The following is a 217,637-nucleotide window of genomic DNA, read 5'->3' as shown; positions in this document are numbered from 1 at the left end:
AGACAGTGTGATGTCTCAGGACATCGCGGACACCCGGACCTACGGAAACGTAGGTTCGGGTGTTCTTCATTTGGGGGTTCGTGGCTGGTAGTCCTTGCTGGGGTCGATGGTGAGCTCGCGGAGCAGTTCCCCGGTGATGGCGTTGATGACGCGTACGTCGCGGTCCTGGACGAGCAGGATGACGTGGGTTCGGGCGTGGGTTCGTCCGATGCCGATGTGGCGTAGTTGGCCGTTGACGCGCGGGGTGACGGAGCCGGACTTGTCGACGATGTCGTGTCGGATCCGGTCGTGGGTCTCGGTGTCGCGGGTGGGGCCGGGGACGGCTTTGGGCATGGACTCGTAGATCGTTGCTGGTGTCGCGCGGTGCGGTAGCGAGCGGTGCGGTCGGTGTTGGTTGTAGGCGGTGACGAATCGGTCGATCAGGTCTTGTAGGTCGGCGATGGTGGCGGGTTGGTCGGGTTGGGCGCGTAGCCACTTCTTCAGGGTCTGTTGGAAGCGTTCGACCTTGCCGCAGGTGGTGGGGTGGTTGGGTCTGCTGTTCTTCTGGGCCACGTGCCAGTCGCGGAGTTGTTGCTCGAATCCGTTGCGGCCGCCGCGGTGGCCGATGCTGGCCAGTCGGACGGTGTAGACCATCCCGTTGTCGGTGAGTGTGGATGCGGGGATGCCGTGCTGACCTGCGGCTGTGCGGAACGTGTTCACCACGATTGGGGTGGTGATCGCGCGGTGGGCGGAGACGTGCAGGGCGTAGCGGGTGCAGTCGTCGAGCCAGGTGATGATCTCGGTGTTCTGGCCGGTTGAGAGCCGGTAGTGGGTGAAGTCGGACTGCCAGGTCTGGTTCGGCATGGCTGCCTGGAAGCGGATGTAGGAGGACTTCGGTCGCTTCTTCGGCTCGGGGGTGACGACACCTGCCCGGGTCAGGATCCGGTGGATCGTGGCYCGGGACAGGGTGATCTGGTGGTGGTGGGTCAGGTGCCAGCCCAGGGTGTCGGCGCCGGCGTCGTGGCCGGCCTCGAGGAGTTGCTTGCGGAGCCGGAGGACGAGGTCGACGGTCTGGGGTGGGGTCGCGCCCGGGGTGGTCTTCGGGGCCTTGGAGCGGGGCTCGTAGGCGGCCTCGCCTTCGTCTCGGTAGCGGGCGAGGAGCTCGTAGACCCAGGACCTCGAGACGCCGTAGGTCGCGACGACCTCCGCGACGGTGCGGTTCTCGAGGGTGACGGCGGTGATGACCAGGCGGGCCTTCGACATCCCGCACGTCTATCGGCCGGTGCATCTACACCCAAGCCGGTGCATCTACACCCAAAGTCGTTCAACGTCTGCCGCCGTAGGTCGCGACGACCTCCGCGACGGTGCGGTTCTCGAGGGTGACGGCGGTGATGACCAGGCGGGCCTTCGACATCCCGCACGTCTATCGGCCGATGCATATACACCCACCCCACGTCCGGCATGTCGTGAGACATCAGTCCGGGATGACGTGAGACATGTGTCCGGGATGTCCTGAACCAGCACACTGCCCCCGCTACAAATCGCCAGAGGCCCTCACAGTCTGACTGTGAGGGCCTCTGGCATGTGTGCCGCTCGATTCATCTCGTGGGCTTCGCGGTCCTCTTGAAGCTCGTCGAGGGGTGGTGCCCCACGACCCGAGCGAGACCGTTGCCCACGTTGACCTCGTACTGGGCCGAGGTGCCGTTCCCGGAGATGTCGAGGACGACGGCGCCGCGGACGCGGACGGTCAGGTGCCAGGGCTGGGACACCGTGCCGCACGCGGACCACGTGACGACCTGCACCGCGTACGTGCCGACGGGTGCTCCGTTCGGCGGCCAGTACACGTTCTCGACCGGCGACGGGTTCTGCTCGCCGCAGCCGGCGTTGGCGTCGCGGTCGAGCTGTCCACCACTGTCGCTGGTCCGGTTGCCGTAGTAGATCTCCTCGCCGGCGGGGTCGGTGACATGGAGGTCCATGTCGGCGTAGTGACCCCAGGTCAGTGTCGCTTGGAAGTCGCCGCCGCCGACGAGTGCCGGACCGACGTACAGGGTGACGACGGCGGAGGTCTGCCTCCCGGTTGTGTCGGTGAAGGTGACGGTGAACCGGTAGGTGCCGACCCCTGCCGTCGGGCTGCCGGTGATCTCACCTGTTGCGAAGGAGAGGTTCAGCCCTTGTGGGAAGTGGCTGGTGTCGATGCCCCAGGTGCCGTCACGGCCATCTGCTGTCTGCAGGGTCGTGTCGTAGGGGGAGTTCCGTCTGGCGTTCGGGAGCTGCACCGTGGTGATCGCTGGATCGTCCGTGACGGGTATCGCGCTGGTCGGGGCCGTGCACTTGTCCCACGTGATGATGGGTGCGAACACGCTGGCGGTGGCGATCTTCCAGTTCTTGACCCAGAGGTCGACGACGAGGTTGCCGACGAACTTCACCCCGAACGTGATGTTGACGCACGCCTGGCGGGGGTTGGCCTTCGCCACGACCTTGCCGCTGATCGAGAGAAGGATCTGGAGCTGGCCACCGAGTGCACCGAGCCACAGCACGCGGGTCTGGATGCCGGCCGACGCCTCCACCTTCACGGACATGTCTCCGGCGTCGACGCGGGTGCCGAGGTTCACCTTGGTGTTGTAGATCGTCGGGCGGTTGTTGAAGACCGAGAACCCGACCATCCGCCTGGTCGTCTGCGTGATGACGATCGCGTTGGTGCCGGCGGAGATCGAGAAGGACGCGGTGGGCTGGACCTTGATGAGAAACTGGCCGACGAGGAAGTCCTTCTCGTTGGCCCTCTCCCAGGCCTCGCTCGTGCTGCAGGTGATCTTCGCACTCGCGGAGATCTTGCCGGTCACGGTCACGTCGGTCCGGATCCAGGCGCTCACGTAGGGGGCCACGCCGAAGAGCGGACTTCCCTTGTCGAAGGAGAAGTCGTGGCGGGTGTTGGCGAACGCCAGGTTCACCGAACCGCCGAACGACGCCGTCTGGCCCGCTGTGTTCTGGCAGTTGAAGAAGGATCCGGTCATCTTCGGGAAGTTGAAGCTGAGTGCCCCCTCGGCGCGGCGGGCGTTGGCCGGGCGGCGCGCGGCCGGCGCGCTGGTCACCTCCGTCCCGAGACCCGGTCCGCTCTCGGTGGCGCTGGCTCGGTCTGCGATCTCGTCGAGCGGGGCCGCGGTCACCGTGACGGCCGTGATGTCGTCGGCCTGGCTCGAGATGCCGGTGACCTTGCCGGCGAGCCCGCCGGGGAACGCGGTGTTGTCGGCCGGAAGGTAGTAGCCGCCGCCGACGACCGGGATCGCACCGCCGGACCTGATGCCGACGAGCCACGGTCCGCCCTCCGGCGCCTCTCCACCTGCGGGGTCGGCGCTGGTCACCCAGGCGACGTCGGTCCCGGTCACGACACCGGTCTTCGGCACGAACGTGCTCCGCGACACGGTCGGAGGGTCTTGGTAGGTGAACGTGCTGGCTCGGGTCGTCCTCGACCTGCCGGACTTCGTGAAGACGGTGACCGCGACCTTCCCCGGCATGCTCTGCGGAACCGTTGCCGTGACCTTCTTCGAGCTGACGACCCTCACGCCGATGGCCCGCTGGCCGCCGACGGTGACCTTCTTGACCTTCGTGAAGTTCTTGCCCCGGATCGTGATCTTCGTGCCGCCGGTCACGACGCCACGGGCCGGAGTCACCCTGGTCACGGCCGGCTTCGCGTGCGGCTTCGGCTTCGCGGCGCGCGCCTCTGAGGAGCGTGCCTGCGCGGTCTGCTCGGCGGCGGAGGCGGGGGAGAGCGTCGCCAGCGCGGTCCCGACCAGGGCGAGCGAGAGCAGGCAACCGATCGCGGCACGGGCTCGAGCACCGCTCCGCACCTGGTGGGACTGGGTGTGATGAGAGCGCATGCGAGGCTCCTCGAATGTCGTGGTGCGGCTCCGCCCGGGGTGGCCATGTCTGCTGTCATGGCCGTCGCGAACGAAGCAGACCGCGAGAACCGCGTGCCTTGATGCCTTCCCTATACCTGCGCAGATTCGTCACGATCGGCGGTCGCGGGATTTCATCAACATAGGGCGCCTCCCTGCTATCTCAGCTGCAGCAGGCCTCCGCGACCTCGGGCTCGGGTGCGTCGGCGAGGACGACGTAGTTCTCCCAACGCAGTCCGTCGGGACCGGTGACCCAGTGCTTGTCCTGGCGGGCGTGGCAGCACACCACGTCGCCCTCGACGTCCAGCGTCAGGCCAGCGCCCTCGAGGCGGTCGGCCTCGGCGTGCACCTCCTCGGCAGAGAAGCGCTCGACCCCGACGTGGTTGAGGGTGCCCGTCGCGGCGGGGTTCTCGAACAGCACCAGCTTCACCGGCGGGTTCTCGACGGCGAAGTTGGCGTAGCCCGGCCGACGCTTGGCCGGGGGAGTGTCGAAGAGCGTGGCGTAGAAGTCGACCGCGGCGTCGATGTCGTCGACGTTGAGGGCGAACTGGATGCGGGACATGGCGTGCCTCCTGGGACATTGATGAACGTGAATATAACGAGACTGGACCCAGACATCGAGGTCTGTCAATATCGACGCATGTCGAAGTCTTTGCTGGAGCTCACCCCCGTCGAGGCGGCCGCGTGCTGCTCGCCGGTCACCCGGGAGCCGCTGTCGGCGGCCGCAGCCGAACGGATCGCCCCCCTGGTCAAGGCGATCGCCGACCCGGTCCGACTCAGACTGCTCTCCCTGGTCGCGTCGCACGCGGACGGGGAGGTGTGCGTCTGCGACCTCAACGACGCCTTCGACCTGTCCCAGCCCACGATCAGCCATCACCTCAAGCTGCTCCACCAGGCCGGGTTGCTGGATCGCGAGAAGCGGGGTGTGTGGGTCTACTACCGCGTGAATACCGGAGCGCTCGGCGACCTGGCCGCGCTGCTGGGCGGTGTCACTGCGTGACCGTCCTTGCCCGTGCCGGACAGGGCGTCGGCGGCGGGGCAGGCTGGGGTCAGCCGTCCCCGCGATGGGTGGTGAACCCGTGCTCCACCGCCCACACGACCGCCTGGCTGCGCGTGGTCGCACCGATCTTGCGGTAGGCGGTGCGGATGTAGGACTTGACGGAGTTGATGCTGAGGAAGAGCCGGTCGGCGACCTCGTCGTTCGCCAGCCCCTGGGCCACCAGTGCCAGCACCTGCGCCTCGCGTCGGCTCAGTCCCAGGTCGGTGCCGAGCTGCGTCGCGCGCTGGGCGGAGGTGCTCGACCCCACGACCGGGTCGGGTCCCTCGTCGCCGGGGAGCCAGCCGGTCATCGCCGAGTCGATGGCGGCCAGCAGCTCGTCCTCGGTGACGTCCTCGGAGAAGAACCCGTCCGCGCCCTGCTCCAGCGCCTGGCTGAGCAGCGCGGGACGCAGGTCACGGCCGACGGCGAAGACCGCGGCGTGTGTCTCCTTGATCAGGTAGTCGAGGTCGGATCCGTCGCCCCGGACCAGTCCGAGGACGTCGTACAGCACGACGTCGGGCTCGTCATCCCGTTCGAGATCATCGCTCCAGGTGGTGGTGGTGATGAGCTCGAACCGGTCGGGATGCCGTCCCAGGATGGCGGCGAAGCCGGCCATGGTGAGTGGCTGCGGACTGATCACCGCAACCCTGGTGTGTACCGCGGGCATGACGCCGTTTTTCCCACGAAATCGCCCGGTCATTCCACAAAATTTTGTGATCTGAGGAGCATCGGGGCGCGCTTGACCCAATAATCACCCGAACGGGTGAAACGCGCAGGCGGGACTGGCCGGTCAGCCTCCCAGCACGTGCCCGACGATCACGTTGCCGTGCTCGGCCTCGACGGCCTCGGCGAGCGCGACGACCTCGCGGTCCTCGAGCTCGACGCCGGCGTCGGCGAGCCCGCTGCGGAGCTCCGACTCGACGGTCCCCTCGGGGGCGCCGTCCTGGTAGGAGGAGACGCGGTCGACGACCGCCTGGATGGCTGCGGTCCGGTCACTGCTGGTGCTCTCGCTCATGCCGGGTGCGTACCCACCGCACGACGAGGCCATCCGTGTCGGAGTCGACCGGGTCGGCTGAGCCGCCCGAAAGGGTGAGGGTCGGGCCCGGGCGTCGTGGTTACAGGGGTGTCAGTACCCGTGCGACCTCGGCGCCGGTCCGCTCACGCAGCCGGATCAGCTCCGAGGTCGCACCGGTGCTCGCACTCGTGAGAGGGGGCGCACATGGGTCGACCGATCGTGCTGGACCCGCCGGACGCCGGTCCGGAGGACGTGGAGCTCCTGCACCGGCTGGGGGCGGACGCCGGCGATCTCTCCGACGGCGACGTCGACGCGGCCATCGAGCTCGCGTCCGGGCTCTCGCTGCCGGACCCGGGGGACGGCCGGACTCGGTTCCTCTGGGAGTCGCTGGCGACGCTCGGCTGCACGGATCTCCAGGTCGCGCGAGCCGTCGAGCCGCACCTCGATGCGCGCGCGATCCTGCACGAGGCCGGCCTCGACGCGCCCGCCGGGAGCACGTGGGGTGTGTTCGCTGCTGAGGGACCCGGCGTGCGGCTCCGGGCCGAGCCCGTCGACGGCGGGTGGGTGCTGCACGGCACCAAGCCCTGGTGCTCCCTCGCCGACCGGCTCACGCACGCGCTGGTGACGGCCTGGGTGGACGACGACCGGCGCGGGCTGTTCGCGGTCGCCCTCGACGACCCGACCGTGGAGCGTGCGCCCGGCCCCTGGGCGGCGCGCGGCCTCACCGACATCGTGAGCACTCCGGTGTCCTTCGACGGGACCTCGGCCTCGCCCGTGGGTGGGCCGGGCTGGTACCTCGAGCGCGATGGGTTCGCCTGGGGCGGGATCGGCGTGGCGGCGGTCTGGTTCGGCGGGGCCGTCGCGGTGGCGGACCGGGTGCGTTCGGTCGCCGCCCAGCGCCGTCCCGACGACGTGGCGCTGCTGCACCTCGGCACGCTCGACGCCGCCCTGTCTGCGGCCCGCCGCGCCCTCGCCGAAGCGGCCCGCCGGGTCGACGCCGGCCACGCCGCTGCGGGCGCGGGCGTGGTGCTCGCGCTGCGCACCCGGCAGGCGGTCTTCGACGCGGCCGAGACCGTCCTGAGGACGGCCGACCACGCCCTGGGCCCGGGTCCGCTGGTCGCCGAGCCCGACCACGCCGGGCGGGTCGCCGACCTGCACCTCTACCTGCGCCAGCACCACGCCGAGCGCGACCTGGTCGCCCTGGGCGGTCAGGTCGTGGACGGAGCAGGGGAGTGGTAGCCGCCGAGTTCCGCCACGACGAGCCGGGCACCGCGCAGACGGTCTGGGCCGCGGACCCGACCTGGGCCACGGTCCCGCCCGTGGAGATCGACCCGCAGCTGCAGCGGATCGTCGTGCTGGCGGCCCATCCCGACGACGAGTCGCTCGGCGCGGCCGGCCTGCTCGGCACCGCCGCCCGGCTCGGCCTCGAGGTCGAGCTGGTGCTCGCCACCGCCGGTGAGCGGAGCCATCCCCACTCGCCGACGCTGCCGCCCGACCGCCTCGCACGTGCTCGGCTGGCCGAGTCGCGAGCAGCGCTCGCGGAGGTCGCGGCCGGCAGCGCCACGACGTACCTGCGCGTCCCGGACGGGCAGGTCGCCGCGTTCGAGGAGCACCTCGTGGACGTGCTGGTCCGCATCCTCGGGGACGGACGGCACACCTTGCTGCTCAGCCCGTGGCGGCACGACGGGCACCCGGACCACGAGGCCTGCGGGCGAGCAGCGGCGGTGGCCGCGCACCGCTCGGGCGCCGAGCTGCTGCAGTACCCGCTGTGGTTCTGGCACTGGGCGACGCCGGAGCAGATGCCGTGGTCCCGCGTACGGCGGCTCGCCCTGTCGCCGAGCATCGCGTCCGCGAAGCGGGCGGCGATCGGCAGCCACCGCACGCAGGTGCGCCCGCTGTCTCCGGTCGCCGGCGACGAGCAGCTCCTGCGCGACGACTTCCTCGAGCACTTCCTCACCCCGTCGGAGACCTACCTGGACGAGCGGGCCGACGACCCGGCCCTCGACGACCTGCACCGGCGCGAGGCGGACCCGTGGGGCGTGGACTCGAGGTGGTACGAGCAGCGGAAGCGGGCCCTCACCGTGGCCGCCCTGCCACGCCCGATCTACGGCCGCACCTTGGAGATCGGCTGCTCGACCGGCGCGCTGGCGGCGGACCTGGCCGAGCGCAGCCGGGACCTCCTCGCCGTCGACGCCAGCCCCGCTGCCGTGGCCGCGGCGACCCAGCGCCTCGGTGCCCGACCGGGAGTCGCGGTCGAGCGACGCGACCTTCCCGGGGACTGGCCGCCCGGTGAGTTCGACCTCGTCGTGCTCTCCGAGGTCGGCTACTTCCTCAGCCCGGCCGACCTCGACGACCTGGTGGCGCGGATCGACGACGCCCTCGGCCCGGACGGCGACCTGGTCCTGTGCCACTGGAGGCACCGGGTCGAGGGCTGGCCGCTCGACGGTCCCGCCGTCCACGACCGGTTCCGGAGCAGGCTGTCGCGCCCGGAGGTCGGGACCTACCGCGAGCGCGACTTCGAGCTGACCGTCTTCTCCCGGTCCCCGCTGCCCGAGGCCGAGGCCGGCGTATGAGTCTCGCCCGCCTCGCGGTCGTGATCCCCGCACGCGACGAGGAGGCGCGCCTGCGCGCGTGCCTCGGTTCCGTGGCCGCTGCGCGAGCGGTGCTCCTGGACCGGCGGCCGTCGCTCACCCTCGACGTCGTCGTCGTGCTCGACCGCTGCACCGACCGGTCCACCGTGATCGCGCAGGAGGCGGGGGCCGACTGCGTCGTCGTGGACGTCGGTTCGGTCGGGGCGGCCAGGCGCGCCGGTGTCGCCCGGGCCGCCGTCCTGACGGACTGCTCGCCCGACCACGTCTGGGTCGCGTCGACGGACGCCGACACGGTCGTCCCGACGAGCTGGTTGGTCGATCACGCTGAGCTCGCCGACCTCGGCCACGACCTGGTGGTCGGAGCCGTCCGCCCCGATCCGGACGAGCTGTCCCCGGCCGGCCTGCACGGATGGCGGCTCCGCCATGCAGGTCCGGGTCTCCACGTCCACGGCGCCAACCTGGGGGTCCGGCTCGCGGCGTACCTGGAGGCGGGCGGCTTCCTCGAGGTGCGCGAGCACGAGGACGTGGCTCTGGTCGAGGCGGTCCGGCGGACGGGCCGCCCGTGGGTCGCCGGGACCCAGGTGACGACGTCCGCCCGGCTGAGCGGACGTACGCCGGGCGGGTTCGCCGGCTACCTGCGGGCGCTCACCCGGGAGCCGGACCAGCCCACCGTCGTCGGCTCATCCGTGGTCGAGCTCGAACCACACTGACTTCCCGGTCGGGACCCGGCGCTCGGTGCCCCAGCGCGTGGACAACGTGTCGACGAGCTGGAGGCCGCGGCCGCCCGGCGCGAGGAGCGGGTTGTCGTGCAGCACCCGGGGCATCTCGGGTCCGTCGTCGGTGACCGTGACCCGCAGGACGTCCCGACCCACGTCGATGTCGAGGACCGGTCGGCCGTCGCCGTGCACGACCGCGTTGGTGACCACCTCGCTGACCAGCAGCAGAGCCGTCTCGACCAGGGGCGGCGGCACCAGGGCGTCGGCGCACACGCCGCGCAGCACGTCACGTGCGGTGCGGGCCGACAGTGCCGCCGACTCGAACGTCTCGCTGTGGGAGGTCTGTCGCCAGTCGTTCACTGGGCTCACTCCCGATGCCATCGCCATCCGCGCGGTGCTCCGTCCGCACCGGTCGTTGGAGGTGGAGTACCCCGCAGGCAGGTCGGGAAACGAGCTGACCACCCTCTGGGACCGCGATCACCTCAGGCGATGCCGGGCCGCCGCCGCCGCGGCCTGATCCGCCGCAGGGTCAGCAGCGCGCCGGTCCGTCCCCCGGCTCGCGGCGACTCGGGTCCGAGCCTGAACGCGTCGGTCAGCCCGAGCAGCGCGAGGAGGCGGAGCACGCAGGCACTCGCCCCCACGATCTCGAGTCGTCCGCCACGCTCGGCGAGCGCGGTGCGCAGCCGGACCAGGAGACCGACGCCGGAGGCGTCGATGAACGTCACCTCGGAGAGATCGACCCGGAGCTCGGCGCACCCGACCGCGATCGCGTCGGTCGCCTGGCGATGGACCTGGAGGGTCGTGAAGACGTCCAGCTCGCCGGCCACGGAGAGCAGCGCGGCGGGCGGCTCGACACGGACCACCGTGACGAAGTCGGAGATGTCCATGCTCACGGCGCCCTGCCTGCTCCACCGGCCTTGCGGGGCCCGAGTTGGCGACCACGACGGCTGGTCACTCCACCGTAGGTGGCGCGGCGCGGACCCACACCCCCCCTGAGGGTGCACTGCGGTGGACGCCGGTCGGCGGGGCGAGGCCCCGGGGCGCTGCGCTCCTGCGTCGGGGCGGACGTCCCGGGGCCTCGCCGTGTGCGGGTCAGGCGTTGATCGCCGCGGGGTCGGAGGTCCCGGTCGACGCGTCGTGCGAGATCTCGATCTTGCGCGGCTTCGCCCGCTCGGCGACCGGCACCACCAGGCGCAGCACGCCGTCGGCGTACCCGGCCTCGATGCGGTCCAGGTCGAGGTTGTCACCGAGCACCAGCTGGCGGCTGAACACGCCACGCGGGCGCTCGGACGCCAGCGCCTCCCAGTCCCCGTTGCGTGCGACGCGCTCCGCGCGGACGGTCAGGACGTTGCGCTCGACGTCGAGGTCGATGCTGTCCCGGGCCACCCCGGGGAGGTCGAACTCGATGACGAAGCGGTCGCCCTCGCGCCAGGCGTCCATCGCCATGACCGCGGGGCGGTTGGTGGTGCCGAGGACCTGCTGAGCCAGGCGGTCGAGGTCACGGAACGGGTCGGTCGTACGGAGCAGCATCACATGTCCTCCTGGTTCATCGCGCCCAGGGACGAGGCCCTGGATCTATACTGACGGTTACAGGTTTTATATATTCAAACCGTGACCCGAAGTCAAGAGGAGGATCGCCCCCGCAGTCGCGGCGTGTTCGCGATCTCGATCGCCGCCGAGATGGTGTCGATGCAGATCCAGAACCTGCGCGTCTACGAGCGCCACGGCTTGGTCGCGCCGGAGCGCACCTCCGGCGGCTCGCGGCTCTACAGCCTCGAGGACATCGACCGCCTGCACCGGGTGCGCGAGCTCCTCGCCGAGGGCCTCAACCTGGCCGGGATCGCCCGCGTGATCGCCCTGGAGGACCGGGTCCGGCACCTCGAGGGTCGGCTGCGACGGCGCGACGGCTCGGCGGCGTCGGAGTAGCGATCAGCCGGTCGTCTCGACGTCGTCCTGGTCCGGGTGACGGTCCTGCCGCGGGTCGTTCGTCACGGCGTCGGGCCCGGTCGGTCCCTCGTCCGCGCGACCGCTCTCACCCTCGGGCGCTCCGGCCACGGAGTCCTCGGGAGAGATCTGCTCGTCGGGGTCCTTGAGACCGGAGACCTCGGAGACCTGGCCCTCGGTGTCGTCGGGACGGGACGGTGCGTCAGGTGTCGTCATGACGTCGAGGTACCCACCGCGACGCTCCGCATCCGACGGGCTCGGCATCTCAGCCGGCGAGCTCCCGCTCGACGGCCTCGTTGACGCTGGGGTGCAGGTGGTCGGGGCCGAGCCGCTCGACGACGCCGTCGCGCGCGAGCGTACGGCGCACGCCGGGGTCGACGCGGGCCAGGCGCAGGCTGATGTCGTGCTCGTCGGCGAGGACGACGAGCTCGCTGAGCGCGGCGGCGCCCTGGGAGTCGACGAACGTGATCGCCGAGCAGTCCAGCACCACGCACGTGACGGGGACCGGGTCGTCCTCGACGAGGGCGCGGACCCGCTCGTCGAGCGCCTCGGTGGTGGCGAAGAACAGCCCGCCCTCGAGGCGCAGCACCGCGACGCCCGGGACGCGCTCGTACGCCGGGTGCCGGTCCAGGTCACGGAACATCGTCGTCCCCGGCTTGCGACCGAGCAGTGGCATCGCGGGACGCGTGGACACGGCGATGAGCCAGACGAGGGACAGCGCGATCCCGAAGACGACGCCGGCGAGCACGCCGAAGGCGAGCGTCGCGATGATCGACACGACGGCGATCCAGAAGTCGACCCGCTGCACCCGGGCGAGCCGGCGCATCTCGGCGACGTTCATCATGCCCATCACGACCGCCTCGATGATGAGCGCGGCGAGGACCGGCTGGGGCAGCCCGTCGAAGAGCGGGGCCAGGAACAGCAGCGTCAGCACGACCACCACGCCCGACGTCAGGGACGCCAGCCCCGTCCGCGCGCCGGAGTGGTCGTTGAGCGAGCTCGCCGACAGGCTCGTCGAGACCGGCATCCCCTGGAGGATGCCCGCGCCCGCATTGGCGATCCCCTGCGCGACGGTCTCCTGCCCCATGTCGATGCGGTAGCGGTGCCGCGTCGCGAACACCTTGGCGTCGCCGGCCGTCTGCGAGAAGCCGATCAGCACCAGCGCCGCGGCCGCGGTCACCACGACCCCGGCGTGGGCCCACAGCATCCGGACGTCAGGGGCCGTCGGCGCGGGCAGCCCGCTCGGGATGGTCCCGACGACCGCGACGCCGCGACCCTCCAGGTCCAGCAGGGCGCTGGCGACCAGCCCGCCGACCAGCAGCACCAGGGCGCTGGGCACCGACGGCGCCACCCGCCGTACGCCGAACGCGACCACCAGGGCGGTGGCTCCGACCGCGAACGTCGTCGTATCGAGGTCGTCCCACGTGCGCACCCACGACCAGAGCTCGCGGAACGCGCTGGAGCCGTCGGCGTCGGTGCCGGTGATCTTGGGCAGCTCGCCGATGACGACGTCGATGGCGGCACCGAACAGGAACCCGGTCACGACGGCCTGCGAGAGGAAGCGGGCGATCCAGCTCATCCGCAGCGCGGCCAGCAGGAGGAAGAGCAGGCCCGAGACCACCGTGATGCCGGCGACGAACGTCGCGGTGTCGTCCTCGCCGGCGATCCCGGCCGTCAGCACCGCGCTCGCCGCGACCGCCGCCAGCCCGGAGCTGGGGCCCATCGAGATCTGGCGCGACGTCCCGAAGACGGCGTACAGGATCGCGGCCGCGGCGGCGGCGTACAGCCCGTTCTGCAGGGGGATGCCCGCGATCCCGGCGTACCCGAGGTTCTTCGGGATGATCAGTGCCGCGACCGCGACGCCGGCGACGAGGTCGCCGCGCAGCCAGCGGCGCTCGTAGGTGCGGATCCAGCCGGCGATCGGCACGAGCATGGCCGGAGCCTACTCACGCACTATCGCCGCAGGCGCCGCTTCTGGGAGCCTGCGAGGGTGGCACTGGACGAGGTGATCCCGCGCTGGGAGTGGCGCTGCTTCGCGCCGGACTTCGGGGAGACCGGGCAGCTGCTCGCCGACGAGGCGACGGTCGTCGTCGAGAGCGACGAGGTCTACCTCCTCTCCACGGCCCGCGACTCGCTGGTCAAGCTCCGCGCCGGGCTGCTGGACGTCAAGCGGCTGCGGCAGGTCGACGACGACGGGCTGCAGCAGTGGGCGCCGACGCTGAAGGCCCCGATCTCGCTCGCCCCCGACGAGGTGGACGAGGTCGCCGCGTCCCTCGGCGTCCTCCGCGTCGACGTGCACAAGACCCGGCACCGCTCGACCGTCGACGGCTGCCTGGCCGAGCTCACCGAGGTGCGTGTGGGCGACCTCGTGACGCGGAGCATCGCGGTCGAGTCGGAGGACCCGGCGCTGGTGGTGGCGCTGCGGGACCGGCTCGGGCTCGGTGGGCGGCCCAACACCAGCTACGCCGGCGGGCTCGCGGCGCTCGTCGGGTTCGGCAGGCAGCGGTACGCCGTGATCGATGTCGGCACCAACTCGGTCAAGCTCGTCGTCGCCGATCTCACGGAGTCGGGTGGTTGGGGCGCCGCCGTCGTCGACCGCGCCGAGGTGACGCGGCTCGGCGAGGGGCTCAGCGCGGGCGGGTCGATCGGTCCGGAGCCGATGCGGCGGACGGTCGACGCGATCGCGGAGATGGCTGCCGAGGCGGGGCGCCTCGGGGCGCGCGAGGTGGCGGTGGTCGGGACGGCCGGCCTGCGGGCCGCCACCAACGCAGGCGAGGTGGTCGAGGCGGTTCGGCAGCGCGGCGGTGTCGACCTGGAGGTCATCTCGGGCGAGGACGAGGCACGGCTCGCGGTGCGCGCGGCAACCGTCGGGCTGCCCACCACGGGCTCGCTGGTGGTGTTCGACACCGGAGGCGGCAGCTCGCAGTTCACGTTCGCCCGCGACGGCGAGGTGACGGAGCAGTTCAGCGTGCCGATCGGCGCGGTCCGGCTCACGGAGCGGTTCGGGCTCGACGGCGCGGTGACGACCGAGGTCCTGGCGCGGGCGCTGGCCGAGGTCGCCGCTGAGCTCGACGGGCTCGCGGGACGGGAGCGGCCGGACCTGCTGGTCGGCATGGGTGGCGCCCTGACCAACCTCGCCGCCGTGAGCCACCGGCTCGCCGACTACGACCCCGAGGTCGTGCACGGCACCGTGCTCGACCGGGCCGAGATCGACCGGCAGATCGAGCTCTACCGGACCAGCAGCGCCGAGCAGCGTCGTACCGTCGTCGGGCTCCAGCCGGCCCGGGCGGAGGTCATCCTCGCGGGCGCCTGCATCGTCCGGACCGTCCTCGATGCGCTCGGCCAGGACGAGCTGCGGGTCAGCGACCGCGGCCTGCGGCACGGCGTGCTGGCGAGCCGCTTCGGCACCGGCTAGGAGCGGCTGCCCGCGACGTACGGCGTCCGGCCGACGACCTGGGTGACCACGATGCTCGTCACCGTCATGGCGAGCGCGATCCCGGCGAGCACGACCAGCTGGAACTGGGCTGCCTCGGCCGGGCTCGCGCCGCCGAAGAGGGCGCCGACGAACGCACCGGGCAGGGTGACCAGCCCGGTGGACTTCGTCTGGTCGAGCGTCGGGAGCAGTGACTCGCGGACGGCCTCGCGGCCGATCTCCTCGTGGGCGCGAGCGGGCGTCGCGCCCAGCGAGAGCCACGCCTCGATCTCGTCGCTGCGCGCCGCCGAGCCGCGCAGGAAGTTGCGGCCGGACAAGGTGGCGGCGCTCATCGCGTTGCCGATCACGATGCCCGCCACGGCGACCAGGTAGCGGACCTGCAGGTCGACGAGCTGGAGCGTGAAGACCGCGACGAGCGTGATGAGCGACCCGGCCAGCACGCCGACCACGGCGGCCCGACGCCCGCGCCACAGCTCGGCGAGGCGACGCACGGAGGTCCACGACGCGGTGGTGAGCATCAGCGCCAGGAACAGCACCACGGTCCAGGGGAGGGAGAGGATCCCGCGCAGCAGCAGGGCGACGACGGTGAGCTGCGCGACGGCGCGCAGGATCGCCCAGAGCGGGAAGAGCCCGAGGCCGATCCCGGCCCACCGGCCCAGACCCACGGTGAGCGCGGTCATCGCGAGCAGTCCGAGGCCGAAGGCCAGGTAGTGCTCGACGACGCCCACGTCGACATTGTCCCCTGCGGGACCTCGAGGTCAGGCGGTGTCCGTCGCCCGGAACCGGTCGCGGTCGATCGAGCGCTTCAGGATCTTGCCGGACGGTCCCTTGGGCAAAGCGGGCAGCACCTGCACGAGGTGCGGCACCTTGTAGGCGCTGAGCCGCTCCTTGGCCCAGGCGCGCAACGCCGCGGCGTCGAGGTCGGCGCCCTCGCGCAGGACCACGGCGGCGGCGACCTCCTCGCCGTACGTCGGGTCGGCGACGCCGACCACGGCGGCCTCGACGATGTCGGGGTGCTGGTAGAGCACCTCCTCGACCTCACGCGGGTAGACGTTGTAGCCGCCGCGGATGATCAGCTCCTTGAGCCGGTCGACGATGCGCAGGTCGCCGTCCTCGTCGAGGGTGCCGAGGTCGCCGGTGCGCAGCCAGCCGTCCCGGATGGTCTCGGCCGTGGCCTCGGGGCGGTTCCAGTAGCCCTTCATCACGATCGGTCCCTTGACCCAGACCTCGCCGACCTCGCCGACGGGGACGGCCCGGCCCTCGGGGTCGCGCACCTCGAGCTGCATCCCGGGGACCGCGCGACCGACGGAGCCGACCTTGGGCTCCTGGTCGTGCGGCGTCGAGGTCGCCCAGCCGGAGGTCTCGCTGAGGCCGTAGCCCTCACGGATCCGGATGCCCAGGCGTTCCTGGAAGGCACGGATCACCTCCGCGGCCAGCGATGCCCCGCCCGACGACGCCAGTCGGAGGTGGGCGAAGTCCTCGGCACGCGCGTCCCCGGCCGCGTGCAGCATCGCGATCCACATGGCCGGCACGCCCGAGACGATCGTCAGCCGATGGTCGCGGATCATCGCGAGCATCCGGTCGGCGTCGAAGGGGTGGAGGAGGGAGACCGGGGCACCGAGGGAGATCGAGATGTGCAGGACGATCAGCTGCCCGTAGACGTGGAAGAGCGGGAGCGCCGTCCCGGCGCGGTCGGTCGCCGGGTCGAAGGCCAGCCGCTGACGGGCGGCGTCGACGAGAGCGAAGACGCCGCCGACCGACAGCTCCGCGCCCTTGGGCCGGCCGGTGGTCCCGGACGTGTAGATGATGATGGCGGTGTCGTGGTCGGCGCGCTCGACGGGCGCGGCCACGCCGTCCCCGGCGGGCCACTGCTCGAGGGGCCCGGCGGTCCACACAGGAATGCCGCGCTCCTCGGCGGCGGTCGTCGCGGACGCGGCGCTGCCGTGCCAGGCGACGACCAGCGACGCCTCGGCGTCGTCGAGGACGTAGCCGATCTCGGGGGCCGTCGCCATCACGTTCATGGTGATCAGGACGGCGCCAGCGGCGTGCAGGCCGTAGTAGGCGGCGACGAACTCCACGCCCGTCGGCGCGACCAGCAGCACCCGGTCGCCGGGCCGGATGCCGGCGGCGGTGACGCGCGCGGCGTACGACGCCACGAGGTCGCGCAGCACGCCGTACGTCACGGTGGTCTCGCCGGCTCTGACCGCCACCCGGGTCGGGTCGTCGGCGGCGTGCTGGAAGACGGCGTCGGCGAGGTTGCTCACGAAGGTCCTTTCTACCCTGCGTACGGGCACCGTCAAGAACGCCCCCGGGGGCGTCAAGGATCCGTCAAGAGAGGCCGGGTGGAGCGCTCGGCGGACCTAGGAATGTCCTGTGTCCGATCTCCTCTACGTCCTCCTGACCCTCCTCGCCTTCGTGCTGCTCGCCGCCCTCGTGGGCGTCCTCGACCGGAGGCTGTCGCGATGAGCAGCGTGGTCCCCGCCCTCGGCCAGATCGCGGTGCTGGTCGCCGCGCTCGTCCTGGCGGTCCCGTTCCTCGGCCGCTACCTCGCGCACGTCTACACGTCCCCGAGACACCTCGCGGTCGAGCGCGCGTCGTACCGGGCGCTGCGCCTGGACCCGAACGCGGACCAGCACTGGAAGGCCTACGCGCTGTCGGTGCTGGGCTTCTCGCTGGTGGGCATCCTCGGTCTCTACGCCTTCGGGCGGCTGCAGGACCTGCTGCCGCTCTCGCTCGGCTTCGCCGGCCTGCCGGCCGACGGCGCCTGGAACACCGCGGTCTCGTTCGTGACCAACACGAACTGGCAGTGGTACTCCGGCGAGGCCGCCACCGGCCACCTCTTCCAGATGTCCGGGCTCACGGTGCAGAACTTCGTCTCGGCCGGCGTCGGCATGGCCGTGGCCGCCGCGCTCGCCCGTGGCCTGGCCCGCAACCTGCGCGACGGCCGGGTCGGCAACTTCTGGGCCGACCTGGTCCGCACCGTCGTGCGGGTTCTGCTCCCGATCGCGCTGGTCGCGGCGGTGGTGCTGGTGCTGCTCGGCGTCGTCCAGAACCTCCTCGAGCCCCAGACCGTGCACACGCTGACCGGCGGGACCCAGGACATCACCGGGGGACCGGTCGCCAGCCAGGAGGCGATCAAGGAGCTCGGCACCAACGGCGGCGGCTTCTACAACGCCAACTCCGCCCACCCCTTCGAGAACCCCACGCCGTTCACCAACATCTTCGAGATCTTCCTGCTGCTCCTGCTCCCCTTCGCGATGGCGTGGGCGTTCGGCCTGATCGTCGGCGACCGGCGTCAGGGCGGCGCCGTCCTGGCCGTGATGGCGCTACTCCTGGGCGTCTCGATCGCGCTGCTCACCTGGGCCGAGATGGCCGGTCCGGGCACCGCGCCCGGGCTCGCCGGCGGTGCGATGGAGGGCAAGGAGGTCCGTTTCGGCACAGCGGGCTCGGCGCTCTTCGGGGCCGCCACGACCGGCACCTCGACCGGTGCGGTGAACGCCATGCACGACTCGTTCACCGCCCCCGGAGGCGGCGTCGCGATGTTCAACATGATGCTCGGCGAGGTCGCACCCGGCGGTGTCGGCTCCGGCCTCTACGGCATGCTGATGCTCGCCGTCGTGACCGTCTTCCTGGCGGGGCTGATGGTCGGCCGCACGCCGGAGTACCTCGGCAAGAAGATCGGCCAGCGCGAGATCGTGCTCGTCGCGCTCTACGTGCTGACCACGCCGCTGCTGGTGCTCGCCGGCATCGCCGTCGCGATCACCGCGTCGCAAGGACTGGTCGGGCTGCAAGAGTCCGGACCGCACGGACTGTCCGAGGCCTTGTACGCCGTCACGTCGGCGTCCAACAACAACGGCAGCGCCTTCGGCGGGCTGACGTCGGGTACGCCGTTCTGGAACACCCTCCTCGGCCTGTGCATGCTGCTCGGCAGGTTCGTGCCGATCGTGCTCGTCCTCGCCCTCGCCGGTCGCTTCTCGGCGCAGCGCCGGCTGCCACCGGGCGCCGGCACCCTGCCCACCCACCGGCCACTCTTCGTGGCCCTCCTCTCGGGCGTCGCCCTGGTCGTGGTCGGTCTGACCTACGTCCCGGTCCTCGTCCTCGGTCCGATCGTGGAGTCCCTGTCGTGAACGTCGACCTCATGGGTGCCCTGCCCGGCGCCTTCCGCAAGCTCGACCCGCGCGAGCTGCTCGCCACTCCGGTGATGCTCGTCGTGGAGATCGGTGCCGCCGCCACGACCGTGATGGCCGTGCTCGATCCGAGCACGATGGCCGTCGGCGTGGCGATCTGGCTCTGGCTGACCGTGCTCTTCGGCAACCTCGCCGAGTCGGTCGCCGAGGGCCGCGGCAAGGCCCAGGCCGCCAGCCTCCGGGCGCTCCAGCAGGAGACCACGGCTCGGCGGCTGCCAAGAGGAGGTGCAGAGTCCGACGGCGGGTACGACGTCGTGAGCTCGACCTCGCTGCGGGTCGGTGACGTGGTCCTCGTCGAGGCGGGGGAGCGCATCCCGGGCGACGGTGACGTCATCGAGGGCGTCGCGTCGGTCGACGAGTCGGCCGTGACCGGTGAGTCCGCTCCGGTGATCCGTGAGTCCGGGGGAGACCGCTCGGCCGTCACCGGCGGCACGGTGGTGCTCTCCGACCGGATCGTCGTCCGCATCACCTCGGATCCCGGCCAGTCCTTCGTCGACCGGATGATCGCGCTGGTCGAGGGATCCGAGCGGCAGCGCACGCCCAACGAGATCGCCCTCAACGTGCTGCTCGGCTCGCTCACCGCGATCTTCGTCGTGGTCGTGGTGTCGCTCTACTTCGTCGCCGACTACAGCGACGCCCACCAGCCGGTGGTGGTGCTCACCGCCCTGCTGGTCTGCTTGATCCCCACCACCATCGGGGCGCTGCTGTCGGCCATCGGGATCGCCGGCATGGACCGGCTGGTGCGCCGCAACGTGCTGGCGATGTCGGGTCGCGCGGTCGAGGCCGCCGGGGACGTCGACGTACTGCTGCTCGACAAGACCGGGACCATCACCTACGGCAACCGGCAGGCGTCCGCGCTGCTCCCACTCGACGGCGTGACCGATGCCGAGCTCGCCGAGGCCGCGCTGCTCTCGTCGCTCGCCGACGAGACGCCGGAGGGTCGCTCGATCGTCACCCTGGTGGGTGGTTTCGAGACAGGCGCAGAGCGCCTTCCTCAACCACCGGAGGCCGTGCTGGTGCAGTTCTCGGCCACCACCCGGATGAGCGGGATCGACCTGCCGGGTCGCGAGATCCGCAAGGGTGCGGCGTCGGCCGTGACGGCCTGGGTCGGTGGCTCGAACGCCCAGCTCGACGCGTTGGTGGAGCAGGTCAGCTCCACGGGCGGTACGCCGCTCGTCGTCGCCGAGAAGCAGCGCCTGCTGGGCGTCATCCACCTCAAGGACGTCGTCAAGGAGGGCATGCGCGAGCGCTTCGACGAGATGCGCGCGATGGGCATCCGCACGGTGATGATCACCGGCGACAACGCCGTCACCGCCAGGGCGATCGCCGAGGAGGCCGGCGTCGACGACTTCCTGGCCGAGGCCACGCCCGAGGACAAGCTCGCCCTGATCCGCAAGGAGCAGGAGGGCGGCCGCATGGTCGCGATGTGCGGCGACGGCACCAACGACGCGCCCGCGCTCGCGCAGGCCGATGTCGGCGTCGCGATGAACACCGGGACGACCGCGGCCAAGGAGGCCGGCAACATGGTCGACCTGGACTCGGACCCGACCAAGCTGATCGAGGTCGTCGAGATCGGCAAGCAGCTGCTGATCACGCGCGGCGCGCTCACGACGTTCTCGGTCGCCAACGACGTCGCGAAGTACTTCGCGATCCTGCCGGCGATGTTCGTCGTCGCGTTCCCGCAGCTCGACGTGCTCAACGTGATGCGGCTGTCGTCGCCCGAGTCCGCGATCCTCTCGGCCGTCGTCTTCAACGCGCTCGTCATCGTCGCGCTGATCCCGCTGTCGCTGCGCGGGGTGCGCTACACGCCGTCGTCGGCGGCCGACCTGCTGCGCCGCAACCTGCTCATCTACGGGGTCGGCGGCCTGATCGCGCCGTTCGTCGGCATCAAGCTGCTCGACCTCGTCATCTCGCTGATCCCAGGAGTCTGACCATGAAGGACCTCTACGCCCTCTTCCGCCACAGCCTCGCCGGCCTCCGGGTCCTGGTGGCGGCGACCTTGCTGGTCGGTGTCGCCTACCCGCTCGCGGTGTACGGCGTCGCAGCTGTCGCCGCGCCCTGGCAGTCGCACGGGTCCTTGGTGACGGCGACCGGCGCGCACACCACCGACGCCGACGACGCCGTCGGCTCGGCGCTCCTCGGTCAGCTCACCGATGACGACCGGCTGTTCTACAACCGGCCGTCCGCAGCCGGTGACGGCTACGACCCGCTCAACAGCTACGGCTCCAACTACGGTCCCGAGAGCCCTGACCTGATCGCGGCCATCAAGGAGCGCAAGGCCGAGATCGCCGAGCGCGAGGGCGTCGACCCCGCCGACGTGCCTCCCGACGCGGTCACCGCCTCCGGCTCCGGTCTCGACCCCGACATCTCGGAGGCGTACGCCGACCTCCAGGTGCCGCGGGTGGCTGCGGCCACGGGCCTCACCGAGGACGCCGTCCGCCGCTTGGTCGCCGAGCACACCTCGGGCCGCACCTGGGGTGTGCTCGGCGAGCCGCGGGTCAACGTCCTCGAGCTCAACATCGCGGTGCTGGCAGGATCGTGAGCATGGCTGCCGATCCACCACCGGGGCAGGGCCGAGGGCGGCTGACCGTCTACCTCGGCGCCGCCCCCGGCGTCGGGAAGACCTACGCCATGCTCTCGGAGGCACGCCGGCGCTGCGAGCGCGGCACCGACGTCGTGGTCGGGTACGTCGAGACGCACGGTCGCGAGCACACGACCGGCATGCTCGACGGGCTCGAGGTGGTGCCCCGGATCGAGGTCTCCTACCGGGGCGCGACGTTCACCGAGATGGACACCGAGGCGGTGCTCGCCCGGCGGCCGGCCGTGGTCTGCGTCGACGAGCTCGCGCACACCAACGTGCCGGGCAGTCGCACCGAGAAGCGGGCCGAGGACGTCGAGCGGCTCCGGGCCGCGGGCATCGACGTGATCACGACCGTCAACATCCAGCACCTGGAGTCGCTCAACGACGAGGTCGAGCGGATCACCGGCGTGCGCCAGCGCGAGACCGTGCCCGACGAGGTGGTCCGCACGGCCGACCAGATCCAGCTGGTCGACATGTCGCCGGATGCGCTGCGCCGACGGATGGCCCACGGCAACATCTACCGGCCCGAGCAGGTGGACGCCTCGCTCACGTCGTACTTCCGGGTCGGCAACCTGACCGCCCTGCGCGAGCTCGCGCTGCTCTGGCTCGCGGACCGGGTCGACGACGCCCTCGGCGACTACCGCCGCGCGCACCGGATCGAGGCGCCGTGGCCGGCCAAGGAGCGGATCGTCGTCGCCGTGACCGGCGGCGCCGAGAGCGAGACGCTGCTGCGCCGCGGTGCCCGGCTCGCCCAGCGGGCGGCGGGCTCGGAGCTGCTGGCCGTCCACGTGATCGCCAACGACGGCCTGGCCAACCCCGACGAGTCCCGGATCGCCCGCGCCCAGCAGCTGGTCGCGTCGCTCGGCGGCACCTTCCACTCGGTCGTGGGGGAGGACGTCTCGGCCGCCGTGGTCGACTTCGCGACCGGCGCGAACGCGACCATGGTCGTCGTCGGCGTCTCCCGCCACGGACGGCTCCGCCGCCTCTTCACCGGTACGACGGGCGACCGGATCGCCTCGCTCGCCGGCTCGATCGACGTGCACCTCGTGACGCACGACCAGGTCGCGCGCACCAGCCGCTCGCGGTGGTACCTGTCGCCGCTCAGCCGGCGGCGCCAGGTCGTCGGCCTCGCACTGTCGGTCGTCCTGCCCGTGCTGCTCACCCTGGTGCTGCGCGCGACCGACGACCCGGACCAGCTGTCGCTCGACGTGCTGCTCTTCCTGGCCGTCACCGTGCTGGTCGCCCTGGTGGGCGGGCTGGTGCCGGCGCTGCTGACGGCGCTCGTCGGCTTCCTCCTCATGAACTGGTTCTTCACCCCGCCGGTCCACGGCTTCACGATCTCGGAGCCGGCCAACCTCCTGGCCCTGCTGGTGTTCGTGGCCGTGGCCGTCGGCGTCGCGACCGTCGTCGACCGGGCCTCGCGGCGCGCGACGGACGCCGTACGCGCACGCACGGAGGCCGCCACCCTGGGCGCGCTGTCCCGCTCCGTGCTCACCGGACACGACACCGCCGAGGCGATCGTCGAGCGGCTCCGCGAGGTGTTCGGGCAGGAGTCGGCCTCGCTCCTCGAGCGCGGCCCGGGGGGCTGGACGGTCATCGCGAGCAGCGGCGAGTCGCCGCCCTGCGAGCCGGAGGCGGCGGACACGCGCGTCCAGGTCGACGACGACCACGTGATCGTGCTCTGCGGCTCGCCGCTGCGCGCGACCGACCAGCGGGTCCTCGACGGGTTCGCCGTTCAGACGGGGTTGGTGCTCGAGTACCGACGGCTCCGGGAGCGCGAGGAGCGGGCGGCTGCGCTGGAGCGCGCCGAGGCGACGAGCACGTCGGTCCTGCGCGCCGTCTCCCACGACCTGCGCACGCCGCTCGCGACGATGCGGGCGTCCGTGGACGGCCTGGTGTCGGACTCGGTGGACGTCGCCGACCGCGCCGAGCTGGTCGCCGCCGTCGCGTCCTCGACCGAGCAGCTGGAGCGGCTGATCGACAACCTGCTCGACCTGTCCCGCCTGGACTCCGGGCTGCTGCACCCCGTCCTGCGGGACCGCAGCCTCGAGGAGATCCTGCCGCTGGCCGTCGCCGGGCAGCCGGTCGGTGCCGTCGTGCTGGAGCTCGACGAGTCCGCGCCCTTCGTGCACACCGACGCCGGACTCCTGGAGAGGGTGGTCGCCAACCTGGTCGCCAACGCGGTCCGCGTCTCCGGGGGTACGCCGGTGCGGGTGCTCGTGCACGCCCTGCCGGACACCGTCGACGTGCTCGTCGTCGACCGCGGCCCCGGCGTACCCGAGGACCGGCGGAGCCGGATGTTCGAGCCGTTCCAGCGGCTCGACGACACCTCCGACGGTGGCCTCGGCCTCGGCCTCGCCGTCGCGCGCGGACTCACCGAGGCGGTCGGCGGCACCCTCGACGCCGAGGACACCCCCGGCGGCGGGCTCACCATGGTCGTGTCGGTGCCGAGGGCGCGCGCATGAGCTCGCCGCGGAGGAGCAAGGTCCTGGTCGTCGACGACGAGCCCGCGCTGGCCCGCGCGCTCGCGATCAACCTGCGCGCCCACGGGTGGGAGGTCGTGACGGCGGCGGACGGCCGCTCGGCGCTCGACGCGGCGGCGACCGAGCACCCGGACGTCGTGCTGCTCGACCTCGGGCTCCCCGACATCGACGGCACCGAGGTGCTGGCCGGGCTGCGCGGCTGGACCTCGGTGCCGATCGTGGTGCTCTCCGCCCGCCAGCACGGCGAGGACAAGGTCGAGGCGCTGGACCTGGGCGCGGACGACTACGTCACCAAGCCGTTCGCGATGAACGAGCTCCTCGCGCGCTTGCGCGCCGCCGTACGACGCGGTCAGGAGACGGCCCCCGAGGCCACCGAGGTGGTCGTGGGTGACCTGGTCATCGACCTGGCGCGCAAGCGGGTCGTCCGGGCCGGGGTCGACGTGCGTCTCACCCCGACGGAGTGGTCCTTCCTCGAGCTGCTCGCCCGCAACGTCGGCCGGCTCGTCACCCGCGAGCAGGTGCTGCGCGAGGTGTGGGGACCGGCGTACGAGCACGAGACGCACTACCTCCGGGTGTACGCAGCGCAGCTGCGCCGCAAGCTCGAGACCGACCCCGCGCACCCGGTGCACCTCGTCACCAGCGCAGGACTCGGCTACACACTCGAGCCCTGAGACAACCTTCTGCCGACTCGCGGAGTCAGGATGGGCAGAAGGGGGTTGGTCTCGGATGACTGGCACGAGTACGGGCACGGGAACGAGCAGCGCGCAGGCGCCGACGTTCGAGGAGTACGCCGGCAGCGCCTGGCCGTCGCTCTACCGCTACGCCTACCTGCTCGCCGGCAACCACGCCGACGCGGAGGACCTGGCGCAGCAGACGCTGCTCAAGGCGCACGGCGCCTGGTCGCGCGTCGAGCTGGCCGACTCGCCGATGGCCTACCTGCGCAAGACCCTGACGAACACCTACCTCTCCCAGCGCCGGCCGCAGAAGCGCCGGCTCGAGGTGCTCACCGACGAGCCGCCCGAGCGTGGGCCGGCGCCCCCGGGTGGACCGGAGGACCGGATGGTCCTGTGGCCCCACGTGACGTCGCTGCCCCCGCGCCAGCGCGCGGTGGTGGTGCTGCGCTACTACGAACAGCTCACCGAGCAGGAGATCGCGGACGTGCTCGGCTGCTCGCGGGGGACCGTGAAGTCCTCCGCCCACCACGCACTCAAGGCGCTCCGCGCTGCGCTCGACTCCGACGGAAGGGGGGTCTGACATGTCCGTCGACCTCGAGGAGATCCTGGGCCGCGAGCTGCACGACGTCGCGAGCGGCCTGCACGTCCCGCCGATGCCGGCGCTGCCGCGCGAGGAGCCGCGCACTGCGCCGCGCCACCGCACCGGGATGCTGGTCGCCGCGGTCATCATCCTGGTCGTCGCGGCCGCCGTGGCGATCGAGGCGATCGGCGGGGGGAGCCGCGAGCTGGACCCGGCGCCGCCGGTGCCGACGCCGGGGCAGAGCCAGTCCGATGCCATCTCGACGGCGGTCCCGGCCACGCCGTACGTGCTGGGCGAGAGGCTGTACGTCGGCGGCAAGGAGGTGCTCGGCAACTGGTGGTCGGTGCAGTCCGGCCCCGAGGCCTGGCTCGCCCACCGCGCCCATGACGGCTGGTGGTGGGGCACCGGCACCAAGCCGCACCGAATCGGCGACGACCTGATCGGGTCGACCGCGATCTCGCCGAGCGGGAGGTACGTCGCGGAGGTGCTCGGCATGTCGGGCGAGGGCGACCTGACCGGGTTCGACACCCGGCCCGGGGGCGAGGGGCTCAGCGGCACTCCGATCCAGCTGGGCGATCCCAGCCAGGGCAACCCGGTCTACCTCCGTGCGGTGACGGACGACGGCCGGGTCATCGCCCAGGGACAGGCATCGAGCGTCCTGTGGCGGCCGCTGGTCGACGGCGGCACCGTCGACCTGTCCGAGACCGCCCCGGACCAGTGGGTCCTGGGCAACACCCCGGCCGGCCTCGTCGTCACGGACGGCGTGGACGGGCCGGCGTACCTCGCCGAGATCTCGGACGACGGCGTGCTCACGAGGACGGGCGACCTTCCGGACCTCGACAGCTGGTCGGTCAGCCCGGCGTCGACCTGGCTGGCGTGGACACCTGCCGGGTCCTTGGCCGGCGAGGTCGAGGGGGTGTCGACGCTCCAGCTGCAGACGGTCGGCGGCACCGCGCGGACGTCGTTGGCAGCTCCCCGCGGGTGGCTCTTCCAGGCACTCCGGTGGAGCTGGGAGGACGACGACCACCTGGTCTCGGTGCTGGTCCGGGACGACGGCAGCTCCGACCAGCGGCTGGCGAGGTGCAGCGCCTCGGCGGGTCGGTGCGTGCTGGTCGCGTCGTCCTGACCCGGACCAACCGGTCGCCAACGCGATCGGCGCACGATCGAGGAGTGACGGCCGTCACCACGATCTCCGGGAGGAACCATGCACACACGCGGCGCGATCATCCGGCAGGCTCCGGGCACCTACGAGGTCGTGGACCTCGAGGTCGAGGATCCCCGCCAGGGTGAGATCCAGGTCCAGATGACCGCCTCCGGACTGTGCCACTCCGACGACCACATCGCCACCGGTGACATCCCGGTCGGGATCTACCCCTTCTGCGGCGGCCACGAGGGCGCCGGGGTGGTCCGCGCCGTCGGGCCGCACACGCCGGGGTGGCAGGAGGGCGACCACGTGGTCTTCTCGTTCCTGCCGTCCTGCGGGCAGTGCACCTGGTGCTCGCGCGGGATGCAGAACCTCTGCGACCTCGGGGCCACGCTCCTGATGGGGTCGCGGTGGGACGACCCGACGAGCTTCCGCCTGTCGTACGACGGGCAGCCGGTCGGCCAGATGTGCGGGATCTCGACCTTCGCCGAGGTCACCACGGTCGCCGTCGACTCTGCGGTGAAGGTGCCCGACGACGTCCCGCTCGACAAGGCCTGCCTCGTCGGGTGCGGCGTCGGCACCGGCTGGGGGTCGGCGATCAACTCCGCCGACGTACGCCCCGGCGACGTCGTGGTCGTGATGGGCGTCGGCGGCATCGGCATCAACGCCGTGCAGGGCGCCGCCCATGCGGGCGCGTCGATGGTGATCGGGGTCGACCCGGTCGAGTTCAAGCGCACCAAGGCGCTCGAGCTCGGGGCCACCCACGCCGTGGCGACCATGGAGGAGGCGACCGCGCTCGCCCAGTCGGTGACCAACGGCCAGGGCGCCGACTCGGCCATCGTCACGGTCGGCGTGACCACCGGCGACCACCTCGGTCAGGCGATGGGGTCGATCCGCAAGGCCGGCACCGTCGTCGTCACCGGGCTCGGCGACGTCCAGGCGGTCGGAGCGCCGATCTCGCTCGCCGACATCACGCTCTTCCAGAAGCGCATCCAGGGCTCGCTCTTCGGCGCCTCCAACCCGAAGACCGACATCCTCAAGCTGCTGCGGCTCTACCAGGAGGGGAGCCTGAAGCTCGACGAGCTGGTCACCCGGACCTACAAGCTCGACGAGGTCGCCCAGGGCTACGAGGACATGCACGCCGGCACCAACCTGCGCGGGGTGATCGTCTACTGACGCGGGCGTCGCCAGGGCGCCGCCGTCGGCTGTAACGCGGGGTTAGACCCACTAGGCACCCCGTTCGAACGGGGTCACCAGAGGTCCTAACCCCGCGTTACAGCTCGCGTGCGGCGCGCTCAGTCGGGGCGCTTGACCGCGACGACCGGGCACGCGGCGTCGAGGATCACCTGCTGCGAGCTGCTGCCCAGGAAGAGCTTGCCGACCGGCGAGCGCCGGCGCAGCCCGATCACGATCAGGTCGGCATCGACATCGGTGGCGGCCTGCAGGATCTCCTCCGCGGGCGAGATGGCCTGCGGGGCCTGGCGGATCTCGTGCGCGACGCCGAGGCCCGTCAGGCGGCCGGCGAGCGCGTCGAGGTCGGTCGCGCTGGCGAACGCCGGGTCCGAGTCGTAGCCGCGGACGCCGGAGTTCACGATCACCAGGCGCGCGTCGTCGCGCTGCGCCTGGGTGACGGCGTACTCGACGGCCGCGAGGCCCTCGGGAGTGGGGACGTAGCCGACGACGATGGTGGCGGGGTCGCTCATGGTGACAGCCTGCCACCTCGAACGTGCGGCACGGTTGAATAGCGGTGTGAACGAGCTCTGGACGGTCCGGCACGGCAAGACCGAGTGGAGCGCCGCGGGTCGCCACACCTCGACCACCGACCTGCCGCTGCTCCCGGACGGCGAGGACGTCGCACGGGGGTTGCGCGAGCGGCTGGCGGGCGTCGAGTTCGCCCAGGTGCTCACCAGCCCGCGGGTGCGGGCGCGGCGTACGGCGGAGCTCGCGGGCTTCCCGGACCCGGAGGTCGACGACGACCTCGCCGAGTGGGCCTACGGCGACTACGAGGGCATCACCACGGAGGAGATCCGCGAGCGCGACCCCGGTTGGACGATCTGGACCCACCCGACGCCGGGCGGGGAGACCGCCGAGCAGGTCTGCGAGCGGCTCGACCGGGTCGTGGCGCGCGTGCGCGGGACGGAGGGGCGGACGCTGGTCTTCGGACACGGGCACGCGCTGCGGGCGCTCGCGGCCCGCTGGCTCGGCCGTCCGGTCGAGGCCGGGCAGTGGTTCAAGCTCGACACGGCGACGCTGTCGACCCTGGGCTACGAGCGCGAGCACCCGGTCCTGCAGACCTGGAACGCCCCGTGAGGGATGATTGATCGTTCAACCGTTGTTGGGGAGAGCATGAAGAAGATCGGGTTCCTGTCCTTCGGTCACTGGACGGAGTCACCGCAGTCCCAGGTGCGCTCCGCCTCCGACGCCCTGCTCCAGTCGATCGAGCTCGCGGTCGCGGCCGAGGAGGTGGGTGCCGACGGTGCCTACTTCCGGGTGCACCACTTCGCGCGCCAGCTCGCCTCGCCGTACCCGCTGCTCGCCGCGGTCGGCGCCCGCACCAGCCGGATCGAGATCGGCACGGGCGTCATCGACATGCGCTACGAGAACCCGCTCTACATGGCGGAGGACGCCGGGGCCGCCGACCTGATCTCCGGGGGCAGGCTGCAGCTCGGCATCAGCCGGGGGTCACCGGAGCAGGTGATCGACGGCTTCCGCTACTTCGGCTACGTGCCGGGGGAGGGCTCCGACCACGCCGAGATGGCCCGCGACCACACCCGGGTCTTCCTCGACGTGATCGAGGGCAAGGGCTTCGCCCAGCCCAACCCGCGGCCGATGTTCCCGAACCCGCCGGGCCTGCTCCGCGTCGAGCCGCACTCGCCCGGCCTGCGCGACCGGATCTGGTGGGGTGCCGGGAGTCGCGCGACCGCGGAGTGGACCGCGGAGCAGGGCATGAACCTGATGAGCAGCACGCTGCTCACCGAGGACACGGGCGTGCCGTTCCACCAGCTGCAGGCCGAGCAGATCCAGCGCTTCCGCGACGCGTGGAAGGCCGCCGGCCACGAGCGCGAGCCGCGGGTCTCGGTCAGCCGCAGCATCTTCCCGATCGTGAGCGACCTCGACCGCGCCTACTTCGGCGGCGAGTCGCGCAGCCAGGACCAGGTCGGCCACATCGACGGCGGCATCGCGCGGTTCGGCAAGTCGTACGCCGGGGAGCCGGACCAGCTGGTCAAGGAGCTCGCCGAGGACGAGGCGATCGCCGCCGCCGACACGCTGCTGCTCACGGTGCCCAACCAGCTCGGCGTGGACTACAACGCCCACGTGCTCGACAGCGTGGTCCGCCACGTCGCGCCGGCGCTCGGCTGGCGCTGACGACGCACACCGCCGGGCGGGCATCGACCCCGCGACGACCTCCCGAGACCCCCGAGGTCGGCGGGGTCGATGCCTCCCCGGTTGGCCCGTGCACCCCCGAGACGAGCGCCGGCCATGGGCCGGGCGACGCCTTCCTTGCACGGACGTGGCGTCATGATGTCACAGTCGTTGCCAAGATATGACACAGATCGGTCACAGGTCGGCGGTGCGTCTCCCCGGAGACCTGACCAGGCCGGTGGCGGCCGCCGCGCGGCGGTAGGCGTCGAGCGCGCCGCCGGGGTCGCCCGCGCCCTCGAGGAGACCGCCCAGCTCGAACCAGACCTGGGCGGCGGCCCGGTCGGCGCCGACCCCGCTGAGCAGGAGCACGGCCTCGTGGAAGTGCGCGAGCGCTGGCCCCGGCGCCCCGGCGTGGATCGCGATCTGGCCGAGGAGCACGGACGACTCCGCAGCCACCAACGGCGCGGTGCCGCGCGTCGAGGCGGCCGTCTCGGTCGCCTGCTCGCGCGCCGTGTCGACGTCGCCCAGCAGGAAGCGTGCCCGCGCCTGCGCCAGCCGGTTGTCCGCCAGGTCGGCCGGACCCGCGTCCGTGAGCGCGAGCTCGTCCGCGGCACGGAGGAGCACCGTCAGCGCCTCCGCGGCCTCCGGCGGGTCCACCCTCATCAGGTGGATGCCCAGCTGCGAGCGGAGCCGCGCGACGTTGCGGGCGTCCTCGCTCCTCTCGAGCACGGCGAGCGCCTGCCGGGTCATCGGCAGCGCGCCGGCCGCGTTGCCCCGCAGGGTCTCGATGATCGAGCTGTTCCAGTAGGCCATCGCGGTGGCGACCGGTGAGGCCATGGCCTCCGCCCGGTCGACCGCGCGCCGGCACAGCCGGGCGGCGAACTCGACGTCGCCCTGCTCGGAGTAGGCAGCCGCGACGGTCAGGCTCAGCCGGATCGACGCGTCGAGCCCCTCCAGGCCGAGCTCCCCGATGCGTCGAGCAGCCTGGTTGCCGACCTCGATCGCGCGGCCCAGCTCCCCGGACTCGCGGTAGCACCGGCTCAGCGCCGTCACGCCGTCGATCCACGCGAGGTCGGCCGCCGGGCCTTCCGCGAGGTCCTCGAGCACGAGGATCGCCGCCTGCAGGTCGCCGGTCACCTCCAGGGCTCCGGCGTGGACGTACGACGCGTCGCGTCGCAGCTGGTCGAGCGACGCCAGGGCCGGGTCGGCCAGCAGTCCCACCACGGACTCGAGGGCGTCCGGCGCCGCGCCGGTCCGCAGCGCCAGCTCGGCATGGTCGAGCTGGACCCGCAACCCGGCGATCCGGTCCGGCGAGACCCCCACCAGGAGCTCCTCGACCTCGACGCCGAGCCGCTCGGCCATCCGCTCGAGCAGGTCCGGGTCCGGGCGACGCTGGCCGCTCTCGATCCGGGAGACGTATCCGACCGACATGGTGTCCCCGGCGACCTGCGCCTGGGTGATCCCCGCGCGCAGGCGCGCGGCGCGGAGCCGCTCGCCCAGCACCGCGGGGTCGAGGGTGCGGCTCAGCTGCACCAGGTCGTCGCGCATGCCGGCCATTGTGGCCGACGGCGACACGAGAGTGTCAGGCAACCGGCCCGGTCCCGAGGTGCAAGAGTTGAGCAGGCGACGAGGCGACGAGGGAGTGGGCCTGTGGTGGAAGCGATCGACGAGCACTTCGTCGAGCGGGCGCGCGCCCTGCGGCCCGGCGACGGGGCCGCGACGGCCGACGCCGACCAGGTGCTGGCGCTCTTCGACGCCCAGCTCCAGAGCCGGCACCTCGACCTCGCCGCGCGCTGGCTCCAGGCCCAGGGCGAGGGCTTCTACACGATCGGCTCGGCCGGTCACGAGGCGAACGCGGTGCTCGGCCTGCTCACCCGGGTCGACGACCCCGCGCTGCTGCACTACCGGTCCGGCGGGTTCTACGCCGCCCGCGCGGCCCGCAACGCGGCCGAGCGTCCTGCCGCCGCGACCACACCGGTCCGCGACGTGCTCCTCGGGCTCAGCGCTGCGGCCGCCGACCCGATCTCGGGCGGTCGGCACAAGGTGTTCGGCCACCCGGCGCTGCACGTCCTTCCCCAGACCTCGACCATCGCCTCGCACCTGCCGCGTGCGGTCGGGCTGGCCTTCTCGCTCGGCAACCTCGCCGACCTCGCACCCGCGCGGCGCTGGCCCGCCGACGCGATCGTGGTGACGAGCCTCGGCGACGCGTCCGTCAACCACTCGACGGCCCAGGGCGCGCTCAACGCCGCGGCGTACCTCGCCCACCGTGGGCTGGACCTGCCCCTGCTGGTCGTCGTCGAGGACAACGGTCTCGGGATCAGCACGCGCACCCCGGCCGGCTGGCTGGAGGAGTCCCTGCGGCGGCTGCCCGGGGTGCAGTACGTCGAGGCGCCGTCGCCGCGACCGGACCGTCTGCTCGCGGACGTCGGGGCCGCGGTCGACCACGCCCGGCACACCCGCCGCCCGGTGCTGCTGCACCTGCGCACCGTCCGGTTCCTCGGCCACGCCGGCTCGGACGTCGAGCTCGGCTACCGCACCAGTGCCGAGATCGCCCGCGACCACGAGCGCGACCCGGTGCTCGCGACCGCGGCGTACCTCGTCGAGACCGGGGCGTGCACGCCCGACGAGGTCCTCGACCGCTACGAGCGCACGCGCGCCGTGGTGATGCACGAGGCGAAGTCGGTCATCGGCGAGCGCCGGCTGGCGTCGCGCGGCGAGGTCGTGCGGCCTCTGCACCGCCCGGACACGCGGCCGGCGCCGACACGGCTGCCCGCGCCTCCGCCTCCCGCGGGCCGCCTCACCCTGGCCCAGGCGATCAACGCGACCCTTGCCGAGCTGCTGGCGGAGCGGCCGCACGCCGTGGTCCTCGGCGAGGACGTCGGCGTCAAGGGTGGCGTGTACGGCGTGACGCGCGGGCTGCGCAAGGCGTACGGCGGCCGCCGGGTGATCGACACGCTCCTCGACGAGCAGACCATCCTGGGCACGGCGCTCGGCGCCGCCCTGGCCGGCCTGCTGCCGATCCCGGAGATCCAGTACCTCGCCTACGTCCACAACGCCGAGGACCAGCTGCGCGGCGAGGCGGCCTCGCTCGCGTTCTTCTCCGACGGGCACTACCGCAACCCGATGGTCGTGCGGATCCCGGGCCTGAGCTACCAGAAGGGCTTCGGCGGGCACTTCCACAACGACAACTCGCTCGCCGTGCTGCGCGACATCCCCGGGCTGGTGCTGTGCGTGCCGAGCCACCCCGCCGACGCCCGCCCGCTGCTGCGCGAGTGCGCCGAGCTGGCCGAGCTCGAGGGCCGGGTCTGCGTGGTCGTCGAGCCGATCGCGCTCTACCACTCGCGCGACCTCCACCAGCCTGGCGACGGGGCCTGGACGGCCGAGCACGCCGGACCCGGCACGCCGCGCGGTCCGCGCGCGCACGGCGACGGCACCGACCTGCTCGTCGTCACCTTCGGCAACGGCGTGCCGATGTCGCTGCGTGCCTGCCGGACGCTGGAGCCCGACGGCGTGCGCGCCACGGTCCTCGACCTGCGCTGGCTCGCCCCCCTGCCGGTCGACGAGCTCGCGGCGTACGCCTCCGGCTTCAGCCGGGTGCTGGTCGTCGACGAGACCCGGCGCTCCGGCGGCGTGGGTGAGGGCATCGTCAGTGCCCTGGTCGAGCGGGGGTACGACGGTCGCCTGAGCCGGGTCGCGAGCGCCGACTCCTACGTCCCGCTCGGCCCCGCCTCCAGCACCGTGCTCGTCACCGAGGAGGAGATCGTCGAGGCGGCGATCGCCCTTTGCGGGTGAGGCCCGGGCCGCCCGCCCCGGTCTACGGTCGGGACGTCCCTGGCTCGCACCCCCGCGCCCTGAAGGAGTCCGCATGTCCGACCGGCCGAACATCCTGATCATCTGGGGCGACGACATCGGCATCAGCAACCTCAGCTGCTACTCGGACGGGCTGATGGGCTACCGGACCCCGAACATCGACCGGGTCGCCGACGAGGGCGTGAAGTTCACGGACTACTACGGCGAGCAGAGCTGTACGGCGGGCCGCGCGGCGTTCATCACCGGGCAGAACCCCTACCGGACCGGGCTGACCAAGGTGGGCTTCCCGGGTGCCGACATCGGCCTGCGCGCCGAGGACCCGACGATCGCCACGGCGCTGAAGAACCTCGGCTACGCCACCGGGCAGTTCGGCAAGAACCACTTCGGCGACCGGGACGAGTTCCTGCCGACCATGCACGGCTTCGACGAGTTCTTCGGCAACCTCTACCACCTCAACGCCGAGGAGGAGCCCGAGCTCCCGGACTACCCGACCGAGGAGGAGTTCCCGAACTTCCGGAAGCGGTTCGGGCCGCGCGGGGTCATCCACTCGTGGGCCAACGGCGACGGCACCCAGCGCATCGAGGACACCGGCCCGCTCACCAAGGAGCGGATGAAGACGATCGACGACGAGATCGTGCCGGAGGCGATCCGCTTCATGGGTGAGGCGAACGACAGCGACACACCGTTCTTCGTGTGGCTCAACACCACCCACATGCACTTCCGCACCCACATCAAGGACGGGTCCCGCGGCCAGGCCGGGCGGTGGCAGTCGGAGTACCACGACGTCATGGTCGACCACGACCAGCTGGTCGGCTCGGTGCTCGACTACCTCGACGAGGCCGGCCTCGCCGACAACACGATCGTCATGTACTCCACGGACAACGGGCCGCACATGAACTCCTGGCCCGACGCCGGCATGACGCCCTTCCGCAGCGAGAAGAACTCCAACTGGGAGGGCGCCTACCGCGTCCCCGCGCTGGTGCGCTGGCCCGGGCACATCCCGGCCGGCGAGGTGCGCAACGGGATCGTCAGCCACAACGACTGGTTCATCACCCTCCTGGCCGCCGCGGGCGACACCGACGTCGCGGACCGGCTCATCACCGGTACCGAGCTCGCGGGCACGTCGTACAAGGTGCACCTCGACGGGCACAACCAGCTCGACTACGTGACCGGCGCCGCCGACAAGAGCCCGCGCGTGCACTTCTTCTACGTCTCCGACGACGGCGACCTGACGGCGATGCGCTACGACAACTGGAAGTTCGTCTTCCTCGAGCAGCGCGCCACCGGCACCCTGCAGATCTGGCAGGAGCCCTTCACCGAGCTGCGATTCCCCAAGCTCTTCAACCTCAAGACCGACCCCTACGAGCGCGCTGACATCACGTCGAACACCTACTACGACTGGGTGCTCGACCACGTCTGGCTGTTCATCCCGGCGCAGATGTACGTCGGCGAGATGATCCAGTCCTTCGTCGAGTTCCCGGTGCGCCAGACGCCGCCGAGCTTCAGCGTCGACCAGGTGCTCGCGAAGCTGCAGTCGGTCGCCGGGAGCAGCTGAGTGCGGGTCGACCTGCCCGGCGGCACCTTCCGGATGGGGTCGGACGTCCACTACCCGGAGGAGGCGCCGACCCACCAGGTGCGGGTCGGCGCGTTCTCGATCGACACGCACCAGGTGACCAACTCCGAGTTCGCCGCGTTCGTCGAGGCCACCGGCTACGTGACCGTGGCCGAGCGACCGCTGGACCCGGCCGACTACCCGGACGCACCGGCCGAGAACCTGGTGCCCGGGTCGATGGTCTTCACCCCGACCCGCGGACCGGTCGACCTGCGCCACCTCAGCCAGTGGTGGCGCTGGAAGCCCGGTGCCTGCTGGCGGCACCCGAACGGCCCGAAGAGCTCGATCGACAAACGCCTCGACCACCCGGTCGTGCACGTCGCCCACGAGGACGCGGCGGCGTACGCCGCGTGGGCCGGCGCCGCGCTGCCGACGGAGGCCGAGTGGGAGTACGCCGCGCGCGGCGGGCTCGACGGCGCGCCGTACACGTGGGGCGACGAGGCGCGTCCAGGCGGCCGGATCATGGCGAACACCTGGGACGGACCGGACTTCCCGTGGCGGAGCACGGGGGAGAGCGGCTTCCTGCGCACGGCCCCGGTCGGCAGCTTCCCGGCGAACGGGTTCGGCCTGCACGACATGGCCGGCAACGTCTGGGAGTGGACCGACGACTGGTGGACCAGCCGGCACCCCGACGACGCGGGATCCCCGTGCTGCGCGCCCGAGAACCCGCGTGGTGCCGAGGGCGTGGGGAGCCTCGAGACGAGCTACGACCCGGCGCAGCCGCAGTTCCGGGTCGGCCGCAAGGTCGTCAAGGGCGGCTCCCACCTCTGCGCCGACTCCTACTGCCTGCGCTACCGGCCCGCCGCTCGGCGGCCGCAGATGATCGACACCGGGATGAGTCACGTCGGCTTCCGGTGCGTGCAACGACCCGAGGTGACCGACGATGACTGACCTGCTGCCTTCCTGGCGCCCCGGTGCCACCCGCGACGCGGTCGTCGCGTTCCTCGACGCCGCGGAGTCCGTACCGGTCGACCGACGGGTGGCGTGCTTCGACAACGACGGCACGCTGTGGTCCGAGAAGCCCGACTACGTGCAGCTCCGGTTCTTCGTCGACGCCATGAGGAGCGCCGTCCGGGCGGATCCGTCCGTCGCGGACAAGCCCGAGTTCGCGGCGCTGATCAGCGGCGACCAGGCCGCGATCGGCGAGATCGGCCTCGAGCGCATCGCCCACGCCCTGACCGGTCTCTTCGAGGGCGAGGAGCCCGAGGAGTTCACCGCCCGCGTCCGCGACTTCATGTCGCGCACCGTCGCGCCGACGTACGTGCCGATGCTCGAGCTGCTCGAGGAGCTGCGGCGGCGCGACTTCACCCTCTGCGTCGTCACCGGAGGAGGGACGGAGTTCGTGCGCGCGGTCAGCCAGGAGCTGTACGGCGTACCGCCGCAGAACGTCGTGGGCAGCCTGATCGGCTACGAGTTCGTGCCGACCGCCGAGGACGGTGCCGGTCCTCGGCTGCGGCGCACGGCGGAGCTCGTCAACGGCGCCAACGAGGGGGCGGTCAAGGTGAACAACATCCAGACCCAGCTGGGGCGCCGTCCGATCCTCGCTGCCGGGAACTCGGGTGGTGACCGGGAGATGCTCGAGTGGGTCGCTGCCGGCGCCGGGCCCACCCTCGCCGTGCTGGTCGACCACGACGACGCCGACCGCGAGACGGCCTACGTGGGCACGGCGGCGACCTTCGCCGACCCCGAGCCGATCACGGACGTCGGCGCCCGGCTCGGCTGGACGATCGTCAGCATGGCCGACGACTGGGACTGCGTCTTCGCGTCCGCGCCGTAGAGTCGCGCCCGTGCCGGAGCTGCCCGCGAGTGCCGCGGTCGTCGTGATCGGCGGCGGCGTGATGGGGCTCAGCGCGGCCTACCACCTGGCCCGCGCCGGCGTCGCCGACGTGCTGGTCCTGGAGCGCGACACCCTCGGCTCCGGCTCGACCTGCAAGGCGGCAGGCGGGGTGCGCGCGCAGTTCTCCGACCCGGTCAACATCGAGCTCGGGCAGCGGAGCCTGCGCGCCTACGAGCGGTTCGCCGACGAGCTCGGCCAGGAGATCGACCTGCACAGGTCGGGCTACCTCTTCCTGCTCGACGACCCCGGCCACGTGGCGGCGTTCGAGGCCAACGTCGCGCTGCAGAACTCGCTGGGCGTCCCGAGCCGGATGATCTCGGCCGCCGAGGCGGGAGTCCTGTCGCCGATGGTCGACCTCGACGGGATCCTCGCCGCCGCGTGGTCGCCGGACGACGGGCACTGCACGCCGGAGTCCGTCGTGCTCGGGTACGCCGGTGGCGCTCGCCGGGCGGGTGCCCGGATCGTCACGCACTGCGCGGTCACCGGGGTCGAAGTGGTCGACGGGCAGGTGCGCGCGGTGCTCACCGACGGCGGACGGGTCGCCACGGACACGGTGGTCTGCGCGGCCGGTGCCTGGTCGGCGTCGGTGGGGGAGATGGTCGGCGTCGAGCTGCCGGTCGTGCCGCTGCGGCGCCAGATCCTAGTCACCGAGCCGATGCCGGGCCTGGACCCGGCGACGCCGTTCACCATCGACTTCGCGACCAGCCTCTACTTCCACCTCGAGGGGCCGGGGCTGCTGCTCGGCATGTCCGACCCCGACGAGCGGCCGGGCTTCGACCTCGGTCGCACCGACGCGTGGCTGCCGCGGCTCGGCGACGCGATCGCGCGCCGGGTGCCGGCCCTGGCCGAGGTCGGGATCGCCTCCGGCTGGGCCGGGCTCTACGAGATGACGCCCGACCACAACGCGCTGGTGGGAGAGGCAGCCGGGGTCTCCCGCTTCCTCTACGCCACCGGCTTCTCCGGCCACGGCTTCCTGATGGGACCGGCGATCGGCGAGGTGCTGCGCGACCTGGTCCTGGGTCGCGATCCGGTCGTCGACGTCGCCGCGCTGTCGGCCGACCGGTTCGCCGACCGCGGCGTCCGGCCCGAGCTCAACATCGTGTAGGAACGGACCATGACGATCCCCACCCAGTCCGAGCTGTCCGCGCTGGCCCTCGACACCGCCCGCCGCTGCGGGGTCGACGTCGATGCTCTCGCGGGCGACGTGCAGACCCGCTCGCCGATCAACGGCCAGCAGGTCACGACGCTGGCGTGGCGCGACGCGGCGTACGTCGACGAGGCGGTGGGCCGCGCCGAGGAGGCGTTCCGGGCCTGGCGCAAGGTCCCGGCGCCGGCGCGCGGGGCGCTGGTGAAGCGCTTCGGCGAGCTGCTCGCCGAGCACCAGGACGACCTGGCCGTCCTGGTCAGCATCGAGGCCGGGAAGATCACCTCCGAGGCCCGTGGCGAGATCCAGGAGATGATCGACATCTGCGACTTCGCCGTCGGGCTGTCGCGCCAGCTCTACGGCCGCACGATGCCCTCGGAGCGGCCGGGCCACCGGCTGATGGAGACCTGGCACCCGCTCGGCGTGGTCGGTGTCGTCTCCGCCTTCAACTTCCCCGCCGCGGTCTGGTCGTGGAACACGGCGGTCGCCCTCGTCTGCGGTGACCCGGTCGTCTGGAAGCCCTCCGAGCTCACCCCGCTCACCTCGCTGGCCTGCCACGCCGTGCTGGCGCGGGCGATCGCCGAGCAGGGAGCACCCGAGGCGCTGTCGCAGGTGCTGCTCGGTGGTCCTGAGGTCGGCCAGGCGCTGGTCGAGCACCCCGGGGTCGCCCTGCTCAGCGCCACCGGATCGACCCGGATGGGTCGGCTCGTCGGACCGCGCGTCGCCGAGCGCTTCGGCCGCAGCCTGCTCGAGCTCGGCGGCAACAATGCGGCGGTCGTCTCCGGCAGCGCCGACCTCGACCTCGCGGTCCGCGGCATCGTCTTCTCCGCGGCCGGTACGGCGGGCCAGCGCTGCACCACGATGCGGCGCGTGATCGCCCACACCAGCGTCGTCGACGAGCTGACCGACCGGCTCGCCTCGGCGTACGGGCGGCTGCCGATCGGCAACCCGATGGCCGACGGCACCCTGGTCGGCCCCATGATCAACCAGCGCGCGTACGACGCGATGGAGTCGGCGATCTCGGCGGCGACGGGCGACGGCGGCAAGCTGGTCGCCGGCGGCGGCCGGGCCCTCGACGACGTCGCCCCCGACGCGTTCTACGCGCGCCCGGCGATCGTACGGATGGACGCCCAGACCGAGGTCGTGGCGCGCGAGACCTTCGCGCCGCTGCTCTACGTGCTGCCCTACGACGACTTCGCCGGCGCGATCGACCTCAACAACGCGGTGCCCCAGGGACTGTCGTCGAGCGTCTTCACCTCCGACCAGGCCGAGGCCGAGCTCTTCCTGTCTCCCGAAGGGTCGGACTGCGGCATCGTCAACGTCAACATCGGGACCTCCGGCGCCGAGATCGGCGGCGCGTTCGGCGGCGAGAAGGAGACCGGAGGCGGGCGTGAGTCCGGCTCGGACGCCTGGCGCGCCTACATGCGTCGGGCCACCAACACGGTGAACTTCTCCGGCGAGCTGCCGCTCGCGCAGGGCGTGGACTTCACGGTCTGATCACCCGTCGCCCACGGTCCCGATCGGAACCTCCTGGCCGACAGTCGAGTCGACCACGACCTTGATGCCGTCCGGCAGCACGTCGCCGAGCTCGGAGAGCAGGCGGGCGTACGACGGCAGCTCACCCGAGTGCTGGACGTAGACATAGGCCACCAGTGCGTGGAACTCGACGTCGGTGACCTGGGCGTCCGGGGTGTCTGCGAGCCACGTCTCGGCGGTGTCCTGGACGTCGTTCTCCCACCGGGTGAGGACGAAGGTGGCCACCGTGTTGGCGGCGAGCGGGATCGTGACGAGCACACCGACGACGGCCAGCACGACGTACGTGCGACCGCGGAAGCGGTCGGCGCGGACCAGCGCCTCGTCGGTGTAGCCGAGCAGCGTGAACATGGCGATACCCGCGAGCACCAGCGCCAGGGTGTTCGACAGGAAGAGCACCAGTGCTCCGAGTGCCAGCTCGAGCTCGCCGGCGCCCAGGCACACCCCGACCACCGCCAGGGGCGGGACCAGGGAGATCGCGATCGCCACGCCCGGGAGCACCGCGGCGACGTCGCGGCGAGCCAGGGCGACCGCGCCGGCGAGCCCGGTCGCGAGTGCCGCGACCAGGTCCACCAGGCCGGGGGAGGTGCGTCCGGAGATCTGCGAGTTGTCGAGCAGCACGATGCCGGGCTGCAGCTGCACGGCGATCGCGCCGATCGCGATCACCTCGAGCGAACCGAGCGTGACGTAGAGCAGCGACCAGTTGCGCTGCTGCTTCACCACCGCGACGGCCATGCCCATGATCGGGGTCGACAGTGGGGCGATGATCATCGCGCCGATCACGGTCGCGGTGGAGTCGGCCAGCACGCCGGCCGACGCGATCACCGCGGAGAGCGTCAGCATGGTCCAGAACGCCGACCGCTTCGCCGTCGCATCGCCCGAGCGGAGGTCGAGGTCGTCGGTCAGCTCGTCGAGGGTCCGTCGCTGCCCCTCGGGCAGCAGCCACGCCCGCAGTCCGCGCGCCATGGCTGCAGTATGTTCCGCCCGCTGGCCGCATCGGTGTGCGGCGCGCGGGGACGGCGCGCTACCATGGCGGGGACGTCGGACCCGTCGGGTCCGCGTCTCCTCCGTTCGGCTGCCGCAATCGCCGTCCGGTTCGCGTCGGGGAGTCGGCCTGCCGGCCGTCTCGTCCGACGTCTGTACGTCCCGGTCACGGGGCTGGGTGGGTGCGATCCGTCGCCCACTGTGCCCGTGGCCGCCACTCCGAGGAGGGGTCCTTGGCTCGATCGGGCCAGCAGCAGACGGCCAGCCGCCGTACGTCGCAGCGCAACAACGCGCAGCGTTCCTCGTCCCAGCGCGGGGGCAACCAGCGCAACGGACGGCGTCGGCCGCTCGACAACGACGGGATCATCCCGGTCCTCGCCCGCGCCGTGCGCGAGGTCGAGAACGCCGTGGAGCGTCGCTCGGCGATGCCGGGGGTGCGCACCAAGTTCCAGGTGGTCGCGCTCCTCGCCCGCGAGGAGCGGATCCGGGTCAAGGGCGACACCGAGCTCACCGACGCGCAGCGCAACGAGCAGCTCAAGCGGCTCGACGGCATCGCGACGATCCTCGCGAAGACGGCCGCCCGCGACTCCACCCTCTTCACGCTGCTCGCCGAGGACGCCGTCATCTCCGACGCCGCCAAGGAGCTGCGCAAGGAGATGATCGCCGCCGCCGGCCTCGAGGCCGAGGTCGAGGAGGTCCCGGAGGTCGACGAGACCGCCGTCGAGACCCACCACGAGCGCCGGGTCGTCCCGCAGTCGGTGGTCTCCCGCCGGCTCGCCAACCCGTTCCTCGCCCCCGACTTCTCCGCGATCGGCCGCAAGCCGCTGACCCACCGCCTCGCGACCTGGGAGCTGCTCGGCCCGCTCTTCCGCTCGTTCGAGTTCGCCGGCGCCGGCGCGACCTCGTGCATGGCGCTGCCCGAGCCCGCGTCGCTGCAGGCCGCGGGCTCCCACGAGCTGATGCACCACCAGGCGCAGCTGGTCGAGGCCGCGCGCCAGGGGCACCGCACCTTCCTGCTCGCCGACGAGCCCGGCCTCGGCAAGACCGCCCAGTCGCTGCTGGCCGCCGAGGCCGCGAAGGCGTTCCCGCTGCTCGTCGTGGTGCCCAACGTCGTCAAGATGAACTGGGCCCGCGAGGCCGGCATCTGGACCCCCCACCGCGCGGTGGCCGTCATCCACGGCGACGGCGAGGACATCGACGGCTTCGCCGACATCGTGGTCGTCAACTACGAGGTGCTCGACCGGCACGTCGGCTGGATGGCCGACCACGGCTTCCGCGGCATGGTCGTCGACGAGGCGCACTTCATCAAGAACAAGTCCTCCCAGCGCTCGCAGCACGTGCTGCACCTCTCCGAGCAGATCCGTCAGCGCACGGTCCGGCCGCTGCTGATGGCGCTGACCGGCACGCCGCTGATCAACGACATCGAGGACTTCCGGGCGATCTGGCAGTTCCTCGGCTGGATCGACGACAAGAAGCCGCTCGCGGAGCTGATGGGTCCGCTCGAGGAGACCGGCCTGACGCCGGCCGACCCGGCGTTCTACCCGGCCGCACGCCGCTGCGTCGTCGACATGGGCATCGTGCGCCGCCGCAAGGTCGACGTCGCCGCCGACATCCCGGCCCGCCGGGTCGCCGACCTGCCGGTCGAGCTCGACGGCGAGGTCGGTCGCTCGATCCGCGACGCCGAGCGCGAGCTGGCCCGCCGGATGGTCGAGCGCTACGAGACGGCGCTCGCGACCCGTACGTCGGGCCGGACTGTCGAGGGCATCGACCACGCGCTGGTGCGCCAGGTCGCGACCTGGGAGCGCGAGGACACCGACAGCACGTCGGGCGAGAACGTCTTCACGATGATGCGCCACATCGGCCAGGCGAAGTCGGCGCTCGCCGCCGACTACGCGGCCCAGCTGGCCCGCAGCGTCGGCAAGGTCGTCTTCTTCGCCAAGCACATCGACGTGATGGACACCGCCGAGGAGACGTTCGCCCGCCGCGGCATCCGCTACTCCTCGATCCGCGGCGACCAGAGCACCAAGACCCGCGAGCAGAACATCGCCGACTTCGTGAACGACCCGGAGGTCGAGGTCATCGTCTGCTCGCTGACCGCGGCCGGCGTCGGCATCAACCTGCAGGTCGCGTCCAACCTGGTGCTCGCCGAGCTCTCGTGGACCGACGCCGAGCAGACCCAGGCCATCGACCGGGTGCACCGCATCGGCCAGTCCGAGCCGGTCACCGCGTGGCGGATCATCGCCGCGCAGACGATCGACACCCGGATCGCCGAGCTCATCGACAGCAAGGCCGGCCTCGCGGCCCGTGCGCTCGACGGCGCCGGCGAGACGGTCGCGACCTCGGTCGACGTCCAGCTCGAGGCGCTGGTCGGCCTGCTCACGGAGGCGCTCGAGGAGAAGCACGGCTGACCGGGCTCCACCTGAACACCCTCCGACTGAACCCGGGCGCCGTACCGTCCGTGTCAGGGGTGGAGGTGGAGATGGCGGAGAGCCCGGGGAACCCGGTGGCGCTGATGCAGCAGCTGCACGACGAGCACGCGCCCGCGCTGTGGGGCTACTGCCTGCGCCTGACCGGCCACGACCGGGCGCGGGCGGAGGACGTCGTCCAGGAGACCCTGCTGCGCGCGTGGCGCCGGATGCCGGCGCTCGACGAGTCCCAGGGCTCGGTGCGCGCGTGGCTCTTCACCGTGGCCCGCAACATCGTGATCGACGAGTGGCGCACCAAGCGGTCGCAGAGCGAGGTGTCCGTCCCCGAGGTCCCGGACGGGGCCGGCGAGGCCGACCGCACCGACCAGGTGCTGCTCTCGTGGGTGGTGGCCGACGCACTCGAGCGCCTCTCGGCCGAGCACCGCGCGGTGCTGGTGGAGTGCTACTACCGGGGCCTGCCCGTCGCCGAGGCCGCCGAGCGCCTCGGCGTCCCGCCCGGGACGGTCAAGTCCCGCACGCACTACGCGCTGCGCGCGCTGCGGCTCGCGCTCGAGGAGATGGGGGTGGTGGCATGAACGACCTGCATGGCTGCGAGCTCGCGCACGACGACGCCGCCTACGTCCTCGGCGCCCTGCCACCGGCCGAGCGGCTCGCGTTCGAGCGTCATCTCGCGACCTGCCCCGAGTGCGCCGCGTCGGTGCGCCAGATCGCCGGGCTGCCCGGCCTGCTCGGCCGGCTGTCGCTCGACGAGGTCGAGTCCGCACCCCCGCCCGAGCCCCTGCCCGAGACCCTGCTGCCGCGCCTCGTCGACGGCGTACGCCGCCAGCAGCGCCGCCGGCGCTGGGCGGTCGGGCTGGCCGCTGCCGCCGCCGTGGTCGCAGTCGCCGCCGCGAGCGCGACCGTGGTTGCGGTGGCCTCCGAGGACGAGCCGCCCCCGACCGCCGTCTCGCAGACGATGACGCCCCTCGACCAGGACCGGGTCGACGCCAGCGTCGCGCTCACCTCGGTCGCGTGGGGCACCCGCCTCGACCTGACCTGCAGCTACGACGAGCCGAGCGGTGGCTACCACCACGACGACCCGGCGCCGACGTACTCGCTCGTCGTGCGGACGACGGACGGGGCGGTCGAGCAGGTGGCGACCTGGAAGGCGCTGCCCGGCAGGACCATGCACCTCACCGGCGCGACCGCGCTGGACACCGACGACATCGCCTCGGTCGAGGTGCGCGCCGCCGACGGTCAGCCGGTCCTCCGGCTCGACGGCTGAGCCTCAGGAGCTGAAGGTCTCCAGGAACCGGTCGCGCACCGTGTCCATGCGCCACACAGGCGCGTCCGGAGACGGGTGCAGCCCGGGCTGCCAGCCCCAGTCGGCGATCCGGCGTACGACGCCGGGGTCGCGCGCGATGACCGAGACCGGCACGTCGTGGCCGGGGTGGGCGCCCGAGACGTAGGAGTGCGGCTGGTGGTCACCGAGCACCAGCAGCACGAGGTCGGGGTCGGGCTGCTGCTCGAGCCAGGAGACGAGCGTGTCCATCGTGTACTCGATCGACTGGCCGTAGAGCGTCTGCACGTCCGACGAGCCCGGCTGGGTCGGCGAGCCGTCGAAGACCGACCCGTCGCCCACCTGGTCCCACGGCACCAGCAGCGGCGACGGCGCCCACGGGTGGTGGCTGGAGACGAGGTCGATCTCCGCCATCACCGGCGGGCGGTCCGCGGGGTCGAGCTCGAGGCGCTGGAAGGCGCTGAGCGTGTACTGGTCGGGCATCGGCGCGTAGCCGAACTCCGGGCCGCGGTAGCCGACGTCGCGGGAGTCGTAGAGATGGTCGAAGCCGTAGTAGTCCGCACCCTCGGGCCAGTCCCGGGTGTTCGCCGGCACGTCGAAGACCGTGCGCCAGCCCGCCCGGCCGAACGCCGACGTGAGCGTCAGGCGGTCGGCGCCGAGGAGCTGGTCGTAGCGACGCTGGCTGTCGGCCCACACACCCGACTGCAGGGTCGAGTGGGCCAGCCAGCTGGCCGCGCCGAAGGTCGGTGAGGTGAGGAAGGCGCTGCGGGCGGCGTACCCGGCCCGGTGCAGGCGTCGGCTGCCCCGGTCGAGGACGTCGTCGACGCCGGGTGAGTACGACGTGCCCTGCACGGCGACCCGGCCGTAGGACTCGACGAAGACGATGAGCACGTCCTTGCCGCGCAGCCCCGTCAGCAGGCGGGAGCCGGGGACGTCCGCGTAGGGGTCCGCCGCGATCTCGCGACCGAACGTCTCCCGATCGGCGAGGTCGGCCCGCACCTGCGCGACCTCGTCGTAGGCGAGTGCCGCGGCGTTCGTCGAGCCGATCTGGGTGAGGCCGGCGAGGACGAGGACCCCGGAGAGGACCGCGGCGGTCCGCCGGTGGTGCGTGACGGTGCCGGCCACCCGGACCGTGGCGAGCGGGAGCGCCACGAGGACGGCGACGACGAGCAGGACCGCGACGACCGCGACCGCGCGCGCGGCCGGGACGCCGATCGAGTCGCCCAGCACACCGACGCCCGGCCCGAGGTAGACCCAGTCGGCGGTCGGGTCGAAGGGCCGGTCCAGGATCCGCTCGAAGCCGAGGTCGAGCACCCGCAGCACCACGACCACGCCGAGCACGAGGCCGAGCAGGAGCGCCGCCGTACGACGCAGTCCCCGCCAGGGGAGCAGCGCGAGCGCGAGCAGCAGCAGGGCGTCGACCGGCAGCCGCACCAGGTCGCCAGGTTCCTGGGGGAGCGTGAGCGCCAGCCAGACCGCACCCAGCGCCAGCAGGGTGACGCCGCCACCGCGGGGGTAGGCCACCTCCTCGGTGCGGGTGCGCCACAGCCACCACACGTCACGGCCGAAGGACTCCGCGAGCAGGGCGAGCACGCCGAGCAGCAGCGCCTCGTCGGCCGCCGCAGGCAGCAGTCCGGACACCGCGATCGCCAGCCCGATGCCGGCCACCGCGGCGACGACCTTGCGCCAGTAGCGCGGCGGCACCGGCCGGCGCAGCCACGGCAGCACCCGCTCGGCGAGCCAGAGCAGGTAGCGAGCCGCCCCGATCAGCAGCACCCACCAGCCGTGCTCGGCGGCCGCGTACACGCTGAGCACCAAGATCAGGAACGCGTCGGTCTCCATGTCGAAGCGCGCGCCGAACGCACTGGTGGTGCCGGTCCGACGCGCGACCTGCCCATCGACCCAGTCCAGCGCGAGCGCCACGACGACGAGCGTGAGCCCCCGGCCGGTGGGGCCGAGGACCGCGATCACGACCGCGAGGGCAGCCCGGATGCCGGTGATGAGGTCGGCAGGACGGTGAACCAGCGGCACGGTGCCTCCGTGTGTGGGGTGTGACCAGTCGTACGGAGACCGCACCGCCGGGGTTCACGGAGGCGGCGTTCTGGGTCCGCGCGCCGGGGCACGGCGAGATCCGTCCCGTGGCGCTCGCCGGGCCGGACGTGGGCGAGGTCCGGGTGCGCACCCGTCACTCCGGCGTCAGCCGCGGCACCGAGACGCTGGTCTTCCGGGGCGGCGTGCCGGAGAGCCAGCGCGAGGAGATGCGGGCCCCGTTCCAGGACGGGTCGTTCCCCGGCCCGGTCAAGTACGGCTACCTCAGTGTCGGCGTCGTCGAGGCCGGGCCCGACCCGCTCCTCGGCCGCACCGTGTTCTGCCTGCACCCGCACCAGACGGCGTACGTCGTGCCGGCGTCGGCCGTGGTCGAGGTCCCCGACGGCGTGCCCGCCCGCCGGGCCGTGCTCGCGGGAACGGTCGAGACCGCGCTCAACGCGCTGTGGGACCTCGGGCCGCTCGTCGGGGACCGGGTGGCCGTCGTCGGGGCCGGGATGGTCGGGTGCTGCGTGGCCCGCCTGCTCGCCGGCATCCCGGAGCTCGAGGTGACCCTCGTCGACGTCGACGAGTCACGCGCGGGCGTCGCCGAGCGGCTCGGTGTCGCGTTCGCGACCCCGGGGGACGCGCCCGGCGGGCGGGACGCGGTGGTGCACACCAGCGCGTCGGCGGCCGGGCTGCAGCTCTCGCTCGACCTGCTGGAGCCGGAGGGCACGGTGCTCGACCTGAGCTGGTACGGCGACCGGGGCGTGGACCTCCGCCTCGGCGGCGCGTTCCACTCGCGACGGCTGCGGATCCGCTCGAGCCAGGTCGGGGTGGTGGCCGGCCGGTCCCGACGCACCCACACCGACCGGCTGGCGATGGCGCTCCGGGTGTTGCGCGACCCGGCGTACGACGTGCTGCTGACGGGGGAGTCCGACTTCGCCGACCTGCCCGACGTGCTGGTCGCCCTGGCGTCCGGGGAGCTCCCGGCGCTGTGCCACACGATCCGCTACCCGCAGGAGGCCTGACGTGTTCTCGGTGACCGTCCGCGACCACATGATGATCGCCCACAGCCTGCGCGGCGAGGTGTTCGGACCGGCGCAGCGGCTGCACGGCGCGACGTACGTCGTGGACGCGACGTTCTCCGGCCCGGAGCTCGGCCCCGACGGGATCCTGGTCGACATCGGCCGGGCCGGTGAGGTGCTGCACGAGGTGCTCGGCGCCCTGACCTACCGCAACCTCGACGACGAGCCCGACCTCGCCGGCACCAACACCTCGACCGAGGTGCTGGCGAAGGTCGTCGCCGACCGGCTCGCCGACCGGGTCGGCGAGCTCGGCGCCCCGGAGCGGCTCCTCGTCACGCTGCACGAGTCCCACGTCGCGTGGGCGGGCTACGAGAGGTCGCTGTGAGGACCGTCCACGTCGTGGTGCCCGCCGGGATCGACGACCCGGCGCGACCGAGCGGCGGCAACGTCTACGACCGCCGCGTCATCGCCGGCCTCGCCGACGCCGGTTGGGCCGCCCGTGAGCACACCTCGACGGGCACCGTCCCCGACGGTGCGCTCGCGCTCGTCGACGGGCTGCTCGCGTCGCCGGCGCTGGTCGAGGAAGCGGCCCGGGTCCGGATCGTCGTGCTCGTCCACATGCCCCGCGGCCCCGTGGTCCCCTGGGAGCGCGACGTGCTGCGGGCCGCCGCGGGCGTGGTCACCACGAGCCGGTGGACGCGACGGCGGCTCCTCGAGTGGTACGACCTCGCTCCGTCGCGGGTCCGCGTCGCGGAGCCGGGGGTGGACGTCGCGGCACCGGCGGCGGGCTCGGCCTCCGGCGGGACGTTGCTGTGCGTGGGGGCGGTGACGTTCCTCAAGGGGTACGACGTGCTGTCCGACGCGCTCGACGGGCTGGGCGACCTCGCCTGGACCTGCCGGGGCGTGGGGTCGACGGAGATCGAGCCGGCGTTCGCCGCCCGGGTCGGCGACGCCGTGCACCTCACCGGACCGCAGACCCGGGCCGAGCTCGATGCGACGTACGCCGACGCCGACCTGCTGGTGCTCGCCTCGCGCGCCGAGACCTACGGGATGGTCGTGACCGAGGCGCTGGCGCGCGGGGTCCCGGTGATCGCGAGCGATGTCGGTGGCGTGCACGAGGCGGTCGGCCACGCCGGCGTGCTGGTGCCGCCGGGCGACCCCGACGCCCTCGCCGGCGCGCTGCGCCGCTGGCTGACGGACGACGCCCACCGCGCCGCCCTGCGCGAGGCCGCGCGGGCGCGGCGTACCTCCCTCGGCGACTGGTCGCGCACGGCCGCACTCGTCTCGGGCGCCCTCGTGGAGGTCGCACCGTGAGCCGCCGGACGAAGGTGGCCGGTGGCCTCGTGGTCCTCGCAGTCGTGCTCTGGTGGGTCGGCCCGGGGCCCTTCGTGCAGGCGGTCCGCTCGGCGGGTCCGGCCGCGCTCGTCGCCGCCGTGGTCCTCACCGCCGCGACCACGCTCTGCTGCGCCTGGCGCTGGCGGGTGCTCGCCCGCGGCCTCGGGGTGGACGTGCCGCTGCGCGAGGCGTTCGCGGCCTACTACCGCTCGCAGTTCCTCAACGCGACGCTGCCCGGTGGCGTGCTCGGCGACGTGCACCGGGCGGTCCGGCACGGCACGCTGCCCGTCGTCGCCGACCGCGGGTCCGGCCAGGCCGTGCAGGTGCTCGCCGCCGGCGCGGTGCTCCTGGTCGGGCCGGCGCCGTGGGCGGCCGTGCTTCTCGTCGTCGTCATCGTGGCGGCCCTGGTGCGCTGGCCCGCCGTCGTCACCGCCTCGCTGCTCTCGTCGGCCGGGCACGTGCTGGTCTTCCTGGTCGCCGCCCGGGCCGCCGGCACCGACGCGTCCCTGGTCGAGCTGCTGCCCCTGGCCCTGCTCGTCATGCTCGCCGCCGCCATCCCCTTCAACGTCGCGGGCTGGGGCCCGCGCGAGGGGGTGGCCGCCTGGGCCTTCGCGGCCGCCGGGCTCGGCGCCGCCCAGGGAGCGACGGTCGCCGTGCTGTACGGCGTCCTCGCCCTGGTCGCGACGCTGCCGGGCGGCGTCCTGCTCGCGAGAGGGGTCGCGCGTGCCTGAGCGTCCCTACACCGTCCTCAGCTGCGGGATGTCCATCGACGGCTACCTCGACAGCGCCGGCGACGAGCGGCTGATCCTGTCCAACGAGGCCGACCTCGACCGGGTCGACGAGGTGCGCGCCGGCTGCGACGCGATCCTGGTCGGCGCCACCACGGTCCGCAAGGACAACCCGCGCCTGCTGGTCCGGCACCCCGACCGCCAGCTCGACCGGGTCGCCCGCGGGCTCAAGCCGACGCCGCTCAAGGTGACCGTCACCTGCCGCGCCGACCTCGACCCGAGCGCGCGGTTCTTCACGACCGGTGACGCCGAGAAGCTCGTCTACAGCCCGTCGCCGTACGTCGCGCAGGCGAGGTCCCGCCTCGGCGCGGTCGCCACCGTCGTCGACGGGGGACCCCGGGTCTCGATGCGCCGGCTCGCCGAGGACCTGCGCGAGCGCGGCGTCGAGCGGCTGATGGTCGAGGGTGGCGGCACCATCCACACCCAGTTCCTCGTCGAGGACGTCGCCGACGAGCTGCAGCTGGTCGTGGCCCCCTTCTTCGTCGGCGACTCCGCCGCGCGCCGGTTCGTCGACGACGGCCCCTTCCCGTTCGGGCCCGCGACCCCGGCGACGCTGGCCGACGTACGCCGGATCGGCGAGGTCGTGCTGCTGCGCTACCGGCTCTCCGACCGCTTCGAGGAGTCCGCATGACCGCATCGATCCGCACCGAGCTCCCGCTCCCGCTGCGCTTCGCCGACGGCTGGTCCACCGCCGCGCGGGTGGTGACCTTCGACGGCCTCACGGACGGTCGCGAGCACCTGGCCCTGAGGCTCGGGCCCGCCGTACGCCGCGAGCCGCTGGTGCGGGTGCACAGCGAGTGCCTGACCGGCGACGTGCTCGGCAGCGCGCGCTGCGACTGTGGGCCCCAGCTTCGGGAGTCCGTCGAGCGGATCGCCGACGTCGGCGGCTACCTGCTCTACCTGCGCCAGGAGGGACGCGGCATCGGGCTCTACGCGAAGCTCGACGCCTACGCCCTCCAGGACGCCGGCCTGGACACCTACGAGGCCAACGTCGCCCTGGGGTACGGCGAGGACGAGCGCGACTACACCGTCGCCGCGCAGATGCTCGAGGCGCTGGGGGAGCGGCGCGTCGCGCTGCTCACCAACAACCCCGACAAGACCGGGCAGCTCGCCGCCCTCGGTATCGAGGTCACGCGCCGGGTGCCGACCGCGGTGCACCGCTCGGCGAGCAACGGCCGCTACCTGGAGGCCAAGGTGCGGCACGGGCACCTGGTGGGGGTCGCTGCGGAATAGGTTGCCCTAGGCTGCGCGCGATGAACGACAACGCGAGCCCGGTGGCGGCACCGGCACCCGACGCCACGACCGGCGAATACACCCACCGGCAGATCCTCACGATCCTCTCGGGCCTGATGCTCGGCATGTTCCTCGGCGCCCTCGACCAGACGATCGTGAGCACGTCGATCCGCACCATCGCCGACGACCTCAACGGGCTGTCGGTGCAGGCCTGGGTGACCACGGCGTACCTGATCACCGCGACGATCACGACGCCGATCTACGGCAAGCTCGGCGACAACTACGGTCGCAAGAAGCTCTTCATGTTCGCGATCACCGTCTTCATCGTCGGCTCGGCGCTCTGCTCGTTCGCGACCACGATGTACCAGCTGGCGGCATTCCGCGCCTTCCAGGGGCTCGGGGCCGGCGGACTCTTCACGCTCGTGCTGGCGATCATCGGCGACATCGTGTCCCCGCGGGAGCGGGCCCGCTACACCGGCTACTTCATGGCCATGTTCGGCACCTCGAGCGTGCTCGGCCCGCTCATCGGTGGCTTCTTCGCCGGCCAGGACACCATCCTCGGGCTCGACGGCTGGCGCTGGGTCTTCCTGGTCAACGTCCCGATCGGCATCGCCGCCCTGGCCGTCGTCTTCCGTACCCTCCACATCCACCACACCCCGCGCCACGTCCGCATCGACTGGTGGGGCGCGGTCGCGCTGGTCGTTGGCCTCGTGCCACTGCTGACGGTCGCCGAGCAGGGCCGCTACTGGGGCTGGGACTCGCCCCGCTCGCTCGCCTGCTACGCGATCGGCGTCGTGGGTGTCGTCGGCTTCGTGCTCGCCGAGCGGATGATGGCCGATGCCGCGCTGATCCCGCTGCGGCTCTTCCGGATCCGCTCGGCTGCGGTGTGCATCGCGGCGAGCCTCACCGTCGGCGTCGCCATGTTCGGCGGCATCATGCTGCTCCCGCTCTACATGCAGATCGTGCACGGCGCCTCGCCGACCGAGGCGGGCCTGCTCACCCTGCCGATGGTGGCCGGCATGATGGCCGGCTCGATCGGCGCCGGCCAGGTCATCTCGCGCACCGGCCACATCCGGCTCTTCCCGATCGTCGGGTCCGCGCTCGTCGTCGTGGGCCTGGTGCTGCTCTCGCTGTGCGGTGCCGACACCTCGCTCCTGTGGGTCAGCCTGTCGATGCTGGTGCTCGGGCTCGGGCTCGGCAACTGCATGCAGCCGCTCCTCCTGATCATGCAGAGCTCGGTGCCGCCGACCGAGATCGGCGTCGCCACCAGCTCGGCGACCTTCTTCCGCCAGATCGGCGGCACGCTGGGCGTCGCGGTCTTCCTGTCGGTGCTCTTCAGCACCGTCGGCGGCAACATCGCCGACGCCATCAAGGACGAGTCGCAGACACCGGAGTGGCAGCAGGCGGTGGCGGCCGGGCACGGTCTCGACCCCTCGGTGATCGCCCAGGTCCAGGACGACTCCTCCTTCATCGAGCAGCTGCCCGCCGTCATCGCGCACCCGTTCAAGGTGGGCTTCGCCGAGTCGATGGACCAGGTCTTCCTGCTCGCCGCCGGCGTCGGCGTCCTCGCCTTCCTGATCCTGCTGCTGCTCCCCGCCGTCGAGCTGAGAGCCACCTCGGCGAGCGCCGCCGCACGCGCCGAGGCGGACGCCGAGCCCCCGCTCTGACCCGACGGTCTGTTTGGATGGAGCCATGACGGACCGTGACTACGAGCCCGAGATCGTCGACGCCGTGCAGCACGTCGCCAACAGGTACGGCGTGGCCGGGCTGGAGGACCTGATCGCCCTGGCCCAGGAGGAGCTGCCGATCGCGCGGGCGGCCCTCGAGGAGCTCGCGCCCGACGCCGACTGACTCCGGGCTGACGGTTCGCTGCGCGACCCCCGCCGGACGTACGCTGGGTGCTTCCGCCTTCCCAGCCCCGCGAGGTTCTCTGATGTCCGCGCCCGCCAGCGCCCCCGAGTCGGTCTTCGCCCGTCTCGAGCCCCGTCTGCCCTCGGTCTCCAAGCCGATCCAGTACGTCGGTGGCGAGCTCAACTCCACCGTCAAGGACTGGGACTGCGCGCCCGACGGCGGTCACACCGTCCGCTGGGCCCTGATGTACCCCGACGCCTACGAGGTCGGGCTGCCCAACCAGGGCGTGCAGATCCTCTACGAAGTGCTCAACGAGCGTGACTGGATCGTCGCCGAGCGCACCTACGCCGTGTGGCCCGACATGGAGCAGGTGATGCGGACCGGCGACGAGCAGGGCCCCATCCCGCAGTTCACCGTCGACGCCCACCGTCCGGTCCGGGCGTTCGACGTCTTCGGCCTGAGCTTCTCGACCGAGCTCGGCTACACCAACATGCTCAACGCCCTCGACCTCGCCGGCATCCCGCTGCACAGCGCCGACCGCACGGACGCCGACCCGATCGTGCTCGCCGGCGGCCACGCGGCCTTCAACCCCGAGCCGATCGCCGACTTCCTCGACGCCGCCGTGCTCGGTGACGGCGAGGAGGTCGTGCTCGCGATCTCCGAGGTGATCCGGGACTGGAAGTCCGAGGGCGAGCCGGGTGGCCGCGACGAGGTGCTCCGGCGCCTGGCCGTCAGCGGCAACATCTACGTCCCGCGCTTCTACGACGTCGCGTACGCCGCCGACGGCACCATCGAGGCCGTCGTCCCCAACCGACCGGGCATCCCGTTCCGGGTCCGCAAGCACACGCTGATGGACCTCGACGCCTGGCCCTACCCGGCCAAGCCGCTGGTCCCGCTGGCCGAGACCGTCCACGAGCGCTTCTCCGTCGAGATCTTCCGCGGCTGCACCCGCGGGTGCCGCTTCTGCCAGGCCGGCATGATCACGCGCCCGGTGCGCGAGCGCTCCATCGAGACCATCGGCGACATGGTCGAGAACGGCATCCGCAAGTCCGGGTTCGAGGAGGTCGGGCTGCTCTCGCTGAGCTCCGCGGACCACACCGAGATCGGCGACGTCGCCAAGGGCCTGGCCGACCGCTACGAGGGCACGAACGTCTCGCTGTCCCTCCCGTCGACGCGCGTGGACGCCTTCAACATCTCGCTGGCCAACGAGTTCTCCCGCAACGGCCGGCGCTCCGGCCTGACGTTCGCGCCCGAGGGCGGCAGCGAGCGGATGCGCAAGGTGATCAACAAGATGGTCACCGAGGAGGACCTGATCCAGACCGTCGCGGCGGCGTACTCCCACGGCTGGCGCCAGGTGAAGCTCTACTTCATGGTGGGCCTGCCGACCGAGACCGACGAGGACGTGCTGCAGGTCGCTGACCTCGCGCGCAAGGTGATCGCCAAGGGGCGCGAGGTCTCCGGTCGCAACGACATCCGCTGCACGGTCTCCATCGGTGGGTTCGTGCCGAAGCCGCACACGCCGTTCCAGTGGGCCGCGCAGCTCGACCACGAGACCACCGACGAGCGGCTCAAGAAGCTGCGCGACACGGTCCGCGACGACAAGAAGTACGGCCGCGCGATCGGCTTCCGCTACCACGACGGCAAGCCCGGCATCATCGAGGGACTGCTCTCCCGCGGCGACCGTCGCGTCGGTGCCGTCATCGAGCAGGTGTGGCGCGACGGCGGCCGGTTCGACGGCTGGAGCGAGCACTTCTCCTACGACCGCTGGGCTGAGAGCGCCGAGTCCGCGCTGGCGGGCTCCGGCCTCGACCTCGCCTGGTTCACCACCCGCGAGCGCGACTACGACGAGGTGCTGCCCTGGGACCACCTCGACTCGGGTCTCGACAAGGACTGGCTGTGGGCCGACTGGGAGGACGCCCTCGCGGTGGCTGACGGCAGCTCCGACGTCGAGGTCGAGGACTGCCGCTGGACGCCCTGCTACGACTGCGGCGTCTGCCCGGAGATGAACACCGAGATCCAGATCGGCCCCACCGGCCGCCAGCTGCTGCCGCTGTCCGTCGTCTGACCCGGGGGCCGCTCGTCGGGTGACACACCAGGCACCTCGAACCGGCGCAGCCGGCTGCGTCGTGTGTCAGCCGATGCGCACGCCGGCGACTACCGGCGGCTGTTCTGCAGCTGGTCCTCGACGTACACCGGCCGCGTGACGTACGCCGCGAGCGCGAAGAGCGGCAGGGCGAGCACCAGCAGCATCACCAGGGGCACGGTCCAGCCGCCGGTCGCGGTGTGCACCACGCCGACCGCGAAGGGTCCGGCCACCGCGATCAGGTAGCCGGTCGACTGGGTGAACGCCGACAGGGCCGCGGTGCCCTCGGGCGTGTGGGCGCGCAGCCCGATCAGGGTCAGGATCAGGGGGAACGTCACGGTGCCCACGCCGATGACGACCGCCCAGAGGATCGCGAGCGAGTGCGGGGCGATCATCAGGCCGACGTACCCGACCGGGTAGGTGGCGATCACGACGAAGAGCACCCGTCGCGGCTGGTCGGACTTCACGAGCACGTTGGGCAGCCACAGCGACAGCGGGATCGACGTGCCGGCGACCAGCCCGGCGAGGACGCCGGCCGTCGTCGCGCCGTACCCGTTGTCGCGCCACAGCGAGGCGAACCAGCCGAAGATCGCGTAGGCCTGCAGCGACTGGAGGCCGAAGAAGAGCGCCATCGCGAGGCCGAGCCGGGTGCGCGCGACATCGCGGAACGAGATCGTGCGCGGCGTGCGGTCCAGGTGCCGGTCGCGCGTCGACAGCCCGATCCACGGGACCGCGGCGACCGCAGCCAGCAGCGCCCAGGAGCCGATGCCCCAGCGCCAGCCGCCGACGGCGTCCGAGATCGGCACCGTCAGCACGAGTGCGGCGGTGAGGCCGGTCGAGAGGGCGGTCGTGTAGATCGCCGTGACGAACCCGATCCGGTCCGGGAAGTGCAGCTTCACCAGCGAGGGGAGCAGCACGTTGGCCATCGCCATGCCGCCGAGGGCGACCAGTGACAGGAGCAGGAAGAGCGTCTCGCTCCCGGTCAGCGCGCGGCCCGTGAGACCGAGGACGGCGGCGACCAGCGCGAGCAGGGTGACCCGGTGCAGCCCGATCCGGTGCGCGGCGGCCGGCGCCAGGGCGCCGAACACCGCGAAGCCGATGACCGGCAACGAGGTCAGCAGCCCGGCCGTGGGGCCGCTCATCGAGAACGCGTCGCGGATCTCGTCGAGCACGGGGCCGACGCTCACCGCCGCGGGGCGCAGGTTGAGGGACAGCAGGACGATGCCGACCAGGATCAGCGTCGTCGCCCGACGCGCGGTAGTGCTCACTGGCCCGATGCTCTCATCCGCGCCGTCGGTGGTCTTCGGCAGGATGTTCCGCATGCGAGTGGTCACCGATGTCGAGAGACGCCACCGCCTGGGACGCCGCCACGCGCTGGCGCCGGGCCACCACGCCGCCGATCCGGTCGCCGCGACCGAGGCGATGACCGTCCTGCACGCCACCGAGGCGCCGTCCGTCTACCTCTCCCTCTGGGCGCGGGTCGACGGGGTGACCGTGGCCGACGTCGACCGTGCTCTCTACGAGGACCGGTCCCTGGTCAAGCAGCTCGCGATGCGGCGCACGCTCTTCGTCTTCCCGCGCGACCTGCTGCCGGCCGCCTGGGGGAGTGCGTCGGCCCGGGTGGCGGCCGCCCACCGCACCCGGCTGGTCAAGGAGGTCGAGGCGGGCGGCATCGCCACCGACGGCGCCGCGTGGCTCGACGCCGCCGGGGTCGCGACGCTCGCGCACCTCGCCGGCGGCGCCGAGCGCTCCGCACAGCAGCTCCGCGAGGAGGTGCCCGAGCTCGCGGGCCGCGTCGACCAGGGCAGCGGCAACTGGACGGCCAACGTCGCGGTGGCGCCCCGCGTCCTGACCCAGCTCGGGGTCGAGGGACGGATCGTGCGCGGCCGCAACGGCGGTCACTGGCGCACCGCCCGCCCGCAGTGGACCGCGATGGCGAGCTGGCTTCGCCCCGACGGCGGGGACCTGCCCGAGCGCCTCCCGGAGCGGGAGGGGTACGCCGAGCTGGTGCGGCGCTGGCTCGTCACCTTCGGCCCTGGCACCGAGGCCGACATCGTCTGGTGGCTCGGCTCGACCAAGGGCGCCGTCCGGGCCGCGCTCGCCGACGTCGCCGCCGTGAAGGTGGGTCTCGACGGTGGCGGCACCGGCTGGCTGCTCCCCGACGACCTCGACGCCGAGGACGAGCTCGAGCCGTGGGGCGCGCTGCTGCCCGTGCTCGACCCGACGGTCATGGGCTGGAAGCAGCGCGACTTCTACCTGGGCACGCTCGGACCGCAGCTGTTCGACACCAACGGCAACGCCGGCACCACCGCCTGGTGGGACGGTCGGATCGTGGGCTGCTGGGTGCAGGACCCCGACGGCGTCGTGGTCCTCAACCTGCTCGAGGACGTCGGGTCCGACGCCCGCGCCGCGCTGGCGGCCGAGGCCGAGCGGCTGACCACCTGGCTGGGCGGGCACCGGGTGAGCACCGTCTACCCGTCGATTGCGATGAAGGCCGCCTCGGCCCCGTAACCTTGACCGGTGCGTGCCCAGCCCGAGCAACAAGCCCCGCCCGTCCAGCGGCTCCGGATCCGCTACGCGAAGCGCGGGCGGCTCCGGTTCACCAGCCACCGTGACTTCAGCCGGGCCTTCGAGCGGGCCATCTTCCGCGCCCGCCTCCCCATGGCGTACTCGTCGGGCTTCAACCCGCACCCGCGGATCTCGTACGCTGGCGCCTCGCCGACGGGCGCCGCCAGCGAGGCCGAGTACGTCGAGATCGGGCTCGCCGAGGTCGTCGACCCCGCCGTCATCCACGCCCAGCTCGACGAGGCCCTGCCCGACGGGCTCGACGTGCTCGCGGTCGTGGAGTCGCCCGGTGGGTCCCTGGCCGACCTGCTGGAGGGCAGCCACTGGCTGGTCGACGTCGCCGCCGACCCCGAGGCGTCCGCGAGCGCGGTCGCGACCTTCCTCGCCACCGAGGCCGTGCTCGTCGAGCGGATGACGAAGAAGGGGCTGCGGGAGTTCGACTGCCGGGCCGCGGTGGTGTCGCTGTCGTCCGCCGAGCACGCCGACGGCGCCCGGCTCGACCTGGTGCTGCGACACGCCGTACCGGCCGTCCGTCCCGACGACGTGCTCGCCGGCCTCGCGTCCGTCGCCGGCCTCGAACCGGGTGGCGCACCTCTGCTCACGCGCCTCGCCCAGGGCCCGCTCGACGCGGAGACGGGAGAGATCGGCGACCCGCTGTCCGGGCGACGGTGATGGTTCCCGGTGTGTCGTGTGCGATACTCGCCGTGGTCGCTCCGGACAGCCGTTCGGGATGACCCGACGACGTTCTCGGCCGGTCCCCCTGTGGCCCGGCACACCTTGAGGCACGATCGTCGCCACGCCGCGACGCGTCCGGTGGGTCGGTGACAGCGACCTGTCGAGTGGTCCTACCGGATCCGGACCAGCGACCGCGGCAGGCGCCGGACGTTGCTCCCGGGTGACGCACCTGCGGAGGGTGTCGCCGCCACACGAAGGCTTTGCGTCGTCCGCCCTGAGTACTCGGGTGGGTGACGTCGGACCGCCCGGCGCGAGCCGCGGGGCGCTAGGAGTGCACCAGATGGCCGACGACCTCCAGGCCGGAGAAGACACCACCACCGAGGCAGCCGACACCGCGGCCGCCGAGAAGCCCGCCAAGAAGGCGGCTTCCAAGAAGGCAGGCGCCGCGAAGGCTCCCGCCAAGAAGGCGGCCGCCAAGAAGGCCCCCGCCAAGAAGGCGGCAGCCAAGAAGGCCGCCCCACCGGCCGAGCCCGCCGACGACGGCCAGCTCGACCTCGGCGTCGACGCCGAGGCGCCGGTCGCCAAGAAGGCGTCGGCGAAGAAGGCCGCTGCCAAGAAGGCGCCGGCCAAGAAGGCCGCTGCCAAGAAGGCCGCCGCCGTCGAGGCGCCCGCTGTCGAGGCCCCTGCGGCCGAGGCCGCCACCGAGGAGCAGCCGGCCACCGCGGTCCTGTTCCAGGCGCCCCAGGCGACCAAGAAGACCACGACGCGCCGCCCGCGCAAGACCGCCGAGGCCGCGCCTGTCGACGAGACCCCCGCGGTCGAGACGCCCGCCGACGAGTCGGCCGAGGCCGACGAGCCGAAGCAGACGCCGAAGAAGAAGTCCTCCGGCAACCGCTCCGGCAACCGCTCCGGCGCGCAGGAGGCCACCGAGCCCGCCGCCGAGGACGAGGCCTCCGACGAGTCCGACGACGAGAGCGGCGAGGGCGACGAGCAGTCGGGTGACGGCTCGGGTCCCGCCCGACGTCGGCGCCGGCGCGGCGGCCGCCGCCGTCGCAAGCCGGGCGAGAACGCCGGCGACGGCTCCGACGACTCCAGCGACGACGACTCGAGCGACGACTCCGACGACGCCTCCGGCGGCGAGTCCGCCGAGGGTGCCGGGGACGGCTCGGGCGAGAGCCCCTCGTCGCGGCGACGCCGCCGTCGTCGTCGTGCCGGTGACGACGGGGGAGAGGGCGGGGACGACCCGGAGAACACCGTCACCCGGGTCCGCCGCCAGCGCTCCGCCGAGGACGAGATCACCTCGATCCAGGGCTCGACCCGCCTGGAGGCCAAGAAGCAGCGCCGCCGCGAGGGTCGCGAGGCCGGGCGCCGCCGGGCCCCGATCGTCAGCGAGGCCGAGTTCCTGGCCCGCCGCGAGTCCGTCGACCGTGTGATGGTCGTGCGCCAGCGCGACGACCTGACCCAGATCGGCGTCCTCGAGGACAAGGTCCTGGTCGAGCACTACGTCGCCCGCGCGTCCCAGACGTCGCTGATCGGCAACGTCTACCTCGGCCGCGTCCAGAACGTGCTGCCCTCCATGGAGGCGGCGTTCATCGACATCGGCAAGGGCCGCAACGCGGTCCTGTACGCCGGCGAGGTCAACTGGTCCGCGCTCGGCCACAAGGACGGCCAGCCGCGCAAGATCGAGTCGGTGCTGTCCTCCGGGCAGACGATCCTGGTCCAGGTCACCAAGGACCCGATCGGCCACAAGGGCGCCCGCCTCAGCAGCCAGGTCAGCCTGGCCGGCCGGTTCCTGGTCTACGTGCCCGACGGCACCACCAGCGGCATCTCCCGCAAGCTGCCCGACACCGAGCGCAACCGCCTCAAGACGCTGCTCAAGGAGATCGTCCCGGACTCCGCGGGCGTGATCGTGCGCACCGCCGCCGAGGGCGCCAGCGAGGAGGAGCTGACCCGCGACGTCGAGCGGCTCAAGGCCCGCTGGGAGGACATCGAGAGCAAGGTCAAGGGCAGCGCGCCGCAGCTCCTGTACGGCGAGCCGGACCTGACCCTCAAGGTCGTCCGCGACCTGTTCACCGAGGACTTCTCCAAGCTGGTGATCCAGGGCGACGACGCCTGGGACACCGTGCAGGGGTACGTCGCGCAGGTCGCCCCCGACCTCGAGGAGCGCCTCGAGCGCTACGAGCCGGGTGCTGACGGGCGGGGCGGCAAGGCCGACGTCTTCGCGGAGTACCGCATCGAGGAGCAGATCTCCAAGGGTCTCGACCGCAAGGTCTGGCTGCCCTCCGGCGGCTCGCTGGTCATCGACCGCACCGAGGCCATGACCGTGGTCGACGTCAACACCGGCAAGTTCACCGGCTCCGGCGGCAACCTCGAGGAGACCGTCACCAAGAACAACCTGGAGGCGGCCGAGGAGGTCGTGCGCCAGCTCCGGCTGCGCGACATCGGCGGCATCATCGTCGTCGACTTCATCGACATGGTCCTCGAGTCCAACCGCGACCTCGTGCTCCGCCGCCTGGTCGAGTGCCTGGGCCGCGACCGGACCCGCCACCAGGTCGCCGAGGTCACCTCGCTCGGCCTGGTGCAGATGACCCGCAAGCGGATCGGCACCGGCCTGCTCGAGTCGTTCGGCGAGAACTGCTCGCACTGCCAGGGCCGCGGCATGGTCATCCACGACGCCCCGGTCGAGTCGAAGCACGCCGAGGAGGAGCCCCGCCGCGGCGGCGGTCGCCGCGGTCGAGGCCGTGGCCGCGGCCAGGACGACTCCGGCAACGACCACGGCAACGGCGCCACCAACGGCGGCGGCGCGAAGCCGCCCTCGCCGAAGGACGTCGCCGCCATGGCCCGCCCGGAGAACGCGGACAAGGCGACCGAGGACGAGGCTCTCACCGACGAGATCCCCGCCGACGAGACTCCCACCGAGGAGACCGTCAGCCCGGAGACCGCCAGCGTGGAGACCGCCGCGGTCGAGACAACCCCGGAGGCCGAGCCCGTGGTCGCCGAGGAGCCGGCTGCTCCCAAGGTGACGACCCGCAGCCGCCGGCGCACGACGCCGCGCCCGGCCGCCGAGCCGGAGCCGATCGCGGTGCCCGAGCCCGTCGCCGAGGAGGCGCCCGCCGAGGAGACCGCCACCGAGCCGGCAGCCGAGCCGGTCGTGGAGCCGGTCGCCCCGCCCGAGCCGCCGAAGGTCATCACCCGGACCCGCAGCCGCTCCGCGACCCGGCCCGCCGGCCCGCCGGCGGCCGAGGACCTGCCGCCCGCCTCTCCCGGTGACCTGGGCAGCGTCGGTGCGCCGCCGGAGCACGGTGCGGTGGAGCCCGGGACGGCCGTCACCGAGCCCGGGGACGAGCCCGCCGAGGACGAGCACCCGCACGTCGAGCACGTCCCGATCAAGAAGAAGGGCACGCGCAAGCGCTGACCCCGCGGACCGGGCGGCCGCTGTTTTGCGGTGAGTCGCCCGGATCCGTACTATTGACCCTCGGTGCGCATTCTGTGCGCCTGTCTTTGTGCGGCGCGACCAAGCGTTGTGCCCCGGACAGATGTGCCGGACCCAGACGTTCCGAACAGCTAAGAGATCGACGAAGGAGACCGCGGTGTACGCGATCGTGCGCGCAGGCGCCAAGCAGCAGAAGGTTGCCGTGGGCGACGTCATCGAGATCGACAAGGTCACCACGGCGGCCGGCGACTCGGTCACGCTCCCGGTCGTCCTCGTCGTCGATGGTGAGACCGTCACCTCCGACGCGAAGGCGCTCGACAAGGCGTCCGTGACCGTCGAGGTCCTCGGCGCCACCAAGGGCCCGAAGATCATCATCCAGAAGTACAAGAACAAGACCGGCTACAAGAAGCGCCAGGGTCACCGCCAGAAGTACACCCAGGTCAAGGTCACCGACATCTCCCTCTGAGCCCCGGCTCGAGATCTCCTCGCACTCACTGAAGGACACTCCTCATGGCACACAAGAAGGGCGCGGCGTCCACCAAGAACGGCCGCGACTCCAACTCCCAGCGCCTCGGCGTGAAGCGCTACGGCGGCCAGGTCGTCAACGCGGGCGAGATCATCGTGCGCCAGCGCGGCACTCACTTCCACCCGGGCAGCGGCGTCGGCCGCGGTGGCGACGACACCCTGTTCGCGCTGGTCGCGGGTGCGGTCGAGTTCGGTACGCGTCGCGGTCGCCGCGTCGTGAACATCGTCCCGGGCGAGTGACCTGACGCTCACCCAGCAGCTTTCGCACGAAGGGCGTCCCGGTCTCGGGGCGCCCTTCGTCGTTTCGCACCACACCCAGCACCAGCACGGGTACCACTGAGAGTAGGAACCATGGCCGTCCCCACCTTCGTCGACCGGGTGTCGCTGCACGTCAGCGCCGGCCGCGGCGGGCACGGCGTGGCTTCGGTCCACCGTGAGAAGTTCAAGCCGCTCGGCGGCCCCGACGGCGGCAACGGAGGCCCCGGCGGCTCGGTGATCCTGCGGGTCGACCCCGACGTCACCACCCTCATCGACTACCACCACAGCCCCAAGCGCAGCGCCTCCTCCGGCGGCCACGGCGCCGGCGACCACAAGAACGGTGGCCACGGCGCCGACCTGGTCCTGCCGGTGCCCGACGGCACCCTGGTCACCGACCCGCAGGGCAACGTCCTGGCGGACCTGGTGGGCCCGGGCACCGAGCTGGTCGTCGCCCAGGGCGGTCGCGGGGGCCTCGGCAACGCCGCGCTCGCCTCGTCCAAGCGCAAGGCCCCCGGCTTCGCGCTGCTCGGCGAGCCCGGCGACGAGCTCGAGATCGTGCTCGAGCTCAAGGTCGTCGCCGACATCGGCCTGGTCGGCTTCCCGAGCGCCGGCAAGTCCAGCCTGATCGCCGCGATCTCGCGAGCCCGGCCGAAGATCGCCGACTACCCGTTCACCACCCTCGTGCCCAACCTGGGCGTGGTGTCGGCCGGCGACACGACGTTCACGGTCGCCGACGTGCCCGGCCTGATCGAGGGTGCCAGCGACGGCCGCGGCCTCGGCCACGACTTCCTGCGGCACATCGAGCGCTGCGCCGCGATCGTCCACGTCGTCGACACCGCCAGCATCGAGCCCGGCCGCAACCCGGTCGACGACCTCGACGTCATCGAGCTCGAGCTCAGCCGGTACGGCGGGCTCGAGGACCGGCCGCGACTGGTCGCCCTCAACAAGATCGACGTGCCCGACGGGCGCGACATCGCGGGCTTCGTCGTCGAGGAGCTGCGCGGACGCGGCCTCGCCGTCTTCGAGGTCTCCGCGGCCTCCGGCGAGGGGATGCGCGAGCTGACCTTCGCGATGGCCGCCATCGTCGAGGCGGCCCGCGCCGCGAAGCCGGCCGTCGAGGCGACCCGGATCGTGCTGCGCCCGCCGTCGGCCGACGGCAAGGACGAGTTCACGATCACCTCGACCAGCGACGGCTGGCGGGTGCGCGGCGACAAGCCCGAGCGCTGGATCCGGCAGACCGACTTCAGCAACGACGAGGCCGTCGGCTTCCTCGCCGACCGCCTCAACCGCCTCGGCGTCGAGAGCAAGCTGGTCGAGCTCGGGGCCGAGGAGGGCGACGCCGTCCTCATCGGCGACCCGGACAACGCGGTCGTCTTCGACTTCAAGCCCGGCATCGACGCGGGCGCCGAGATCCTCAGCCGTCGCGGCGAGGACCAGCGCTTCGACGACTCCCGCCCCGCGGCACACCGGCGCCGGGCGATCCAGGAGGCGCTGCCCGACCGCGCCGAGGGCGAGACCCGCGCCGACGTCGCGCGGCGTCTCGACCAGCCCGAGGTCTACGGGCCCACGTCCTACGACATCGGCGGCGACGAGGACCCCGACTGGGCCGAGAACGACCCCGGGAACGACCCCGAGGAATGACCGTCCGCACCCAGGTGACCGAGGCGAAGCGGATCGTCGTCAAGGTCGGGTCCTCCTCCCTCACGACCGCGGCCGGAGGCATCGACCCGGAGCGGGTGCGGGTCCTGGTCGACGTGCTGGCGAAGCTGCGCGTCGACGGCGCCGAGCTCGTGCTGGTCTCCTCGGGCGCGATCGCCGCAGGCCTGGCGCCACTCGGCCTGAAGCGGCGCCCGAAGGCGCTGCCGGCCCAGCAGGCCGCGGCCTCGGTCGGCCAGGGGTTGCTGGTGCACCGCTACACCGAGGAGCTCGCGCGGCACGGCGTCATCGCCGGCCAGGTGCTGCTGACGGTGGACGACGTGACCCGGCGCTCGCACTACCGCAACGCCTACCAGACGTTCGCCAAGCTGCTCGAGCTCGGTGTGCTCCCGATCGTCAACGAGAACGACACGGTCGCGACCAGCGAGATCCGGTTCGGTGACAACGACCGGCTCGCGGCGCTGGTCGCGCACCTCGTGCACGCCGACCTGCTGGTGCTGCTCAGCGACGTCGACGGCCTCTACGACGCCGACCCGGGCAAGCCGGGCAGCACCCTGCTCGCGGAGGTCACGTCGGTCGACGACCTCGGCGCCGTACGCATCGGGAAGACCGGAGCCGCCGGGCTCGGCAGCGGCGGCATGCAGACGAAGGTCGACGCCGCGCGGATCGCCACCGGGGCCGGCATCCCGGTCGTGCTGACCTCGGCCGACAACGCCGGCGCTGCGCTCGCGGGCGAGCCGGTCGGCACGCTCTTCCACACCACCGGCAAGCGCCGTCCCACGCGGCTGCTGTGGCTGGCCCACGCCACCGAGCCGAAGGGCACCCTGGTCCTCGACGCGGGCGCCGTACGCGCCGTGGTCGAGCGTCGCGCGTCCCTGCTGGCCGCCGGCATCACCGCGGTCGAGGGGACGTTCCACGCCGGCGAGCCCGTCGACATCGCGGCCCCCGACGGCACGCCGGTCGCCCGCGGCCTGGTGAACTTCGACGCCGAGGAGCTGCCGCAGCTGCTCGGCCGCACCTCCAGCGACCTCAAGCGCGAGCTCGGCGCGGGCTACGAGCGCGAGATCGTGCACCGCGACGACCTCGTGCTGCTCTGACGCAGGCTCGTCGGGACCGGTAGGTTGCGGCGCGTGCGTGCGCGGGTGGTGGTCTTCTGGATCCTCGTCGGGCTCCTGCTCCTCCCGGCCGTCGCGCTCACCGCGGCCCGCCTGACCGAGCCGGACAGCCGGGTGGGCATCGCGCTGGTGGCGTTCACGCCCTGGGCGCTCCCGTTGTACGGCGTGGTGCTGCTGCTCGTGCTCGGGCGACTGATCGTCCGACGGGGATGGCGCAACGCGGCGCTCCCGGTCGCGCTGGTCGCGCTGGTCGGACTCGGCCTGCACGGCTGGTGGTACGCCCCGCAGGTGAGCGGCGCGAACCCGCCGGCCGCCGACGGGGCGACCCCCCTCGTCGTCATGACCGCCAACCTGCGGCTCGGAGAGGCCGACGGTATCGAGGTCGTGAGCGCCGCGACCGAGGCCGACGTCGACCTGCTGGTGCTCGAGGAGGTGACTCCGGCGGTGCTGGCGGACATGGACCGCGCGGGGCTGCGTGACCTGCTCCCGTACCGGGTCGGGCTGCCCGGGACGATGGCCTCGGGCACGATGGCGTTCGCCGCCACCCCGCTGACCGACGCCGCGCGGCTGCCCACCTCCCTCGGGAGCTGGTCCTTCACGATGGGTGACCTGCGGGTGCAGGCGGTGCACCCGACGTACCCGGTGGACACCTCCGGCTGGAGCCACGACCTGGACGACGTCGTCGACGCGGTGACGCAGGGGAAGCCCGACCTCGTCGTCGGCGACTTCAACGCCACCGTCGACCACGCGCCGATGCGCGAGCTGGCCGACCGGGGCTACCGCGACGTCGGCGAGCTCGCCAACGACGGCTGGCACCCGACCTGGCCGACCTCCGGCAGCTTCGACGTGCTCGGCCTGCCGCTCGCGCAGATCGACCACGTGCTGCTCGGGGACCGGCTGGCCGCGCTCGGCATGCACACCATCACGATCCCCGGCAGCGACCACCGCGGCGTCGTCGCGACGGTCGCCCGCAAGTGACCGGCGAGTGCAAGAGCAACCACCTCCGACGCCGTCATCTCGTGCACCGGCTTGAGTGAGCGCCCGTTGCGAGCAACGGTGGAGGCATGTCCACCGACACGAGCATCACCGTCCAGCGCACCATCGACGCCTCGTCGCAGGCACTCTTCGACGTCTTGTCGAACCCGGAGCGACACCCCGAGCTCGACGGCTCCGGCTTCGTCCTCAGCGACGAGAAGACCGACCGGATCACCGGCACGGGACAGGTGTTCCGGATGAACATGTCCGGGCCGCACATGGGTGGCGACTACCAGACCGACAACACCGTCACCGGCTACGACAAGAACCACCTGCTCGCCTGGCAGACCGCGCCCGCCGACACCGAGCCGCCGGGATGGGAGTGGGTGTGGGAGCTGACGGCCGAGGGCTCGGACGCCACGACGGTCCGGCTGACCTACGACTGGGGCAAGGTCACCGACCAGGCGCTGCTGGCCAAGATCGGCTTCCCGCTGGTGCCCGAGTCGGCCCTCCAGGACTCGCTCGGCAACCTCGCTGCGGCTGTTTCCTCCTAGCCGCCGTACCCTGGTCGTTGCCATGAACGACCGGACCGTCTACCTCGACCACGCCGCCACCACGCCGATGGTGCCGGCGGCGGTCGAGGCCATGACGGCGCACCTCCTCGAGGTGGGCAACCCCAGCTCGCTGCACGCCTCCGGGCGGCACGCGCGCCGGGTGGTCGAGGAGTCCCGCGAGACCATCGCCCAGGCCCTGGACTGTCGCCCCGGCGAGGTCGTCTTCACCTCCGGCGGCACCGAGGCCGACAACGTGGCGCTCAAGGGCGTCTACTGGTCGCGTCGCGCCGGCGACCCGCGCCGTACCCGCATCCTCACGACGGCCGTCGAGCACCACGCGGTGCTCGACCCACTGCACTGGCTCGAGGACGCCGAGGGCGCCTCCGTCTGGCGTCTGCCGGTCGACTCGCGGGCCCGGCTCGACGTCGACGCGCTGCGCGACGCCGTCGAGCGCGACCCGGCCTCCGTCGCCCTGATCTCGGTGATGTGGGCCAACAACGAGGTCGGCACGCTGCAGCCGATCGACGAGGTGGTGGCGATCGCCGCCGCGCACGGCATCCCGGTGCACACCGACGCCGTCCAGGCCGTCGGCGCGGTGCCGGTGGCCTTCGCCCGCTCCGGCGTCGACGCCCTCACGCTCACCGGCCACAAGGTCGGCGGCCCGTACGGCGTCGGCGCGCTCGTCGTGCGCCGTGAGCTCGACGTCACGCCGCTGATCCACGGCGGCGGCCAGGAGCGCGACATCCGCAGCGGCACCATCGACACCCCGGCGATCGCCGGCTTCGCGACCGCGGTCGAGCTCGCCGTCAAGCACCAGGCCGAGCACGCCGCGCGGGTCGCCGCGCTGCGCGACGACCTGGTCCGGCGCGTCGTCGAGGCCGTCCCGGACGCCCACCTCCACGGCGCGGAGATCGGCGCCGAGCGGCTGCCCGGCAACGCCCACCTCGGCTTCCCCGGCTGCGAGGGCGACTCCCTGCTGATGCTTCTGGACGCGCGGGGGATCGAGTGCTCGACCGGCTCGGCCTGCTCCGCGGGCGTTCCCCAGCCCTCCCACGTGCTGCTCGCGATGGGCTGCGACGAGGAGGCGGCCCGCCACTCGCTGCGGTTCTCGCTCGGCCACACGACGACGCAGGCCGACGTCGACGCCGTCGTCGAGGCGATCGTGCCCGTCGTCGAGCGCGCCCGGGCAGCCAAGCGATGAGGGTCGTCGCCGCCATGTCGGGCGGCGTCGACTCGGCCGTCGCCGCGGCGCGCGCCGTCGAGGCCGGGCACGACGTCACGGGGATCCACCTCGCCCTCTCACGCAACCCGGCGTCGTACCGCTCGGGTGCCCGCGGCTGCTGCACGATCGAGGACGCCAACGACGCCCGCCGGGCCGCCGACGTGATCGGCATCCCGTTCTACGTCTGGGACCTCTCCGACCGCTTCCACGAGGACGTGGTCGAGGACTTCATGGACGAGTACGCCGCCGGGCGCACGCCCAACCCGTGCCTGCGCTGCAACGAGAAGATCAAGTTCGCCGCCGTGCTCGACCGGGCGCTCGGGCTGGGCTTCGACGCCGTCGCGACCGGTCACTACGCCCAGCTGCGCACCGGTGCCGACGGGCTGATCGAGATGCACCGTGCCGTCGACCACGGCAAGGACCAGTCCTACGTCCTCGGCGTGCTCGACCAGCAGCAGCTCGCGCACTCGCTCTTCCCGCTCGGCGACTCCACGAAGCCCGACGTACGACGCGAAGCAGCCGAGCGCGGCCTGCTGGTCGCCGACAAGCCCGACAGCCACGACATCTGCTTCGTCGCCGACGGCGACAACGCCGGCTGGCTGCGCGAGAAGCTCGGCGACCGCGCTCCCAACCACGGCGGCGCGATCGTCGACGAGACCGGTGCGGTGCTCGGCGAGCACGAGGGCACCTACGGGTTCACCATCGGGCAGCGCAAGGGCCTGCGGATCGGCCGGCCGGCGCCCGACGGCAAGCCGCGCTTCGTCCTCGACATCGAGCCGGTCTCCGGCACCGTGACCGTCGGCCCGCGCGAGCACCTCGCCGTGCACCGGCTCAGCGGCATCAAGCCGCGGTGGTGCGGCACCGTCCCGCGGTCGCTGTCCGGCACGGTCCAGCTCCGCGCGCACGGCGAGGAGCTGCCCGCGCGGGTGCGCGTCGGCGAGACGGTCGAGATCGAGCTGCTCGAGCCGGCGTACGGCATCGCGCCCGGTCAGGCCGCGGTCATCTACGAGGGCAGCAGAGTGGTGGGCTCGGCCACGATCTCGGCGACGGGGCAGCGGTGAGCAGGCAACCGTTGTGGGCCGCACGCGCCGTCGATTCGGTTGCTGACTCACCGCCGACCGGTGCCCACCCGTGGTGACCGCGACCGGGATCGGCTCCTACCCGGGCGAGAGCCTCGAGGAGACGCTCCGCACCGTCCTCGGCGAGCTCCCGGACCTGCCCCACCTGCCGGAGCTGCCCGACCGCGGCATCACCGCCGGCATCGTCGGTCGCGGCCTGGCCGTGATGGCCGAGCTCGGCGCCGACCTGCAGCCGGCCGGGTGGCGCCTCACCGACGCGCCGGGCGTCGACCACCGGCGGGCGCGCAGCCTGCTCGCGCAGGACCTGGACACGCTCGAGGAGCTGACCCAGGGCTACGAGGGTGCGTTCAAGATCCAGGTCGCCGGACCGTGGACGCTGGCGGCGAGCGTCGAGAAGCCGCGCGGCGACAAGGTGCTCAGCGACTTCGGCGCGCGCCGGGAGCTGGCCCAGGCGCTGGCCGAGGGCGTGGGCACGCACGTCGCCGACGTACGACGGCGCCTGCCCGGCGTCGACCGGCTGGTCGTGCAGGTCGACGAGCCGGCGCTGTCGGCCGTGCTCGCGGGGAAGGTGCCGACCGCCTCCGGGTTCGGACGGCACCGGACCGTGCACCCGCCGGAGGCCTCCGAGGCGCTGTCCTGGGTGCTCGGCGCGGTGAGCGACGCGGGCGCCGAGCCGTGGGTCCACACCTGCGCGGCAGGGACGCCGCTGCCGCTGCTCCGCACCTCCGGTGCGCGTGGGATCTCGGTCGACCTCGGGCTGATGACCGCTGCCGACCACGACGCGCTCGCCGAGGCGCTCGAGGACGGGGAGACCGTCGCGCTTGGCGTCGTGCCGTCCCTCGACCCGGCGACCGCGCCCACCGACACCGAGGTCACCGAGCGGGTGCTGCGCTGGCTCGACATGCTCGGCCTGGACCCGGCCGAGGTGGGGGAGCAGCTGGTCGTCACCCCGACCTGCGGGCTCGCGGGTGCGTCTCCGGCGTGGGTGCGGCAGGCCCTCGCCCTGGTCCGGACGTCGGCGGCCAACCTCAGCGGCTGAGCGCATCCCGGTGCACCCGCTGGGTACCTGGACGCCATGACCGACCTGACCGGGAAGACCGTGGCCATCATCGCGACCGACTTCTTCGAGGAGGCCGAGCTCGTCACGCCCCGCGACGCGCTCCGCGACTCGGGTGCGGAGGTGCGCATCTACTCGACCGGCACCGACCCGATCCAGGCGGTCGAGGGCGACACGACGCCGACGCAGAAGGTCGACGTCGACGGCACCCTCGACGACCTCGACGTGTCATCCGTCGATGCGGTCGTCGTCCCGGGCGGCACCGTCAACGCCGACCGGATCCGCGTCGAGGACCGCGCCCGGGCGATCGCCCGCGAGGCGCTCGACGCCGGCAAGCCGCTCGCCGTGATCTGCCACGGGCCGTGGCTCCTGGTGTCGGCCGGGCTGGTCGAGGGCCGTCGGCTCACGAGCTACAACAGCCTCGCCGACGACGTACGAAACGCGGGCGGCACCTGGGTCGACGAGGAGGTCGTCGTGGACGGCACCCTGATCACCAGTCGCGACCCCGACGACCTGCCCGCCTTCGTGAAGGCACTCGAGGACGCACTCGCCTGAAATCGGGACGTCCGCCTCAGGCGGGTCCAGGGACCCTCCAGAGGCGGACGACTCCGATCAGGATCAGCCGACGTGGACCGGAGCACCCTCCGGGCCGTCGGTGGCGAGCTCCTCGTGCTTGACGTTGAGGAAGACCCAGGTGACCGCCGAGGCGACCAGCATCAGGATGGCGCCGAAGAGGAACGCGTCGGTGGCGCCTGCCGTGAAGATCTGGTTGGACACCGCCTGGGGGATCGGCCCCCCGGCCTGACCCGCCTGCTCGGCCGCCTTCGAGATGCTCGCGACCAGGTCGTCGATCGTCTGGGTCGCGACCGTCGCGAGCAGCGACAGGCCGAGCGCGCCACCGACCTGCTGCATGGTGTTGAGGACGCCGGAGCCGATGCCGGTGTCCTCGTCGCGCAGGTGGTGCACCGCGGTCAGGGTGAGCGGGACGAACGTCATCCCCATGCCGAAGGACATCAGCAGGATGTACGGCAGCAGGTCGGTGACGTAGCTGCCCTGGAGGTTCTCGATCGGCAGCGTGGTGTCACTGGGGAGGAGCGAGAACCCGAAGAGGCCGCCGGCGGCCATCAGGGTGCCGATGCCCGCCAGGATGCGCGGGTCCATCCGGTTGATCAGGTTCGACGAGATGCCGGCCGCCAGGACCAGGCCCACGCAGAACGGCAGGAACGCGACGCCGGCCTTGATCGGGCTGTAGCCCATCACGGTCTGGATGTACTGGCTCAGGTAGAAGAACATCGCGAACATCGCGGCGGGTGCGAAGAACATCGCCACGAAGCTGGCCGCTCGGGTGCGGTTGGCGAACACCCGCGTCGGCAGCAGCGGGTGCTCGACCCGGCTCTCGACGAACAGGAAGGCGGCGAGCAGCGCCAGGCCGGCCGCGATGCTCGCGATCGTCCAGGTGTCGGTCCAACCGTCGGTGCCGGCGCGGCTGATGCCGTAGACCAGGCCGAGCAGGCCGAGCGTGCCGGTGGCAGCGCCCGGCAGGTCGAGCTCGCCGGGGTGCGACTCGGACTCGTTGAGGAACCGCGGTGCCAGCAGCGCGGTGACGATGCCGATCGGCATGTTGATCAGCAGGGTGAGCCGCCAGCCGTCGATGTGCACGCTGCCGATGTCGAGAGCCGTGCCGGTGAGCCAGCCGCCGAGGAGCAGACCCACGGCAGCGCCGACGCCCGACATCGCGGCGTACACCGCGAACGCGCGGTTGCGGGCGGGTCCGGCCGGGAACGTGGTGGCGATCAGGGCGAGCGCGGCGGGCGACGCGAGCGCGGCGCCGAGGCCCTGCAGGGCGCGCGCGGCGAGCAGGGTGGTCTCGCTGGTGGCGAGGCCGCCGAGCATCGACGCGACGCCGAAGATCACGAGGCCGATCATGAAGATCTTGCGGCGTCCGTAGAGGTCACCCAGCCGCCCGCCGAGGAGGAGCAGGCTGCCGAACGCCAGCGCGTAGCCGGTCACGACCCACCGCAGGTTGTCCTGCGAGATGTCGAGGTCGCTCTGGATGAACGGGAGCGCGATGTTCACGATGGTGCCGTCGAGCACCACCATCAGCTGTGCGACCGAGATGAGCACGAGCGCCCATCCCAGATGCATCTTCTTGCCCGAGGTCTGCTCCTCGGACGTGGTGACGTCAGTCATCAGTCTTCCTTCTGGGTCGTCTGGGTTCGGGCCGGGTCGCAGGTGGCGGCCGGCAGGATGATCTGGTCGATCACACGGGTGATCACGTCGGGGTCGGGGATCTCGCCCATCACGAAGACGCGGTGCAGGACGATCCCCGCCAGGGCGGGTTCGATGAGGTCGAGGTCGATGTCGGGCCGGAGCTCGCCGCGGTCGCGGGCCCGCTCCCAGAGCTGACGGGAGACGGCGATCTTGGGGCCGACGACATCGCGCCGGAACGCCTCCGCGAAGGCCGCGTCCCGCGAGATCGCGGTCAGCACGCTGGCGAAGGTGGCGACGCTGGTCGTGTCGGAGAGCCCGCCGACGCCGCAGAACACCTGCTGCAGGTCGCCGCGGAGCGAGCCGGTGTCGGGGACGGGGGAGTCGTGAGGGCCCTTGGTGTGCTGTAGCGCCTCGATCACCAGGCTGACCTTGTTGGTCCAGCGCCGGTAGAGCGTGGCCTTGGACGCCTTCGCCTTGGTGGCGACGGCGTCCATGGTGAGGCGGTCGTAGCCCACCTCCGCGAGGACGTCGAGGGTCGCGTCGAGGATCTCCTGCTCGCGGTCGCCCTCGATGCGGGGGCGCTCGGTGCTGGGGGTCATCGCTGCCGTCCTCGCGTGGTCGTCTGTCGTTTACCTGGATGAAACGAAACGGTTTCGTTTCATCGACAACAGACTAGGACGGCCGGTTCATTCCGGCCAATCAGATATTTCTCAGGTTTTTTTCTGAGCCCCGCTCGACGCCGCTCGGACGCCGCGCAGGCGCCCGGGGTGGGTGCCCGCTGTCGGCGCCGACCGGCAGAATGCACCCATGACCGACCCCCGCGAGGAGCACCGGCTGATCTCGGAGGAGATCGAGGACGCGCGCTGGCGCTACTACGTCCTCGACAGCCCCACCCTCGACGACGCCGACTTCGACCGACGGCTCCGACGCCTCGAGGCGCTCGAGGAGGAGTTCCCCGAGCTCCGCACGCCCGACTCGCCGACGCAGAAGGTCGGCGGCGCGGTCTCGACCGAGTTCACGGCCGTCGACCACCTCCAGCGGATGGAGAGCCTCGACAACGCGTTCTCGTACGACGAGCTCCAGGCCTGGCACGCCCGGCTGGCGCGCGACGGGGTCGACGACCCGGCCCTGCTGTGCGAGCTGAAGGTCGACGGCCTCGCGATCAACCTCCTGTACGAGAAGGGCCGGCTGGTGCGCGCCCTGACCCGGGGCGACGGCACCACCGGCGAGGACGTCACCCCCAACGTGAAGACGATCGACGCCGTGCCGCACCGCCTCACCGGCACCGACGAGTTCCCGGTGCCCGACCTGCTCGAGGTCCGCGGCGAGGTCTTCCTGCCGGTCGAGGCGTTCGAGCGGCTCAACGAGTCGCTCCTCGACGCGGGCAAGGCCCCGTTCGCCAACCCGCGCAACTCGGCGGCCGGCTCCCTGCGTCAGAAGGACCCGCGCGTCACGGCGAGCCGCGCCCTCGGCATGGTCTGCCACGGCATCGGCGCCCGGCAGGGGTTCGAGCCGAAGGCCCAGTCGCACGCCTACGAGGCGCTCGCCGCCTGGGGGCTACCCATCTCCGAGCAGGTGAAAGTGCTGGGCTCGCTCGACGCGGTCCAGAAGTACATCGAGAACGCCGGCGAGCACCGGCACACGATCGTCCCCTACGAGATCGACGGCGTCGTCGTGAAGGTGGACGACGTGGCCCTCCAGCGCCGCCTCGGATCCACCAGCCGGGCGCCGCGCTGGGCGATCGCGTTCAAGTACCCGCCCGAGGAGGTCAACGCCAAGCTCCTCGAGATCCGGGTCAACGTCGGCCGCACCGGACGCGTCACGCCGTACGGCGTCATGGAGCCGACCCTGGTCGCCGGCTCGACGGTCGAGAACGCCACGCTCCACAACTTCTACGAGGTCGAGCGCAAGGACGTCCGTCCCGGCGACCCGGGCGACACGGTGATCCTGCGCAAGGCGGGCGACGTGATCCCGGAGATCCTCGGCCCGGTGCTCGCGCTGCGGCCAGAGGGGCTCGAGCCGTGGGTGCCGCCCACGACCTGCCCGGCGTGCGGCACCGACCTGGTCGAGCAGAAGGAGGGCGACAAGGACCGGCGCTGCCCCAACCACCAGTTCTGCCCCGCCCAGGTCCGCGAGCGCACGTTCCACGTCGCGGGTCGGGGAGCCTTCGACATCGAGGGTCTCGGCTACGAGGCTGCGGCGGCGCTGCTCGATGCCGAGGTGATCGCCAACGAGGGCGACGTCTTCGACCTCACGCCCGACAACGTGCTGCGGGCCCCACTCTTCACGAGGGCGCCGAAGAAGGGCGAGGAAGGGCCGCAGCTCTCCGCCAACGGGCAGCGCCTGCTCGACAACCTGGAGAAGGCCAAGTCGGTGCCGCTGTGGCGGGTGCTGGTCGGCCTGTCGATCCGCCACGTCGGGCCGACCGCGGCGCGGGCGCTCGCGACCGAGTTCGGCTCGATGGAGGCCATCCGGGCCGCGACCGAGGAGGAGCTCGCGGCGGCCGAGGGCGTGGGTCCGACGATCGCCGAGGCCGTCATCGAGTGGTTCGGCGTCGACTGGCACGTCGAGATCGTCGACAAGTGGGCGCGCGACGGCGTCACCATGGCCGACGAGCGGGACGAGTCCGTCGAGCGCACCCTCGAGGGGCTGACGATGGTGGTGACCGGCTCACTGGTCGACTTCAGCCGCGACTCCGCCAAGGAGGCGATCCTGTCCCGGGGCGGCAAGGCCGCGGGGTCGGTGTCGAAGAAGACCGACTACGTCGTGATCGGCGACAACGCGGGGTCGAAGGCCGACAAGGCCGAGCAGCTCGGCGTCCCGATCCTCGACGAGGACGGCTTCAAGGCGCTGCTGGAGAGCGGACCTGACGCGCTCGGCTGATCCGCGTCACCAGTTGATGGTGTCTGCCAGCACGGGAGTGTCGTCCGCCGGCAGCCTTCGGGTCGTCGAGCTGCAGGCGCCGCTGTCGGGGTCGCAGACAGAGACGTCGTCCCGCCGGACGAGGACCAGGTCGCCGCGCGGAGTCCAGCCGGCCGTCGCGCCCTCGACGTCGACCTCGACCCGGTGCCCCGTGCCGAGGTCGTAGACGTAGCCGGTCGGCAGGTCGAACGCGCACACGTTGTCGTTGTCGCAGGTGCGGCGCGGCAGTGCGGCGACGTGCTGACCGTCCGGGGACAGCTGGAGGTACCGGTCTCCCTGGCTGTACTCCATGACCGACTGGCCCGTGCCGATGTCGACCACCTCTGCGGACGAGCCCAGGTCTCCACTCGTGACTAGGGCGTGGCTGCCCTCGATGGCCAGCGGCTCCTTCGCAGGCAGGGCGCCGACCGGCGTCACACGTCGGCTCGTCAGGTCCACGACAAGTGCCGACGAGTCTGTGTTCAGATAGACCTGGTCTCCGACCAGGTCGGCGTCCGGCGTCGGGTTGTCGGTCCAGGTAGCGGCCCCCTCGACGGGGATCGTGTCCTTCACCTGCCCGGTGCGGAGGTCGCGCACGACCAGGTCGAACTCGGTCGGGGCGGCGGTCGGCTCGAGGTACACCATGTAGGGCTGGGTCGGATCCGTGCCGACGAGCTGCTGGCCTCCGGTGTCGACGCGGAAGTCCCGGGTCGTGCCGTCGGGTCGGATCAGCGTCCATCGCGCGGTGCTGCCCCAGGGTGCGTTGTCGAGACCGTAGTTCACGAGCACACCCACCGACGTGTCGAACAGGTAGCCGACCGGTCCGTCGTCGAGCTCGACGACGGAGCCTGTGCCGAGCTGGACGGTCGAGCCCGACGCCACCGCCCAGGCGGTGTCGTGCGGGCCGCCGGCCGGCGGCACCTTCTCGGCGCGATCGCGGCCCGGTCCGAGCACGGAGGCGAGCGCCACGGCGAGGATGGCGACGACAGCGGTGATCGCCGCGGCGACCCGGATCCTCCGGTCGCGCCGGATCCGGCGACCCTGGCCGACGACGGCGTCCGGATCGGCCGCGGGAACGAGGACCGACGCGGCCTCGTCGTCGAGGACGTCGCGCAGCCGGGCGAGGGCGTCCGACGTCTGGCTCTTCACGGTGCCCTCGGAGATGCCGAGGGCGTGTGCGACCTCGCGCACCGAGAGGTCGTCGTAGTAGCGGAGGACGACGACCGCACGCTGGCGCGGCGCGAGCGTCGCGAGCGCGTCGACGACCGCCGTCCGGGTGGTGAAGTCGTGGTCGACGCCCGGGTCGGGGAGCACCTCGGTCGGGTGCTCGTTGCGCCAGCCCTTGCGGCGGAACCACGAGGCGGCCGTGTTGGCGAGGACGACGCGGGCGTACGCCGGCGCGGCGGCCCGGTCATCGATCTTGCGCCACGACGCGTAGGTCTTGGCGAGCGACGTCTGGACCAGGTCCTCGGCGAGCTGGTGGTCGCCGAGCATCAGGTAGGCGGTCCGGTAGAGCCCCGGCCACGCGGCCAGCACGAACTCGCCGAACTCGTCGTCCGTCATCGCTGCCATCGATCCTCCTCGAGCGGGTCACCCTGACAGATGCGGTGTCGGCCGGTTCGGTTGGGTGCGCTCAGCTCCCGTCCTCCAGAGGATGCCGGTGCAGCCGGGTGAGCAGCAGCCGACGCTCCGCGTCGTTGGTGGTCAGCCCGAGCGCCGTCCGGTGCGCTGCGTCGGCCTCGTCGGAGCGACCGAGCTCCGTGAGGAGCTGGCCCCGCGTGGCGTGGAAGAGGTGGTACGACGCGAGCTCGTCCGCCAGCTCGTCCACCTCGCCGAGCGCGAGGGCGGCCTGCTCCGGGCCGAGCTGGGCGCGCGCGACCGCCCGGTTGAGCCGCACGACCGGCGACGGGTCGTGAGCGAGGAGCAGGTCGTAGAGGGTGACGATCTGCAGCCAGTCGGTCTCGGCCCAGGTGGCGGCCGACGCGTGGCACGCGGCGATCGCGGCCTGGAGCTGGTAGCGGCCGGGGGAGCGGAGCGTCGCTGCCCGCTCGAGCAGGTCCTCGCCCGCCGCCAGCGCGGTCGGGTCCCACGCCGTCCGGTCCTGGTCGCGGAGCAGCACCAGGCGGCCCTGCGCGTCGAAGCGGGCGCCGGCGCGCGCGTGCTGGAGGGTCAGCAGCGCGGCGAGACCCCAGGCCTCGGCCTCCTGCGGCAGGCTGGTCGCCACGACGCCCGCGAGCCAGACGGCGTCGGCGGCGAGGTCGCGGTCCTGGGACGGTCCGGTGGAGGACACGAAGCCCTCGTTGAACATCACGTAGACGACGCGGAGCACGTCGCCGAGCCGCTCGGCCAGCTGGTCCGGCGGTGGCACGGTCAACGAGATGCCGGCGGTGACGATCTTGCGCTTGGCCCGGACGATCCGCTGGGCGAGCGCCGTCTCGTTGACGAGGAAGGCGCGGGCGATCTGCGGCGTCGTCAGGCCGACGACCGCCCGGAGGGTCAGCGCGAGCCGGGCCTCCGGTGCCAACGCCGGGTGGCAGCACGCGAAGAGCAGCGGCAGGCGCTCGTCGGTCCCGTCGCGCGGCTCCTCAGGCGGTGGCGCCCGCTCGGCCAGGGCCCGCTGCCGCGACCCACGTCGTACGGCGTCCAGGGCGTTGCGCTCGGCCGCGACCTGGAGCCAGGCGCCCGGACGGTCGGGCGCCCCGTCGCGACGCCAGGAGGTCAGCGCCTCGACGACCGCGGTCTGCACCGCCTCCTCGGCCAGGTCGAAGTCACCGAAGCGACGCGACAGCCGGGCGACGAGTAGGCCGGACTCCTCGCGCAGGGTGCGCGCGAGGAGTCCGTCCGGGTCGGCTGTGCTCACTCGAACTGCGAGTAGTCCTCGACCATCGGCCGGATCTCGATGGCGATGCCCGGGAGCTCGAGCTGCGGCCAGGTCTTCGCGATCGCGATGGCCGCGTCCATGTCGGCGACGTCGAGCACCGAGAAGCCGCCGATGACCTCCTTGGCCTCGTTGAACGGGCCGTCGACCACGACCGGCCCGTCGTCGCCCGACTTCACGGTGGTGGCCGTGGTGACCGGGTGCAGCTCGGCGCCGCTGTCGGCCAGGTGGGCGGCGTTGTCGCCGAACCACTGGTAGACGCGGGCGTAGATCTCCTCGGTGCGGGCGGGGTCGACCGAGGCGAGCAGGTCGGGGCGGGCCGTGAACATCAGGACGTACTTCATGGCGGATCCTTTCCTCAGGAGCAGTGTCACCACCCCCGACGCCGGTCGGGACGGGAAATCGACAGGGGTCACCCAGAAATTTCCGGTCGCGGTCTTCTCCTAGGATTGGCCCCATGCCTGAAATCACCCGAGACGAGGTCGCGCACCTGGCGAACCTCGCCCGGATCGACCTCGACGACGCCGAGCTCGACCACCTCGCACCCCAGCTGTCGGTGATCCTGGAGTCGGTGGCCTCGATCAGCGGCGTCGCCGGCGAGGACATCCCGCCGACGTCGCACGCGCTGCCGCTCACCAACGTCTTCCGTGAGGACGTCGTGCGGCCGAGCCTGACGCCCGAGCAGGCGCTCTCCGGCGCCCCGGCCGTCGACCAGCAGCGGTTCTCGGTCCCGCGCATCCTCGGGGAGGAGGCATGAGCGGCTGGATCCGCAAGACCGCCAGCGAGATGGCCGACGCCCTCGCCGCGGGAGAGGTGACCTCGGTCGAGCTGACCCAGGCCCACCTCGACCGCATCGCGGCCGTGGACACGCCAACTGATCGACGGGGCGTGCACGCGTTCCTGCACGTCGACGCCGAGGGCGCGCTGGCCCAGGCCGCCGAGTCGGACGCGCGCCGCTCGGCCGGGTCGCCGCTGTCCGCCCTCGACGGCGTGCCGATCGCGGTCAAGGACGTGCTCGCCACCGAGGGCCTGCCCACCACCTGCGGCTCGAAGATCCTCGAGGGCTGGATCCCGCCGTACGACGCGACCGTGGTCGCGCGGCTCAAGGCGGCCGGCCTGCCGATCCTCGGCAAGACCAACATGGACGAGTTCGCGATGGGCTCCTCCACCGAGCACTCGGCGTACGGCGCCACGCACAACCCGTGGGACCTGGACCGGATCCCGGGCGGCTCCGGCGGTGGCTCGGCCGCCGCGGTGGCCGCGTTCGAGGCACCGCTCGCGATCGGCACCGACACCGGCGGCTCGATCCGCCAGCCGGGTGCCGTCACCGGCACGGTCGGCGTGAAGCCGACGTACGGCGGGGTGTCCCGATACGGCCTCGTCGCGCTCGCCAACTCCCTCGACCAGGCCGGCCCGGTCACCCGGACGGTGTTGGACTCGGCGCTCCTGCACGAGGTCATCGGCGGCCACGACCCGATGGACTCCACGTCCATCGACCAGCCGCTGCCCGACCTCGTCGCGGCCGCCAAGCAGGGCGCCGCCGGTGACCTGAGCGGCGTCCGCGTCGGCGTCATCAAGGAGCTGTCGGGCGACGGGTGGCAGCCCGGCGTGATCACCCGCTTCCAGGAGTCGGTCGACCTGCTGGTCAAGGCCGGCGCCGAGGTCGTCGAGGTCTCGTGCCCCCACTTCGTGCACGCGATGGCGGCCTACTACCTGATCCTCCCGGCCGAGGCGTCCAGCAACCTCGCGAAGTTCGACGCGATGCGCTACGGACTCCGGGTCTGGCCGGAGGGCAAGCCCGACGCGAGCGCCGAGGAGGTGATGCGCGCGACCCGCGACGCCGGCTTCGGCGACGAGGTGAAGCGCCGGATCATCCTCGGCACCTACGCCCTGTCGAGCGGCTACTACGACGCCTACTACGGCCAGGCCCAGAAGGTCCGCACGCTGATCTCGCGCGACTTCGAGGCGGCCTTCGAGCAGGCCGACGTGCTGGTCTCCCCGACGGCGCCGACCACGGCGTTCAAGCTGGGGGAGAAGCTCGACGACCCGATCGCGATGTACCTCAACGACCTCGCGACCATCCCCGCCAACCTCGCGGGCGTGCCCGGCATCTCGGTGCCGAGCGGGCTGGCCGAGGAGGACGGCCTGCCGGCCGGCTTCCAGATCCTGGCGCCGGCGCTCGCCGACGACCGCTGCTACCGCGTCGGTGCCGCGCTCGAGGCCGCGCTGCTGGAGCAGTGGGGCGGCCCGCTGCTCGACCAGGCCCCTGCACTGAACGGAGCGGACGCATGACGGACACCCTGGTGGCCTTCGACGACGTGCTGGCGTCGTACGACCCGGCGCTGGGCCTGGAGGTCCACGTCGAGCTCAACACCAACACCAAGATGTTCTGCGGCTGCCCGGCCGTCTTCGGCGGCGAGCCCAACACCCAGGTCTGCCCGACCTGCCTCGGCCTGCCCGGTGCGATGCCGGTCGTCAACGCCAAGGCGATCGAGTCGGCGATCCGGATCGGCCTCGCGCTCAACTGCGAGATCGCCGAGTGGTGCCGCTTCGCGCGGAAGAACTACTTCTACCCGGACATGCCGAAGAACTTCCAGACCTCGCAGTACGACGAGCCGATCGCGTTCGAGGGCTTCATGGACGTCGACGTCGACGGTGAGACCTTCCGCGTCGAGATCGAGCGCGCGCACATGGAGGAGGACACCGGGAAGTCGCTGCACGTCGGCGGCGCGACCGGCCGCATCCACGGCGCCGACCACTCGCTGGTCGACTACAACCGCGCCGGCATCCCGCTGATCGAGATCGTCACCAAGCCGATCACCGGTGCGGGGGAGAAGGCGCCGGCCGTGGCCCGCGCGTACGTCTCCCAGCTGCGAGACCTGATCGTCGCGCTCGGTGTCTCCGAGGCCCGGATGGACCAGGGCAACCTGCGCGCCGACGTCAACCTCTCGCTCGCGCCGAAGGGCGCCGGCACCCTCGGCACCCGCACCGAGACCAAGAACGTGAACTCCTTCCGCTCGGTCGAGCGCGCGGTCCGCTACGAGATGCAGCGGCACGCCGGCATCCTCGACGACGGCGGCTCGATCCTGCAGGAGACGCGGCACTGGCACGAGGACACCGGGATCACCACGAGCGGTCGCGAGAAGTCGGACGCCGAGGACTACCGCTACTTCCCGGAGCCCGACCTGGTGCCCGTCGCGCCGTCGCGCGAGTGGGTCGAGGAGCTCCGCGGCACGCTGCCGGAGAACCCGCTGCTGAAGCGGGCCCGGCTCCAGGCCGACTGGGGCTACACCGACCTCGAGATGCGCGACGTCATCGCCGCCGGCGTCGTCGGGCTGATCGAGGAGACGGTCGCCGCCGGTGCCTCGCCGCAGGCTGCTCGCAAGTGGTGGCTCTCCGAGCTGGGCCGGCGCGCGAACGACGCGGGCGTGGACATCACCGAGCTGGGCGTCAGCCCGGCCCAGGTGGCCGCGGTCCAGGCGCTGGTCGACGCGGGCACCGTCAACGACAAGCTCGCGCGCCAGGTCTTCGACGGCCTGATCGCCGGTGAGGGCACGCCGGAGGAGATCGTCGCCGCCCGCGGCCTGGCCGTGGTCTCCGACGACGGCGCGCTCGGTGCCGCGGTCGACGCCGCGATCGCCGCCAACCCGGACGTCGCCGACAAGATCCGCGACGGCAAGGTGGCCGCCGCCGGCGCCCTCATCGGCGCGGTGATGAAGGAGATGAAGGGCCAGGCCGACGCCGGCCGGGTCCGAGAGCTGATCCTCGAGAAGCTGCAGTAACGCGCCGATTCGGCGCCCGGCCCGCGCGGGATATGCTGCGCGGGCACATCAATGCACGCCCGTGGTGGGGGAAGCCGGTGAGAATCCGGCGCTGACCCGCAACCGTAGAGCCGGAGCACCCGCCGCGACGCGTCCTGATCACACGCTGTCGTGGAACACGGTGGGTGGCGACCCGGGGATCGACCTCGAGCACCTCCCGCTGAGCAGCGGGAAGGAACACATGAAGCGCACGCCTCGTCTTGCCTCCGCCCTCGTGGCCGGAGTGCTGGCTCTCGGCCTGACCGCCGGGATGACGGAGTCCGCCTCGGCGGCACCCTCGGACCGTGCGGGCGGCTGGCTCGATCGCCAGCTCACCGGCGGCCTGGTCCACAACGACCAGTACGGCTTCGACGACTACGGCCTCACCGCCGACACCGGGTTCGCGCTGGCCGCGATCGGCGGGCACCGCAAGGCCCTCCGCCAGAGCAGCCGGGCGCTCGCGAAGCACGTGGACAGCTGGACCACCGGCGTCGACTTCGCCAGCTCGGACGTGTACGCCGGGTCGGTCGCCAAGGCGCTCGTCTTCGCCCAGACCGTCGGCGCCAATCCCCGGAGCTTCGGCAAGGCCAACCTCGTCCAGCGCCTCAGCGCCCGGATCAGCGCGAAGAAGGGCATCGTCGGCCGCCTCCAGGACAAGACCTCCGGGACCGACTACGCGAACACCCTGGGTCAGGCGTACGCCGCCGGTGGCCTGAGCACGGCTCGCTCCGGCAAGGCCGACGAGGCGGTGGCCTTCCTGCTGCGGCAGCAGTGCAGCCCCGGCTACTTCCGGCTCTACTTCGCCGACGCGACCGCGAAGAACCAGAACTGCGACGGCGCCACGAAGGCCAACCGGGCGCCCGACACCGACGCCACGGCGATCGCGGTGCTCAGCCTGCAGTCCATCAAGCACCCGACCCCCCGCGTGCAGCGCTCGATCGCCGCGGCGGTGCGCTGGCTGGTGCGCACCCAGGAGCGCAACGGCAGCTTCGGCGGCGGCCCGAGCACCAAGGCGCCCAACGCCAACAGCACCGGACTCGCCGCGTCGGCTCTCGGCCAGGCCGGCCAGTGCGTCCCGGCCAAGCGCGCTGCCCGCTGGGTCGCGAAGCTCCAGCAGAAGAACGGCGCGATCGCCTACGACCGGTCCGCGATCAAGGGCGGCATCACGACCGAGACCCGCGACCAGTGGCGACGCGCGACGTCCCAGGCCGCGCCCGGTCTGCAGTTCCTCTCGAGCTGCTGAGGATCGGTCGCGTGCCTCGGCCGTTCCGGTCGGCTCTCCACCTCATCGCGGCGGCCCTCGTGGCCGCCGCGGTGGGGTTGACGCTGCCCGCGGGGCCGGCCGCGGCCGCGACCTGTTCGAGCGGCGACGGCGTCAGCGTCGTCGTGGACTTCCACCAGCTCGGCGGCGGCCTGCAGACCGCCTGCGTCGCCGGCGGCGGTGGGGACTCGGCGACGTCGCTCTTCTCGGCGGCCGGCTTCCCGCTGTCCTACGTTCAGCGCCAGCCGGGCTTCGTCTGCCAGGTCTCCGGGCAGCCGGCGTCCGACCCGTGCGTCAACACGCCTCCGGCCGACGCCTACTGGGGCCTGTGGTGGTCCGACGGGACCTCCGGCAGGTGGACCTACGCCACGACCGCGGCGGGCTCGCTCCACGTCCCCGACGGCGGGTACGTCGCGTTCTCGTGGAACGGCAGCGCCTCGCGCTCGGCTCCGGGCGCGAGCCCGACCGCGCACCCGGCGGCGCCGACGAGGACGCCCAGCCCGTCTGCGGCGCCCACGAAGAAGCCCACCAAGAAGCCGAAGCCCTCTCCGTCGTCGGGGACGCACGGCTCTTCGACCACTCTGTCGGCCACCCTGTCTGCGAGCCCCTCGACGGACCCCTCGTCCGAGGCGTCCCCGAGTCGATCCGCGAGCGCCTCCTCCAGCCCTGCCGAGCCGAGCTCCACCGGGGCCGCCGACACGCCCTCAACCTCGCCCGAGGTCGACGAGTCGCCGTCCGACACCCCGACGCCGACAGCTGCCGAGCCGGCGGACCCGTCCGACGGCGGCCTGCCGACCTGGGTCGGTCCGGTCGTCGTGATCCTGCTGTTCGCCGCCGGCGGCACCGTCGCCGTCGTACGCCGCCGGGGGAACGCCGCACCGTGAACCACCCTCGCGACCTGCACCCGGTGGCCTGGTGGCTGTGGGCCATCGGGCTGGCGGTCGCGGCGTCGCTGACGACCAACCCCCTGATCCTGCTGATGCTCATCGGGGTGGCCGCGCTCGTCGTCTCGCTGCGACGCTCCGAGCAGCCGTGGGGACAGTCGTTCCGGCTCTACGTGTGGCTCGGCGTGGCGATCGTGGTGATCCGGGTGGCGTTCCGCCTGGTCTTCGGCGGCTGGTTCGGCGGCCGCGTGCTGCTCGACCTGCCGTCGGTCCCGCTGCCCGACTGGGTCGCGGGCATCACGCTGCTCGGGCCGGTCTACGCCCAGGCCGTGCTCTTCGCGCTGTACGACGGGCTCCGGCTCGCCACCATCGTGATCTGCGTCGGCGCGGCCAACTCGCTGGCCAACCCCAAGCGGCTGCTGCGCTCGGTGCCACCGGCGCTCTACGAGATCGGCACCGCACTGGTGGTCGCGGTGAGCGTGCTGCCGCAGTTCGCCGACAGCATGCGTCGGGTGCGCGCCGCGCAGGCGCTCCGGGCGGGGGAGACCGGGCGGGTCGGCCGCCTGCGGCGCCTGCTCGTGCCGGTGCTCGAGGACGCCCTCGAGCGCTCGCTCGCGCTGGCCGCCGGCATGGACGCCCGCGGCTACGGCCGCGCCGGCGACGCCACCCGCGCCCAGCGGCGCACCACCGGCGCCCTGATGCTGGTCGGCCTGGTCGGCATCTGCGTCGGGACCTACGCCGTCCTCGACCACACCGCGCCCCGGGTCCTGGCGCTGCCCATGCTCGCCGTCGGCGTCCTCGCCGCGGTCGCCGGCCTGCGCAGCGCCGGGCGCCGCGTCGAGCGGACCCGCTACCGCCCCGACCCGTGGCGCTGGCCGGAGCTGGCCGTGACCGCCTCGGGCGTCATCGTCGGTGGCCTCGGCTGGTGGATCAGCGAGCACCAGGTCGCCGTCGCCTACCCGGCGCTCGACGCGTTCCCCACGATCAGCCTCGCCGCCCTCGCCGCCGGCGCGGTGGCCCTGCTCGGCGCACTCTGCTCGCCCCCGCAGGCGCGGACGACCACCACGGCCGCCGTACTCGTGCGTGAGGAGGTGGCCGCGTGATCGAGCTGCGCGGGATCACCTTCTCGTACGCCGACGCGCCGGTGCTGGACGCCGTCGACCTCGTGGTGGACGAGGGCGAGCTGGTGCTGGTCTCCGGGCCGACGGGGGTCGGCAAGTCCACGCTGCTGGGCGTCGTCACCGGGCTGGTGCCGCGCTTCTCCGGTGGCGTGCTGGACGGGGACGTGCTGCTCGACGGCGCCAGCATCGTGCACACGCCACCGCGCGAGCGCGCGCATGCGATCGGGTACGTCGGCCAGAACCCCGCCGCCGGCTTCGTCACCGACACGGTCGAGGAGGAGCTCGCCTACGGCATGGAGCAGCTCGGCCTGCCGCCGGAGACGATGCGCCGCCGGGTCGAGGAGACCCTCGACCTGCTCGGCGTCGCCGACCTGCGCCACCGCGACCTGCGCACCCTGTCGGGCGGTCAGCAGCAGCGGGTCGCGATCGGCTCGGTGCTCACCATGCACCCGCGGTTGCTCGTGCTCGACGAGCCGACCTCCGCGCTCGACCCGACCGCGGCCGAGGAGGTGCTCGCCACGCTCACCCGGCTGGTCCACGACCTCGGGGTCTCGGTGCTGCTCGCCGAGCACCGGCTGGAGCGGGTCATCCCCTTCGTCGACCGGATGTGCCTGCTCACCGGCGACGGCCGCGTCACCGTGGGGGAGCCGGGCGACCTGCTGGTCGACTCGCCCGTGGCGCCCCCGATCGTCGAGCTCGGCCGGGCCGCGGGCTGGAGCCCCCTCCCGCTGAGCGTCCGTGACGCCCGCCGGCGCGCCCGCGACCTCCGTCTCACCCCACCGGTGGTCGCGGAGGAGGCCGCGACGAGCACGGCCGTCGCCGTCCGCTCGCTCGACGTCGTGCACGGCCAGACCGTCGCCGTACGCCACCTCGACCTCGACCTCGGCGCCGGCCGGGTGACCGCCCTGATGGGGCGCAACGGCTCGGGCAAGTCCTCGCTGCTGTGGGCGGTCCAGGGCAGCGGCCGGCGTACGGCGGGGCGCGTCGACGTCGGCGGCAGCGACCCGGTCGCGCTGGCCCCGGCGGGCCGGCGGGCGCTGGTCGGGCTGGTGCCGCAGAACGCGGCCGACCTCCTCTACCTCGAGACCGTCGACGAGGAGTGCGCGGCCGCCGACGGGGGCAGCGGCGCCTCGCGTGGTCTGCTCGACCGGCTGGTGCCGGGCATCCCCGGCGACCAGCACCCCCGTGATCTCTCCGAGGGGCAGCGCCTGGCGCTCGCCCTGGCCCTGGTGCTCGCCTCGCGGCCGCGGGTGCTGCTGCTCGACGAGCCCACCCGCGGCCTCGACTACGCCGCCAAGCACGTGCTGGCCGGCATCCTGCGCGGCCTCGCCGCCGACGGGCACGCGGTGCTCGTCGCCACCCACGACGTGGAGTTCGTGGCCCAGGTCGCCGACGACGTCGTCGTGCTCGCGGACGGCGAGGTCGTCTCCTCCGGACCGGTGCGCCGGGTGGTCGCCGAGTCCCCGGCGTTCGCGCCGCAGGTCACCAAGGTGCTCGGTGCCCCGTGGCTGCGCGTCGACGAGGTCGTGGCCGCGCTGCCTGTGGGGCTGCCGTGACCAGCGCCGTCCGCATCTCGCCGCGCTCCGCGCTGGTGCTCACCGTCGCCTCGGTCGCCGGGCTGATGATGCTCTGCTGGCCGCTGCTCCTGCGTGCCGGCACCGGCGAGCGCGTGGACCCGCCGTTCCTCTTCCTCGGCCTGCTGCCGGTGGTGATCGCCGTCGTGCTCGCCGAGCTCAACGAGGGCGGCCTCGACCCCCGGGTGCTCGCCGTGCTCGGGGTGCTCAGCGCGGCCAACGCGATCCTGCGCGGCATCTCGCCCGGCGCCGCGGGCGTCGAGCTGACGTTCTTCCTGCTGATCCTGGGCGGCCGGGTCTTCGGCCCCGGCTTCGGGTTCGTGCTCGGCTGCACCTCGCTCTTCGCCTCGGCCCTGATGACCGCCGGGGTCGGCCCGTGGCTGCCCTACCAGATGCTCTGCTCCGCGTGGGTCGGGATGGGCGCCGGGCTGCTGCCGCGCCGGGTGACCGGCCGCGCCGAGATCGCGATGCTCGCGGCGTACGCCGTGGTCGCGTCGTACGCGTTCGGGATCTTCATGAACCTGTCGGGCTGGCCCTACATCGCGGGCATCGCCGTCGCGGGGCACGAGGGGTCGCTGTCGTACGTGCCGGGCGCCGCGCTGGTCGACAACCTGCACCGCTTCCTCGTCTACACCCTGCTGACGTCGACGGGCAGCTGGGACACCATGCGCGCGATCACGACCGCGGTCGCCGTCGTGGTGCTCGGTCCGGCGATCCTGGCCACCCTGCGGCGGGCCGCCCGCCGCGCGACCGTGACCGGCGAGGTGCGGCCCAGGTAAGGCAGGGCGTCAGGGCTCGATGAGCAGGATCCGGTCGTCGCCGTCCTGCGGGTCGCCACGACCGTCGGTGTTGCTGGTCGTCACCCAGAGGTTGCCGTCAGGAGCGACCGCGACGGTCCGCATCCGGCCGTACTCGCCGACGAAGAAGTCGGTGGGGTCCTTCGCCCGCTTGCCGGTCACGTCGACGCGCCACAGCCGCTCGCCCTTGAGGGAGGCCATCCAGAGGTAGCCGTCGAGCCAGGCCAGCCCCGACGGCGAGGCCTCGTCGGTGTTCCAGACCTCCTGCGGGTCCTCCAGCGAGCTGTCGCCGCTGCCCTTGCCCTCGACCATCGGCCAGCCGTAGTTGGCGCCCTTGGTGATCAGGTTGAGCTCGTCGTACGTGTCCTGCCCGAACTCCGAGGCCCACAGGCGGTCCCGGTCGTCGAACGCGAGGCCCTGCACGTTGCGGTGCCCGTAGGACCAGTACGGGTTGCCCTGCACCGGGTTGCCCGGCGCCGCCTCGCCGTCGGTGGTGATCCGCAGGATCTTGCCGGCCGGCGTGTCCTTGTCCTGCGCCAGCTCACCGGAGCCGGTCTCGCCGGTCGAGGCGTAGAGGTAGCCGTCGGGTCCGAACGCCAGGCGCCCGCCGTCGTGGATGAACCCGCGCGGGATGCCGTCGAGGATGGTCGTCGGGGTCTCCAGGCGCCCGCTCTCCAGGGTCGCCTTGACGATCCGGTTCTCGCTCTCGGTGCTGTAGTAGAAGAACAGCAGGTGGTCCTGCTCGAAGTCCGGCGACACCGCGACGCCCAGCAGGCCGGCCTCGCCGCCCTGGTCACCCAGCCCCACGGCCTCGTTGATGCTGCCGACCTCCTTCACGTCGTACGACGGGGCCGCGAGGAGCAGCACCTTCGTGGTGTCGCGCTCGGTGACGACCGCGTCGCCGTTCGGCAGGAAGCCGATGCCCCACGGAGCCTGGAGCCCGGTCGCGACCGTGCCGACCACCTTCGGAGGCGTCGTGTCCCGGGTCGGGCTGTCGCTGGGCGAGGCCGTCGGCGACGGGGTGGCGCTCTCCGACGGCGACCCGACGACCTTCGTCTCCGGCTCGTCGCTCCCGTCGCTGCACGCGGTCAGTCCGCCCGCAGTGAGGACGGCGGCGCTGGCGAGGGCGACGAGGCGTCTCATGGACGAACCCTAGCCAGTGCGGCTGAGCCCGCCGGGCGGCCAGGGAGAGGCAGGTCCCGCCCGGCGGACTCAGCCGTGTGCAGCCTGGGCTGCGACCTCCGACGTCGGAGCCTGGTCCCGTGCACTCTGGAGGTCCAGTGCAGCCAGGAAGTCCTCGACGTCATGGAGCTCCGCACGCCGTTGTGCGAGGGCGGTGGAGGCGATCATGGCGTTGCGCCGGGAGCGCTGCTGGGACTCGACGGGCCACTCTCGTACCGCCGCCACGGCTCGTCCGATCGGACGTGCGGCGCGAGTCGGTACCAGGTGCATCGCGGACTCCCATGTGTGTCCCGAGTGACAACGTGCGCTCCAACCTAGGAGCCGGCCGCTTCGGGTGGGTCAACGACGTGTGACGGTTGCGTGAACTCGCCGACCCTCGGTCAGTCAGTCGGGAGCCGGCGCGACTGGGCGGGCGGAGCGGGTGGCGCCGACGGAGGCGATGACGACGAAGGTCATCGCGAGCCACTGCTCCCAGGTGAGGAACTCGCTGAGCACGATCATCCCGGCCAGGGCCGCGGCGGCGGGCTCGAGGCTCATCAGGATCGAGAACACCGACGCCTTGATGGAGCGCAGCGCGACCAGCTCGCACGAGTAGGGCACGACCGACGACAGCAGGCCGACGGCGGCGCCGAGGAGCAGGATCCGCGGGTCCAGGAGGTCGCCGCCGCCCTCGCCGATCGCGAACGGCGTGAGCAGGACGGTCGCGACGACGCTCGCCAGGGCGAGACCGTCGAAGCCCGGCCAGCGCCGCCCGGTCTGCCCGGCGAGCAGGATGTACGACGCCCACATGGCGCCGGCGAGGAGGGCGAAGAGCACGCCGGCGAGGTTCAGCTCGCCGCCGCCCTGGAGCCCGAGCACGGCGACGCCGAGCCCGGCCAGCAGCACCCAGAGCAGGTCGCGCACCCGGCGCGAGCCGATGACGGCGAGGGTGAGCGGCCCGATGAACTCCAGGGTCACCGCGATGCCGAGCGGGATCCGCGCGAAGGCCTGGTAGATCGCCCAGTTCATCACGCCGAGGCAGGTGCCGAACGCGAGCACCACGAGCCAGTCGGTCCGCGAGCGCCCGCGCAGCACCGGCCGGGCGGCCGCCACCAGCACGACGGCGCTGGTCACGAGCCGCAGCCACACGATCGACGTCGGCGAGATCTCGTCGAAGAGGCTCTTCGCCACCCCGGCGCCGAACTGGACCGACAGGATGCCGGCCAGCACCAGCCAGACGGGAGAGATTCGCGGGCGCGATGAGTTCCCGTCGGTCACCGAGTCAGGGTAGAAGAGAGTCAGGGCTACCCAGGAGGCAGGCATGCCGGACAAGACGCTGCTCATGGTCGGGACCCGCAAGGGCCTGTGGATCGGTACGTCGGACGCGGAGCGCGTGGACTGGGAGTTCACGGGGCCGCACTTCGACATGGAGGAGGTCTACTCCTGTCTCGTCGACGCCCGGGGCGACGTCCCGCGGCTGCTCGCCGGCGCCTCGTCGAGCTGGCTCGGCCCGCAGATCTGGCGCTCCGACGACCTCGGCGCCAGCTGGCAGGAGACGCCCAACGGCGCCGTCCGCTTCCCGGAGGACACCGGTGCCACCGTCGAGCGGGTCTGGCAGCTGGTCCCGGGCGCCGAGACCGGGGTCGTGTACGCCGGCACCGAGCCCGCGGCCGTGTGGCGCTCGACCGACGGCGGCGAGACGTTCGCGCTCGAGCGGGCCCTCTGGGACCACCCGCACCGCACCGAGTGGGGCGCCGGCTTCGGCGGTCAGGCCTTCCACACCCTGCTGCCGCACCCGACCGATCCGCAGTCGGTCACGGCGGCGCTCAGCAGTGGCGGCGTCTACCAGACCGACGACGGCGGCGCCTCCTGGGAGGCCCGCAACCACGGCATCCGGGCGGAGTTCCTGCCCGAGGGCCAGCAGTACCCGGAGTTCGGGCAGTGCGTCCACAAGATCACCCGGCACCCGAGCCGGCCCGAGCGGCTCTACCTGCAGAACCACGGCGGGGTCTACCGCTCCGACGACGAGGGCCGGATCTGGAAGTCGATCGGCGACGGGCTGCCGGCCACCTTCGGCTTCCCGATCGTGGTCCACCCGCACGAGCCGGACACGATCTTCGTCTTCCCGATCAACGGCGGCGACCGGCGCTACCCACCCGATGCCAAGGCCCGGGTCTGGCGCTCGCGCGACGCGGGGGAGACCTGGGAGGAGCTCGGCGACGGCCTGCCCGACGGGTTCTACGTCGCCGTCATGCGCGACGCGATGTGCGCCGACGACCACGACCGCACCGGCTTCTACTTCGGGGCCCGCAACGGCGCCGTGTGGGCCTCCGCCGACGAGGGTGCGAGCTGGCGCCAGGTCGTCGCCGATCTCCCGGACGTGATGGTCGTCCGGGCCGCCGCGATCTGAGGATCAGCTCTGCGGGATGTGCGGCCCCAGGGGCGGCACGTCCTGGTAGACCGGGAACTCGCCGGTGTGCTGCTCGCCCTCGTCGGGGTGCTGGATCGGATCGGGTACGCCGGCGGTGATCGTGCTGCCGTCGGCGCGCACGCCGCCGACGACCGGGTGGTCGCCGAGCAGCCCGTCGATGCGCTCGCCCTGGTCGGCCAGCGGCACGACCAGCGGGTGGTCCTGCCCGACGACGTACGAGCGGCCGCGCACCAGCAGCGGGACGTCCTTGTCGCCGTCCACGACGGTGAACCGCACCTCGTCCTCGGTCAGCTCGACCAGCACGCGGGAGCCCTGCCAGCACAGCCGGTAGCGCAGCGCTGCCCAGGAGGCCGGGAGACGAGGGTCGAACGCGAGAGCGCCGCCGTGGTCGCGCATGCCGCCGAAGCCGTGCACCAGGGCGCTCCAGACGCCGCCGGCCGACGCGATGTGCAGGCCGTCGACGGTGTTGCCGTGCAGGTTCATCAGGTCGACGTAGAGCGACTCGTGGAAGTAGTGGAGCGCGGCCTCGTGGTAGCCCACCTCGGCGGCGATCACCGACTGCACCACCGCCGACAGGGTCGAGTCGCCTGTGGTGATCGGGTCGTAGTACTCGAAGTCGGCACGCTTCTCCTCGGCGGTGAAGCGGTCGCCCTGGAGGAAGAGTGCGAGCACCACGTCGGCCTGCTTGAGCACCTGGAACCGGTAGATCACCAGCGGGTGGTAGTGCAGCAGCAGCGGCCGGGTCTCCGGCGGCGTCTGTGAGAGGTCCCAGACCTCGCGGTCGAGGAAGAAGTCGTCCTGCGGGTGGATGCCGAGGCCCGCGTCGTACGGGATCGCCATGCCCTCGGCACAGCGCCGCCACTCCTCGACCTCGGCGGGGTCCAGGTCCAGGCGGGTGGTGACCCGCATGTGCTCCTCCGGCCGCTCGTCGCGGATCCACTCCACGGCGTCGGCGGCCAGCTCGAGGTTGTAGCGGGCCATCACGTTGGTGAACAGGTTGTTGTTGACGACCGTCGTGTACTCGTCCGGGCCGGTGACCCCGTGGATGTGGAAGGACGGCTCGCCGTTGCTGCGCCAGAAGCCCAGGTCGGCCCACATCCGCGCGGTCTCGACCAGGATGTCGATGCCCTCGCGGACCAGGAAGCCGCGGTCGCCGGTGGCGCGGACGTACTTCATCAGCGCGTACGCGATGTCGGCGTCGATGTGCACCTGCGCCGACCCGGCCGCGTAGTACGCCGAGGCCTCCTCGCCGTTGATGGTGCGCCACGGGAACATCGCCCCGCTCTGCGCCATCTCGCGGGCCCGGTCGCGCGCGGACGGCAGCATCACGGAGCGGAAGTGCAGCGCGTTGCGGGCCACCTCGGGCTGGGTGTAGCTGAGGAACGGGATCACGTAGACCTCGGTGTCCCAGAAGTAGTGACCCTCGTAGCCCGACCCCGTCACCCCCTTCGCGGGCACCCCGAGGCCGTCCGTGCGACCGCTGGCCTGGGCGAGGCTGAAGAGGTTGAACCGGACCGCCTGCTGCACGGCGCGATGGTCGGCGGAGGCGCCCTCCACCTCGACGTCGGCCGCGGCCCAGAAGTCGGCGTACCAGCCCCGCTGGTCCTCGCGGTAGTGCTCCAGCCCGTGCTGCCGCGCCCGGTCGAGGGTGCGGTCGCAGCGGTCCGCGAGCTCGCGGACGGGGACGCCGCGCGAGGTGTGGTAGCTGACGGTCTTGGTGATCCGCATCGGGCTGCCCTGGGTGGCGTCGACGCGGAAGACCATCTTGACCTGGTCGTCGTCGTGGCGGGCCAGCACCTCGTGCTTGTCGGCGGTCTCGAGCACGTGGTCGGCCGCGACCGCGATCGTCATGCCCGAGTTGGCGCACTGGTAGCCCAGCAGCATCCGGTCGTCGGTGGCGTAGCTCATCCGCGGCACCAGCACGCGTCCGGCGAACGCCGCCGCCTTGCGCGGGTCGACGGTCTCGCCGGTGTGCTCCTGGGGGGCCTTGTACTCGTCGATGCCGTCCTGGCGGTTGAGGATCTGCGACGAGACGACCACCGGGGCGTCGCCGGTGAGCACCTCGATCTCGAGCGTCATCACGGCCAGGTGCCGCTGGGTCATCGACACCATCCGGGTGGAGTCGATGCGCACCCGCTTGCCGGACGGCGTCCGCCAGATCAGGCTGCGGTGCAGCACGCCGTCGCGGAAGTCGAGGCGGCGCTCGTAGTGCTCGAGGTCGGACGTGCCGAAGGTGAGCGGCTCGTCGTCGACGTAGATCTTCAGCACCTTGGTGTCGGGCGCGTTGACGATGGTCTGGCCGGTGCGGGCGAAGCCGAAGGCCGCCTCCGCGTGCCGGATCGGCCAGGTCTCGTGGAAGCCGTTGACGAACGTCCCGTGCGCGTACGACGGCCGCCCCTCCTCGGGGTTGCCGCGCATGCCGAGGTAGCCGTTGGCGACGGTGAAGAGCGTCTCGGCCACGCCGATGTCGTCGGCGCGGTAGCTCGTCTCGACCAGGGCCCACTCGTCGATCGGGAACCGGCCCCGGTCCATCGGGTTCGGGCCGACCGACCGCGCGTGCGCCTTCATGCCGGCGTCCCGTCGACCAGCTCGGCCAGGTCGGCGACGACCACCTGGGCCCCGGCGGCGGTCAGGACGTCCGACCCGGCGCCGCGGTCGACGCCGACCACCAGCCCGAAGCCGCCGGCGGCGCCGGCCTTGACCCCGGACACCGCGTCCTCCAGGACGACGGAGCCGGCTGCGGTGGCGCCGAGCACCTCCGCCGCGTGCAGGAAGGTGTCGGGCGCCGGCTTGCCCGGCAGGCCGAGCTCGGTCGCGGTCGCCCCGCTCACGACGGTGCGGAACCGGTCGGCGAGCCCGGCGGCGGCCAGCACCGCGGGCGCGTTCACGGACGACGAGACGACGGCCAGCGGCATCCCGAGGTCGCGCAGGTGGTCGAGGAGCAGCACGGAGCCGGGGTACGCCGTCACCCCGTCGCGCTCGAGCACCTCGTTGAACGCGTCGTTCTTGCGGTCGCCGAGCTCGACCACGAGGTCGCGAGACGCCGGGATGCCCCGCGAGGCCAGGAAGTCGGCGACGCCCTCGTAGCGGGGCTTGCCGTCGACGTGCGCGAAGTAGTCGGCGTCGGTGTAGGCAGCACGCTCGCCCTCCCCGTCGTACGCCGTCAGGTAGGCGTTGAACATCTCCGACCACGCCCGCATGTGGACCTCGGCCGTCGGTGTCACCACCCCGTCGAGGTCGAAGAGCACGGCGTCGAAGTCTGCCCAGATCACGGTCACGGCAAAAGGCTAGAGCCTCGGGTCCTACCCTTGGGGACATGAGCGAGTCCCGTCACACCCCCGACATCAAGCCCCGTTCCCGCGACGTGACCGACGGCCTGGAGAAGACCGCCGCGCGAGGCATGCTCCGGGCCGTAGGCATGGGCGACGACGACTGGGAGAAGCCGCAGATCGGCGTGGCCTCGAGCTGGAACGAGATCACCCCCTGCAACCTCTCGCTCCAGCGGCTGGCGCAGGCGGTCAAGAACGGCGTGCACGCCGCCGGCGGCTACCCGCTCGAGTTCGGCACGATCTCCGTCTCCGACGGCATCGCGATGGGCCACGAGGGCATGCACTTCTCGCTGGTCTCGCGCGAGGTGATCGCCGACTCCGTCGAGACCGTGATGATGGCCGAGCGCCTCGACGGCTCCGTGCTGCTGGCCGGCTGCGACAAGTCGCTGCCGGGCATGATGATGGCCGCAGCTCGGCTCGACCTCTCCAGCGTCTTCCTGTACGCCGGCTCGATCATGCCCGGCCAGGTCGACGGCAACGACGTCACGATCATCGACGCCTTCGAGGCGGTCGGCGCCTGCCTGGCCGGCAAGATCTCCCGCGAGGAGGTCACCCGGATCGAGAAGGCGATCTGTCCCGGTGAGGGCGCCTGCGGCGGCATGTACACGGCCAACACGATGGCCGCCGTCGCCGAGGCGATCGGCATGTCGCTGCCCGGCTCGGCCGCCCCGCCGGCCGTGGACCGTCGCCGTGACGGGTTCGCGCACCGCTCCGGCGAGGCTGTGGTCAACCTGCTGCGCCAGGGCATCACCGCCCGCCAGATCATGACCAAGGAGGCGTTCGAGAACGCCATCACCGTCGTGATGGCGCTCGGTGGCTCGACCAACGCCGTGCTGCACCTGCTGGCGATGGCCCGCGAGGCCGAGGTCGACCTGACCATCGACGACTTCAACCGGATCGGCGACAAGGTGCCGCACCTCGCCGACCTCAAGCCGTTCGGGAAGTACGTCATGTACGACGTCGACAAGATCGGCGGCATCCCGGTCGTCATGAAGGCGCTGCTCGACGCGGGGCTCATGCACGGCGACTGCCTGACGGTGACCGGCAAGACGATGGCCGAGAACCTCGCCGAGCTGGCCCCGCCGGACCTCGACGACGACGTGATCCGCAAGCTCGACCGGCCGATCCACGCCTCCGGCGGGCTGACGATCCTCAAGGGCTCGCTGGCCCCCGAGGGCGCGGTCGTGAAGACGGCGGGCTTCGACGACTCGGTCTTCACCGGCACCGCACGGGTCTTCGACGGTGAGCGTGCTGCGATGGACGCACTCGAGCGCGGCGAGATCCAGGCCCGCGACGTGGTCGTGATCCGCTACGAGGGCCCGAAGGGCGGGCCGGGCATGCGCGAGATGCTCGCCATCACCGGCGCGATCAAGGGCGCGGGCCTCGGCAAGGACGTCCTGCTGATCACCGACGGCCGCTTCTCCGGCGGTACGACGGGCCTCTGCGTCGGCCACATCGCCCCCGAGGCCGTCGACGGCGGACCGATCGCCTACGTCCGCGACGGCGACACCATCACCCTCGACGTGGCCAACCGGCTGCTCGAGGTGGAGGGCGTGGACGAGGACGACTGGGAGAAGCGGAAGGTCGGCTGGGAGCCGCTGCCGCCGAAGTACACCAAGGGCGTGCTCGGCAAGTACGCGAAGATGGTGCAGTCCGCCGCCCACGGCGCCATCACCGGCTGACGTGCCCGAGCAGCCCGACCAGCGCGGACCGGTCCTGCTCCTGGTCCTCCTCGTGATGGTGGCGCTGATCGTCGTCGCCTGGGGAGTGGGGCAGGAGGACGCCAACGGCGAGCTCGCCCCCGCCGCGGCGCCGTCGGCGGTCGAGCCTGCCGAGACCCCCGCGGCCGAGACGCCTCCGCCGACCCCGGAGACCCCGGCTGCGCCGGCGACCCTGCCCGGCGGCGGCACGGAGGTCTTCGCCGGCAACCACTTCCTGGTCGCCTACTACGGCACCGGGCAGACCGGCTCGCTCGGCGTCCTCGGCGAGACCGACCCGGACACGATGGACCGGCGGCTGCACCGGGCGGCCGCGCCGTTCCGGCGTCCCGGCCAGCCGCTGCGGCACGTCTACGAGCTGATCGTGACGATCGCCGACGGCTACCCGGGGCGCGACGGCGACTACAGCCACGACATCCCGCGCTCGGAGGTCCGTCGCTACATCCGCGCCGCGCACCGCAACAACGCGCTGCTGCTGCTCGACCTCCAGCCCGGTCGGTCCACCTTCCCCGAGGTGGCCCGGCGCTGGGAGTGGGCGCTGCGCGACCCGTGGGTCGGCCTGGCGCTCGACCCTGAGTGGCGGATGCGGCCGCACCAGGTGCCGGCCCACACGGTCGGCCAGGTCCGTGCCGAGGAGGTCAACCGCACCTCCGCGTGGCTCACCCGGATCGTCCGGCAGGACGACCTGCCGCAGAAGCTCTTCGTCCTGCACCAGTTCCGCACCGACATGGTGGAGGACATCGGACGCGTACGCCGCCACCCGGAGCTCGCGATGGTGCAGCACGTCGACGGGTTCGGCACCCCACGGCAGAAGCTCGCGACCTACCACGCGGTCGCGAAGCCGCGTCGGTTCACGATGGGCTTCAAGCTCTTCTACGACGAGGACGTGCGCCGGATGCAGTCGGCCGCCGTGCACGCCGTACGACCGCGGGTCAGGTTCGTCAGCTTCCAGTGAGCTCAGCGTGACGTCATACGGTCGGAGCAAACGGATGCTCTCCCCGTATGACGTCCACGACGTCGACCCTCAGCGACCGGCGCTACCAGCGATCGTGAACGACGCCCGGTGGCTCTCGCCCGGGGTGAGCACGACGAGGTCGACGCCGGTGCGGAACGAGTCCGGAGGCGCCGTGACGGGCTCGAGCGCGAGTGCCTCGCGCTCGTGGCCGCGGACGGTGTCGCCGGTGAAGGCGTGCAGCCAGCGGATGCCCTCGTGGACCGTGAGGCTGACGGAGCGCCCGGTGCCGGGGTCGGCCAGCGTGGCGGTCGCCCCGTCGGCGACACCGCCGAACGGGTGGTCCACGACGAGGTCACCGATCGAGCGACCGCCGCGGAAGTCCCACGGGGTGCCGTCGACCGGCACCGCGGGAGCCGGGAGACCGCGCTCGTCCATGGCACACCACGTCTCGGCCGGGAGCGTCAGCACGCACTCGTCGACCTGCCGGCCGACCGTCAGGTAGGGGTGCAGGCCCGCGCCGTACGGCGCCGGCGCGTCGCCGACGTTGGTGGCACTCAGCGTGGTGGTCAGCCCGTCGTCGCCGAGCCGGTAGGCGACCTCGAGGTCGAGCAGCCACGGGTAGCCGGTCTGAGCCGCGAGCTCGTAGCGCAGGACCGCGTGGTCGGTGCCGTGCTCGGCGACGGTCCACGGCACCCAGTGCACGAGGCCGTGGATCGCGTTCCACTTGGCCGGCTCGCTCAGCGGGAGCTGGTAGGTCCGGCCGTCGATCTCGTAGCGGCCGTCGCCGACCCGGTTGACCCAGGGCATCATCACCGCGCCCCGCGAGCTCTGGCACATCTGGCCGGCGGGCCACCCGGCGACCAGGTCCACGCCGTCGCGGGTGAGGGTGCGCAGGCACGCTCCGACGGTGACGACCTCGGCCTCGTAGGGACCGTGGGAGAGGGGGAGCGGGAGGCCCGCGGCAGGACGCACGAGCACACCCTGACAGACACCACTAGGGTCTGCACCGTGCCACTCGTTGCCGGGATCGACTCCTCCACCCAGTCCTGCAAGGTCGTCGTCTGCGACGCGGAGACGGGGGCGGTCGTCCGCACCGGTCACGCCTCCCACCCGGAGGGCACGGAGGTCGCGCCCGAGGCGTGGTGGGACGCCCTGCAGGCGGCGATCGACGTCGCCGGCGGGCTGGACGACGTCGCAGCCGTCGCGGTCGGCGGGCAGCAGCACGGCATGGTCTGCCTGGACGCCGCGGGCGAGGTCGTGCGCCCGGCGCTGCTCTGGAACGACACCCGCTCCGCGCAGGCCGCGCTCGACCTGATCGACGAGCTCGGTGGTCCGCAGGCGTGGGTCGACGCCGTGGGCCTGGTGCCGGTGGCGTCGTTCACGGTCACCAAGCTGCGCTGGCTGCGTGACCACGAGCCCGACAACGCGCGGCGTACCGCGGCGGTGTGCCTGCCGCACGACTACCTGACCTGGCGCCTCTCGGGATCGACCTCGCTCGACGACCTCGTCACCGACCGCGGCGACGCGAGCGGCACCGGCTACTGGTCGCCCGCGACCGGCGACTACCGGCGCGACCTGCTCGAGCTCGGGCTCGGCCACGACGTGATCCTGCCGCGCGTGCTCGGTCCGTCCGAGTCGGGACTCTCCATGCCGTCGGGTGCGCTGCTCGGCCCGGGCACCGGCGACAACGCCGGCGCCGCCCTGGGCCTCGGCGCTGTCGCCGGCGACGTCGTCGTCTCGATCGGTACGTCGGGGGTCGCGTGCGCGGTCGCCGACCAGCCCGTCGGCGACGTGACCGGCGCGGTGGCCGGCTTCGCCGACGCGACCGGACGGTTCCTGCCGCTGGTCGCGACCCTCAACGCCGCCCGCGTGCTCGACGCGGCCGCCCGGCTGCTCGACGTCGACCACGGCGCGCTCTCCGACCTCGCGCTGTCGGCGCCTGCCGGAGCGGGCGGCCTGGTCCTGGTGCCCTACCTCGAGGGCGAGCGCACCCCCAACAAGCCCGACGCGACCGGCGCCCTCCACGGGCTCCGGCTCGAGACGACGAACCCGGCGTACCTCGCGCGGGCAGCCGTCGAGGGGATGATCTGCGGCCTCGCCGACGCCGTCGACGCGGTGCGTGCGCTGGGTACGCCGGTGGAACGGATCATCCTGGTCGGCGGCGCGGCCCGCTCGGCCGCCGTGCGCGAGATCGCGTCGGCGGTCCTCGGACTGCCGGTCTCGGTGCCTGCGCCGGGCGAGTACGTCGCCCGCGGCGCGGCGCGCCAGGCCGCCTGGGTGCTCGCCGGCAGCGCCGAGCCGCCCGCGTGGCCGCTGTCCGGCGTCGTCTCGACGGAGGCCGAGCCGACCCCCGCGGTGCGCGAGCGCTACGCCAGCGTCCGCGACCTGACGGCGTCCCGGCCATGAGCCGTCCCGCGCAGGATCCGCTGGCGTCCTGCCGCGACCTCTTCGTGGGCGCGTCCTCACCGCTCGTCTACTTCGACGGCAACTCGCTGGGCCGCCCGCTCGCGGCCAGTGGCCCGCGGCTCGCGCGCTTCGTCGAGGAGGAGTGGGGCGGCCGGCTGATCCGTGGCTGGGACGAGGGCTGGATGGAGCTGCCGCAGGTCATCGGCGACGACCTCGGTCGGGTGGTGCTCGGCGCGGCGCCCGGCCAGACGACCATCGGCGACTCGACCACCGTGCTGCTCTACAAGCTGATGCGCGCCGGCGTCGCCGCCCGCCCGGGCCGCACCGAGATCGTGATCGACCGCGACAACTTCCCGACGGACCGCTACGTCGCGGCGGGCATCGCCGAGGAGTGCAGCCTGACCCTGCGGTGGATCGACGTGGACCCGGCCGCCGGGGTGACGCCGGAGCTACTCTCCGCCGCCGTCGGGCCGGCCACCGCGCTCGTCGTCCTCTCGCACGTCGCCTACCGGTCGGCCTGGCTGGCGGACGCGCCGACCCTGACGCGGATCGCCCACGACGCGGGCGCGCTGGTGCTGTGGGACCTCTGCCACTCGGCCGGGTCGGTGCCGGTGCAGCTCGACGAGTGGGGCGTCGACCTCGCCGTGGGCTGCACCTACAAGTACCTCAACGGCGGGCCGGGCTCGCCGGCCTTCTGCTACGTCGCGTCCGAGCACCTCGGGTCGCTCACGCAGCCGATCCAGGGCTGGCTGGGCTCGGTCGACCCCTTCCTGATGGGGCCGTCGTACGCCCCGGCACCGGGGATCCGTCGCTTCGTCTCCGGCACCCCGCCGGTCCTCGGCATGCTCGCGATGCAGGACATGGTCGCGCTGATCGAGTCGGTCGGCATCGAGGCGGTGCGGGAGAAGTCGGTCGCGCTCACGTCGTACGCGATCGAGGTGGGGGAGTCGGTGCTCGGACCGCTGGGCGTCGTCCTGGCCTCGCCCCGCGACCCCGCCCGGCGCGGCGGCCACGTCACCTTCAACCACCCGCTGATGCGGGAGGTGACCGCGGCCCTGTGGGAGCGCGACGTCATCCCCGACTACCGCGACCCGGGCGGCCTGCGCCTGGGTCTCTCGCCGCTGTCGACGTCGTACGACGAGGTCGAGCGCGGCGTCGGCCTGGTCCGCGAGGCGCTCGACTCGCTGACCTGACGCCTCGACGCGGCTACTCGTGGATGTGGTCGCGCCAGTCGTCCGGGACGCGACCGGCGGGTCCGGGGGCGGGCTGGTCGAGCGGGTGCTCGGTGGCCGGGCACATGGTCGGCCCGAGGAAGCCGGACTCGGTGGCGAAGTCCCAGAACCAGTCCTCGCCGGGCTCGAAGCTGGTGATCACCGGGTGCCCGGACTCGCGCCAGTGGGCGGTCGCGTGCTGCATCGGCGAGGTGTCGCAGCAGCCGACGTGGCCGCACTGCGTGCACCGGCGCAGGTGCACCCACCAGCCGCCCGACGCCTCGCACTCGACGCAGCCGGTGCCGCTCGGCGGGACGGTCGGGTCGACTCCTGCGCGTTCCGTCATGGGGCGAGCGTAGCGCCGCGAGATCCGCCAGCCGGTCCACGCGAGGAGACCGAGCGGGATCGGCAGCCAGAACGAGAACAGTCGGTAGAGCAGGGTGGCGATCACCGCCGTCTCGGTCGGTACCCCGATGAGGACGAGCATCCCGGTGAGGCCGAGGTCGACGAAGCCGACCCCGCCCGGCGTGATCGGGACGACGGCGAGTGCCTGGGAGACGACGAAGGCGAGCAGCACCTCGGACGGTCGCGCGTGCACGTCGAAGGCCACCAGGGCGGCGACCAGGGAGGCGTAGTCGAACATCCGGGTCGCCGCGGTGGCGAAGACCGCCCGCAGCCAGCGACCGTGGAACCCGTCGACGATCCGCTCCCGCTGCGCGAGCAGACCCGCGGCCACCGACTCCGGGGTGGTGCGCCGGCGTACGACGTGCAGGGCGCGGCCGATTCCGCGGCCGGCCGTCCGGAGCACCGCCGGCCACGTCAGCGCGGTGACGCCGATCGTCACGATGACGGCTGCCAGCACCACCGACACGACCAGGCCGAGCTGCAGCTGCTTGGCGGGAGGTGGTCCGATGAGCAGCGCCGGGATCGTGAGCACCGGCAGCAGGAAGAGGACCGCGTTCTGGAGCAGCGCGATCGCGCCGAGCCCGGACGCGACGGTCCCGGCCGGCTGTCCGGCGTCGATCAGGATCCTGGCCTGGACGACGCCTCCCACCGCGCCGCCTCCAGGCACGACCTTGGCCGCGGCGCTCCCGGCCAGCTGGGCGGTAGCGGTCGTGCCCCAGCCCACGTGGGACGGCGCGAGTGCCAGCTTGGTCAGCCACCACAGCGAGACCAGCCGGCCCGCCTGGAGGGCGAGCAGGACGAAGAACCACGGCACGTCGACCGTCGCGAGCTGCGGCCAGGCCTGGAACATCGTCAGCAGGCTCGGCAGCACGACGTAGAGGCCGATCGCCGTGATGGTGAGGCCGACGGCCCGGCCGCCCCAGCGCTTCACCAGCGTCGTACGCCGGCTGCTCATGGTCGTGCTCGCAGGCGTCGGTCGAGGGCCCAGGCGACGCCGAAGAGCGCGAGGAACAGTGCGGTGATGCCCCCGCAGACCACGAGCATCGACGCCCAGCCCTTGTCGTCGAAGTCCAGGAACGGGTAGGGGAACCAGCCGGTCGCGGCGCCCATGGCGAGGGTCCAGACCGTCCAGGCGACCGGCCAGGCCAGGGCCCACACGATGACCCGGCCGCCCACCCGGGGCCGCGGGCCGAACGCCGCCCAGCCGATCACCGCCAGCGCCGGCACGACCATGTGCAGCAGCTTGTCGCACACGAAGCTCCACCCGTGGAGGTCGAGCAGCGGACGCAGCAGGAAGAAGTGGACCAGGGCGGTGACGGTGATGCCGACCAGGCCGGCGAGTCGCAGCACCCGCCAGCTCGCGCCGTCGCGGGCCGGGTCGCGGGCCAGGGTGATCGCCCCGGCAGCGACCAGCAGGTTGCTCTGGATGGTGAAGTACGAGACGAGCCGCCCGAGCCGGATCGCGAGCCCGGGCTCCTCCTCGTCGAGCAGGGCGCGGTCGCCGGCGATCACCAGGACCAGCTGGAGCAGCAGCGCACCGACCACGACGACGGCCGTCAGCGTGTGCCAGCGTCGGGCCCACGTTGCGTCCATCCGCGCAGACTAGGGTGCGGACGTGCCCCAGGAGAACGTCCACGGCCAGCGGATCGGCGACGTCGTGCCGGACTGGGTGCCTCGCCCCCGCCCGGTGCCCGTCACCCTGACCGGGCGGTACGTCGCCCTCGAGCCGCTCGGCACCGAGCACGCCGCGTCGCTGCACGACGCGCTCTGCAACCCCGGCGACGAGGAGCTCTGGACCTACCGGCCGACCGACCCTCCGCCCGATGTGCCGGCGATGGTGGCGCTGGTCGAGCAGCACCTGGCGTCGGCGGACATGGTGACGTTCGCCCTCGTGCCGACCGGTGGCGGTGCGCAGGGCATCGCGTCGTACATGAGGATCGAGCCGGCGACGGGCCAGGTCGAGATCGCCGGAGTGCTCTACGCCCGGACGCTCCAGCGCACCCGCGCCGCGACCGAGGCGATCCACCTGAGCATGCGGCACGCGTTCGACGACCTCGGCTACCGGCGCTTCGAGTGGAAGTGCGACAGCCTCAACGAGCCGTCCCGGCGGGCGGCGGACCGGCTCGGCTTCGTCTACGAGGGCAGGTTCCGGCACCACATGGTGACCAAGGGCCGCAACCGCGACACGGACTGGTTCTCGGTCACCGACACGGAGTGGCCGGCGGTCCGGGCCGAGCACGAGCGCTGGCTGGACCCCGCCAACTTCGACGCCGACGGGCGTCAGCTCAGTCGCCTCCGAGTCCCTCGTCCCGCGCCCTGATCATCGCCTGCGCGCGATCGGGGACGCCCAGCTTGGTGAGCACGTTGGAGACGTGGTTGCGCACGGTCTTCGGCGTCGATCTGCAGCGACGCCTGGATGCCGACGATCCCGGCGAGGCCGGCCGCGGCGCCGACGAGGGCCCAGGTGCGAGAGGTGGGGTTGACGACCTCACCGTCGTACGCCCGGCGTCCCGGACGTCAGGGCGAGGCGTCCCGATCTGCCGGGCGCCCGCTGTCCGTGGCGTGTGCCAAGGTGGGAGTCGTGGACCAGCGGATCAGCTTCGTGACGCTCGCCGTCCGTGACCTCGAGAGGTCGCGGGCCTTCTACGTCGACGGCCTCGGGTGGGAGTCCGCCGTCCACGTCGAGGGAGACGTCCTGATGATCCAGGTGGGGGAGCACGTCGTGCTCTCGCTCTGGGTCGCCGAGCACTTCGAGGCCGAGGTCGGCCCGATCGTGCGCGGCGAGGGCGTCGCCCCGATCACCCTCTCCCACAACGTGGCGACTCCCGCCGAGGTCGACGCCGTGCTCGCGACCGCGCGTGCCGCGGGCGCCGACCCGGTGCACGCGGCGGAGGAGCGGGAGTGGGGCGGCTACACCGGCTACTTCGGCGACCCCGACGGCTACCGCTGGGAGATCGCGACCAACCCCGGACCGATCGGACAGGTGGTGCTCCCATGACCAACGACCCCAAGCACAGGCTGCGCTACCCGGACGTCGTGGCCGAGGGCCTCGACGACTGGCGCTTCTTCCTCAACCGGCTGCACGCCCGGTTCCGCACCGGCAGCTTCGTGCAGGGCCTCGCGCTGGTCACCCGGATCACCGAGGCGGCCGAGGAGGCCAACCACCATCCCGACGTGACGCTGACCTACCCGCAGGTCGACGTCGACCTGTCGAGCCACGACGTCGACGGTGTCACCAGCCGCGACATCGACCTCGCGCGGCGGATCACGGCGATCGCCGCCGAGCTCGGCATCGAGTCGGCGCCGCGCGACGTCTCGACCCTCGAGCTCGCGCTCGACGTACCGGACGCGGAGGAGGTCAAGCCGTTCTGGGCGGCCGTGCTCGGCTACGACGACCACGGCGAGTGGCCCGAGATCATGGACCCGGGCGGTCGCAACAACACGCTCTGGTTCCAGACCGCGCCGGAGGCCACCGGGGAGGTGCAGCAGCGCTTCCACCTCGACATCGTGGTGCCCCGCGAGGTGGCCGAGGAGCGGGTGCAGGCGGCCGTCGCCGCGGGCGGGACGCTGGTAAGCGAGGACGCCGTACCGGCGTTCTGGGTGCTGGCCGACGCGCACGGCAACAAGGTCTGCGTCTGCACCGCCGACGGCCGCCAGCCCGCCGAGGAACCAGCCGCGGACTGAGACAGACGTCCCGCATGCTGGGACGCCTGGCACACTCGGGTGCGGTCGAGCGGATCGTGCGGCTACCGTGGTGCCCATGCGCAAGCACCTTCTTGTACGCACGCGACGTGTGAGCTGAGTCGACACCGAACTCAGAGCACGCGTCACCCCTCGCCGCCCACCGGGCCGAGGGGTTTTTTGTTGGGCTGAACCATCCGCAGGGCACGACCGGCAACCGAGAACAGGACACAGACCGATGAGCGAGCAGATGACGGGCGCGCAGAGCCTGGTCAGATCGCTGGAGGCAGCGGGCACCACCGAGATCTTCGGCATCCCGGGTGGCGCCATCCTCCCGGCGTACGACCCCCTCATGGACTCCTCGATCCGGCACATCCTGGTGCGGCACGAGCAGGGCGCCGGCCACGCCGCGCAGGGCTTCGCCGCCGCGACCGGTCGGGTCGGCGTCTGCATGGCGACGTCGGGCCCGGGCGCGACCAACCTGGTCACCCCGCTCGCGGACGCGCACATGGACTCCGTGCCGATGGTCGCGATCACCGGCCAGGTCGGCGCCGCGCAGATCGGCACCGACGCCTTCCAGGAGGCCGACATCCGCGGCATCACGATGCCGATCACCAAGCACAACTTCCTGGTCACCGACCCGGCCGACATCCCGCGCACGGTCGCCGAGGCGTTCCACATCGCCTCCACCGGTCGCCCCGGCCCGGTCCTCGTGGACGTCGCCAAGTCGGCGCTGCAGGCGATGACGACGTACGCCTGGCCGAGCGAGCTCGCGCTGCCCGGCTACCGTCCCGTCACCCGGCCGCACTCGAAGCAGATCCGCGAGGCCGCGAAGCTGATCCTCGAGTCCCGGCGCCCGGTCCTGTACGTCGGCGGCGGCACCATCCGCGCCCGGGCCGCCCAGGAGCTGCGCGTGCTCGCCGAGCTCACCGGCATCCCGGTGGTCACCACCCTGATGGCGCGCGGCGCGTTCCCCGACAGCCACCCGCAGCACCTCGGCATGCCGGGCATGCACGGCACCGTGGCCGCGGTCGCGGGACTGCAGAAGTCGGACCTGATCATCAGCCTCGGCGCCCGGTTCGACGACCGGGTGACCGGCAACCTCGACTCGTTCGCCCCCGGCGCCCGCATCATCCACGCCGACATCGACCCCGCCGAGATCGGCAAGAACCGCGCGGTCGACGTGCCGATCGTCGGTGACTGCCGCGAGGTGATCAGCGACCTGGTCGTCGCGCTCAAGGCCGAGGCGGATGCCGGCCACACCGGCGACTACGAGGGCTGGGTGCAGTTCCTCGCGGGCATCAAGCGCACCTACCCGCTCGGCTACGACAAGCCGGCCGACGGCGGCCTCGCGCCGCAGTACGTGATCGAGCGCCTCGGCGCGATCGCCGGTCCCGACTCGATCTACTGCGCCGGCGTCGGCCAGCACCAGATGTGGGCCGCGCAGTTCGTCGGCTACGAGAACCCCAACACGTGGATCAACTCCGGCGGCCTCGGCACGATGGGGTACGCCGTGCCGGCGGCCATGGGCGCCAAGGTCGGCATGCCCGACACGACGGTGTGGGCGATCGACGGCGACGGCTGCTTCCAGATGACCAACCAGGAGCTGGCCACCTGCGCGATCAACGACATCCCGATCAAGGTCGCGATCATCAACAACGAGTCGCTCGGCATGGTCCGCCAGTGGCAGACGCTGTTCTACAACGAGCGCTACTCCAACACCGACCTGCACTCCAAGCGGATCCCCGACTTCGTCAAGCTCGCCGACGCCTACGGCTGCGTGGGCCTCGCGTGCGAGAGCCCGGACGACGTCGACGCGACGATCGCCAAGGCGATGGAGATCAACGACGTGCCCGTCGTCGTCGACTTCCGGGTGCACCGCGACGCCATGGTGTGGCCGATGGTCGCCGCCGGCACCAGCAACGACGACATCAAGTACGCCCGCGACCTCGCCCCGCGGTTCGAGGACGACGCAGACCTGGAGCTCCGCCCGTGACGACGCCTCTCAACACCAAGCACACGCTCTCGGTCCTGGTCGAGAACAAGCCCGGCGTGCTGGCCCGCATCGCGGGTCTCTTCAGCCGCCGCAGCTTCAACATCGACTCGCTGGCCGTGGGACCGACCGAGCACCCCGAGGTCTCCCGGATGACCATCGTGGTCGACGTCGAGGACACCCCGCTCGAGCAGGTCACCAAGCAGCTCAACAAGCTCGTCGAGGTCATCAAGATCGTCGAGCTCGACGGGTCGACCTCGGTCAACCGCGAGCTGCTCCTGGTCAAGGTCAAGGCCGACGCCGACTCCCGCGGCCAGGTGCTGGACGCCGTCCAGCTCTTCCGGGCCAAGGTCGTCGACATCGCCCCCGACGCCGTGACGATCCAGGCCGTCGGCAATGCTGACAAGCTCGGCGACCTGCTCCGGGTGCTCGAGCCCTTCGGCATCCGCGAGCTCGTCCAGTCCGGCATGGTCGCGATCGGTCGCGGCTCCCGTTCCATCTCCGAGCGCAACCTGCGCCCGGTCACAGTGCCGGCTCCGCCGGCGGCAGGCTGACGCAACACACCAACACGAAGGAGAAGCCCCAGTGGCTGAGATGTTCTACGACGACGACGCCGACCTCTCCCTGATCCAGGGCAAGAACGTCGCGGTCATCGGCTACGGCAGCCAGGGCCACGCCCACGCGCTGTCCCTGCGCGACTCGGGCGTCGACGTGCGGATCGGGCTCCAGCCCGGCTCGAAGAGCCGCGCGAAGGCCGAGGCCGAGGGCCTGCGGGTCGTCACGCCCGCCGAGGCCGCGGAGGAGGCCGACGTCATCGTCATCCTCGCCCCCGACCAGCACCAGCGGAAGCTCTACGCCGAGGAGATCGCGCCGCAGCTCGCTGCCGGCGACACCCTGGTCTTCGGCCACGGCTTCAACATCCGCTTCGGCTACATCACGCCGCCGGAGGGCGTCGACGTCTTCATGGTCGCCCCGAAGGGTCCCGGCCACCTGGTCCGCCGCGAGTACGTCGACGGGCGCGGCGTGCCGGTGCTGGTCGCCGTCGAGAAGGACGCGTCGGGCAACGCCTGGCCGCTCGCCCTGTCGTACGCGAAGGCGATCGGTGGCCTGCGCGCCGGCGGCATCAAGACCACCTTCACCGAGGAGACCGAGACCGACCTGTTCGGCGAGCAGGCCGTCCTCTGCGGTGGCGCCTCGCAGCTGGTCATGTACGGCTTCGAGGTCCTCACCGAGGCGGGCTACCAGCCCGAGGTCGCCTACTTCGAGTGCCTCCACGAGCTCAAGCTGATCGTCGACCTCATGTACGAGGGCGGCATCGCCAAGCAGCGCTGGTCGGTCTCCGACACCGCCGAGTTCGGCGACTACGTCTCCGGCCCGCGCGTCATCACGCCCGACGTGAAGAAGAACATGGAGGACGTGCTCGCCGACATCAAGAACGGCACGTTCGCCGAGCGCTTCATCTCGGACATGGACAACGGCTCGCCGGAGTTCACCGAGTTCCGCAAGAAGGGTGAGGCCCACCCGATCGAGCAGACCGGCCGCGAGCTCCGCAAGCTGATGGCCTGGGTGAAGAGCCACGACTCGGACTACACCGAGGGCACCGCCACCCGCTGACGCTCGACCAGATCAAGCCGGGAAGGCGCCGGCGCGGCCCAGCTGCGCCGGCGCCTTGTCGTATCCGCAGAGCTCGCTGATCCAGGTGCCGGTGGCGGCGATCGACGCCAGGTCGATCCCGGTCGAGATCCCTGACCGGTCGAGCAGGTAGGTCAGGTCCTCGGTGGCGATGTTGCCGGTCGCGCCCGGTGCGAAGGGGCAGCCGCCGATGCCGCCGGCGGACGCGTCGAGCACGGTCACGCCGGACTCGATCGCGGCGAGCGCGTTGGCGTAGCCGGTGTTGCGGGTGTTGTGGAAGTGCGCGCGCAGCGGGATCTCGGCGTCCAGCGAGCGCAGCCCGGAGACGATCGACCGCACCTGGGCGGGTACGCCGACGCCGATCGTGTCCGCGATCGCCAGCTCGTCGGGGGCGGCGTCGAGCACGCCCCGGGCGACCTCGAGCACCCGCTCGGTGGAGACCTCGCCGTCGAAGGGGCAGCCGAAGGCGGCGGCCAGGATCACCGTCGTCGCCAGGCCCGCCGAGCGGGCGTCGTCCGCCATCGCCTGCCAGGCGGCGACCTGCGCGGCGGTGTCGACGCCCTGGTTCCTGAGGGCCAGCCCGTCCGAGACGACGACGACGACCGTCGCCTCGTGGCAACCGGCCGCGATCGCTCGGTCGAGACCGCGCCGGTTGAGGACCAGCCCGATCGAGCGCAGCCGCGGGTCGTCGCGCACCTCGGCCATCACCGCCTCGGCATCGGCCATCTGTGGCACCCGCTCGGGGTGGGCGAAGGCGGTCACCTCGACCCGCCGCGCGCCGGCGTCGAGCGCACGACGTACGAGCGCCGCCTTGTCTGCGGTCGACACGAGCCGGGACTCGTTCTGCAAGCCGTCGCGAGGGGAGACCTCGACGATCTGGACGTCCGTCACGTGCAAACCCTATCTGATATACGATTCGACGCATGACGAGTGCGGGGCCGCTGGACGGAGTGCGCGTGATCGAGGCGGGGCAGCTGCTCGCCGGCCCCTTCGCGGGGACACTGATGGCCGACCAGGGCGCCGACGTCGTCAAGGTCGAGGCGCCCGGCGCGGGCGACCCGATGCGCCAGTGGGGACGCACCGACGGCACCTCGCTCTGGTGGCCGGTCGTCGGCCGCAACAAGCGCTCCGTCACCCTGAACCTCCGCGAGGAGGAGGGCCAGGAGCTCTTCCTGCAGCTCGTCGCGAAGTCCGACATCGTCGTCGAGAACTTCCGGGCCGGCACCTTCGAGAGGTGGAACCTCTCCTACGAGCGCCTGCGCGAGGTCAACCCCGGCATCATCATGGTGCGCGTCACCGGCTTCGGCCAGACCGGGCCCTACGCCTCGCGCGCCGGCTACGGCTCGATCGGCGAGGCCATGGGCGGCCTGCGCTACATCCTGGGCGACCCCGACCGGCAGCCCTCGCGCGCCGGCATCTCGATCGGCGACTCCCTCGCCGCCATGCACGCGACCGTCGGCGCCCTCTCGGCGCTCCAGCACCGGAACCGCACGGGTGAGGGACAGGTCGTGGACGCCTCGATCTACGAGTCGGTGCTGGCGATGATGGAGTCGCTGGTCACCGAGTGGGACCAGGCCGGCTACCAGCGCGAGCGCACCGGCGCGATCCTGCCCAACGTGGCGCCCTCCAACGTCTACCCGACCAAGGACGACCAGCTGATCCTGATCGCCGCCAACCAGGACTCCGTCTCGTCGCGGCTGTTCGCGATGATGGACCACCCGGAGTGGTCCGCGCCCGGCCACCCGTACTCGACCCACGTCGGCCGCGGCAACGACCAGGAGTACCTCGACGAGCTGATCTCCGCGTGGACCGCCACCGTCGTCGCGGACGAGCTCCTCGACCTGATGGACACGGGCGGGGTGCCGGCCGGCCGGATCTACAAGGCCGCCGACATGCTCGAGGACCCGCAGTTCCAGGCCCGGGAGTCCATCGTCGAGGTCCCGGACCACACCTTCGGCACGCTGAAGATGCAGAACGTCGTCCCCAAGCTCTCCGCCACCCCCGGCAGCATCCGCTGGACCGGCCCGGAGCTGGGCCAGCACAACGACGAGGTGTACGGCGACCTCCTCGGCCTCTCCGCCGACCGGCGGGCCGAGCTCGGTGCGGAAGGCATCATCTGATGGACGCCTTCGGTGCGCGGATCGGCTGGGGCTCGAAGCCCGCGGTGGTCGTCGTCGACGTCTGCCTCGCCTACCTCGAGGGTGGCCCGCTCACCGACGCGACGGGGCGCTTCGAGAGCGCCCGGGCCAGCGCGGCGCGGGTGGTCGCCGCCGCCCGCGCCGCCGGTCACCCCGTCCTCTTCACCACCGTCAAGCTCGCACCCGGCGGTGCCGACGCGGGCTGGTTCGCGGTCAAGGTGCCCGGGCTCACGGCGTTCGAGGACGGCTCGCCGTACGCCGCGTTCCCCGACGAGCCCGCCCCGCTGGCGGGCGAGGTGGTGGTCACCAAGCAGTACGCGTCGTCCTTCTTCGGCACCAGCCTCGCGGCCACGCTGACGGCGGCCGGCATCGACACCGTGGTGGTCACCGGCTTCTCGACCAGCGGGTGCGTGCGGGCCACCGCGCTCGACGCGCTCCAGCACGGCTTCCGGCCGATCGTGGTCGCCGACGCGTGCGGCGACCGCGACGCCGCGACGCACGACCAGAACCTCTTCGACCTCGACGCGAAGTACGCCGACGTCCTCGGTGAGCAGGCCGTCGTCGACCATCTGACAGGAGCCGCCCGATGAGCACCACCGACCTGAACTCCCCGGACCTGAGCTGGCTCACCCACGCCATCGCCGGCTCCGACCTCCCGGCCCGGATGGTCATGCTGCACGCGGACCCCGAGCGGCAGACCCGCACGGTCGTGGTGGAGTTCCCGGACGGCTGGCGCCGCGACGCGATCGGCCACCAGCCCGCGGGGGAGGACATGGTGCTGCTGTCGGGTGCCCTGACGATCAGCGGCGAGACCGCCACGGTGCGCGACTTCTTGTCGGTGGAACCGCGGGCGACCCGGAGTGCGACCTCGGTGGCCGACGGCACCCGGGCGGTGGTGTGGTTCTCCGGACCCGGCGGGGGCTGGACCGACGGTCCTGCCGCGGACGCCGGGTCGCTCACGGTCACGCCGCTGTCGGACGACCTGACCGGTCCGGTCATTGCGCACGACAGCCTCGGCGACGCGTCGTACGACCACGACGTCGACGTGGTCTGGCTCGACCGTCAGCACTGGGCGCACGTGCCCGCGGGGGAGCCGGTGCCGTCGGTCGACGGCCGTGCCGTGGTCCGGCACTGGAGCTGAAGGCGTCGCCACCGGGTGCGAGATACCCAAAATTCGTCGTGACGCCATGCGACGTGACCTCGTTGGACCCGGTGATTGGCCCACGGTGACCAGCGAAGGTCGGGGGATCGTTCCGGTTGGGGGGCGTGGGTCGATCGCTCCGGGGTCTCCGCTGCCGACCCGAGACTGCGGCGGGGGCCTCGGACCGCGTCTGAGCGGAGTGGTCAGGCGCCTTCCTCGGTCAGGGTCGTGGACGGCAGCCAGTCGGCTCCGAGGAGCTGGGCGAGGTCGGCCAGGCCGGTGGTGTCGCTTCCCACGGTGTCGGAGGCCGCGGCGATCCGCTCCACCATGACCTTCCCGACCTGCTCCTCGACGGTGTCCTCGGCGTACGCGATGTGCCACGGCGAGACCTGGTGGTCGCGGTGGGTGCGGCCGGTCACCTGTCGTGCGGCGATGCCCGAGAAGCGGGCCTGGTGGAAGACGCCGACCCGCGGTTCGGTGCTCGCCTGGCGGCCTTCGGTGAGGGTCTCGCCGGCGTGGAGGCTGATGGAGGCGACCGTGGTGAAGACGCAGACCTTCGCCTGCCCGGTCTGGAACCGGAGCCGCTCCGCCTCGGCGTCGAACCGGTCGCGGCCGTAGATGGTGGCCACCTCGATGCCGGAGTCACGCAGTCGGCCGGCGATGGGGTCGGCGGCGGTCGCGACGAACTCGACCGAGCACGCCACCTGCCGCTCGGAGTCGACCTGCTGGGCGATCCAGGCGACCGTCGAGTCGACCCGGATCAGCCCGGCCTTCTGCCGGAAGCGCAGCAGGGCGGCCCGCCCCTTCGCGACGTTGCGGCCGCGTCGCGCGATGTCCATCTCGCGACAGAACTCTCCCCACTCGGCCTCGTAGGCAGCGCGCTCCTGCGGCGTGAGTGCCACCGGCATGCCGGAGATCGGCACCGGTCCCCACGGAGCGGCCCGGTGCAGCATCGCGGGAGGCCGCTCCTCGGCGAGCCAGCCGCGCACGAGCTTGAGGTCCGCAGCGCGTTGCGCGGGATCGGTGGTCCACGTCGCGCCGTAGCGGCCCCGCTCGACCCCGACGCCGTGACGCTCGAGCGCGGCGGTGAACGCATCCCCGGGCTGCGTCGCCGAGGTCCAGTCCCGCATCGGCTCGCCGAGCACCTGGGCGTAGGCGGGCGCGAGGTACGGCAGCTCGAGGGGCGTGTGTCCGGGCGTCGCGGTCGTCGCGATGACGAACGGCGCCTTGTCGTGAGGCCGTCCGTGCCCGGAGATCCTGGCCCAGAGCTTCCACCGCTTCGTCGTCGTACGGCGCAGCGCGTGGGCTTCGTCGGCGATGATCACGTCCCACTCGTGGTCCTTCACCTTCTCCAGCCGGTCCCAGGTGATCACGACCCATTCGAGACCGCCGTCGCCCAGCGCCGTGATGGTGCGGCACCAGTGTCCGACCGTGATCGCCGCGGGGCGGTCGGCGACGACGAGCACCCGTTGCGCGCCGCGGAGGTCGCCCACGGCCGTCGCTCCGAGCACCGCGGCGATCGTCTTGCCCACGCCCGGCTCGTCGGCCAGCAGGAACTGCCGTCCGCCCGCCGCGGCGCGCGCAGCGATCGCATCCGCAGCCTCGAACTGGATCCTCCGGGGCTCGAGCGCATCGGTCGGCTCGGGGTTGGGGGTCGGACGGTCGGCGTTGAGGGTGTTCTCGATGAACCGCCCGAGCGTGTGCGGCCCCGGAGCGTAGGGCGTGAGGCGGTCGGGCAGAGCCCGCCCGACGTACAGGTGGGTCTTGACGGCCGGGTGCCAGGTGGCGCCGTCGACCTGGGTCCCGTAGGGGACGTCGAGCACCCACAGCCGCTCGCCCGGCCCGGTGGCCGGCAATGGCCGCGCGGGCTGGCGGGTCCCGCTCCGGCGCGGCGACCCGCTGCGTCCACGAGCACGGGATCGGCGAGGGCTGGCCACCCCTGGACGCTATCGGGGCGTCCGCCGCGAACGGCGCTGGCTCGCCCGTGCGTGCGAGGACCGATGGGCCTAGCGCGAGGCCAGCCCGGTGAGCGCCTCGTCGAGCGTCTCCGCGACGACGACGTCGTCGAGCACGGTACGGCGCACGAACCCGGCGTCGACGAGGCCGTCGAGGGCGGTGAGCAGGGGAGTCCAGAAGCCGCCGGTGTTGAGGAAGCCGACCGGGTCGTCGTTGAAGCCGATGTGCCGCCAGCTCCAGACCTCGATGATCTCCTCGAGCGTGCCCAGGCCGCCGGGCAGGCAGAGGAACGCGTCGGCGAGCTCGGCCATCATCGCCTTGCGCTCGTGCATGGTCTGCACGACGTGCAGCTCGGTGAGGTCGTGCCGACCCCACTCGCGGTCGACCATCGACCGAGGGATCACGCCGATCACCTCGCCGCCGGCGTCGAGGGCGCCCTGCGAGACCTCGCGCATCAGCCCGCCACCGCCCCCGCCGTACACGAGCCCGAGGCCGCGCGAGGCCAGGCCGCGGCCGACGTCGTACGCCGCCTGACGCCAGGCGGGATCGGTCCCGTCGCTCGAACCGCAGAAGACGGCGACCCGCCGGATGTCTCGACTCACGGGGAGAGCCTAGGGACTCAGCCGGCGAGGGCCCTGGCCGCGTCCTCGTCGTAGTAGCGCGTCGTGTGGCGCAGCACGACGAGCGTGATGAACATCGGCGGCAGCAGCGCGAGCATTGCCAGCGTGAGTGACCCGACCGCGTCGGACGTGAGGCCGATCAGCAGCGGCCCGGCCGCACCGCCGAGCGTCGTCACGAACTGCAGGACCGCGAAGCCGACGCCGCGCCGGCTCGCGGGCACCACGTCGGCGGACGCCGCCGTGAGGTTCGGGATCGCGCCCGCGAAGCCCACGCAGGCCAGGGTGATCATGGTCATCCGCAGCGGGAGCCCGGGCAGGAGCACGACCCCGGTCAACGAGACGGCCCCGAGCGCGAGGAAGCCCAGCCCGGTCCGCAGTCGCCAGGCCGACCGCACGCCGTGCCCGCGGTCGCCGATCCGGCTGCCCAGGATGATGCCGATGACGATGCCGGTGCCGCCGACCCCGCCGGCCAGGCCCGCGGCAGCGTCGTACTCGAGTCCCTCGGTGCGCTCCAGCAGGGTGGGCAGCCAGTAGAAGAGCCCGCCGAGCCCGAGGTAGAGCAGCGAGAGGCTGGCGATGATCCCGCGCAGCGCCCGGATCTGGAGAACCTCGCGCGCCTCGGCCGCCATCGACGTCGTCAGGGACACGGTCTCGTGGGAGCCGCCCGGGTCGGTGGTCCCGCGGAGCTGGTCGATCCGGTCGCCGAGGCCGCGCAACGGCTCGCGCAGCGTGAGGACCAGCAGTGCGACGAGCACGCCCGGCACCGCCACGATGAAGAAGACGGCGCGCCAGCCGACCGCCGTCGCCAGCGCGCCGCCCAGGGCGACGCCGACCGGGAGACCCATGTAGTAGCCGGCCCGCTCCAGCCCGTACGCCTTGCCGCGCGCCGACCCCGGGTAGTAGTCGGCGAGCAGGCTCGAGGCCGGCGGGTTGTAGAGCTGGCCCGCCGCGCCGAGCAGGATCCGGCTGGCGAAGAAGACCGCGAACGTGGTCGCGATGCCGCTCACCACCGAGCACACGGCCCACGCCAGCACGACCAGGGCGACGATCGTGCGCCGGTGGCCGCGGTCTGCCAGCCGGCCGGCCGGCAGCAGCAGGATGACGCCGGCGATCGCCGAGGCGGTCGGGATCGCGCCCGCCAGGGTGTCGCCGAAGCCGAAGTGGTCCTGGATCGCGGGCAGCGCGCCGGCGACCAGGTTGTACTCGACCCGGTCGATGAAGGCGACGAGCGCGATCACGATCGCGGCCCACCACCCGAACGGCGCGACCTTGGTCAGGTCGATGGGCACCGGTCCGCGGCCGGGGAAGGCCTCGATCTCGATCTCGTCACGGGTCGCTTCCGACATCCGGCCTGCTCCTACGCTTCGGGGGACTGGTGTGCAAGGCTTGGCCTGAAGCGTAGATCATATATAGACCGAGAATCAGAGGAGCGTGAATGTCGATCGTGCGTGTGGCCGCCGTCCAGTTCGCCGTGTCCGAGGACGTCGAGGACAACCTCGCGACCTGCCTGCGGATGATCGACCGCGCGGCCGGCGAGGGCGCCCGGGTCGTCGTGCTGCCCGAGTTCTGCAACCACGTCTCCTGGTACGACGGGCGTGAGCACGCCCGGCGGATGGCGCAGACCCTCGACGGGCCGTTCGTCACGGCGCTCGCCGCCAAGGCCCGCGAGCACGCGATCCACCTGATGGCCAACTGCACGCTGGCCCGCGAGGACGGCCGGACGACCGGCAGCAACATCCTCTTCTCGCCCGAGGGCGAGATCCTGGTGGTCACCGACAAGCAGGTCCTGATGGGCAGCGAGCGCGACCACCTCGACCCGGCCGTCGCGCCGTCGCCGGTCGTCGACGTCGAGTTCGGCCGGGTCGGCCTCTACTCCTGCATGGACGGCGTCATCAACGAGACACCGAGGATGCTCGCCGTCGGCGGCGCCCAGGTGCTGCTCAACAGCCTGAACTCCTTCGCGCTCGACGAGGCGTCCCTGCACGTGCCGGTGCGCGCGGTCGAGAACCGGGTCTGGGTCGTCGCCGCCAACAAGGTCGGCCCCCTGGTGCCCGCCCGCAGCATCGAGACGGTCGCCGAGCGGGTGGGTGTGCCGGTCGAGATGCTGCACGGCGCGGGGGAGAGCCAGATCGTGGCGCCCGACGGCACCGTGGTCGCGCTGGCGCCGCGCACCGGCGAGGCGGTGGTCGTCGCCGACATCGACGTGGCGCGCGCCGACGACAAGAGCCGCCCCGACGGCACCGACGTGATGGGCGCGCGCCGCCCGGAGCTCTACGGCCCGATCCTGCAGGCACCCCGGGGCCGGCAGCGCGAGGCAGGCGCCGACGAGCTGGTCGCCGCCGTCGTCAGCCCGGCCGACGGCGACGACGTACGCGCCCTGCTCGCTGACGCGCTCGGCACCGGCGCCGGCCTGGTCGTGCTGCCCGAGCTCGCCGACCTCGAGCCGGCCGCGATCGTCGCCGCGCTGACCGGCACCTCGGCGTACGTCGCCACCAGCCTGGCCGAGGGCGCCGCCCACGTCGGGCTGGTGCTCTCCGCCGACGGTGTCGTGCTGCGGCAGACGCAGCTGCACGCCAGCGCGCAGCACCCGTGGGCGACCGAGCGCGGCGACGGGCTCGCCGTGGTCGACCTGCCGTGGGGGCGTCTCGCCCTGGTCGTCGGCGACGACGCGCTCTACCCCGAGACCTTCCGGCTCGCCTCGCTCCAGGACGTGGACGTCGTCGCGGTGCCGTTCACCACCCAGGCCGGCGCCGACCTCGACCCGCTCCTGCTCGAGCGGGCCGCCGAGAACCGGCTCAACGTAGCCGTCGCCAGCCGTCAGGGTGCGTACGGCGGGGGCGCGCTCTTCTCGCTCTCGACGGACTTCACGCTGTGGGCGCCCGACCGCGCGCCGTTCAGCGGCATCATCAGCCGCCCCGACCCGGTGCTCGCCACCGGCGCGGTCGAGGTGGCGACGCTGCGTCCCGCGTGCGCGGTCAACCGCTTCGTCAGCAAGGGCACCGACCTCGTCGACGGTCGCCCGTGGGACCTGGCGGGCGTGCTCGCCGAGGCCCAGGGAGTCGGCGCGAGCGGCTAGGCGCGGGCGGCCTCGGTCGACTCCGGCTGCCGCTCGAGCGCCTGCCGGAGGGCCTCCTCGCTGCTGTCGAGGTGGGCGATCCAGGCGTCGCGCAGCTCGTCGACCTTGCCGTCCCGGGCGAGGTCCAGGAGCGCGCGGTGCTCGGCGATGCGGGCCTCGGTCGTCTCGGGAGCGCGGTCCAGGTTGTCCATGAGCAGGTGCAGGTAGCGGTCGGCCGAGTGCCACAGGATCTCGAGCACGCGGCGGTCCACGGAGCCGGTGACGTCGTCGAGGATCGCGGCGTGGAACGCGTGGTGGGCCGCGGCCAGCGCCGAGGGCTCGCGCTCGATCTCGGCGTACTCGTCGAGCGCGACCTGTGCCTGCTCGAGCCGCTCCGGGGTCATCCGCTCCATCGCCCGCACGGTGAGGTCACCCTCGATGACCCGCCGCAGCCGGTAGATGTCGGCGAGGTCCTCCGGGCTCAGTGACGCGACCAGGGCGGAGCGGCCGGGGCGGAGGCTGACCAGCCCCTCGCTCTCCAGGCGGCGCAGCGCCTCGCGCACCGGGATGTGGCTGACGTCGAACTGCTCGCAGAGCTCCACGATCGAGACCGCCGCTCCGGGCTTGATGTCGCCGTTCAGGATCGCGCGGTGCAGCTCGTCGGTGACGCGGTCGACCAGCGACAGGTGGGCGATCGGGCGGACCGGTGCTCCCGTGCGGGGGGTGCGGGCCATGCGGGCTCTCTCCTCGGTTCGACGGACCGACATCACGTCGGCCGGTGGCAATCGTGGCATGTCCGCGGGGCGATTGTCCCGAACGGCTTGCGCCAGTACCTATCCGATATTGTATATTCTCTACCGAAAGGAGGTGTGCGATGGTCGACCCTGCAACGTTCCGGGACGTCATGGCCCAGTGGCCGAGCGGTGTCACGGTGGTGACGACGCTGGTGGACGGCGCGCACCACGGGATGACGGCGAGCTCGTTCTCGAGCGTCAGCCTGGACCCGCCGCTCGTCTCGGTCTGCCTCGACCGGCGCCTCTACTCCCACGGGCTGATCTCGGGCGCCGGCGTCTTCGGCATCAACGTGCTCGCCAAGGACCAGGCCGAGGTCGCCCGCCGCTTCGCCGGCATGGTGCCGGGCCTCGAGGACCGCTTCGCGGGCGAGGCGTGGACGACCGCGGAGACCGGCGTACGCCTGCTCGACTCGGCGCTCGGGTGGCTGGACTGCCGGGTGCTGCACGAGTACCCCGGCGGCGACCACACCATCTTCGTGGGCGAGGTGGTCGCGGGGCACGCCGCGCGGCGTACGGCGCCCCTGCTCTTCCACTCCCGCGGCTGGGGCCAGTTCGCGGACGTGCTCCCGGACGTCGCGACCCTCGCCGACGGCGGGGTCGTCGCCGCGCTGCGCGGCCGAGAGCACCCCGAGGAGTTCGTCCAGCAGACGGCCCGCGAGGTCGCTGCGAGCGGGGTGCGGGTGCGGGTGCTCGACCTGAGCCGCAACGACGGGAGCCCGGTCGTCGTGCCCGAGCCCCTCGCCGCCGGCGCGAGCGCCCTGGTCGCCACCCGCGAGCAGCTCGAGCTCGCCCTCGAGATCGACGTCGACGTGGTCGAGATCGCGGTGGACCCGCTGGTCCCCGGCGCGGTCGACCACGTCCGCCGTGTCATCGACGGGCACCAGGACCGCGTCTCGGTGATCGTCCGCAACGCCTTCGCCGATGACCGGGTCGACGCGGTGCTGGCCGCGGTCGCGGGCTTCTCGGCCGAGCGGGTGCTGGAGATCGGCATGTCCGACAGCCAGGGTGCGGCGACGCCGCTCCAGGTGCGGGCCGTGCTGCAGGAGGCGGTCGGCCTCGCCCGGCCCGTGCCGCTGCGGGCCCGGCTCGGCGACCGGGACCGGCTGGGGCTGGTCAAGGCGCTGACCGCGCTGAAGAGCGGCGTCCACCACTTCAACACCACGCTCGCCGGTCTCGACGGCGCGGTCGCGACCGAGGACCTCGTGCGACTGCTCGGCGAGCTCGACGTCGACACTCCGGCCGATGCCGCGCAGGTCGGCCTGATCGCCGACACCCTCAGGGTCTCGCTGACCCCCTCGATCGACCCACCCCGCGGGGCCGCCCTGGCCGCGACGGTCCCCGCACCACACCACGTAGGAGCCGCAGGATGACGGCACGGACGACCGCACGCATCACGGCGGAGCACCTCCTGCCCGACCTCACCGAGGCGGAGCGCGAGCGCGCGCTGCGGGTCGAGTCGGTGCTGCCGGTGATCGCGGCCGCGGCCGAGGCGGCCGACGAGGCCGGCTCCCTCCCCGAGGGGCACCTCAAGCTGCTCGGCGACGCGGGTCTCCTCGGGCTCGTCGTGCCCGAGGAGTACGGCGGCCTGGGTGGCGGGCTGCGTGACCTCGCGGCCACGACGTACACGCTCGGCACCGTCTGCGGGTCCACCGCGCTGGCGTTCTTCTTCCACTGCTCGTCGTCCTCGCGCGGCCTGCTGCCGCTGGCGGCGCTCGAGGCGGGGCTGTACGACGAGGACGAGGCGCCGGCCGTACGCGCCTTCGCCGAGAAGGTGCTGCACCTGATGGGCACCGACAAGAAGGCGATCGGCAACTTCGCGAGCGAGGCGGTCAAGGCCTCCAACGCCAACGTGCTGATCCGCACGACCGCGACCCGCGCCGAGGGTGGCTGGGTGCTCAACGGCGAGAAGTCGTTCGGCTGCCTCTCCGGCTCGGCCGACTACTACCTCGTGACCGCGCGTCGCGAGGACGTCGAGGGCCTCGACGCGCTCACGCTCTTCCTGGTGCCGCGGCTGTCCGAGGGCTCGCGGCCGCGGGCGACCTGGACCGGCCTGGGCATGCGCGCCTCGGACAACAACGGCCTGGTCCTCGAGGACTGCTTCGTGCCCGACGAGCTGTCGCTGGCGGTGCCCGGTGCGTTCACGCGGGCGACGTCGATGTCACGCGGCTCGTGGGTCGGCAACCAGATCGCCATCGCGGCGATCTACGCCGGCATCGCCCAGGGCGTGTGGGACTACGCGATGGGCCGGACGATGGCCGCGACCTTCGCCGACACCGGCAAGCCGATCGCGTCCAGCCCGATGCACCAGGTGCTGATCGGCGACGGCGAGCAGCAGCTGGCCGAGGCGCACCTGTGGCTGCGCCGGCAGATCGAGCTCGAGGCCAGCGACCCGCCGATCCTCCCGAAGGAGGAGGTCGTCCAGAGCTGGAAGCTCGCCAAGGGCGCCATCTGCGAGCACTCCCACGAGGTCGCCCTCGCGGCGCTCAAGATGTGCGGGACGTCCGGTGCGCTGATGGGCAACCCGATCGGCCGCGCGATCCGCGACACTGCCATGGGGCTGGTCCAGGCCTTCCCGGCCGAGCGCGGCAAGCTCGACCTGGCGAAGATGATCGTCGAGCACGAGGGCTGGGCCGGTCTGACGACCACTGACAGCTTCACGAAGTGAAGCCATCGGTACAGAAACGAAGTGAAGCCGAGGGTAGAGAAAGAAGTAGGAGCGGCGTGACGAACATCGAGCTTCCCGAGGCGGGGCAGCTGGTCGACGGCGAGTGGACCGTGCCCGGCGAGGTCCTCGACCTCGTGCTGGAGGACCCGTCCACCGGTCGCGAGCTCGGCAAGGCGGCAGCCAGCAGCGCCGCCGACGTCGACCGGGCGATCGCGGCCGCGACGGCGGCGTACGACGCCGGTGGGTGGCTCGAGCTTCCGGTCGAGCGCCGGGCCGAGGTGCTCGATGCTGTCGGCGCCGCGCTCGGCGAGGAGGTCGCCCGGATCGCGGCGCTGGAGTCGTTCGCCACGGGAGTGCCGATCACGCAGACCTCGATCGTCGGCGTGATCGTGCCGGGTGCCTTCCACCTGGCCGCGCAGATGCTGCGCAACGGCGTGCTGCGCGACGACTACACGTCCGACGCCGGCAACCAGGTCGAGGTGCACCGCCTCCCGCTGGGACCCGCCGTCTGCCTGGTCCCGTGGAACGCGCCCGCCCCGATGGCCGCCCACAAGGTCGCCAGCGCCCTCGCCGCGGGTGCGCCGACCATCCTCAAGCCGAGCGAGTACGCGCCGTACGGCACCACCGAGCTGGGGCGCGTCGTCAGTCGGGTGCTCGCCGAGGCGGACGTCGACCCGGGTCTCTTCCAGGTCGTCCAGGGCGGCCCGGCGGTCGGCGGCCAGCTGGTCCGCGACCCCCGGGTCCGCGCTGTCTCGTTCACCGGCGGGGCGGTCGGCGGCCGCGCCGTCGCGGCCGCGTGCGCCGAGGACTTCACGGCGCTCCAGCTCGAGCTCGGCGGCAACAACCCGCTCGTCGTGCTGCCCGACGCCGACCCGGCCGCCGCGGCGCAGGCCGCGGTCGACCTGCTGACCACGCTCAACGGCCAGTGGTGCCGTGCGCTCGGCCGTCTGGTGGTGCCCGCGTCGATGGCCGACGAGGTCGTCGGTCTCGCGCTCGAACGGCTCGCGGGCCTGACCGTGGGCGACCCGCTCGACCCCGCGACCGATCTCGGCCCGATGGTGCACTCGGTGCACCAGGCCCGGCTGCGCGCGGAGATCGCGACCCGCGAGGCCGCCGGCGGTGCCGCCCACGCGAGCACCCCGCTGCCCGACGGGTCCGGCAGCTTCCTGGCCCCGACCCTGCTCACCGGCGTGCCCGCCGAGGCGGCCGTCGAGGAGATCTTCGGGCCGGTCGCGACCGTCCACACCTACGAGACCGAGGCCGAGGCGCTGGCGCTGGCCAACGGCACGCCGTACGGCCTCGAGGGCTACGTCGTCGGCACCGACACCGAGCACGCCCTGGCGTTCGCGCGCCGGGTGCGTGCCGGCGAGGTGAAGGTCAACGGCTCGACGATCATGAGCCTGCACCTGATGTCCCCGCGCCCGGCCTGGGGTCTCTCCGGGCTCGGCGAGGAGGGCACCGTCGAGACGATCCGGATCTTCACCGGTGCGCGGGTGGTCGGCGTCGAGGGCATGACGGCCCTGCACGGCCGATGACCGCTCCCGACCGGTTGCGCGCGCTCCTCACCGGTCCCGACCTGGTGCACCTGCCCGGTGTGTACGACGCGGTGAGCGCGCGGCTCGCCGCCCGCGCCGGCGTGGCCGGTACACACCTGTCGGGTGCGGTCGCCTCCGCCGTCGCGCTCGGCCTGCCGGACCTCGGCTTCGTGCACGCCACCGACATCGTCCGCGTCGCGCAGTCGGTGGTCCCGGCGCTGGACGGCCTGCCGCTGCTGGCCGACGCCGACACCGGCTACGGCAACGCGCTCCAGGCGCGGGCCACCGCGCGGGCCTACGCCGCGGCCGGCATCGCCGGCCTCCACCTGGAGGACCAGGTCGCGCCGAAGCGCTGCGGCCACCTCGCCGGCAAGGCCGTCGTGGACGTGGCCGAGGCGGCGGCGCGGGTGCGCGCGGCCGTGGATGCCAGCCACGAGATCGAGCAGGGTCTCGTCGTGGTCGCCCGCACCGACGCCCTCGGCGTCGAGGGCGTCGCGTCGGCCACCGAGCGGTGCGTCGCGTACGCCGAGGCGGGCGCCGACGCCGTGTTCGTCGAGGGAGCGGGCCTGCCCGACCTGGCTCAGGTGGTCGAGGGGGTCACCCGAGCCGTGGGCAGCTGCCCGCCCCTCGTCGTCAACCGGTCCGAGGCCGCGGGCGACGAGCCCCCGCTGGACCTGGCGGCGCTGCGCGAGCTCGGCGTCCGGGTGGTCATCCACCCGGTCTCCGCCCTGCTCGCCGCGGCCCGCGCGCAGGCCGCCGTGTACGCCGCGATCGCGGCCGGTGGCGGCGCCGCCCCGGTCGACCGGCTCGGTTGGGACGACCTCACCACGCTGGTCGGGCTGCCCGACCTGCTGACCCTCGAGCAGCGGTACGCCGCAGGAGAACCCGCATGACTGCCCTGGAGAAGACGCACGTCGTGGTCGCAGGCGCCGGACCCGTCGGCATGACCGCTGCGCTGCTGATGGCGCGCGGCGGCGTACGCGTGACCGTCCTGGAGGCGGGGGAGTCCCTGGCCGGCGAGTCCCGCGCGTCGACGTTCCACCCGCCGAGCCTGGAGATGCTCGACGACCTCGGCGTGCTCGAGCCGCTCATGGAGCGGGGGCTCGTCTCGACCGGCTTCCAGTACCGCGACCGTCGTACGGGCCCGATCGCCGACCTCGACCTCGGTGTGCTCGCCGACGACACCCGCTTCCCGTTCCGGGTCCAGCTCGAGCAGTCGAAGCTGACCCCGATCATCCTCGAGGTGCTCGAGGGCATGGACAACGTCACGGTCCACTTCGACCAGCGAGTGGTGCGGGCCGAGACCGACGGCACCACTGCGACCGTGACCACCTCCCCGAGAGCAGGGGGAGTCGGCGACACCTTCACCGCAGACTGGGTGCTCGGCGCCGACGGTGCCAACTCCCAGGTGCGACAGACCGCCGGCTTCACGTTCGAGGGGATGACCTACCCCGAGCGCTTCCTGGTCGCCTCGACCACCGAGGACCTGGAGGCGATCCTGCCGGGCATCTCCGCGGTCAACTACGTCTTCGACCCGACCGAGTGGCTGGTGCTGCTGCGCACCCCGGAGCACTGGCGGATCCTCTTCCCGACGGACCCCAGCACGCCCGACGAGGTCGAGAGCGACCCGGCCCGCGTGCAGGAGCGGCTGCGCGGCGTCGCCGACCTGGGCCGCGACTGGGACGTCCTGCACACGACGCTCTACCGCGTCCACCAGCGCGTCGCCGACACCTTCCGCCGCGGTCGCCTGCTGCTGATGGGCGACGCCGCCCACATCAACAACCCGCTCGGCGGGATGGGCATGAACAGCGGCCTGCACGACGCGTACGTCGAGACGACGGCGCTGCTCGCGCTGGTCCGCGGTGAGGGCAACCTCGAGAAGCTCGACGAGGCGTGCGAGGCGCGGCGCCAGGTCGCGCTGTCCTACGTCAAGACGATCACCCACGACAACTGGGAGAAGCTCCGCCAGGACGACCCCGAGGCGATCCGGGCCTACCACGACGAGCTGCGCGCGTTGGCCGCCGACCGCGAGCGGATGCGCAAGCACCTGCTCAACACGTCGATGATCAACTCGCTGCGCGACGGCTTGGTCGTCGACATGGTCGGCGTGCGGGCGCCCCGGTGAACTGCACAGTGATCGAGCGGGAGAACCCGGCTCGCACCGACGAGCTGGTCGGCGCCGTCGTCGCCGCCGACCCGGCGGCGGTCGACGCCGCGGTCGCCCGGGCACGCTGCGCGCAGCGCGGCTGGGCGGCGCTCGACCTGGGTGCCCGCTGTGCCGCGGTGCGCGCGGGTGCCGACCGGATCGCCGCCGAGCTCGACGACCTGGCCGTCCTGATGGCGCGCGAGACCGGCAAGGTGCTGCCCGACTGCCGCGGCGAGCTCGGCTTCGCCGTGACCGTGCTGCGCTGGTCGGCCGACCGGGCCGAGGAGCTGCTCGTCGACCAGGTCGTCGACGACGCGGCCGGGCGGCTGCTCGTGCGTCGTCGTCCGTACGGCGTGGTCGCGGCCGTCACCCCGTGGAACGCGCCCGTCATCCTCGCCGTCCTCAAGCTCGGCCCCGCGCTGGTCTCCGGCAACGCCGTGATCGTCAAGCCCTCACCGCTGGCGCCGTTCGCGATCGCCCGGGTGGTCGAGCTGCTCGGCGTCGACGCGCCCGACGGGGTCGTGCAGACCGTGCAGGGCGACGCCGGGACGGCCACCGCGCTGGTCGGGCACCCGGGCGTCGACCGGGTCGCCTTCACCGGTGGCGAGCGGGCCGGCCGGGCCATCGCCGCCCTCGCCGGGCAGAGCCTGACCCCGAGCCTGATGGAGCTCGGTGGCAACGACGCGGCGCTGCTGCTCGACGACGCCGACCTCGGCCCGGAGGCGATGGACCGCCTGGTGATGGCGACCTTCGCGACCTCCGGCCAGGTCTGCATGGCGGTCAAGCGACTCCTCGTCCCGCGTCGTCGGCACGACGAGGTCGTCGACGCCTACCGGGCCGCCGCCGAGCGCGTGCTGCGGCTCGGCGACCCGCTGAACGCGGGCGCGACCGTCGGTCCGGTCGTCACCTCGGCGTCCGCCGTGCGGGTGCGCGGGATGGTCGAGGCGGCGGTCGACCGCGGTGCCGAGTCGTTCGTGCTCGGCACCGTCGACCCCGACGCGGACCTGAGCCGTGGGCACTACCTGCTGCCGACCCTGGTCCTCGGCGCGACCGACCGCGACGCGCTGGTCGCCGAGGAGCAGTTCGGCCCGGCGGTCCCGCTGCTCGCCTACGACTCGCTCGACGAGGCGGTCGCGCGGGCCAACGCCGGGGACCTCGGGCTGGCCGCATCGGTGTGGTCGGCCGACGAGGAGCGCGCCTTCGCCGTCGCCACTCGCCTCGACGCGGGCTTCACGTTCGTGAACACCCACAACCGCACCGGCATGTCGCTGCGGGCTCCGTTCGGTGGGGTGAAGCGGTCCGGCTGGGGCCGCGAGTACGGCGACGAGGGCGTCCTCGAGCACACCCAGCCCTGCGTCGTGCACGCCCCCGGCGCCTTCCGGGCCGGGGGAGCGGGGCTGGGTGCCGCGGCCTACCCCGGCTCCTGAGGGTCGCTCGCCGGGTTGCACGCACGTGCGTTCACCCTGCACGCACGTGCGTGCAACCGCGAACGCTCCGGAGTCCGACACCCACCGCAGCGCCGGCTGGGGGCCTCGGTTCGGACACGGTTTCGGGACTTTCGTGCCGACTCCGCCGCGATGACGCACCATTGTGCGAAATGACGGCGAGAAGCCGACCGAACACCCGCGAGATTGCCCCTCGCAACGCGTGATAGATCATATATAGTCGTCTCGTCCACCGAGGCCGCGACGGCGCCACGGAGCAGTGTGAGGAGCACGATGAGCCAGACCCTGAAGTCGGTGCGCGAGTTCTACGACGAGGCGCCGCCGACCGACATCACCGAGATCTTCGGCGTCTGGATGGAGCTGGTCGACGGCCTCATGGCCAAGGTCGCCGACCGGTTCGAGCTCACCCGCGACCCCTCGACGGACGTGCTCGAGAGCTTCGGCGGCGAGAACGGCGGCCCGACCGGGCGGATCCGCGGCTACGCCGGCCCCGAGGTCGACTGGCTGGTCCACTCGCACATGCAGAACGCGACGCTCGGGTTCGCCAACATCCACCTGACCATCTGGCTCGGTCCGCAGGTGAAGGTGCCGCACTTCGGCCTGGCCCTCGGGGCGTTCCCGCAGGCCTGGATCTTCGTCGACTCGGTGCCGCGCACCAACCTGCTGACGGACACCGACTCCTTCGACCGCTACTACGGCCCGCTCAACGCGGAGTGGGAGCAGGTGCAGCAGGAGAACGACTTCCTCGCCCCGTTCGTCAGCCGCAGCGGCTTCGTGCGCGCCAGCCTCTCGCCGATGGCGCACGCCTACACCGCGCCGACCGACAGCCGCACCACCGACGTCGTCGCCAAGCTCGCCACCGACCACCTCGACCGCTGGCTCTCGTGGGTCGACGAGGCCGAGCGGGTGCCGGTCGAGGAGCAGGACGCGCTGGCCGCCGACGACCTCGCGACCCGGCGCAACATCGCCGACCGCGACCCTGCCAACGAGATGGGCGACCGCTTCTTCGGCAAGGAGCTCACCAACACGCTGGTCCGCGCCCTGTGGGGCGGCGACCGTCAGCTGCCTCGTCCCCACGAGCAGGCCTGATGCTGGTCCGCAGCCTGCGTACGGCGGTCCGCATCCCCGGCGCGGAGGCGCCGTACGACACCGCCCACGTCACCGTGCGCTACCCCGCGCTCGCGGCACGCGACGACGTCGAGCGGATGAGCGGCCGCCTGGCCGTCGACCCCGCGGGTGCGCCGTACCCGGTCGTGGTGCTGGTCTCCGGCGTCAACTGCCCGGCGGACGCCTACCGCTGGCTGGCCTTCCGGCTGGTCGAGGCGGGCTTCGTCGTCGTGGGCTACGACTGGGTCGGCCAGCTGTTCCCCGGCGAGCACGGACTGACGCCGGGCGTCGACATCGTCGCCGCCGGACCCGAGCACTACGGCGAGCGCCCGACCACCCCCGCGCTCGGCCCGGTGCTCGAGGCGGTCGCCGGCCTCAACGAGGCCGGCCAGCTCGCCGGGCTCCTCGACCTCGACAAGGTCGGCCTGTTCGGCCACTCGGCCGGTGGCACCGTGATCCTGCAGTCCGCCCGACCGGCGTGGTTCCCGCAGGTGCGCGCGGTCGTCTCGTACGGCGGCCACACGATGGCCTCGCAGATGATCGGCTACCCGCCCAACACGCTGCTCCCGGCACCCGTCGAGGCGCCGACGCTGATCGTCGCCGGCACCCACGACGGCGTCGTCGCCGCCAGTGCGATCCGGTACGGCGAGCAGCCGGGCGCTGCCGGCCACGACCCGATCGAGCGCACCTGGCGCGAGGCGCTGCCGGAGACGACCGAGTCCTGGCTGGTCCACCTCGAGGGCGCGGGGCACATGCTCGCGTCGTACCCCGAGGACCCCTCGACCGCCCGCGGCTTCCTCGAGACCCCCACCGACGCCGACCACGACCGGCTCCGCGAGGTGCTCGGCGACCTCGTCGCCACGTTCCTGTCCGCCCACCTGCACGGGTCGGCGGACGCCAAGGCCGAGCTCGAGGAGCTCGCCGACCACCCCCGTCCCGAGTTCGCCGGCATCCGCCGAAGGTAGGAGACCCCGATGTTCAAGAACTTCTGGTACGCCGTCGAGTTCAGCTCCGACGTCGTGGCCGGCAAGCCGAAGAAGGTCAAGATCCTCGGCCAGCAGCTGGTGCTCTACCGCAAGACCAGCGACAACTCGGTCGTCGCCATGTCGGACCTCTGCGTGCACCGCGGTGCTGCGCTCTCCGGCGGCGAGGTCAAGGGCGACTGCATCGTCTGTCCGTACCACGGCTGGGAGTACAAGCCGAACGGCGAGGTGCAGAAGATCCCCGCGCACCCCGACAAGGGCATCCCGCGCAAGGCCCGCATCGACTCCTACCCGGTGCAGGAGAAGTACATGTTCGTGTGGGTCTACCTCGGTGACCTGCCCGAGGAGGAGCGACCGCCGATCCCGGACTGGTCCGACATCGACAACACCGAGGAGTACCGCGCCGTCACCGGCGAGTTCCTCTGGAAGTCGAACTACGAGCGGATCCTCGAGAACGGCGTCGACGTCTCGCACACGCCGTTCGTGCACGGCGGCGTCTTCGGCAACAAGGAGAAGCCGGAGGTGCCCGAGTTCGAGATCGAGAGCTCGCCCTGGCACTGCAAGGTGTCGGTGGTCCTGAACCCGCCGAACTCCAAGGGCATCTGGGGAATGCTCAACCCCAACAAGACCAAGGACCTGATGTCGCGCCCGCCGGTCCCGGTCTCGACGACGTGGTGGCTGCCCAACCTGCTGCTCCTCGACGTGAAGACGCCGATGGGCCAGCTCAAGATCTTCGACGTCAACATCCCGATCGACGAGGAGACGACTCTCGTCAAGTTCGTGGCGCTGCGCACGTTCTTCAAGGGCAAGTGGGCCGACGGCGACGCGCGTCGCCGCGTGTTCAAGGTGCTGTACGAGGACCAGGTCGTCGTCGACACCGTGCGCCCGGAGCTGCTGCCCTTCGACCTGTCCGACGAGCTGCACGTCAAGAGCGACTACAACGCCGTGCTCTACCGCCGGCGCCGGCAGGAGCTGATCGAGGCCGGCTGGAGCGTCGAGGGCAACACCATCGTCGGCGAGGGCCCGGCCCGGGTCGAGCAGCGGGTCATCCCGTCGCCGGTCCGCAAGGAGGTGCCCGAGCTCGCGAGCGCGTGGAACTTCAAGGAGGTCCGCAGCCGGGAGATCCTTTCCGGCAACGCCGACCGGGCCAAGCGCGGTGACGTGCCGCGCACCGACTCCCTCTCCCACCCCGACTCGACGATCGAGGAGATCAAGGCATGAGCCTGCCCGCTTCCCTGTGCCACGGCACGCTGGACGAGATCGTCGAGCGTGGCGGCCTGACCGAGGTCACCGGTGCCGACGGCGGCCCCTTCCTCGAGCTGGTGTCGTCGGCGTTCCCGGGCGGTCAGGCGCCGGTCGGTGAGGCCCGCGTCTTCACCGGCGACGCGATCGCGAAGGTCGTGTACGTCGGGCTCGCGGTCCCGCAGATCGGCCTGGACAGCCACATGGTGTTCGCGTTCTGCCCGGCCGACGTGGCGATCCCGCACTTCACGCTCGACTCGGTCCAGGGGCAGGGCACCTACGCCTTCCACCTCGACCTGATCCCGCGCGTCGACCTCGGCACCCACCTGCCCTACCTCGACTGGGCGCACACACCGCTCGACGCGACGTACGAGGAGGTCGAGTCGCGGCCCGGCCTGATGAAGACCGCGATCGGCCCGCGGCAGTTCGCGATGATGTCGCCCTGGATGCTCGTGCACCGCGCCGAGGACGAGGCGTTCCGTGGCATCAGCGACGCCGTGAAGGCCTACCTCGACCACTGGTTCAGCCTGGTCGAGGCCGGCGTCCCGGCCGAGGTCGTCGCCGACGTCGCCGACACCGACCTCGCCGCGCGCGACGCCCGCAACCGTGCCAACGTCTTCAGCCCCGACGTCGACAAGGTCTGGGCGCAGGTCGAGCGGCTGATCGGTCACGAGCAGACCGAGGCCGTGCGCGGCCTGCTGCTCGACAACAGCATCGGTGCGGTGTCCGCATGACCGCCGTGCAGGAGACCACCGAGACCACTGCCGCCGAGACGAGTGAGTGGCAGAAGCGCATCGAGGGGGAGTGGCACGGCACGCCGGGGCTCTTCGACGCGGTCGGCAACCACGTCGGCTTCGAGCGGGTGGACCGCGCCAGCGTCATCGAGGACGGCGTCGCCCGCTACTGGATGAACACCAAGCTCGACGCCAGCGGCCCGCTGCGCAACCGCTTCGAGCTCGGCGCGCAGTTCGACTTCGGCATCGTCGACTCCGACGAGAACCGCGTCTACTGCGGCCCGGACTTCTACGGCACCGGCCAGCCCTACGGCCTCTTCGTGGACGCCCACTACTACTCGCCGGGCTGGCAGGCCGACCTGCGCACCTGGAACCAGGTGCTGCCCGACGGCAACACCCAGGTCTACTCGTCGGTGCTGCACGACGGCTGGGCCGTGTGCGCGGTCTTCAACGGCATCTACACGCGCACCTTCGACCACGAGACCAACCCCGAGACCCAGCAGCTGGTCAAGGACTGGATCGCGCTCGAGACCCGCCGCGGCGCGGTGCCGCAGGTGCTGCCCACCAAGGAGCGGGGTGCCTGGACCGGGAGCCTCTTCGTCAACGCCGCCGACCAGAGCTCGCTCGGCGAGGTGGAGGTGCGCATCGAGCACACACCGCTCTCGCTGCGACGCGCGCACCAGCAGGTCACCTGGACCGGCGCCCTCGAGCGCAGCTATGCCTTCGAGCGGGTCCGCGACGGTGCCCGGACCCAGTACGAGGGGCCCGAGGTCTTCGGCAACGCCACGTCGTACGGCCGGGCGCTCTTCACCAGCCAACACCTCGTCGGCGCGGACGCCCGTGGCGTCGAGAAGATCAAGGGCCGCGAGGTCCTCATCGACGCCGACACCCGCGACCTGGCCGTCGTGTGGCAGCTCTTCCGTGGCGACACGACCACCCACTTCGTGCACGGCCTGCTCACCTGGGAGTCGGCGTGACGGCTGCGGGCGGCCGGGTCGTCGTCGTCACCGGCGGCACCCGGGGCATCGGGCTGGGCCTCGCCACGGAGCTGATCGCCCGCGGCTGCCGCGTCGTCGTCTGCGGTCGCTCCCAGGCGAGCGTCGACAAGGCGCTCGGTGAGCTCGGCGCCCAGGCAACGGGAGTCCCCGCCGACGTCACCTCGCGCGAGTCGGTCCAGGCGCTGTGGGACCACGCGATCTCGGCGTACGGTCGCGTCGACGTCTGGATCAACAACGCCGGCATCTCCGCGCCGCGGCGCCCGCTGACCGAGGTCGGCGAGGACACCGTGGCGTCGGTCGTCGCGACCAACCTCTTCGGCGCCACCAACGGTTCCGTCGTCGCGCTGGCCGGGCTCGCCCGGCAGCCCGGGGGCGGCTGGATCTGGAACATGGAGGGCTTCGGCTCCACCGGCCAGGTGCAGAGCGGGATGGCGACGTACGGCGCCTCGAAGCGCGCGGTCACCTACCTGACCGAGTCGCTGGTCAAGGAGACCAAGGGCACCGACGTGAAGATCGGCTTCCTGTCGCCCGGCATCGTCGCCACCGACCTCCTCATGGACGACTACGACGGTCAGCCCGAGGCGTTCGAGAAGGCCCAGAAGATCTTCAACATCCTGGGCGACCGCGTCGAGACCGTCACCCCGTGGCTGGCCGACCACCTGCTCGCGGCGAAGAAGTCCGGCACTCGGGTCGCGTGGCTGACCACGCCCAAGGCGATGGGTCGCTTCATGACCGCGGGCTTCAAGAAGCGCGACATCTTCGCGAGCGCCTGATGGCGGTCGATCCCTGCACCGAGTACGGCCTCGCGCTCGCGCTCGAGGACTTCGTCCCGGTGCTGCTCGCGGGCGCCGGGACCGTGGTGCTCGGGCAGTACGCCGGGCGCGTGCTGCCCGCCGTCCGCGTCCCCGCGCTGCTGGCCGGTGCGCTGGTCTTCCTCGGCGGCCTGGCGAAGGCCACCTGGAAGCTGCTCGTCGCCTCCGAGCCGTGCCGCAACTACCCGTTCCTCGAGAACCTGCTCTTCCCGTGCCTGGCCTTCGGCTTCGCCGGGATCGCGTGCGCGCTCGTCGGGGTGTGGCGGCGCCGGCAGGTGCCCTGGTGGCCGTTCCTCGTGCTGCCGGTCGTCGGTGGCGCGGCCGCCATCGCGGTGGGGGACACCTGGCCGCTGCTGATCGTCGCCGCCGTCGGCGCGGTCTTCGTCGGCGTGCTGGCGATCCGGCTCTCGTTGCGCGACGGCGACCGGCTCGGCGCGCTGCTGTTCGTCGTCTACATCGTCGGCACGCTCGTCCTGCCGCCGCTCGCGGGCAGGCCGAACCAGTCCGAGTCGCTGCAGTGGGGTGAGCAGGGCACCAACACGATCGTGCAGATGTCCTTCCTGCTCGGCGCGCTGCGGCTGCTGCGTCGTACGCCGGCCGTCGCGACCGAGCCCGACCGATCCGTAGGAGCCCGTGCATGACGGACCGCCTCGGCTGGCGCCGCAAGTTCGGCGTGATCGCCCCGAGCACCAACACCATCGTGCAGCCCGAGTTCGACATGATGCGGGTCCCCGGCGTGACGTCGCACTACGGCCGGATCCTGATCCGCAACGGCCGGATCGGCGACGACGAGGGCATGGAGGCCCTGCTCGAGCAGATCCGTGCGTCGATGGCCGACTGCGTCGAAGGCATCATGACGATGGAGCCCGACTACCTGGTCATGGGCATGAGCGCCGAGACCTTCTGGGACGGCGTCGAGGGCAACCGGCAGTTCGTCGAGCAGATCAAGGGTCTCTCCGGCGGACTGGGGGTGGCCACCGGCGCCGAGGCGTGCGAGCGGGCGCTGCACCTCTTCGGGGCGAAGAGGATCGCCGTGGTCACGCCTTACACGCCCATCGGCGACGCGAACGTGCGCACGTTCTTCACCGAGCTCGGCTTCGAGGTCGGCGCGATCAAGGGCCTCAGCTGCCCGAGCGCGGTCTCGATCGCGCACGTCAGCGAGCAGACGCTGCGCGCCTCGCTCCACGAGGTCGACGACACCGACGTGGACGCGATCGTCCAGTGCGGCACCAACCTCTGCATGACCGAGCTCGCCGACGAGGCCGAGCGCTGGCTCGACAAGCCGGTGATCGCCATCAACGCCGCCACCTGGTGGATGGCGCTGCGCGAGAACGGCATCGAGGACCAGCTGCACGGCTACGGCACGCTCCTGCGCGAGCACTGACCGGATCCGTACCCTCGTCCCATGTATGCCGCTCTCTGGCGCCTGCTTCCCGGACCGACCTGGCTCAAGGTCGCCGAGGCCGCGATCCTTCTCGTGGTCGTCGTCTGGGTCCTGCTCGCCTGGGTGTTCCCGACCGTCGAGCCGCACCTGCCCTTCGACCGGATCACGGTGGGCGAGTAGTCCGGGAGCCGGCCGGTGATGAGTTCTCGCCCCCGTGCCCGTCTCACCTACGACGGGACACGACGAGACGTGAGGACGACATGAGCGAGATGGACGAGCCCGAGTTCGCGGGGCTGATCGAGCCGCACCGGCGCGAGCTGCACGTGCACTGCTACCGGATGCTCGGGTCGTTCGAGGACGCCGAGGACGCTGTGCAGGAGACCTTCCTGCGTGCCTGGCGGCGCCGCGAGACCTTCGAGGGGCGCTCGACGTTCCGGGCGTGGCTCTACCGGATCGCCACCAACGCGTGCCTGGACCTGCTCGCGAAGCGTCGCCCGGCGCCGGCGACCGGCGGCGAGGTGCCGTGGCTGCAGCCCTACCCGGACCGCCTGCTCGACGAGCTGCCGGCCGTCGACGGCGACGAGCCGGAGGCGCTCACGGTCGCGCGGGAGACGATCGAGCTGGCCTACCTGGTCGCTGTCCAGCACCTCGCCCCCCGCCCGCGCGCCGTGCTGATCCTGCGCGACGTGCTCGGCTGGCCGGCGAAGGACGTCGCAGACCTGCTCGGCGACTCCGTGAACTCCGTCAACAGCGCGCTGCAGCGGGCCCGGGCCGGGATGCGGGAGCACCTGCCCGCCGAGCGCCAGGACTGGAGCGGTGGCGACGAGGACGCAGGGACGCGCGACCTGGTCCGCCGCTTCACCGACGCCAGCGTGGCCACGGACGTCGACGAGCTGGCCACCATGCTGCGCGCCGACGTGCGCTCCTCGATGCCGCCCACCCCGGGCCTGCACGTCGGCCGGGACGCCGTGGTCGCCGACTGGGTCGCGGACGGCTTCCCGGAGCTGACGGGCCTGCGCGGCGTACCGACGTCGGTGAACCGGCAGCCCGCCATCGGCTTCTACCTGTGGCAGGAGCACGCGGCGGCGTACCTGCCGCTGAGCATCGACGTGCTGCGCATCTCGGGCGGGGCGATCACCGAGGTCGTGATCTTCCACGCCGACCAGTTCCCGCGGCTGGGACTGCCCGAACGGCTCCCGGCGTGACCCGCCGGCTCGTCGGAGCCGGCCTGCTCGGCACGCTCGTGGCGACGGTGTGCACCACCGTCGGCGCGGCGCTCGGTCGCGCGGCCGGCGTCGACCTCGAGGTCCCCGACGGCGGCGAGGTGATCCCGGTGTCCGGTATCGCCTTCGTGACGGCCGTCCTCTCCGTCGTGGGCGTGCTCATCGCCGTAGCGCTGCTGCGCTGGAGCGGTCGCCCCGCGGACAGGTTCTTGTGGATCGCCGGTGCCCTGACCGCGCTCTCGTTGGTGCCGCCGCTCGTCTCGGGGGCCGATGTCGCCACGGCCGTCACCCTCGTCGCGCTGCACCTACTTGCTGCGGCGGTGGTGATCCCGGTGCTGGTGCGGGGTCTCCGGGGGGCGGCACGGCCATGACCGCGGCGACCTGGTCGCGGAACCAGCGGTGGGCGTGGTCGTTCTCGCGGTTCTCGTGCCACCACAGCGTGAAGGCCAGCGGCGGCATCGGCCACGGACACTCGAGGGCTCGGACACCCGTGTCGGCTCCGAGACGGTCGAGCAGCGATGCCTGCACCAGGCCGACCTGGTCCGTGCCCGCGACGAGGTAGGGGATGGCGCTGAAGCTCTCCGTCGTGACGACGATGTTGAGGTCGATGCCGTGGTCGAGCAGTCGCTTGCGCCACGGCACGTCGCGGTGCTTCGCGACCGTCGGGATCACCCAGGACCGCTCGCGGGCGCTGCTGAGGTCGAGGACCTCGTCGGCAGCGGTGCTCTCGCGGTCGACCACGCAGACCCAGCGATCCGCGTAGAAGCCGGACGACGGCTTGTCCGGCATCGCCTCGCGCGGCCCGATCCAGCCGTCGACGGTGGCGAACCAGCCTCCGGTGCCGGGCGGCGTGGAAAGGCCGCGGAAGGCGAGCCGGGCGTACGGCGCTGCCGCGCGCATGCGTCGGACCAGGTCCGCGCCGAACAGCGTCTGCCCGTACTCGCTCGTGACGACGACGAACTCGCGGGTGCTGGTCGCTGGGTCGAACGACCGGGTCGACCCCAGCAGGTCACCCACTCCGGCCACGGCCTGCTGGGCGGGCGTCGCCAGGCCCTGAGCGAGTGGGGTGAGCACGTAGCCGGCGCCCTGGCGCACCAGCAGGTCGTCCCCGAAGTGCCGTCGAAGTCGGGCGAGCGCGCCGCTGGCCGCGGACTGGCTGACCGACAGGCGACGAGCCGCACGACTGACGTTGCGCTCCTGGAGCAGGGCGTCGAGTGCCGGCACGAGGTTCCAGTCAATGCGGTCGAGCGGGTCCACGGGTATCACCTCGGAGATAGGCGGCTATTCAAAAGCGTGTGACCGCGATCACTCCAGAGGGTTGCGTCCGTCACACGCCGGCGGACACGATTGCACCACTTCGTGCTGAAACGATTCAAGCCCTGGAGAGAAGTTGTCCCGTAGCGCCGCACCCGACCTCACCAGGTCCGACGCGGCGGGAGACGTGAACCGACGTCTCCTGCGGATGGTGGCTTCCGGGCTGGATCGCGACGCCCTTGCCGAGGCTCTGGGCTGTGACCGAAGTGCGGTCAACGAACGGATGCGCCACATCCGCCGGGAGCTCGAGGCACGCAACGACATCCACGCCGTCGTGCTCGCGCTCCGTCAGGGACTCATCGAGTGACTGATCGACCACCGACCGCCGTACGCAATTCGAAACGATTCACGGTCAGGAGACCTTCGTGTTGAAATTGGGAAGCCGCTCTGCGGAGACATCCGCAGGGCAGGGAGACAACCGGCTCGGACGCCGCGTCGGCACCGCCGCCGCGATCGGCGCGCTCGCACTGAGCGCGCTGGCCGTGGGTGGCGGCGCGCAGACCGCCCTGGCGGGCACGACCCCCGACGGGCAGGCTCCGACGACCGCTGCCTACGCGAGCATCAACCCGGTCACGCCGCTGACCGCGTCGACGTTCGCGGACCCGTCGACCAGCGAGAAGCCGTGGGTGCGGTGGAACTTCAAGCCCGCCGACCCGCTGACCACCACCGCCTCGCTCGAGGCCGACCTGGAGGACGCCGCTGCCCACAACATCGGTGGCGTCGAGATCGGCCAGGGTGGTGTGCCGACCACGGCGCAGCTGACGACGATCTACGCCAAGGCCAAGCAGCTCGGCATCACCGTGAGCCTGAAGGCCGCGGCCGCACTCCCGGGACAGTCGTACGCGAACACGGACGCCTACGCTCGACGGACCCTCAACTTCAGCCGCTTCGACCCGGTGACCGCCGGCGCCACGGTCGACGCAGACCTGCCCGGCACGGCCACGGGCACGGTCGTGGCCGTCGTGGCCTACCGCTGCACCACCGCCGGATGTCCCAACCTCACCGGTGGCCAGGTCTCCCTGGTGCGTGACTCCGCGGTGGACCTCACCTCCACCCTGACCGCGACCAACACCTCCGGCTACCAGGGCGGCACCACCGCCGGGCACCTGAGCTGGACGGCGCCGACGACGACCCCGGGCGCCAGCTGGCTCGTGACCGTCTACCGCGCGGTGCCGTTCGGCACGACCCCCGAGACGCTCAGTACCCAGGGCACGCAGGAGGTCACCGACGCCTACGACGCCTACTTCGCAGGCGGGCTGGGCGACCTCGTTAAGGAGAACGCCGGCGACTTCTTCGTCGACTCCCACGCAGGCGACCCGTGGGGCGTGCCCCAGGAGCTGTGGTCCAGCAACATGAAGACGGACTTCGCCGCCAGCACGGGCTACGACATCGTGCCGCTGCTGGGCGCGCTCGTCGACACCTCGATGCAGTCCGGCCTGACCACGACGTACACGTTCAGCGACGGCTCGGCGGCACGGATCCGCTCCGACTTCAGCAAGGTCCGCAGCGACCTGTACACGACGAACCGGATCGAGCAGTTCCAGACCTGGGCGCACACCTACAACATGAAGCTGCGGCTGCAGCAGGAGGACACCCCCACCACGGCGGGTGGCGACCAGATCCAGACCTCGGTCGCCCTGGACCGCTCGGAGCACGAGTCGCTGATCGGCAGCGACCAGACCGACACCTACCGGTCGATGGCCTCGGCCAACCACATGACCGGCAACACCTGGTTCAGCACCGAGTGCTGTGCGGTGCTCAACGAGGCCTACGCCCAGACGACCGAGGACCTCGTCGTCCGGATGAACCGTGAGTTCGCCGGCGGCGTGACCCGACTCGTCTACCACACGCGCCCGTCGACGGCGACGTCCACGAGCAGCTGGCCCGGCCCGAACTACAGCGGCGGCGACGCCAAGACCGGGTTCTCCAACTCCTACACCAGCGTCCAGCCCTACTACACGGACGCCGCGGCCTACAACGACTACTTCGCCCGCACCACCACGGTCCTGACCCAGGGCGCAGCTAAGGTCGACGTCGCCGTCTACAACCGGAACTACTCCAACCCCGCGGCGTTCGGGATCACCGACCCGTCCAACAAGCACTGGCAGGACACCGGCCTCCAGCGCGCCGGGTACACCTGGGACTACGCCGACGACACCACGCTGGACCTGCCCAACGCCACGGTCACGAACGGCCGGCTGGCCGCCGACGGCCCGGCGTACCAGGCCCTGGTGTTCGACCAGTTCCTGCTCCCGACCGCCAGCACCACGCGTGGCACCCTGACGGTCGGCGCGGCCCAGAAGATGCTCGACTACGCCGAGGCCGGCCTGCCGATCATCTTCGTCGGGAACCCGCAGAACAGCGGCACCTACCCGGCGACGACCGACACCGACCTGAACGCGGTGCTCGCCCAGCTGCGGGCGCAGCCGACGTTCTCCTCCGTCCCCTCGGAGGCAGCGGTGCCGGGCAAGCTGAAGCAGCTCGGGCTCCTGCCGGCAGCGCAGACGAAGGACGCCAGCAGTGTCCTGAGCGTGCGGCGTCGGGACGCCTCCACGGGCACGAACTACTACTGGCTCTACAACCAGGGCGTCGACGCGTACGCCGGCAACAACGCCCTCTACGGCCAGAACCCGAGCAACCTGTACGAGGACCCGGACGTCTGCCACACCACCGGGTCGATCCTCAACCCGTGCATGGCCACCGGGAACGCTGTCGACACCACCGTCACCCTGGAGGGTGCTGGGATCCCGGTCCTGCTCGACACCTGGTCGGGGGAGATCACACCGATCTCCGAGTACAGCCGTGCCGGCGACCGGGTCACGGTCAAGCTCCACCTCGAGCGTGACGCCTCCACCGTCATCGCGCTGACCACGTCGCCCGGCACCTTCGGCGTCACCGCCCCGACGGCGTACGTCGACAGCACCACGGCCGACGGTGTCTCGACGACCGGCAGCAACGTCTTCATCAAGGCGTCCGCCAACGGTCACTACGTCACGACGCTCGGTGGCACGAGCTCGCCGATCGTCTCGACGGTCACCGACGTGCCGGCGGCGGTCGACCTGACCCGGAGCACGTGGGCCCTCGACGTCGAGGACTGGAAGCCCGCCAACGCCTACGGGACCACCGGCGCGGCCGGGTCCGAGACCACGAAGTCGGTCGTCTCGGTGACGGCCAACGGGCTCAAGCCGTGGTCGGACATCCCGGAGCTGTCGGACGCCTCCGGCGTCGGCACCTACACCACGACGGTGAACCTGCCGTCGGACTGGAAGCCGACCGCGCTCGGGGCGACGATCGACCTCGGCCAGGTCACCGACTCGTTCCGGCTCTCGGTCAACGGCCACGACGTGCCGGTCGACCAGGTCTCCGGACAGGCCGACCTGGGAGCGGTCCTGCACGCGGGCGCCAACACCGTGGTCGTCCGGGTGGCCACGACCTTGAACAACCGCCTGTACCAGCTGGACACGGGCATCAAGAACCGTGGCCTGACCCAGGAGTACGGCCTCGTCGGACCGGTCACCCTGTCGCCGTACCGGCTCGTTCAGGTCAACGCGGTCAAGCCCGGCACCACGGCCCTGCGGAGCACCGCGAAGCCGCGACTGCTCGGCACGGCGAAGATCGGCAAGGTCCTCACCGCCACGCCGGGCACGTGGACACCGGCCGCCACGTCGTACGTCTTCACCTGGAAGCGCAACGGCAGCGTCATCAAGGCGGTCCACGGCAAGAAGTACCGCCTCCGTCGTGCCGACGCGGGCAAGCGGATCACGGTCACCGTGACCGCCTCCCGCTCCGGCTACGCCAGCGCCTCGGCGACGTCGCCGGCGAAGAAGGTCAAGGCGGTGAAGAAGAAGCACAAGAAGTAATCCCGACGCCGGGGGTCGGACGAGGAGTCATCTCCTCGCCCGGCCCCCGGTTCGTACCTGGGCGGCTCGGCGGGGCGAGTCACTGCGCCGGCCGTCGCTTCCTGGGACCATGGTGCGATGGGAAAGCTCGCAGAACTGCTCCGGGGGTGGCAGCGCGGCCGGGCGCCGTTCGGGTCGGCGGCCGCGCCCCAGCCGGTCGAGCTGGATGTGCCGGTCGAGCTTCGTCGAGCCGTCGACGAGGAGAGCGAACGACGCGTGGCGGACGAGCCCGAGGACTGAGCGCGACGCGGCTCGGCGGCGACGCGTGTGCTGGCTAGAGGGTGTGCCACTCGCTTCGGTCGGGACTCGGGTCGTTGCGTGGGTAGCCCAGCGACGTCAGCCAAGCGCAGGCGAGGGCCACGGTCGTGCCCCGGGACGTCATACGAATCGAGGCGCAGAGACCACGATCCGTATGACGTCCGTGTGCCAGGAAGTCGGAGTCCCGTCATCGGAAGATCCGCGCACCGGCTTGCGGCGAGGCGACGGAGCTCGGCGGTGGCGTGCCGATGGGCGCTGAGGACGAGGTCGCGAGCGCGGAGGACGAACGTCAACCGAGCTCGGCGGGCGGGCCGGCGTCGGCGCTGCGCCGCTCGACGAGCTGGGCACCGACGACGAGGCGCTCGGTGGAGCTCCAGCGGGGGTTGCAGGTCACCAGGGTCATGGTGCGCTGCTCGGCCCGCGTGCCGGGGTGACCGGCGACCGGGGCGAGGACCTCGGTGGCGCTGGGGCTGAGGATGCGGACCCAGGTGACGTCGTACACGAGCCAGCCGTCGACCGTCTCGACGACGACCGGGTCGCCGACCTGGAGCTTGTCGAGCTCGGCGAACGGCTCGCCGTGGGTGGCGCGATGGCCGGCGACGGCGAAGTTGCCGACCTCGCCGGGGAGCGCGGTGCCCGGGAAGTGGCCCGGCCCGCGAGCGAGGTCCTCGTCGCTGACGCCCTCGACGACGACCCAGCTCCAGTTCTTGCCCAGCGCGGGGATGTGCAGGATCCCGAAGCCGTCACCGGACTTCGGGGCGTCCGCCTTCCCGGCGCTGCGGTGGTGCCCGGACTGCTGCTGGGCGTGGAAGTCGTCGCGCAGGTCGTCCTGGGCTGCGGCCGTGCGGTGGTTGGTCCACACGAGCAGGTAGAAGACGAAGACCGCGAGCACCAGGCCGACGGTGATGGCGAGCTCGGCGATCGCCCGAATGGTGAATCGAGTCACCGAACCTCCCCCTCCGCGCACCAAATGAATATATCATCGCCAAATCGTCGGAGCCGGTGGTTCAGCAGGAGGTCGTGGATGAGGTCAGGGGGGCGCGTCCTCGCCGCGCTGCTGGTCGTCGGCTCGGCTGCGTCCTACGGGCTCGTCGCCGCCGGGACCGCGTCGGCCGTGGTCGCCCCGACCGGCGGCTGCTGGGCCTACGCCCCGAGCGCCGCCGACCTCGACGCGCCGCCCGCGAGCAACGTCTCGACCACGCTCCAGCCCTGGACCACGGTGCCCGACGGCGGCTACGCGCTGACGACGGCGGGAGCCACCAAGGTCGGCGGCAGCCGCACCGTCGCGATGACCATCGCCAGCGGGCCGGTGATCTCCGCGATCGACGACGTCACCGGTACGGCGTCCTTCCTGCTGTCCGTCGACGGTACGCCGCTGAGCGACCCGGTCGAGGTCGCGTTCACCGCCGACGCGGGGGACCCGGTCGAGGACCTGGTGGCAGACGTCGACGTGCCGATCGCGGCCGCCGGCGCCCACCAGGTGCGTCTCGACGCGGCCTACTTCGACGTCCCCGCCGAGTCCCTCCGGGTGGCGTGCAACGGGCAGGGGTCCGGGGCGGTCGGCGGCCCCAACCCGGCCACCAATCCGTTCCCGACCGACCTCACCGCGAGCTTCACCGCGGTGGCGTCGGCCACGGCGATCGTCACCGGCGTGGCCGACCAGGACGTCCTCGACGCCGGCCGGCCGAGCGACGTCGTGTCGGTGGACCTCGCCGGGCTGGCGTCGTCCGCCCCGACCACGCTGCAGCTGTGCAGCACTGCCGGCGTCTGTGCGGTCGTCGGTGATCTGGTCACCGGACCGGACGGCTCGGCGACCACGACGTTCATGGTGCCGTCGTCCGCGCCCGTCGGGACCGGGACGCTGCGCGTCGGCGACGGTACGACGCAGGTCGACGTCGGCTTCACGGTCCTCGGCGCGCAGACGGTCGCCGCCGCGGAGGCGCTCGAGACCGACTCGACCGTCGTCACGCTGACGGGCACCGGCTGGGACCCGAAGCGCCCCGTCACCATCCGGGGGTACGCCGGCACCGACAGCTCGGCGGAGGCCACGAGCGACCCGGACGTGGTCGTCGACGTCGACGCGACGGGCGGCTTCACCGCCGACTTCGAGGTGGCCGACGAGGACACCGAGTCGGTCATCGCCGACCAGGCCCGCACCAGCAGCCACATCGGCGCGGTCTACCTCATCTCCGGGGTGATCGGGGGCGCCGTCGACGCGGACCCGACCGACCCCGGGACCGACGACCCGGGCACCGAGACCCCCGGCGACACCGAGACGCCGCCGGGCTCGGTCACCACGCCACCGATCGCGGCGCCGGTCGTGCCGCCGGAGGACATCCCGCTCCCCGGCGACGTGCCGATCCAGGAGCCGCCCGCCGAGACGCCGGTCGAGGACGCCACCGCGGAGCTCTCGGTCACCGAGGCGCACCTCGACGGCCACGCCACCCTGGGCGAGCTCTTCGGCGGCTCACCGCAGCGCGACCTCGTCTTCCTGGTCGAGAACGTCGGCACCGAGACGGTCGAGAACCCGATCGTCCGGGTGACGGTCGGACGCACCGACGATGTCGAGCCCGAGGTCGTGCCGGCCGAGGTCGGCAGCCTCGACCCCGGCGAGCAAGCCGTGGTCACCGTGCCGCTCGAGCTGCCGATGGCGGCGTTCGGCACCTACCACGTGGTCGGCCAGGTGGGGGACACCGAGGTGGGTGCCTTCCAGGTCGAGTGGACGACGTACCCGTGGGGTCTCTTCGCGCTCAACGCGCTCGCGCTGGTCCTGCTCGCGCTCGGCGTCCGGCACCGGATGGCGGAGCGCCGGCGCGGTCAGGCGGCGGCGCTGGCCGTGCCCGGCGACGCCGACGCGGTGGTCGACACGGAGGCGGCCGTGGCCTGGTGGGCCTACCGCGCCGGCGTCGGCCCGCGACCGTCCGCGCCGCGCGCGGTGCCGACCGGGACGACCGCCCTGGCACCGACTCCGCCGCCCCTGCTGCTCGACGACGCCGCGACCGGGGAGGCGGTCGTGGATCTCGAGGCTGCCGAGAGCTGGTGGCGGCGACGTGCCGAGAAGAGCAGTTCTCATGCGTCCTAATATCGTATATTGTGTACGGAATTGCGGTTTCCCGAGGTGACCACCGGGTGAGGGAGTGACGTCAGTCGTGCCAGGCACAAAGCGGAGCTGGACTCGGGATCGATCGGCGCTGGTGCGCGTCGGTGCCGTGGGGGCAGCCCTGGCGCTGGCGCTCGTCGGCTGCGGCACGATGATGCCCGGCGGCAACACCTCCGGCAGCGTCGGCACCGACCTCGCGAGCGCCGCCGGCGGGCCGGACGGACCGGGGGTCAGCGACGACTCGGTCAAGGTCGTCTTCGTCGCCGTCGACCTCGACGCGGTCAAGAAGATCACCGGCTTCAACACCGCCTCGGTCGGCGACCAGAAGGCGCAGGTCCAGGCCCTCGAGGACTGGGTCAACGACCACGGCGGCATCGCCGGCCGCAAGCTCGACGCCGTCTTCCGCCTGTACGACGGGGTCAAGGACACGCCGGCCGCCGAGGAGCAGCTGTGCAACCAGATCACCCAGGACGACAAGGCGTTCGCGGTCGTGATGACCGGGCAGTACCAGACCAACGCGCGCCCCTGCTACGCCGAGCGGCAGACCCTGGTCCTCGACGCCTCGCTCTACGCGATGAGCACGGACTACTTCGACCAGTACTCGCCCTACCTCTGGACCGCCAGCTTCCCGGAGTACGACGCGTTCGTGCGCGCCTACGTCAAGGTGCTCAGCCAGCAGGCGTTCTTCGACGGTGAGGAGCGGGTGGGACTCGTCGCCGCGGACTCGCCGGTCAACCGCAAGACGATCGAGAACCTCGCGGTGCCGCTCCTCAAGGACGCCGGCGTCGAGCCGGAGGTCGCCTGGATCGACACCACCGACACCTCGACCCTCTTCGAGGGCCTGACCCAGGCCGCGATCACCTTCCGTAGCAAGAGCGTCGACCGGGTGATGTTCCTCGGCGGGTCGCGGCTCGCCGCGCTGTTCGCCAGCGCCGCGGCGACCCAGGGCTACGAGGCGCGCTACGCGATCTCCAGCTACGACAACCCGACGTACTTCATCAACAACGCGAGCAAGGTCCCCGAGGGCTTCACCGACGGGATGGTCGGCATCGGGATCCACCCGCCGCAGGACGTGCCGGACGACGACCTCCCGTTCCCCTCCGGCAAGGCCGAGACCGCCTGCATCAAGATCTACTCCGACGCCGGGATCAGCTTCGAGTCGCGCGAGTCGGCGCGCGTGGCGCTGCCCTACTGCGACGCCGCACGGCTGCTCAAGCTCGGCGCCGACGGCATGGCCGACGGGGCGTCGTTCAACGCCGCGGGCTGGGCGCAGGCCGTGGACGCCCACGGCTCCACCTTCCAGACGGCCTCGGGCTTCGGCAACGCGCTCGGCGACGGCGGCCGGGCGGCCTCCGGCGGCTACCGCGTGCTCAAGTACGACGAGGCCAAGGGTCACTTCGTCTACGACGGACCCGAGGTGCCCTTCGATGACGAGTGAGGTGACCAACGCCCCGGCGCTGGCCTGCGCGGGCATCCGGGCGTCGTACGGCCCGGTGCAGGTGCTGTTCGATGCCGGGCTGACCGTCCAGCAGGGCGAGATGGTCGCGCTGCTCGGGCCGAACGGCGTCGGCAAGAGCACCCTGCTCAAGGTCATCAGCGGGCTGCTCAAGCCCGACGACGGGTCCGTGCACCTCGGCGGCGTCGACGTCACGACGATGTCGACGCGCAAGCGGGTCGGTCACGGGCTGTGCCAGGTGGTCGGGCAGGCGACGTTCCCGTCGCTGAGCGTCACCGAGAACCTCGCCATGCACGGCTACACGTCCGGCAGCAGGCGGTGGACGAAGGAGGCGGTCGAGGCCGCCCTCGCCGTCTTCCCGCGGCTGCACGCCCGGCGCGACCAGCCGGCGGCCAACCTGTCCGGCGGCGAGCGACAGATGCTCGCGCTCGCCAAGTCGATCGTCGTCGAGCCGAAGGTGCTCGTCATCGACGAGTTCTCGCTCGGCCTCGCACCCGTCGTCGTCGGCGGCCTGATGGAGCTGGTGCGCCGGCTCAACGAGCGGGGGAGCGCGGTGCTGCTCGTCGAGCAGTCGGTCAACGTCGCGCTCTCGCTGGTCGACCGCGTCTACATGATGGAGAAGGGCGAGATCATCGCCGAGGAGACCGCGTCCGACCTGGCGGCCGACCCCGAGCGGGTCCGCGCGCTGATGCTCGGCGGCCACGTGGCGGTGGGCTCGTGAGCGGCTTTGACTTCGGCCTGGACCGGCTGGTCATCGGGCTCTTCACCGGCCTGACCTACGGCATGCTCGCCGTCGGCCTGGTGCTGGTCTACCGCTCCAGCCGCTTCGTGAACTTCGCGCACGGCGCGATCGGCGTCTTCGGCGCCTCGATGCTGGCGCTGTTCGTCGCCGATTGGGGCGCGCCGTACTGGGTGGCGTTCGTGGTCGCGATCGTCATCGCCGCGCTGCTGTCGGGTCTGGTCGAGGTGGTGGTCGTACGCCGCCTCGAGGGTCGCCCCAGCCTGGTCGGCATGATCGCGACGCTGGGTCTGTCGCAGCTGATCCTGGTCAGCGCGCTGCTCATCAACACCGACGGCGTCAGCGGGTTCACGTTCCCCAAGCCGACGCACCTGCCGACCTTCCAGATCCAGTCGCTGCCGATCGGCACGCCGTACGTCGCGATGCTGCTGCTCGCGCCCGTCGTGCTGGCCGGGCTCGGCTGGTTCCTGAAGTACCACCGGATGGGCATGGCGATCCGGGCCGCCGCCGACGACCCCGACATCGCCCGGCTCGAGGGCATCCCGGCGCGCTGGATGGCCACGCTGTCCTGGTCGATCGCCGGCGGCATCGCCGCGTTCTCCGCGATCCTGGTGACCCCGACGACCACGGGCGCGGGGATGGACGGCCTCGGTCCCGACCTGCTGCTCAAGGGCCTCGCCGGCGCCGTGATCGCGCGGATGTCCTCGATCCCGATCGCGATCGCGGCCTCGCTCGGCATCGGCGTCATCGAGCAGCTGCTGCTCTCCAACCCGGACACGCGCGACCTCGTCACCGTCGTCATCGCGCTGATCATCGTGGTCGCCCTGCTGCGCCAGCCGCAGCTCGGCCGGTCCGGCCAGGACAAGGGTCGCTGGCGCCGGGTCGTGCTGCCGCCGCTGCCCGCGTCGTACCGCACGGTGCGCAGCATCGTGTGGCTCCCGCGGGTCTGCGTGGCGGTCGGGATCCTGGTCGCGGTCGGTCTCGCCTACGTCGTCAGCAACGACACGGCGTCGGTGCTGACCCTGGTCTCCGGCTACACGCTCGTCGGCCTCAGCGTCGGCCTGCTGACAGGCGTCTCGGGGCAGCTCTCGCTGGGCCAGTTCGCGTACGCCGGCATCGCCGCGGCCGCGTCGGTCCACATCACCGCGTCGAGCCACAGCTTCCTCTTCGGTGCCCTCTGCGGCGTGGTCGTCGCGGCCCTGGCGTCGGCCGTCGTGGGCATCCCGGCCATGAAGCTGAAGGGCCTCGCGCTCGCCGTGTCGACCCTGGCCTTCGCCCTCGCGACGTCGACGTGGCTGCTGCGCCAGGACCTCTTCCTGGGTGACGGCCTGTCGCCGGCGAAGCCGACGTGGTGGGACTACCCGCTCGAGTACGCCGTCGACTACTACCTCTTCGCCCTCGTCGTGCTGTGCCTCGGCGTGTGGGTCGCCAACAACCTGCGCCACGGCGGCTTCGGCCGGATGGTGCAGGCCCTGCGGGACAACGAGCACGCGGCCCGCGCGTTCACCGTGCCCAACCGGCTGCGGATGCTGCAGCTGTGCGCCGTGTCCGGTGCGCTGGCCGGGCTCGGCGGCATCGTGATCGGCCACGGCCAGTCCCAGCTGACGGTCAACTCGTTCCCGGCGGACGCGAGCATCGAGGTCGTCGCGGTCACCGTCATCGGTGGCCTGACCGTGACGCTCGGCCCCCTCCTCGGCGCCCTGATCATCGTGGGTCTGCCTGCGCTCACCGGGATGGGCATGGTGGGCCAGGCGGTCCTCGCCGTCGGCTGGCTGCTCGTGGTGATCTTCCTGCCCGACGGCCTCGGCGGCGTGCTGGTCCGCGGCCGGGACCAGCTCTACGACTGGCTGGCCCGCAGGCAGGGCATCGACCCGCTGCGCGAGCGGCACGGCGTCTTCGACGTGAGCGGCCACGCCTCGTCGCCCCTCCACGAGAAGCCGCGTCTCGAGGGCCTGGTGCCCCGGGTGCCCGCCGGTGCGCGCAGCTCCCGGCCGATCCTGACGGTCGACAGCGTGTCGCGCCGTTTCGGTGGAGTGGTGGCCGTCGACCACGTGGGCTTCGAGGTGGCGCCGGGCGAGATCCTCGGCGTCATCGGCCCGAACGGCGCCGGCAAGACGACCTGCTTCGAGATCGTGGCCGGCTTCACCGCGCCCGACCGGGGCCGCATCGTCTTGGACGGCATCGACGTCACCGGCGCCACTCCGGAGGAGCGGGCCCGCGAGGGCCTGGTGCGGTCGTTCCAGGACGCCGCGCTCTTCCCGACCCTCACGGTGCACGAGACCCTGATGATCGCGCAGGAGCGTGCCGAGCCGACCCGCCTGTGGGCCTCGGCCCTCGGCGTGCGCACGGCGGAGCTGGCGAAGGTCGAGGCGGCCGACGAGGTGCTCGAGCGGATGCGGCTCACCCGCTTCGCCCGCCACTCGGTGGGCGAGCTGTCCACCGGCACCCGCCGGGTCGTCGAGATCGCGTGCCTGCTCAGCCTCCAGCCGCGGGTGCTGCTGCTCGACGAGCCGTCGGCGGGCATCGCCCAGAGCGAGAGCGACGCGCTCGGGGACCTGCTGCTCGGCATCCGTGACGAGCTCGGCACGACGATGGTCGTCATCGAGCACGACCTGCCGCTGCTCTCGCGGCTCTCCGACCGGATGATCGCCATGAACCTCGGCCGCGTGATCGCGACCGGCACCCCCGACGAGGTGCGTGCGGACCCGGCGGTCGTCACGTCGTACCTCGGCGCCGACCAGGCCGCGATCCACCGCTCCGGACTACGGCTCGCGACCGAGTCCGACCACCCCGAACCCGACCCGCTGGTGACCCGGATCCAGCCGGTGACGAGCCGATGAACAACCACGAGGAGCTCGACGTGAGACGACCGAAGACCCTGCTGGCCCGTGTTGGTGCGGGTGTGGCGGCCCTGGTGGTGGTGCTGGTGACGGCACCCCCGAGCTTCGCGGCGCCGTCGTTGACGATCAGTCAGACGCAGAACCTCACGGACGGTCAGACGCTGACCATCTCGGCCTCCGGCTTCGAGCCCAACCTCAGCAACATCGCGATCGGGCAGTGTTCCGAGGGCTACGTCGGACCCGCGGACTGCAACACGGTCAGCGGTGCGGTCTTCAAGACCGCCGACGCCGACGGCAAGGTCGCACCCTTCACGATCAAGGTCCTGGAGGTGTTCGGCGACCACGACTGCACCAAGGAGCAGTGCGTGATCGCCGGGGCGCCGCTGCCGACGAACGCCGACGCGGCGACGATCAAGGCGAACACGTACGTCGTGAAGATCAGCTTCGGCGCCGCCGAGGCCGCGCCCACGGCCGCGGCGACCACCGCGGCGGCCGGCGACGGATCCACGCTGCCGAAGACCGGCGCCGGTGACTCCGTGCCGGTGCTCATGCTCGGCGCGACCGCCCTGCTGGCCGCCGGCGTCGGAGTGATGCTGCTCGTGCCCGGTCGCCGGCGTGGGGAGCACGCCTGATGAACGTCCGGCACCCCCTCGCCGCCGTCCTCGGCGTCGCCGGCATCGTCGTCGGGGCGATCGCGGCGATGGACGCGCCCGCGTCCGCCGCCGGCGACGAGCTCGTCGCCACGACGACGTTCAACTGCACGAGCAGCTTCCCGGCGTACCCCTGGAACGGCGAGATCACCCTGTCCGCGGTCCGCCCCGCCAGCTCCACGACGGTGACGGTCACGGCCAGCATGTCCCAGATGGCGGGGGTGTCGCCGGCGGAGATGAACAACCTCGCCTTCACCAACAGCCTGGCGCTCACCCTCGGTGGCACCGCTGTCACGCTGACGGGAAGCGGCACGGTCACCGCGGCCGCGAGCTCGCCGTTCGACATGCCGGACCTCCAGGGGACGTTCACGTCCAGCGCCGACGACGTCGCGGCGGTGGTGACCTCCTACAGCTTCGAGATCACGGCGTACCACCTCGCGTTCACCTGTACGCCGACGGCCGGCGCCGCACTCGGGACGCTGACGCTCGCCGAGGGCACGCCCCCGGTGATCACGCCGAGCGTGACCCCGACGACGACCACCAGCGCCACGGCCACGCCGACGGCCAGCCCGACGGCGAGCTCGTCGGCCAACACCGGCAAGGCGGCCTCCGGCAAGGTGGCGTTCGCGTGCACGCTCTCGATCGGCAGCGCGTTCGACTACGACGCCAAGGTCTCGGTCAGCGGCTACCGCGAGGACGAGGGCGATCCCGTGTCGCTGGTCGCCACCATGAGCGACCTGCCGGGCATCGCCCCCGTGCCGATCAACGGCCAGATGGACTTCACGCTCGACGTCTCGGTCGGGGGCAAGAAGACCACCCTGACGAGCAGCAGCGCCGTCGACGTCGCCGCGAAGGAGGAGGTCCCGGTCGCGGACCTGAGCGGCGAGGTCGACGCCGACGGAGACGAGCTCGCCGTCACGGTCAGCGGCTTCACGTTCGACACGCCGTCCCTCGGCGTCGGCGCCGAGTGCGAGGCCGACGCGGTCTCCCTCGGCACCATGCGGGTCGGCTCCGAGCCGGTCGACGTGGCCTCGCCGACCGCGGACTCGTCGAGCACGGCGTCCGGTGGCGACCTCCCGAAGACCGGTGGCGGCGACTCGATGCCGGTCGTGGCCCTGTGGGCGATGGCCCTGACGCTGCTCGGTGTCGCCGGGCTGCTGTGCGTCCCGCGGACCCGCCGGCAGCACTGAGTGCGGCCGGCGGGACCGCTCAGAGGGCGTACGACCGGTCGGCGGTGAAGCCGCTGGCGGCCAGGCGGGCGACGGAGATCGGCTTGGTCGGCGACGCGATCTCGTCGCGGTAGGCGAGCGGCGGCAGGTCCTGCGCGGCCGAGATCGCGTCGAACAGCGTCTGGTTGGTCGGCGGCACCTCGGCGTGCGTGAGGTTGTGCACGCCGGTGATCCGCGACTCCAGGGCGTGCACGATCGCGTCGACGGCGTCCTCGACGGCGAGCCGGTAGAAGAGCGCGTCGGCGCTGAACGGCACGGAGCCACCGAGGTACTGGTGCGCCATCGCGATCTTCGCCTCGATCGGCGGGTCCTCGGCACCGAAGACGTCGCCGCAGCGGAAGACGCACACGCGGTCGCCGGCACCGTCGAGGTAGGCGCGCTCCATGGCCAGGAACATCGTCGGGCTCGGGTCGGTCGAGTCGGTGACGGGGGAGTCCTCGGTGACCTCGGGGAGGTGGTCGGCGGCGTTGCCGTAGACCGAGAGCGACGAGAGCGCGACGAGGTACGGCGTACCGCCCGCACCCACGACGGAATTGGCCGTGTCGACCAGGATCTCGCGGTACGACGCGGCGCGGTCCTCGGGCGTCATCGCCCGCTGTGCCGACGGGCCGGCGGCGACGACGACCGCGTCGCGGCCCACCATCGCGGCGGCCACGGCCTCGCGGTCGCCGCCCCGCAGCACCAGCACCTCGTCGAACTGCTCGCGCAGCCCGTCGACCTTGCCGGGCGTCGTGGTCGTGCCGGCCACCTCGTGGCCGAGCTCGCGGAGCCGGACGCCGACCTGGGTGCCGACGAGCCCGGCCCCGATCACCAGGATGTTCATGCCCGGCCGTCCAGCTCGGCGATCTGGCCGAGGCCGGCACGGGTCGCGACGAGCTCCTCGACGCGCGCGGCGCCCAGGAACCGCTTGGACAGCTCGTTCATCGGGTCCATCGTGTAGCCGTAGGTGCGGACGAGGTGGTCGCGCTTCCGCAGCTCGGCGCGCTCCTCGACGGGGACGGGCGTCGCGTCGGCGACCCAGCCCAGCCAGGTGTCGACCCGGTCGCGGACCGCCTCGCCGAACACCTCGACGGCCTCGTCGTCGCTGCACGTCGCCATGTAGGAGTTCGCGATCGGCGAGTTGAAGGCGCGCATGTAGGTGCCGTGGCTGACCGACCAGATGAAGCGGTCGTCGCCGCGGAGCCTGAGCCACTTCTCGTTCTGCGGGTCGAAGTAGCGGTTGAGGTAGTCGATGTCGGTCATCGGGTCGCGGCGCGGGACGACGTCGCTGAAGTGGAAGACGTTGGGGACGGTGCCGAACACCAGCACCAGGTGCGGCACGTCGATGTGCGGGCCGAGCCAGACCTGGAGGTTCATGTCCAGGATCGAGGCCTTGCGGTTGCCGATCCAGGAGTGGACCAGCCACTCGACGCCCTCGTCCGGGTCGCCGACGTACGGGTTGAGGGAGCCCTCGTACCCGCCGTCCTCGGAGGTCCAGTACTCGAGGCCGGCGCCGGAGGCGTGCGGGTGCACCTCGAGCGCGGCGGTGATCTTGTCCTTCGCCTCGCTCAGGATGCCCCAGAGCGCCGCCCACAGCTCCGAGCGATCGACGTCGGGGGCCTCGGCCAGGAACTCGTGGATCGTCTTCGTCTGCGTGCTACTCGTCATGCCGTACAGAATATGGATATATGATCTACGAAGTCACGCAAATCGAAGGAGTACGCATGATCGTGGTGGTCAGCCAGGCGTGGACGAAGCCCGGCGAGGAGCACGCTGCGGCGTACGTCGCGCTGTCCGCGGAGTTCGGCGCCTGCTTCCGCGACCACCCGGGCTACCGCGGCCGGCGCCTCGTGCGCGGGGTCGAGGACCGCACCCACTTCACGCACCTGCGCTACTTCGACTCGGTCGCGGACTACGAGGAGTGCACCCAGCACCCGGACTACCAGGACCACCTGGTCGCGATGTACGAGCACCTGCAGCCCTACGAGTCCTACCCGCGCGAGTTCCTCGAGGTCGTCCTCGACGAGGAGGGCTACCAGGGGTGAGCACGTTCGTCCTCGTCCACGGAGCGTTCCGCGGCGGCTGGTCCTGGGACCGCGTCGCGCCGCTGCTGCGCGCCGCCGGACACGAGGTCCACGCGCCGACGCTGAGCGGTACGGCGACGGGCCTGGACGTGTGGGTCGACGAGGTCGCCGCACTGGTGACCTCCGACGACGTCGTGCTCGTCGGCCACAGCCAGGGCGGCGTGGTGGTCCGCGAGGTGGCGTTGCGGGAGCGGGTGGGCCACGTCATCTACCTCGACGCCGCCGTGCCCGACCCGGGGGAGCGCGCCGTCGACGTGGCGCCCGCGCCGGTCGACGACGCGCTGCTGCCGCCGCGCGACACCGTGATCCCGCCGCGGCCGCAGACCGCGGGCGACGACCTCGACGACGCCACCGCCGCCTGGATGAACGCGCGCCTCGCGCCCACGCCGTTCGCCCCCTCGCTGGACCCCGCGTCGCTGGGCGAGCCCGACGTGGCGACGGCGTACGTCTTCTGCACGGACACGCCCTCGGCGTACCCGTGCGGCACCACCCGCCGTCGGCTCGACGAGCGCGGCACCCCCTACGCCTGGATCGAGGGCGGCCACGACGCCCCGCTCACCAGGCCCGAGGCGGTGGCCGAGCTCCTGCTGGCCGCCGCAGACACGAAAGGAACGCTGTGAGCGTCAAGCCCGGTTGGCAGGGACGGTTCTTCGAGGACTTCGAGGTCGGCGACATCTACCAGCACCCGCTGGGGCGGACGGTGAGCGAGTCCGACAACACGTGGTTCTCGCTGCTGACCATGAACACGAACCAGATGCACTTCAACGCGGAGTACGCCGGCCGCTCGGAGTTCGAGAAGCCGCTGGTCGTCTCGACGCTGACCGTCGCGATCGCCGTCGGGCAGAGCGTCACCGACCTGACCCAGAACGCGTTCGCCAACCTGGGCTGGGACGACATCAAGATGACCCACCCCGTCTTCGCGGGCGACACGCTCTACAGCGAGTCCATCGTGCTGGAGAAGCGCGAGTCGTCCTCGCGCCCGCACGCCGGCATCGTCACGGTCCGCACCCGCACCCTCAACCAGGACGGCAAGGAGGTGTGCTCCTTCAAGCGCACCTTCTACGTCTACAAGCACGGCGCCGAGCAGCTCGAGGGGATCTTCCCCGACGGCGAGCGGCCGCTGTCGCTGGAGGACTGATGCGCATCACGTTCGGGCCGTGGGGCGAGACCCTGGTCGAGGTCGCCGAGGCTGCGTGTGCCGCCGAGGAGGCGGGCGCCGAGGCGGTGTGGGTGCCGGAGCTGCACCGGAGTGCGACCGTGTCGGCCGCGGCCGTCGCCGCCGCGACCTCCCGGGCCGAGGTGGGCACGGCGATCGCCCTGGCCTTCACCCGGAGCCCGATGGTGACCGCGCTCGAGGCGCTCGACCTCGACGAGCTCTCCGGCGGCCGGTTCGTGCTGGGTCTCGGCACCGGCGTGCGCCGGCTCAACGAGGACTGGCACGGCGTCGACTGGGACCGGCCCGTCACGATGCTGCGCGAGGTGGTGCGCAACATCCGCGAGTTCTGGGCTCGCTGTGCCGACGGTGACCCGATCGAGCTCGAGGGCGAGCGCGCGCCGATGCGGATCCGCGGCTACCAGCGGCCCTACGCGCCGGTGCGGACCGAGATCCCGGTCTACCTGGCCTCGATGGGCCCGGCCCTGACCCGGCTGGCCGGCGAGATCGGCGACGGCTGGATCTCGCACGAGCTCACGTCGCCGGCCTTCCTGCGCGAGCGGATCCTGCCCGAGCTGGGCGCCCACGGCCGCCGGGTCGACGTGGTCACCTCGGCCTGCTGCTCGGTCGACCGCGACCCCGCGGTCGCCCGCCGTCGCAGCGCCGGCATGGTCGGCTTCTACGCGACGGTCCGGACCTACGCCGACTTCTTCGACTTCCACGGCCTGGCCGAGGACCAGCAGAAGGTCATCGACGCGTTCCGCGGCACGACGGCCGGCGAGCTCGCCGGGCACGTCTCCGACGCCATGGTCGACACGCTCACCCTCTCGGGCACCCGCGAGCAGATCGCCGAGCAGGTCACGGCGTACGACGGACTCGCCGACACCATCAAGCTCACCCCGCCCACGCACGGGCTCACGCCGGACGAGATCCGGGCCGCCCAGAGCGAGGTCATCGCCGTCATCGAGGAGCTGTGCCGATGAGACCCCTGGAGGACGTCCGCATCATCGCCGTCGAGCAGTACGGCGCCGGTCCGTTCGGCAGCGTCCACCTCGCCGACCTCGGCGCCGAGGTGATCAAGATCGAGGACCCGACGGTCGGCGGCGATGTCGGTCGCTACGTGCCGCCGTACGCCGAGGGCGAGGACTCGCTCTTCTTCGAGGCCTTCAACCGCAACAAGTCGAGCCTCTCGCTCGACCTGTCGACGACCGCCGGCCGGGCCGTGTTCGAGGACCTCGTCAAGGTCAGTGACGCGGTCTACAGCAACCTGCGCGGCGACGTCCCGGCCAAGATCAGGATCACGTACGACGACCTCCGGCACCTCAACCCGGCGATCGTCTGCTGCTCCCTGACGGGCTTCGGGATGACGGGACCGCGGGCCGCCGAGCCGGGCTACGACTACGTGCTGCAGGCGCTCGGCGGCTGGATGGAGCTGACCGGCGACCCCGACGGCCCACCGTCGAAGTCCGGCCTGTCGATGGTCGACTACAGCGGCGGCTTCGTCGCCGCGATCTCGCTGCTCGCGGGCATCCACGCCGCGCGCCGCGACGGCGTCGGCATGGACTGCGACGTCAGCCTCTACGACACCGCGATCGGGATGCTGACCTACCCGGCCACCTGGCACCTGAACGCCGGCTTCCAGCCGACCCGGATGCGCCACTCGGCGCACCCGTCGCTGGTGCCGTTCCAGGCCTTCGAGGCCAAGGACGGCTGGCTGGTCATCGGCTGCGCGAAGGAGAAGTTCTGGCAACGGCTGACCGTCGTCATCGAGCGTCCGGAGTGGGCCACCGACCCGCGCTTCGCGACCTTCGCCGACCGCGACCGCAACCGCGACGTGCTGCTGCCGCTCCTTGAGGAGGTCATCGCCAAGCGCACCGTCGCCGAGTGGCTGGAGCCGCTGCGGGCCGCGGCGATCCCCAGCGCGCCCATCAACGACGTCGGTGCCGCGCTGACCGAGCCGCACACGATCGCCCGCGACCTGCTGGTCGAGACCGAGCACCCGCGCTACGGCACGGTCCGCCAGGTCGCGTCGCCCGTCCGCGTCGGCAGCACGCCGCCGGCGTACCGCCGCGCGCCGCAGCGCAACGAAGACGCCGGTCGGATCCTCGGCGAGCTGCTCGGGTACGACGACGCGGCGGTCACCGACCTCGGCGACCGCGGTGCGTTCGGAGCGACTGCATGACGGTGGCGTCCGACCTCGCCGCGTGGGCCCTGGGCCTGCGCAGCGACGAGCTGCCCGCCGAGGTGGGGGTCGCCGCACGCCGGCACCTCCTCGACGGGATCGGGACCGCCGTCGCGGCGGCCCGCCGAGGCGCCGCCGAGTCCGCGCTGTCCGTGGCCGCCGGGCTCGGCGGTCCTCCGGAGGCGACCCTGCTCGGACGGGGCGTGAAGGTGTCCGCGCCGGCGGCGGCCCTGGCGACGGGCACGCTCGTGCACGCCCTCGACTTCGACGACACCCACGCGGGAGGGCTCGTGCACGCGACCGCCGTGGTGCTGCCGGCCGTGCTCGCGGTCGGCGAGGAGGTCGGCGCCACCTCCGACGAGGCGCTGCTCGCCGCGGTCGTCGGCTTCGAGACCGTCTGCCGGATCGCCGGCGCCGCCCCGCACGCGTTCCACCAGCGCGGGCTGCACGCAACTCTGGCGTGCGGCGTCTTCGCCTCCGCACTGGTCACTGCCCGGCTGATGCGGCTCGACCTCGCCACGACGGTGAACGCCCTGGGTATCGCCGGCAGCTCGGCCGGGGGACTCCTGGAGTTCCTCGCCACCGGGTCGTCGACCAAGCAGCTCCACCCGGGGCTGGCCTCGCAGGCCGGCATCATCGCCGCCCGGCTCGCCGCGGCCGGCGCCGACGGACCCGACTCGGTGCTCGAGGGGGAGCGAGGGCTGTACGCCGCCCTCGCCGACGGGCACGCCGACCCGGCCCTCGTCACCGCCGACCTCGGCATCGTCTGGGAGACCACCCGGATCACGCTGAAGCCCTACCCGGCCTGTCAGCTCATGCACGCCGCCCTCGACGCCGGCCGCCAGGTGCTGCCGGTCTCCAGCGCGGAGATCGAGGAGATCGCGGTCGAGGTCCACCCGGACAGCGCGGCGATCGTCTGCACGCCCGACAAGGTCGACCCGCGCACGGCGTACGACGCGAAGTTCTCCCTGCCGTGGAGCCTGGCGGCCCTGCTGACCGACGGTGCGGTCACGACCGACACCTACGAACCGGACTCGCTCGGCCGCTCCGACGTCCGCGCGCTCGCCGCCCGCGTCCGGGTGACGGAGGTGCCGGACGCGCGCGTCGCCGCCGACGCGCCGAGCCGGGTCACCATCACGCTGACCGACGGCCGCACGCTCGCCGGCCACGTCGACCGCAGCGCCGGTGCCGCCCTCGACGCCAAGCTGGCCGCGAACGTCGGCTCCGCCCAGGACGCGGCCGCACTGACCGCGGCCGTCGAGGCCCTCGACCTGTACGCCCTGATCACCATCGCCGACCGCCTGGCCGAGGAGCACCGTGTCCACTGAGTACATCGCCGTCGCCGCACTCGAGCGCTACGACGAGCTGCGCGCCGACAGCGACGCGACGACCACGATCGTGGTCGAGAACCTGCCTGGTGGCGCGGACTACACGATCGAGGACGACGCCCCGCCGGTCGGCGACGGGACCGTCGTGCTCCCGACGGTGCTCCCGGTCGACGAGCGTGGTGACGTCGTGCACGAGGGCGACTTCGTCGGCCAGTACGCCTGGTGCCTCGACGAGGCGGACCGTCGCCTCCGCGCGCTCGGGCTGTCGCTCGACGCCGCCGTGACGACGTACGACTACAGCACCCCGGAGACTCGCGACGTCTACCGCCGCACGCACCGCGAGCGGAAGAACCGGCTCGGCGGTGCCGGCGTCTTCCCGGGCGCCGGCGGCATCCTGATGTCGCGGCTGCACCGGCCGGGCGTACTCGTCGCGCTCGACGTCACGGCGTCGCGGCTGCCGCTGACGGCGGTCAACCCGGGCTGGACGCGCTACGAGACGCTCACCTACACGCCGGGTGTGCTGGCCGGCGACACCCTGTTCATGAGCGGCTTCGGCGCGCTCGACATGGAGACCCAGGAGGCGCTCTTCCCCGACGACTCCGTCGCGCAGGCGGAGTTCACGTACGCCGCCGTGCAGCAGGTCGTCGATGCCGCCGGCTTCTCGGCCGACCAGGTCGCGCACGTGCTCGAGCTCGTCTGCCCCGGCGGTGACGCGGCCGGCATCGCGGCGGTCCGCGAGCGGATGTTCCCGCACGCGAAGCCGTCGGTCACCGGCTGTGCCGGCCTGCTGCGGCCCGAGTTCCTCTTCGAGGTCTTCCCCCTGGCGGTGCGCGGATGAGTCTCATGACGGACGAGGTGCGGGCGCTGGTCGGGCGCTCGCGCACCTACACGGCGCCCGAGCCGCTGGGCCGGGCGTCGATCCGCTACTTCGCGATGGCGACCGGGGACGACAACCCGGCGCACCTGGCCGGCGACGTCGCGCCGCCGACCCTCGTGTGCGAGACCAACCAGTTCACCGGCCTGCCGCGCGACGCCAACGGCTACGCCGGCCACGGCTGGGACTTCCACCTGCCCGGCACCCGCGAGGTGCGCGGCGGCAACGCCTACCGCTTCCACCGACCGGTGCGTCCCGACGACGTCATCACCGCGCACTGGCAGGTCACCGACGTCACCGAGCGCACCACCGGCTCGGGGCAGTCGATGGTGGTGGTGACCTCGCTGGCGACGTACACCAACCAGGACGGCGACCTGCTCGTCGAGAACGAGGAGACGCTCATCTACGTCGAGGTGGGGCGATGACCGAGATCGCGCTGGAGCGCACCATCGAGCTGCCCGACATGGTCGCGTACGCCGGCGCCACCTGGGACTGGCACCGCCTCCACTACGACAGCGCCTGGCTCGCCGAGCGCGACCTGGAGCGGCCGGTCGTCGACGGCCAGCTCTTCGGCGCGCTGCTCGCCGAGATGGTGCTGGACTGGGCCGGGCCGGGTGCCGAGCTGACCGCCCTGTCCTTCCGCTTCAAGGGCTTCGTGTACGCCGGCGAGACCGTGCGCTGCACCGGCCGGGTCGTCTCGGTCGAGGACGGAGTCACGGCGCTCGAGTGCACCGTCGAGGTCGTCGGTCCGGAGGCCCGCGTCGCCGTCGCACCCGCCGCGGCGGAGGTGCGCCGGCCGTGACCGTCGCGATCGTGGGCGCCGCCGAGTGCGACCTCGGGGTCACCGGCCTGTCGGTCCTGGGCCTGCAGACCCAGGCGGTGACGCGCGCCCTCGCGGACGCCGGGCTCTCGCTGCGCGACGTCGACGGCATCGCCACCACCGGGGTCGCCCGCTTCTCCGCGACCTCGCTGGCCGAGCACCTCGGCCTGCAGCCGGCCTGGACCGACTCGACGTTCGCCGGCGGCAGCGCCTTCGAGATGTTCGTGGCCCGGGCGGCGCAGGCGATCGACGCCGGCCAGTGCCACACGGTGGTGATCTCCTTCGCCTCCAACCAGCGCTCGGCCCGGTCCCGCTCGCTCGGCGGCGCCTACGAGCCACACACGCCCGAGGCCCAGCTCGAGCAGCCCTACGGCCCGCTCTACCCGGCGTCCCACTACGCGATGGCCGCCGGGCAGTACCTCCACAAGTACGCCGCCACCCGCGAGGACCTCGCCGAGGTCGCCATCGCCGCGCGGGAGTGGGCGCTGCTCAACCCGGCGGCCTTCCGCCACGGTGCCGGGCCGCTCACCGTCGACGACGTGCTCAACGCGCCGATGATCTCGACCCCGCTGACCGCCGCCGACTGCTGCCTGGTCACCGACGGCGGGGGAGCGGTCGTGCTGACCTCGCTCGAGCGGGCGCGCGACCTTCCCAAGCCGCCGATCACGGTGCTCGGCTACGGCGAGAGCACCACCAACTCCTCGATGTCGGCCGTCGACGACCTGACCGTGACCGGCGCGGTCGCGTCGGGCGCGGCGGCCTTCGCCCGCGCCGGCCTCACCCCGGCCGACGTCGACGTCGCCCAGGTCTACGACTCCTTCACCATCACAGTGCTGCTCACCCTCGAGGCGCTGGGCTTCTGCGGCCCGGGCGAGGCGGGCGGCGTCGTCCGCGACCGCACGCTCCCGCTCAACACGTCCGGCGGCGGCCTGTCCTACTGCCACCCCGGCCAGTACGGCGTCCTGCTGCTCGTCGAGGCCGTCCGCCAGCTGCGCGGCGAGTGCGGCGCACGGCAGGTCTCCGGCGCCGAGGTCGCGCTCGCGCACGGCACCGGCGGCATCCTCTCCACCCACGCGACCGTCCTGCTGGGGGTGGACCGATGAGCATCCCTGAGCCGGATGAGATGACCCAGGTCTACTGGGACGCGACCCGCGAGCGGCGGCTGCTGCTCCAGCACTGCGACGCCTGCGGTCACACCCAGCACCCGCCGCGCACGCTCTGCACCTACTGCGGCGAGACCGACGCGCTGAGCCACCGCGAGGCGGCCGGCACCGGTGTCGTCGACGCCTGCACGGTCGTGATGCGGAGTCCGAGCCCGGACCACGAGGCGCCGTACGTCGTCGCCCGCGTGCGCCTGCCCGAGGGCGTCGTCCTGATCAGCAACGTCGAGACCGACGAGCCCCACGCGATCGCCATCGGCGACGCCGTACGCCTCGCGTGGCGACCGCTCGACGACGGCCGCGCCCTGCCCGTCTTCCACCCCGACCACCAGGAGAACTGATGGACTTCCAGCTCGACGACGACCAGCGCGAGTTCAAGGCGCTGCTCCGCAGCTTCGTCGACAAGGAGATCGTGCCGGTCGCCCGCGAGTGGGAGCAGGCCGGCCGCTACCCGACCGAGATCGTCGACGGCATGAAGGCGATGGGCCTCTTCGGCATCACCGTGCCGGAGGAGTACGGCGGCCTCGACCTCGACCCGGTCTCGTTCGCGCTGGTCTTCGAGGAGATCGCGCGCGGCTGGATGGGCGTCGCCGGCATCCTCGGCAGCCACTCGCTCGCGTGCCGCCTGATCGCGATGCACGGCACCGAGGAGCAGAAGCAGGCCTACCTGCCCGAGCTCGCCACCGGCGTACGCCGCAGCGGCATCGGCCTCACCGAGCCCGACGCCGGCACCGACCTCCAGGGCATCCGCACCACCGCCCGGCTGGACGGCGATGAGTACGTCGTCAACGGCGCCAAGATGTGGATCACCAACGCCCGCTACGCGAACCCCTTGCCGGTCCTGGTCAAGACCGACCCGACGGCGACCCCCGCCCACCGGGGCATGAGCGTGCTGCTCATCGAGGCCGGGACGCCGGGCTACGAGGTCACCAAGGACATCCCGAAGCTGGGCTACAAGGGCACGGAGTCCTGCGAGATCTCGTTGACCGACGTCCGGGTGCCGGTGAGCCAGCTGGTCGGCGGCGTCGAGGGGCGTGGCATGCAGCAGGTGCTCTCCGCGCTCGAGTGGGGCCGGGTCAACATCGCGGCCCGCTCGGTCGGCATCGCCCAACGCGCCCACGAGGAGGCGCTGGCCTACGCCCAGCAGCGCAAGGCGTTCGGGCAGCCGATCGCCGACTTCCAGGCGATCCAGCTCAAGCTCGGCGAGCTCGGCACCCAGGTCCAGGCGGCCCGGCTGATGGCCTACTGGGCGGCCGACGCCGTACGCCGCGGCCGCGCGGACGGGGCGACCGGCATGGCCAAGATCTTCTGCTCCGAGGTCGCGCTCCAGGCCGCGATCGACGCGATGAAGGTGCACGGCGGCTACGGCTACTCCACCGAGTTCGAGGTCGAGCGGCTCTACCGCGACTCGATCCTGATGAGCATCGGCGAGGGCACCAACGACATCCTCCGCACCGTCGTCGCGAAGTCGCTGATCAAGGGAGAGACCCGTGTCGGTTGACCTGAGCAGGTGGCTCGCGCGGTCCGCGCTCTACGTCCCCGGCGACGCCGAGGACAAGCTGGACCGGATCCTCGAGCGCGGCGCCGACGAGGTGATCATCGACCTCGAGGACGCCGTCGCGCCGAAGGCGAAGGACCGGGCCCGCGAGACCGTGCGGATCTGGCTGCACGACCTGCCGGTGCTCGACAACGTGGCCGTCTGGGTGCGGGTCAACCCGGGTGCGCTGCGCGAGGCCGACGTCCGTGCGGTCGCTGGGGCGCCCGCGCTGACGGGCTTCATGGTCGCGAAGACCGAGACCGTCGACGAGCTGGTCGACCTCGACAAGCTGCTGTCGTCGCTGGGCTCGACGGCGGGCGTCGTACCCCTGCTCGAGAGCGCGCGTGCCGTGCTGCGCGCCGGCGAGCTGGCGATGGCGCCGCGGGTGCAGCGCCTCCAGATCGGCGAGGCCGACCTGCGCGCCGACGTCGGGATCACCGCTGGCCCCGACGAGCGGGAGCTGCTCTACGCGCGCTCGCACGTCGTCCTGGCCTCGACCGCGGCCGGCATCAAGCCGCCGATCGCGCCGGTGTCGACGAACTTCCGCGACCTGGACGCCTTCCGCGCCTCCACGCTCGAGCTCGCCCGGCTCGGGTTCGTGGGTCGGGCGTGCATCCACCCGGGGCAGGTCACGGTCGCGAACGACGTCTTCACGCCGACCGACGAGCAGGTCGACGCCGCCCGTCGGCTGGTCGGCCGGTGGGAGTTCGCCGGCGCCGGGGTCGCGGTCGACGACGACGGCCACTTCGTCGACGAGGCCGTGGTTCGCCAGGCCCGCCTGGTGCTCGCGCGCGCCCGTCACCAGGGCTGAGCAGAGGGCGAAACACGCGGTGACGCAGAGTTAACGCACGGGTTTCGCGAAATCTCTGGACGTACGGGCGATATCGTATATTCTCGCGATGAGATGTGGACCACACCGGGTCGCGGTGGGTCATCCCGAGGAGGAATTGATGCGTTTTCGCAAGTTGGCCGGCCTCGTGGTCGGTGCCCTCACGGTCGGAGCCCTCGCCGGGCCCGGGCTCGTCGCCCCGGCGCAGGCCGCCGCGCAGACGAGTGACAAGTACCTGTCGAGCTCGTGCAACTTCAGCACGTACTACTCGGACTACCGCACCGCCTACCACGTCGCGGTCGACGGGTCGGCCGTGACGGTCACCCTCGACAGCGCGTACAACCCGGCCGCGACGGCCTCGAACTTCGCGACCATCCAGTTCAAGAAGATCACGCCCACGATGGTCCTCGACATCGACGGGCAGGCGGTCACCGTCAGCGCGGTGCACGACTACGCGGACGTCGCGTACGGCGACGCCAGCGCGAAGATGGGCAACACCGACTTCGCGATGGGCCCGCTGACCGGCACGCTCACGACGCCGGACGAGGACGTGCAGTCCGTCTCGCTCACCTCGTTCACCATCCCGATGAAGGTCAGCATCAACGCCGGGGTGCAGAACGTGAACGGCAGCCTGACCTGCCGGCAGGACAAGGTCGCCACGCAGGACATGACCTGCAGCTTCGGCGCCTTCAAGATGTTCTACGCCGTGAAGGCGTACACGAACATCATGAACAAGCCGACCGGCGGCTCGCTGGCCAACGGGCAGTACGTGCGGACCTACCTCGAGAACCCCCTGGTGCCCGGGATGCCGGCCTTCCTGTCGGTCGAGAGCCAGACCTCGACGCTCGGGCTCACCGTGGACGGTGAGCAGCTGAGCTTCACCGGCACCGCGACCTACTCGCCCAACCTGCCCGGCACGGCGAGCATGCCGATCGCGAAGCTCGAGAGCACCCGCACCGCGACGGCGCAGCTGACGGCCACCTCGGTCGACAGCTTCGCCACCAACCTGTCCGTCGGCGGCACCGGCAACCCCATCGCGTGCGTGACCTACACGCCCGCGGTCACCACCACGACGAACACCGGTGACACCGCGCTCACCTGCATCTACAGCACCTTCCCGGGCATGCCGTACGGCGCGACGATGCAGACGACGTACGACCACAAGAACGTCTCGGCGACCCTGTCGGACGTCACCTTCGGCCTCATCCCGTCGAACTTCGAGCTCCGCTCCGTCCAGGTCGTCGCGTCGGCGAAGGCCGGCAGCACCGTGGTCGACCTGGCCAGCAGCACGAAGACCTACGAGTCGCCGTACCCGGCCGGCAACGCCGCGATCACCGGGCTGCCCACGCTGACCGGCACGACCGGCTCGGTGCTCTACCCGGCGGCGACGACGATCGACCTGCTCACGTTCAACCTGATGCTCAAGACGCCGTTCGGTGCTGACCCGGCCGCCGCCGTCGTGAAGTGCGGCCTGGCCGCGGCCACCGTCACGACGGTGACCGCCACTTCGACCGCGGCCAACCAGGTCGGCCTGTCCGCCGCCGTCGACAAGACCGCGGCTCCGGGCAAGATCGCCTTCTACGAGGGTGCGACCAAGATCGGCAGCGACGTCACCGTCGCGTCCGGTGTCGCCACGGCGACGGTCACCGGCGTCAAGGCCGGCGCGCACACCTACACCGCGAAGTTCACGCCGGACGCGCTCTACCGCTACCAGGCGTCGACCTCGGCGGGCTCGACGGCGACGGTCGCTCCGGCGAGCACCGCCACGACGCTGGTGGCCTCGGGTGCTGGCCCGGCGGCTGCCTCGCTGGCCGCCACGGTCACCCCGGCCACCGCCGGCACCGTGGAGTTCTTCGAGGGCGCCACCAAGGTGGGCGAAGCCGCCGCCTCGGCGGGTGCGGCCTCCCTGGCCCTGTCGAACCTCACGCCCGGTGCGCACAGCTACACGGCGAAGTTCACCCCCACCGACGTGGACTTCTTCGGTGGCTCGACCTCGGCCGTGGCCACGGTGACCCCGGCCCCGTCGGTGGCGTGCACCGACGCCACGGCCGCCCAGAAGGCGGCCACGGCCAAGGTCAAGACGGCCACGACCAAGGCCAACGCTGCGGCGGCCAAGGTGAAGGCGGCGACCGCCAAGGTCAAGAAGGCGGCCAAGATCAAGGGCGCCAAGGGCAAGAAGGCGCTCAAGGCAGCCCAGGCCCAGCTGAAGACCGCCAAGGCCCAGTCGGCCGCGGCCGTCAAGGTGCTCACCGCCGCCAAGAAGGCGCTCACCACCGCCACGAGCGCGGTCAAGGCGCAGTGCTGAACAGAGCAGTGCTGAATCGAGCAGTGCTGATCTGCTGATCACCGTCGGTGCCCCGGTCCTCCTCGGAGGGCCGGGGCACCGTCATCTCATCGCTACCACCAGGAGAAGCCCATGACCCACGCCGTCGTCACCGGAAGCACCAAGGGGATCGGCTACGCGCTCTCCCGCGAGCTGCTCCGCCGCGGCCACTCCGTCGCCGTGTCCGGCCGGACCCAGGACGCCGTCGACGAGGCGGTCGGCAAGCTCGAGCCCGAGGCGACCGGCGGGGCCCGGGTCGTCGGCGTCCGCACCGACGTGACCGACCCCGCCCAGGTGCAGGCGCTCTGGGACGTCGCCGTCGAGGCCCTCGGCTCCGTCGACCTGTGGGTCAACAACGCCGGCGTCGCCTACACGATGCGCACCATCGTCGAGACGACCCCGGAGGAGGTCGGGACCATGGTCGGCACCAACATGCTCGGCACGATCACCGGGGCGCAGGTCGCCGTACGCGGCATGACCGCCGCCACCGGCGGCCAGGTCTTCAACATCCTCGGCGGTGGCAGCGACGGCTCGGTCCGGCCCGGGATGGGTGTCTACTCGGCGACCAAGCGCGGCCTCGACATGTTCACGAAGGCACTGGTCAAGGAGGTCGCCGGCACGTCGGTCCGGGTCGGCCAGGTGCGTCCGGGGATCCTGATCACCGACGGCTGGCTCCGCGAGGCGGCGACCCACCCCGAGTCGGTGTCGAGCCAGCGCAGGATGGTCAACATCCTGAGCGACCACGTGGACGACGTCGCGCCGTACCTGGTCGACCAGATGCTCGCCAGCACCAAGAACGGCGACGAGATCGCGTGGCTGACGACCGGCCGGATGATGCGGAAGTTCCTGCGCGGCGGCAAGGACGACAAGCTCGCTCGATATGGCCTCTGAGCGGCTCTAGCTCTGCCACGCTTCGCTCCATGCAAGCCGTCCGCGCCCTCGGAGTCGGGCTGCTCCTCCTGTCGTTGTACTTCTGGTCACGGGCGGTCACGGTCGGCGACCAGGTGTGCGGTACGACGTACGACCTCTGGCGTGGGTCCTGGTCGCCGCCGGGCAGCGGTGGAGACACCACCAAGATGTGTCTGAACCAGGCGACCCTTCCGGCGGTCGTCGCCAGCGGGTTGATGCTCCTGGGCGTGGCGGCACTGCTCGTTGGCACGATCGGCCTGACGAGGCGTGCGCTGGCCCGGCCCCGCGGATGGGGCCAGGAAGTCGGGATGGCGTTGTCGTGGGGCGTCCTGGCAGCGGTGCTGACCGCGACCTCGGCGGTGTCCCTCGACCGGGGACCGATCTGCCCGTGGATCAAGGTGGGCGGGTACGACGAGTACGTCCGCGAGCTGCACGAGCTGGAGCAGCAGGGGATCGGGTTCGGGCAGTGCATGGCGGCCGGCGGCGGTCTCGAGCCGCTCGCCTATGTGGGGCTGGCCGTCTTCAGCTTCCCGGTCGGCGTCGTCCTCTGGGTCGTGATCACCACGTGCGCGCGCCTCCTGGCTCGGAGGTCACGGGACGTCATACGGACGGAGCGTCCGCTTGCTCCGTCCGTATGACGTCCCGCGCCACGTCCCGCGCTACGACACGTCGACGAGCACCTTGCCGGTGTTGCGTCCGCTCATCAGCCGGGCGAACGCCGTGGGCGCGAGGTCCAGGCCCGCGTAGCGGTCCTCGAGGGCGACCAGATCGCCGGCGGCGAGCAGGTCGCCGACCCGCTGGGCGTGCTCGTGCGCCAGGTCGGTGTGGTCGTGGACGACCATGCCGTGCACCTCGGCGCGCGCCCGCATCACGGCGCCGGCCCGCAGTCGCGTCGGCGCCGACCCGTTGGCCTGGTCCATGAGCCCGCACAACGAGACCCGCGCCCCGACGCTGAGCCGCTCCATCACGGCGTCCAGCGTGGCCTGGTCGCCGAGGTGGAGGTAGGCGTCGATCCCATCGGGGCAGGCAGCGACGAGGGCGTCACCCAGGCCGGCACCGCGGCGTACGACGTCGGCGTAGCCGAGCCGCTCGGTGGCAAGCCGCGCCTTCTCGTCGGAGCCCACGACGCCGACGACCCGCGCGCCGGCGACCCGGGCCAGCTGCCCTGCGACCGCACCGACGCCGCCGGTGGCCGCCCCGATCACGACGGTCGCGCCCGAGCGGGGGCGCAGGTGCCGCACGTGCGCGGCGTACGCCGTCAGGCCGGGCATGCCGAGCACGCCGAGCGCCGCCGAGAGGGGAGCCCCGCGCGGCACCGTCACGGGACGGACCGCCGCACCCGGGACCACGGTCTCCGAGCGCCAGCCGGTCTCGGCGAGCACGTGCTGCCCGGCCTCGACCTCCGGGCAGCGCGACTCGACGACCTCCGCGACGGCATGTCCGGCCGGGACCGCACCGAGGCGCAGAGCGGTGCGCACGTGGGGATCGAGCGAGAGCGTTCGGACCGCGACCCGCACCTCGCCCTCCGCCAGCGCCGCGCCCGGGACCTCGACGACGTCGAAGTCCTCCGGGGCCGGCACGCCGTCCGGGGCATGGGTGACGACGACCTGCTGCACATCGACCTCTCAGGAGTGGAGGACGCGCCGCCGGCTGACACGGGGGAGTCCGGCCGGCGACGCGTCGTCTGGGGACCGCTCAGGCGGTGGGGCGCCGCAGGTAGCGGCCGACAGGCTCACCACCGACCACGCCGTCGGCCATCACCCGGTGGCCGCGCACGAAGGTGTCGGTCACCTTGGCGGTGAGCTCGGCGCCCTCGAAGGGCGTGTACTCCTGGGTCGACTCCGAGTCCTCGGCGCGCACGGTCCAGGTGACGGTGGGATCGACGAGCGCGATGTCGGCGTCCTTGCCGAGCGCGATCGCCCCCTTGCTGGCACCGAGGCCGTAGCGGGTCGCCGGGTTGGTCGAGGTGAGCTCGGCGATCCGGCCGTACGGCACGCCACGCTTCGAGCCCTCGGACACCATGCCGGCGAGCAGGTACTCGGCGCCGCCGAAGCCGGACTTCGCGAGGAAGACGTCGTCGCGGTCCGCGCCGAACTTCTGCTCGTCCTTGCAGCAGGCGTGGTCGGAGACGACCCAGTCGATCTTGCCGTCGATGAGGTAGGCCCACAGCGCCTCCACGTCCTCGCGCGGCCGCAGCGGGGGGTTCACCTTGCCGCCGATGCCGTGCGCGGTGTCGCAGTCGGCGAGCAGGTGCCCGACGGTGACCTCGCGGCGGAAGTCGATGTGCGGGAACGCGTCGGCCATCCGCAGCGCCGCCTCGACCGCCTTGCGTGACGTCAGGTGCAGCAGGTTGATGGTGGGGAGCTCGGTCTCGTGGGCGAGGTACGACGCGATGGTGACCGCCAGGCCCTCGGAGTGCGGCGGGCGCGAGGCGTTGTACGCCGGCAGCCCGCTGAGCGTGCCGTCCTCCTCGACGAGCTTCGTGTACGCCGTCATGATCTCGGCGGTCTCGCAGTGCAGCGACAGCGAGATCTGGTCGGCGATCTCGGGGAACTTCTCCCGCGCCGCCTGGATCCCGCGCATCACGAACTCGAAGTGCGCGTAGTCGTAGCGCTCGCCCTCGGGCGTCATCAGGAAGGAGCTCTGGTCGGCGCTGCGGCCGTGCAGCCCGTGGCCGCCGTAGAACATGAAGATCTTGAACGAGGTGACGCCGTGATCGCCCACCAGGTCAGGGATCTCCTCGATGTGCCGCTTGCTCATCGGGGCCAGGTGGTAGGCGTAGTCGACGTGCGCGCGGCCGTCGGTCAGCGCCAGCACCTCGGGGAAGAACTCGCCGTAGTCGCCGCCCTTGTTGAGGTAGTACTGCCCCGTGCGCATGTAGGTGATCGCGGTCGTCACGCCGCCCTGGGCCGACGCCCGGCTCTCGCTGGCCGCGTCCTCGGGGAGCGGGTTGTAGATGCCCCAGTGCTGGTGGGCGTCGACGACCCCGGGGAACGCGACCTTGCCGCCACCGTCCACCACCGTGTCGGCGAGGTCGGTCGGGAGCCCGGCCTCGAGGCGGGCGATCCTGCCGTCCTTGACGCCGATGTCGAGCGCCTGCGGCTCGGCCCGGCCCGGCACGACGACCGAGACGTTGGTGATGATCAGATCGAGGTCGCTCATGCGGGGAACTCCTTGGTCAGCGGGGACAACAGGTCGGTGACGTCGGGGGAGTCGCGGAGGCCGGCGACGGCACGACGTACGGCGGACGCGGCGTCCTCGTCGAGGCGACCGGCGACGTTGTCGGCGAACTTGGTGCCGAGCTCGTCGTCGCTCAGGGGGCGCTCCGGCCCGCCGCGGTTGGTCAGCACCCGCTCCACCAGCTCCTCGCCGGAGGTCGTGCGCAGGGTGACGACCGCGGGGAACTGGAACGGGTAGATCGAGTCGCAGCACTCGTCGGGCACGACGTCGACCTTCGCCATCACGGCGCGACGGGCGGGGTCCCGCGCGAGCTCGTCGGTGAAGTCGTCGAGCCCGAGCCCGAGACCGCCGCCGCCGAAGAGACCGGCGGTCACGGCGTACGGGCCGCTGAACTGGGCCTGGTAGCCGGTCTCGGGTGCCCGCTTCACCTCGATCGGCTGGCCGATCGTGCGGATCACCGAGGACGGCGCACCGATCGTGATCGAGGCGACGTCCTCGGGGCGGACGCCGCGCTCGCGGAAGGCGCGGCCCGCGTCGATGGACGTGTGCGTGAAGTGGTTGGCCGGGTAGGGCTTGAAGAAGATGCCCGGCACCGACCACTCCGTCCCGAGGCCGTCGGTGATCGCCGCCGGGAAGAACTGCCCGTGCAGCCAGGCCTCGAAGAAGCCGAACCGGCCCTCGAGCACGGTGGGCGGACCGGTGAAGCCGCGGCGCACCAGCTGGGCGGCCGTGACGCCGGCCTGGGCGGCGAGGCCGCAGTGCAGGCGCTTGACGGTGCCGCCGGTGCGGTTGGCCTCGATGACCCCCGACGCCATGGACGCGGTCAGGCCGAGGGCGTCGACGACGCCCTGTTCGCCGGCGCCGTACAGCAGGCTCGCCGCCACCGAGGACCCCATGGCCCCGGTGATCGACGTCGCGTGCTGGCCGTGCTCGAAGAAGACCGAGTTGCCGAGCTGGTCGTCGTACCCCGCCATGCCGAGGCGTACGGCGACCTCGAGCCCGACCGCGACCGCTCGGACGACCTGCTCGCCGCTCGCGCCGGCGTGCTCGGCCGCCGCGAGGGCTGCCGGCACCACGCTCGCGCTGGGGTGCAGCACCGACGGCAGGTGGGTGTCGTCGTAGTCGAGCGAGTGCGCGAGGACGCCGTTGGCGAAGGCTGCCTGGGCCGCCGTCACCCGGGTCGCCACGCCGACTGCAGTCGCCTGCTCGTGCCCGCCCTGGTCGAGCACGTGCGCGATCGCGGCGGCGCTGGTCGGCAGCCGGTGGGCCGCGACGCACAGGCCGAGCACGTCGAGGACCCGCTGCTGGACCGAGGTCGCGACGGTGTCGGGTACGCCGCCGGCGTACGAGCTCTCGGCGAAGGCGCCGAGCTGCTGGGCCAGGGTCGTCATGGGGTGCTCATGCGCCGACCACGGCGAGCGGGCGGACGGGCGAGCCGGTCGCTCCGAAGAAGGCGAGCGGGGAGAGCACGAAGACGAACTCGTGGATCGCGTCGCGCGCGAGCTCCTCCAGGTCCATCGTCTCGACGATGTAGATGCCGCGCTCGACCAGCAGCACCCGGTGGGCGGGCAGCAGACCGTGCCCGGCGCCGGGGGCCAGCCGCTCGAACGCGATGGTGTCGGCGCCGACCGCGTGCACGTCGTGCTCCGCCAGCCAGCGCGCGCCGGCCTCGGAGACGCCGGGCACGCCGGTGCTCAGGCCGCGGAACGTGTCGCCGTCCCCGTCGTCGAAGTGCTGCCCCCAGCCGCTGCGCACCAGCACCACGTCGCCCGCCCCGATGCGGACGCCCTGCCGCTCCGCCGTCGCTGCGAGGTCGGACGGCGTGATCTCCTGGCCGGCCTCGAGCCGCTCGAGCCCCAGCGCGCCGGGCACGTCGAGCAGCACACCGCGGCGCACCATCGGCGCGATCGTGTGCACCCCGAGCTCGATCATCCCGAGGCCGTCGTGCAGGCGCCCGTCCTGGGAGACGTGCGAGAGCGCGTCGACGTGGGTGCCGACGTGGGTGCCCATCGTGATCATGTCGTTGGCGGCCGAGCCGCCGTCCGCGCGCACCATGTCGCCGTGGCGGCGCGGGTGCGCGTGCCAGTACGCCGGGTGGTTGGGCGACTGCGGCATCCCGACGGTGAGCATCCGGCCGAGGTCGACCACGCGGACGCCGCCGGCGACGGCGTCGAGGAGGGCCTCCGTGGTGGGGCTGAGCGTCACGTGATGATCTCCTTGCTGCGCAGGGTGTCGCGTTCGTCGGCGGTCACGCCGAGCTCGTCGAGGACGTCGTCGGTGTCGGCGCCGATCGGCCGGCCGGCGAACCGGATGCGGCCGGGCGTGCCCGACATCCGCCACATCACGTTGTGCTGGAGGACCTCTCCGAGCGCCGGGTCGTCGACCTCGGTGAGCATCTGCGTGGCGCGGACGTGCTCGTCCTCGACCAGGTCGCGGGCGCTGTAGACCGGGGCGACGGCGGCCCCCGCCTCGGTGAACGCCGCGACCACCTCGTCCCGGGTGCGGGCGCCGATCCACCCGCCGACGTACCCGTCGAGCAGGTCGGCGTGCTGCGCGCGGGTGTGGCCGGAGGCGAACCACGGCTCGTCGACCACCTCGGGGTGGCCGACCAGCGCCAGCACCCGCTCGGCGATCGCCTGGGCGCTGGTCGAGATCGCGACCCAGTGGCCGTCGCGGGTCTCGTACGCGTTGCGCGGGCTGTTGTTGGTGGAGCGGTTCCCGTGCCGGTGGCCGACCTGGCCGGTCAGGCCGTAGACGGACGGGCCGGGACCGACCGCGGTCATGATCGGCTCGAGCAGGCTCAGGTCGATCACCTGGCCCTGCCCGGTGCGCTCGCGATGGAGCAGCGCCATCGAGATCGCCGACGACGCGGCGATCCCCGCGATCGAGTCCGCGAGCCCGAAGGCGGGCAGCGTCGGCGGCCCGTCCTCCAGGCCGGTGAGGTGCGCGAAGCCGCTCATCGCCTCGGCGAGGGTGCCGAAGCCGGCCCGGGCGGCGTACGGCCCGGCCTGGCCGAAGCCGGTGATCCGGGCGACGACCAGGCCGGGATTGAGCTCCCGGAGCAGGTCGGGGGAGAGGCCCCAGCGCTCCAGGGTCCCGGGACGGAAGTTCTCCACCAGGACGTCGGCGGTCGCCACCAGGCGGCGGAACACGTCGGCGCCCGCGGGCTCCGACAGGCTCAGCGCGACCGTGCGCTTGTTGCGCGAGATCTCCGACCACCAGATCGGGGTCCCGTCGAGCGACGGGCCGTGACCGCGCATGCCGTCGCCGGCGGTCGGGTGCTCGATCTTGATCACCTCGGCGCCGAAGTCGCCGAGGATCTGGCACGCCAGCGGGCCGGCCAGGATCGTCGAGGCGTCGACGACGCGGAGGCCGGTCAGCGGTCCGTCGGAGGGAGTCATCGGGTAGATCGTATATGATCTAGACCGTGCGGGAACACCGATACGACGTACTGGTCGTCGGCGCCGGCCCGGCCGGTCTGAGCTGCGCGACGCTGGCCGCCCGCGGCGGCGCGCGGGTGCTCCTGGTCGAGAAGGACCGCCGCCTCGGCGGCACCCTCCACCTCAGCGGCGGCCACCTGTCCGCGGGCGGCACCAGCCTGCAGCGGGCGCGTGGCATCGACGACGACCCCGAGCGCCACCTCGCCGACATCGAGCGGATCAGCAACGGCACCGGTCGCCGCGACCTGATCGACCTGGCCGTCCGGCACGCGCCGGGTGTCGTCGAGTGGCTGGCGGCCGCCGGGATGCGGTTCGACCCCGAGACGCCCCGGATCGTCCACGGCCACGAGCCGTACGAGATCCCGCGCACCGTGTACGGCGTCGAGGGTGGTCTCTCGGTGCTCCACGTCCTCGAGGTCGAGCTCGACGAGGCCCGGGCGGCGCACGACCTCACCGTCTGGACCGGCACGCCCGTGACCGGGCTGCTCGGCGACGGCGACCGGGTCACCGGTGCCGAGGTCTACCGCGACGGGGTCGAGCTCGCGGTCGAGGCCGACGCGGTCGTGCTGGCCACGGGCGGGTACGGCGCCGACGCCGAGCTCTTCGCCGAGCGGCACGGCGTCGCGCTGGTCACGGTCGCCGCCCGCACCTCGACCGGCGATGGACTCCACCTCGGCCGCAGCGTCGGTGCCGGGATCCAGGGCGCCGGGACCTACCTGCCGACCTTCGGCGGGATGCCGGACCCCCAGACACCGCACCGCGCCAACTGGGCCGAGCGGCTGCTGCTCACCACCGAACGGCCCCCGCGCGAGATCTACGTCGATCGCGCCGGCAGCCGCTGGATCGCCGAGGACGAGCCGTCGATCGACGCCAAGGAGCGCGCCCTGACCGCCCTCCCGGACCAGGTGTTCTGGACCGTCCTCGACGAGGACGCCGTGTCCCGCGCCGGCGTCGTCGAGCCGCCGATCGTGCTCGGGTGGGGGCCCGAGGACCTGCGCCGGCACGCCAACGTGCGACCGGGCGTCCACGCGGCCGACTCACTCCCGGAGCTGGCGGTGCTCGCCGGCATCGACCCGGACGGGCTGGTCGCGTCCGTCGCGGCGTACAACGAGGCGGTCGCCAGCGGCGTCGACGCCGCCTTCGGGCGGACCCACCTGCCCGCACCGATCGCGGCGCCGCCGTACTACGCGCTGCACAACCAGGGCATCGCGGTCGTCACCTTCGACGGCCTCGACATCGACGACTCCTTCGCGGTCCGCGACGAGGGCGGGACGCCGATCGCGGGACTGTTCGCCATCGGCGAGGTGATCGGCGCCGGAGCGACCTGCGGCAACAGCTTCTGCTCCGGGATGCTGCTCACGCCCGCGCTCGTGTTCGGCCGGTTGCTGGGGCGGCGTCTGGGGGAGAGGCCGGCGGACCGATAGGTTCGTGGCGTGGCGTTCGACGAGCTCCGGCCGAACGACTCGGACCACACCGGCTGGTCCGACTCGTCGGCGCGCGCGGTGCTCCAGCTGATGGTGGAGTCGGTGGCCGAGCTGATCGGCTTCGAGATCGCCACGCTCTCGGTCGCGCTGGACGGCGACCTGGTGACCGTCGCCTACGCGGGGCCCGAGGAGCACCGCGAGTTCCTGATGAACGCCGTCGACCCGGTCGAGGTCATCGCGCCGGTCCTGGAGCGGGCGGAGAGCTGGGGGCGCTTCCGGTTCCTCGACGCCGACGTGCACCACATCGAGCTCGAGGGGCACTGGGTGCAGCTGGCGCCCGAGCGGGACGAGCACCCGGACGCCTGGCATCCCGAGAACGTCCTGCTCGGCCTGCTCTCCGACGACGACGGCCGCCTGGTCGGCCTGCTCTCCGTGGACCTGCCGGTCTCCGGACGGCGACCGGACGCCGCGCAGCGCAGCCTCCTCGAGAAGTACGCCGCGCAGGCCGAGCGCGCCGTGCTGACCGCCTTCGAGCGCGAGGAGCTGGTGCGTCAGGTCGCCCACGCGGAGTCGGCGCGCCAGGTGGTCCGGGCCGCGGCGATGCCCGCCCAGGCCTCGCTCGAGTCGGTCCTCCAGCAGACGCACGAGCCGCTCCTCGAGGGCTTCCAGGCGAGCGGCCTGTGGGCCGAGGTCTTCGGGGTGGACGGCGGCAGCTGGGGCTACGCCCGCAACCGCGAGGGCGAGGTCATGGAGGTCGCCGACGAGGTCGTCGCCCTCGCCCGCGAGATCGCGCCCCAGCTCTGGGCGGCGCAGCAGGTCCTGGTGATGGGCAACGACGCCGAGCTGGAGACGCCGCCGTCGCTGACGGAGGGCCTCGTCGGCGAGGCGGTCGGGCTCGCCGCGACGATGGACCTGGACCGGGTGCTCGCCGTACCCCTCGGCGCCGGCAGCGAGTGCCTGGGGCTGCTCGTACTGACCCGCAACTTCGCGCACCCGGTGTGGTCGTCGGTCGACCAGGCGTCGGCGCTCGAGATCGGTCACGACCTCGGCGCCGCGCTGCTCACCGCACGCGCCCTGGAGCGGGAGCGGACGCTGGTGCGCGAGCTGAAGGAGATCGACGACTACCGCAGCCAGCTCTTCGCGACCCTGTCGCACGAGCTGCGCACGCCGCTCACCGTGATCTCGGGCAACCTGGAGATCGTGGGCGGGCTCGGTCTCGACGACCGGGCGAAGGTCTTCCTGGACGCGATGGGCCGTGGCGCCGACCGGATGCAGAAGGTCGTCGACGACCTGATGCTGCTGGCCCGGGTGAGCCACCCCCGGCACCCGCTTGCCGCCGTACCGATCGACCTGCGCGAGGTGGCCGACGACGTCGTCACCCTGCTCGACCTCACCGCGATCGCCAAGGGCCTCACGATCGAGGTGGACCTCGAGGACCACCCGCTCCTCGTGCCCGGAGACCCGACCGAGCTCGACCAGCTGGTCGCCAACCTGGTCAGCAATGCCGTGAAGTACACGCCGTCCGGCGGCACGGTCACCCTCTCGGCCCGTCGGCGCGGCGACGACGTCGAGGTCCGGGTCGCCGACGACGGGCTCGGCATCGCCGAGGAGGACCAGGCCCGGATCTTCCGTGCCTTCTACCGCACCGAGAACCCGGACGCGCTCAACGAGCCCGGCACCGGGCTCGGCCTGGCCATCGTCGCCACGGTCGTCGAGCGCCACGGCGGCCGCCTCGACGTCGCCTCCCGGCTCGGCGAGGGGACGACCTTCACCGTCGCCCTCCCGTCGTACGTCGCGGCTGGTGGTTGAGGAGGGCCGCTGGGCCCGTCTCGAAACCCCGGAAAGCCGAGCAGGGCGACGACCCCGGGCCTACGGACGCGGCCGGATGCCCCGATGGTCCGCGAGTCAGAAGGCCGTCGAGCCCGGCTTGACCACCCCGAGGAACGCGGCGACCAGCACCAGCGTCCAGATCGAGTAGACCCACGGCTCGCACCGCCGGATCGAGCCGAGGATCGCCCGCTCGACCTCGGGGGTCGAGCCCGAGGTGACGAGCTGGCCGAACGCCGGGCCGAAGGGCTTGAGCTGACGCCGGATCATCACGCCGCAGAAGATGCAGAGGGCGTACGCCGTGACCTTGGCGCCCAGCCACCTCGGGTTCGTGTCGACGCCGAACGGGTCGGTGGCGAGCATCGTGTAGAGGCCGACCGCGACCAGCCCGGCGCTCAGCGCGTAGCGGACCAGCAGGTCGGCCCGCTGCGAGAGGCGCGCGATGGCGGTGTCGCCGCCGCGGTAGTCGATGACCGAGACCGTGAGCCAGGCCAGGCTCGCGGCCCACACGGCCACCAGCCACCAGCCGTGGACGAAGAACTCGTCGCCGAGCGGGCCCTCGGCCATCAGGGTGATGCCGCTCGGCAGGATCAGCACCAGCGACACGCGCGGCGCGATGTCGGTGGCGTGCATGATCTTCGTCGACACCGCCCGCGCCTCGGGCCCGAGGTCGCTCTGGATGATGTAGCGGCTCGCGTAGTAGACCCCCACGTCGCCCCCCAGCCAGTAGGCGAAGAGGGCGACGTGGAGGAAGACCGCGAGGCTGTGCCCGTTGAACCCGTGGACACCCTCGGCGACCCAGGGGGCCAGGAGCGGCTCCATCACATCCCGTCGCCGTCCCAGCGGCCGCGGGAGCGGCTGCGGACCGGCAGGCTCGAGAGGATCGGCGCCGGGATCGGGTCGCCCTTCTGCCACTTCCGGCCGGCACCCCAGCTGTGCGACAGCGCGTCCGTGCGCTCGTCGGCGTGCTCGGTGTCGCGGCCGCTCCAGCCCCAGTCGACGTCCGCCGGCTCGTGCGAGTGCTCGTGCGAGTGCCCGTGGTCGTCGTGGTCGTGCGAGTGGTCGTGATCACCGTGCGCGTGGTCGTGCCCACCGCCGTGGCCGCCCTGCAGGTTGAACGCGTCCAGCGCCTTGGCGATCGCGATGTCGGCCTTGTTGGCGCCCGAGCCGTGGTGGGCGACCGGGGCGTCGTACTGACCCTGGTCCTTCTGGAACTGCCAGGAGCCCGTCAGCTGTCGCATGTCCTCGTCGGTGCGCCACGGCGTCGCCATGTCGTGCGTCGAGTGCGCCCAGCGGACTGCCGGGTGCGGGGACTCGTCGAGGCCGTCGGGGCCGTAGTTGACGCCCTCGCCGCCCCAGCGCACCCACTCGTTCTGGGTGTACCAGTTGGCGAGCTCGCCGTCCGAGCGCAGCAGCCAGGTGGCGCCGCCCTCCATGGTCGTGAAGTGGCCGTGCTTCACCCGCGCGGGACGGAAGAAGTAGGTGCCGAGGTCCAGGGTGCCGAAGTTGTACTCCATGTGGCCCTGGGTCGTGTACGCCTCCTCGTAGCAAGGGTGGTGGGCGAGGCGGTGGTCCGACCAGCCCTCCTGCGCGTGCACGAGCCGGGTGTAGAAGCCGCTCACCGGGTCGACGTGGAGGTACTTGATGAAGAGGCCGGGCATCGGGCCGGGGTTGGGGACGGCGTCCCACTTCATGGCCTCGGAGTCGATGACGATGACGTCCTCGCGGGCGTCGGCCCAGCGCTGGGCGCCGGCGAGCTGGTCGACCGGGTCGAACCCGGCATCGCCGTACTCGCGGTAGTGCAGGATCTTCGTGCCCTCGGCGATCTTGAGGTAGTCGATCGGCACGCCCTTCGGCGCGTAGACGTAGCCGCCCTTGCCGATCCGCCGGCCGCCGTAGTCGATCTCGCCCTCGACGACGTAGTACTCGGTGTTGGCGTGGTGGATGCCGGGACCGCGACCCCAGTCGGTGTGGAAGTCGATGCGGAGCGACGAGGAGCCGTCCTCCTCGTCGACCGACAGGCGGCGCTCGCTCGCGCGGCCCTCGCCGCCGGGCAGCTCGGCACCGTGCCAGACGTAGTCGTCTTCCTGGATCAGCTCGACATGCGGTCGCACTACAGCTCCTTCGTGGATGGGGTGGGTCGGTCGCGCAGCTCGCGCTTGAGGACCTTGCCGCCGGCGTTGCGGGGCAGCGCGTCGAGTGCTGCCCAGTGCCGGGGGATCTTGTAGCCGGCGAGCCGGTCGCGGCAGTGCGCCTCCAGCTCGGCGCGGCAGGAGTCGTCGAGGACCCCGTCTGCCGGGCGGGTGCGCAGCACGACGTACGCCGCGACCTCCTCGCCCCAGGTGCTGCTGGGGGTGCCGACGACGGCGACGTCGAGGACGCTGGCGTGCTGGAGGAGCACGTCCTCGATCTCGCGGGGGTAGACGTTCACCCCGCCGGAGATGATCAGGTCCTTCTTGCGGTCGACGATGTGCACGTAGCCCTCGTCGTCCCGGACCACGACGTCGCCGCAGGTCATGAAGCCGTCGTCGGTCGTGCAGGCGGCGGTCGCCTCGGGGTCGTCGTGGTAGCCGTTCATCAGGAACGGCGAGCGGCTGAAGAGCTCGCCGGGCTCGCCGGGCGGCACCGGGTTGCCCGCGTCGTCGACCACGCGCAGCTCGGTGAGGAACCACCCGTGGCCGACGGAGCCGGGCTTGCGGTCCTGGTCGACCGGCCGCAGGTTGGTGATGATCCCGGCCTCGGTCGAGCCGTACAGCTCGTGGATGCCGCACTGCGGGAACTCCGACATCACCCACTGCTTGAGCGGCCAGGGCAGCGCGGCGGCGTTGAAGTAGAGGGTGTCGAGCGCCGACAGGTCGTGCCGCGCGACCGCACCCTCGCCGAGGGCGCGCAGCATCTGGGCGTGGGTCGGGACCAGGAACGTGGACTGCACGCGGTCGCGCTCGAGCAGGGCCAGGAACGCCTCGGGGTCCCAGGTCCGCAGCATCGTCACCGTGCCGCCGCAGAAGACGGGCGCGTAGCCGAACGCGAAGCCGGCGCCGTGGTACATCGGCGCCACGGCGGCCGACGTACGTCCCGGGCCGAGGCCCCACTCGAGGGCGCTCAGGTAGAAGGTGAGCGCCCGGCTGCGGTGCGAGATCAGCACGCCCTTGGGCCGACCGGTCGTGCCGGAGGTGTAGGCGATGCAGAACGGGTCGAGCTCGTCGACGCGTACGTCGGGGTCGCGAGGGTCGGCGTTCTCGAGGGCTGCCTCGTAGTCGCCGTCGATGGTGGTCGCGAGCAGGCCGTGGTCGCCGGCGACCGCCGCGAGCGCGCCGTCGAGGACGATCGCGCGGGCGCCGGAGTGCTCGAGGATGAAGAGGCTCTCCGCCGGCGTCAGGCGCGGGTTGAGCGGCACCATGACGAGGCCGGCCTTGGCGATCCCGGCGGCGACCTCGGGGTACTCGAGCCGGTTGCCCAGGAGCACCGCCACCCGCTCGCCGGGACGCAGGCCGCGCGCCAGGAGGTGGTTGCCCAGCCGGCTGGCGCGCTCGTCGAGCGCCGCGAACGTCAGCGTGCGGTCGCCGTCGATGACCGCCGTCGCGTCGGGGGTGGCTCGGGCGAACTCCCGGATCCCGCCCGCGATCGTCATCGGCGCGCCGCCGTGCCCGATAGCCACCTGCACCCCCAGAGCTGATTTCGTATGACTATATACGATATCGGAAACTGAATCGGGCGGACAGGTGCAGGTCCGGGACGAAGTGGGTACGGATCTCCGCGGCGCGCAGCACTCCTCCGCTCGGGAGGGGGTCGCGGCGCCGCAGGAGGTGCGACCGAGCATGACCGCGACGCAGGAGTCCCCACCCGCCAAGCAGCGCAACACCAAGCTGCTCCGTGAGGTCGGGCTGATCGGCCTGATGTGGGCCTCGATGGGCTCGATCATCGGGTCCGGCTGGCTCTTCGGCCCGCAGGAGGCCCTCATCGCCGCCGGCCCGGCCGCGATCATCTCGTGGCTGATCGGTGGGGTGGCGATCGTCGTCCTGGCGCTCGTGCACGCCGAGCTCGGCGGCATGTACCCCGTCTCCGGCGGCACCGCCCGCTTCCCGCACTACGCCTTCGGCGGCGTCGCGGGTGCGTCGTTCGGCTGGTTCGCCTGGCTGAACGCGGCGACGGTCGCCCCGATCGAGGTCTCGGCGATGCTGACGTACGCCGGGCACTACGGCTTCGCGGACGGCTGGATCAACCCCGAGACCCAGGTCCTCAGCGCGACCGGCATCATCGTCGCGATCATCCTGATGGCGATCCTCACCGCCATCAACTTCCTGGGCGTCAAGCGCCTCGCGACGACCAACAGCGCGGCGACCTGGTGGAAGATCGCGATCCCGCTGCTCACCATCCTGGTGCTGGCGATCGCGAACTTCGACACCGGCAACCTGACCGCCGCCAACGGCTTCGCCCCCGAGGGCCTCAAGGGCATCTTCGCCGCGGTCTCGACCGGCGGCATCATCTTCAGCTACCTCGGCTTCGAGCAGGCCGACCAGCTCGCCGGCGAGTCGAGCAACCCCAAGCGCGACGTACCGTTCGCGATCATCGGCTCGGTCATCTTCGGCACGATCCTCTACATCCTGCTGCAGGTCGTCTTCCTCTTCGCGCTGCCTGCCAGCGCCATCGGCGACACGTGGGACCAGACGGGGGACGGCCTCTACACGACCTTCACCGGTCCCTTCGCCGAGATCGCCACACTGCTCTCGATCGGCTGGCTGGCCGCGATCATCTACGTCGACGCGATCATCAGCCCGGCCGGCACCGGCCTGATCTACACGACCGGCTCCTCGCGCCTCGCGTACGGCCTGGCCCGCAACGGCTACGTACCGGCCGTCTTCGAGTGGACCAACAAGCGCAACGTCCCGTGGGCCGGTCTGATCGCCGCGTTCGTCACCGGCTGCATCTGCTTCCTGCCCTTCCCGAGCTGGCAGTCGCTGGTCGGGCTGATCACCAGCGCGTCGGTGCTGATGTACGGCGGCGCGCCGCTCTCGCTCGGCGCCTTCCGGCGTCGCCTCCCGGACGCGGACCGGCCCTACCGGCTGCCGATGGCGGCCGTGCTCTGCCCGCTGGCCTTCGTGATCGCCAACCTGATCATCCTGTGGACCGGCTGGGACACCATCTGGAAGCTCGGCGTCTCCATCCTGATCGGCTACGCGATCCTCGTCGGCAACCGGGTCCTCCGGCTCAACGAGCACAAGCCGACGCTCGACTGGAAGGCGGCGTCCTGGCTGATCCCCTACCTCGTGGGCATGGGCGTCATCGTCTTCATCAGCGACTTCGGCCCCGAGGGCGACGACGCGCTGATCCCGTTCGGCTGGGACGCCCTGGTCGTGGCGGCGTGGAGCCTGCTCATCTACTACTGGGCGATGGCGGTCGCGCTCCCGACCGAGCAGATCGAGGAGATGATCGGCGAGGTCGAGCTGCCCGAGGACGACATGGAGCCCGTCACACACTGACGGGAAATATCGGCGGGCCGGACGGCGTTGCCCCAGCGTGAAGATCGAGATCTGGAGCGACGTCGTCTGCCCGTGGTGCTTCGTCGGCAAGCGCCGGCTGGAGACGGCCCTGTCCACCTTCGAGCACGCCGACGACGTCGAGGTCGTCTACCGCTCCTTCGAGCTGGACCCGACCGCGCCGCACCACGGCCATGAGCTGTCGACCGGGGTGATCGCCCGCAAGTACGGGCGCAGCGAGGACGAGATGCGCGACATGCAGCAGCAGCTCATCGAACTCGCGGCCGAGGAGGGCCTGGCCTTCCGGCTCTTCGAGACCGTGCACACCAACACGATCGACGCCCACCGCCTGCTGCACCTCGCGCTCGAGACCGGCGGGCCGGCGCTGCAGCGCGAGCTGAAGGAGGCGCTGCTCTCGGCGTACTTCGAGGGTGCCGCCGACGTCGGCGACCACGACGTGCTCGCCTCGACCGCCCAGCGCGTGGGCCTCGACTCCGGCCGGGTCCGCGAGGTCCTCGAGGGCGACGAGTACGCCGACGCCGTCGCCGCCGACATCGCCCAGGCCCGCGCGTACGGCGCGACCGGCGTGCCGTTCTTCGTCGTCGACCAGAAGTACGGCGTCTCCGGCGCCCAGCCGGCCACCGTCTTCAGCCAGCTGCTCGACCAGGCCTGGTCCGAGTCGCACCCCGTGCTCCAGATGACGGGCGGCGACGCGGAGGCGTGCGGTCCCGACGGCTGCCCGGTCTGAGCCTGCCGACAACCTGACCGGGCGGGTGAGAAAACGGATGTTGGTTAGGCAAACCTAACCGACAGGCGTACGATCGCCGCTTGTGCTCGCGAACTACCTGATCGGCCTGCGTGAGGGCCTCGAGGCGGCCCTGGTGGTCAGCATCCTGGTCGCCTACCTGGTCAAGATCGACCGCCGCGACCTGATGCCCCGGATCTGGGCCGGCGTCGCCGTCGCGGTCCTGGTCTCGCTCGGCTTCGGCTTCGCCCTGTTCTACGGCCCGCGCGGCCTGACGTTCGAGGCCCAGGAGACTATCGGCGGCACGCTGTCGATCGTGGCGGTCTGCTTCGTCACCTGGATGATCTTCTGGATGGCCCGCGCCGCCCGCTCGCTGAGCGGTGAGCTGCGCGGCCAGATCGACGACGCCGTCGAGGGGCCGTGGTGGGGCCTGGTCCTGGTCGCGATCTTCGCGGTCGGCCGCGAGGGCCTGGAGACCGCGCTCTTCCTGTGGTCGGCGACCGAGGCGGTCTCCCGCGACACCGACTCCACCTGGCAACCGCTGGTCGGTGCCGCGCTCGGCATCGCCACGGCCGTGGTCCTGGCGTACCTCCTCTACCGCGGTGCGATCTCGATCAACCTGAGCACCTTCTTCACCTGGACCGGCGGCTTCCTGATCCTGGTCGCCGGCGGCGTCCTGTCGTACGGCGTCCACGACCTCCAGGAGGCCGGCGTCCTGCCCGGCCTGCACAACCTCGCGTGGGACGTCTCGGACACGATCGACCCCACCACCTGGTACGCCACCCTGCTCAAGGGCATCTTCAACTTCTCGCCGGCCACGACCGTGCTCGAGGCGACCGTCTGGGTCCTCTACGTCGTGCCCGTGATGTTCCTCTTCATCCGCGGCGCCCGCCGCCGCACCTCCCCGCCCGCTCCCGCCACCGTCAGCAACTGACCCCGTACGAAGGATCCGAGACACCGATGCGCAAGCCCCTCATCGTGGCCGCCCTGCTGGTCACCGCGCCGTTCCTGGCAGCCTGCACCGAGAACGCCAAGGACTCCGGCGGCGACTCGGGCGACGCCCGCACCGTGTCGGTCACCTCGACCGACGACGAGTGCAAGGTCTCGGCAGCGAAGGTGCCCTCCGGCGCCCTCACCTTCGACGTCACCAACGACGGCTCGCAGGTCACCGAGTTCTACCTGCTCGGCGAGGACGGTCTGCGCATCGTGGGCGAGGTCGAGAACGTCGGCCCGCAGCTGTCTCGCCAGCTCGTGGTCAACGCGCCCGCCGGCACCTACACCACGGCCTGCAAGCCGGGCATGAAGGGCGACGGCATCCGCGCCGACTTCACCGTCACCAAGTCCGGCGACGAGCCCTCGGTCTCCGCGGACGACCAGCAGCTCGTCGACACCGCGCTGACCAACTACTCGGCGTACGTGCAGGACCAGTCCGACCAGCTGGTGGCCAAGACCCAGGAGTTCGTCGACGACTACAAGTCGGGCGACGACGACGCGGCGCGCACGCTCTACCCCGAGGCGCGGACCCACTGGGAGCGGATCGAGACCGTGGCCGAGTCCTTCGGCGACCTCGACCCGAAGACGGACGCCCGCGAGGCAGACCTCGAGCCCGGCCAGAAGTGGACCGGCTGGCACCGCATCGAGAAGGACCTGTGGCCCGAGCTCGCGGAGGACTACACCCCGCTCACGGCCAAGCAGCGCGCGTTCTACGCTGACGACCTGATGAAGAACATCACCACCCTCGACAAGCGCGTCCAGGGCCTCGACTACACCGTCGACCAGATCGCGAACGGCTCTCGCGGGCTGCTCGAGGAGGTCGCCGCGGGCAAGGTCACCGGCGAGGAGGAGTACTGGTCGCACACCGACCTGTGGGACTTCCAGGCCAACGTCGACGGCGCGCGTGTGGGCTTCGAGGGCGTGAAGCCGATCGTCGAGCAGAGCAACCCGGAGCTCGCCAAGACGCTCACGACCCGGTTCGCCGACCTCCAGAAGCTGCTCGACGCGCACAAGACGGACACCGGCTTCACGTTCTACGACGACCTGACGCCCGACCAGGTCCAGGACCTCGCCAACGCCGTCAACGCGCTGTCCGAGCCCCTGTCCCAGCTCACGGCGGCGGTGCTGTCCTGAGCGAGATCTCTCGACGCGGACTGGTCGGTGGCGGCGTCGCCGCCGCCGGCCTCGCGGCGGGCGCGTTCGCTGCGGGCCGGGCGACCGCTGCCGACGGCAGCCCGCCCGCCGACCCGCGCGACGCCTACGCGTTCCGCGGCAAGCACCAGGCCGGCATCACCACGCCGGCCCAGGACCGTCTGCACTTCGCCGCCTTCGACGTCACCACCGGCTCGCGCGCGCAGCTGATCGCGCTGCTCAAGGCCTGGACCGAGGCGGCGGACCGGATGGTCCGGGGTCTGTCGGCCGGCGAGATCGGCCCCACCGAGGGCTCGACCAACCTGCCGCCCGACGACACCGGCGAGGCGATCGGGCTGTCCGCGAGCGGGCTGACCATCACCTTCGGGTTCGGTCCTGGGCTCTTCCGCGACGACGACGGCAAGGACCGCTTCGGGCTCGCGGACCGCCAGCCGAAGGCACTACGCACGCTGCCGCACTTCCCGGCCGACGTGCTCGACCCCGAGAAGTCGTACGGCGACCTCTGCGTCCAGGCCTGCGCCGACGACCCGCAGGTCGCGGTGCACGCGATCCGCAACCTGGCCCGCATCGGCTTCGGCACGGTCGCGGTGCGCTGGTCGCAGCTCGGGTTCGGCCGCACGTCCACGACCTCGACCTCGCAGTCGACGCCGCGCAACCTCTTCGGCTTCAAGGACGGCACCGCCAACATCAAGTCCGAGGAGACCAAGGACGTCGAGGAGCACGTCTGGGTCGCCTCGGGCGCGGACCCGCGGGCCGAGTGGCTCGCCGGCGGCTCCTACCTGGTGGCGCGCCGCTTCAACATGAACATCGAGATCTGGGACCGGCAGACCCTGGGCGACCAGGAGGACTTCATCGGCCGCACCAAGGACACCGGCGCCCCACTGTCCGGCGGCACCGAGTTCACCGAGCCGGACTTCACGATGCCCGGCAGCACCGGCCACATCATCCCGGACGACTCGCACATCCGGCTCGTCCACCCGGACTTCAACAACGGGGCCCGGATGCTGCGGCGCGGCTACAACTTCGTCGACGGCTCCAACCCCATCGGCGGCCTCGACGCCGGGCTGTTCTTCATCGCCTACGTGACCGACCCGGACACGCACTTCATCCCGATCCAGAACACGATGGCGAAGTCGGACGCCCTGATGGAGTACCTCAAGGTGACCGGCTCGGCGCTGTTCGCCGTTCCGCCCGGCATCGGCCCGGGGGAGTACGTCGGCCAGTCGCTGTTCGCCTGAGCTCGATGGTTGAGGCGGCGCGCTAGCGCTGTCTCGAAACCCACTGCTCCTTCGTGATCATGAAGCAGCGCGACGGGTCGGCGTACCACTTCTCGACGACGCCGCGGTCCTCCATGCCGATCCGTCGCATCACGGCGATCGACGCGTCGTTGTCGGTGTGCGCGACTGCGATGATCTCGGGCAGGCCGCTGTCGAACCCGTGCGCCAGGACGGCTCGCGCCGCCTCGCTCGCGTAGCCGTGGCCCCAGGCGTCCGGGTGCAGGTGCCAGCCGATCTCGACCTCGCCGTGGTCGTCGTTCGGAAGCGTGAGCAGCAGGACGGTGCCGAGCACGACCCCGTCGGCCCGGCGTTCGACCGCCCACATGCCCAACGGCGGGTCGTCGCGCTCGGCGTACCGGTTGACCCGGGTGTGCGCCTCATCCAGGTTCTTCATCAGCACCGGCTCACCGTCGCCGAGCCACTTCACGACCTCGAGGCGGCTGAGCAGGTCGAGCAGCCGGGCGGCGTCGGCGTGGCGCCAGGGGCGGATCAGCAGGCGTTCGGTCTCGAGATGCACGCGCCCACCCTGGCAGGCACCGATGACTTCCCGCACCCGGACAGGTCGGCACCTGCATGATCACTCCAGCGGATGCGTTCCACGGGTTCTCGGTCGACGACACCGAGGCCGCTCGCGCCTTCTACGCCGACGTGCTCGGCATCGAGGTCACCGACGCCGAGATGGGCGGCATCATCCGGCTCCACGTCGGCGGGGGCGCCCCGACGATCGTCTACCCGAAGCCGGACCACACCCCGGCCGGCTTCACGATCCTCAACTTCCCGGTGGCGGACGTCGAGGCGACGGTCGACGAGCTGACCGCCCGGGGCGTCGTCTTCGAGCGCTACGAGGGCACGCCGGTCGAGACCGACGCGAAGGGCGTCTTCCGCGGCGGCGGCCCGCTGATCGCGTGGTTCAAGGACCCCGCCGGCAACGTGCTCTCAGTCATCGCCGCCGACTGACGGGACGCCGAGGTCGATCACCCGCTCGACGCCGATGTCCTCCAGGAATCCCGGGTCGTGGCTGGCGACCACCAGCGCGCCCCGGTAGGACTCCAGCGCCGAGACCAGGGCGTCGTACGACGCGAAGTCGAGGTTGTTGGTCGGCTCGTCGAGCAGCAGGAGCTGGGGCGCCGGGTCGGCGAGCAGCAGCGTCGCCAGGGTCGCCCGGAACCGCTCGCCACCGGACAGGTCGCCCGCGCGACGGTCGGCCGCCGCACCGCGGAAGAGGAAGCGCGCGAGCTGGGCCCGGACCGCGTTGGGCTCGGCACCGGGCGCCCTCGCGGCCACGTTGGCGTAGACGCTGAGGTCGTCGTCGAGGACGTCGAGGCGCTGGGGGAGCAGCGCGACCGGCACCTGCGCCACGCCGGAGAGCCGGCGCAGCAGCGTCGTCTTGCCCGACCCGTTGGGCCCGACGAGCGCGATCCGGTCCGGCCCGGAGACCCGCAGGTCGTCCTCCTCCAGGACGACCCGGCCCCGCGGCACCTCGGTGCCGGGCAGGTCGATCCGGATCTCGCGGTCCTCGCGGAGCCGTGACTCGGCGGCGTCGAGCCGCTCGCGGGCCTGCTCGAGACGGTCGTCGTGGACGTTGCGGTACTTCGCCGCCGACTTCTCGGCCTGGTTGCGCTTGGCGTGGATCGCCGCCTTGCCGAGCCCCGTCGTCGCCTCGGCCTTCTTGGCCTGGCGCCGACGGCCGGCCAGCAGCCGCTCGGCGTCGGCGCGCTCGTTGCGCTGCCGTCGTACGTCGGACCGGGCGGTGCTCACCGCCTGCTCGGCGGCCTCCTGCTCGGCCGCGACCTGGGCGGCGTACGCCGAGTAGCCGCCGCCGTACCAGCGGACGGACCCGCCGCGTAGGTCGCCGATCCGGTCCATCCGCTCCAGCAGCTCGCGGTCGTGGCTGACCACCAGCAGCGAGCGGCTCCAGCCGTCGACCAGGTCGTAGAGGCGCTGCCGGGCGTCGCTGTCGAGGTTGTTGGTGGGCTCGTCGAGCAGCAGCACGTCGGGGCGGCGGAGCAGCAGCCGGGAGAGCCCGAGCTGGGTGACCTCGCCGCCGGACAGCTCCCCGAGCCGGCGGTCAAGGACGTCGCCGGGCAGGCCGAGCCGCGCGAGCTCGGCGACCGCCCGGTCCTCGGCGTCCCAGTCGTCGCCGATGACGTCGTACAGGTGCTGGTCGGTGGCGCCGGACTCGACGGCCCGCACCGCGCGGCGTACCTCGCCGATCCGGAGGAAGTCGTCGACGCGCTGGTCGACGTCGAGGGTGAGGTCCTGCGGCAGGTAGGCGACCTCACCCGCGGTCGAGAGGTGGCCCGCGGTCGGGGCCAGCTCGCCGGCGACGAGGCGCAGCAGGGTGGACTTGCCGGCTCCGTTGACGCCGACCAGGCCCGATCGTCCGGGGGAGACGAGGAGGTCGAGGTCGCGGAGGACGGTGGTGCCGTCCGGCCAGGCGAAGGCGAGGCCGGACGCGGCGATGACAGAGGTGGAGGCAGGCATGACGGAGCTCCCTACGAGAGGAGGGGTGAGGTGGGTGGGGACCGGACCTCAGAGCTCCAACGGGACCTGCCTCGGGAAGGGAGTGCGACCCCTCGAGGGTAGGCAACCGCCGGCGGTGGACGCCACCGGGTTTCCGGACGCCAGAGGGTAGAGTCGCCGGACAGCACAGCGTCGTGCCCGGCCGGCCTCCGGCCACTCAACCCGCACCACCCGCGAGGACTGACCGCTGTGAGCACTCCCGTCGTACTGATCGCCGAAGAGCTGAGCCCCGCGACCGTCGAGGCGCTCGGCCCGGACTTCGAGATCCGGCACTGCAACGGCGCCGACCGTGACGAGCTGCTGTCGGCGATCTCCGACGTCGACGCCCTGCTGGTCCGTTCGGCCACGAAGGTCGACGCCGAGGCGCTGGCCGCGGCGACCCGCCTCAAGGTGGTCGCCCGGGCGGGTGTCGGGCTCGACAACGTCGACGTGCGTGCGGCGACCCAGGCCGGCGTGATGGTCGTGAACGCGCCGACCTCCAACATCGTCTCCGCCGCCGAGCTCGCCGTCGCGCTGATGCTCGCCGCGGCCCGGCACGTCTCGCCCGCGCACGCGGCGCTCAAGAACGGCGAGTGGAAGCGGTCGCGCTACACCGGCATCGAGCTCTACGAGAAGACCGTCGGCATCGTCGGTCTCGGCCGCATCGGCGTGCTCGTCGCCCAGCGACTCTCGGCGTTCGGGATGAAGGTGATCGCGTACGACCCGTACGTCCAGGCCGGCCGCGCCGCCCAGATGGGGGTGCGCCTCGTCGACCTCGACACGCTGCTGGCCGAGGCCGACCTCATGTCGGTGCACCTGCCCAAGACACCCGAGACCGTCGGGCTGATCGGGGTGGAGCAGCTCGCGAAGGTCAAGCCGTCGCTGGTGCTGGTCAACGCCGCCCGCGGCGGGATCGTCGACGAGCCGGCGCTCTACTCGGCGCTCAAGGAGGGCCGCGTTGCCGCGGCCGGCCTGGACGTGTTCGCCGTCGAGCCGTGCACGGACAGCCCGCTCTTCGAGCTCGAGAACGTCGTCGCCACACCCCACCTCGGCGCCTCCACCGACGAGGCGCAGGAGAAGGCTGGCCTGGCGGTCGCCCGCTCGGTGCGGCTGGCGCTGGCCGGCGAGCTGGTGCCGGACGCGGTCAACGTCCAGGGCGGCGTGATCGCCGAGGACGTGCGTCCCGGCATCCCGCTCACCGAGAAGCTCGGCCGCGTCTTCACCGGCCTGGCGGGCGAGGTGGCCCAGCAGGTCGACGTCGAGGTGCGCGGCGAGATCACCGACTACGACGTCAAGGTGCTCGAGCTCGCCGCCCTCAAGGGCATCTTCGCCGACATCGTGGAGGACCAGGTCTCCTACGTGAACGCGCCGTTGCTCGCCGCCGAGCGGGGGATGGCGGTGCGCCTGGTCGTGGACCCGGAGAGCCCCGACCACCGCAACCTGATCACGATCCGAGGCACCCTCGCCGACGGCTCGCAGGTCTCGGTCAGCGGCACCCTGGTCGGGATCGGCCAGCGCGAGCGGCTCGTCGAGCTCAACGGGTACGACGTCGACCTGGAGCCGACCCAGCACCTCGCCTTCCTCACCTACGGCGACCGCCCGGGCATGGTCGGCACCGTCGGCGTGATCCTCGGCGAGGCCGGCGTGAACATCGCGGGCATGCAGGTCTCGCGGGACCGGGTCGGCGGTCAGGCGCTGGTCGCGCTCTCCGTCGACACGGCGATCCCCGCCGACGTGCTCGCCGACATCCAGCACGCCATCGAGGCCTCCTCAGCCCGCGCGGTCAGCCTCGTCTGAGCGGTCGGTCACCGGCTCAGCTGGGAGGCGATCGTGAATGCCGCCGACCACTGCGCCAGGTCGTCGTGGTGGTGGGCGACCGCGGTGTCGATGTCGAGGACCGGCGGCAGCACGGTGGTCGTCGCCGCCGGGTCGGGGCTGACCGCAGAGGTCGTGGCCGCGGGGGCGGCTGACCGCCGCCGGGGCAGGTGCAGGTGGGCGCGGTGACCGACGAGACCGGTGACGGAGTGGCCGACGCTGGTGGCGAGGCTCATGATCGCTGTCCTTCCGTGGGTGGCCGGGCGGGCAAGGTGCCGCCGGGCGGGGAGTGGACGAGGCAGACTCCTGCGACGTCGCTGTTCGGGACGAAGGTGTCGGGCGGGTCCCAGGCGACCGCGACGGGGTAGCCGGCGAGCCGCGGCGGGATGCCGTCCTCGCACTGCACCTCAGCCGTCCGCCGCTGCTGCTGCGTGGGGTAGGTGGCCTGCCGCTGGAGTAGGGCGACGCGGCCGGTCTGCTCGTAGACGTGCGGCCGGCTGCATGCGACCAACGGCTGGTCGGGCACGGTCAGCGGCTCGTCCAGGCAGCCCCAGAGCTCGGGCGGAGGAGCGGCGGCGACACCTCGGGACGTGCCACTCGTGACGCGGGCGCCCGACAGGTCCAGCCGCGTCGGGAACCACACGTCGCAGCGGACCCACGACGCGCCGTCGTCGATCTGGGCCTGGGTCGGGAGCAGGGCCACGGCGGCGAACAGGATCCAGGAGCGCTGGGTGATGCCGAGATAGGTGCCGGCCTGGTCCCAGCACAGGTCGAAGGCACGCTTGCGCGCCTCCTCGAGAGTGGGCTCGGGCAGGGTCAGCACGGCCGCGGTCTCGGTGGTGTGTGCGTGGTCGCACGGCACCTGTGGCGAGTCGTCCTGCCAGTAGTCGGTGTCCACGAGGAGCACGGGCGGCACCGACCAGCAGGTGCCGTCGGCCGGTCGATGGGGTGCGTCGGCGGGCGCGAGCTCGGGGTCGAGGGACACGGACGGCCGCGGCTCGGGTGGCGGTGCGGGCTGCGGCCGGTTGTCGTTCGAGCTGGTCGCGAACGCGATGACCGTCGCGACGATGACCAGCGCGGCCATGACCGAGACGAGGGCGGTCGTCGAGCGCCGCCGGTGGCGGGCGTCGTCGATGCGCGCGTGCACGTCGGCGAGCCGGGCGTGCGTGTTGTCCTCCAGCTCCCACGATCGCTGAGCCAGGGCCTTGAGGTCCTCAGCGTTCACGGCGGCTCCCGTCGTCCGAGGCGGGCGCCAGCGCTGCGTCCGACCTGAGCTTGGCCAGCGCCTTGGAGCACTGGCTCTTGACGGTGCCGACCGAGCAGCCCATGAGCTCCGCGGTCTCGACCTCGTTGCAGTCCTCGAGGTAGCGCAGGACGATCACGGCCCGCTGTCGTCGGGGCAGGTGGCCGATCGCGTTCCACAGGTCCTGGCCGTCGGCGGGCACGCCGTCGACGTCGGTGGGCTCGACGTCGAGCCGTGCGTCCTCGGTCGGCGTCTCCCGCACCCAGCGACGGCGCCACCACGACGCCGACGTGGTCACCATGATGCGCCGTACGTACGCCTCGGGATCGTCGATACGCCTCCAGGCGAACCACGCCTTCGTCAGCGCGGTCTGCACGAGGTCCTCGGCCAGGCTCTCGTCCTGCGTCAGCAGGTACGCCGACCGCACGAGGGCCTGCGAGCGCGCGACGACGAACTCGTCGAACGCTGCTTCGTCCGCCATGCGATCACGACCTCGGGGGACCGATGCCTGCCACGGTGCCGACATCGCTACCAAGACGCGTCGGCGACGCGAAATGGTTGCCCGTCCCAGCGTCCTCCGACTGGCGGTCCTCGCAACCCCTGAAAGGCGGACGACGGGCGTGAAACCCGGCTGAAGGCGGACTGAAGGCGCCCGCTCCTAGCGTGAGCGCCATGAGCACCCTCACCACCACTCCCACCGCGTCCCGCACCTACCCGTCCCTGCGGGCCGCGTGGATCCCCCTCGCCGCGCTGTGCCTGGCGTTCTTCGTCGAGATGGTCGACAACACCCTGCTGTCGATCGCGCTGCCGACCATCGGTCGCGACCTCGGCAGCGGCACCACGGCGCTGCAGTGGGTCACCGGCGCCTACTCGCTGACGTTCGGCGGACTGCTGCTCACCGCCGGCTCGATCGCTGACCGGTTCGGCCGCCGGCGGGTGCTCCAGATCGGGCTCGTGCTCTTCGGCCTGATGAGCCTGCTCGTCGTGTTCGTCAGCACGGCGGGCGAGCTCATCGCGCTGCGGGCCGCGCTCGGCATCGCCGCCGCGATGATGGCGCCGATCACTAACTCGCTGGTCTTCCGGCTCTTCGACGACCAGGCGCTGCGGATGCGCGCCATGACCGTGATGATCGTGGTCGGCATGTCGGGCTTCATCCTCGGCCCGCTGCTCGGCGGCACCGCGCTCGCCCACGTGAGCTGGGAGTGGCTGCTGCTGGTCAACGCGCCGATCGCGCTGATCGCCTGCGTCGGCGTACGCCTCGGCGTCGCGGCCGACCACCCCGACGACCTGACGAAGGATCGCCTCGACCTGCCCGGTGCTGTCCTCAGCATCGCCACGATCGGCCTGGCCTGCTGGTCACTCACCAGCGGCGTCGAGCACGGCTGGACGGCCGCCGTCACCCTCGCCTCGATGGTCGGGGCCGTCGTCGCCGGTGCCGCCTTCGTGTGGCACGAGCGCCGGACCGCCGAGCCGATGCTGGACGTCCGTCTGTTCTCCAACGGCACCGTCCGCGGGGCGACGATCGCCCAGGTCGGCACCTCGATCGCCATGGCGAGCGTGATGTTCGGGCTGATCCTGCACTTCCAGTACGCCTGGGGCTGGAGCCCGATGAAGGCCGGCCTCGCCAACCTGCCGATGATCGCCACGATGCTCCTCGCGACGCCACTCTCGGAGGGCCTCGCGAAGCGGTTCGGGCACCGCATCGCCACCTTCATCGGTGCGCTCTGCCTCGCCGGCTCGCTCGCGGGCATGGCCTGGGCCGTGCACCACAGCTACCTCGCGATCGCCGTCTGCATGGTCGTGATGACGATCGGCCTGCGCACCGTCATGACCATCTGCGCCGTCGCCCTCGTCGACGCGATGCCGGCCAACCGCACGTCGATCGGCGCCGCCCTCAACGACACCGCCCAGGAGGTCGGCACCAGCGTCGGCACCGCCCTGGTCGGCACCCTCATCGCCGCCCTCGTCACCACCCAGCTCCCCGCCGGGGTGTGGAGCAGCGACCTCGTCCAGTCCTTCTTCCACGGCGAGACGATCACCTACGCCGTACTCGCCGTCGTCGTCGGCGTGATCGCCGGGTTCGGCGCCCTGACCCTCACCGACTCGCGCTCCACCGAGGAAGCGCACTGATCGCACCGCTCGGGTAGTCCCTGACGAAACGGCCCCGGACCACCCCTCCGGAGGGCCATTCCGTCAGGGACTACCCCGACGTCCGGGAGACCAGGGCGCGGCGGTGAACAGGTTCTGACGAAAGCGGTACCGGCGTTTCGGCAACCTGCGCGCACAGGTGGTGGCGGCGGCCGTCGATGGGAGGACGGAGGTCACGGACGGCCTCCGCCCGACCAGCCGACGACAGGAAGTCCCATGACTGCACCGCGCCGCTCGTTCAACGACCTCAGCCTGAGGGTCCGGATCTTCGCGATCGTCGGGGTGCTGGTGCTCGGCACCGTCGTCGTCGGCCTCACCGCACTGCGTGGGGGCGCGACGATCGACGACCGTCAGCAGGACTGGAGCGACGCCGTCTCCACCCAGCAGCAGGTCGAGCGCGGTCGCTACCAGCTCCTGTGGCTGGCCAACTGGCAGAACATCACCGCGTGGAAGTCGCGGGTGGTCGGGGGTGAGACCGCGGCCGCGCCGGACGGTGACAACCTGCCGAACTACGACGACGGCGTCGCCGGATTCGAGAAGGAGATCCTCGGCCTCGACCCCGACAGCCTGAACGCGGCCGGCAAGAAGGACCTCGCCGACATCGAGGCCTCCTGGAAGGAGTTCCTGGGCTACAACGACCAGATCTTCCAGCTGTGGCGCGAGGGCAGGCTCGACCAGGGCGACACCGTCTCGGCCGGCCCGAAGTGGGACATCTTCTTCACCATCTCCACCGCGCTCGACGACCTCCGCGAAGCCGTCGGTGCCAAGGTCACCTCCAGCAAGGCCGCGATCGAGGACACCCGCTCGGCCACCGAGCGGACCACCATCATCGTCATCGTGCTGACCCTCCTGCTCGGCCTGCTGCTGGCCCGGTTCGTCTCGGTCCGCGTGATGACCGGCCTCGACGGCGTACGCCGGGGCCTGCAGGCCGTCGCCCGCGGTGACCTCACCACGCGGGTCCCGGTGCGGTCGCGCGACGAGTCGGGTCAGATGGCCCAGGCGCTCAACGAGGCCGTCGAGAACATGTCCGAGGTCGTCAGCGGCATCTCCACCACCGCGCGGAGCCTCAGCTCCTCGGCCGCCGACATGGCGGACTCCTCGCAACACATGGCCGCCGCGGCGGAGGAGACCAGCGCCCAGGCGAAGGTCGTCAGCGTCGCTGCCGACCAGGTCTCCGTCAACGTGCAGACGCTCGCCGCCGGCTCGGACCAGATGGGCGCCTCGATCCGCGAGATCGCCCGCAGCACCAACGAGGCCGCCCGGGTCGCGTCGGAGGCCGTCCAGGTCGCCGAGCGCACCAACGGCACCGTCGTGAAGCTCGGTGACTCCTCGGCCGAGATCGGCAACGTCATCAAGACGATCACCTCGATCGCCGAGCAGACGAACCTGCTGGCTCTCAACGCCACGATCGAGGCGGCGCGTGCCGGCGAGGCCGGCAAGGGCTTCGCGGTCGTCGCCAACGAGGTCAAGGAGCTGGCGCAGGAGACCGCCCGGGCCACCGAGGACATCGCGCGCCGGGTCGAGACGATCCAGGGCGACACGTCCGAGGCCGTCGAGGCGATCGGTCAGATCTCGGGCGTCATCGGTCAGATCAACGACTTCCAGGCCACCATCGCCTCGGCCGTCGAGGAGCAGACCGCGACCACGAACGAGATGAACCGCAACGTCGCCGACGCCGCGACCGGCTCGGGCGAGATCGCTATGAACATCTCGGGTGTCGCCGAGGCGGCCGGCTCCACCTCCGAGGGCGTGGCTCGCGCTCAGCAGGCCGCCGACGAGCTCGCGCGGCTCTCCGACGACCTGGGTCAGCTGGTCGGGCGCTTCAGCGTCTGAGGGGTCGCCGAAGTGCGGTAGTTCCACGCCTGTGGAGGGCGTGCGGTCGCGGTCACCATCGAGGCATGAACACCATCACCGACATCACCACGACCACGACCACGACCGGGACCAAGGCGACGATCTGGCGGACCGACCCCGACCTCGACCTGTGCAACGAGGCCGCCGCCGGCTGCTCGGTGGGCCACCTCGGCGTCGAGTTCACCGACGCCGGCCCCGATCACCTCACCGCCCGGATGCCCGTCGACAGCAGGACCCGGCAGCCGTTCGGCATCCTCCACGGCGGCTCGTCCGTCTTCCTCGCCGAGACCCTGGTCAGCTTCGCCGCCACCCTCGCCGCCGAGCCCGGCAAGGCCTGCGTGGGGCTGGAGATCAACGCCAACCACCTCCGCCCGGTCAGCTCCGGCTGGGTCACCGGCACCGCCCGCCCGATCGCCCTGGGTCGCCGTACCCACGTCTGGGAGGTCCGGATCGTCGACGACCACGGCAGGCTCACCTGCGTCTCGCGGTGCACGATCGCCGTGATCGACGGCGTGTGACGGACCTCAGAGACGCGACGCGGTGCGCACCAGCCCGGCCACCCCGGTCGACGTGCTGTGCGGCGGCCACGCGATGACGGTGGTGACCTGCGGCGCGTCGGAGAGGGGTACGACGGCCAGCCCGTCGCGCAGGTTGACGCGGGACGACTCGGGCAGGACGATCGCGGCGCGCCCGAGGCGGATCAGCTGGAGGATCTGCGTCAGGTCGCGCAGCTCGGGGCCGGGTCCCTCGGGGTAGCTCCCGTCGACGTGGGGCCAGCGGGGGAGTGGCAGGTCGGCGATCGAGGACGCGTCGGCGACGGTCATCGAGGTCCGGGCGCTCAGCGGGTGGCCGGCGGGCAGGATCAGCACCTGCTCCTCGACCGCCAGCGTGTCCAGGTCGAATCCGCTCGTGTCGTCGAACGGCTGGTGCAGGATCGCGACGTCGGCTCGCCCGTCGCGCAGCATCGGTGCCTGGTGACCGGGCGGGCAGAGCACCACCTCCACGTCGACGGCGTCGGGCTCGGCGGCGTAGGCGTCGAGCAGCTTGGCCATCAGCTCGCTCTGCGCGCCCGCCTTGGCGGTGAGCACCACCGGTGCCCGGCCCGCGCCCTCGGCGGTCCGGCGGGTACGGCGCTCCGCGGCCTCGACGGCGGCGAGGGCCGCCCGACCCTCGCGCAGCAGGGTCTCGCCGGCGCTCGTGAGGGTCACGCCCCGCGGCGTACGGACGAAGAGGTCGGCGCCGAGACGTCGCTCCAGCTGGGCGATGGCCCGGGACAGCGGCGGCTGGGCCATCCCGAGGCGCTCGGCCGCACGCCCCACGTGCGACTCCTCGGCGACGGCGACGAAGTAGCGCAGCTCGCGGGTCTCCACGTCGTCGATGCTACGTCTGACCTGGTGCCATACCGCTGCGGTATCGGTCCCGACCCGATCGGTCTTGGAAAGCCGTGGCATCGCCTGCCCACCATCGAGGCATGACAGAGATCAGCACGGATACGAAGAAGACAGCACTGGTCACCGGCGCCAACAAGGGCATCGGCTACGAGATCGCCGCGGGCCTGGCCCGACGCGGGTTCCGCGTGGGCGTGGGGGCTCGGGACGCCGGTCGCCGCGACGAGGCGGTCGCGAAGCTGCAGGCCGAGGGACACGACGTGTTCGGCGTACCCCTCGACGTCACCGACGACGCGAGCGTCGCCGAGGCCGCCACCCAGCTGGAGGTTGAGGGACGGTTGGACGTGCTCGTCAACAACGCGGCCATCACCGGAGGGATGCCGCAAGAGCCCACGAAGGTGAGCGCCGACCAGGTCCTCGAGGTCGTGAACACCAACGTCGTCGGCGTCATCCGGGTCACCAACGCGATGCTCCCGCTGCTCCGCCGCGCGACGTCCCCGCGGATCGTCAACGTCTCGAGCACGGTCGGATCGCTCACCCTGCAGACGGCCCAGGCCGACGCGGTCGGACCGATCTCGGCGGCGTACTCGCCGACGAAGACCTACCTCAACGCGATCACGATCCAGTACGCCAAGGAGCTCGCCGGCACCGGCATCCTCGTCAACGCGGGCTGCCCCGGCTACGTCGCGACGGACCTCAACAACTTCCAGGGGTTCCGTACGCCGGAGCAGGGCGCGGCGATCTTCCTCGAGCTCGCGACGCTGCCCGACGGCGGTGACTCCGGCACCTTCCGCGACGACGCGGGCATCCAGCCCTGGTAGCAGCCGAACAGGTCGGGGCGCTTGACTGGGCGCATGCCGACCGACCCGTGGCGCACCGACGAGCTCGACCTGTCCGGCTACCTCGCCCGGCTCGGCACCACCGCCCGCGAGCCGGGCGCGGCTGCCCTGGCGGAGCTGCACGAGGCCCACGTGCGGAGCTTCACCTTCGACAACGTCGACGTGCTGCTCGGGCAGCACCCGGGAGTCTCGATCGACGCGGTCCAGGAGAAGTTCGTCGGGCGGGGGCGGGGCGGCTACTGCTTCGAGCACAGCACGATCTTCGCCGCGGCCCTGGAGCGGCTGGGCTACGACGTACGCCGCCACCTGGGCCGCGTCGGCGACCCGGCCGCCGGCACCCAGCAGGGGCGCACCCACATGGTGGTCGAGGTGGTCGTCGACGGGGAGCGCCTCCTCTGCGACCCGGGCTTCGGGATGAGCCTGCTGCGCCCGGTCACGCTCGTCGACGGAGCCGAGGACGACTACCTGCCGGGCTGGCGCTACCGCGTGCGCCGTACGACGGAGGGCGACTGGGCGCTCGACCGGCTCCGTGAGGGCGGCTGGGAGGTCGCCCACACGACCGACGAGCTCGCGGTCCGTCCCGTCGACGTCGTCATGGGGCACCACTACACGAGCACCTATCCCGGCTCCCACTTCACGACGGGGCTGGTGCTCGCCCGACACCTGCCGGGGCGACACGTCACCGTGACGCACGAGTCGGTGACGGTGCGGACGCCGGGAGAGCCGACCGTGCACCGCCCGCTGCGCGACGGGGAGGTCGACGCATGGCTGACCGAGCTCGCCGTACCCCTGACGGACGACGAGCGAGCGCGGCTGCTCGACAGGGTGGCCCGGCTGCCCTGACAGTGGCACCCTCGGACGATGGACGCCTTCGTGGCAGCGGCCATCGGCTTCGTCGCCGCGGCCCTGCTCGCCATGGTCAACAGCTGGCTCTCGGGTCGCGAGCAGGTCGAAGCCGGTGTCCGCGACCGACGGATCGCCAGCTACCCCGCCGTCTGGGAGCGCACCGCCGTGGTCTCCAAGTGGCCGCGCACTGATGCCGGCCCCGCCGAGCTCCTGCGCCTGCACGAGGACCTGCGCCAGTGGTACTACGCCGGCGGAGGCCTCTATCTCTCGTCGCATGCTCGCGCGAAGTACGAGCACCTCCAGGTCGTCCTCGATGCCGTGCTGTCGTCGGACGAGATCGAGACGACGTACGCACTGGTGAGGGACGCAGCGTCGTACTTCCGCACCGGGCTGACCGACGACCTCGAGACCCGCGAGCGCCGCAGCCTGCTCGTGACGCTCGAACGGAGGAAGGCCGACCGGGGAGCGAAGCGCAAGGCCGACGCACGGCTGCGCAGCCTGGGGATCGACCCCCGAGCCGCATGGTCCGGCACGGGCCGCGGGCCGGTCCACGCGGTGACTCCGGCGGAGCAGGAGCTACGCCTCGACGGCACGACGCCCACCGGCTGACCACGCGGGACGTCATACGGACGGTGCTACGGGTGGCACCGTCCGTATGACGTCCTGAAGTGCGCGAGCGGGGCGCTCAGGCCACCATCACGCGAGCCGTCCGGCCCGTCGACGTCGGGCGTTCGCGGACGACCGCCCACGCGTCCGCGATCCGGCGTACGGCGTCGGTGAGCTCGTTGGCGGGGCGGGTCCACGGGATGCGGACGAAGCGGTCGAGGCCGCCCTCGGCCGCGAAGACCGGGCCGGGGGCGATGATCACGCCGCGGCGCTCGGCCTCGGTGACCAGCGCGGTGCCGAAGGCCCCGGGGAGCTGGCACCACAGCGCGAGCCCGCCGGTCGGGCGGTGGAAGGTCCACTCGGGGAGCAGCGAGCCGACGGCACCGACGAGCGCGTCGCGTTGCTCGCGGAGGCGGGCGCGGTTGGCGTCGAGGATCGGGGCGGCGTCGGCGAGCAGCCGGGCGAGCACCAGCTGCTCGAGCACCGGGGCGCCGAGGTCGAGGCTGACCCGCGCCTGCGTGAGGCGCTCCATCTGACCGCGCGGTGCCCGGATCCAGCCGAGCCGCAGTCCGCCCCAGAAGGACTTGCTGGCGCTGCCGATCGTGATCGTGTCGGGCGCGTACGACGCGAACGGGCGCGGCATCTCCTGGCCGTCCAGCGCCAGCGCCTGGTGGGCCTCGTCGACGATCGCAACGGTGTGCGCTCGGCGCAGGTGCGCGGCGTACTCCTCGCGCTGCGCGTCGGTCATCAGGTGCCCGGTGGGGTTCTGGAAGTCGGGGATCAGGTAGGCCAGCTTCGGCGCGGTCTGCCGCACCAGGGCGGCGACGGCGTCGAGGTCCCAGCCGTCGGGGTCGACCGGCGTCGGGGTCAGCCGGGCGCCGCCGTGGCGGAGCGCGTCGGTGGCGTTGGGGTAGGTCGGGGACTCGACCAGCACCCGGTCGCCGGGGCTGGTGAACGCCTGCGCGACGATCGAGCCGGCCGACAGCGCGCCGGTCGTCACCATCACCTGCTCCGGCGAGGTCGGCAGGCCGCGCGCGTCGTACGTCGCGGCGATCGCCTGCTGGAGCTGGGGGAGCCCGGCGGGGAAGTAGCCGTGCCCGCCGAGGTACGCCGGGAGGTCGGCCGCGGCCTCGGCGTACGCCTGGGCGATGCCGGGCGGGGCCGACGGGGCCGCGCAGTTGAGGTCGATCGCGTCGCCGTCGCCGGGTCGGGGCAGCAGCGCGCGGTCGTGGGCGCGGCTGCGGCCGCCCGGCACCCGGGTGAAGGTGCCGGCGCCGCGCCGGGCGTCGGCGTAGCCCGCGTCGCGCAGCTCGGCGTACGCGCGGGTCACGGTCGTCCGCGAGACCCCGAGCGCCTCGGTCAGCTCGCGTTCGCTCGGCAGCCGGGTGCCGAGCGCGATCCGGCCGTCCCCGATGAGCAGGGTGAGCGCGTCGCGCAGGCCGGCGTACGCGGGGGAGCGGTCGAACTCCCCGACGAGGGTGGCCACCCGACCGGCACTGATCGTGGTCGACATGCAGGCCACTCTTCCATGATTGGCTATTTATGAGAAGGCCAATCGTCGCCATCCTGGTGCCGTGACCACGATCGCCACCGGCCCCGTCCCTGCTGGCAGCGGACTGAGCGACCTCGGCCCGCTCGAGCAACTGCGCACCGGGCGGCTGGGTCGTCGGCTCCCGCAGCTGTACGTCGGCCTGGTGGCCTACGGCGTCTCGCTGGCCCTGATGGTGCGCGGCGACCTCGGCCTGGCGCCGTGGGACGTGCTGCACTCCGGCCTCATCCGCTACCTGCCGATCACGCTCGGCCAGGCGGTCGTGCTGATGAGCTTCGTGGTGCTGGTCCTGTGGATCCCCCTGCGCGAGAAGCCCGGCCTCGGCACCATCTCGAACGCCCTCGTCGTCGGCTTCTCCGCCGACGCCACGCTCTCGCTGCTCGACCGTCCGGACGCGATGGTGCTGCGGATCGCGCTGATGGTCGGCGGCATCGTGCTGTGCGGGCTGGCGTCCGCGATGTACATCGGGGCCCAGCTCGGGCGCGGCCCGCGCGACGGACTGATGACCGGGATCGCCCGCCGCAGTGGGCGCTCGATCCGTCTGGTGCGCACCGGCATCGAGGTCACCGTCGTGCTGATCGGGCTGCTGCTCGGCGGCACGCTGGGGCTCGGGACAGTGCTCTACGCGCTCGCGATCGGCCCGCTGACCCAGCTCTGGCTGCCGGCGTGGACCATCCACGCCATCAACCCGGAGTAATCTGTATATGATCTATTCATGGCCTACAGCACCATCACGAACCTCGACGCCGCCGCTGCCCAGAAGCACAGCCACGAGCTGCTCCAACGGGTCCTGAGCGCCGACTCCTCGACGTACGTCACCGGCCCCGTGGGGCAGGGCAACGGCGAGCGCGTGCTCGTCCTCGGCGGCACCGGCTACATCGGCCGGGCGCTCGTCCCCGAGCTCGCGCGCCGCGGCTACCGCCCCGCCGTGCTCGCCCGCAACGGCGAGGTCAAGAACGAGGAGCCGTACGCCGACGCCGAGGTGATCGTCGGTGACGCGACCAAGGCCGCCGACGTGACCGCTGCGGTCGCCGCTGCACCCACCGCCGTCGTGATCTCGCTGCTCTCCGGCCGCAAGCCCAACGACGCCGAGGACTGCCGCCAGGTGGACCACGAGGCCGTCGTCCACGGCATCCGGGCCGCCGTGGCCAACGACGTCCAGCAGTTCATCCACATCAGCGACTACGGCGTCTACCGCCCCGAGCTGATCCCGCAGGTCTACAAGATCCAGGTCGAGGGCGAGCTGATCGGCCAGCACCACGGCTACGTGCCGTGGACGATCATCCGGCCGACGGCGTACTTCCCCTACCTCTCGGTCGCGTTCGGTGACGTCAAGCAGGGGCTGGCCTACCGCATCTACGACCATGGCGAGTGGAACGTCGTCAACCCGATCGCGCGCGAGGACCTGGCCGAGTTCATCGTCAACCAGGTGCTGAACGACGACGCGATCGGGCGGATCCTGCCCGTCGGCGGCCCGTGGACGGCCGACAACACGGTCACCCTCAAGGGTGCCGGTGAGCTGATGTTCGAGATCAACGGCAAGCAGCCCCAGTGGGAGGTCATCACGATGGCCGGCTGGGACAAGAAGATCGGCCGCCTGACCCGCCTCAGCAAGCTCACCAAGCAGCTCAAGCCGGTCGTGTTCTACCTCGAGGCCGCGAAGTACTGGTCCGTCGTCGACCACGTCGCGCCGGCGTACGGCACGCGCACGCTGAAGGGCTTCATGGAGAAGCTCGTCGACCGGGACTTCCCGACCGGCAGCTACCGCGAGCGGATGCGCTCCGGCACGAACGTGATGCCGACGGACGTCTAACTCCCTCCCAGGTGCTGGGCAGATCTGACAGACTTCCCAGCACCACGATCGGGAGGGGACGGGCATGACGGAGGACCAGGGCGAGGCTGCGGTCGCGCCGCTCGCACCACCCGAGCCGGTGATCACGCTGACGGCACCCGAGGCGCCGGCCGCGGTCACCACGACGCAGGCACCCCGGATGGCGCCGCAGGTCTCCGCCGAGGCACTGCCCGAGCTGGACGCCAAGGTCGAGGGCTTCATGACCGCGCTCAGCGCGACGCCGGCCAACAGCCCGGAGTTCGCGAAGCAGGCCGAGAGCGTGCGCACCATGGGCGACGCCGACATCCGCAAGGCGGCGGAGACGTCCAACCGGATGCTCCAGCAGCCGGTGCGGGCCCTCAAGGAGGGCGGCATCGCCGAGGGCTCGGCGGTCGGCAAGACGCTGCTCGAGCTGCGCCGTACGGTCGAGGACCTCGACCCCAGCCAGGCCACCGGCGCCAAGCGCTGGCTCGACCTGCTGCCCTTCGGCGACAAGGTCACCGACTACTTCCGCAAGTACCAGTCCGCGCAGAGCCAGCTCAACGGCATCCTGCACAGCCTGCGCAACGGCCAGGACGAGCTGACCAAGGACAACGTCGCGCTCAACCTCGAGAAGACGAACCTGTGGGCGTCGATGGGGCGCCTCAACCAGTACGTGTACGTCGCCGAGCGGCTCGACACGAAGCTGTCGGCCAAGATCGCCGAGCTCGAGCTCTCCGACCCCGAGGCGGCGAAGGCGCTGTCGCAGGACGTCCTCTTCTACGTGCGCCAGAAGCACCAGGACCTGCTCACGCAGCTGGCCGTCTCGATCCAGTCCTACCTGGCGATCGACATCATCATCAAGAACAACATCGAGCTCATCAAGGGCGTCGACCGGGCGTCCACGACGACCATCTCCGCGCTGCGCACCGCGGTCATCGTGGCGCAGGCGCTGGGCAACCAGAAGCTGGTCCTCGACCAGATCTCGGCCCTCAACACGACCACCTCCGGGATGATCGAACGCACCTCGGTGATGCTCCGCGACAACTCCGCGGAGATCCAGGACCAGGCCGCGTCGTCGAGCATCGGGATCGAGCAGCTGCAGGCCGCGTTCGCCAACATCTACGCGACCATGGACTCGATCGACGAGTTCAAGCTCAAGGCGCTGGACTCGATGTCCGCGACCATCGGCGTGCTGGAGACCGAGGTCGACAAGTCGAAGGCCTACCTCGACCGGGTCCAGGCCCACGACGCCCGCAACGCGGCCGGCACCCTGGACCTCTCCATGCTGCCGACCACCTGAGGCGACGCCGACCAGATGGGTCTGAAGTCATGGCTGGGCCGCCGACGTGGTGAGGATCAGGCTGCGGTCGTGCCCGCGGTGCCGACCGAGCAGGACATCCTCGCCGCGCTCAACCGGGTCAACGCGATGCTCGTCGAGGGCAACGCGCCGCCCCTCATCACCTCGCGAGTCCAGCGCATCGCCCGCACGATCCGCGACACCCTGCCGCAGCTGCGCCACCTCGGGGTCGGCACCATCGAGAGTTACTCCGTGATGGCGACCGCCACCGACTACCTCCCCGAGGCCGTGGGCGGCTACCTGCGGCTGCCGCGCGAGTGGGCCGACACCCGCCCGATCGACGGCTACAAGACCTCGCTCATGGTGCTGGTCGACCAGCTCGAGCTGCTCGCGTCGACGATGGACAAGATCCTCGACGCCGCCAACCGCGCCGACGCCCAGGCGCTGATCGCGCACGGCATGTTCCTCCAGGCCAAGTTCGGCACGCCGTCCGGCCCGGACCTCACGTTGGGACCACCGGCATGACCGACGCGATCTCGCTGGCCGAGGCACTGCGGGCGCTCGAGGAGGCGGCCCGTGCCGCCGGCGTCGACCCGGCCGAGGCCCGGGCCGAAGGGGAGCGGCTGGCCGCCACGGTCGCCGAGCCCGCCCGTGGCGCGTACGTCGACTGGTCCGAGCAGACCGGCCGCGCCAGCTCGGCCGAGGACTTCATGGAGGCCGCGTCCCGGGGCCGCCGCTACCGCTCCGCGCCGACGCCGACCATGAGCGCGCTGGCACTCGCCCGGTCGGCCCATGCGCCGGCGTACGCCCGGGCGCTGGCGGACGTCGCCCTGGCCGGCAGCTCGCTCGGCGAGGAGATCGCGCGCACGGTCGGCAACGCGGCCCTCGCCGCCGCCGCCCAGCTCGGTGAGGCGGCGCCGACGAGCGGCCCGGTCCCGCCGGCAGCGCTGCCACCCGCACCACCGGTCGCGGCCGCACCGCCGCCGGCCGAGGTCGCGGCCCCGGCGCCCGCCGAGCCCGAGCCCGAGCCCGAGCCGAAGACCGTCGAGGAGCTGCTCGCCGAGCTCGACGGGCTGGTCGGCCTGACCGAGGTGAAGGCCGAGATCCACCGGCAGGCCGCGGTGCTCCGCGTCGAGGGGCTGCGCGCCGAGGCCGGCCTCAAGGCGCCGACGATCACCCGCCACATGATCTTCAACGGCAACCCGGGCACCGGCAAGACGACCGTGGCGCGCCTGGTCGCGGGCATCTACCGCGCGCTCGGCCTGCTCTCGAAGGGCCAGCTCGTCGAGGTGGACCGCTCGGAGCTGGTCGCCGGCTTCCTCGGCCAGACCGCGATGAAGACCGCCGAGGTCGTGGCGTCGGCCGAGGGCGGGGTGCTCTTCATCGACGAGGCGTACTCGCTCTCGGGCGACCAGTACGGCACCGAGGCGATCGACACCCTGGTCAAGGAGATGGAGGACAAGCGCGACGACCTGGTCGTCATCGTCGCGGGCTACCCGCTCCCGATGGCGGTCTTCATCGCGCAGAACCCCGGACTCGAGAGTCGGTTCCGCACCACCATCGACTTCGCCGACTACACCGACGACGAGCTCGCCTCGATCTTCCGGGTGATGGCCACCTCGGCCGAGTACGACGTCGACGACGCCGTGGTCGCCCGGCTCGGCGAGATGCTCGCGGGGGTCCCGCGCGGCTCGTCCTTCGGCAACGCCCGCTACGTGCGCAACGTGCTCGAGGCCGCGATCGGTCGCCATGCCTGGCGGCTGCGCGACGTCGAGACGCCGACGGTCGAGCAGCTGCGCACGATCATGGCCGAGGATCTCGAGGCACCCGTCGTACCTGAAGCAGCCCCTGCTGACGAGGAGACCGCATGAGCCAGACCCAGGCGGCGCCGGCGGCGGTGACCGCGGCGCCGGCGGCGACGCAACCGGGCGTGCCCGCCACGGTCAAGAGGACGCCGCAGACCGAGGACACCCCGCGGCTCCTCAACCGCTGGCAGCTCGTCGCGGTGCTGGCGTGCCTGCTCTTCGCGGCGCTGACCGCGGGCCTCCAGGTGCTGTCCTGGCACGCCAACCGGGCGGCCGCCGACAACACCGAGCAGCTGGTCCGGGTCCAGAACATCCAGTCGACGCTCTTCCGCGCCGACGCCCTCGCCACCACCGCCTTCCTCACGGGCGGCCTGGAGCCTGCCGAGCAGCGCGCGGCGTACGACGACGCCATCGAGACGATCACCCGGCAGATCACCGACGCGGCGGAGGCGCAGCCCGCCGACCGCGAGGCGCTGGCCGACCTCAGCGCCGCCGTCACCGACTACAACGCGACGATCGCGCAGGCCCGGGCCAACAACCGCCAGGGCTTCCCGGTGGGGGCCGAGTACCTCCGGACCGCGTCGACCGGGCTCCGCGACACCAGCGTCGAGGGCTCCGCGATCCCGATCGCGCAGGCGCTCGTCGCCGCCAACGCCGAGCGCGCCGAGGACGAGCTCGGTGCCCAGCACCCGTTCCTGATCCTGCTGCCCGGGCTGGTCGCGCTCGCGCTGCTCTGGTGGGTCAACCGGCAGCTGGCGCGGCGCTTCCGGCGGCGGATCAACCTCGGCATCGCGGCCGCCGCCGTCGCCGTCGCCGCCCTCACGCTGGTCGGGACCGTGGTCGCTGTCGTCCAGGCCGGCAACAACTCCGACCTGCGCGACGGCGACTACAGCACGTCGTTCCACGAGTCGACGGCGCGCACCGCGGCCAACGACGCCAAGGCCAACGAGAGCCTCCGGCTGATCTCGCGCGGGTCCGGACAGGTCTACGAGGACCGGTGGGACACCGCGGCCGGCGTCGTGGAGGACAACGCGTCCCGGCAGACCCGACCGCTCTGGGACGACTACGCGACGGTCCACCAGCAGGTCGTGAAGCTCGACGACGGCGGCCAGTACGACGCCGCCGTCCAGCTCGCGACGACCACCGGCGACGAGGGGTCGACGGCCAGGCTCGACGCCTTCGACGCCCGGTCGCAGGAGATCATCAGCACCTCGGGCGCCGCGACGGCCGACGCATTGCGCAGCGGCAACACCGGCATCCTCGTGCTCGCGATCGTGACCCTCCTGCTCGGCATCTCCGCAGCGGGGCTCGCGGTCTGGGGCATCGGACTGCGACGGAGGGAGTACGCATGAACCACCCCACGAAAGCGCGCCCTTCCCCCGCTTCGCTCCTCCAAGCCACGCTTACGCGGGGACCCCGGAAACGCATGAGGAAGCTCGCCCTCGCCCTGGCGACCGTCGCCCTGCTCGCCGGGTGCGGCTACTCCGACACGAAGGTCCCCGGGGCTGTGAAGCCCGAGGCGGCCCCGCCGGCGTCGTCGACCCCGTGCACCGACACCGGCAACCCGACCCGGTCCTACGCGCCGCTCGCCGGCGGCGTACCCAGCCCCGACGACCTGCCCGCCCGCTCGACGATGGCGAAGATCCAGCAGCGGGGGCACCTGGTCGCGGGCGTCTCCGCCGACAGCTACCTGCTCGGCTCGCGCAACCCGTTCACCGGCGTGATCGAGGGCTTCGACATCGACATGGTCAACCAGGTCGCCGCGGCGATCTTCGGGACCGCGAAGGGTCACGTCCAGCTGCGCGTCATCTCGGCGGCCGACCGGATCCCGCTCCTCCAGTCCGGCGACATCGACATCGTGGCGCGCAACATGACGATCAACTGCGCACGGTGGGACCAGATCGCGTTCTCGGCGGAGTACTTCCACTCCGGCCAGAAGATCCTGGTGCAGAAGGGCTCCGGCATCACGGAGGCCGCCGGGCTGTCCGACAAGCGCGTGTGCGCGCCGGCAGGCACCACGAGCCTCGACAACATCCAGAAGCTCGCTCCCGACGCGATCGCTGTCACCGCGGGCAACCACACCGGCTGCCTCCTGAAGTTCCAGAACGGCGAGACGGACGCGATCACCGGCGACGACACCGTGCTCGCCGGCCTGGTCGCCCAGGACCCGTACGCCGAGGTCGTCACCGGCCAGGCGCTCACCGACGAGCCGTACGGCATCGGCGTCAACCAGGACCAGGTCGACTTCGTCCGCTTCATCAACGCGGTCCTGGAGCGGATGCGGTCGGACGGGTCGTGGCAGGCGTCGTACGCGAGGTGGCTGAAGCCCTCGCTGCAGACCGACGCGACCCAGCCGACCCCGGTCTACGGGCGATGAGCGCCCCGTGACGGCGGCTCCCGCCTCGCCCGGCGCGATCGGAACCGCGCCCGAGCCGATCGTGCTGCAGGCCTACCTGGGTGAGCTGGACGACTGGGTGCGCGCGCGCCGCGCAGAGCTCGACGAGCTCGACGCCGCCGCCCTCGCTGCCCAGCGCGGTGCCGAGGTGGCCTCCGACATGGCGCTCTCGCTCGCCCTCTGGAAGGCCGTGTCCGACCGGTGGCAGCTGATGTGGGCGACCTGGGACGGCGGCCGGGTGGGCGTCACCGAGCGCACGAAGATCACGACGCTGATCTGGGGCCGGCTCGACGGCACGCTGCCGACCCAGTCGTTGGCCGTCTCGCTGCCCGAGGCCTGCCGGCTCTCCGACGCCCTGGCCGGCCAGCTGCGCACCACGCTGTCGCTGGTGCCGGGCGCCGACGCGGCTGCCGCGCGGATCAAGGAGCTCCGCGCCCAGCTCGAGCGGGTCCGCGACCAGGTCGCGCTGGAGCCGGCGATCGCGCGGGACCAGCCGGTCGACCGACTGGCTGGTCTCCTTCAGCGGCTGGCCGACGTCACCGAGCGCGCCCAGCGGGGCGCCGACGTCGGCGGGTTGCTGGGACCGCTGGAGAACGACGCGTCGACCCTCGAGCGGGACCTGATCGTCGGCAACGCCCGCCGCCGCGACGCCCGCGACCAGCTCGCCTCGGCGCGCGAGCTGCGCGCCGACCTGCTGGCCCGAGCAGAGGCGCTGAGCGCGCTGGCGGCGACCTGCGTCCGCACCGTCGACCCGTCGCCGCGCTACGCCGTCCCCGACGTGGAGGCGCTCGGTCCCATCCCCAACACGCCCGAGGCGCTGGCGCCGTACCTCACCCGTCTCGACCGGGTCTCCCAGGCGCTGACGCTCGCCCAGCAGAAGTACGCCGATGCGCTCGCCGAGCGCACCCAGCTCCTCGACCTGCTCGAGGCGTACGTCGCGAAGGCCGGGGCGCTCGGCATCGCGGACCGACCGGACCTCGCCGACAGCGAGCGCCGGGCGCGGGAGGTGCTGGCCCGTGAGCCGGCGCCGATGGCGGTCTGCCGTCAGCTCGTCAGCACGTACCAGACGTGGGTCGACCACTCGAAGGAGTCCGCATGAAGTGCACCCAGCCCGGTTGCAGCGGCACCATCGCCGACGGCTACTGCGACGTCTGCGGCATGGCGGCCGAGCCGTCCGCTGCTCCGGCCGCGGCAGACGCGGCAGCGGCCGCGCCCGCCGCCTCGGCTGACGGCACGACGTGCGGACAGCCCGGCTGCACCGGGACGATCCTCGACGGCTACTGCGACGTGTGCGGCTCGCCCGCGGTCAGCGTCGCCCACCAGGCACAGCCGCTCTCCGGTGGCAGCGCCTCGGTCGCGACGTCGGCCGCGAGCCGGGTGCAGTCCGCGGCGATCGGCTCGCGGCTCGCCCAGTCGTCCGGCACGTCCTCCACCCGGCGTACCCGCACCGGCTCCCAGCGGGTCCGCGCGGCACGTCTCGGCGCCGGCCTGACCACTGTCCCTCCGGCGCCGACCGTCGACGCCAGCAAGGCGATCAACCCGCACCCCGAGGTGCCCGAGGACAAGCGGACCTGCTCGAAGTGCGGCAATGCGATCGGCCGCAGCATCGACGGCCGGCCGGGACGCACGGAGGGCTTCTGCCCCCAGTGCGGGCAGGAGTTCTCGTTCACGCCCAAGCTGCAGGCCGGCGACCTGGTCGGCGGCCAGTACGAGGTCGCGGGTGCCCTGGCGCACGGCGGTCTCGGCTGGATCTACCTCGCGCGCGACCGCAACGTCTCCAACCGGTGGGTGGTGCTCAAGGGCCTGCTCAACTCGGGGGACCCCGACGCGCTCGCAGCGGCGATCGCCGAGCAGCAGTTCCTGGCCCAGGTCGAGCACCCGCTGATCGTCGAGATCTACAACTTCGTGACCCACGAGGGTGCCGGCTACATCGTCATGGAGTACGTCGGCGGCAAGTCGCTCAAGCAGATCCTCAAGCAGCGGATGAGCGACAACAACGGGGCGTACGACGCGCTCCCCGTCGACCAGGCGCTCGCGTTCGTGCTCGAGGTGCTGCCAGCGTTCCAGTACCTCCACGACCTCGGCCTCGTCTACTGCGACTTCAAGCCCGACAACCTGATCCAGGTCGGCGACGCGGTGAAGCTGATCGACCTCGGCGGCGTCCGCCGCATCGACGACGAGGACTCCGCGATCTACGGCACCGTCGGCTACCAGGCTCCCGAGGTGGCCGAGGTCGGGCCGAGCGTGGCCAGCGACATCTACACGATCGGCCGGACCCTCGTCGTGCTCTGCATGGAGTTCCGGGGCTACCAGGGCACCTACCTGCACACCCTGCCGCCGCCCGAGTCGACGCCGCTGTTCGCGCAGCACGACTCGCTCTACCACCTGATCGCCAAGTGCTGCGCCGCCGACCCGGCCGACCGGTTCGCCTCCGCCGACGAGCTGCGCGGCCAGCTGCTGGGCGTGCTGCGCGAGGTCGTCGCCGCCCGCACGGCCGGCACCGCGCTGACGTCCGCGGCGTCGGTGCTCTTCCAGGCGCCGGCCGCCTCGGCGTCGGTGCTCGGCTGGGCCGAGCTGCCCGCCCTGCGGGCCGACACCACCGACGCCCAGCACGCCTGGCTCTCCAGCCTCGGCAGCGACGACCCGGCGCAGCGGCTCGAGGACCTCGAGGGCGCCCCCGAGGCATCGGCCGAGGTGCTGCTCGCCCGCGCGCACGCCGCCCTCGAGCTGCAGGACCCGGCCCGCGCGCACGGCTTCGCCGACGAGCTGCTCGCCCAGGACCCCTGGGACTGGCGGGCGGTCTGGATCGACGGGCTCGCCGCCATGCAGGAGCAGGACTGGGCCTCGGCGCAGTCGTCGTTCAACGCGGTCTACCAGCAGGTGCCGGGGGAGCTCGCCCCCAAGCTCGCCCTCGCGATCGCGTGCGAGCGCGGTGGGCTGCCCGACGTCGCGGAGGGGCTCTACCGGACCTGCGTGGCGACGGACGCGACGTACGTCGCCCCGGCGGCCTTCGGCCTGTCGCGCGTGCGTGCCGCTCGCAACGACACGCAGGGCGCGGTCGCCGCGCTCGACATGGTGCCGTCGACCAGCCGTGGCTACCCCGAGAGCCGGCAGCTGCGCGCCGAGCTGCTGCTCGCCGGCAGCGGTCACGACCTCGCGGTGCTCGACCAGGCGATGCGCAGCATCGAGTCGGTCTCGATGGACGGCCCGGCCCGCCAGCGCTACACGGTCCGGATCCTCACCCAGGCGCTCGAGGTCGTGACGACCGGCAACGCGGCCGCGCTCGGCGCGGCGTCCAGCCGGCCCGCGCCGACGCTGGGCAGCTACACCGCGACCGAGGACGGGCTGCGCGACGGGCTGGAGAAGGCCTACCGCACGCTCGCCCGCGACGCCACGGTCGTCGAGGACCGGGTCGCGCTCGTCAACCAGGCCAACGCCGTACGGAGCTGGACGCTGACATGACCGACACGACCTGCCCGTCCTGCGGGACCGTCGCCACCACGGGCTCGAAGTTCTGCGAGAGCTGCGGGAGCGCGCTCGGCAACGACGCGCCCGCGGCACCCGTGGCCACCGAGGCGCTCGACGAGCTCAGCCCGATCAGCGCGCCGACGCGGCGCCGGCCCACCGACCCGCCGGTCGCCACCGGCCCGCGGCCGTGCCTGGTCTGCCAGGGCACGGTGGGTCCCGACGGCTACTGCGAGACCTGTGGTGCCAAGGCGCCGACCGAGCGCGACCACTTCCGCGAGACGCCGGCCTCGTGGGTCGCGGGCGTCTGCGACCGCGGCATCGTCCACCACCGCAACGAGGACGCGATGGCGCTGCTGGCGTCCGACGCGCCGGGCGAGCGGGCCGTCCTCGTCGTCCTCGACGGCGTCTCCAACTCGATCGACTCCGACGTCGCGTCTCTCGCCGGGGCGAAGGCCGCGCGCGAGTCGCTGCGGACGCCGTTCCCGCAGGGGATGGGTACGCCGGCGAGCCGGTCGGGCGCGATCACGCAGGTCTTCGGCGCGGCGGCCGCGGCTGCGAACGCGGCGGTCGTCCAGGTGACCGACCCGGCCTCGACCAACCCCGCGTCCGCGACCTTCGCGGTCGCCGTCGTGGAGCGGAGCCTGCTGGCCTACGCCAACATCGGCGACTCCCGCGTCTACTGGCTCCCCGACGGCGGGCCGGGCGTCCAGCTCACCGTCGACGACTCGGCGGCGCAGCAGCAGATGGAGTCCGGCGTACCCCGCGAGGTCGCGGAGAGCTCGCCGCAGGCCCACGCGATCACGAAGTGGCTCGGCCGCGATGCACCCGACGTCACCCCGCGGACCGGGCAGCTCGAGCTCACCACACCCGGCTGGGTCGTCGCGTGCTCCGACGGGCTGTGGAACTACGCGTCCGAGCCCGACGCCCTCGCCGCCCAGGTCGCCGCCGCCGGCACCAGCGAGCCGCTCGACCTCGCCCTCGCCCTCGTCGCGTTCGCCAACGCGCAGGGCGGGCGCGACAACATCACTGCTGCCGTCGCGCGGGTGCAGCCCGTCGATTCGGGGCAGAATGCCAGCGCACCCGACCACCAGGAGGATCCCGATGGCTGAGTTCACCGCGAGCGTCTACCAGAACGAGTTCCTCCCGGACGGAGGCACCGACGTCAACGCGATCGTGACGGTGACCTGCTCCGGTGCCGGCACGGCCGGCCAGACGGGTGGGGGAGCAGCCGGCGAGATCATCATCGTCGACACCTCCGGCTCGATGGGTCCTGAGACGATGGCGGCCGCCAAGCAGGCCGCCCAGGCGGCCCTGGCCGAGATCGTGGACGGCACCTGGTTCGCGGTCATCTCCGGCTCGGACCACGCGGAGCTGGTGTTCCCGCCGGTCGCGTCGGGGCCGGGCATGGTGCCGATGGACTCCAGCGCGCGTGAGGCCGCGAGCGAGGCGATCGACCGCTTCACCGGTGCCGGCGGTACGGCGATGAGCACCTGGCTCGACCTCGCGGGAACGATCTTCACCTCGGTGCCCGAGGTCACCCAGCGGCACGCCATCCTGCTGACCGACGGCGAGAACCGCGAGCGGCCCGGCGCACTCGACACCGCGATCAGCCGGGCGACCGGCTTCTTCCAGTGCGACTGCCGCGGCGCCGGCACGGACTGGGTGGTCCCCGAGCTCCGCCGGATCTCCCAGGCCCTGCTCGGGACCGTCGACATCATCCCGGAGCCCAGCCAGATGCAGGCGCAGTTCCAGGAGATGATGCGGGCCTCCATGGCCCGCGGCGTCGCCGACGCGCAGCTGCGCGTGTGGGCGCCGCAGGGTGCGCAGGTGCTCTTCGTCCGCCAGGTCTCCCCGACGGTCGAGGACCTCACGGACCGCCGCGTCGAGGTCAACCCGCTGACCGGCGGCTATCCCACCGGCGCCTGGGCCGACGAGTCGCGCGACTACCACGTCGCCGTACGCGTGGCCGCGAAGGCGATCGGCCAGGAGCAGCTCGCGGCGCGGGTCCAGCTCGCGATCGGCGCGGACGTCGTGGCCCAGGGTCTCGTCAAGGCCACCTGGTCGGGCAACTCCGAGCTGACCGCCCGCATCGACCAGCAGGTCGCCCACTACACGGGGCAGACCGAGCTCGCGTCGATGATCCAGGAGGGGCTGGCCGCCAAGGCCGCCGGCGACGAGCGGACCGCGACGACCAAGCTGGGCCGGGCCGTCCAGCTCGCCGCCGAGACCGGCAACGACGAGGCGACGTCCAAGCTGCGCAAGGTGGTCGAGATCGACGACGAGAAGGAAGGCACCGTCCGGCTCAAGGCGGCGGTGGCCAAGGCCGACGAGATGGCGCTCGACACCGCGTCGACCAAGACGACCCGGATCAAGAAGTGAGCACCTGTCCCGCCGGGCACGAGACCACGGCGACCGACTACTGCGACACCTGCGGCATCGCGATGGACGCGACGCCGGCACCGGCGCCCGCGCCCACCGAGCCGTCGACGACGGTGGAGGCGGCCGTCAGCGGCACCTGTCCGAACTGCTCGGCGACCAACCCGGCCAACGCCCTCTTCTGCGAGGCGTGCGGCTACGACTTCACCACCGGCTCCATGCCCCGTCCCGCCGCCCCTCCGGCCCCCGCAGCGACGCCCGCGCCGGAGGCCTCGGCCAACCCGTCGCCGCCGCTGACGGAGAAGTGGGTCGCGGAGATCTGGATCGACCCCGACTGGTACGTCGACCAGAAGTCCACCGATCCGCTGCCGTCACCGGGCCTGCCCCTCGTCGTACCGCTCAGGAACACCTCGATCCTGATCGGCCGGCTGTCGCGCAGCCGCAACATCACGCCCGACATCGACCTGTCCTCCGACAACGGCATCAGCCGCCGGCACGCCCAGCTCACCACCGACGGCACCCGCTGGTTCGTCGAGGACCTGGGCTCCTCCAACGGCACCTACGTCGGCGGCAACGTCGGCGGCCTGCCCACCACCCCGCTGTCGCCGGGCCAGAAGCAGGAGATCTCCGACGACGACCGCATCTACGTCGGTGCCTGGACCCGGATCGTCGTACGCCGCGCCACCGAGGGCGAGTAGCGGGTTGAATCGAGACTTCTGACGCTTGAATCGGGACTTCTGACCGTCAGAACTCTCGATTCAACGGTCAGAACTCTCGATTCGACCGTCAGCGACGGGTGGCGATGACGACGGACGCGTCGGGGGCGACCATCACCTCGACGGCGGTGAACCGGTCGTCGGTGAGCCACTGCTCGCGCAGGGTGTCGACCCGCCCGTAGGTCACCGGGGGCCACATCTCGCACGGGTTGAAGTCGTCGAGGACGACCAGGCCGCCCGGCTCCATCAGGTCGGCGATGGAGTCCACGCTGACCTCGGTCGGCTCACCGGAGTCGAGGAAGAGGAGCGAGAACGGTCCCTGGTCGAGCAGCGTCGACCAGTCGGCGGAGCGCACCTCGACCTGCGGGTCGTCCTCGAAGATCACGGCCGCGGCGTCGGCCAGCTTGGCGTCCAGCTCGGCGCTCAGGATCGTGGCGTCGCCGCGTACGCCGGAGCGCAGCCACGCCGTGCCGACCCCGCAGCCGGTGCCGAACTCGGCCATCGTGCCGCTGCGGGTCGCGGCGAGGGTGGCCAGCAACCGGCCGGTCTCGTTGCGACAGAACGAGGCGTAGCCGGCCTTGCGGGAGACGTCGAACGCGCGCTGCACGATCTCGGGAAGGTCGGGGGGAGCACTCATGCCGTCGAGTCTTTCATCGCGGGACGTCCGTCTCGCATGTCGAACACTCTGCGAAATCGGCTGACCGACCCCGGGAGGTCGCCGTACGGTGGCTCCACCATGCGGAGCGTCTTCGTACTTATCGAATACCGCGGCGGGGCCTGAGAGAGGCCACCTCGCCGCGGTGATTCGGCGTTGACGGCCTCTCGATACATCTGGATCGAAGATGCCTCCGCCGCGATGGAGCGCCAGCAGCACGGCGCAACCCGCTTCTGATGGTTCTCTCCCTCAGCCCGCGCGATCCGCGAGCCGATTGCTCTCTCACCACGAGACATCTTCGTTCCAGGTGTACCGGGACCGTGCGGAACCACCTGAGACGAACACACACGAGAGAGAGCAGTCCGATGTACGACATGTACCCCGAGTGGGGACCGGCCCAGCACCACCCCGACAACCCGCGCAGCCACGAGAACATCAGCCAGGCCGTCCAGGCCTCGCTCGACCTGCGGGACAACGGCGGTCAGCGCCCCGACGACAACTAGTCTCCGGCCCATGACTTCCTCGAACTCCGTCTCCGGTTCGGACACCGGCACGATCAGGCTCGCCGTCATCCCCGGCGACGGCATCGGGCAGGAGGTGACCGCCGAGGCCCTGAAGGTGCTCGAGGTCGCCTCGCCGGCCGGCGTGAAGTTCGAGCAGACCCGCTACGACCTCGGCGCCGAGCGCTACCTCGCTACCGGTGAGGTGCTCCCGGACTCCGTGCTCGGCGAGATCCGCGAGCACGACGCCATCCTCCTCGGCGCGGTCGGCGGCAAGCCCAACGACCCGAACCTGCCCCCGGGCATCCTCGAGCGCGGGCTGCTCCTCAAGCTTCGCTTCGAGCTCGACCACTACGTCAACCTGCGGCCGTCCCGGATCTACCCGGGCGCGACCTCGCCCCTGGCACCCCACGTTCTCGAGGGGCGGGGTGACGTCGACTTCGTGGTCGTCCGCGAGGGCACCGAGGGTCCCTACACCGGCAACGGCGGCGCCCTGCGCGTCGGCACCCCGGCCGAGGTGGCCACCGAGGTCTCGGTCAACACCGCCTTCGGCGTCGAGCGCGTCGTCCGCGACGCCTTCGCCCGCGCGCAGCGGCGGTCCCGCAAGAAGCTCACCCTGGTCCACAAGACCAACGTGCTCGTGAACGCCGGCTCCGTGTGGTGGCGGCTGTTCCAGGAGGTCGCGGCGGAGTACCCCGACGTCACGACCGACTACATGCACATCGACGCGGCGATGATCTACATGACCACCGACCCCGCGCGTTTCGACGTGATCGTCACCGACAACCTCTTCGGCGACATCATCACCGACCTCGCCGCCGCGATCACCGGCGGCATCGGCCTGGCGGCCTCCGGCAACGTCAACCCCGACCGGACGGCCCCCTCCATGTTCGAGCCGGTCCACGGCTCCGCGCCCGACATCGCGGGCCAGCAGAAGGCCGACCCCACCGCCGCCGTCCTCTCCGCGTCCCTGCTGCTCGACCACCTCGGGTACGCCGACGCCGCCGCGACCATCGAGACCGCGGTGATCGAGGAGCTGGCCGCCCGTGAGCCGGGCACCGCACGCCGTACCTCCGAGGTCGGCGACGCCATCGCCGCGCGAGTAGCCGGCTGACGCCCACTTCGTTCATCCGAACCGACGGCCGGGCTCACCTTCGTGGGTCCGGCCGTCGGCATTTCGTAGGAAGGCCTACTAAGTTGTCCTCCATGGAGATCAGCACCACCCCGTCGACCACGACCGTCGACGACGCCCGCCTCGCGGAGATCCTCGAGAACCCGGGCTTCGGCAACCACTTCACGGACCACATGTTCACCCTCGAGTGGACCCCGGACGCCGGCTGGCACGGTGGGCGGATCGAGCCCTACGGCCCGCTCAGCCTCGATCCCGCGACCGCCGTCCTGCACTACGCGCAGGAGACCTTCGAGGGGATGAAGGCCTACCGCCACGAGGACGGCTCCATCTGGTCGTTCCGGCCGGAGGAGAACGCCGCGCGGATGGTGCGCTCGAGCCACCGGCTCGCGCTCCCCGTGCTCCCCGTCGAGGACTTCGTGCAGGCCGTCGACGCGCTGGTCGCCGTCGACCAGCGCTGGGTCCCGGACCCGGCGGGGGAGAAGAGTCTCTACCTGCGGCCGTTCATGTTCGCGTCCGAGGCGTTCCTGGGCGTGCGACCGGCCCAGCACGTCACCTTCATGGTCATCGCCAGCCCCGCTGGCGCGTACTTCAAGGGCGGTGTGAAGCCGGTCAGCCTCTGGCTCACCGAGGAGTACACCCGCGCCGGCCGTGGCGGCATGGGTGCCGCCAAGACCGGCGGCAACTACGCCAGCTCGCTGGTCGCGCAGCAGGAGGCGAGCCTGCACGGCTGCGACCAGGTCGTCTTCCTCGACGGCCAGGAGGGCAAGTACGTCGAGGAGCTCGGCGGCATGAACATGTACTTCGTGCACGCCGACGGCCACATCGTCACCCCGCAGACCGGCACGATCCTCGAGGGCATCACCCGCGCGAGCATCATCGAGCTCGCCGGCAAGATGGGCCACCAGGTCGAGGAGCGGAAGTTCTCGATCGACGAGTGGCGCGACGGGGTCACCAGCGGCGAGATCACCGAGATCTTCGCGTGCGGCACGGCGGCGGTCATCACGCCCGTCGGCGAGCTCAAGTGGGACGGCGGCTCCGTCGGCACCCCCGAGGGTGGCAAGGAGCTCTGGAAGCAGATCCGCCAGCAGCTGGTCGACGTCCAGTTCGGCCGCGCCGAGGACACCTTCGGCTGGATGCACCAGATCGTCTGAGCGCACACGCGTCCGGTGGTCGAGCTTGTCGAGACCCCCGCAGCGAAGGCAGGGCGTCCGGTGGTCGAGCTTGTCGAGACCCCCGCAGCGTGGGCAGGCGGTCGGGTGCGGGGGTCTCGACGACGCTCGCTGGCGCTCGCTGCTCGACCACCGTTGGGTCGAGACCCCCGCAGCGCAGGCAGGGCCTTCAGTCGTCGGCGGCAGGTCGGTCCCGGCCTCGCGCGAGCGCGGGCAGGTCGTCGAGACGGCCCTCGATGAGGGCGAGTCGCTTCGCCCGACCCCAGCCCTGGATCTGCTTCTCGAAGGCGAACGCCTCGTCGATGCGGTCGAACGGTGCTGCCCACACCAGTCGAACGGGCCGACGTCGAGAGATCCGGGTGTAGATCGAGCCGAGTCCGTTGTCGTGCTCCCAGACCCTGCGGTCCAGGTCGAAGGTGCTGCCGACGTACAGGCTCCCGTCGGCGCACTCCAGCATGTAGGTCCATGGCATCACCGTCGATGCCCGGGTGAGCCGTAGCGGAACCTGACGCTTCGCGGGCTGTGGACAAGCGACGTTGGCGGTTGGGTGCGGGGGTCTCGACGACGCTCGCTGGCGCTCGCTGCTCGACCACCGGGGGGTCGCCCACGCTCGCTGCTCGACCAGCGGACACCCCACTTCTCTGCCCGAACGCGCATCCCCTAAGGTAAGGCTCACCTAACAAGGAGAGCCTTCGATGCGTCTGCGTGCCTTCGTCGTCACCGCCGCCGTGGCGTTGCCGTTGCTGCTGACGGCGTGTGGATCCGACGACCCGACGTCGACGCCGAGCCCTGCCGCGTCGTCCGGAGCCGCCACCGGTGTCTTCCCGGTCACCGTCGAGCACAAGTACGGCGAGACGGTCGTGCCTGCGGAGCCGAAGCGGGTCGTCAGTGTGGGGGTCACCGAGCAGGACGTGCTGCTCCAGCTCGGGGTCGTCCCGGTCGGCGTCACCGAGTGGTACGGCGAGCAGCCGGACGCCACCTGGCCCTGGGCCCACGACCTGCTCGACGGTGCGCACCCGGAGGTGCTGCACACCGACAACGGCCTCGAGTTCGAGAAGATCGCGGCCCTCGACCCGGACCTGATCGTCGGCACCAACGCGGGCCTGACGAAGAAGGACTACCAGCTGCTGTCGGCGATCGCGCCGACCATCACCGACGAGGGCGCCACCGACTACTTCTCGCCGTGGCAGGACCAGGTCCTGCAGATCGCGCGCGGGCTGGGCCGCGAGGCCGACGGCCAGCAGATCGTCGACGACCTCGAGGCCGACTACGCCGCGGTCGCCGACGAGCACCCGGAGTGGTCTGACCTGAC

The 217,637-nt window shown here is 72.2% G+C and carries 200 protein-coding genes, 1 pseudogene and 1 riboswitch (1 of these 202 only partly in view); of the genes and pseudogenes, 144 read left to right on the top strand and 57 right to left on the bottom strand.

Annotated elements, in window-relative coordinates:
• Positions 1 to 66 precede the first annotated feature (66 nt).
• The 4 genes and pseudogenes from ASC77_RS05965 to ASC77_RS05955 form a co-directional block, all read right to left on the bottom strand.
• Positions 67 to 1,242, bottom strand: coding sequence for an IS481 family transposase (locus ASC77_RS05965; protein WP_056149678.1), 1,176 nt, complete (start codon positions 1,240 to 1,242; stop codon positions 67 to 69).
• A gap of 335 nt (positions 1,243 to 1,577) precedes the next feature.
• On the bottom strand, positions 1,578 to 3,398 hold the full coding sequence (locus ASC77_RS05960; protein WP_235547473.1) for a putative Ig domain-containing protein: 1,821 nt from the start codon (positions 3,396 to 3,398) through the stop codon (positions 1,578 to 1,580).
• Between the two features lie 75 nt (positions 3,399 to 3,473).
• Positions 3,474 to 3,854, bottom strand: a pseudogene (locus tag ASC77_RS27840) (IPT/TIG domain-containing protein); the annotation flags it as partial.
• A 181-nt stretch (positions 3,855 to 4,035) separates the two neighbouring features.
• Positions 4,036 to 4,434, bottom strand: coding sequence for an ArsI/CadI family heavy metal resistance metalloenzyme (locus ASC77_RS05955; protein WP_056149675.1), 399 nt, complete (start codon positions 4,432 to 4,434; stop codon positions 4,036 to 4,038).
• Positions 4,435 to 4,512: 78 nt separating this feature from the next.
• On the opposite strand from ASC77_RS05955, the gene ASC77_RS05950 reads away from it, so the two are divergent.
• The gene (locus ASC77_RS05950) at positions 4,513 to 4,872 is read left to right on the top strand and encodes an ArsR/SmtB family transcription factor (protein ID WP_056149673.1); all 360 of its coding nucleotides are present in this window, start codon (positions 4,513 to 4,515) and stop codon (positions 4,870 to 4,872) included.
• Positions 4,873 to 4,921: 49 nt separating this feature from the next.
• Here ASC77_RS05950 and ASC77_RS05945 read toward each other — a convergent pair whose 3' ends face one another.
• Together ASC77_RS05945 and ASC77_RS05940 are read right to left on the bottom strand one after the other, a co-directional pair.
• Positions 4,922 to 5,527 carry a helix-turn-helix transcriptional regulator gene (locus ASC77_RS05945; RefSeq protein ID WP_056149671.1) on the bottom strand — a complete coding sequence of 202 codons (606 nt, stop codon included), beginning with the start codon at positions 5,525 to 5,527 and terminating at the stop codon, positions 4,922 to 4,924.
• Between the two features lie 174 nt (positions 5,528 to 5,701).
• Complete coding sequence (locus ASC77_RS05940; protein ID WP_056149669.1) at positions 5,702 to 5,926, bottom strand: hypothetical protein; 225 nt, start codon at positions 5,924 to 5,926, stop codon at positions 5,702 to 5,704.
• A 204-nt stretch (positions 5,927 to 6,130) separates the two neighbouring features.
• Here ASC77_RS05940 and ASC77_RS05935 point away from each other — a divergent pair, with 204 nt between their 5' ends.
• The 3 genes from ASC77_RS05935 to ASC77_RS05925 are packed head-to-tail and all read left to right on the top strand — an operon-like array spanning position 6,131 to position 9,227.
• The gene (locus tag ASC77_RS05935; RefSeq protein ID WP_156390928.1) at positions 6,131 to 7,165 is read left to right on the top strand and encodes an acyl-CoA dehydrogenase; all 1,035 of its coding nucleotides are present in this window, start codon (positions 6,131 to 6,133) and stop codon (positions 7,163 to 7,165) included.
• Complete coding sequence (locus tag ASC77_RS05930; RefSeq protein WP_056149666.1) at positions 7,159 to 8,499, top strand: bifunctional PIG-L family deacetylase/class I SAM-dependent methyltransferase; 1,341 nt, start codon at positions 7,159 to 7,161, stop codon at positions 8,497 to 8,499. The genes ASC77_RS05935 and ASC77_RS05930 overlap by 7 nt, the downstream gene beginning before the upstream one ends.
• Positions 8,496 to 9,227 (top strand): glycosyltransferase, encoded by a 732-nt coding sequence (locus ASC77_RS05925; RefSeq protein WP_056149664.1) that lies wholly within the window; start codon positions 8,496 to 8,498, stop codon positions 9,225 to 9,227. Before ASC77_RS05930 ends, ASC77_RS05925 begins: the two co-directional genes overlap by 4 nt.
• On the opposite strand, the gene ASC77_RS05920 is transcribed toward ASC77_RS05925, so the two are convergent.
• The 3 genes from ASC77_RS05920 to ASC77_RS05910 all read right to left on the bottom strand — a co-directional run bounded on the left by ASC77_RS05920 (position 9,198) and on the right by ASC77_RS05910 (position 10,763).
• Positions 9,198 to 9,593 (bottom strand): ATP-binding protein, encoded by a 396-nt coding sequence (locus ASC77_RS05920; protein WP_162249794.1) that lies wholly within the window; start codon positions 9,591 to 9,593, stop codon positions 9,198 to 9,200. The genes ASC77_RS05925 and ASC77_RS05920 overlap by 30 nt on opposite strands.
• A gap of 122 nt (positions 9,594 to 9,715) precedes the next feature.
• On the bottom strand, positions 9,716 to 10,120 hold the full coding sequence (locus tag ASC77_RS05915) for an STAS domain-containing protein (protein WP_056149662.1): 405 nt from the start codon (positions 10,118 to 10,120) through the stop codon (positions 9,716 to 9,718).
• 205 nt (positions 10,121 to 10,325) lie between these two features.
• On the bottom strand, positions 10,326 to 10,763 hold the full coding sequence (locus tag ASC77_RS05910; protein WP_056149995.1) for an Hsp20/alpha crystallin family protein: 438 nt from the start codon (positions 10,761 to 10,763) through the stop codon (positions 10,326 to 10,328).
• A gap of 81 nt (positions 10,764 to 10,844) precedes the next feature.
• On the opposite strand from ASC77_RS05910, the gene ASC77_RS05905 reads away from it, so the two are divergent.
• Positions 10,845 to 11,159, top strand: coding sequence for a MerR family transcriptional regulator (locus tag ASC77_RS05905; RefSeq protein WP_235547469.1), 315 nt, complete (start codon positions 10,845 to 10,847; stop codon positions 11,157 to 11,159).
• A gap of 3 nt (positions 11,160 to 11,162) precedes the next feature.
• Here the strand turns inward: ASC77_RS05905 and ASC77_RS05900 are convergent, their stop codons facing one another.
• Both ASC77_RS05900 and ASC77_RS05895 read right to left on the bottom strand, forming a co-directional pair.
• Positions 11,163 to 11,393, bottom strand: a complete 231-nt coding sequence (locus ASC77_RS05900) for a hypothetical protein (RefSeq protein ID WP_056149992.1) — start codon at positions 11,391 to 11,393, stop codon at positions 11,163 to 11,165.
• Between the two features lie 49 nt (positions 11,394 to 11,442).
• On the bottom strand, positions 11,443 to 13,110 hold the full coding sequence (locus ASC77_RS05895; protein ID WP_056149658.1) for a SulP family inorganic anion transporter: 1,668 nt from the start codon (positions 13,108 to 13,110) through the stop codon (positions 11,443 to 11,445).
• 57 nt (positions 13,111 to 13,167) lie between these two features.
• Here ASC77_RS05895 and ASC77_RS05890 point away from each other — a divergent pair, with 57 nt between their 5' ends.
• Positions 13,168 to 14,592, top strand: coding sequence for a Ppx/GppA phosphatase family protein (locus tag ASC77_RS05890; protein ID WP_235547467.1), 1,425 nt, complete (start codon positions 13,168 to 13,170; stop codon positions 14,590 to 14,592).
• On the opposite strand, the gene ASC77_RS05885 is transcribed toward ASC77_RS05890, so the two are convergent.
• Both ASC77_RS05885 and ASC77_RS05880 read right to left on the bottom strand, forming a co-directional pair.
• Entirely contained in the window at positions 14,589 to 15,338 is a 750-nt protein-coding gene (locus ASC77_RS05885; RefSeq protein WP_235547465.1) for an ABC transporter permease, read from the bottom strand. The two genes, ASC77_RS05890 and ASC77_RS05885, sit on opposite strands and share 4 nt — an antisense overlap.
• 30 nt (positions 15,339 to 15,368) lie before the next feature.
• On the bottom strand, positions 15,369 to 16,874 hold the full coding sequence (locus ASC77_RS05880; RefSeq protein WP_056149656.1) for an AMP-binding protein: 1,506 nt from the start codon (positions 16,872 to 16,874) through the stop codon (positions 15,369 to 15,371).
• A 198-nt stretch (positions 16,875 to 17,072) separates the two neighbouring features.
• Here ASC77_RS05880 and kdpA point away from each other — a divergent pair, with 198 nt between their 5' ends.
• From kdpA to ASC77_RS05840, 8 genes are all read left to right on the top strand, one after another.
• Positions 17,073 to 18,737 (top strand): potassium-transporting ATPase subunit KdpA, encoded by a 1,665-nt coding sequence (kdpA, locus tag ASC77_RS05875; RefSeq protein WP_056149654.1) that lies wholly within the window; start codon positions 17,073 to 17,075, stop codon positions 18,735 to 18,737.
• Between the two features lie 11 nt (positions 18,738 to 18,748).
• Positions 18,749 to 20,728 carry a potassium-transporting ATPase subunit KdpB gene (kdpB, locus tag ASC77_RS05870; protein ID WP_056149982.1) on the top strand — a complete coding sequence of 660 codons (1,980 nt, stop codon included), beginning with the start codon at positions 18,749 to 18,751 and terminating at the stop codon, positions 20,726 to 20,728.
• A gap of 2 nt (positions 20,729 to 20,730) precedes the next feature.
• The gene (gene kdpC, locus ASC77_RS05865) at positions 20,731 to 21,339 is read left to right on the top strand and encodes a K(+)-transporting ATPase subunit C (RefSeq protein ID WP_056149652.1); all 609 of its coding nucleotides are present in this window, start codon (positions 20,731 to 20,733) and stop codon (positions 21,337 to 21,339) included.
• Between the two features lie 2 nt (positions 21,340 to 21,341).
• Complete coding sequence (locus ASC77_RS05860; RefSeq protein WP_056149649.1) at positions 21,342 to 23,843, top strand: DUF4118 domain-containing protein; 2,502 nt, start codon at positions 21,342 to 21,344, stop codon at positions 23,841 to 23,843.
• Positions 23,840 to 24,532, top strand: coding sequence for a response regulator (locus ASC77_RS05855; protein WP_056149647.1), 693 nt, complete (start codon positions 23,840 to 23,842; stop codon positions 24,530 to 24,532). The genes ASC77_RS05860 and ASC77_RS05855 overlap by 4 nt, the downstream gene beginning before the upstream one ends.
• A 55-nt stretch (positions 24,533 to 24,587) precedes the next feature.
• Entirely contained in the window at positions 24,588 to 25,115 is a 528-nt protein-coding gene (locus ASC77_RS05850) for a SigE family RNA polymerase sigma factor (protein WP_056149645.1), read from the top strand.
• Position 25,116: 1 nt separating this feature from the next.
• Complete coding sequence (locus tag ASC77_RS05845) at positions 25,117 to 26,241, top strand: hypothetical protein (RefSeq protein WP_056149644.1); 1,125 nt, start codon at positions 25,117 to 25,119, stop codon at positions 26,239 to 26,241.
• A gap of 78 nt (positions 26,242 to 26,319) precedes the next feature.
• Positions 26,320 to 27,435 (top strand): NDMA-dependent alcohol dehydrogenase, encoded by a 1,116-nt coding sequence (locus tag ASC77_RS05840; RefSeq protein ID WP_056149642.1) that lies wholly within the window; start codon positions 26,320 to 26,322, stop codon positions 27,433 to 27,435.
• Positions 27,436 to 27,554: 119 nt separating this feature from the next.
• Here ASC77_RS05840 and ASC77_RS05835 read toward each other — a convergent pair whose 3' ends face one another.
• A complete protein-coding gene (locus tag ASC77_RS05835) occupies positions 27,555 to 27,962 on the bottom strand; it encodes a universal stress protein (RefSeq protein ID WP_056149641.1) in 408 nt (135 codons plus the stop codon).
• A 46-nt stretch (positions 27,963 to 28,008) separates the two neighbouring features.
• On the opposite strand from ASC77_RS05835, the gene ASC77_RS05830 reads away from it, so the two are divergent.
• Both ASC77_RS05830 and ASC77_RS05825 read left to right on the top strand, forming a co-directional pair.
• Positions 28,009 to 28,569, top strand: a complete 561-nt coding sequence (locus tag ASC77_RS05830; RefSeq protein ID WP_235547463.1) for a histidine phosphatase family protein — start codon at positions 28,009 to 28,011, stop codon at positions 28,567 to 28,569.
• 36 nt (positions 28,570 to 28,605) lie between these two features.
• The gene (locus ASC77_RS05825; protein ID WP_056149639.1) at positions 28,606 to 29,625 is read left to right on the top strand and encodes an LLM class flavin-dependent oxidoreductase; all 1,020 of its coding nucleotides are present in this window, start codon (positions 28,606 to 28,608) and stop codon (positions 29,623 to 29,625) included.
• Between the two features lie 192 nt (positions 29,626 to 29,817).
• On the opposite strand, the gene ASC77_RS05820 is transcribed toward ASC77_RS05825, so the two are convergent.
• Positions 29,818 to 31,170, bottom strand: a complete 1,353-nt coding sequence (locus tag ASC77_RS05820; protein WP_162249793.1) for a helix-turn-helix domain-containing protein — start codon at positions 31,168 to 31,170, stop codon at positions 29,818 to 29,820.
• Between the two features lie 105 nt (positions 31,171 to 31,275).
• On the opposite strand from ASC77_RS05820, the gene ASC77_RS05815 reads away from it, so the two are divergent.
• The 6 genes from ASC77_RS05815 to ASC77_RS05790 all read left to right on the top strand — a co-directional run bounded on the left by ASC77_RS05815 (position 31,276) and on the right by ASC77_RS05790 (position 39,522).
• The gene (locus tag ASC77_RS05815) at positions 31,276 to 33,414 is read left to right on the top strand and encodes a transketolase C-terminal domain-containing protein (protein ID WP_200944896.1); all 2,139 of its coding nucleotides are present in this window, start codon (positions 31,276 to 31,278) and stop codon (positions 33,412 to 33,414) included.
• 73 nt (positions 33,415 to 33,487) lie between these two features.
• Positions 33,488 to 34,987: an arylsulfatase gene (locus ASC77_RS05810; protein ID WP_056149634.1), complete on the top strand. Its 1,500-nt coding sequence runs from the start codon at positions 33,488 to 33,490 to the stop codon at positions 34,985 to 34,987.
• On the top strand, positions 34,988 to 35,935 hold the full coding sequence (locus ASC77_RS05805; protein ID WP_056149631.1) for a formylglycine-generating enzyme family protein: 948 nt from the start codon (positions 34,988 to 34,990) through the stop codon (positions 35,933 to 35,935). It begins immediately after the preceding gene.
• Complete coding sequence (locus tag ASC77_RS05800; protein WP_056149630.1) at positions 35,928 to 36,821, top strand: HAD family hydrolase; 894 nt, start codon at positions 35,928 to 35,930, stop codon at positions 36,819 to 36,821. Before ASC77_RS05805 ends, ASC77_RS05800 begins: the two co-directional genes overlap by 8 nt.
• A gap of 10 nt (positions 36,822 to 36,831) precedes the next feature.
• Positions 36,832 to 37,986 (top strand): NAD(P)/FAD-dependent oxidoreductase, encoded by a 1,155-nt coding sequence (locus tag ASC77_RS05795; RefSeq protein ID WP_082574471.1) that lies wholly within the window; start codon positions 36,832 to 36,834, stop codon positions 37,984 to 37,986.
• A gap of 9 nt (positions 37,987 to 37,995) precedes the next feature.
• Entirely contained in the window at positions 37,996 to 39,522 is a 1,527-nt protein-coding gene (locus tag ASC77_RS05790) for an aldehyde dehydrogenase family protein (RefSeq protein WP_056149629.1), read from the top strand.
• On the opposite strand, the gene ASC77_RS05785 is transcribed toward ASC77_RS05790, so the two are convergent.
• Complete coding sequence (locus tag ASC77_RS05785) at positions 39,523 to 40,524, bottom strand: DUF389 domain-containing protein (protein ID WP_056149628.1); 1,002 nt, start codon at positions 40,522 to 40,524, stop codon at positions 39,523 to 39,525.
• A gap of 251 nt (positions 40,525 to 40,775) precedes the next feature.
• Here ASC77_RS05785 and ASC77_RS05780 point away from each other — a divergent pair, with 251 nt between their 5' ends.
• The 3 genes from ASC77_RS05780 to ASC77_RS05770 all read left to right on the top strand — a co-directional run bounded on the left by ASC77_RS05780 (position 40,776) and on the right by ASC77_RS05770 (position 44,232).
• Positions 40,776 to 42,950, top strand: a complete 2,175-nt coding sequence (locus ASC77_RS05780) for a DEAD/DEAH box helicase (RefSeq protein WP_056149627.1) — start codon at positions 40,776 to 40,778, stop codon at positions 42,948 to 42,950.
• A 71-nt stretch (positions 42,951 to 43,021) separates the two neighbouring features.
• Positions 43,022 to 43,543: a sigma-70 family RNA polymerase sigma factor gene (locus tag ASC77_RS05775; protein WP_056149974.1), complete on the top strand. Its 522-nt coding sequence runs from the start codon at positions 43,022 to 43,024 to the stop codon at positions 43,541 to 43,543.
• Entirely contained in the window at positions 43,540 to 44,232 is a 693-nt protein-coding gene (locus ASC77_RS05770; protein WP_056149625.1) for an anti-sigma factor family protein, read from the top strand. Before ASC77_RS05775 ends, ASC77_RS05770 begins: the two co-directional genes overlap by 4 nt.
• 3 nt (positions 44,233 to 44,235) lie before the next feature.
• Here the strand turns inward: ASC77_RS05770 and ASC77_RS05765 are convergent, their stop codons facing one another.
• Positions 44,236 to 46,278 carry a CDP-alcohol phosphatidyltransferase family protein gene (locus tag ASC77_RS05765; RefSeq protein WP_235547461.1) on the bottom strand — a complete coding sequence of 681 codons (2,043 nt, stop codon included), beginning with the start codon at positions 46,276 to 46,278 and terminating at the stop codon, positions 44,236 to 44,238.
• A gap of 20 nt (positions 46,279 to 46,298) precedes the next feature.
• On the opposite strand from ASC77_RS05765, the gene ASC77_RS05760 reads away from it, so the two are divergent.
• From ASC77_RS05760 to ASC77_RS05725, 9 genes are all read left to right on the top strand, one after another.
• On the top strand, positions 46,299 to 47,303 hold the full coding sequence (locus ASC77_RS05760; protein WP_056149969.1) for a zinc-dependent alcohol dehydrogenase: 1,005 nt from the start codon (positions 46,299 to 46,301) through the stop codon (positions 47,301 to 47,303).
• A gap of 1 nt (position 47,304) precedes the next feature.
• On the top strand, positions 47,305 to 47,685 hold the full coding sequence (locus ASC77_RS05755; protein ID WP_056149623.1) for a 6-pyruvoyl trahydropterin synthase family protein: 381 nt from the start codon (positions 47,305 to 47,307) through the stop codon (positions 47,683 to 47,685).
• A complete protein-coding gene (locus tag ASC77_RS05750) occupies positions 47,682 to 48,614 on the top strand; it encodes a glycosyltransferase family 4 protein (RefSeq protein WP_056149622.1) in 933 nt (310 codons plus the stop codon). Before ASC77_RS05755 ends, ASC77_RS05750 begins: the two co-directional genes overlap by 4 nt.
• Positions 48,611 to 49,366 carry a lysylphosphatidylglycerol synthase domain-containing protein gene (locus ASC77_RS05745; protein WP_082574469.1) on the top strand — a complete coding sequence of 252 codons (756 nt, stop codon included), beginning with the start codon at positions 48,611 to 48,613 and terminating at the stop codon, positions 49,364 to 49,366. The genes ASC77_RS05750 and ASC77_RS05745 overlap by 4 nt, the downstream gene beginning before the upstream one ends.
• The gene (locus ASC77_RS05740; protein ID WP_082574468.1) at positions 49,359 to 50,054 is read left to right on the top strand and encodes a RibD family protein; all 696 of its coding nucleotides are present in this window, start codon (positions 49,359 to 49,361) and stop codon (positions 50,052 to 50,054) included. Before ASC77_RS05745 ends, ASC77_RS05740 begins: the two co-directional genes overlap by 8 nt.
• Positions 50,051 to 50,656 (top strand): GTP cyclohydrolase II, encoded by a 606-nt coding sequence (locus ASC77_RS05735; RefSeq protein ID WP_056149617.1) that lies wholly within the window; start codon positions 50,051 to 50,053, stop codon positions 50,654 to 50,656. The genes ASC77_RS05740 and ASC77_RS05735 overlap by 4 nt, the downstream gene beginning before the upstream one ends.
• Positions 50,657 to 50,676: 20 nt before the next feature.
• Positions 50,677 to 52,323 (top strand): MDR family MFS transporter, encoded by a 1,647-nt coding sequence (locus ASC77_RS05730; RefSeq protein ID WP_056149615.1) that lies wholly within the window; start codon positions 50,677 to 50,679, stop codon positions 52,321 to 52,323.
• Between the two features lie 25 nt (positions 52,324 to 52,348).
• Positions 52,349 to 52,507, top strand: a complete 159-nt coding sequence (locus ASC77_RS26485; RefSeq protein ID WP_156390924.1) for a hypothetical protein — start codon at positions 52,349 to 52,351, stop codon at positions 52,505 to 52,507.
• A gap of 82 nt (positions 52,508 to 52,589) precedes the next feature.
• Positions 52,590 to 54,572: a TIGR03960 family B12-binding radical SAM protein gene (locus tag ASC77_RS05725; RefSeq protein WP_056149614.1), complete on the top strand. Its 1,983-nt coding sequence runs from the start codon at positions 52,590 to 52,592 to the stop codon at positions 54,570 to 54,572.
• An 89-nt stretch (positions 54,573 to 54,661) separates the two neighbouring features.
• On the opposite strand, the gene ASC77_RS05720 is transcribed toward ASC77_RS05725, so the two are convergent.
• Positions 54,662 to 55,858 (bottom strand): MFS transporter, encoded by a 1,197-nt coding sequence (locus tag ASC77_RS05720; protein ID WP_235547459.1) that lies wholly within the window; start codon positions 55,856 to 55,858, stop codon positions 54,662 to 54,664.
• 52 nt (positions 55,859 to 55,910) lie between these two features.
• Between ASC77_RS05720 and ASC77_RS05715 the strand changes: the two genes are divergently transcribed.
• The 13 genes from ASC77_RS05715 to ASC77_RS05655 all read left to right on the top strand — a co-directional run bounded on the left by ASC77_RS05715 (position 55,911) and on the right by ASC77_RS05655 (position 70,259).
• Positions 55,911 to 57,101, top strand: coding sequence for a winged helix DNA-binding domain-containing protein (locus tag ASC77_RS05715; RefSeq protein WP_056149611.1), 1,191 nt, complete (start codon positions 55,911 to 55,913; stop codon positions 57,099 to 57,101).
• Between the two features lie 9 nt (positions 57,102 to 57,110).
• On the top strand, positions 57,111 to 57,827 hold the full coding sequence (locus tag ASC77_RS05710) for a TIGR03936 family radical SAM-associated protein (RefSeq protein ID WP_056149609.1): 717 nt from the start codon (positions 57,111 to 57,113) through the stop codon (positions 57,825 to 57,827).
• Positions 57,828 to 58,170: 343 nt separating this feature from the next.
• Complete coding sequence (locus ASC77_RS05705; RefSeq protein ID WP_056149607.1) at positions 58,171 to 61,245, top strand: Rne/Rng family ribonuclease; 3,075 nt, start codon at positions 58,171 to 58,173, stop codon at positions 61,243 to 61,245.
• A 175-nt stretch (positions 61,246 to 61,420) separates the two neighbouring features.
• On the top strand, positions 61,421 to 61,729 hold the full coding sequence (gene rplU, locus ASC77_RS05700) for a 50S ribosomal protein L21 (RefSeq protein ID WP_056149606.1): 309 nt from the start codon (positions 61,421 to 61,423) through the stop codon (positions 61,727 to 61,729).
• 44 nt (positions 61,730 to 61,773) lie between these two features.
• A complete protein-coding gene (rpmA, locus tag ASC77_RS05695) occupies positions 61,774 to 62,028 on the top strand; it encodes a 50S ribosomal protein L27 (protein WP_028636261.1) in 255 nt (84 codons plus the stop codon).
• Positions 62,029 to 62,139: 111 nt separating this feature from the next.
• Positions 62,140 to 63,687, top strand: a complete 1,548-nt coding sequence (gene obgE / locus ASC77_RS05690; protein ID WP_056149603.1) for a GTPase ObgE — start codon at positions 62,140 to 62,142, stop codon at positions 63,685 to 63,687.
• Positions 63,684 to 64,799, top strand: a complete 1,116-nt coding sequence (gene proB, locus ASC77_RS05685; RefSeq protein ID WP_056149601.1) for a glutamate 5-kinase — start codon at positions 63,684 to 63,686, stop codon at positions 64,797 to 64,799. Before obgE ends, proB begins: the two co-directional genes overlap by 4 nt.
• Positions 64,800 to 64,832: 33 nt before the next feature.
• Positions 64,833 to 65,795: an endonuclease/exonuclease/phosphatase family protein gene (locus ASC77_RS05680; RefSeq protein ID WP_056149599.1), complete on the top strand. Its 963-nt coding sequence runs from the start codon at positions 64,833 to 64,835 to the stop codon at positions 65,793 to 65,795.
• 86 nt (positions 65,796 to 65,881) lie between these two features.
• Complete coding sequence (locus ASC77_RS05675) at positions 65,882 to 66,346, top strand: SRPBCC family protein (protein ID WP_056149597.1); 465 nt, start codon at positions 65,882 to 65,884, stop codon at positions 66,344 to 66,346.
• Positions 66,347 to 66,368: 22 nt separating this feature from the next.
• A complete protein-coding gene (locus tag ASC77_RS05670) occupies positions 66,369 to 67,547 on the top strand; it encodes a cysteine desulfurase family protein (RefSeq protein ID WP_056149595.1) in 1,179 nt (392 codons plus the stop codon).
• On the top strand, positions 67,544 to 68,629 hold the full coding sequence (mnmA, locus tag ASC77_RS05665; protein WP_056149593.1) for a tRNA 2-thiouridine(34) synthase MnmA: 1,086 nt from the start codon (positions 67,544 to 67,546) through the stop codon (positions 68,627 to 68,629). The genes ASC77_RS05670 and mnmA overlap by 4 nt, the downstream gene beginning before the upstream one ends.
• Before the next feature lie 73 nt (positions 68,630 to 68,702).
• A complete protein-coding gene (locus ASC77_RS05660) occupies positions 68,703 to 69,686 on the top strand; it encodes a methionine synthase (protein ID WP_056149962.1) in 984 nt (327 codons plus the stop codon).
• 36 nt (positions 69,687 to 69,722) lie between these two features.
• Positions 69,723 to 70,259: a type 1 glutamine amidotransferase domain-containing protein gene (locus ASC77_RS05655; RefSeq protein WP_056149592.1), complete on the top strand. Its 537-nt coding sequence runs from the start codon at positions 69,723 to 69,725 to the stop codon at positions 70,257 to 70,259.
• A gap of 63 nt (positions 70,260 to 70,322) precedes the next feature.
• Here ASC77_RS05655 and ASC77_RS05650 read toward each other — a convergent pair whose 3' ends face one another.
• Entirely contained in the window at positions 70,323 to 71,894 is a 1,572-nt protein-coding gene (locus tag ASC77_RS05650; protein WP_056149590.1) for an MFS transporter, read from the bottom strand.
• Entirely contained in the window at positions 71,894 to 72,514 is a 621-nt protein-coding gene (locus tag ASC77_RS05645) for a TetR/AcrR family transcriptional regulator (RefSeq protein WP_056149587.1), read from the bottom strand. The genes ASC77_RS05650 and ASC77_RS05645 overlap by 1 nt, the downstream gene beginning before the upstream one ends.
• A 208-nt stretch (positions 72,515 to 72,722) precedes the next feature.
• Here ASC77_RS05645 and ligA point away from each other — a divergent pair, with 208 nt between their 5' ends.
• On the top strand, positions 72,723 to 74,798 hold the full coding sequence (gene ligA / locus ASC77_RS05640) for an NAD-dependent DNA ligase LigA (RefSeq protein WP_056149585.1): 2,076 nt from the start codon (positions 72,723 to 72,725) through the stop codon (positions 74,796 to 74,798).
• Positions 74,799 to 74,804: 6 nt separating this feature from the next.
• On the opposite strand, the gene ASC77_RS26010 is transcribed toward ligA, so the two are convergent.
• From ASC77_RS26010 to ASC77_RS05625, 3 genes are all read right to left on the bottom strand, one after another.
• Positions 74,805 to 76,388 (bottom strand): SigE family RNA polymerase sigma factor, encoded by a 1,584-nt coding sequence (locus tag ASC77_RS26010; protein ID WP_082574467.1) that lies wholly within the window; start codon positions 76,386 to 76,388, stop codon positions 74,805 to 74,807.
• 61 nt (positions 76,389 to 76,449) lie between these two features.
• Positions 76,450 to 77,676, bottom strand: a complete 1,227-nt coding sequence (locus ASC77_RS05630; protein ID WP_056149583.1) for an RNA polymerase sigma factor — start codon at positions 77,674 to 77,676, stop codon at positions 76,450 to 76,452.
• A complete protein-coding gene (locus ASC77_RS05625; RefSeq protein ID WP_056149581.1) occupies positions 77,673 to 78,038 on the bottom strand; it encodes a YciI family protein in 366 nt (121 codons plus the stop codon). The genes ASC77_RS05630 and ASC77_RS05625 overlap by 4 nt, the downstream gene beginning before the upstream one ends.
• Positions 78,039 to 78,151: 113 nt before the next feature.
• Between ASC77_RS05625 and gatC the strand changes: the two genes are divergently transcribed.
• From gatC to ASC77_RS05585, 8 genes are all read left to right on the top strand, one after another.
• On the top strand, positions 78,152 to 78,451 hold the full coding sequence (gene gatC / locus ASC77_RS05620) for an Asp-tRNA(Asn)/Glu-tRNA(Gln) amidotransferase subunit GatC (protein WP_056149580.1): 300 nt from the start codon (positions 78,152 to 78,154) through the stop codon (positions 78,449 to 78,451).
• Entirely contained in the window at positions 78,448 to 79,986 is a 1,539-nt protein-coding gene (gene gatA, locus ASC77_RS05615) for an Asp-tRNA(Asn)/Glu-tRNA(Gln) amidotransferase subunit GatA (protein WP_056149579.1), read from the top strand. Before gatC ends, gatA begins: the two co-directional genes overlap by 4 nt.
• Complete coding sequence (gatB, locus tag ASC77_RS05610) at positions 79,983 to 81,476, top strand: Asp-tRNA(Asn)/Glu-tRNA(Gln) amidotransferase subunit GatB (protein WP_056149578.1); 1,494 nt, start codon at positions 79,983 to 79,985, stop codon at positions 81,474 to 81,476. Before gatA ends, gatB begins: the two co-directional genes overlap by 4 nt.
• 45 nt (positions 81,477 to 81,521) lie before the next feature.
• Positions 81,522 to 81,618: riboswitch (cobalamin riboswitch) on the top strand.
• Between the two features lie 78 nt (positions 81,619 to 81,696).
• Positions 81,697 to 82,737 (top strand): prenyltransferase/squalene oxidase repeat-containing protein, encoded by a 1,041-nt coding sequence (locus ASC77_RS26480; RefSeq protein WP_156390922.1) that lies wholly within the window; start codon positions 81,697 to 81,699, stop codon positions 82,735 to 82,737.
• An 11-nt stretch (positions 82,738 to 82,748) separates the two neighbouring features.
• Positions 82,749 to 83,639, top strand: coding sequence for a hypothetical protein (locus tag ASC77_RS05600; RefSeq protein ID WP_056149576.1), 891 nt, complete (start codon positions 82,749 to 82,751; stop codon positions 83,637 to 83,639).
• Positions 83,636 to 84,742, top strand: coding sequence for an energy-coupling factor transporter transmembrane component T (locus ASC77_RS05595; protein ID WP_056149575.1), 1,107 nt, complete (start codon positions 83,636 to 83,638; stop codon positions 84,740 to 84,742). Before ASC77_RS05600 ends, ASC77_RS05595 begins: the two co-directional genes overlap by 4 nt.
• Entirely contained in the window at positions 84,739 to 86,316 is a 1,578-nt protein-coding gene (locus ASC77_RS05590; protein WP_056149573.1) for an ABC transporter ATP-binding protein, read from the top strand. The genes ASC77_RS05595 and ASC77_RS05590 overlap by 4 nt, the downstream gene beginning before the upstream one ends.
• Positions 86,313 to 87,113, top strand: coding sequence for an ECF transporter S component (locus ASC77_RS05585; RefSeq protein WP_235547457.1), 801 nt, complete (start codon positions 86,313 to 86,315; stop codon positions 87,111 to 87,113). The genes ASC77_RS05590 and ASC77_RS05585 overlap by 4 nt, the downstream gene beginning before the upstream one ends.
• 9 nt (positions 87,114 to 87,122) lie before the next feature.
• Here the strand turns inward: ASC77_RS05585 and ASC77_RS05580 are convergent, their stop codons facing one another.
• Together ASC77_RS05580 and ASC77_RS05570 are read right to left on the bottom strand one after the other, a co-directional pair.
• Positions 87,123 to 88,274: a PQQ-dependent sugar dehydrogenase gene (locus tag ASC77_RS05580; protein ID WP_056149571.1), complete on the bottom strand. Its 1,152-nt coding sequence runs from the start codon at positions 88,272 to 88,274 to the stop codon at positions 87,123 to 87,125.
• A gap of 423 nt (positions 88,275 to 88,697) precedes the next feature.
• Positions 88,698 to 89,570: an EamA family transporter gene (locus tag ASC77_RS05570; RefSeq protein ID WP_056149958.1), complete on the bottom strand. Its 873-nt coding sequence runs from the start codon at positions 89,568 to 89,570 to the stop codon at positions 88,698 to 88,700.
• A gap of 43 nt (positions 89,571 to 89,613) precedes the next feature.
• Here ASC77_RS05570 and ASC77_RS05565 point away from each other — a divergent pair, with 43 nt between their 5' ends.
• On the top strand, positions 89,614 to 90,702 hold the full coding sequence (locus ASC77_RS05565; RefSeq protein WP_056149568.1) for a WD40/YVTN/BNR-like repeat-containing protein: 1,089 nt from the start codon (positions 89,614 to 89,616) through the stop codon (positions 90,700 to 90,702).
• A 3-nt stretch (positions 90,703 to 90,705) separates the two neighbouring features.
• Here ASC77_RS05565 and ASC77_RS05560 read toward each other — a convergent pair whose 3' ends face one another.
• Complete coding sequence (locus ASC77_RS05560) at positions 90,706 to 93,291, bottom strand: glycoside hydrolase family 65 protein (RefSeq protein ID WP_056149566.1); 2,586 nt, start codon at positions 93,289 to 93,291, stop codon at positions 90,706 to 90,708.
• Positions 93,288 to 93,995 (bottom strand): HAD family hydrolase, encoded by a 708-nt coding sequence (locus tag ASC77_RS05555; protein WP_056149955.1) that lies wholly within the window; start codon positions 93,993 to 93,995, stop codon positions 93,288 to 93,290. Before ASC77_RS05555 ends, ASC77_RS05560 begins: the two co-directional genes overlap by 4 nt.
• Before the next feature lie 44 nt (positions 93,996 to 94,039).
• Here ASC77_RS05555 and ilvD point away from each other — a divergent pair, with 44 nt between their 5' ends.
• Together ilvD and ASC77_RS05545 are read left to right on the top strand one after the other, a co-directional pair.
• A complete protein-coding gene (ilvD, locus tag ASC77_RS05550) occupies positions 94,040 to 95,734 on the top strand; it encodes a dihydroxy-acid dehydratase (protein WP_056149565.1) in 1,695 nt (564 codons plus the stop codon).
• Between the two features lies 1 nt (position 95,735).
• Positions 95,736 to 96,725, top strand: coding sequence for a hypothetical protein (locus ASC77_RS05545; RefSeq protein ID WP_056149557.1), 990 nt, complete (start codon positions 95,736 to 95,738; stop codon positions 96,723 to 96,725).
• A gap of 69 nt (positions 96,726 to 96,794) precedes the next feature.
• On the opposite strand, the gene ASC77_RS05540 is transcribed toward ASC77_RS05545, so the two are convergent.
• Entirely contained in the window at positions 96,795 to 97,697 is a 903-nt protein-coding gene (locus tag ASC77_RS05540) for an aldose 1-epimerase family protein (RefSeq protein ID WP_162249792.1), read from the bottom strand.
• Between the two features lie 36 nt (positions 97,698 to 97,733).
• Between ASC77_RS05540 and xylB the strand changes: the two genes are divergently transcribed.
• Both xylB and ASC77_RS05530 read left to right on the top strand, forming a co-directional pair.
• The gene (xylB, locus tag ASC77_RS05535; RefSeq protein ID WP_056149552.1) at positions 97,734 to 99,131 is read left to right on the top strand and encodes a xylulokinase; all 1,398 of its coding nucleotides are present in this window, start codon (positions 97,734 to 97,736) and stop codon (positions 99,129 to 99,131) included.
• A complete protein-coding gene (locus tag ASC77_RS05530; protein ID WP_056149550.1) occupies positions 99,128 to 100,324 on the top strand; it encodes a kynureninase in 1,197 nt (398 codons plus the stop codon). The genes xylB and ASC77_RS05530 overlap by 4 nt, the downstream gene beginning before the upstream one ends.
• A gap of 13 nt (positions 100,325 to 100,337) precedes the next feature.
• Here ASC77_RS05530 and ASC77_RS26005 read toward each other — a convergent pair whose 3' ends face one another.
• Together ASC77_RS26005 and ASC77_RS05520 are read right to left on the bottom strand one after the other, a co-directional pair.
• Entirely contained in the window at positions 100,338 to 101,702 is a 1,365-nt protein-coding gene (locus tag ASC77_RS26005; RefSeq protein ID WP_082574465.1) for a flippase-like domain-containing protein, read from the bottom strand.
• Positions 101,699 to 102,340 (bottom strand): Pr6Pr family membrane protein, encoded by a 642-nt coding sequence (locus ASC77_RS05520; protein ID WP_056149549.1) that lies wholly within the window; start codon positions 102,338 to 102,340, stop codon positions 101,699 to 101,701. The genes ASC77_RS26005 and ASC77_RS05520 overlap by 4 nt, the downstream gene beginning before the upstream one ends.
• A 22-nt stretch (positions 102,341 to 102,362) precedes the next feature.
• Between ASC77_RS05520 and ASC77_RS05515 the strand changes: the two genes are divergently transcribed.
• Positions 102,363 to 103,067: a GNAT family N-acetyltransferase gene (locus tag ASC77_RS05515; RefSeq protein ID WP_056149547.1), complete on the top strand. Its 705-nt coding sequence runs from the start codon at positions 102,363 to 102,365 to the stop codon at positions 103,065 to 103,067.
• Here ASC77_RS05515 and ASC77_RS27380 read toward each other — a convergent pair.
• Positions 103,033 to 103,110 (bottom strand): hypothetical protein, encoded by a 78-nt coding sequence (locus tag ASC77_RS27380; protein ID WP_235547493.1) that lies wholly within the window; start codon positions 103,108 to 103,110, stop codon positions 103,033 to 103,035. The genes ASC77_RS05515 and ASC77_RS27380 overlap by 35 nt on opposite strands.
• A gap of 218 nt (positions 103,111 to 103,328) precedes the next feature.
• Here ASC77_RS27380 and ASC77_RS05510 point away from each other — a divergent pair, with 218 nt between their 5' ends.
• The 5 genes from ASC77_RS05510 (at position 103,329) to ilvC (ending at position 108,035) form a co-directional block, all read left to right on the top strand.
• Entirely contained in the window at positions 103,329 to 103,745 is a 417-nt protein-coding gene (locus tag ASC77_RS05510) for a VOC family protein (protein ID WP_056149545.1), read from the top strand.
• Positions 103,742 to 104,431, top strand: a complete 690-nt coding sequence (locus ASC77_RS05505) for a 4a-hydroxytetrahydrobiopterin dehydratase (protein WP_056149542.1) — start codon at positions 103,742 to 103,744, stop codon at positions 104,429 to 104,431. Before ASC77_RS05510 ends, ASC77_RS05505 begins: the two co-directional genes overlap by 4 nt.
• A 235-nt stretch (positions 104,432 to 104,666) precedes the next feature.
• Entirely contained in the window at positions 104,667 to 106,424 is a 1,758-nt protein-coding gene (locus ASC77_RS05500; protein ID WP_056149538.1) for an acetolactate synthase large subunit, read from the top strand.
• Positions 106,421 to 106,975 (top strand): acetolactate synthase small subunit, encoded by a 555-nt coding sequence (ilvN, locus tag ASC77_RS05495; RefSeq protein ID WP_056149537.1) that lies wholly within the window; start codon positions 106,421 to 106,423, stop codon positions 106,973 to 106,975. Before ASC77_RS05500 ends, ilvN begins: the two co-directional genes overlap by 4 nt.
• Positions 106,976 to 107,006: 31 nt before the next feature.
• The gene (ilvC, locus tag ASC77_RS05490) at positions 107,007 to 108,035 is read left to right on the top strand and encodes a ketol-acid reductoisomerase (protein WP_056149535.1); all 1,029 of its coding nucleotides are present in this window, start codon (positions 107,007 to 107,009) and stop codon (positions 108,033 to 108,035) included.
• Positions 108,036 to 108,047: 12 nt separating this feature from the next.
• On the opposite strand, the gene ASC77_RS05485 is transcribed toward ilvC, so the two are convergent.
• Positions 108,048 to 108,944: a hydroxymethylglutaryl-CoA lyase gene (locus tag ASC77_RS05485; RefSeq protein WP_056149533.1), complete on the bottom strand. Its 897-nt coding sequence runs from the start codon at positions 108,942 to 108,944 to the stop codon at positions 108,048 to 108,050.
• Between the two features lie 32 nt (positions 108,945 to 108,976).
• Between ASC77_RS05485 and ASC77_RS05480 the strand changes: the two genes are divergently transcribed.
• From ASC77_RS05480 to ASC77_RS05470, 3 genes are read left to right on the top strand one after another with little or no spacing between them, the layout of a single operon-like run.
• Positions 108,977 to 110,173 carry a CaiB/BaiF CoA transferase family protein gene (locus ASC77_RS05480; protein WP_056149531.1) on the top strand — a complete coding sequence of 399 codons (1,197 nt, stop codon included), beginning with the start codon at positions 108,977 to 108,979 and terminating at the stop codon, positions 110,171 to 110,173.
• Entirely contained in the window at positions 110,173 to 110,781 is a 609-nt protein-coding gene (locus ASC77_RS05475; protein WP_056149529.1) for an isochorismatase family protein, read from the top strand. The genes ASC77_RS05480 and ASC77_RS05475 overlap by 1 nt, the downstream gene beginning before the upstream one ends.
• On the top strand, positions 110,778 to 111,332 hold the full coding sequence (locus ASC77_RS05470; RefSeq protein ID WP_056149527.1) for a hypothetical protein: 555 nt from the start codon (positions 110,778 to 110,780) through the stop codon (positions 111,330 to 111,332). The genes ASC77_RS05475 and ASC77_RS05470 overlap by 4 nt, the downstream gene beginning before the upstream one ends.
• A 203-nt stretch (positions 111,333 to 111,535) precedes the next feature.
• Here the strand turns inward: ASC77_RS05470 and ASC77_RS05465 are convergent, their stop codons facing one another.
• From ASC77_RS05465 to ASC77_RS05455, 3 genes are all read right to left on the bottom strand, one after another.
• Positions 111,536 to 113,269 carry a helicase gene (locus ASC77_RS05465; protein WP_056149524.1) on the bottom strand — a complete coding sequence of 578 codons (1,734 nt, stop codon included), beginning with the start codon at positions 113,267 to 113,269 and terminating at the stop codon, positions 111,536 to 111,538.
• A gap of 69 nt (positions 113,270 to 113,338) precedes the next feature.
• Entirely contained in the window at positions 113,339 to 113,890 is a 552-nt protein-coding gene (locus ASC77_RS05460) for a TIGR00730 family Rossman fold protein (RefSeq protein ID WP_056149522.1), read from the bottom strand.
• 17 nt (positions 113,891 to 113,907) lie between these two features.
• A complete protein-coding gene (locus ASC77_RS05455; RefSeq protein ID WP_056149520.1) occupies positions 113,908 to 115,254 on the bottom strand; it encodes an MFS transporter in 1,347 nt (448 codons plus the stop codon).
• An 89-nt stretch (positions 115,255 to 115,343) separates the two neighbouring features.
• Here ASC77_RS05455 and ASC77_RS05450 point away from each other — a divergent pair, with 89 nt between their 5' ends.
• Positions 115,344 to 116,984, top strand: coding sequence for a carbon-nitrogen hydrolase family protein (locus tag ASC77_RS05450; RefSeq protein ID WP_200944895.1), 1,641 nt, complete (start codon positions 115,344 to 115,346; stop codon positions 116,982 to 116,984).
• Here the strand turns inward: ASC77_RS05450 and ASC77_RS05445 are convergent.
• Positions 116,981 to 117,697 (bottom strand): GntR family transcriptional regulator, encoded by a 717-nt coding sequence (locus tag ASC77_RS05445; RefSeq protein ID WP_056149518.1) that lies wholly within the window; start codon positions 117,695 to 117,697, stop codon positions 116,981 to 116,983. The genes ASC77_RS05450 and ASC77_RS05445 overlap by 4 nt on opposite strands.
• A gap of 140 nt (positions 117,698 to 117,837) precedes the next feature.
• Between ASC77_RS05445 and ASC77_RS05440 the strand changes: the two genes are divergently transcribed.
• The 17 genes from ASC77_RS05440 to ASC77_RS05365 all read left to right on the top strand — a co-directional run bounded on the left by ASC77_RS05440 (position 117,838) and on the right by ASC77_RS05365 (position 134,402).
• Positions 117,838 to 119,127 carry a flavin reductase gene (locus ASC77_RS05440; RefSeq protein ID WP_056149516.1) on the top strand — a complete coding sequence of 430 codons (1,290 nt, stop codon included), beginning with the start codon at positions 117,838 to 117,840 and terminating at the stop codon, positions 119,125 to 119,127.
• Positions 119,124 to 120,422, top strand: a complete 1,299-nt coding sequence (locus tag ASC77_RS05435; RefSeq protein WP_056149513.1) for an acyl-CoA dehydrogenase family protein — start codon at positions 119,124 to 119,126, stop codon at positions 120,420 to 120,422. The genes ASC77_RS05440 and ASC77_RS05435 overlap by 4 nt, the downstream gene beginning before the upstream one ends.
• A 56-nt stretch (positions 120,423 to 120,478) precedes the next feature.
• The gene (locus ASC77_RS05430) at positions 120,479 to 121,957 is read left to right on the top strand and encodes an aldehyde dehydrogenase family protein (RefSeq protein ID WP_200944894.1); all 1,479 of its coding nucleotides are present in this window, start codon (positions 120,479 to 120,481) and stop codon (positions 121,955 to 121,957) included.
• Positions 121,954 to 122,850, top strand: a complete 897-nt coding sequence (locus ASC77_RS05425) for an isocitrate lyase/PEP mutase family protein (protein WP_056149512.1) — start codon at positions 121,954 to 121,956, stop codon at positions 122,848 to 122,850. The genes ASC77_RS05430 and ASC77_RS05425 overlap by 4 nt, the downstream gene beginning before the upstream one ends.
• Positions 122,847 to 124,082: an FAD-dependent oxidoreductase gene (locus tag ASC77_RS05420; RefSeq protein WP_056149510.1), complete on the top strand. Its 1,236-nt coding sequence runs from the start codon at positions 122,847 to 122,849 to the stop codon at positions 124,080 to 124,082. Before ASC77_RS05425 ends, ASC77_RS05420 begins: the two co-directional genes overlap by 4 nt.
• Entirely contained in the window at positions 124,079 to 125,530 is a 1,452-nt protein-coding gene (locus ASC77_RS05415) for an aldehyde dehydrogenase family protein (protein ID WP_200944893.1), read from the top strand. Before ASC77_RS05420 ends, ASC77_RS05415 begins: the two co-directional genes overlap by 4 nt.
• Before the next feature lie 291 nt (positions 125,531 to 125,821).
• The gene (locus ASC77_RS05410) at positions 125,822 to 126,637 is read left to right on the top strand and encodes an oxidoreductase (RefSeq protein WP_056149506.1); all 816 of its coding nucleotides are present in this window, start codon (positions 125,822 to 125,824) and stop codon (positions 126,635 to 126,637) included.
• Positions 126,637 to 127,620, top strand: coding sequence for an alpha/beta hydrolase family protein (locus ASC77_RS05405; RefSeq protein WP_082574462.1), 984 nt, complete (start codon positions 126,637 to 126,639; stop codon positions 127,618 to 127,620). The genes ASC77_RS05410 and ASC77_RS05405 overlap by 1 nt, the downstream gene beginning before the upstream one ends.
• A 9-nt stretch (positions 127,621 to 127,629) precedes the next feature.
• Positions 127,630 to 128,859: an aromatic ring-hydroxylating oxygenase subunit alpha gene (locus tag ASC77_RS05400; protein WP_082574461.1), complete on the top strand. Its 1,230-nt coding sequence runs from the start codon at positions 127,630 to 127,632 to the stop codon at positions 128,857 to 128,859.
• Complete coding sequence (locus tag ASC77_RS05395) at positions 128,856 to 129,614, top strand: hypothetical protein (protein ID WP_056149504.1); 759 nt, start codon at positions 128,856 to 128,858, stop codon at positions 129,612 to 129,614. Before ASC77_RS05400 ends, ASC77_RS05395 begins: the two co-directional genes overlap by 4 nt.
• Positions 129,611 to 130,591, top strand: coding sequence for a hypothetical protein (locus tag ASC77_RS05390; protein WP_056149502.1), 981 nt, complete (start codon positions 129,611 to 129,613; stop codon positions 130,589 to 130,591). The genes ASC77_RS05395 and ASC77_RS05390 overlap by 4 nt, the downstream gene beginning before the upstream one ends.
• Positions 130,588 to 131,385, top strand: coding sequence for an SDR family oxidoreductase (locus tag ASC77_RS05385; protein ID WP_082574460.1), 798 nt, complete (start codon positions 130,588 to 130,590; stop codon positions 131,383 to 131,385). Before ASC77_RS05390 ends, ASC77_RS05385 begins: the two co-directional genes overlap by 4 nt.
• Entirely contained in the window at positions 131,385 to 132,065 is a 681-nt protein-coding gene (locus ASC77_RS05380) for a hypothetical protein (protein WP_056149500.1), read from the top strand. Before ASC77_RS05385 ends, ASC77_RS05380 begins: the two co-directional genes overlap by 1 nt.
• Positions 132,062 to 132,808, top strand: coding sequence for an arylmalonate decarboxylase (locus ASC77_RS05375; RefSeq protein WP_056149498.1), 747 nt, complete (start codon positions 132,062 to 132,064; stop codon positions 132,806 to 132,808). The genes ASC77_RS05380 and ASC77_RS05375 overlap by 4 nt, the downstream gene beginning before the upstream one ends.
• 21 nt (positions 132,809 to 132,829) lie before the next feature.
• Positions 132,830 to 132,988 carry a hypothetical protein gene (locus ASC77_RS27110; protein WP_200944892.1) on the top strand — a complete coding sequence of 53 codons (159 nt, stop codon included), beginning with the start codon at positions 132,830 to 132,832 and terminating at the stop codon, positions 132,986 to 132,988.
• The gene (locus ASC77_RS05370) at positions 132,913 to 134,013 is read left to right on the top strand and encodes an RNA polymerase subunit sigma-70 (protein WP_268788401.1); all 1,101 of its coding nucleotides are present in this window, start codon (positions 132,913 to 132,915) and stop codon (positions 134,011 to 134,013) included. The genes ASC77_RS27110 and ASC77_RS05370 overlap by 76 nt, the downstream gene beginning before the upstream one ends.
• Positions 134,010 to 134,402: a DUF6069 family protein gene (locus tag ASC77_RS05365; RefSeq protein WP_056149495.1), complete on the top strand. Its 393-nt coding sequence runs from the start codon at positions 134,010 to 134,012 to the stop codon at positions 134,400 to 134,402. Before ASC77_RS05370 ends, ASC77_RS05365 begins: the two co-directional genes overlap by 4 nt.
• Here the strand turns inward: ASC77_RS05365 and ASC77_RS05360 are convergent.
• Positions 134,317 to 135,288 carry a LysR family transcriptional regulator gene (locus ASC77_RS05360; protein WP_056149493.1) on the bottom strand — a complete coding sequence of 324 codons (972 nt, stop codon included), beginning with the start codon at positions 135,286 to 135,288 and terminating at the stop codon, positions 134,317 to 134,319. The two genes, ASC77_RS05365 and ASC77_RS05360, sit on opposite strands and share 86 nt — an antisense overlap.
• A gap of 184 nt (positions 135,289 to 135,472) precedes the next feature.
• On the opposite strand from ASC77_RS05360, the gene ASC77_RS25995 reads away from it, so the two are divergent.
• The 3 genes from ASC77_RS25995 to ASC77_RS26475 all read left to right on the top strand — a co-directional run bounded on the left by ASC77_RS25995 (position 135,473) and on the right by ASC77_RS26475 (position 139,484).
• The gene (locus ASC77_RS25995) at positions 135,473 to 135,652 is read left to right on the top strand and encodes a LuxR C-terminal-related transcriptional regulator (RefSeq protein ID WP_156390921.1); all 180 of its coding nucleotides are present in this window, start codon (positions 135,473 to 135,475) and stop codon (positions 135,650 to 135,652) included.
• Positions 135,653 to 135,710: 58 nt separating this feature from the next.
• Positions 135,711 to 139,205 carry a glycosyl hydrolase gene (locus tag ASC77_RS05355; protein WP_162249791.1) on the top strand — a complete coding sequence of 1,165 codons (3,495 nt, stop codon included), beginning with the start codon at positions 135,711 to 135,713 and terminating at the stop codon, positions 139,203 to 139,205.
• Positions 139,206 to 139,322: 117 nt separating this feature from the next.
• On the top strand, positions 139,323 to 139,484 hold the full coding sequence (locus ASC77_RS26475; RefSeq protein ID WP_156390919.1) for a hypothetical protein: 162 nt from the start codon (positions 139,323 to 139,325) through the stop codon (positions 139,482 to 139,484).
• Between the two features lie 307 nt (positions 139,485 to 139,791).
• On the opposite strand, the gene ASC77_RS05350 is transcribed toward ASC77_RS26475, so the two are convergent.
• Positions 139,792 to 140,448: a class E sortase gene (locus ASC77_RS05350; RefSeq protein ID WP_056149490.1), complete on the bottom strand. Its 657-nt coding sequence runs from the start codon at positions 140,446 to 140,448 to the stop codon at positions 139,792 to 139,794.
• Positions 140,449 to 140,526: 78 nt separating this feature from the next.
• Between ASC77_RS05350 and ASC77_RS05345 the strand changes: the two genes are divergently transcribed.
• The 6 genes from ASC77_RS05345 to ASC77_RS05320 all read left to right on the top strand — a co-directional run bounded on the left by ASC77_RS05345 (position 140,527) and on the right by ASC77_RS05320 (position 149,477).
• Positions 140,527 to 142,584, top strand: a complete 2,058-nt coding sequence (locus ASC77_RS05345; RefSeq protein WP_056149488.1) for a hypothetical protein — start codon at positions 140,527 to 140,529, stop codon at positions 142,582 to 142,584.
• Between the two features lie 112 nt (positions 142,585 to 142,696).
• Positions 142,697 to 144,040 carry an ABC transporter substrate-binding protein gene (locus tag ASC77_RS05340; protein ID WP_056149486.1) on the top strand — a complete coding sequence of 448 codons (1,344 nt, stop codon included), beginning with the start codon at positions 142,697 to 142,699 and terminating at the stop codon, positions 144,038 to 144,040.
• Entirely contained in the window at positions 144,030 to 144,779 is a 750-nt protein-coding gene (locus ASC77_RS05335; protein WP_082574456.1) for an ABC transporter ATP-binding protein, read from the top strand. Before ASC77_RS05340 ends, ASC77_RS05335 begins: the two co-directional genes overlap by 11 nt.
• Positions 144,776 to 147,637, top strand: a complete 2,862-nt coding sequence (locus ASC77_RS05330) for a branched-chain amino acid ABC transporter permease/ATP-binding protein (RefSeq protein ID WP_056149482.1) — start codon at positions 144,776 to 144,778, stop codon at positions 147,635 to 147,637. Before ASC77_RS05335 ends, ASC77_RS05330 begins: the two co-directional genes overlap by 4 nt.
• A 20-nt stretch (positions 147,638 to 147,657) precedes the next feature.
• Positions 147,658 to 148,269, top strand: a complete 612-nt coding sequence (locus ASC77_RS05325) for a neocarzinostatin apoprotein domain-containing protein (RefSeq protein ID WP_162249790.1) — start codon at positions 147,658 to 147,660, stop codon at positions 148,267 to 148,269.
• The gene (locus ASC77_RS05320) at positions 148,269 to 149,477 is read left to right on the top strand and encodes a hypothetical protein (protein ID WP_056149478.1); all 1,209 of its coding nucleotides are present in this window, start codon (positions 148,269 to 148,271) and stop codon (positions 149,475 to 149,477) included. Before ASC77_RS05325 ends, ASC77_RS05320 begins: the two co-directional genes overlap by 1 nt.
• A 19-nt stretch (positions 149,478 to 149,496) precedes the next feature.
• On the opposite strand, the gene ASC77_RS05315 is transcribed toward ASC77_RS05320, so the two are convergent.
• On the bottom strand, positions 149,497 to 150,339 hold the full coding sequence (locus ASC77_RS05315) for an NAD-dependent epimerase/dehydratase family protein (protein WP_056149477.1): 843 nt from the start codon (positions 150,337 to 150,339) through the stop codon (positions 149,497 to 149,499).
• On the bottom strand, positions 150,336 to 151,163 hold the full coding sequence (locus ASC77_RS05310) for a hypothetical protein (protein ID WP_056149475.1): 828 nt from the start codon (positions 151,161 to 151,163) through the stop codon (positions 150,336 to 150,338). The genes ASC77_RS05315 and ASC77_RS05310 overlap by 4 nt, the downstream gene beginning before the upstream one ends.
• Positions 151,164 to 151,219: 56 nt before the next feature.
• Between ASC77_RS05310 and ASC77_RS05305 the strand changes: the two genes are divergently transcribed.
• The 16 genes from ASC77_RS05305 (at position 151,220) to ASC77_RS05230 (ending at position 165,332) form a co-directional block, all read left to right on the top strand.
• Positions 151,220 to 151,540 (top strand): antibiotic biosynthesis monooxygenase, encoded by a 321-nt coding sequence (locus ASC77_RS05305; protein ID WP_056149473.1) that lies wholly within the window; start codon positions 151,220 to 151,222, stop codon positions 151,538 to 151,540.
• Positions 151,537 to 152,199: an alpha/beta hydrolase family protein gene (locus ASC77_RS05300; protein ID WP_056149471.1), complete on the top strand. Its 663-nt coding sequence runs from the start codon at positions 151,537 to 151,539 to the stop codon at positions 152,197 to 152,199. Before ASC77_RS05305 ends, ASC77_RS05300 begins: the two co-directional genes overlap by 4 nt.
• Entirely contained in the window at positions 152,196 to 152,717 is a 522-nt protein-coding gene (locus tag ASC77_RS05295; protein WP_056149469.1) for a MaoC family dehydratase, read from the top strand. Before ASC77_RS05300 ends, ASC77_RS05295 begins: the two co-directional genes overlap by 4 nt.
• A complete protein-coding gene (locus tag ASC77_RS05290; protein ID WP_056149468.1) occupies positions 152,717 to 153,715 on the top strand; it encodes an LLM class flavin-dependent oxidoreductase in 999 nt (332 codons plus the stop codon). The genes ASC77_RS05295 and ASC77_RS05290 overlap by 1 nt, the downstream gene beginning before the upstream one ends.
• Positions 153,712 to 154,914 carry a CaiB/BaiF CoA transferase family protein gene (locus tag ASC77_RS05285; protein ID WP_056149937.1) on the top strand — a complete coding sequence of 401 codons (1,203 nt, stop codon included), beginning with the start codon at positions 153,712 to 153,714 and terminating at the stop codon, positions 154,912 to 154,914. Before ASC77_RS05290 ends, ASC77_RS05285 begins: the two co-directional genes overlap by 4 nt.
• Entirely contained in the window at positions 154,911 to 156,242 is a 1,332-nt protein-coding gene (locus ASC77_RS05280) for an MmgE/PrpD family protein (protein ID WP_056149466.1), read from the top strand. The genes ASC77_RS05285 and ASC77_RS05280 overlap by 4 nt, the downstream gene beginning before the upstream one ends.
• Complete coding sequence (locus ASC77_RS05275) at positions 156,232 to 157,080, top strand: RidA family protein (protein WP_056149464.1); 849 nt, start codon at positions 156,232 to 156,234, stop codon at positions 157,078 to 157,080. Before ASC77_RS05280 ends, ASC77_RS05275 begins: the two co-directional genes overlap by 11 nt.
• A gap of 5 nt (positions 157,081 to 157,085) precedes the next feature.
• Entirely contained in the window at positions 157,086 to 157,541 is a 456-nt protein-coding gene (locus tag ASC77_RS05270) for an FAS1-like dehydratase domain-containing protein (RefSeq protein ID WP_235547455.1), read from the top strand.
• Entirely contained in the window at positions 157,538 to 157,918 is a 381-nt protein-coding gene (locus ASC77_RS05265) for a MaoC/PaaZ C-terminal domain-containing protein (RefSeq protein WP_056149460.1), read from the top strand. Before ASC77_RS05270 ends, ASC77_RS05265 begins: the two co-directional genes overlap by 4 nt.
• Positions 157,915 to 159,039, top strand: a complete 1,125-nt coding sequence (locus ASC77_RS05260; protein ID WP_056149458.1) for an acetyl-CoA acetyltransferase — start codon at positions 157,915 to 157,917, stop codon at positions 159,037 to 159,039. Before ASC77_RS05265 ends, ASC77_RS05260 begins: the two co-directional genes overlap by 4 nt.
• Positions 159,036 to 159,437, top strand: a complete 402-nt coding sequence (locus ASC77_RS05255) for a Zn-ribbon domain-containing OB-fold protein (RefSeq protein WP_200944891.1) — start codon at positions 159,036 to 159,038, stop codon at positions 159,435 to 159,437. The genes ASC77_RS05260 and ASC77_RS05255 overlap by 4 nt, the downstream gene beginning before the upstream one ends.
• A complete protein-coding gene (locus ASC77_RS05250; protein WP_056149454.1) occupies positions 159,437 to 160,597 on the top strand; it encodes an acyl-CoA dehydrogenase family protein in 1,161 nt (386 codons plus the stop codon). The genes ASC77_RS05255 and ASC77_RS05250 overlap by 1 nt, the downstream gene beginning before the upstream one ends.
• Positions 160,587 to 161,444: an HpcH/HpaI aldolase/citrate lyase family protein gene (locus ASC77_RS05245; RefSeq protein ID WP_235547453.1), complete on the top strand. Its 858-nt coding sequence runs from the start codon at positions 160,587 to 160,589 to the stop codon at positions 161,442 to 161,444. Before ASC77_RS05250 ends, ASC77_RS05245 begins: the two co-directional genes overlap by 11 nt.
• Positions 161,445 to 161,583: 139 nt before the next feature.
• Positions 161,584 to 163,767 carry an Ig-like domain-containing protein gene (locus ASC77_RS05240; RefSeq protein WP_156390917.1) on the top strand — a complete coding sequence of 728 codons (2,184 nt, stop codon included), beginning with the start codon at positions 161,584 to 161,586 and terminating at the stop codon, positions 163,765 to 163,767.
• A 111-nt stretch (positions 163,768 to 163,878) separates the two neighbouring features.
• Complete coding sequence (locus tag ASC77_RS05235) at positions 163,879 to 164,676, top strand: SDR family oxidoreductase (RefSeq protein ID WP_056149450.1); 798 nt, start codon at positions 163,879 to 163,881, stop codon at positions 164,674 to 164,676.
• Between the two features lie 29 nt (positions 164,677 to 164,705).
• Positions 164,706 to 165,332 (top strand): hypothetical protein, encoded by a 627-nt coding sequence (locus ASC77_RS05230; protein WP_056149448.1) that lies wholly within the window; start codon positions 164,706 to 164,708, stop codon positions 165,330 to 165,332.
• Between the two features lie 21 nt (positions 165,333 to 165,353).
• Here ASC77_RS05230 and ASC77_RS05225 read toward each other — a convergent pair whose 3' ends face one another.
• The 5 genes from ASC77_RS05225 to ASC77_RS05205 form a co-directional block, all read right to left on the bottom strand.
• Positions 165,354 to 166,310: an MDR family NADP-dependent oxidoreductase gene (locus tag ASC77_RS05225; RefSeq protein WP_056149446.1), complete on the bottom strand. Its 957-nt coding sequence runs from the start codon at positions 166,308 to 166,310 to the stop codon at positions 165,354 to 165,356.
• A gap of 79 nt (positions 166,311 to 166,389) precedes the next feature.
• Positions 166,390 to 167,856 carry a dihydroorotase gene (locus tag ASC77_RS05220; protein ID WP_056149444.1) on the bottom strand — a complete coding sequence of 489 codons (1,467 nt, stop codon included), beginning with the start codon at positions 167,854 to 167,856 and terminating at the stop codon, positions 166,390 to 166,392.
• Complete coding sequence (locus tag ASC77_RS05215) at positions 167,853 to 169,265, bottom strand: MmgE/PrpD family protein (RefSeq protein ID WP_056149442.1); 1,413 nt, start codon at positions 169,263 to 169,265, stop codon at positions 167,853 to 167,855. Before ASC77_RS05215 ends, ASC77_RS05220 begins: the two co-directional genes overlap by 4 nt.
• Before the next feature lie 7 nt (positions 169,266 to 169,272).
• A complete protein-coding gene (locus ASC77_RS05210; RefSeq protein ID WP_056149439.1) occupies positions 169,273 to 170,079 on the bottom strand; it encodes a cyclase family protein in 807 nt (268 codons plus the stop codon).
• The gene (locus ASC77_RS05205; protein WP_056149437.1) at positions 170,076 to 171,275 is read right to left on the bottom strand and encodes a CaiB/BaiF CoA transferase family protein; all 1,200 of its coding nucleotides are present in this window, start codon (positions 171,273 to 171,275) and stop codon (positions 170,076 to 170,078) included. Before ASC77_RS05205 ends, ASC77_RS05210 begins: the two co-directional genes overlap by 4 nt.
• A 26-nt stretch (positions 171,276 to 171,301) precedes the next feature.
• Between ASC77_RS05205 and ASC77_RS05200 the strand changes: the two genes are divergently transcribed.
• Positions 171,302 to 172,738, top strand: a complete 1,437-nt coding sequence (locus ASC77_RS05200) for an FAD-dependent oxidoreductase (protein ID WP_056149435.1) — start codon at positions 171,302 to 171,304, stop codon at positions 172,736 to 172,738.
• A 9-nt stretch (positions 172,739 to 172,747) separates the two neighbouring features.
• Entirely contained in the window at positions 172,748 to 174,547 is a 1,800-nt protein-coding gene (locus ASC77_RS05195; protein ID WP_056149433.1) for a sensor histidine kinase, read from the top strand.
• Between the two features lie 96 nt (positions 174,548 to 174,643).
• On the opposite strand, the gene ASC77_RS05190 is transcribed toward ASC77_RS05195, so the two are convergent.
• From ASC77_RS05190 to ASC77_RS05180, 3 genes are read right to left on the bottom strand one after another with little or no spacing between them, the layout of a single operon-like run.
• Positions 174,644 to 175,387 carry a hypothetical protein gene (locus ASC77_RS05190; protein ID WP_200944890.1) on the bottom strand — a complete coding sequence of 248 codons (744 nt, stop codon included), beginning with the start codon at positions 175,385 to 175,387 and terminating at the stop codon, positions 174,644 to 174,646.
• A complete protein-coding gene (locus tag ASC77_RS05185) occupies positions 175,387 to 176,679 on the bottom strand; it encodes a DUF4437 domain-containing protein (protein ID WP_056149431.1) in 1,293 nt (430 codons plus the stop codon). Before ASC77_RS05185 ends, ASC77_RS05190 begins: the two co-directional genes overlap by 1 nt.
• Positions 176,679 to 178,223, bottom strand: a complete 1,545-nt coding sequence (locus ASC77_RS05180; protein WP_200944889.1) for a class I adenylate-forming enzyme family protein — start codon at positions 178,221 to 178,223, stop codon at positions 176,679 to 176,681. The genes ASC77_RS05185 and ASC77_RS05180 overlap by 1 nt, the downstream gene beginning before the upstream one ends.
• Before the next feature lie 160 nt (positions 178,224 to 178,383).
• Here ASC77_RS05180 and ASC77_RS05175 point away from each other — a divergent pair, with 160 nt between their 5' ends.
• From ASC77_RS05175 to efeB, 5 genes are all read left to right on the top strand, one after another.
• Complete coding sequence (locus ASC77_RS05175; protein ID WP_056149428.1) at positions 178,384 to 180,045, top strand: APC family permease; 1,662 nt, start codon at positions 178,384 to 178,386, stop codon at positions 180,043 to 180,045.
• A 37-nt stretch (positions 180,046 to 180,082) separates the two neighbouring features.
• Positions 180,083 to 180,790, top strand: coding sequence for a DsbA family oxidoreductase (locus ASC77_RS05170; protein WP_056149424.1), 708 nt, complete (start codon positions 180,083 to 180,085; stop codon positions 180,788 to 180,790).
• An 82-nt stretch (positions 180,791 to 180,872) separates the two neighbouring features.
• Positions 180,873 to 181,721 (top strand): iron uptake transporter permease EfeU, encoded by an 849-nt coding sequence (gene efeU / locus ASC77_RS05165; RefSeq protein ID WP_056149422.1) that lies wholly within the window; start codon positions 180,873 to 180,875, stop codon positions 181,719 to 181,721.
• 26 nt (positions 181,722 to 181,747) lie between these two features.
• On the top strand, positions 181,748 to 182,914 hold the full coding sequence (gene efeO, locus ASC77_RS05160; protein ID WP_056149420.1) for an iron uptake system protein EfeO: 1,167 nt from the start codon (positions 181,748 to 181,750) through the stop codon (positions 182,912 to 182,914).
• Positions 182,911 to 184,170, top strand: coding sequence for an iron uptake transporter deferrochelatase/peroxidase subunit (gene efeB / locus ASC77_RS05155; RefSeq protein WP_056149928.1), 1,260 nt, complete (start codon positions 182,911 to 182,913; stop codon positions 184,168 to 184,170). Before efeO ends, efeB begins: the two co-directional genes overlap by 4 nt.
• A 22-nt stretch (positions 184,171 to 184,192) precedes the next feature.
• Here the strand turns inward: efeB and ASC77_RS05150 are convergent, their stop codons facing one another.
• Entirely contained in the window at positions 184,193 to 184,726 is a 534-nt protein-coding gene (locus ASC77_RS05150) for a GNAT family N-acetyltransferase (RefSeq protein WP_056149418.1), read from the bottom strand.
• 56 nt (positions 184,727 to 184,782) lie between these two features.
• Between ASC77_RS05150 and ASC77_RS05145 the strand changes: the two genes are divergently transcribed.
• On the top strand, positions 184,783 to 185,166 hold the full coding sequence (locus ASC77_RS05145) for a VOC family protein (protein ID WP_056149416.1): 384 nt from the start codon (positions 184,783 to 184,785) through the stop codon (positions 185,164 to 185,166).
• On the opposite strand, the gene ASC77_RS05140 is transcribed toward ASC77_RS05145, so the two are convergent.
• Positions 185,146 to 186,693, bottom strand: coding sequence for an ABC-F family ATP-binding cassette domain-containing protein (locus ASC77_RS05140; protein ID WP_056149415.1), 1,548 nt, complete (start codon positions 186,691 to 186,693; stop codon positions 185,146 to 185,148). The genes ASC77_RS05145 and ASC77_RS05140 overlap by 21 nt on opposite strands.
• 228 nt (positions 186,694 to 186,921) lie before the next feature.
• Between ASC77_RS05140 and serA the strand changes: the two genes are divergently transcribed.
• Positions 186,922 to 188,508 carry a phosphoglycerate dehydrogenase gene (gene serA / locus ASC77_RS05135; RefSeq protein WP_056149413.1) on the top strand — a complete coding sequence of 529 codons (1,587 nt, stop codon included), beginning with the start codon at positions 186,922 to 186,924 and terminating at the stop codon, positions 188,506 to 188,508.
• A gap of 8 nt (positions 188,509 to 188,516) precedes the next feature.
• Here serA and ASC77_RS05130 read toward each other — a convergent pair whose 3' ends face one another.
• From ASC77_RS05130 to ASC77_RS05120, 3 genes are read right to left on the bottom strand one after another with little or no spacing between them, the layout of a single operon-like run.
• Entirely contained in the window at positions 188,517 to 188,762 is a 246-nt protein-coding gene (locus tag ASC77_RS05130; protein ID WP_056149411.1) for a hypothetical protein, read from the bottom strand.
• Positions 188,759 to 189,751: a septum formation family protein gene (locus tag ASC77_RS05125; protein WP_056149409.1), complete on the bottom strand. Its 993-nt coding sequence runs from the start codon at positions 189,749 to 189,751 to the stop codon at positions 188,759 to 188,761. The genes ASC77_RS05130 and ASC77_RS05125 overlap by 4 nt, the downstream gene beginning before the upstream one ends.
• On the bottom strand, positions 189,741 to 190,250 hold the full coding sequence (locus ASC77_RS05120) for a SigE family RNA polymerase sigma factor (RefSeq protein WP_056149407.1): 510 nt from the start codon (positions 190,248 to 190,250) through the stop codon (positions 189,741 to 189,743). The genes ASC77_RS05125 and ASC77_RS05120 overlap by 11 nt, the downstream gene beginning before the upstream one ends.
• Positions 190,251 to 190,441: 191 nt before the next feature.
• Between ASC77_RS05120 and ASC77_RS05115 the strand changes: the two genes are divergently transcribed.
• The 3 genes from ASC77_RS05115 (at position 190,442) to ASC77_RS05105 (ending at position 194,289) form a co-directional block, all read left to right on the top strand.
• Positions 190,442 to 191,899 carry an MFS transporter gene (locus tag ASC77_RS05115; RefSeq protein WP_056149405.1) on the top strand — a complete coding sequence of 486 codons (1,458 nt, stop codon included), beginning with the start codon at positions 190,442 to 190,444 and terminating at the stop codon, positions 191,897 to 191,899.
• Between the two features lie 234 nt (positions 191,900 to 192,133).
• Positions 192,134 to 193,750: a methyl-accepting chemotaxis protein gene (locus ASC77_RS05110; protein ID WP_056149403.1), complete on the top strand. Its 1,617-nt coding sequence runs from the start codon at positions 192,134 to 192,136 to the stop codon at positions 193,748 to 193,750.
• 65 nt (positions 193,751 to 193,815) lie between these two features.
• On the top strand, positions 193,816 to 194,289 hold the full coding sequence (locus ASC77_RS05105; RefSeq protein ID WP_056149401.1) for a hotdog fold thioesterase: 474 nt from the start codon (positions 193,816 to 193,818) through the stop codon (positions 194,287 to 194,289).
• 6 nt (positions 194,290 to 194,295) lie between these two features.
• Here ASC77_RS05105 and ASC77_RS27375 read toward each other — a convergent pair whose 3' ends face one another.
• On the bottom strand, positions 194,296 to 195,141 hold the full coding sequence (locus ASC77_RS27375) for a LysR family transcriptional regulator (protein ID WP_056149400.1): 846 nt from the start codon (positions 195,139 to 195,141) through the stop codon (positions 194,296 to 194,298).
• Positions 195,142 to 195,242: 101 nt separating this feature from the next.
• Here ASC77_RS27375 and ASC77_RS05095 point away from each other — a divergent pair, with 101 nt between their 5' ends.
• From ASC77_RS05095 to ASC77_RS05085, 3 genes are read left to right on the top strand one after another with little or no spacing between them, the layout of a single operon-like run.
• Positions 195,243 to 195,980: an SDR family oxidoreductase gene (locus ASC77_RS05095; protein WP_056149398.1), complete on the top strand. Its 738-nt coding sequence runs from the start codon at positions 195,243 to 195,245 to the stop codon at positions 195,978 to 195,980.
• Between the two features lie 33 nt (positions 195,981 to 196,013).
• On the top strand, positions 196,014 to 196,841 hold the full coding sequence (locus tag ASC77_RS05090; protein ID WP_056149396.1) for an arylamine N-acetyltransferase family protein: 828 nt from the start codon (positions 196,014 to 196,016) through the stop codon (positions 196,839 to 196,841).
• Between the two features lie 18 nt (positions 196,842 to 196,859).
• A complete protein-coding gene (locus ASC77_RS05085; RefSeq protein WP_056149394.1) occupies positions 196,860 to 197,453 on the top strand; it encodes a hypothetical protein in 594 nt (197 codons plus the stop codon).
• 76 nt (positions 197,454 to 197,529) lie between these two features.
• On the opposite strand, the gene ASC77_RS05080 is transcribed toward ASC77_RS05085, so the two are convergent.
• On the bottom strand, positions 197,530 to 198,963 hold the full coding sequence (locus tag ASC77_RS05080) for a PLP-dependent aminotransferase family protein (protein WP_056149392.1): 1,434 nt from the start codon (positions 198,961 to 198,963) through the stop codon (positions 197,530 to 197,532).
• Positions 198,964 to 199,024: 61 nt separating this feature from the next.
• Between ASC77_RS05080 and ASC77_RS05075 the strand changes: the two genes are divergently transcribed.
• From ASC77_RS05075 to ASC77_RS05020, 12 genes are all read left to right on the top strand, one after another.
• Positions 199,025 to 199,696 carry a YczE/YyaS/YitT family protein gene (locus ASC77_RS05075; RefSeq protein ID WP_056149390.1) on the top strand — a complete coding sequence of 224 codons (672 nt, stop codon included), beginning with the start codon at positions 199,025 to 199,027 and terminating at the stop codon, positions 199,694 to 199,696.
• Positions 199,697 to 199,714: 18 nt separating this feature from the next.
• Entirely contained in the window at positions 199,715 to 200,812 is a 1,098-nt protein-coding gene (locus ASC77_RS05070) for an NAD(P)H-binding protein (RefSeq protein ID WP_056149389.1), read from the top strand.
• Positions 200,813 to 200,876: 64 nt separating this feature from the next.
• On the top strand, positions 200,877 to 202,112 hold the full coding sequence (locus ASC77_RS05065; RefSeq protein ID WP_056149387.1) for a toxic anion resistance protein: 1,236 nt from the start codon (positions 200,877 to 200,879) through the stop codon (positions 202,110 to 202,112).
• A gap of 69 nt (positions 202,113 to 202,181) precedes the next feature.
• Positions 202,182 to 202,634: a hypothetical protein gene (locus ASC77_RS05060; RefSeq protein WP_235547450.1), complete on the top strand. Its 453-nt coding sequence runs from the start codon at positions 202,182 to 202,184 to the stop codon at positions 202,632 to 202,634.
• Complete coding sequence (locus ASC77_RS05055) at positions 202,631 to 203,980, top strand: AAA family ATPase (protein WP_056149383.1); 1,350 nt, start codon at positions 202,631 to 202,633, stop codon at positions 203,978 to 203,980. The genes ASC77_RS05060 and ASC77_RS05055 overlap by 4 nt, the downstream gene beginning before the upstream one ends.
• Positions 203,977 to 205,266, top strand: coding sequence for a hypothetical protein (locus ASC77_RS05050; RefSeq protein ID WP_056149381.1), 1,290 nt, complete (start codon positions 203,977 to 203,979; stop codon positions 205,264 to 205,266). Before ASC77_RS05055 ends, ASC77_RS05050 begins: the two co-directional genes overlap by 4 nt.
• Positions 205,267 to 205,340: 74 nt before the next feature.
• Positions 205,341 to 206,291, top strand: a complete 951-nt coding sequence (locus ASC77_RS05045) for a glutamate ABC transporter substrate-binding protein (protein WP_056149379.1) — start codon at positions 205,341 to 205,343, stop codon at positions 206,289 to 206,291.
• Positions 206,292 to 206,298: 7 nt separating this feature from the next.
• Entirely contained in the window at positions 206,299 to 207,408 is a 1,110-nt protein-coding gene (locus tag ASC77_RS05040; protein WP_056149377.1) for a hypothetical protein, read from the top strand.
• Positions 207,405 to 209,771, top strand: coding sequence for a serine/threonine-protein kinase (locus ASC77_RS05035; protein WP_056149376.1), 2,367 nt, complete (start codon positions 207,405 to 207,407; stop codon positions 209,769 to 209,771). Before ASC77_RS05040 ends, ASC77_RS05035 begins: the two co-directional genes overlap by 4 nt.
• Positions 209,768 to 210,886, top strand: a complete 1,119-nt coding sequence (locus ASC77_RS05030) for a protein phosphatase 2C domain-containing protein (protein WP_056149374.1) — start codon at positions 209,768 to 209,770, stop codon at positions 210,884 to 210,886. Before ASC77_RS05035 ends, ASC77_RS05030 begins: the two co-directional genes overlap by 4 nt.
• Positions 210,879 to 212,156, top strand: coding sequence for a vWA domain-containing protein (locus tag ASC77_RS05025; protein ID WP_056149372.1), 1,278 nt, complete (start codon positions 210,879 to 210,881; stop codon positions 212,154 to 212,156). Before ASC77_RS05030 ends, ASC77_RS05025 begins: the two co-directional genes overlap by 8 nt.
• Positions 212,153 to 212,851, top strand: a complete 699-nt coding sequence (locus tag ASC77_RS05020) for an FHA domain-containing protein (protein WP_056149370.1) — start codon at positions 212,153 to 212,155, stop codon at positions 212,849 to 212,851. The genes ASC77_RS05025 and ASC77_RS05020 overlap by 4 nt, the downstream gene beginning before the upstream one ends.
• 88 nt (positions 212,852 to 212,939) lie before the next feature.
• Here the strand turns inward: ASC77_RS05020 and ASC77_RS05015 are convergent, their stop codons facing one another.
• The gene (locus tag ASC77_RS05015; RefSeq protein WP_056149368.1) at positions 212,940 to 213,506 is read right to left on the bottom strand and encodes an O-methyltransferase; all 567 of its coding nucleotides are present in this window, start codon (positions 213,504 to 213,506) and stop codon (positions 212,940 to 212,942) included.
• 383 nt (positions 213,507 to 213,889) lie between these two features.
• On the opposite strand from ASC77_RS05015, the gene ASC77_RS26470 reads away from it, so the two are divergent.
• The 3 genes from ASC77_RS26470 to ASC77_RS05005 all read left to right on the top strand — a co-directional run bounded on the left by ASC77_RS26470 (position 213,890) and on the right by ASC77_RS05005 (position 216,307).
• Positions 213,890 to 214,027: a hypothetical protein gene (locus ASC77_RS26470; RefSeq protein ID WP_156390915.1), complete on the top strand. Its 138-nt coding sequence runs from the start codon at positions 213,890 to 213,892 to the stop codon at positions 214,025 to 214,027.
• Between the two features lie 10 nt (positions 214,028 to 214,037).
• Entirely contained in the window at positions 214,038 to 215,138 is a 1,101-nt protein-coding gene (locus ASC77_RS05010) for a 3-isopropylmalate dehydrogenase (RefSeq protein ID WP_056149366.1), read from the top strand.
• A gap of 92 nt (positions 215,139 to 215,230) precedes the next feature.
• Positions 215,231 to 216,307 carry a branched-chain amino acid aminotransferase gene (locus ASC77_RS05005; RefSeq protein WP_056149364.1) on the top strand — a complete coding sequence of 359 codons (1,077 nt, stop codon included), beginning with the start codon at positions 215,231 to 215,233 and terminating at the stop codon, positions 216,305 to 216,307.
• A gap of 187 nt (positions 216,308 to 216,494) precedes the next feature.
• Here the strand turns inward: ASC77_RS05005 and ASC77_RS05000 are convergent, their stop codons facing one another.
• Positions 216,495 to 216,797, bottom strand: a complete 303-nt coding sequence (locus ASC77_RS05000) for a GIY-YIG nuclease family protein (RefSeq protein ID WP_056149362.1) — start codon at positions 216,795 to 216,797, stop codon at positions 216,495 to 216,497.
• Positions 216,798 to 217,020: 223 nt separating this feature from the next.
• Between ASC77_RS05000 and ASC77_RS04995 the strand changes: the two genes are divergently transcribed.
• A protein-coding gene (locus ASC77_RS04995; protein WP_056149360.1) for an ABC transporter substrate-binding protein crosses the window boundary here: on the top strand, positions 217,021 to 217,637 show its 5' portion. It continues 409 nt past the right edge of the window; 617 of the gene's 1,026 nt are visible here — the first part of the coding sequence; the start codon lies at positions 217,021 to 217,023; its stop codon lies beyond the right edge, outside the window.

Source organism: Nocardioides sp. Root1257 (assembly GCF_001425175.1).
In the GTDB taxonomy this organism is placed as follows: Bacteria; Actinomycetota; Actinomycetes; order Propionibacteriales; family Nocardioidaceae; genus Nocardioides.
The sequence above is the reverse complement of the archived record's forward strand: the minus strand, read 5'-3'. Positions and strand labels throughout refer to the sequence as shown.

Coding starts and splice junctions, on each gene's coding strand:
- ASC77_RS05935 (WP_156390928.1), top strand. CDS start 6,131: ATGGGTCGACCGATCGTGCTGGACCCGCCGGACGCCGGTCCGGAGGAC.
- gatA (WP_056149579.1), top strand. CDS start 78,448: ATGAGCGGCTGGATCCGCAAGACCGCCAGCGAGATGGCCGACGCCCTC.
- ASC77_RS05860 (WP_056149649.1), top strand. CDS start 21,342: ATGGCTGCCGATCCACCACCGGGGCAGGGCCGAGGGCGGCTGACCGTC.
- ilvD (WP_056149565.1), top strand. CDS start 94,040: ATGAGCGAGTCCCGTCACACCCCCGACATCAAGCCCCGTTCCCGCGAC.
- ASC77_RS05845 (WP_056149644.1), top strand. CDS start 25,117: ATGTCCGTCGACCTCGAGGAGATCCTGGGCCGCGAGCTGCACGACGTC.
- ASC77_RS05440 (WP_056149516.1), top strand. CDS start 117,838: ATGGTCGACCCTGCAACGTTCCGGGACGTCATGGCCCAGTGGCCGAGC.
- ASC77_RS05380 (WP_056149500.1), top strand. CDS start 131,385: ATGGCGGTCGATCCCTGCACCGAGTACGGCCTCGCGCTCGCGCTCGAG.
- ASC77_RS05450 (WP_200944895.1), top strand. CDS start 115,344: ATGTCGATCGTGCGTGTGGCCGCCGTCCAGTTCGCCGTGTCCGAGGAC.
- ligA (WP_056149585.1), top strand. CDS start 72,723: ATGACCGACCCCCGCGAGGAGCACCGGCTGATCTCGGAGGAGATCGAG.
- ASC77_RS05315 (WP_056149477.1), bottom strand. CDS start 150,339: ATGAACATCCTGGTGATCGGGGCCGGGCTCGTCGGCACCCAGGTCGGC.
- ASC77_RS05950 (WP_056149673.1), top strand. CDS start 4,513: ATGTCGAAGTCTTTGCTGGAGCTCACCCCCGTCGAGGCGGCCGCGTGC.
- ASC77_RS05215 (WP_056149442.1), bottom strand. CDS start 169,265: ATGACGACCCTGGCCCAGCAGCTCGGCGCCTTCGCCGAGAGCTCGTAC.
- ASC77_RS05205 (WP_056149437.1), bottom strand. CDS start 171,275: ATGACTCCCTCCGACGGACCGCTGACCGGCCTCCGCGTCGTCGACGCC.
- ASC77_RS05730 (WP_056149615.1), top strand. CDS start 50,677: ATGAACGACAACGCGAGCCCGGTGGCGGCACCGGCACCCGACGCCACG.
- ASC77_RS05820 (WP_162249793.1), bottom strand. CDS start 31,170: ATGCGCGACGACCTGGTGCAGCTGAGCCGCACCCTCGACCCCGCGGTG.
- ASC77_RS05625 (WP_056149581.1), bottom strand. CDS start 78,038: ATGAAGTACGTCCTGATGTTCACGGCCCGCCCCGACCTGCTCGCCTCG.
- ASC77_RS26480 (WP_156390922.1), top strand. CDS start 81,697: ATGAAGCGCACGCCTCGTCTTGCCTCCGCCCTCGTGGCCGGAGTGCTG.
- ASC77_RS05390 (WP_056149502.1), top strand. CDS start 129,611: ATGACCGCCGTGCAGGAGACCACCGAGACCACTGCCGCCGAGACGAGT.
- ASC77_RS05785 (WP_056149628.1), bottom strand. CDS start 40,524: ATGGCGCGCGGACTGCGGGCGTGGCTGCTGCCCGAGGGGCAGCGACGG.
- ASC77_RS26470 (WP_156390915.1), top strand. CDS start 213,890: ATGTACGACATGTACCCCGAGTGGGGACCGGCCCAGCACCACCCCGAC.
- ASC77_RS05565 (WP_056149568.1), top strand. CDS start 89,614: ATGCCGGACAAGACGCTGCTCATGGTCGGGACCCGCAAGGGCCTGTGG.
- ASC77_RS05790 (WP_056149629.1), top strand. CDS start 37,996: ATGACGATCCCCACCCAGTCCGAGCTGTCCGCGCTGGCCCTCGACACC.
- ASC77_RS05800 (WP_056149630.1), top strand. CDS start 35,928: ATGACTGACCTGCTGCCTTCCTGGCGCCCCGGTGCCACCCGCGACGCG.
- ASC77_RS05530 (WP_056149550.1), top strand. CDS start 99,128: ATGAGCCGTCCCGCGCAGGATCCGCTGGCGTCCTGCCGCGACCTCTTC.
- ASC77_RS05705 (WP_056149607.1), top strand. CDS start 58,171: ATGGCCGACGACCTCCAGGCCGGAGAAGACACCACCACCGAGGCAGCC.
- gatC (WP_056149580.1), top strand. CDS start 78,152: ATGCCTGAAATCACCCGAGACGAGGTCGCGCACCTGGCGAACCTCGCC.
- ASC77_RS05015 (WP_056149368.1), bottom strand. CDS start 213,506: ATGAGTGCTCCCCCCGACCTTCCCGAGATCGTGCAGCGCGCGTTCGAC.
- ASC77_RS05940 (WP_056149669.1), bottom strand. CDS start 5,926: ATGAGCGAGAGCACCAGCAGTGACCGGACCGCAGCCATCCAGGCGGTC.
- ASC77_RS05925 (WP_056149664.1), top strand. CDS start 8,496: ATGAGTCTCGCCCGCCTCGCGGTCGTGATCCCCGCACGCGACGAGGAG.
- ASC77_RS05475 (WP_056149529.1), top strand. CDS start 110,173: ATGGACGCCTTCGGTGCGCGGATCGGCTGGGGCTCGAAGCCCGCGGTG.
- ASC77_RS05560 (WP_056149566.1), bottom strand. CDS start 93,291: ATGAAGGCGCACGCGCGGTCGGTCGGCCCGAACCCGATGGACCGGGGC.
- ASC77_RS05500 (WP_056149538.1), top strand. CDS start 104,667: ATGAGCGAGCAGATGACGGGCGCGCAGAGCCTGGTCAGATCGCTGGAG.
- ASC77_RS05400 (WP_082574461.1), top strand. CDS start 127,630: ATGTTCAAGAACTTCTGGTACGCCGTCGAGTTCAGCTCCGACGTCGTG.
- ASC77_RS05045 (WP_056149379.1), top strand. CDS start 205,341: ATGAGGAAGCTCGCCCTCGCCCTGGCGACCGTCGCCCTGCTCGCCGGG.
- kdpB (WP_056149982.1), top strand. CDS start 18,749: ATGGGTGCCCTGCCCGGCGCCTTCCGCAAGCTCGACCCGCGCGAGCTG.
- ASC77_RS05650 (WP_056149590.1), bottom strand. CDS start 71,894: ATGACTGACGTCACCACGTCCGAGGAGCAGACCTCGGGCAAGAAGATG.
- ASC77_RS05445 (WP_056149518.1), bottom strand. CDS start 117,697: ATGGCCCGCACCCCCCGCACGGGAGCACCGGTCCGCCCGATCGCCCAC.
- ASC77_RS05230 (WP_056149448.1), top strand. CDS start 164,706: ATGCAAGCCGTCCGCGCCCTCGGAGTCGGGCTGCTCCTCCTGTCGTTG.
- ASC77_RS05070 (WP_056149389.1), top strand. CDS start 199,715: ATGGCCTACAGCACCATCACGAACCTCGACGCCGCCGCTGCCCAGAAG.
- ASC77_RS05115 (WP_056149405.1), top strand. CDS start 190,442: ATGAGCACCCTCACCACCACTCCCACCGCGTCCCGCACCTACCCGTCC.
- ASC77_RS05310 (WP_056149475.1), bottom strand. CDS start 151,163: ATGACGAGTAGCACGCAGACGAAGACGATCCACGAGTTCCTGGCCGAG.
- ASC77_RS05455 (WP_056149520.1), bottom strand. CDS start 115,254: ATGTCGGAAGCGACCCGTGACGAGATCGAGATCGAGGCCTTCCCCGGC.
- ASC77_RS05395 (WP_056149504.1), top strand. CDS start 128,856: ATGAGCCTGCCCGCTTCCCTGTGCCACGGCACGCTGGACGAGATCGTC.
- ASC77_RS05375 (WP_056149498.1), top strand. CDS start 132,062: ATGACGGACCGCCTCGGCTGGCGCCGCAAGTTCGGCGTGATCGCCCCG.
- ASC77_RS26005 (WP_082574465.1), bottom strand. CDS start 101,702: ATGAGCAGCCGGCGTACGACGCTGGTGAAGCGCTGGGGCGGCCGGGCC.
- ASC77_RS05065 (WP_056149387.1), top strand. CDS start 200,877: ATGACGGAGGACCAGGGCGAGGCTGCGGTCGCGCCGCTCGCACCACCC.
- ASC77_RS26010 (WP_082574467.1), bottom strand. CDS start 76,388: ATGGCAGCGATGACGGACGACGAGTTCGGCGAGTTCGTGCTGGCCGCG.
- ASC77_RS05250 (WP_056149454.1), top strand. CDS start 159,437: ATGGACTTCCAGCTCGACGACGACCAGCGCGAGTTCAAGGCGCTGCTC.
- ASC77_RS05895 (WP_056149658.1), bottom strand. CDS start 13,110: ATGCTCGTGCCGATCGCCGGCTGGATCCGCACCTACGAGCGCCGCTGG.
- ASC77_RS05050 (WP_056149381.1), top strand. CDS start 203,977: ATGAGCCAGACCCAGGCGGCGCCGGCGGCGGTGACCGCGGCGCCGGCG.
- ASC77_RS05915 (WP_056149662.1), bottom strand. CDS start 10,120: ATGGACATCTCCGACTTCGTCACGGTGGTCCGTGTCGAGCCGCCCGCC.
- ASC77_RS05405 (WP_082574462.1), top strand. CDS start 126,637: ATGCTGGTCCGCAGCCTGCGTACGGCGGTCCGCATCCCCGGCGCGGAG.
- ASC77_RS05810 (WP_056149634.1), top strand. CDS start 33,488: ATGTCCGACCGGCCGAACATCCTGATCATCTGGGGCGACGACATCGGC.
- kdpA (WP_056149654.1), top strand. CDS start 17,073: ATGAGCAGCGTGGTCCCCGCCCTCGGCCAGATCGCGGTGCTGGTCGCC.
- ASC77_RS05290 (WP_056149468.1), top strand. CDS start 152,717: ATGCGCATCACGTTCGGGCCGTGGGGCGAGACCCTGGTCGAGGTCGCC.
- ASC77_RS05090 (WP_056149396.1), top strand. CDS start 196,014: ATGCCGACCGACCCGTGGCGCACCGACGAGCTCGACCTGTCCGGCTAC.
- ASC77_RS05770 (WP_056149625.1), top strand. CDS start 43,540: ATGAACGACCTGCATGGCTGCGAGCTCGCGCACGACGACGCCGCCTAC.
- ASC77_RS05345 (WP_056149488.1), top strand. CDS start 140,527: ATGAGGTCAGGGGGGCGCGTCCTCGCCGCGCTGCTGGTCGTCGGCTCG.
- ASC77_RS05850 (WP_056149645.1), top strand. CDS start 24,588: ATGACTGGCACGAGTACGGGCACGGGAACGAGCAGCGCGCAGGCGCCG.
- ASC77_RS05855 (WP_056149647.1), top strand. CDS start 23,840: ATGAGCTCGCCGCGGAGGAGCAAGGTCCTGGTCGTCGACGACGAGCCC.
- ASC77_RS05425 (WP_056149512.1), top strand. CDS start 121,954: ATGACCGCTCCCGACCGGTTGCGCGCGCTCCTCACCGGTCCCGACCTG.
- ASC77_RS05655 (WP_056149592.1), top strand. CDS start 69,723: ATGACCGACCTGACCGGGAAGACCGTGGCCATCATCGCGACCGACTTC.
- ASC77_RS05715 (WP_056149611.1), top strand. CDS start 55,911: ATGCGAGTGGTCACCGATGTCGAGAGACGCCACCGCCTGGGACGCCGC.
- ASC77_RS05645 (WP_056149587.1), bottom strand. CDS start 72,514: ATGACCCCCAGCACCGAGCGCCCCCGCATCGAGGGCGACCGCGAGCAG.
- ASC77_RS05000 (WP_056149362.1), bottom strand. CDS start 216,797: ATGCCATGGACCTACATGCTGGAGTGCGCCGACGGGAGCCTGTACGTC.
- ASC77_RS05420 (WP_056149510.1), top strand. CDS start 122,847: ATGACTGCCCTGGAGAAGACGCACGTCGTGGTCGCAGGCGCCGGACCC.
- ASC77_RS05085 (WP_056149394.1), top strand. CDS start 196,860: ATGGACGCCTTCGTGGCAGCGGCCATCGGCTTCGTCGCCGCGGCCCTG.
- ASC77_RS05025 (WP_056149372.1), top strand. CDS start 210,879: ATGGCTGAGTTCACCGCGAGCGTCTACCAGAACGAGTTCCTCCCGGAC.
- ASC77_RS05825 (WP_056149639.1), top strand. CDS start 28,606: ATGAAGAAGATCGGGTTCCTGTCCTTCGGTCACTGGACGGAGTCACCG.
- rpmA (WP_028636261.1), top strand. CDS start 61,774: ATGGCACACAAGAAGGGCGCGGCGTCCACCAAGAACGGCCGCGACTCC.
- ASC77_RS05775 (WP_056149974.1), top strand. CDS start 43,022: ATGGCGGAGAGCCCGGGGAACCCGGTGGCGCTGATGCAGCAGCTGCAC.
- ASC77_RS05305 (WP_056149473.1), top strand. CDS start 151,220: ATGATCGTGGTGGTCAGCCAGGCGTGGACGAAGCCCGGCGAGGAGCAC.
- ASC77_RS05175 (WP_056149428.1), top strand. CDS start 178,384: ATGACCGCGACGCAGGAGTCCCCACCCGCCAAGCAGCGCAACACCAAG.
- ASC77_RS05910 (WP_056149995.1), bottom strand. CDS start 10,763: ATGCTGCTCCGTACGACCGACCCGTTCCGTGACCTCGACCGCCTGGCT.
- ASC77_RS26485 (WP_156390924.1), top strand. CDS start 52,349: ATGACGGACCGTGACTACGAGCCCGAGATCGTCGACGCCGTGCAGCAC.
- ASC77_RS05285 (WP_056149937.1), top strand. CDS start 153,712: ATGAGACCCCTGGAGGACGTCCGCATCATCGCCGTCGAGCAGTACGGC.
- ASC77_RS05005 (WP_056149364.1), top strand. CDS start 215,231: ATGGAGATCAGCACCACCCCGTCGACCACGACCGTCGACGACGCCCGC.
- ASC77_RS05945 (WP_056149671.1), bottom strand. CDS start 5,527: ATGGCCGGCTTCGCCGCCATCCTGGGACGGCATCCCGACCGGTTCGAG.
- ASC77_RS26475 (WP_156390919.1), top strand. CDS start 139,323: ATGGGAAAGCTCGCAGAACTGCTCCGGGGGTGGCAGCGCGGCCGGGCG.
- ASC77_RS05035 (WP_056149376.1), top strand. CDS start 207,405: ATGAAGTGCACCCAGCCCGGTTGCAGCGGCACCATCGCCGACGGCTAC.
- ASC77_RS05410 (WP_056149506.1), top strand. CDS start 125,822: ATGAGCCAGACCCTGAAGTCGGTGCGCGAGTTCTACGACGAGGCGCCG.
- ASC77_RS05520 (WP_056149549.1), bottom strand. CDS start 102,340: ATGGACGCAACGTGGGCCCGACGCTGGCACACGCTGACGGCCGTCGTC.
- ASC77_RS05840 (WP_056149642.1), top strand. CDS start 26,320: ATGCACACACGCGGCGCGATCATCCGGCAGGCTCCGGGCACCTACGAG.
- ASC77_RS05835 (WP_056149641.1), bottom strand. CDS start 27,962: ATGAGCGACCCCGCCACCATCGTCGTCGGCTACGTCCCCACTCCCGAG.
- ASC77_RS05280 (WP_056149466.1), top strand. CDS start 154,911: ATGACGGTGGCGTCCGACCTCGCCGCGTGGGCCCTGGGCCTGCGCAGC.
- ASC77_RS05675 (WP_056149597.1), top strand. CDS start 65,882: ATGTCCACCGACACGAGCATCACCGTCCAGCGCACCATCGACGCCTCG.
- ASC77_RS05120 (WP_056149407.1), bottom strand. CDS start 190,250: ATGGCGGACGAAGCAGCGTTCGACGAGTTCGTCGTCGCGCGCTCGCAG.
- proB (WP_056149601.1), top strand. CDS start 63,684: ATGACCGTCCGCACCCAGGTGACCGAGGCGAAGCGGATCGTCGTCAAG.
- ASC77_RS05220 (WP_056149444.1), bottom strand. CDS start 167,856: ATGAGCGACCTCGATCTGATCATCACCAACGTCTCGGTCGTCGTGCCG.
- ASC77_RS05055 (WP_056149383.1), top strand. CDS start 202,631: ATGACCGACGCGATCTCGCTGGCCGAGGCACTGCGGGCGCTCGAGGAG.
- ASC77_RS05130 (WP_056149411.1), bottom strand. CDS start 188,762: ATGAGCCTCGCCACCAGCGTCGGCCACTCCGTCACCGGTCTCGTCGGT.
- ASC77_RS05480 (WP_056149531.1), top strand. CDS start 108,977: ATGACGAGTGCGGGGCCGCTGGACGGAGTGCGCGTGATCGAGGCGGGG.
- ASC77_RS27110 (WP_200944892.1), top strand. CDS start 132,830: ATGTATGCCGCTCTCTGGCGCCTGCTTCCCGGACCGACCTGGCTCAAG.
- ASC77_RS05335 (WP_082574456.1), top strand. CDS start 144,030: ATGACGAGTGAGGTGACCAACGCCCCGGCGCTGGCCTGCGCGGGCATC.
- ASC77_RS05900 (WP_056149992.1), bottom strand. CDS start 11,393: ATGACGACACCTGACGCACCGTCCCGTCCCGACGACACCGAGGGCCAG.
- ASC77_RS05255 (WP_200944891.1), top strand. CDS start 159,036: ATGAGCATCCCTGAGCCGGATGAGATGACCCAGGTCTACTGGGACGCG.
- ASC77_RS05470 (WP_056149527.1), top strand. CDS start 110,778: ATGAGCACCACCGACCTGAACTCCCCGGACCTGAGCTGGCTCACCCAC.
- ASC77_RS05735 (WP_056149617.1), top strand. CDS start 50,051: ATGACCGCATCGATCCGCACCGAGCTCCCGCTCCCGCTGCGCTTCGCC.
- ASC77_RS05505 (WP_056149542.1), top strand. CDS start 103,742: ATGACCAACGACCCCAAGCACAGGCTGCGCTACCCGGACGTCGTGGCC.
- ASC77_RS05010 (WP_056149366.1), top strand. CDS start 214,038: ATGACTTCCTCGAACTCCGTCTCCGGTTCGGACACCGGCACGATCAGG.
- ASC77_RS05145 (WP_056149416.1), top strand. CDS start 184,783: ATGATCACTCCAGCGGATGCGTTCCACGGGTTCTCGGTCGACGACACC.
- ASC77_RS05110 (WP_056149403.1), top strand. CDS start 192,134: ATGACTGCACCGCGCCGCTCGTTCAACGACCTCAGCCTGAGGGTCCGG.
- ASC77_RS05095 (WP_056149398.1), top strand. CDS start 195,243: ATGACAGAGATCAGCACGGATACGAAGAAGACAGCACTGGTCACCGGC.
- kdpC (WP_056149652.1), top strand. CDS start 20,731: ATGAAGGACCTCTACGCCCTCTTCCGCCACAGCCTCGCCGGCCTCCGG.
- ASC77_RS05240 (WP_156390917.1), top strand. CDS start 161,584: ATGCGTTTTCGCAAGTTGGCCGGCCTCGTGGTCGGTGCCCTCACGGTC.
- ASC77_RS05580 (WP_056149571.1), bottom strand. CDS start 88,274: ATGAGACGCCTCGTCGCCCTCGCCAGCGCCGCCGTCCTCACTGCGGGC.
- ASC77_RS05105 (WP_056149401.1), top strand. CDS start 193,816: ATGAACACCATCACCGACATCACCACGACCACGACCACGACCGGGACC.
- ASC77_RS05140 (WP_056149415.1), bottom strand. CDS start 186,693: ATGCCTGCCTCCACCTCTGTCATCGCCGCGTCCGGCCTCGCCTTCGCC.
- ASC77_RS05670 (WP_056149595.1), top strand. CDS start 66,369: ATGAACGACCGGACCGTCTACCTCGACCACGCCGCCACCACGCCGATG.
- ASC77_RS05030 (WP_056149374.1), top strand. CDS start 209,768: ATGACCGACACGACCTGCCCGTCCTGCGGGACCGTCGCCACCACGGGC.
- ASC77_RS05320 (WP_056149478.1), top strand. CDS start 148,269: ATGAACGTCCGGCACCCCCTCGCCGCCGTCCTCGGCGTCGCCGGCATC.
- ASC77_RS05435 (WP_056149513.1), top strand. CDS start 119,124: ATGACGGCACGGACGACCGCACGCATCACGGCGGAGCACCTCCTGCCC.
- obgE (WP_056149603.1), top strand. CDS start 62,140: ATGGCCGTCCCCACCTTCGTCGACCGGGTGTCGCTGCACGTCAGCGCC.
- efeO (WP_056149420.1), top strand. CDS start 181,748: ATGCGCAAGCCCCTCATCGTGGCCGCCCTGCTGGTCACCGCGCCGTTC.
- ASC77_RS05080 (WP_056149392.1), bottom strand. CDS start 198,963: ATGTCGACCACGATCAGTGCCGGTCGGGTGGCCACCCTCGTCGGGGAG.
- ASC77_RS05955 (WP_056149675.1), bottom strand. CDS start 4,434: ATGTCCCGCATCCAGTTCGCCCTCAACGTCGACGACATCGACGCCGCG.
- ASC77_RS05725 (WP_056149614.1), top strand. CDS start 52,590: ATGTCCGCGCCCGCCAGCGCCCCCGAGTCGGTCTTCGCCCGTCTCGAG.
- ASC77_RS05270 (WP_235547455.1), top strand. CDS start 157,086: ATGACGGACGAGGTGCGGGCGCTGGTCGGGCGCTCGCGCACCTACACG.
- ASC77_RS05190 (WP_200944890.1), bottom strand. CDS start 175,387: ATGGAGCCGCTCCTGGCCCCCTGGGTCGCCGAGGGTGTCCACGGGTTC.
- gatB (WP_056149578.1), top strand. CDS start 79,983: ATGACGGACACCCTGGTGGCCTTCGACGACGTGCTGGCGTCGTACGAC.
- ASC77_RS05235 (WP_056149450.1), top strand. CDS start 163,879: ATGACCCACGCCGTCGTCACCGGAAGCACCAAGGGGATCGGCTACGCG.
- mnmA (WP_056149593.1), top strand. CDS start 67,544: ATGAGGGTCGTCGCCGCCATGTCGGGCGGCGTCGACTCGGCCGTCGCC.
- ASC77_RS05265 (WP_056149460.1), top strand. CDS start 157,538: ATGACCGAGATCGCGCTGGAGCGCACCATCGAGCTGCCCGACATGGTC.